Below are 224,235 nucleotides of genomic sequence, written 5' to 3'. Positions count from 1 at the left end.
CGTTCATGGGGAGCCTCCGTTCGGGAGTCACCCCTGAGTGTTGGGTATCCCCGTGAAGTCCTCGTGACGCACGGGTCAATTCTCGGCGACGCCCCACTTACGAAGTTGGCTCCCCATCACTCCAGGCGAGGTACCGGGCCCTCGATACCCTCACCCCGACCCTCTCCCGGAGGGAGAGGGAGGGATGGGATGGGATGGGAGGCAGGGGGGCTGACGGCTACTGCGCCGGAGCGGGCGCGGACGCCGGAGCCGCCGCGGGCGCGGCCGCCGGAGCCGCCTCGGCGCCACCGGACTTCATCCGACGCACCGTCGCCAGGCGGCCACGGAACTGCGGGATGAACTCGCTGGCCGGGTGCTGCGCCACGCCGTCCATCACCGTCTGGATCGCCTTATCCAGCTCGCCCGTCTCCTGGTACGACTGCGCCAGCAGAAGCATCGCGTAGTCGCGGTTCTTGGCCTTCCTGTCGCTCTCGACGAAGCGCGCCAGCAACGGCACCGCCTGGTCGTGCTTCTTCTCCATGTTGTAGGCCACGCCCAGGAAGAAGGACGCGTCGAGCAGCTGCTCCTGCGGCGGGTTCATCGCCACGAAGCGAGAGATCTCCTCGATGGTCGTCTTCATGTCGTTGCGCCGGAAGGCCACCTTGCCCCGCTCGAACGCCGCGTCGCCGATCTCCCGCCGCAGCTGTGCCGCCTTGTCGTTGAGCGCGTGGCGCTCCAGCTGCGTCAGCTTCGAGGTGTCCAGCTTCACCAGCTCGTCCACGCCCTTGAGCCGCTCATCGCCCGGCAGCGTCGTCATCAGCCGGAAGACCTCGGCCGCCGCGCGCTGGGCCGACTGCGACGCCGTCTGCTCCGCGCGCGTCTTGTCCAGCTGGGTCGTCAGCTCGGCCACCGCCTTCTCCAACCGCTCGCGCTCGGCGCCCGCGCTGGAGCTGCGCGCGGACGTCACCACCACCGCGCCCGCCACACACAACGCCGCGAAGATGACATATGCCACGCCCGAGGAGATCCACTGCCGCTTCTGGAGATCCTCATGACGCTTGCCAATGGCCTTCACCTCGGCGTGAAGGTTCTTCAGCAGGCTGTCCGTCTTGATCACGAGGTTGCGGGCCTCGATGACCTCCTTACGGATCTCGCTCAGTTCCTTGTTTTGCTCAGGTTTCGTCTCAGCAGCAGCCATGGACATCTTCCTGTTGGGCCCGGAAATGATCTCAGCCTCTTCGCGCATCGTAGGGGCTCCCATCGGGCGGTTCGTGGAATCTCCACACCCGTCGTGTGTCGGCCCCGGAAACAGGCCCCGCGCCCCAAGGAATTTCCGGTGCATTCCATTGGAGACAAGGGGCCAGGCAGGCAACCCCCTGCTTATATCGGGCTGAACGGCCGGGAAGGTTCCGGCGCCAGCATGTACGTCACGCCCAATGCGAACCAGTTACCCCCAGCATTGAAGGAAGCGAGGTTCTTGTACTCGGGGAGGTTGGAGAAGGCGCTCCGGCCCCGTGCGAAAGCCAGGCGGTACTCGGCGGTGAGCCCCCACCGGGAGGAGAACCGGAAGGTCGCTCCCATGCTCCCTACCCAGGTCTGGGTCACCACTTCCCTTCTCCCGGCCTTCTCGGCCAGCGAGTACACCAGGGTGGGACCGGTCTGCAGGCCCACGAAGGGCACCACGCCCTCGGGCGTGAGGATGTCCCACAGCGTCTGGAAGCGCAGCCCCACCAGTCCGCCATAGGTGATGTTGGTGAGCGTGGGAGCGCCCGTCAGCCGCAGCTGCTCGGCCGTGGCGAACACGTCGATCCCCAGCTCGATGAGCTCCGACACCGAGTACCCGAAGGAGCCCGCCAGGAAGGGGCCACCCGGAGAGGCGGGGGCCCGCTCCATGCCCTGGTGGGCCGGCAGCGAGTAGAAGCTGTCACGGAAGGTGCTGTTCGTGGTCAACCGCCAGCCGCCCTGGACGGTGATGCGGCCGACCCCGTTGAGCGGGGCGAGCGGCTCCTCGTACTCCTGAGCGGAGGCGCTCGCGGCGGCGAGGAGGGCGCAGAGCAGGAGGAAACGACGCATCACTCAGGAGTCCTTCAGGCGCAGCGCGACTTCGAGAAACGTGGTCCGACGGCGGGACAGCGCGGCGAGCAGGCAGCGCGCCACACACATCGAGCCGAACTCCCGCCGGACCAGGCCCAGGTTCGCCATCACGTCCCGCAGGGTGATCACGCCGCGCATGCGCTCCTCCTCGCGTCAGTCCGCCCCGGTGCTACAGGCGGGTGGCGCACCGTAGCAGCGATGTTTGGAGGGTCAAATTTTCGGGTTGGGAGGCCGCAACGCGCGCCGCTCCAGCTCCAGCAGCGGCACCTCGAGCACCACCACCGTGCCGTGGATGCAGGCGGGGTGGAAGTCCGCCGCGTCCAGCTCGCCGAGCAGCGCCCGGAGCTTGCCGTCGGTGAGCTGGCCCTCGGCATGGCGCGCGGCGTGGCAGGCCAGCACCCGGAGGGACTCGGCCAGGGACACCGCGTCCAGCGCCCCACCGGGCGGAGGCAACGCGCGGGCCAGGGCCTCCAGCAGCGCCCGGGCGTCCGCGCCCACCAGCGCGGGCGGCACCGCCTTGAGCGCCAGCGTCGTCCCCCCGAAGGGCTCCACCTCCAACCCCAACCGGGCGAGCGCCTCGCGCCCCTCCACCAGCGCCTTCGCCACCGCCACCGGCAGCTCCACCGTGGCACCGAAGAGCGTGGGCACCGGTGGCTCCTCCCGCTCCAGCATCCGCTGGAAGGTCATCAGCCGGGCCCGCTCCAGGGCCGCGTGCGCGTCGAGCACCACCAGGGTGCCCCCCGGCCCCTCGCATACGTGGAAGCGCTCACCCAGCACGCCCATGGGCCGCAGCGCGCCGAAGTAGCCCGGCGGCGGCGCCTCATTGAGCTGCGGCAGGGCCTGTCCGAAGGCGGGCGAGCGCCCCGGCGCCAGCGGCGTGACGGGCGCGAAGCTGGAACCGGACGCCGCGGGCATGGACATGGCGGCGAAGGGCGATTCCGAGGGGCCCGGCGCCGGAGCATCCTGGGTGCCCGGCAGCGGCAGCGGCGCGCCCCAGGTGGCCTCCTGCGCGCGGGTGAGGAAGCGCTCCACCGCCATGGCGTAGTGGGCGGCCTGCCGGGGCTGATCGGGCGCCCCACCCTCCCCCTTGTTGCCCAGCCAGGGCGCGGCCCGGAGCGCGCGCGAGAGGGCGGCGTGCACCGTGTCGCCCACGCCCTTGCCGTCCGCGAAGCGCACCTCCTGCTTCTGCGGGTGCACGTTCACGTCCACCGCCCGGGGCTCCACGTCGATGAACAGCACCACCACCGGCTGGCGTCCGGCCGCGAGGAACTCCTGGAAGGCGCGCTGGATGGCGCTGTTGAGGCCACGGTCCCGGATGTAGCGGCGGTTGACGAAGGTGTAGATGCCGCGCGCGTTGGGCAGCGTGTACTCGGGCGAGGCGATGTGCCCGGTGACGCTCACCCCCAGCCGCCGCTCCTCCACCGGCACCAGGTGCGGGTGCACCCCCGGCCCCAGCGCCGCGGCGATACGCTCGCGCGGATCCGCAGGACTCGCCGGGCTGGTGAAGAGCTGCTGCCCCCCGTGCTCCACGAAGAAGGACACGTCCGGGTGCGCCAGCGCCAGCCGGATGACGGCCTCCTCCGCGTGCTGCAGCTCCGTGGACTCGCGCCGCATGAACTTGCGCCGCGCCGGCGTGTTGAAGAACAGATCCTCCACCGAGATGACCGTGCCCACCCGCGGCGGGGCCTCCTCCACCAGCGGCTCGCTCCCTCCCTCCACCACCACCCGCGTGCCCACCTGCGCCCCGGGCTCGGCCGTGTGCAGGGTGAAGCGCGACACGGACGCGATGGCCGGCAGCGCCTCGCCCCGGAACCCCTTGGTGTTGATGGTGAACAGATCGTCCAGCTCGCGCAGCTTGCTCGTCGCGTGGCGCTCCAGGCACAGCCGCGCGTCCTCGGACCCCATGCCATGCCCATCGTCTGAGATGGTGATACGCCCGAGCCCTCCCCGCTCCAGCGACACGCGCACGGTGTGAGAACCAGCGTCGATGGAATTCTCCACCAACTCCTTCACGACGGAGGCGGGCCGCTCGACCACCTCGCCGGCGGCGATCTTGTTGATGAGGACATCACTGAGACGGGCAATACGTGCCATGAGAAGTCACATCATGCGCGGGACCCGTGGAGTTGGCCACCATTCCTGACGCGTCGCGGCTGACAACGTGGAGCTTCTGAGCTATCACGCCCAGCTCCGTATGGAAGCAACTCAGGCGAGCAAGGGGGGACTTCGCGTCGCGGTGACGGGCGCCGCCGGTGACCTGGGCGGGCTGCTGCTGCCACTGTTGGAGCGAGACCCCGACGTGGAGAGCATCCTGGTCCTCGACGTGGCCAAGCCGGCCGGGGACAAGGTGGACTTCCATCGCGTGGACCTCACGCGGCACGACGCGGAGAGCGAGCTGTCCGACGCGCTCGCCGAGCTGCCCGTGGACGTCTTCTACCACCTGGCCTTCCTCTATGGGCCGGTGCGCGATGGCTCGCTGGCGCACGAGCTCGAGGTCATCGGCACCATGAACGTGCTGAGCGCGGTGGGACGCGCCCGGGTGCCGCGGCTGATCGTCCCCTCGCTGACGGCGCTCTACGGGGCGCGTGGCCAGAACCCGGCCCTGCTGGGCGAGGACACGCCGCTCATGGGCTGCCCCGGCAGCCGCTTCGTCACCGACAAGGTCGAGGTGGAGAAGCAGGTGCGCACCTTCCGCGATCGCCACCCGGAGACGCGCGTCATCGTCCTGCGCTTCGCGCCGCTGTTCGGCCCGCGCATGAACAACCCGGCCACCCGGATGGTGGCGCACAAGGTGGTGCCCACGCTGCTGGGGTTCGATCCGCTCTGGCAGGCCCTCCATGAGGAGGACGCCGCCCGGGCGCTCTACCAGTCCTTGAGCGCCAACGCGGAAGGCGAGTTCAACATCGTCGGCCGCGGAGTGCTGCCACTGTCCGGCCTCATCCGGCAGGCGGGCGGCCAACCGCTTCCCCTGCCTGGACCGATCTACCGTGCGGCCTTGAGGACGATGTCCACGTTGGGGGGACCGGGATTCCCCACCGCCCTGCTCGACTACATGCATTACGGATGGGTCGCCAACGGCGAGCGAGCGGAAGAGGAGCTCGGCTTCATCCCCATGTTCCACGCCCGGGATGCCGTGGCGGCGATGCGGAGGAGTTGATCATGGCCAAGGGAGTGCTCGGGAACGATCCGTTCCAGCGGGGCGCCGCACAGCGTCCCTCGGAGTCCAAGGCGGCCAGCACGGTGACCGCCGCCCCGGAGCAGAAGAAGGCCACCGCGGCGCCACCGCCCGCGAAGAAGGCCGCCCCGGCCAGGGCCGCGAAGAAGGCGCCCGCTCAGAAGCCGGTGCAGTCCAAGCCCGCCCCCAACAAGCCCGCCGCCAGGAGCGCCGCGCCGAAGCCGGTGGAGTCCAGGCCCGCCTCCAAGCCGGCGGCGGGCACACGTGGCAAGAAGGCCGAGTCCGCCAAGGGGAAGACTCCCTCGCTCGAGGCCACGTCGCGCCGATCCGAGGTGATCGCCCCCTCCGAGGCGGCCAGCGCCACCAGCGCCGGGAGAACATCTCCCATCGAGGCCAGGGAGACTCCGCCCCAGCCGGAGACCCGTCTGCCGCCCGAAGTGGCCACCGTCGCCGGGACCGCTTCTGGCGCTCCTGTCGCGCCGCCGCCCTCGCCTGCCTCGACGCCGGCCGGAGCGGAGGTGCGAGCCATCTCCGAGGAGCCGGCGAAGCCGCGAGAGCCCGCCGACGCCAGGCCGTCCGCCGCCAAGCCGTCCGCCGCCGAGGAAGCGGAGGTGGATCTGCTGGAGCGGGCGGCGGAGGCGCTCTCCGCCGCGGAGGCCCTGCGGGAGTTGGAGCGGACCATTGGAGAGCCGCTGCCCACCGGGCCGGTCTCCATGCCCGGGTTCGAGGACGCGGCGGCGACGCCGGTGGCCGGAACGGTGGTCGTCGAGGTGATCGACACCAGTCACGACGAGTACGCCCCGGGCAGCGAGGCCGAGGCCGTGGAGGAGGCACGCATCGAGGTGGAGGTGGAAGCCGCCCTGGCGCCCGTGCCGCCCGCCGCGAGCACCACCACCCGGGACATCTTCTTCACCTCCGACTCCCCGGGAGCGGAATCCCCGCGGCTCGGAGCGCGGCTGTCGGGATTGATGTCGCTGGCGAAGGAGGTCGCCTTCCATGCGCTGGCGAGCGAGCGGCTCGGCAAGACGCTGGGCTCGGCGCAGGGGGTTCTGAGCGCGGCGCTGGCGGGGATTGGCGTGGGAGGCGGCACGGCCATCGACGAGTACGGCAAGGACGCGGAGCTCGGCGGCGTGCTGCACCCGGTGCTGGACTTCCTCTACGAGCGCTACTGGCGGGTGTCGGTCCAGGGGGCGAGCCACGTGCCGGGAGGGCCGGTGCTGCTGGTGGCCAACCACTCGGGGGCGCTGCCCTTCGACGGGCCCATGTTGCAACAGGCGCTCTCGCGCGAGCGGCCGGACCTGCAGGAGGCGCGTTGGCTGGCGGAGGACCAGGTCTTCTACGCGCCGATGCTGGGCACGTTGATGAACCGGCTGGGCGCGGTGCGGGCCTGCCCGGAGAACGCGCTGCGGCTGCTGGACGAATTGCGCCCGGTCATCGTCTTCCCCGAGGGAATCCAGGGCCTGGGCAAGCCCTTCGCGCAGCGCTACCAGCTCAAGCGCTTCGGCCGGGGCGGCTTCGTGAAGCTGGCCCTGCGCACGGGCGCGCCCATCGTCCCGGTGGCCATCGTGGGAGCCGAGGAGACGGCACCGCTATTCGGGAAGATTCCGGCCCGCTTCCTGGGGATTCCCTACCTGCCGGTGACGCCGCCGCCGCTGCCGGCGAGGTGGACCATCCGCTTCGGCGAGCCCATCGGCATGGGCGAGCTGCCGCCGGAGGCCGCCGAGGACATGTCCCAGGTGCAGCGGCTCACCGAGCGCACCCGCGAGTCCATCCAGGGCATGCTCCAGGCCCTGCTCAAGGAGCGCCGCTCCGTCTTCGCGGGGTGAAACCCCAGGCCCACCGGAGTCGGAGCAGATGCCGGCCGTGAGGCCGACACTCCCCCGAATTCAGCGAGGGCGAAGCTGACGGTCCAACTCCACGACCGCCGTGCCGATACCATTGCGCGTCCGGGAGTACCTGACGTCCTGGAGGATGACGCGGTAGCCATCCCCCTGTTCCTCCACCCGATAGGTGGGGAAACGCAGCCAGTTCACGAATCCTTTCACCTCAGGTGCCTCCAGCGCGGCCTCCACGATGGGACCGGGCTCCTCACGCGGAAGGCTCGGGTGGCTGATGCGGAAACGCCCTGAATCTCCCGTCAGCCAGTCCACCTCCACGAACTCGTAACGGCTGGGGACCAGCGCGATGACGTCTCGTTTGAACGGATTGGCGGGGAGTGGACCCGCCATGATGCGCTCCGGCTCCGTTCCCCTCTGGCGTAGCCACTCCGTCACCTGCCGCTCGGCGAGCCGCGAGCCGGCGAACATGGCCACCAGATAGAGGAACAGCGCGATACCGCAGACCGTGGCCACGCGCTCGACGGGCAGGGAGCGGATACCCCGAACGCGCAGGAACACGACGGCGGCGATTCCCACCAGCCAGAGCAGCTTCACGGGGAGCGGCGCCAGCTCCGTGGAGACAATGAGACCCGTGGTCGCCACACCGAGGAGCAACCAGCCGCCGATGCTCCAGCGCGCCCGGGCGTCCGCCATGACGACGGCGGCCCCCGCGAGCAGCCACATCCACGGATCGATGATGAAGATCGCGTCACCGTAGAACCACCGCCCATCGAAGGGCATCAGCACTCGCACGCCGTAGGTGTTCATCCAGTCCAACAGCGGGTGGCTGAGCACGGACAAGTAGGAGAGCGCCAGCAGCGGCCAGAACCGCGCCGGCTCCTTCTCTGGGTGTCGCCGCCGTCGCAGGTACCTGTCCCCGAGCATCACCGCGCCCGCGAGCAGCCACGGCAGCACGACCACGGCGATGACACCGTGAGTCAGTCCCCTTCGCAGCAGGAGCGAGGTGTCGCTGCCCGCGAGCATCGTGAGGCCGTCGATGTCTGGCAGGTTGGCGCCCACGACGAGCGTCACGGTGGCCAGCGGTGTCTTCCGCTTGAGGCCGGCCTCCGCCATCCAGGCCCCTACCAGCGAGTGGGCGAGATTATCCATGACCCGGCGCTCCTTTTACGACAGCTCGTCGTACCACACCCGGCCAACCGCCCCTTTCAGCGAGCTGCGTTCGTGCTCCTGGCTCCGGGAGTAACGGACCGCGAAACGGTTCACGGGCACCAGAGGCCGGTTCACGGCTCCGGCGGAGCGTCTCACGGATCGGCGACGGCATACGGCGGGATGTTCCGTACTTGCTCCCATGATGGCGTCACGGCCAGCTGACCACCGGGGCGCATGTCACCGCTGTCCGACCAAGGAGAAACGATGATTCGATCGCTGCTTTTGTCCAAGGTGGTAGCCCCTGTCGTGGCTGCCATTGTCAGCCTCATGTCCGTTCCGGCGCTCGCGGGTGTCGTGTGGTTCGACACCACGGGTGGACAGCGCTACGACTCGGGATTCCCGATCTGGAATCGCACTGACGTTGGATGGGCCCACGTCAACCGGGGAGCAGAAACCCTATGCGGCCAGCACGGCTTCGCGACGGGCATCTACACGGGTGCCCAGAGCGGCGACTTGATGGGTATCCATTGCTTGACGGAAGACGTGGTTGACTGGTTCGACGTTCCCGGATCTGCGGTGCGGGAACTGCTCATGTGGGAGGATGGTAGGAACCTCGAGCAGCAGAAGCCCTTCCGTGCGGGTGCAGCCGCGCATGACCTGTGCACCCATCGCGGCTACGGGACGGGTTTCTTCACCGGCCACCAGGACACCTTGAATGATCTCATCGGCCTGAACTGCATCCCGAACGAGCGCGTCCATCACATTCAAGTTCTGTCCTATGACCCGCGCTTCCCGGATCTCGCCAAGAGACTGAACCCAGGATTCGCGCCCTGGTTCACCATGCGCTCCGCCGCAGTCCAGGTGTGCCAGTACTTCGGCTATGAAACCGGTGTGCTGTCCTCCTTCTACCAAAACGGCACCCCCACCACCGTCAATCTCGACATGGCTTGTTTTTCTTGAGCAGGAGCAAGACATCTCAAGATAGGCCTTGAGAGCGGGTGCCCATTCTCGTTTCGATGAGCCAGAGGCCGAACACGAAGAACGGCGCGTGCTCGGGCACGCGCTCGTCACTGGCGTCCCGGAACTCCAGCGCCCGCCCCAGGTCACCCAGCAGATGGTGCTCGTTCAGGTGTCCCGACCATTGAGCCCGGAGGCCTGGAGCCTCGGACTCCGTGTATCCGCAGAGCGCATGCGGCTGATTCCGCACCGCGCCCAGCGAGGCCAGGCAGCTCCGCATCCGCTCCAGGTCGTCCCACAGCGGCGCGTTCGGTCCCGTCCACTCCGGCCGGCTCGCATCGCGCAGTCCCAGCCGCTCGCGTTCGCTCTCGGGAAGCCCTTCTCCGAACAGGGAGGGCCATACCGTCGCGTCCGTCGCCAGCGGCTTCCTCGCGTCTTCCCGGAGCAGGTAGAGGCCTCGCCGCGACGCGTCCCACTGGCTCCCCACGTCGAGCCACAGCTCCCGCGCATCGAAGCCCAGGAGCCACTCCCGCACGGGGCGACCCCCCTGCGGGCTCACGCGCACACGCGGTTTCGGCCCGCCGCCTTCGCCTCGTACAGCTTCCCGTCCGCCGCTCGCTTCAGGTCCGCCGAGTCCCGGTGGTCCGCCGCCAGGACCGCCACCCCCAGCGAGATCGACACCGGGATGACGTTCTTGTCGAACTCGAAGTGCTGCGTCTCCACCAGCTTCCTCACCTTGTCCGAGAGCTTCACCGCCCCCGCCAGGTCGATCTCCGGCAGCAGCATCCCGAACTCCTCCCCGCCATACCTCGCGAACACGTCCTCCCGCCGGATCTTCGTGCGCAGCGTCGACGCCAGCTGCTTCAGCACGTAGTCCCCCGCCAGGTGCCCGTATCGATCGTTCACCAGCTTGAAGTGGTCCACGTCGAACATCACCAGCGCCAGGCTCCGCTCGTATCTCCTCGAGCGCGAGACCTCCCGCTCCAGCGCCTCCTCGAAGTAGCGCCGGTTGTAGATCTGCGTCAGCCCGTCCATCGTCGTCAGCCGGTAGATCTCATCGTGGTACGCCGCCTCGATGTTCCCTCCCGCGATGAACTTGAAGATCGTCCGCCCGATCTTCACCAGATCTCCGTTGCGCAGCTCCTTCTCGCCCTGCACCGGCTCGTCGTTCACGAACGTCCCGTTCGTGGACTCCAGATCCTTGATGAACACCCCACGACGCGTGTTCGTGATGCACGCGTGGTTGCGGCTGATGGACTCCTGGTCCACCTGGATCTCCGCCTTCGAGGAGCGTCCGATCAGGATCTCCTCCTTGGACAGATCGTGCTTCCTGCCCAGATCCAGGCCGTAGATGACCACCAGGGCCGCGTCTTGATTGACCGGCCGCTCGGAGATCTTCGAGATGACCGTGACGACCGTCTCGTTCTGCGCCATACCGGATAGGACGGTACCACCCGGAAAACGTCCGTAGCCAGCCGTTGCACATTCGTTGCTGTACGGCTGTGTGCGCCCGAGTCTCCTGCGTCACCACGGGCCCTCCCAAAATTCTCAAGGGATGAGCGGGCAGGGGCGCGGGCGCTTCCTTCTCAAGGGGCGATCGCACACGTGCCGCTCACAGGTGGGACCCGAGGCTGGCCCGCCGGCTCCAATGACGACCACGCCACCGTCAGCACCCCCAGGTGCTCCAGGTCCACTCCGTCCGCCTCCACCAGCCCCCGCAGATCCAACTCCTCTCCCTCCGGCGTCCCCGTCCTGCGCAGCACCAGTGCCTGCATTCCGAACGGCGAGCGGGAGCCCGTGAGATCGCCCAGGTACGTCCGATCCTCGAAGGCGTCCGTCGGCGCCTCGACGGAAGCGGGTGGCAGGGGCAGCCGCAGGCCCTTCGCGGCCCTCTCCACGTCCATCAGCACCACCCAGCGGTGCTTCGCCCGGTTCGTGAACACCGCTCGCAGCACCGTCGTCGTGGGCAGCGACGGCGAGGCCGGTGGCGACACGAGGCGGAGCTGCCGGCCCTCGAGCCCGTCCGCCGGCTCCTGCGCGTAGTTGTAGCGGAAGCCCTCGGGCACGGGCAGGAAGGGCCCCTTCACGACGAGCGGTGTGCCTCCCTTCGGATCGAAGGGCAGCGCCTCCAGGGTGCGGTGGATGAGCACGCTCGAGGCCGAGCCCGCCGTCGTGCCGTTCGCGGAGGACGAGGCCGTGACCATCAGCTCGTACGGGCTGCCCTCGAGTCCGTGGTGCGCGGGCGCCATCCGCACGAGCACCAGTCCCGGCCCCGGCAGGCCCGCCTGCTGGTCCGTGTTCGGATCCGCCGGGGTCGTGTTCACCGCCATGCCCATCCCCAGGGGCACCACGCCGCGCCCCGGCACCCGCGCCACGCCCAGCACCGCCACGTTATCCATCCACGTCCCCAGGTAACACGGCAGCGTCGGCACCCGGACGGCGAACGGGAAGGCCAGCCCCATGCTCTGGTCCGCGGCGAAGTCGTGGTCCACTTCCTCGAAGTGCGACTGATCGCTGAAGTCCGGCGCGCCCGTGTCCACCCCCGGAGTCGCCTTCAACCCGAAACCCACGTCCCGCACCACCGAGGAGCTGAAGGTGCGCATCATCGGAATCGTCTGCGCCAGCAACTGCCCCACGTCCATCGTCTCGCCCGACAGCAGGGGCAGGGACTTGAGCGGGATGTCCCCGCCCAGCGCCCACGCCGTCCGCGTGCCGCACGCGCCCAGGGCCATCGCCTCCTCGGGGTTCTCCACCCCCGCGAGCGCCTCGTCGCACACTCCCGCCAACCCCCGCGCCGACCCGTCCGTCACGCTCAGCGTGGTGCCCGGGAGCACCACGTACGCCCCCGCTGGCACCGTCGCCTCGCGCGTCTGCCCTCCCAGGGTCGTGTAGCTCACCCGGCGCGCCGGACCCGTCAGCCGCGACGCCGACAGGTCCGTCACCCCATCCGGTGATGACAGCCCCGCCAGCCCCGCGTGCATGTCCAGGCTCTTCGACAGGTTCCGGAAGGTGCCCTTGTAGCCCCCGTACCGGTCCGCGGGGTTGCGCCGCAACGGCAGTGCCAGATCCCTCGGGCCCCCGGGCCCCTCGTGCGCCACCGTGAGGTAGTCGAAGTCCGAGTGGAATACCGAGACGCTCCCCGCCCCCGTCGGCGCCGCCAGGGTCGCCACCCCACTCGCGTCCGTCCTGACCGAGGCCGACACCGCCCCCCGCGCGTCCGCCGCCACCACCACCGCGCCCGGAAGGGGGCGGCCCGTCTGCTCGTCCGTCACCACCGCGCGCAACGTCCCCGGAGTCACCGCCCCCAGCACGCGCACCCGCGCCGAGCACGTGGCCCCGCCCACCCGCGCCCGTACCGACTCCCGCGCCTCCTCCGTCGCCGCCGACAGCTCGAAGGAAGACGACGCGCCCACCCCGCCCCCCTGGACGCTCTCGTCCAACGCCATCCAGGTGACACCCGAGGGCACCACCACCGCCCGGCCCCCCGCGTCCACCGCCAGCACCGAGAAACGCGCCGACGTCCCCTGGCGCCCCACCACGTAGTCCGGCACCACCTGGCACGCCTTCACCGCGCTCGCCTCCGGTGCCCGCTCACACCGGCCGTTGCGGCACACCCGCCCCGACCCCTCGCACTCCGCGTCCGCCGAGCACAGGGCCTCCACGCACCGGTTGTCGTCACACCGGCAGCCCAGCGGATTGGTGTCGCACTGGGATATCCGGTACTCGCCCCGCCTCGCCGCCATGCAGTCCTCCTGCGTCCGGCAGGCGGGCATGCAACGCGACATCACGGTGTCGCAGAAGAACAGCCCGAACGCAGGGCAGTCCTGGTCCACCTGGCACGCGCCCCCGTTGGGTGTGTCCGGCGACTCCCCGGGGGGAGCCAACTCATTGCTCGGGGAACAGGCACACCACAGGCTCGTGCACGACACCAGGACGGCGCATAGCACCAGACGAAGGGGGGGATTCATCGGCGGCTCCAGTCAGGGGGGAGGGAAACGATTCCCCTCGGACCTTGTCAAGCAGGGCTCGGCGACACCGCCTAGCCAGCGCCATGCCAGGGCCTGATTCCGTGAGGTTGCACGTCCGTGGCCCCTTCCACCCATGACAACCCCGCCCTGCACTCCCCGTTTGGCATTCCCCCCGCTCCGGTCGATGATGAGCCCTCGCATGGCCCGGCGCGACCCGAAGACCCTCGACCAACTCCTCCCCAACGTCCTGGCCCGACTGGCCGAACAGTCCGGGAAGGGCCGCCCCCTCGTCCCGGTTTGGAACGCCACGGTGGGGCCCCATATCTCCAAACACACCCGGCCCCACTCCCTCGAAGGAGGCACCCTGGTGGTCAACGTGGTCAGCGCCGAGTGGGCCCTCACCCTGTCCCGGCAGGAGGGCTCCCTGCGCGAGCAGCTCAACAGCCGTCTGGGGCCGGGTGCCGTGTCCGCGCTCGTCTTCCGGCTGGAGGAGTGATGCTCGTCCTCGCCCTCGGCGCCCTCCTGGCAGCCACCCCGCTCACCTCCGCCTCCATGGAGCAGCAGGCCTCGCGCTACGTCCTCCAGGAGTTCGAGCGCGTGGGCCGGCGCGCCCCCCAGGCAGACCCCGCCCTCACCCAGGCCGCTCGCAGGCTCGCCCGCGAGGCGCTCGACGACAGCCCCTCCGGCGCCGTGGAGCTGCTCGCCCTCACCGAGGCCGTCAGCGACTCGGGTGGCTCCGATCCGAGCCCCCGCTCCTACGTCATCCGCGCCTGGGAGCGCGAGCACGCCGTGGACACACTGCTCGCCCGGAAGGATCTCAACCAGGAGCCCGCCAGCCACATGGGCCTGGGTGTGGCGGTGAAGGGAGAGCGCGCCACGCTCGTGCTGCTGCTCACCGAGCGCAAGGCCACCCTCGAGCGCTTCCCCCGCGCCTTCGACAAGCCCGGCATCGGCCAGAGCCTGTGCGGCCGGCTCGAGTCCCCGCTGCGCGGGACCGAGGTCTACGTCACCCGGCCCGATGGGCGCGTGGAGCATCCCCCGCTCACGCGCGAGTCGGGCCCCTCCTTCTGCTCCCGGCTCCTCTTCCCCACCGAGGGCCGCTACACCGTGGAGCTCATCGGCCGCGGCGAGCGGGGGCCCGAGGTGGCCGCGCTCTTCCTCGTGGATGTGGGGAGTACGAAGCAGCGCGGCGAGCGCGAGCGTCTGGTCGAGCCCACCACCGTGGAGGACGCCCGCGTGGCGGTGTTGGAGCGCATCAACGCCCTGCGCCGCGCCCATGACCTGAAGCCCCTGGCGCTCGACGACACCCTCAACGGCGTGGCCCAGGCCTACAGCGATCGCATGGCGAAGGAGGGCTTCTTCGCCCACGTGGCTCCGGATGGCTCGGACCTGCGGGGCCGCCTGGCCTCCGCTGGCTCCCGCTACCGCATCGCCGGGGAGAACCTCGGCCTGGCCTCCGGGCCGCTCGCCGCCCACTTCGGCATCGAGCTCAGCCCCGGCCACCGCGGCAACCTGCTCGGCACCCAGTTCACCCATGCCGGCATCGGGGTGACCTTCCAGAAGGTGGACGGGCGCGACCAGGCCATCGTCACCGAGGTCTTCTCCGCCAACGGAGGCTCCCCCGAGAGCGCCGCCCCGGTGGATCCCCTCGAGGAGGCCTATCGGGCCCTCGCCACGCACCGCGCCTCGCGCGGCCTGCCCCCGCTGGAGCGCAACCCCGTGCTGGAGCGGATCGCCCGCGACCATGCCCGGCGCGCGTTGGAGCAGGACCAGCCCCGCGTGCAGCTGCCCGGCTCCAAGGTGCACGAGCGCGTCTTCGAGGCCCTGGACACGGCCAGGAGCGCGTCGGTGGATTTCTATGTGGCGGAGAGTCCTTCCCTGCTCCCGGACTCGAAGAACCTCGGGGAGCGCAAGAACACCCTGGTGGGCGTGGGCGCCGTCCGCGGGGACTCGCGCACCTACGGGAAGGGTCAGTACTGGATGGTCGTCATCTACGCCGCCACGCGTTGAGCGTGGCTCCCGGCCCGGCACGCCGGGAGCCGCCTCTCGCGCATGAACGGCAGCCGCCTCAGATGGCGCGGCGCTGCGTGGCGTACGCCTCGATGCCCATCTGTGGCGGAGCCACTTGCTGGTTCATCTGGCACTTCACGCAGGTGAAGGACTGCCAACCGCGACGCACAGCCTCGTCAAGACAGTTGTCGTAGTAGCTGCAGTTGAGATTGCGATGCGTCTCGACACCGGCCCGCTTGGGCCCGGCCTCGGGGTTGATGGTCTGCGGCAGATCAGTCGGACACGGCTTCAGCATGGAACGGAGCCCTCCCAGTAGAGCTGTTTCCCCCCCGAACTCATGGGGCCACCATTGGCCCGGAACGCCTTGTCACCTCATCGGTGACCTTTCAGGTCATGCTCCTGAAATGGCGGCACAACCTAAAAAGCGCTCCCTTATGACGCAACGGGCCAGGACCACTTACGCCAAGTAACGCTCATTTCACGAATGCCAGCGGCGAATGGACTGACAACTGCTGGACACCCGGGTCCCTGCCGTTGCGGGGGCCGATCTAGGGCTTGTCGGCCCGGCTGTCAAACCGCACCCTGGACAGGTTGGGTACGACCTGGTGGGTGTAGTGGGTGGGAATGTGTAGGCCGGGTCCCCTGTTTTTCAGCCCTTCGCTGCGCGAGGAAAGCGCAAAAGGAGATGCACATGCGGCGGTGGACCGGGACCGGTTTGCTCACGGTGGTGTTGGGCGCGGGAGGGGCGTGGGCGCAGTCACCGGAGACGCTGGAGGCGGTACGCCTACACCGCGCCGAGGCCCGGGCCCTGGCTCGCAAGGACCTCGAGGCCTGTACGGCCAGCAAGTGCGCCGATGCCGGCCGCATCGCCCTGCTCACGGGAACCCTCGCGCTGGCGGAGGGAGATGTGGCAGAGGCTCGCACCCTGCTCACGGGCGCGCGCGTGTCCGCGCCGCTCCAGCCCTACCTCGCCTACTACCAGGGGCAGGCGCACTTCTATTCGGGTGACGCGGCGGCCGCGGCGGAGGCCTTCGGACAGGCGGTGGAGAAGGGCCCGCCCGCGCTGGTGACGCGTGCGCGGGCCCGGCTGGGCGAGGCGCTGCTGGCCGCGGGCAAGGCGAAGGAGGCCGCCCCGGCGCTGGAGAAGGCCGCGAAGGAGGAGCCCTCGGCGGAGCTGCTCTACCAGCGGGCCCAGGCCCGGAAGGCGGCGGGCAACGCCACCGGCGCGCGGGAGGATTTGAAGACGGTGGCGCTGCGCTACCCCGCGCACCCGTACGCGGACGAGGCGCTGGCGGCGCTCGAGGCGACGAAGCCGCCCCTGCGGCTGACGCTGGCCGAGCACCTGCAACGGGCACGTGGGCTGCTCGACGCGGGCGCGCCCAAGCGCGTGCTGGAGGAGTTGGAGAAGGCCGAGGCGCGGAAGCTGGCGCGCACGAAGCAGGACAAGGCGCAGGTGGCGCTGGTGCGCGCGCAGGCGCTGTACGTCACCGGGAAGAAGGAAGAGGCGGAGCAGGCGCTGGCCGTGGCGCGCCAGGGGCCTCCCGCGGTGGCCGCCGAGGCCGCCTACGTCACCGCGCGCCGCGCGCTCAAGGCCGATGACAACGCGAAGGCCCGCGAGCTGATGGCGGCCTTGGAGAAGTCCTACCCCAAGGAGAGCGTGGCCGACGAGGCGGGCTTCTACGTGGGTTGGTTGGACCTGCAGGGCGGGCGCTTCGAGGACGCGGTGAAGTCCTTCAAGGCCTTCGACCAGCGGCACGCGCGCTCGCGGCGTCGCGACGAGGCCATGTGGTACCGCGCGCTGGCGCACCTCCGGCTGGAGCAGTACGGCGCGGCGCGCGAGGTGCTCGACACGCTGACGAGCACATTTCCGCGCAGCAGCCTGGTGCCCCAGGCTCGCTACTGGTCGGCCCGGAGCCACGAGCTGGAGGGCGCCAAGGTGGACGTCACCGGTCCCGGCTACGCGGCCGTCATCACCACCGCGCCCAATTCCTACTACGCGCTGCTCGCCAGCGAGCGGTTGCGCGAGCTGGGCAAGGAGCCGCCCGCGGCCTTCCCCGAGTCGCCCAAGCAGCTGGAGACGGGCGAGGTGCCGCCGGAGCTGAAGCTGGCGGTGGCGCTCACCGAGGCGGGGCTGTTCAGCGACGCGGCCGAGGAGGTGCGGTCGCGCACGGCACGCATCCGCAACCAGGAGCAGGCGCTCACCTTCGCGCATGCGCTGCTGCGGCTGGGTGAGTACGGACACGCGCACGCGGTGGCCGCGCGGCACCTGTGGGGCCGGGCCTTCGGAGCGCGAGTGCCCGAGGCGCTCGCCGCCTTCTACCCGCGCGCCTTCGCCAGCGCGGTGGAGAGCGAGGCCTCGCGCTACAAGGTGAGCCCGTTCTTCGTGTGGGCCATCATGCGCCGCGAGAGCGCCTTCCGCCCCGAGGTAGCCAGCGCCGCCGACGCGCGCGGGCTGATGCAGGTGATTCCGCCCACGGCGCGCGCCATCGCGAAGAAGCTCGCGGAGCCGGAGCCGGCGCCCGCGGAGCTCTTCTCGCCCTCGCTGAGCATCCGGTACGGGGCCTGGTACCTGTCGCAGTTGATGAAGCGCTTCTCGCACCCGGCGCTCGCGGCGGCGGCCTACAACGCGGGGCCGGACGCGGCGGTGAAGTGGGTGCGGCAGAAGGGCTCGCTGCCCCTGGATCTCTTCGTCGAGGAGATTCCGTTCCGCGAGACGCGCGGCTACGTGAAGCAGGTGCTGGCGGACCTGTACCTGTACCAGTCCTTCTACGGGAAGGACGCCACGCCGCAGCGGCTGTCGCTGACGGTGCCCAAGCCCGCCGTCGAGGGCGTGAGCTTCTGACCCGGACCGCTCAGGACTTGATGGAGCCCTGGGCGGCGTAGGCCACGGCGAGCTGACCCGCGAAGCGGGCGTTGTTCGCGAGCAGCGCGAGGTTGGCGCGCAATGTCTTTCCGCTGGTGCGCCGGGCCATCTCCGAGAGCAGGAAGGGCGTCACCGCCTTGCCTCGGATGCCCTGCCGATCGGCCTCGGCCAGCGCCGAGGCGATGTGCAGCTCCACGTCCGAGCGGGGCAGCGACGTGTCCTCGGGCGGAGGCACCGTGAAGAGCAGACCGCCCTGCCCCAGCGTCTCGAAGCGCGCCCGGGTGACGCGCGCCGCCTCGGCCGCGTCCTCCACCCGGTGCTCCAGCGCCAGCCCGGACGAGCGGCTGTAGAAGGACGGCAGCTCATCCGTCCCCACGCCGATGACGGGCACCGCGGCGCTCTCCAGCGCCTCCATCGTCTTGGGAAGATCCAACACGGACTTGGCCCCGGCGCACACCACGGCCACGGGGAAGCGGGCCAGCGCCCAGATGTCCTGGGAGATGTCGAGGTGCTCGGCGACGCCCCGGTGGACACCGCCGATGCCGCCCGTGGCGAAGACGCGGATGCCCGCCACCGCGGCCAGTTCGCAGGTGGCGCTCACGGTGGTGCCTCCGGTGGCGCCCCGGGCGACGGCCACGGCCAGATCCCTCGAGGCCAGCTTCAGCAGGCGCTCACGGCCCTCGGCGAGCCGGCGCATCTGCGGCTCCTCCAGGCCGATGCACACCTGTCCGTCCACCACGGCGATGGGGGCAGGCACGGCACCCGCCCGGCGCACGGCCTCCTCGCAGGCGCGCGCCGCCCCGAGGTTGTCCGGGTACGGCAGCCCCTGCGCCACCACGCTCGTCTCCAGTGCCACCAGCGGCACGCCCTGCTCCTTCGCGCGCCGGACCTCTTCGGAGTAACGCAAGTCCATGGCCGGCATATACGCCATGGGCCCGAGGACAGGACAAGCACGGAGACACGCTCCGCCCCGGGACCGTTCGACAGAAGGCGCGCGGCGGTCAGGAGAGGCACCGTCCGGCCGACTCCTGCTCAACGTGGATGGCCGAGCCGTGCTGCTCCAACGGGCCTGAGCGCTAGCGCCCTACCGGCATTGCCAGCGCTCCCCGGCGGCGGTATGCCGCTGCTCGCCTTGAGCACCCCCAGCACCGCCGTCGTCTCCGCGCCCGACGCCGCCCCGCGCGCGTTCTCCCTGTCGGATCTCGCCCTCGTCCTGGTCGTCATCATTTGGGGCACCAACTACACGGTGGTGAAGGAGGCACTGGGCAGCATTCCACCGCTGGCCTTCATGGCGCTGCGCTTCGGGATCGCGGCGGTGGCCATGGCCGTGGTGCTCCACGTGCGCGAGGGCTGGAAGCCGCTGCCCCGCGCCACCCTGCTCAAGCTGGGTGGGGCTCGGATTCGTGGGCAACACCCTCTACCAGGTCTGCTTCGTCGTGGGCCTGGCTCACACCACGGCGGCCAACAGCGGGATGCTCGCCTCGGGCACTCCCGTGGTGACGGCCCTGTTGGGCGCCGCGCTGGGCGTGGATCGCCTCCGCCGGCCGCTCGCGATGGGACTGGCGCTCGCGGTGCCGGGCATGCTGCTCATCGTCGGCGCCCGAGGCCCCGAGCTGGAAGCCTCGACGCGCATGGGGGACTTCCTCATCCTGGGCGCCTCGCTGTGCTGGGCCCTCTACACCGTGGGCATCCGCTCGCTGGGCAACGAGCTGTCCGCGCTGCGCATCACCGCGCTCACGATGATCACCGGCGCGCCCGGGGTGGTGCTGCTCGGCCTGCCCTCGGTGATGGAGCTGAAGCTGGAGAGCATCGGCTCGGGCGCGTGGCTCGGAGTGGTGTACTCGGCGCTGGTGCCGCTGGTGCTGGCGTACGTCGTCTGGAGCCGCAGCGTGCAGGCGGTGGGCAGCAGCCGCACGGCCATCTACAACAGCGGCACGCCCATGGTGGCGGCGGTCACGGCGTGGCTCGTTCGAGGCGAGAACCCCACGTGGTTGCAGGCACTGGGCTCGGCGCTCGTCATCTCCGGCGTTCTCGTCAGCCGGCGACGCTGAGCCCTCGGGCTCTCACGCGCGCCGCCGCGCCACGGTGAGGCCGTAGTCCTCGATCTTCTTGTCGAGGGTGGGCCGGCTGATGCCGAGCATCCGGGCGGCGACGATCTTCTTTCCGCCGGCCATGCGCAGGGCCTCGGCGATGGCATCGCGCTCCATATGGGCGACGCGCTCCTGGAGGGTGGGCGGCGTGGACGAGACACGCCCCGCGCGGATCTCCGGCGGAAGGCCCTGCGCGTGGATTGGCGAGCCGGCATGCACCAGCGCGAGCCGCTCGCCGAGCAACTCCAGCTCGCGAACGTTGTGGGGCCACTCGTAGTCCATGAGCAACTGCCGGGCCTCGGGGGTGAGCACGGGAGGCCCCTTCCGGGCCACGCGAGCACCCCGGGCGGCGAAGAGCTCGAAGAGCGGGGCGATGTCGGCGCGCCGCTCGCGCAGCGGGGGCATCCGCAGCTCGAGCCCCGCGAGCTGGCGGGCCAGCGAGGCGTCCACCTCGCCGCGGGCGGTGAGCTCCGGCAGCGGAGCGCTCGCGGTGACGATGAGGCGGAAGTCCACGGGCTCCTCACCGCCCTGCCGTGCGGGAGCCGTCTTGCGCGCGAGCAACCGGGCCAGGCGCTCGGCCAGGGCGCGCGGGAGCTGCTCCACGTGCTGGAGCAGCAAGGTGCCGCCATCGGCGCGCAGGAGCGCCGAGGACACGGGAGGAAGTCCCGGCCCGCTGGAGCGCCCGAAGAGCACCTCCACCAGGGAGGTCGAATCCCGGCAGTCCACGCGAACCAGCGGTCCGAGCGCCCGGGGCGAGCGCGAGTGGATGTAGAGGGCGCCCAGGGACTTGCCGGTACCGGGCTCGCCGGAGATCACCACGGGAGCGGCGCTGGCGGCGGCGCGGCGGGCCTGCTCCACCACCTTGCGGAAGGGGCGCGAGTTGCCGCCCATGTCCACGCGAGGTGGATGGGTGCCCGCGCGCGAGCGCACCGCCGCGAAGGCCTCGCCACCGAGCCGTCCGAGCATGGCGGCCAGCTGCCCGTCCGCGTCCGAGAAGGGATGCTCCGAGCGCTCCACGTACAGCACGCCGAAGGGCAGCCCGCCGGAAGCCACCAGGGGAGAGCAGAGGGCCGTGGCGGAGCGTCCCTGCTCGGAGTGCTCCAGCGCGGCGCGGGCCATGTCGCGAGGCACCTCGACGGAGGAAGCGCCCACCACGGCCGCGGTGAGCAGTCCCTTGATGTCCCCGAGGAGCGCGGCCGCCGCGTCCGCGTGCAGCGCATGGAGCGACTCCTCGGCGACGCGCCGCAGCACCATGGCCTCGCTGGTGGCGCCCAGCAGCGCCGCTCCCGCCGAGTACAGCGCCGCCTCCATACCCACGTGAGGCAGCACCTCCTCGACGGGGAGCTGGCTCGCGCCCGAAGGAGTCGAGCCCACCAGCGCGGCGGCTCCGGGCGGCTCGACGAGCACGGTCGTCTTGCCCACCTGCACGCGGTCGCCGGGGTAGAGCACCACCTCGCCCGCGATGCGCTCGCCGTTCACCGAGGTGCCGTTGCGCGAGCTCAGATCCCGCAGACGCACCTGCCCGTCCAGCACGAAGAAGTGTGCGTGGCGACGGGACATCTGGTCGTCCTCGGGGAGGGGAATCTCACACGAGGGGCTGCGGCCGATCGTGGCCTCCGCATGGACGTCATAGCGGAGGCCGGCGGAGGGACCGGAGAGGAGCAACAGGGCGGGCATGAGGGACGCGGTGGATGGTACCACCGCCCTCTCTACATCGGGCGTTCCGCGATGAGCAGAGCGCGGACCTCTTCCTCGTCCAGGGTGCGACCTTCGCGGCTGAGCGCGAGGGCGTTCACATCGGACTCGGGCACCTCCACGTGGGCGCCCTTGCGCCACTCGGTGGTGTGCACCGCCCCATCGACCAGACGGCCGACCACGGTGGCGTCATCCCAGGAGAGCACCTCCATCCAGAGCTGCTCCGTCACGGTGTTGCCTTCCGGGTGGGTCTCGAAGGGAGCGCGCACCGCGAAGGTGAGCGGCTCCATGAGGCCGCGGCGCAGGAAGCGCGCCTTGAAGGCGGGCAGGAGCGCCTGGGTCTCCTGACGCATGGACTCGGTGCGCTCGGTGGGCTCCTGGGCGAAGCGCTCGCGGAAGGGGCGCAGCAGCTCCGCGGTGTTGTGCCGGCCATGGGGCGACACCACCGTGAGGAAGAGGCCCTCATGGCCCTCGAAGGCCTCCAGCGGCACGCCGAGCAGGTTGGTGCGCGCCTCCTCCGAGGGCACCAGCATGAAGGTCTGCCCCTCGCTGGTCCCCATCTCCGTGCGCAAGAGCGGCCCCTGTCCGAAGGCCAGGTCCGTGCACAGCTCGTGCAGGAAGGCCTCGGCCGGCAGCAGATCCTGCTCGCCCAGGTGGAAGACCTCGAGATCCCTCGCGCCGAACTTCTCCATGCCGTGCGAGTGCACCCACAGGGGCGTGTCGCCCTCGATGACCTCCACGGCGTGGAGGTTGACGTGGTCGCGGATGTCGAAGTCCAGCTCGGTGATTTCCGCGACGTCCTCGGAGTCATGGACCTTGGACGAGGTGATGTCCACCAGCACACCGTCCACGTGCGTCAGGACGATGCGGGCGCACATGAGCGCCACGAAGACGGGCACGGTGGGCTGGGCGCCGCCGGCCTCGAAGGCGAAGCGGTAGAAGGCCTGGGCGCGGCCGAGCGACTCCAGGGCCGTCTCACTGCCGGAGAACAGGTCCGGCGTCCACTCGGTGGGGGTGGGCCGCGACTCGAAGGCGACCTCCACGCGGGCGCCCTCGGCATCGAGGGTGAAGCCGTGGCCATCCGGGGCGAGGATGAAGGACATCTCCTCGGACTCGAAGGAGGAGCGCAGCGTCTCGGCCGGCACGGGTGAGGCGTGCGCGATGGCGACGAGGTAGACCTCCTTCACAGGTGCTTCTCGATCTGTCGGAAGAGATCCACGCGATCCACCAGGTTGGTCAGATAGTCCAGCTTGTCCGTGGGGAGAACCAGGACGGGGGACAACTTGTAGCCACTGAACCATTCCTCGTACAGGTCGTTCAACCGGTTGAGGTAGGCCGTGGGGATGTCCTGCTCCATCTCCCGGCCGCGCAGGCGGATGCGCTGGCGGAGCGTCTTCACGGGGCAGCGCAGGTAGATCATCAGGTCCGGCGGGGTGAGGGTCTGGGAGAAGGTCTCGTAGAGGTCGCAGTACATCTGCCAGTCGCGCTTGTCGATGTAACGCCGCCGGTAGAGGTTCTTGGCGAAGATCTCCGCGTCCTCGTAGAGGGTGCGATCCTGGAGCGTGGTGCCCGGGGAGCGCTCGAGCTGGCGCTGGAGGCGGAACTTGGCCGTGAGGAAGAAGAGCTGGGAGCGGAAGGCCCAGGTCTTCATGTCCTTGTAGAAGTCGGCGAGGTAGGGATTCTCCTCATTGGGCTCGAAGAAGGGCGTGAGGCCGTACTTCCGGCAGAGGAAGGACGTGAGCTCCGTCTTTCCGGCTCCAATGTTTCCCGCGATCGCGATGAACTTCTTCCTGGCCAAGGCACTCCGCTTGTACCCCCACCGGGCGGCGCACACCAGAGACAAGGTGCCGTGGTACATACCGCGATTCATGCCCCTGCCCCGCCCCACCCGCCATGAATCCAGCACGGTCCGTGGTGGCCGTCCTGGCCTCGAAGGGTCGGGGCCGCACCCCCACCCACCGCCGGGCGCGCGAGCGTGCGGAAGGCCCCTGGCTCCTGGAAGAGGTGGGAGTGGCTCCGCTGTTCGAACGTTCTTGGTGGAACAGTGGGTTCAGCGCCGTGGTGGGCTCCCCCCAAGCCGAGGTCGCCAGGATGCTACGCAACCTGTTGTGCATGTTGGTCACGGCGGTCGCCACCGCCGTCTTCTTTCCCCTGACCGTCGTGGTGGCGCTCGTCACCCTGAATCCGGGGGCGACGGTGTGGGTGGCCCGCCGGCTGTGGTCGCCCATCCTCATCTGGATTGGTGGGGCGCGCGTGGTGGTGACCGGCCAGGAGAACGTGGATCCGAAGCGGCCCACCATCTACGTCTCCAACCACCAGTCCACGCTGGACATCCCCATCCACTTCGTGGCGGTGCCGGTGAACTTCCGCTACGTGGCCAAGCACCAGCTCAAGTACGTGCCGCTCATCGGCTGGTACCTGTGGATGGCCGGGCACATCTTCGTCAACCGCGGCAAGCGCGAGAAGGCCATCTCGTCCCTGGACGAGGCGGCACGGAAGATCCGCGCCGGCACGAGCGTGTTCCTCTACCCCGAGGGCACGCGCTCGGACGACGGCCGCGTGCTGCCCTTCAAGAAGGGCCCGTTCGCGCTGGCGCTCAAGGCGCGGGTGCCCGTGGTGCCCATCACCGTCGAGGGCTCCGGCACGGTGATGCCGAAGAACTCCTGGAACATCAAGCCGGGCCCCGTGTACGTGAAGATCGGCAAGCCCATCGACACCACGGCCTTCGCCGAGGATGACCGCGTGGGGCTGGCCCGTACCGTGCGCGACGTCATCATCGCGCAGAGCCTCGAGCTGGGGGGCAAGGGAGGAGATCCCGAGAGAGCCCTCGCCGCCGCCGGTGTCGAGGGCGATTTCCCCTCCCGCCGCAACGCCTCCTGAGGAGACCGTTTCCCCGTGCGCCTTCCCTCCCCCGATTCCCGTCGTTCTCCGCGTCGCCGACTGACTGCCTGGGCCGGAGTGGCCGTGCTCGGACTGGGCCTCGCCACCGGCTGCGGCCATGGCAGGGCCGCCGAGCGCCCCCTGGACGCACGGGCCCAGGCCCGCGAGTACCTGGCGAAGAACCAGCCCGAGCGCGCCCTGCCACTGCTGGAGACCGAATATGCACGGGCGCCGGAGGATCTGGAACTGGCGCGGGCGCTGACGGAGGCCCAGGTGAAGGCGGGCCACACGGACGCGTGGATCGCCGAGCTGCAGCGCCGCAACGCGCAGGCGGAGCGGGCGGTGAACCACTACATGCTGGGGCTGGCGTACTTCTCGAGGGCGTCGGACGCGGGTGCGCCGGCGGTGGAGGCCTTCGAGCGGGCGCTGGCGTTGAAGCCGGACGAGCCCGAGTTCCACTACCGGCTGGGGCTCGTGCGGCTGGAATCGGAGCAGTACGCGGCCGCGGTGGAGCCGCTGCGCCGCGCGGCGGAGCTCGCCCCTGAGCGCGCGGGCATCCGCCTGCCGCTGGCCAAGGCACTGCACCGCACGGGGGATGCGCCGGGAGCCGTGAAGGCGCTGGGCGCGCTGGTGCGGATGAACCCGAGCCCCTCCGAGGTGGCCACGGCGCGGGCGCTGATGAACCAGATCTCCGACCCGTTCGCGCGCTTCCCGAAGGCGGCCGAGCCCAAGCTGGAGGAAGGCATGCGCTACCTCCAGGAACTGGACGCGCCCAACCCGGCCATCATCGCCTTCGAGGAGATCCTGAGGGACTACCCGGACCTGGCGGTGGTGCACTCGCTGCTGGGGCTCGCGTGGCAGCGGTTGGACGACGCGGGCCGGGCGGTGGAGGAGTTCAAGCGGGCCATCGAGCTGGCGCCCGAGGACGGCAAGAACCACTTCTACCTGGGCGAGCTGTACCTCGCGCGGCAGCGACCCGAGGCGGCGCGGCCGTACCTGGAGAAGGCGGTGGAGCTCAACCCGATGTTGGACCTGGCGTGGTTCCGGCTGGGGGAGCTCCACCTGGAGCGAAGGGATTTGAAGGCGGCGGGAGAGGCCTTCCGGGTGTTGACGCACCTGGAGCCGGACGAGGAAGCGCCGAGGGGCAAGCTGGCGCTGGTCCTCCAGCTGGAGGGCGACTGGGCGGGCGCGGAGCGCGAGCTGATGGCGGTGGTGGACAAGGACCCGGAGAACGTGGAGTTCACCCTGCGGCTGGGCATCCTCTTCACGGAGCAGGCGCGGCAATCCTCGCGTCCCGAGGAGCGGCGGGAGGCGGCCGGGAAGGCGGAGCGCTGGCTGCGCAAGGTGCTGGAGGCCCAGCCGGAGAACGCGGTGGCCTCGCGGGCGCTTCAGCAGCTCAAGGGTCAGTAGGGACCAGCCAGTAGCCAGCGGGAGCCCGCGCCCTCTACACTGATGTCCGATGAGTAACGGTGCCAACCAGCCCCAGCAGCCGCGCGGGACGCCGTCCTCGGCGAACGTGCCCCGTGTGTCGCAGACGAACCTGCGCGTGATGAGCGCCGCGCGCGCGGCGCCCCTGCCGAAGGAGCAACAGCAGGCTCAGCTCAGCGAGAAGCTGAAGTCCGAGTCCGCCAACGTGGCCCTCAACGCCCTCTCCATCGTGAAGGAGAAGGTCGATGAGTTCCGTCAGCAGGATCGCTTCTTCAAGTACAAGGCCTTCATCGTGGGCGGCTGGCTACTGATCTCCGTCGTCACGTTCGGCACCACCTGGGCCCGGGGCGTGAAGCTGACGGGAGACTTCGGCGCGAAGCTCGTCCCCGCGCCCGTCGGCCGCAACGCCTTGACGCTCATGAACAAGAGCGAGGAGCCCTGGCTCGACGTCATCATTGTCGTCAAGGACAACCGGGGCGCGGAGTGGCGGGCGTCCGTGGCGCGAGTGGATCCCGGCAAGGATGTCACCATCACGCCCAAGCAACTGCTGGGGAGCAGCGGCCAGGCGGCCCCCTCGGACATCGTCATGCGCGGTGTCGAAATGCGCACCTCCGAGGGCACCGCCCTGCTGCAGGAGGACGGCAACAACCTCACGGACGAGGCGCAGTAGGAACCACGCAGCAGACCCCAGAAAGCGCGAGAGCGCCCTTCCCAGGGGGAAGGACGCTCCCGTGCACTACCCTTCGGACGGCCGACTACTCCGCCTTGGTCTCCGTGGCCTCGCCAGCGGCGGGAGCCTCGGGAGCCTCGGCAGCGGCCTTGGCGGGACGATCCACCAGCTCCAGCAGGGCCATCTCGGCACCGTCACCGCGACGGAAGCCGAGCCGCACGATGCGGGTGTACCCGCCCGGACGGTTGGCGTAGCGATCCTTGTACTCGCTGAACACCTTCTGGAGGATGGCGCGGTTGCGAACCGTCCGCTCCGCGAGGCGCACGTTGGCCAGACCACCGCGCTTGCCGAGGGTGATGATGCGCTCGGCGAGGGCCCGGGCCTCCTTGGCCTTGGGCAGCGTGGTGCGGATGGCCTCGTGCTCGAGCAGCGAGGTGACCATGTTGTGGAGCATCGCGAGCCGGTGGCTCGTGGTGCGGTGGAGCTTCCTCTGTCCAACCTTATGACGCATGGCGCTGACTCCGGGCCTTTTCGGGGCCCACCACTCTGGCCGTACGAGGTACCAGGTGGGAAGGATGGAACCGGCACGGGTTCCACCGTTGCTGTGTTGGGCCCGTGAAGGCCCCCCTCCTCTCCCGTGGCTCGCTGCCATGCCACCACGCGGGAGGAGGTGCTGCGAGAGCGTACTAGGCCTTCGGCGCGGAGGCGGCGGCGGCGGCGGCGCCAGCGGCAGCCGCGGCGGCACCCGGCGGGGGAGCCGGGGGCGGGGTCTTCGGAGGCCAGTTCTCCAGCTTCATGCCGAGCGACAGGCCCATCTCCGCGAGGATCTCCTTGATTTCCTTCAAGGACTTGCGGCCGAAGTTCTTGGTCTTGAGCATCTCGGCCTCGGTGCGCTGCACGAGATCACCGATGGTCTTGATGTTGGCCTGCTGCAGGCAGTTGGCCGAGCGCACCGAGAGCTCCAGCTCGTCCACGGAGCGGAAGAGGTTCTCGTTGAGCTTGGCCTCCTCCTTGGGCGCCTCGACGGTCACGGGCTCCTCGGTCTCGTCGAAGTTGACGAACACCGTGAGCTGCTCCTTGACGATCTTGGCCGCGTAGGCCACGGCATCCTGCGGGGTGACGGAGCCGTCCGTCCACACCTCGAGGGTGAGCTTGTCGTAGTCGGTGACCTGACCGACGCGGGCGTTGGTCACCTGGTAGTTCACCTTGCGGATGGGCGAGAACAGCGAGTCGATGGGGATGGTGCCGATGGGCGAGCCCGCCACCTTGTTCGCCATGGCCGGCACGTAGCCACGGCCGCGGCGGCACGTGAGTTCCATGCGGACCTTGCCACCCTCGGAGACGGTGCAGATGTGGTGACCCGGGTTGAGGATCTCCACGTCCTGGTCGGCGATGATGTCACCGGCCTTGATCTCCTTGGGGCCCTCGGCCTCGATGCGGATCGTCTTGGGCTCGTTCGTGTGCATCCGGAGGAGGACCTCCTTCAGGTTCAGCACGATGTCCGTGACGTCCTCGGCCACCTCGGGGATGGTGGTGAACTCGTGGTCCACACCCTCGATCTTCACCGTGGTGATGGCGGCGCCCTGCAGCGACGACAGGAGCACGCGACGCAGCGAGTTGCCCAGCGTGGTGCCGAAGCCGCGCTCGAGCGGCTCGGCCACGAACTTGCCGTAGGTGGGCGAGAGCGAGTCCTGATCGACCTCGAGCCGGCGGGGCTTGATGAGGTCGCGCCAGTTCTTCGCGATGAACGTGTCAGCCATGTTCTTCCACTCCTCGTGACGTGCGCCACCACCGACTTACCCACCAGGGTGGCGGGAGGATGGGCACGTGGGGTTTCTTGAATAACGCCAGCCCGGGGCTGCATGGGGGGCCGGCAGAAGCACGACGCCCCGGCGGTGAGGCCAGGGCGCGTACGACAGCTCCAGCGGTTGGATTCGCCCGGCAGGGCGAGCCAGGCCGATTACTTCGAGTAGAGCTCGACGATGAGCTGCTCCTGGATCGGCATGGTCAGGTCCTCGCGGTTCGGGGCGGTCTTCACCGTCGCCTTGAAGGACTTCTTGTCCAGGTCGATCCACTGCGGCACGCCGCGGCGATCCACGGTCTCCAGGGCCTCGGAGATGCGGAGGATCTTCCGGCTCTTCTCCGCCACCTCGATGGTGGTGCCCGGCTTCACCGCGAACGACGGGATGTTCACCCGCTTGCCGTTCACCGTGAAGTGGCCATGACGCACCAGCTGGCGGGCCTCGGCGCGAGTGTCCGCGAAGCCCATGCGGAACACGACGTTGTCCAGGCGGAGCTCCAGCTGCTGCAGGAGGTTCTCACCGGTCTTGCCCTTGGCCGCGGAGGCGCGGTGATAGTAGCCGCGGAACTGGCTCTCCAGCAGGCCGTACATGCGCTTGACCTTCTGCTTCTCGCGCAGCTGCACGCCGTAGCCGGAGAACTTCACGCGGCCCTGGCCGTGCTGACCGGGGGGATAGGGGCGGCGCTCGATCGCACACTTGTCCGTGTAGCAGCGGTCACCCTTCAGGTACATCTTCAGGTTCTCACGCCGGCAGATGCGGCAGGCGGAGGCGGTATAACGGGCCACGATGCTTCTCCGTGTAAAGATGGTCTAGGACCGCTCCCCTCGAGGAGAGCGGCCCGGGATGGAACTAGACGCGGCGGCGCTTCGGCTGACGGCAGCCGTTGTGCGGGATGGGCGTCACGTCGCGGATGAGCGCGATCTTCAGGCCGGCGGCGGCGAGCGCGCGGAGGGCGGACTCACGACCCGCGCCCGGGCCCTTCACCAGCACCGTCACGTTCTTCAGACCGTGCTCCATGGCCTTCGCCGCGGCGTCACCGGCGGCCACCTGGGCGGCGAACGGCGTCGACTTGCGGCTGCCGCGGAAACCGCGGGCGCCGGCGGAAGACCAGGAGATCACGTTCCCGGACACGTCCGTGATCGTGATGATGGTGTTGTTGAACGTGGACTGGATGTGGACCACGCCATTGAGGATGTTCTTCTTGCCCTTCTTGCCCTTCTTGCGCGTAGCGGCGGTGTCGCCCGCCGCGGGGGCCGCAGCGGCCGGTGCCGCAGGCGCGTTGGTCTCTTCAGCCATGGAACTCGTTGCTCCTGGAAGTAGGTGATCGACGCCGGCGCCTCAGGGGGCCGGCGCAGGTGGAAGAACTAGCGAGCGCCCGCCGCCGGCTTGGCGCGCACGATGCCGCGCTTGGGACCCTTGCGGGTACGCGCGTTGGTGTGCGTCCGCTGACCGCGAACCGGCAGACCCTTGCGGTGACGCAGACCCCGGTAGCAACCCAGGTCCATCAGCCGCTTGATGTTCATGGTCACCTCGCGACGGAGGTCACCCTCGACCTTGTAGTTGGTCTCAAGGATCTCGCGGATCTTCCGCGTCTGCTCCTCGGTGAGGTCCTTGGTCCGGGTGGCGAGGTCGATCCCCGCAGCCGTGATGATGTCGTGGGCGGACTTGTTGCCGATCCCGTAGATGTACTGGAGCGAGATCACCGCGCGCTTGTTGGGCGGGAGGTCGATGCCGGCGATACGAGCCATCTAAGTCGTTCCTTCTGGGTGGAGTTGGTCTGGAGCAAGGCCCCTGGAGGCCTAGCCCTGGCGCTGCTTGTGCCGCGGGTTGGAGGCGCAGATGACGCGCACGATGCCCTTGCGGCGGACAACCTTGCACTTGTCGCAGATCTTCTTGACGGACGCCCGAACCTTCATGGCGGTACTTCCCTTCCTTCGCTTTTAGAAAAGAAAAGCCTCGAGGGCCGGTCCGCCATTCCGCGGAACCAGGCCCTTTCTACTTCGCCCGGTAGGTGATGCGTCCCCGGGACAGGTCGTACGGGGACAGCTCGACCTTGACCTTGTCGCCCGGGAGGATTCGGATGAAGTGCATCCGCATCTTGCCCGAGATATGCGCGAGCACCTTGTGGCCATTGTCCAGCACCACGCGGAACATCGCGTTCGGGAGGGGCTCCATCACGGTCCCCTCGACTTCGATGGAATCATCCTTCGGCAATCAGATAACCCTCTCGCGGACCACCGGAACTCTGGAAGCGCGGCGGGATAACACTTTGGTCCAGAAGTGGCAAGCATCCTCGCGCTGTAAACCCGAATTTCTACGAACCCCTCTGTACTACCTGGTATTCCGCCCACCTACCCGGCCCGGCGCCGGGTGAGGACTTCCGGCCCCCCTTCGGTGATGAGCACCGTGTGCTCGAAGTGAGCAGAAAGCTTGTTGTCGAGAGTGACGGCTGTCCAGTCATCGTCGAGCAACTCCACCTCATAAGTGCCCTGGTTCACCATGGGCTCGATCGCGAGGACCATTCCCGGACGAAGCTTCATCCCGCTGCCCCGCTGGCCGTAGTTGGGCACCTCTGGCTTCTCGTGGAGGTGCCGGCCGATTCCGTGGCCGGTGAAGTCGCGCACCACGGAGAAGCCCCGGGCCTCCACGTGGCTCTGCACCGCGTGACCGATGTCGCCGATGCGGTTGCCGGGCACCATGGCCTGGATGCCCTTGTTGAGGGACTCCCGGGTGGCGTCCAGCAACGCCTGGGCCTCGCGGCTCACCTTGCCGACCGGCACCGTGCGGGCCGAGTCCCCGAAGAAGCCGCGGTACACCACCCCGAAATCCAGCTTCATCAGGTCCCCCTCCTGCAGCTTGCGCCTCTTGGAGGGGATGCCGTGCACGACCTCGTGGTTGACGGAGGCACACAGGCAGGCAGGGAAACCGCGGTAGCCCTTGAAGGCGGGCCGGGCGCCCTTCTTGTAGATGAGCCTCTCGGCCAGGGCATCCAGGTCCCAGGTGGTGACACCTGGAGCCACCGCCTTCTCGAGCTCGTCCAGGATCTCGCTCACGATGCGCCCAGCTTCACGCATGAGGGCGATCTCTTCCTGGCTCTTGATCTCGACCTGGCTCATCCCTGCCTCGCCATTGCTTGAACCGCTGGGGGGAGGACTCTCACTCCAAGAACCCTGCCCCTGGCCGTCCGCCCGCTTCGCGGGCGATCAGGCCTTACCCAGCGCCTTCTTGATGTCCTCGTAGATGCCTTCGGGGGATCCCACTCCGTCGATGCTCTTGAGCAGTCCCCGTTGCGCGTAGAACTGCTTGAGGGAAGCGGTCTCCGTCTCGTACTTCTTCAGACGCTTCTCGATGACCTCGGCCTTGTCGTCCTCGCGCTGGGAGAGGCTGGTGTCGTCCTTGTCACAGAAGCCGGCCCGCTTCGGAGGGTTCTGGTAGACATGATAGACGGCGCCACACGTGGGGCACGAGCGCCGACCCGAGCCGCGCTCGATGAGCTTTTCGGTCGGCACCTCGAGCGACACCACGGCATCCAGCTTCTTGCCCAGCCTGGCGAGCATGCGCTCGAGGGCCTCGGCCTGGGGAGGAGTTCGCGGGAAGCCATCCAGCACGAAGCCATTGACGCAGTCCGGCTCCTTGAGGCGCTCCTCCACGATACCGATGACGATCTCGTCCGGCACGTAGGCGCCAGCGGCCATCAGCGGCCCGGCCAGCTTGCCCATCTCCGTGCCCTCACGAACCGCCTTGCGGAGGATGTCACCCGTGGAGATCTGCGGAATCTTGAAATCCGCGTACAGATTCTTCGCCTGGGTCCCCTTCCCCGCGAACGGCGGGCCAAACAGGATGAGGTTCATAGGTTCCTCTTAGCTCGTCAGGAAGGAGCGCGGGAGGGCTAAAGCGAGCCTCTTTCCCACTGCTCACACACCCCTGGAACGACGAGGCGCCCCTCCCCGGGGTGAGGGGGAGGAGCGCCAGGTAGACAGCTGGCTCGACTAGGCAGCCACGCGAACCCGGCCGCGGATGCGAGGACCGCGAGGACCGGCGAAGCCCTCGTAGTTGCGGCTGATGAGGTGGCCCTCGATCTGCTGCACCGTATCCAGCGCCACGCCCACGACGATCAGCAGCGCCGTACCACCGAACGTGAAGCGGACGCCCAGCATGTTCGTGATGATGGACGGAATCACGCAGATGGCGGCCAGGTAGAGCGCCCCGCCGAAGGTGATGCGGTTGAGCACGCCCTCGATGAAGTCCGCCGTTTGACGACCCGGACGGATGCCCGGGATGTAGCCGCCCTGCTTCTTGATGTTGTCCGCCACGTCGTCCGGCCGGAAGGTCAGCGCCGTGTAGAAGTACGAGAAGAAGACGATCAACAGCACGAAGATGCCGTTGTAGACCCAGGGGCTGGACTCGATGCTGCGCTGCACGCCCTGCAGGAACGGGAACCAGGTGCCCAGCGTGGCCGGGAAGGACAGCAGCGCGCCGGCGAAGATCGGCGGAATCACGCCCGAGGTATTCACCTTCATCGGGAAGTAGGTGGCCTGGCCCGCGAACATGCGCCGCCCCGCCATGCGCTTGGCGTACTGCACCGGGATGCGTCGCATACCGCGCTCGACGTAGACCACCACGCCGACGACGAGGACCATGAACGCCAGCAGGGCCGCCACGGCCGCCATGCTGATGATCTCCTGCTGGACCATATCGAGCAGCGACTTGCCGCTGGGCAGCAGGCCGGACACGATGCCCGCGAAGATGATGAGGGAGATGCCGTTGCCGATGCCGCGCTCGGTGATGCGCTCACCCAACCACATGATGAACGCGGTGCCCGCCGTCAGGCTGATGACGGTCATGAAGGTGAACCAGGCGTTGTCGTTGGGAACGACCACCTGGTTGAACCCGGCCTGGCCCGCGTCCGTGCGGCCCAGCGAGGCCAGCCAGCGCGAGATACCAATGCCCTGCACGATGGACAGGGCGATGGTGCCATAGCGGGTGTACTGGTTGATTTTCTGCCGGCCGCCGGCCCCTTCCTTCTGCAGCCGCTCGAGGCTGGGCACCACCACCGCCAGGAGCTGGATGATGATGGAGGCGGATACGTACGGCATGATGCCCAGACCGAAGATGGACATCTGGTCCAGGGCGCCGCCGGAGAAGAGGTTGAAGAGCGAGAACAGGCCGCCCGACTGGCGCTGGGCGTCCATGAACGCGTTCATCGCAGCCCGGTCCACGCCAGGCGTATTGATGAAGATTCCGATGCGGTACACCGCGAGCAGCATCAGCGTATAGATGAGCCGGCTGCGCAGCTCCGCGATGCGGAAGACGTTGGCGAAGGCGTTCAGAGCCACGTGGGATCCATCCCCCAAAAAGGTTTCTGCGAGAACAGCAGCGCCCCTGTCCGAATTCGGAAAGGGGCGCTGAATGCTACACGGATAGAAAGGCGCGCACCACTAGGAGTGTGACGCGCCCTACCCTCACGACCGGGCCTGCTTCACGCCCTTACCGGCGTGCGCCTTCGCGGCGGACTCGGGCTTGTGGGCCACCAGGGGGAGCTCCTCCACGGAACCGCCCGCCTTCTCGATGGCCTCACGAGCGGCGGCCGAGGCCTTGTTCACCCGAACGGTCAGCTTCTTGGTGAGCGCGCCGTTGCCGAGCACCTTGATGCCGTCGTAGCGACCCTTCACCAGACCCCGGGCCTCCAGCGACTCCACGTCCACCGTGGCGCCCGCGTCGAACCCCTCGAGGTCCGCCAGGTTCACCACCGCGTACTCGGTGCGGTTGGGGGAGATGAAGCCGAACTTCGGCAGGCGACGCTGCAGCGGGCTCTGGCCACCCTCGAAGCCCTCGAACCGCATGTTACCCGTGCGAGCCTTCTGGCCCTTGCCACCGCGGCCGGCCGTCTTGCCCAGGCCGCTACCCTGGCCGCGGCCCACCCGCTTCTTGCGGTGCCACGAGCCCTCGGGGCGCTTCAGCTTGTTGAGCGTAGTCATTGTCTGAACCCTCTCGCACTAGGCCTTGCGGGCGCGCGCGGCGTCCCGGACCCGGATCTTCCGAGGCTTGCGACGGGTGGCCTTGGGGGCCTCGCCCTGCACCGTCTCGGCCGTCACCAGGTGACGGACCTTGTTCACCATGCCGCGGATGGCCGGCGTGTCCTTCAGGAGACGCTCATCGCCGAACTTCTTCAGTCCGAGGCTATCGATCGTCGCGAGCTGGTCCACGGACGAACCCGCGAAGCTCTTCGTCAGCTTGACCTTGATGGCCATGATTAACCCCTCGCCTCCTCGGACTTCTGCGGACCCACGTCCTTGCCGCGCAGGCGCGACACCTGCTCCGGCGAACGGAGGTTCTTCAGACCCGCCATGGTGGCCTTGAGCACGTTGTGGGGGTTCCGCGAGCCCTGGCTCTTGGTCAGGATGTTGCGGATGCCCGCCGCCTCGAGGACCGCGCGCACCGCGCCACCGGCGATGACGCCCGTACCCTCACCGGCCGGCTTCAGGAGCACCCAGCCCGCGCCGAAGTGACCGAGCACCTCGTGGGGGATGGTGTGACCCTGCAACGGGACGCGGAACAGGTTCTTCTTGGCGTTCTCGCCGCCCTTGCGGATGGCCTCGGGAACCTCGTTGGCCTTGCCCAGCCCCACGCCAACGTGGCCGGCGCCGTCGCCCACCACCACCAGCGCGGCGAACGAGAACCGCCGGCCGCCCTTCACCACCTTGGCGACACGGTTGATGTTCACCACGCGGTCGGTGAGGTCGAGATCGTTTGGATTGATCGGAGTTGCCACTTGGGAACTTCCTTATTCGAAAGGTTGCTAGAACTTGAGCCCGGCCTCGCGCGCGGCATCAGCCACGGCGGCGATCCGACCATGGTAGGGGAAGCCGTTGCGGTCGAACACCACCGCCACGACGTTGGCCGCCTTGCACTTCTCCGCGATGAGCGAGCCCACGCGCTTGGCCTCGGCCTTCTTGTCGCCCTCGGTGTTGCCCTTGAGCTCCTTGGAGAGCGACGAGGCGTAGGCCAGGGTGCGGCCCGTGGTGTCGTCCACCACCTGGGCGTAGATGTGCTTGAGGCTCTTGTAGACCGTGAGCCGCGGACGCTCGGTGGTACCCGAGATCTTCTTGCGGATGCGGTCCTTCCTCTTGAGGCGCGGATCGAGCTTGTTCGACATGGATGATTCCTTCTCCGTCCGGCGGTGATGGGGACTTCCACCGCCGGATGATTGCGCGACCCCTCCAGGAGTCGCGCGGTTGGGTGTTCACTCCGACTAGGCCGTACCGGTCTTGCCTTCCTTACGGCGGATCTTCTCGGTGGCGTACTTGATGCCCTTCCCCTTGTACGGCTCGGGCGGGCGCAGCGCGCGGATCTTCACGGCGGCGGCCCCGAGGGCCTCCTTGTCCGCCGAGCGCAGGGTGAGACCCAGGGTGGGCAGACCATCCTCGGTGCGCGCGGCCTTGTCCACCTCGGCCGTCACGCCCTCGGGCAGGTCGAACACCACCGGGTGCGAGTAACCCAGCGTGAGGTTGATCGTCTTGCCCTTCACCTCGGCGCGGAAACCGACGCCGCGGATGTCCAGGCGACGCTCGAAGCCCGTCGACACGCCCTTGGCCGCGTTGGCCAGCAGCGTACGGGTCAGACCATGCAGGCTACGGGCCTCACGCGACTCATCTTCGCGCTCCACCCGGACCTCGTTGCCCGCGACCGTCACCTTCACGCCCTTGGCGGGAAGCTGAACGACCATCTTGCCCTTGGGGCCCTCGAAACTGACCTGGCGGCCCGACACAGTGGCCTTCGTCTTGTCCGCCAGCTTGACCGGAAGCTTTCCAATCCGACTCATGATTCCCTCGTGCAGTCCAGGTCGCGGCACGGGCCGCGGTACCCGGGCAGCTGGCTAGTAGACAGTGCAGAGCAGCTCGCCGCCGACCTTCTGCTTGCGAGCATCGGAGTCCACCATCACGCCGCGCGACGTGGACAGGATGGAGATGCCCAGACCGCCGAGCACCTGCGGAATCTCACGCGAGTTGACGTACCGGCGCAAGCCGGGCTTGGACACGCGGCGGATGCCGGTGATCGCCGGAGCGCGATCCGGACCGTACTTCAGCTGCACGCTGATCTCGTTCTGCGGCGCGCGCTCGTGGACCGTGTAGTCCCCGATGAAGCCCTCGGCCTTGAGAACCTTGATGATCTCGACCTTGAGGTTCGAGTGGGGGATGACGACCTTGTCGTGACGCGCGCGCGAGCCGTTGCGCAGGCGGGTCAGCATGTCGCCAATGGGATCGTTGACAACCGACATGAATGGCTACCTTCCGTGCGGAGCGGTCTCACCGCCTCCGCGTTCGCAACCGCCGCGCCTGCCGGGCCCATCCCGGGGGTTCGCCACGGTTGCCATGCAGCTACTGCTTCAGCCCACCCTCTCGAGGGCGGGCCAGGCACCCGGGCCCCTGCTCGGAGCCCGGACACCCGCGTCCGACTACCAGGACGACTTGGTGACGCCGGTGATCTCGCCGCGGAGGGCGCGGTGCCGGAAGCAGATACGGCACATGTTGAACTTCCGCAGGAACGCGCGGGGCCGACCGCACAACGGGCAGCGGTTGTACGCGCGGACGGAGAACTTCGGCTTGCGCTTCGCCTGAGCGATCTTCGAGAGCTTGGCCATGGATGCGGGTCCTCGTTACTGGCGGAACGGCATGCCGAAGTGACGCATCAGCGCCAGCCCCTGCTCATCGTTCGCCGCAGTGGTGACGAAGCTGATGTTCAGCCCCTTCACCTTCTCGATCTGGTCGTAGTTGATTTCCGGGAAGATGATCTGCTCGCGCACGCCGAGCGTGTAGTTGCCCTTCCCGTCGAACGCCTTGGGGGACACGCCCTTGAAGTCACGCACGCGCGGCAGCGCGACGGTGATGAGGCGGTCCAGGAACTCGTACATCCGGTCGCCGCGCAGCGTGACGGCGGCACCGATCGCCTGGCCCTGGCGCAGCTTGAAGTTCGCGATGGACTTGCGGGCGCGGGTCACCACGGGCTTCTGACCGGTGATGGCACCCAGCTGGTCCACGGCGGACTCGAGGATCTTGGCGTTGGCGAGCGCCTCGCCCAGACCCATGTTGACGACGATCTTCTCGAGGCGAGGAACCTCCATCGGGTTCTTGAGGCCCAGCTCCTTCATCAGCGCGGGCACGCCTTCCTTGCGGAAGCGCAGCTTCAGACGCGCCGGCTTGGCCTCGAGACCCTCCTCGATGTTCGCCGCGAAACCTGCCTTCTTGAGCTCTTCCTTCTTGCGGCCCTTCTTCTCCTTCTTCGCCGCGTCCTTCTTCTCTTCAGCCATCGTCTTGTCCTCTGCTTCGGAACGCCGTCGTGGACCCAGCGCGCCGATCAGTACTGCGTGGAAACTGGAAACACCGGAGCCCCCATGGGTCTTTCGGAGCCCCGGGTATGCACGCCCGTCCTCCCCTCATCCGGGTAGGACAAAGGGCGCGCATACATGCCCGAACCCGCGCCCCTAGTCAATCAGGGCGTCGCAGTTCTTGCAGAACCGCTTCTTCTTGTCCCCATCGGCCCGGATGCCCACGCGGGTCGGCTTGTCGCACTTGGCGCAAACCAGCTGGACGTCCGAGATGTGGATGGTGCCCGGCTTCTCCACGATGCCGCCCTCGGGCTGCTGGGGCGTCTTGCGCAGGTGCCGCTTGACCAGGCGCACGCCCTCGACGGTCACCCGCTGGGCCTCACGGTCGATCTTCAGGATCTTCCCGCGCTTGCTCGCCGGGGTCTTCTCCGAGCGCTCGGCGCCGGCGATGACCTGGACGGTGTCTCCAACCTTGAGCTTCTCCATGGTTCCTCTCCCTCCTCGCGGACCGCCTGACGCCCTACTAGAGGACCTCGGGAGCGAGCGAGATGATCTTCATGAACTTGCGGGCGCGGAGCTCGCGGGCGACCGGCCCGAAGATGCGCGTCCCGATGGGCTCCATGTCCTTGTTGATGAGGACGGCGGAGTTGCCATCGAACTTGATGTAGCTGCCATCCGGACGGCCCACCTCGCGCGCGGTGCGCACGATGACGGCCTTGGCCACATCACCCTTCTTCACCTTGGAGTTCGGCAGCGCCTCGCGCACCGACACGACGATCACATCGCCGATGGACGCGTACTTGCGCTTCGAGCCACCGAGCACCTTGATGCAGAACACCTTCTTGGCGCCCGAGTTGTCGGCCACGTCGAGCACGCTCGTCATCTGAATCATCTGGAATCTCCTATCTCAGCTACGGCAGGCCCTTCCGGTGAGGAGGGGCACCGCGCGGCTCGAGCCACGGCCTCGCGCGCCTGGGTGGCAGCGCGAGCTCGGACGGCTCAGACGTTCTTGCTCTTCTCCAACACCTCGACCACGCGCCAGCGCTTGTCCTTCGAAGCGGGACGGGTCTCGGCGATACGAACCCGGTCACCCTCATTGATGGTGACCTTGGCCGGATAGTCGTGGTCCTCGACGTGCGCCTTGTACTTCTCGCGCATGCTCATGATCTTCCCGTACTTCGGGTGAGACGCGCGGCGCGAGACGGTGACCACCACCGTCTTCTGCATCTTGTTGGAGGTCACGATCCCCACGCGGGTCTTGGGACGGCCGCGGGTGGAGGTCTTGGCAGAGGTGGATTGAGTCGCTTCAGCCATGAAAAAGCTCCTAAGCCTTCTTCTCCGCCCGGGTCTTCTCCCCCAGGACGGTCAGGATGCGCGCCAGGTCGCGCTTGTGCTGGGTGCGCTCGGACGGATTGTCGAGCGAGCCGGTCGCCCTCTTGAGCTGATCCTGGAACAGCGTCTCGCGCAGCTCGGCCGCGCGCCGCTTCAGGTCATCCGCCGAGAGCTCCTTGAGTTCCTTCGCAGTCGCCATCTTCAAATCTCCTCGAGCCAGCGGGCGGCCCTCTTCTCAGCGGGCCACCCGGAGGCGGAACTAGAGCGCCAGCTCGCTGCGGGTGACGATCTTCGTCAGCACCGGCAGCTTGGCCTGGGCCAGCTTCAGGGCGGTCGTGGCAACCTCCGGCGTCATACCCTCCATCTCGTAGAGGATGCGGCCGGGCTTGACCACCGCCACGTAGTACTCCACACCGCCCTTACCGGTACCCATGCGGGTTTCGGCGGGCTTCTTGGTGATGGGCTTGTCCGGGAATACACGGATCCAGATCTTGCCACCACGCTTGATGTGGCGCGTCATCGCGATACGGGCCGCCTCGATCTGCCGCGAGGTAATCCACCCCGGCTGCAGGGACATGAGGCCGTACTCACCGTAGGTGAGATCGCTGCCGCGGTACGCCCGACCGGGCGTGCGGCCCTTGTGCATCTTGCGGTACTTCGTGCGAGCAGGCTGAAGCATCGTCGGTGTCCTTCAATCCCGAGCGAGCCGTCCCTCCCGGGACGGCTCCCGGGGAGTTAGCGGTTGGCCGCCGGCGCGGGGCTCTGACCACCCTTGGTGGGCAGCACCTCGCCGCGGCAGATCCAGACCTTGCAACCGATCTTGCCGTAGGTGGTCTTCGCCTCGGCGAAACCGTAGTCGATGTCCGCACGAAGGGTGTGCAGGGGCACGCGGCCCTCGCGGTACCACTCGTAGCGGGCCATCTCCGCGCCACCGAGGCGGCCGGAGCACGACACACGGATACCCTTGGCGCCGAACTTCATCGCCGTCTGCAGCGCCTTCTTCATGGCGCGGCGGAAGGCGATACGGCGCTCGAGCTGGGTGGCGATGTTCTCGGCCACCAGCTGCGCGTCCGTCTCGGCCTTGCGGACCTCGACGATGTTGAGGAAGACCTCGTTCTTCGTGAACTGCTGGAGGTCCTTCTTCACCGTCTCGATGCCCGCACCGCGCTTGCCGATGACGATGCCCGGGCGCGCGGTGTGCACGTTGACCTTCACCTTGTTCGCCGCGCGCTCGATCTCCACCTTGGAGACACCCGCATGGGCGAGCGACTTCTTCACGAACTCGCGGATGCGGATGTCCTCATGCAGCCACTGCGCGTAGTTCTTGTGCTCGAACCACTTGGAGTCCCAGGTCTTGATGACCCCGAGGCGGAACCCAATGGGATGGACTTTCTGGCCCAACGTGCTTCTCCTTCGAATCGGTTGCGTGGGGCGCCAGGCGGGCGGCTACTTGGCCGCCTCCGCCAGCACCACGTGAATGTGACTGGTCTTCTTGTTGATGCGCGAGGCCCGGCCCATGGCGCGCGGCATGTAGCGGCGCTGGGTAGGACCCTGATCCACCGAGATCGTCTTCACGATGAGACGGTCCACGTCGACCTGACCCTTGGACAGGTCCGTCGCGTTGGCCACGGCGCTCTTGATGAGCTTGGCCACCGGAACCGCCGCGGCGCGGCTGGTGAAGCGCAGGATGTTCAGGGCCTGCCCCACCGGCTTGCCCCGGACGAGAGCCGCCACGGTGGAAACCTTCCGGGGCGACATGCGCAGGAACCTCAGATGTGCCTTCGACTCCATGTCATCTCCTCTGGCGGACGCCGCCTGTCAGCGGGGCCGGCTACTTGCCCTTGGCGACCTTCTTCTCCGCCGAGTGACCACCGAACGTACGGGTCGGGGCGAACTCGCCGAGCTTGTGGCCCACCATGTTCTCGGTCACGAAGACGGGGATGAACTTGCGGCCGTTGTGCACCGCGAAGGTGTGTCCCACGAACTCCGGCAGGATGGTGGAACGCCGGGACCACGTCTTCACAACACTCTTCTTGTTCGTCTTGATCATGTCCTCGATCTTCTTCACGAGGTACCCATCGACGAACGGACCCTTCTTGATCGAACGCGCCATTGCGTGAACCCTCGACTACTGGCTGCGCGCGCCCGGACGGCGGACGCTCACGATGAACTTGTCAGTACGCTTGTTCTTGCGGGTGCTGAGGCCCTTGGTCTTCTGGCCCCACGGCGACACCGGGTGCGGGTTACCCTGACCGGACTTACCCTCGCCACCACCGTGCGGGTGGTCGACGGGGTTCATGGCCAGACCGCGGACGGTGGGCCGGATGCCCAGCCAGCGGCTACGACCCGCCTTGCCGATGCGGATGATCTCGTGCTCCAGGTTGCCCACCTGGCCCACGGTGGCGCGGCACTCGATGAGCACCATGCGCACGGCACCCGAGGGCAGACGCACCTGAGCGTAGCGGCCCTCCTTCGCCATCAGCTGACCGGAGGAACCCGCGGAGCGGATGATCTGCCCGCCGCGGCCCGGCTTCAGCTCCACGTTGTGGATGATGGTGCCAATCGGGATGTTGATGAGCGGCAGGGTGTTGCCCGGACGGATGTCCGCGTTCTCACCCGCCATCACGGTGTCCCCGACCTTCAGGTCGACCGGGGCCAGGATGTAGCGCTTCTCGCCGTCCGCGTAGTGCAGGAGGGCGATGTTGGCGGAGCGGTTCGGGTCGTACTCGACCGCCGCGACCTTGGCCGGCACGCCATCCTTGTCCCGACGCTTGAAGTCGATGACGCGGTAGCGGCGCTTGTGACCACCACCCTGGTGACGACGGGTGATGTGGCCGTGGACGTTGCGGCCGCCGGACTTCTTGAGGGGCTCGGTAAGGCCCTTCTCCGGCGTGTCCTTGGTGATGTCCGCGAAGTCAGACACCGTCATCAGACGGCGGGCGGCGGAGGTCGGCTTGTACTTCTTGATGCCCATGGTGGTTCCTCAACGTCGGTCAGCGCCGTGCGCTAGACCGCGCCTCCCTCGAAGAGTTCGATCTTGTCCCCCTCCTTGAGGGTGACGACCGCCTTCTTGAAGTTCGGCCGCTTGCCAATCGAGCGGCCCACCCGCTTGGTCTTGCCGCGGACGATGTTGGTCCGCACGCCCTCGACGTTCACCTTGAAGAGTTGCTCGACGGCGCGGGCCACGTCGTACTTCGTGGCCTTCTTGTCGACGATGAACGAGTACTGCCGGAACTTCTCGCGGGCCGCGTCCAGCTTCTCGGTGATGAGCGGTCCCTTGATGACGTCGTTGATATTCACGAGAGCGCCCCCTCGATGGCCTTGGCGGCCGAGGAAGTGAGCACCAGGTGCTTGTGGCGGAGCACGGACTCGAGGTTCAGACCCTCGGGGGGCAGAACATCGAACTTCGCCAGGTTGCGCACGCTGCGGTGCAGGTTGGTGTTGTCCTTGGCATCGATGACCAGTGCGTCGGCCAGCTTCAGCCGCTTGGTCAGAGCCTCGAAGGCCTGCTTGCTCTTTGGAGCAGCCAGGTTGAAGTCGCTCACGATGATGAGCGTCTTCTCACGGGCGCGCAGCGACAGGGCCGCCTTGAGCGCACCGCGACGGACCTTCTTCGGAGGACGGTAGAAGTAGTCCCGCGGCTTCGGGCCCATCGCCTTACCGCCGCCCACCCAGTGGGAAGCGCGGATGGAACCCTGACGAGCGCGGCCGGTGCCCTTCTGCTTCCAGGGCTTCTTGCCACCGCCGCTCACCAGCGAGGTGTTCTTCACCGCCACCGTACCCCGGCGCCGGTTGATCTGCTGCATCTTCGCGACCTCGTAAAAGAGGTTCGCGTTCGGCTCGGCGCCGAAGACCTCGTCGGAGAGCTCAAGCTCCGACACCTTCTTCAAATCCAGATCGACTACGTCGAACTTCGCCATGGCTCTTTCCTCTGGGGAACGGAGTGGAACCGCGAGGGCTCAGCCCCGCTTCCTCAGGACTTGATCTCCACGTCAACACCGGCCGAGAGATCCAGCTTCATCAGCGCGTCCAGCGTCTGCTGGGTCGGCTCGAGGATATCGAGCAGGCGCTTGTGCGTGCGGATCTCGAACTGCTCGCGGCTCTTCTTGTCCACGTGCGGCGAGCGCAGAACCGTGAACTTGTTGATGCGCGTGGGCAGGGGGATCGGACCGGCAACCTTGGCGCCCGTGCGCCGCGCCGTCTCGACGATCTCCCCAGCGCTCTGATCCAGGAGCTTGGAGTCGTAGGCCTTCAGCCGGATGCGGATCTTCTGTGTCGCCATTCGCAAAAACCTCTTTGTACGGCCTCTGCCTGCCTGTGGGAGGCGCTACGCCCAACGTCCCCTGGATGTCACAGAGCCGTCTCTTCGAAGGGGCGCGGCTTGTACCACCGCAGTCCCCGTGTTTGCAACCTTATTCCCACTGCCCCGGCTTTTTTCCACCCGGAACGCCGGGGCAGGTGGGTACTTCCGAATACTACGCGATGATCTCGGCCACGACGCCGGCGCCCACGGTGCGGCCACCCTCGCGGACGGCGAAGCGGAGCTCCTTCTCCATGGCCACGGGGGTGATCAACTCCACCTCGATGGCGATGTTGTCGCCCGGCATCACCATCTCGACGTTCTCGGGCAGCTTCACCGTGCCCGTCACGTCCGTGGTGCGGAAGTAGAACTGCGGCCGGTAGCCCTTGAAGAACGGCGTGTGACGGCCACCCTCTTCCTTCGTGAGCACGTAGATCTGCGCCTTGAACTTGGTGTGCGGGGTGATGGAGCCCGGCTTGGCGAGCACCTGACCACGCTCCAGGTCCTCACGCTTCAGACCACGCAGCAGCGCGCCGATGTTGTCGCCCGCCATGCCCTCGTCCAGCAGCTTGCGGAACATCTCCACGCCCGTGACGACCGTCTTCTGCGTGGGGCGGATACCGACAATCTCGATTTCCTCGCCCACCTTCACCCTGCCGCGCTCCACGCGGCCGGTGGCCACCGTACCGCGGCCGGCGATGGAGAACACGTCCTCCACCGGCATCAGGAAGGGCTTGTCCGTCGCGCGCTGCGGGGTGGGGATGTACTTGTCCACCGCCTCCATCAGCTTGAGGATGGCCGGCTCGCCGATCTCCGAGGTGTCACCCTCGAGCGCCTTGAGGGCGCTGCCGGGGACGATGGGGATCTCGTCGCCAGGGAAGTCGTACTTCTTGAGCAGGTCGCGGACCTCCATCTCCACGAGCTCGCGCAGCTCGGGGTCGTCCAGCATGTCGACCTTGTTCAGGAAGACCACGATGTAGGGCACGCCGACCTGGCGGGCGAGCAGGATGTGCTCGCGCGTCTGGGGCATCGGGCCGTCGGCGGCGGAGACCACCAGGATGGCGCCGTCCATCTGCGCCGCGCCCGTGATCATGTTCTTGACGTAGTCGGCGTGGCCCGGGCAGTCGACGTGGGCATAGTGCCGGTTGGTCGTCTGGTACTCCACGTGCGCCGTGGAGATGGTGATACCGCGCTCACGCTCCTCGGGGGCCTTGTCGATCTGGTCGTACGCGAGGAACGTCGCGCCGCCCGTCTTCGCCAGCACCTTCGTGATGGCCGCCGTCAGGGACGTCTTGCCGTGGTCCACGTGACCGATCGTACCGATGTTCACGTGCGGCTTCGTTCTTTCGAACTTCTCCTTACTCATTGCTGCTCCTCGCGAGGCCGGCTTACCGGCCGAATCGAGAAAAGGTGCTGCGTCGTGCTCCAAACCCGCGGAAACGTCAATCTAAATCGCCCACTCCCCTCTCAGGGAGCCGGTCACATCAACGGTTCAGCGCGTCCTTCGCTGCCGGCGCGTAGTGGCTGAACCGCATGGTGTACGTCGCTCTTCCCTGACTGCGGCTGCGCAGGTCGGTCGAGTACCCGAACATCCTGGCCAGAGGCACCTGGGCGTGAATTGCCTGCACGCCCCCCGGCCGAGGCTCCATGCCCATGATCTTCCCCCGGCGTCCATTGAGATCGCCGATGACGTCCCCCGTGAAGTCGTCCGGGGTGACGATCTCGCAGTCCATGATGGGCTCGAGGAGCACGGGGTCGGCGGTGCGCACGGCGTCCCGGAAGGCCATCGAGCCGGCGATCTTGAAGGCCATCTCGTTGGAGTCCACGTCGTGCATCGAGCCGTCGTAGGCCTCCACCCTGATGTCCAGCATGGGGTAGCCCGCGATGGGGCCGCTCTGCATGGCTTCCTGGACGCCCTGCTTCGCCGCCTCCACGAACTCCTTGGTCACCACCCCGCCCACGATCTGGTTCTCGAAGACGAAGCCCGCGCCCGGCTCGCTGGGCATCACCCGCAGGTTGATGTGGCCGTACATCCCCTTGCCACCCGCCTGGCGGATGTACTTGCCCTCGGACTGCACCGCCTTGGTGATCGTCTCGCGGTAGGCCACCTGGGGCTTGCCCACGTTGGCGTCGACCTTGAACTCGCGCAGCAGTCGGTCGACGATGATGTCCAGGTGCAGCTCGCCCATGCCGGCGATGATGGTCTGCCCCGTCTCCTCGTTCGTCTTCACCCGGAAGGACGGATCCTCCATCGCCAGACGCGCCAGGCTGGCGATGATCTTGTCCTGGTCCGCCGTGGACTTCGGCTCGATGGCCACGTCGATGACGGGCTCGGGGAACTCCATCCGCTCCAGGATGATGGGGTGCTTGTCGTCACAGAGCGTGTCGCCCGTGGTCGCCAGCTTCAGGCCCACCACCGCGCAGATGTCACCGGCGTAGCACTCCTGGACCTCGTCCTTCTTGTCCGCGCGCATCTGCACCAGCCGGCTGATGCGCTCGCGCTTGCCCTTCACCGAGTTCCACGCGGCGGTGCCCGCCTCCAGCTTGCCCGAGTAGATGCGGAGGAACGTCAGCGTCTGTGACTGGAACGCCGGGTCGTTCATGATCTTGAACGCCAGCGCGCTGAACGGCGCCTTGTCATCCGTCTCGCGGATCTCGTCCTCGCCCTTGGGGCTCTTGCCGTGCACCGGGGGGACTTCCAGCGGGTTGGGCAGGTAGTCCACCACCGCGTCCAGCAGCGGCTGCACGCCCTTGTGCTTGAAGGCCGAGCCACAGAACACGGGGAAGATCTTCAGCCCCAGACACCCCTTGCGGATGGCGACGCGGATCTCCGCCTCGGTGAGTTCCTGGCCCTCGAGGAACTTCTCGGTGAGCGCGTCGTCCTGCTCGGCCGCGGTCTCCACGAGCTCGCTCCGGGCCGCGTTGGCCTCCTCGAGGAACTCCTCGGGGATGTCCACCACGTCATACCGGCTGCCCTGCTCCGAATCATGGAACACGAGCGCCTTCATCCGCACCAGGTCGATGACGCCGCGCAGCTTGTCCTCGGTGCCCAGCGGGAGCTGCATGCGCACCGGACGCGCGCCCAGCTTCTCGCGGATCGAGTTGACGGACATCGTGTAGTCCGCGCCCACCCGGTCCATCTTGTTCACGAAGCAGATGCGGGGGACCTTGTACTTGTCCGCCTGGCGCCAGACCGTCTCGGACTGGGGCTCCACACCGTTCACGCCGTCGAAGACCGCGATGGCCCCGTCCAGCACGCGCAGCGAGCGCTCCACCTCGATGGTGAAGTCCACGTGGCCCGGCGTGTCGATGATGTTGATGCGGTACTTCTGATCGCTCCGATTCCAGAAGGCGGTGATGGCGGCCGAGGTGATCGTGATGCCGCGCTCGCGCTCCTGGGGCATCCAGTCCGTGGTCGTGGTGCCTTCATGCACCTCGCCCATCTTGTGGATGGCTCCTGTGTAGAACAGGATCCGCTCCGTGGTCGTGGTCTTGCCGGCATCGATGTGCGCCATGATGCCGATGTTGCGATAGCGCTCGAGCGGGTACTCGCGAGGCATGTCTCCGAACCTCTCCAGAACGGGGCGGGCCCAATCCCCTGCCCTCCAACCACGAAACCAACGAAACGGATGTCAAAGACCTGAAACACCCGGACGCGGGAGGCCGCATCCGGGTGCCGGGCACTTCAGGACGCCAGGACTACCAGCGGTAGTGGGCGAAGGCCTTGTTGGCCTCGGCCATCTTGTGCGTGTCCTCGCGCTTCTTCACCGCGTTGCCGCGGTTGTTGGCGGCGTCCATGATCTCGCCCGCCAGCTTCTCCATCGCCGTCTTCTCACCGCGCGCCTTGGCGTAGGTGATGATCCAGCGCATGCCCAGCGCCACGCGGCGGTCCTGACGGACCTCCACGGGAACCTGGTAGGTGGCGCCACCGACGCGGCGGCTCTTCACCTCGAGCACGGGCTTGACGTTGTCCAGGGCCTTCTTGAAGGTCTTGAGGGGGTCCTCCTTCGCACGCTCCTCGATGAGGGCGAAGGCGCCGTAGCACACCCGCTCGGCGATGGACTTCTTCCCCTTGCGCATCAGGTCGTTCACGAACTTCGTGACGAGGCGGTCCTGGAACTTCGGATCGGGAAGGATCTTGCGCTTGGCTACTACGCGACGACGAGGCATTGCTCTGTATCCCTTACGCCCCGCTCCCATGCACCCGGGAGCCTTCGTGGGGCTTCAACTGCGTTGGCGAAATCAAGGAAGCTCCCCAGGGTGCGGGGCAAGCGTCCTAAACGGATGAAACGAAGGTGATCAACGACCCGGAGACCCGGATCAGCTCGGGCGCTTGGCGCCGTACTTCGAACGGCTCTGCTTGCGGCCGGCCACGCCCACGGAGTCCAGCGTGCCGCGGATGATGTGGTAGCGAACACCCGGGAGATCCTTCACACGGCCTCCGCGGATCATCACCACCGAGTGCTCCTGGAGGTTGTGACCCACGCCCGGGATGTACGAGGTGACCTCGATCCCGTTCGTCAGACGAACACGCGCCACCTTACGGAGCGCCGAGTTCGGCTTCTTCGGAGTGGTGGTGTACACGCGGGTGCAGACGCCACGCTTCTGAGGGCACTCCTTCAGAGCGGGGCTCTTGCCCTTGATGTTCAACTTCTCGCGGCCCTTGCGGACCAACTGGCTGATGGTTGGCACTGAGCTTCTCTTCCTTCCCGATTTGCCCCGGGCGGGTGTACCCAGGGGCGCATACAAACCTACAACTGCGCTTGAAAAAGGGCCGCGAGTATAGGGAGGGACCACCCTGTGTCAAGCACTGCCGGCCCACGGCATTCCAACCGTGGACGACATGGCGTCCTTTCCTGCTCTCTCCTGGCGAGCCCGGTCCTCTACTCCCCTGGCTTCTAGAAGTCGAGGACCATCACGATCGCGTCCTCGGGCGTCTGGCCCTCGTCCACGTAGTAGTTCGGCCGCACGCCCACAGGGCGGAAGCCGAATGACTTGTAGAGATTGATGGCAGGCTCGTTGCTCTTGCGCACCTCCAACGTCGCCAGGCTGCACTTGCGTGCCCGCCCCTCGGACAAGGTGGCCTCCATCAATCTGCGCCCCACACCCCGCCGGCGGTGCTCCGGTGCGGTGGCCACGTTGAGCACGTGCACCTCGTCATGGACGATCCAGAAGATGGAGATGCCCAGCAGTCGCCGGCCTCCCTCCGGAAGGGGCTCCTCCAGGAGGAAGATGACGGACCAGTCGTGTCCGAGCTCGCGCTGCAGCAGCTCGTAGGACCACGGGTTGGTGAACGAGGCCTTCTCCAGCTCCATCACCGCGGGCAGGTCCTCCCGCGTCATCCGCCGGATCAGGAACGGAGACTCCGGCTTCACCTGCTCCTTCGGGCGGGTCTCCTCGCGCATCCGCCTCATGGCAGCGCCTCCCGGGCGAAGGGAGCCACCCGCCGGACCTTCGCGCCCGCCCTCACCAGGGCGAACTCCTCCTTCGCGAGCTGGCCGTAGCGCTCCCTCATCAACCTCTCCCTCAGGGCGTCCCGCACCGACTCGTATGGCCCGCCCAGCGTCCCCTTGTGCTCCTCCCAGTACCGCCGCGTCTCCGATTCGCTCACCTGCGCGCGCAGACGAATCCGGCTGTCCAGGATGCGCTCGGCCCGCACGCCCCGCTCCAGCACCGCCGTGAGTTGCTCCAGGTCCGCGTCGTGCCGGGCCAGGAAGGCCAGCAGCGAGGGTTCGTCCTCGAAGCGCTCGCGGAAGATCTTCAGCCGGGCATCCACCTCCGAGCGCTCCGCCGGGAAGGCCTGCAGCCTGTCCGCCCCCGCCACCAGCAGTCGCTGGTTGATGGCCAGCTCGAGCGCCCCCCGGAGCGTCTGCTCGTCGAGCGAGGCCTCCGCCGCCCGCACGCCTCCTCGCTGCACCAGCGCCACCCGCGTCTCGAACTCCAACTCGCTCAGGGTGAGCACCTGGTTGCCGATGACCGCCACCACGCGATCGATGATCCGGCCCTGGGACGCCCGGGGCGCTTCGGGAAGGGCCTGCGACGCGGCGGACAGCGGTACCGACACCGGCACCAGCACGAGCCAGCCCACCACCAGCCCGGTCCTCGCTCTTCCTCCGCGCGGTGCTCCCATTCTTTCCCTCACGTCCCTCCAGCCACTTTATACATCCGGACCTCCAGGCACACGCCGTGCTGGCGCTCGCCGCACGGCTGGTTACGTTTTTGCAGGTTCGGAGGGCCACAACCCCATGGCGGACGACTACTACCAGATTCTCGGCGTGTCCCGGACGGCATCGGCCGACGAAATCAAGAAGGCTTTCCGCAAGCTCGCCCGCAAGTACCACCCGGACGTCAACCCGGGCGACAAAGCGGCCGAGGAGAAGTTCAAGCAGCTCAACGCGGCTTTCGAGATCCTGTCGGACGAGCGCAAGCGCAAGCTGTACGACGAGTTCGGTGACGCCGCCGCCCAGTTCGGTTTCGACGAGAAGAAGGCCGAGCAGTACCGGGCCTATAAGGCCGCACAGGCGGCTGGCGGCAGACCGTTCGGCGGCGGTGACGTCGGCGGCGCGGACTTCGACCTGGGCGACATCTTCGGCGACATCTTCGGCCGGGCGGGCGCCGGCGGCGTGGACGTCGGGGAGATCTTCGGACGTGCCGGCGGAGGCCGGGCCGCGGGTCCCACCCCGGGCGAGGACATCACCGCGACCCTCACGCTCAGCTTCAACGACGCCCTCACCGGCACCGAGCGCAGCATCTCGCTCCAGCGCCCCGGCCGTTGCCAGCGATGCCAGGGCTCGGGCCAGGTGGGGACTCCCTCCACGTGCGGCACCTGCGGCGGCACCGGCAAGGCGCGTCGCAGCGGCGGCATCCTGGGCATGGCCGTGAGTGGCACCTGCCCCACCTGCCGCGGCACCGGCCGCGCCGCGCCCCCCTGCCCTTCCTGCCAGGGCTCGGGCGTCGTGGCGGAAACGGCCCGGCTCACCGTGAAGATCCCCGCCGGCGTCCAGACGGGCTCCAAGGTACGGCTGTCCGGCCAGGGGGCCGCGGGCTCGCGCGGAGGGCCCCCGGGAGACCTCTATATCGAGACGATCGTCGCGGAACACCCCCTGGTGCGCCGCGAGGGAGACGACCTCTATATGGACCTCCCCGTGACCGTCTCCGAGGCCATGCTCGGCGCCGAGGTCCGCGTGCCCACCTTCCAGGGCGAGGTGACGGTGAAGGTACCCGCGGGATCCCAGTCCGGTCGCCGCATGCGCCTCAAGGGCCGGGGTGCGCCTTCCCTCAAGGGCGGCCCTCCGGGAGACCTCTACCTCACACTCCAGGTCAAGGTACCCGAACACCCCTCCACCGAGGCCCGGCAGGCCGCCGAGGCGCTCGCCCGTGCCTATCACTCGGATGTCCGGGGCTCGTTGCAGCTCTAATCGACGGCTCGTCACTGGCCATCCAAGCTTCTTGCGTTAGCTTGCGCCGCGTCCTACACGGCGCCCAAGAACTCGTTTCACCCCTCGGAGCATCATTCTCATGGGCATCTTCGATTTCCTCGGCGGCTCCGGCCCCGAGAAGGCCCTCAAGCTCAAGTCCAAGGTGACCCAGAAGTACGGGGACCCCACCACCCGCCAGAAGGCCCTCCAGCAGCTCGGGGAGATGAAGTACCCCGAGGCCGTCAGCGTCCTTCTGCACCGCTACACCATCACCGTGGAGCCCCTCACCACGGACGCGGACGAGAAGGAGCACGTCTTCGAGCTCATCAAGGGCTTCGGCAAGGACGCCATCCCCCCCGTCACCGAGTTCCTGCGCAAGAGCGAGCAGGCCACCTCCTGGGCCCTGCGCATCCTCGAGGCCCTGCTGCCCGAATCCGAGGTCGTCGACATCGTCGTGAGCACGCTCAATGCCCTGAGCGCTCAGTACATGCGCGATCCCGAGAAGAAGGTCGTCCTCCTCCACTATGTCACCGACAAGAAGGATCCGCGCATCGCCGAGGCGGTGCTGCCCCACCTCGACGACATGGCGGACGAGGTGAAGATCGCCGCCCTCAAGGCGCTCGGCCCCCAGAAGCACGAACCGGCGCGCGAGCCCATCCTCCGCCTCCTGACCACCAGCGATACCGCACGCCGCGTGCAGGTGGCCGCGCTGAGCGCGCTCCAGGAGAGCGGCTTCGGCGTCCAGGGCTACCGCGAGAAGGTCGAGCCGCTCATGACCGACCCCTACTATCTCGACGGCAACGGTGTGGTCCAACGCCGCTCCTGAGCTCCTGGTACCTGGTGGGTCGGGAGCCTCCCTCCCACCCTGTGTCATCCAGCGGACATGGCAATTGTCCTGCGGTCGGCCCTGTTGCGGGAGGGGCCGGGAGGGCTCTTTCCACCCCGGCTCCGGGTGGCGCAGGATCGGCATGAGCCGCGCTCGCGCCACCCCCACCCTGGACGGGGGTTGGCGCGCCGCCCCCTGGTTGCCGAGGTAGCTCCGTGCCGAAGAAGAAGGTTCCGCATCTGGCTGAGATCGTCACCCTCCGCCCCGAGACGAAGAAGCCCCGGCGCGTGCAGAAACCCCAGCCTCCCATAGACAACGAGGCCGCCGAGCGCGCCCTGGCGGAGATGTCCCTGCACATCACCTCCAGCGCCGGCCCCACCGAGGCCCTTCGCGCCCAGCTGCAGATCATTCACGGCCTGATGCAGGCCAAGACCGTCTACGTGGCGCGCTTCCTCCCCTCGCGCAACCAGCTCCACGTCGAGCACGTGCGTGGCCGCTACGACGAGCGCATCACCGCCGCCACCCCCGAGGAGGGCCTGGTCGGCCGCGCCTTCGCCGAGACGACGATCCTCCGCGACGAGGAGGCCGTCGCCGTGCCGCTCGAGAGCCCCCAGGGCGTCACCGGCGTGCTGGCCATCATCGCCCCGCGCCGCGCGCTCTCGGACTCCCTGCTCGCCGCGCTCGCCGGCCAGCTCTCCGCCTCCTACGAGGTGGCCCGCCTGCGCGACGACAGCGCCCGGCGCAACAAGGACCTCCAGACGGCCATCGCCGGCCTCAAGGCGCTCGAGCAGAGCCGCGACGAGCTGCTCGGCAACGTCTCGCACGATCTGAAGAACCCCCTCACCACCCTCAAGGCCTACCTGGCCATGATGGGCCGCGAGAAGCTCGGGCCCGTCTCCGATGCCCAGCGCCGCGCGGTCCAGGTGTGCGATCGCAGCGCGGACCGCATGCTGCGCATGGTGAATGATCTGCTGCTCATGTCCCGCCTCCAGGCCGGGAAGATGCAGCTCAACCAGCGCCCCTTCGGGCTCAAGGCCGTGGCCGAGGAGGTCATCCGCTCCCTCACCCCCGCCGCCGAGCAGGCCCGGGTGCAGCTCACCCTGCCCCCCTCCACCGAGGTCTTCGTCCGCGGCGATCGCGAGCGCATCGCCGAGGCCATCCAGAACCTCGTGGAGGGCGGCATCCACCGCTGCGAGGCCGACGACACCGTGGAGCTGCGCGTCTCCGTCGAGGACGGGCTCGCCCAACTCACCGTGAAGGACACCGGGCCGGGCATCAGCGCGGAGGACCTGGAGCACGTCTTCGATCCCTTCTACCGGCCCGAGGGCGCCCGGGGTCAGGGACGCAGCCTGGGCCTGCCCCTGGTGGCCAAGATCCTCGCGCTCCACGGCGGCCGGGTGGAGGCCGCCAGCACCCTGGGTGAAGGCACCTCCTTCCAGATGGTGCTGCCCATGTTCGCCGGCGCCGTCAGCACGCCCGACGCCGCCCAGGCCGGCCCTCGCGCTGGCGGCATCCTGCTCGTCGAGGACGACGCGGACTGCCGCGAGGTGCTCCAGCAGGTGCTCGAGCAGGAGGGCTACCGGGTGATGTCCACCTCGGGGGCCGCCGAGGCCCGCTCCATCCTCTCGCACATCCGCCCGGCCATGGTGCTCTTGGATCTCCGGTTGAGCGAGGAGGACGGACGCTCCGTGCTGCGCTTCATCCGCGGCACCGAGTCCCTGGCCGACATCGCCGTCTACATCATCTCCGGCGCCAGCGAGGTCTCCAGCCTCGGCGCGGGCCAGGGGTTGGACCGCATCGACGGATTTTTCGAGAAGCCCCTGCAACTGCCCCGGCTGCTCGACACCGTGGCCGCCGTGGTCCGGCCGAGCCGCCGCAACCCGGCCGTTAGTTGAAAGGCAACTCCGACTCGCCGCGTTGACAGAAGGTGCGCGGAATACGCGCTGGTTTCGCTTAGTATCCGCGCGATCCAATGAATCCTTCCGTCTACTCCCGTTATCGGACTGCCTTCGTCGAGGCGCTCGCCCAGACCCTGGGCGTGCCCGCCTCCGAAATCGACTCCCAGATCAAGCCGGCCGACCCGGCCCACGGCGACCTGTCCTTCCCCACCTTCCCCCTGGCCAAGGCCCAGAAGAAGGCCCCACCGGCCATCGCGGCCTCGCTGGCCCAGAGCGTGAAGGTGCCGGGCCTCGAGGTGGTGGCCGCCGGCCCCTACGTCAACGCGAAGTTCGCGCAGATGCCCTTCACCGCCGAGGTCATCGACACGGCGCGCTCGCAGGGCGTGCGCTACGGCGGCGGGGACCAGGGCGCCGGCAAGACGGTGGTCATCGACTACTCGTCGCCCAACATCGCCAAGCCCATCGCCTTCCACCACATCCGCTCGACGATGATCGGCCACAGCGTGGCCAACCTGCACCGGGCGCTCGGCTACAAGGTCGAGGGCATCAACTACCTGGGCGACTGGGGCAAGCAGTTCGGCCTGGTGGCCGTGGGCTTCCAGGAGTACGGCGTCCCCGAGCGCCGCAAGGACATGGCCCACCTCGTGGAGGTGTACGTCAAGGCCAACAAGCGCGCCGAGGCCGAGCCCGCCTTCGACGAGCGCGCCCGCGACTTCTTCCGGCGCATGGAGGCCGGTGAGCCCGAGGCGCTCGCGCTCTGGAAGGAGTTCCGCGAGACGTCCGTGCGCGACTTCGAGCGCATCTACGCCCGGCTCGGCATCAAGTTCGAGCACATGGAGGGCGAGAGCTTCTACCAGGGCAAGATGGAGCCGGTGATCGACGAGATCGCCCGCAGGCCCGGCGTCAAGGAGTCGCAGGGCGCCACCATCGTCGACCTGCCCTACGCGGAGAACGAGCCGCCCGTCCTGCTCAAGAAGAACGATGGCAGCACGCTCTACGCCACGCGGGACCTGGCGGCGGCCATCGACCGGCACGAGCGCTTCCAGTTCGAGAAGTCGCTGTACGTGGTGGCCACGGATCAGGCGCTGCACTTCCGGCAGCTCTTCCGGGTGCTCGAGGCCATGGGCCGCGAGTGGTCCAAGCGCATGGTGCACGTCAACTTCGGCCGCGTGCACGGCATGAGCACGCGCAAGGGTAACGTCGTGCTCCTCAATGACGTGCTCGACGAGGCGCGGACCCGCGCGATGGAGAAGGTGCAGGAGAACATCCAGGCGGGGAAGATCCAGACGAACAACCCGGAGGAGCTCGCCGAGCAGATCGGCCTGGGCGCCATCGTCTTCGGCGACCTGAAGAACCGCCGGACCACGGACTACACCTTCGACTGGGAGGACGTGCTCGCCTTCGAGGGGCACTCCGGCCCGTACCTCCAGTACGCCCACGCGCGCACCTGCAACATCCTGCGCCGCGGCGGCGGGGCGCCGGCCTCGTATGACGCGTCGCTGCTCACCCTGCCGGAGGAGCAGGCCGTGCTGCGCGTCATCGCCCGGCTGCCCGTGGTGGTGCAGGAGGCGGCGGATCAGGCCGAGCCGAGCTTCATCGCCCGGTGGCTGCTGGAGCTGGCCGCGGAGTTCAGCCGCTACTACACGCTGGGCAACCAGGATCGCACCAAGCGCGTCATCCTCGAGGGCAACGAGCCCCTGAAGGCGGCGCGGCTCGCGCTGACGGACGCGACGCGGGTGGCCCTGGCGGCGGGACTCGCGCTACTGGGTATCGCCACTCCCGAGAACATGTAGACGAGGTTGGACGAGGCTCTTGTGGATAAAGGGGGGCAACACATGGACACCGCATTGCTTCAAGCTGCGAATCACAGCGAGGCATTGAAGGAAGAGTTCGGCCCCATCTCCCGGGTGCTGGGGCAGCGCTACTTCGACGGGGTGCGCTTCCCCGCCGAGGCCGAGGACGAATTGCGCTCGCTCCACGCCAAGGGGTTCGTGGTGCACGTCATGCGCTCCACGGCGTGGATCAACTTCCTCTACCTGACCTGGGCCATGGTGCGCCGGGCCCTGCCCCCCGTGCGGGCCGTGGTGAACCTGCGCCCCTGGTTCACCCGCCCGTTCCGCAAGACGGCGCAGCGGGGTGACTTCGACGTGCGCTTCACCTACGCCCGGCGCCAGGGCGGCAGCGGCCTCATCTTCCTCAAGAAGACGGCCCTCCTGAGCGCCTCGGGCAAGGACATCGAGGAGAACCCCTTCCCCTCCCTCGTCTCCATGGCGCGCAAGGGGGACAAGACCGTCTACCTGGTGCCGGAGCTCTTCGTCTGGGAGAAGCGCACCTCGCGCGTCAAGCCGACCGTGCTGGATCACGTCTTCGGCAGCCCCGACGCCCCGGGCTTCCTGCACTCGATGGTGGCCTTCTTCCGCAACTACCGCCGCGCGCAGTTCCGCGTGGGCGAGCCCATCGATCTCAAGCGCTTCATCGAGGAGAACCCGCAGGACTCGGACGAGGTCATCGCGCGCAAGGTGCGCAGCGCCCTCAACCACCACCTGGCCCGCGAGACGCGCGCCGTCTTCGGGCCGCCGGTGAAGCCGCCCGAGCGCATCATCGAGGAGACGCTGCGCGACCGCACGCTGCGCAAGGCGCTGGACACGGTGGCCACCGAGAGCAACCGCCGGCCCGAGAGCGTGCTGCGCCAGGCCCGGCGCAACCTGCAGGCCATCGCCGCCAGGGCCAGCCCCACGACGCTGGCCTTCGTCTCGCCCGTGCTGGGGTGGGTGTTCAACCGCATCTACGACGGCATCGAGGTGGACGAGGCCGGGCTCAACCGCGCCCTGAAGGCGGCCAGCAAGGCCCCGCTGGTGCTGTGCCCCTCGCACAAGAGCCACGTGGACTACCTGGTGATGAGCTGGGTGCTGTGGAACCGCGGCTACGCGGTCCCCCTGGTGGCCGCCGGCGCCAACCTGTCCTTCTGGCCCCTGGGCCCCCTGCTGCGCCGCTGCGGCGCCTTCTTCCTGCGGCGCTCCTTCAAGGACGACAAGGTGTACGCCGCGACCTTCAAGGCCTACGTGAAGAAGCTCGTCCACGACGGCGTGCACCAGGAGTTCTTCCCCGAGGGCGGGCGCTCGCGCACCGGCAAGCTGCTGCAGCCCAAGCTGGGCATGTTCACCTGGCAGGTGGAGTCCGTGCTCGAGGGCGCGCGCAACGATCTCATCTTCGTGCCCGTGTCCATCGACTACGAGAAGGTCGTGGAGTCGAGCAGCTACTCGAAGGAGCTGGCCGGCGGCGAGAAGAAGCCCGAGGACATCAAGGCACTGCTGAGCACGCCCAAGGTGCTCGCGGCGCGCTACGGCCGCATCCACCTCACCTTCGACGAGCCCCTGTCGCTGGTGGCGCTGATGAAGAGCCGCGGGCTCGATCCGGCCCAGCCCATCACGGATGATCAGAAGAAGGGCCTGGTGCGCGCCCTGGGCAACCGGGTGATGTACGGCATCAGCAAGGTGTCGACGGTGACGCCCCACGCCCTGCTGAGCGGGGCCCTGCTGTCCCACCGCCGGCGCGGCATGACGAGCCGCGAGCTCACGGATCGCATCAACATCCTGCGCCGCGTCGCCGAGGAGGAGAAGGCCCCGCTGTCCACCCTGCTGAAGAACTCGCCGAGCAACCCGGAGGCGATGGGGGCCATCCAGGACGCCATGCGCACCTTCTGCTCGGACGGCATGGTGCGCACACAGAAGGCGCACGGCGAGGTCATCTACCAGGCCGAGGACCACCGCCGCGGAGAGATGTCCTTCTACAAGAACACGCTGATGAACCTGGTGGCGGCGCGCGGCCTCGTGGCCAATGCGCTGCTGGTGGGGGCTCCGGCACCGTTCGACGAGGTGAAGGCCCGTGCGCTGTGGCTCTCACGCCTCTTCAAGGTGGAGTTCATCTACCGGGTGGGCGCGAGCTTCGACACCATCTTCTCGGAGATGGTGGAGCGGCTGGTGCGGATGGGACTGGTGCTGCACCAGGGCGACACCCTGAGCGTGGCGCCAGAGCCCCATGCCCGTCCGGAGCTGGAGTTCCTGGCGGATCTGCTGCGCGACTACCTGGAGGCGTACCTGATCGCCGCCCAGACGCTGCCGGAGGTGGCGGCCGGCACGGTGCAGGATCGCAAGTCCTTCGTGAAGCAGGCGCTGGAGGTGGGACGCGCCGAGTACCACTCGGGGCGCATCACCGCGGCCGAGTCCCTGGCCAAGGTGACGCTGGAGAACGCGGTGGCCTACATGCTGGACCAGCGCTACCTCGTGGAGGAGGACAAGAAGCTGAAGCTGGGACCCGCGGCCCCCGACGTGGCGGCGACCCGGCAGTTCACCGAGGAGATCCGCCGCTACCTGCGTCACCAGGGCTGAGCCCCGCTCCCCTCTCCCCCGGGAGAGGGGCACCCGTGTGGCCCGGACTCCGGCTCAGGGCGCCGTACGGAAGGGCACCCGAACCTCTTGCCTGAGCGGGTTGCCCTCGTAGTCCGTCAGCGAGGTGCGCAGCACCAGCGTGTACGCGGTGCCCGGCTTGAAGGCCCCCGCCTCCGCCGCGCTCACCGTCACGGTGTACGGCACGTCCCCGCGCTCGAGGTTCTCGTCCGCGTCCGAGGCGGGCGGCACCGTCAGCACCAGGGGGAGCTCCGCCCTGCCCTCGAAGACCGCGATGCCCGGGCGCAGCGTGCGCACGTCCATCGTCTCGGAGAAGAGGACCTCCAGCTGGCCACTCAGGGGCAGCGTGCCTCCGGCGCTCGGCTCGGTGGACACCACGTCGGGCGGATCCGTATCGCGCTCGGCGAGGAATGGATCCCCCGGCTCCAGACACGCGGCACACCCCAGCAGCCCCACGAGCAACAACCGGCGCATCAACGGCACCCCCTCTGCTCGAGGCTCGCCTGGGTGTGGCACTTGACGCAAGCCCGATCGTTTGCCGCCGCCAACCGCTTGCACGCCGCCGCGAAGCCGTCCGGATGGGGGTTCACCTGCCGCCGCACCGAGCGCTCCGAGTGGCAGCTCATGCACGACTCCTCCCGGTGGCAGGACACGCACTGCTGGATGTCACGCGAGGCCGCGACGCCGTGGTGCTGGGGCCCGGGCACCTCGACCCACGCGCTGTAGTCCGGGTGCACCTTCACGTTGCGCGCGCGCAGCGAGCGGTCCGCGTCCATGCCCACCCCGGTGCGCTCGTGACACGCCGCGCAGAAGGACTGCGTCCGGTGACAGCTCGAGCAGCGCGAGGAGTCCTGCCGCGCCTGTGCCGGGTGCAGGGTGATGTAGTCGTTGGGGTGCACCGACAGCGGCTTCTGGAGCGCGTCATGGCACGACTGGCAGTAGCTCTCGGCGTGGCACGACATGCACGTCTGCCGATCCACCGACGCTCGGCTGCCGTGGTTGAACTCGTAGCGGGGCCCATGGTCCAGCCCCAGCGGATCCCCCTGCATCGGCCGCAGCACACCCGAGGGGAACGTGAGCTGCAACCGCCCCGAGGGCTCCGTCAGATGGCAGGTGCGGCACTCCTTCGAGGCCACGTTGCCGTTGTGGCACTCGAAACAGGTGGCCATCTTCGGGAGCTGCTGCCGCGTGGCGAGCCGCACGTCCTTCATGTCGCCATGGCATGTCGCGCACTCCACCTTCTTGTCCACGTGCACCTTGTGGTCGAAGCGCAGGTTGGCCGGCGGCAGGTCCACCTTCAGCGGCGCCAGGCGCACCGTGGGATCGAACCCCGGGTGGCACGTGTTGCAGCCCGAGGGTGGGTCCGTCTTCGCCCCCTTCTTCGCCGCCTCGATGTCGTGACAGGTCTCGCACTCCTCGTGACCCGGGAGGTTGCGATCCTTCGCCGAGCCACTCGCCCGGACGTCCTCGTGGCAGCTGACGCACTCGGCGCCCGCCGCCAGGTGCCGCGCGTGGTCGAACTTCAGGGGAATGTGCTGAGCCGGGTAGATGGCGAGGCTGCGCTCGCGAGCCGTGGCCGCCCAGGCGACTCCCGCCACCACGAGGGACAGGGCCACGAGGCCCAGGGCTGTACGGTACGGGCGCTCCATCTACAGACTCGCCTTCAGATCGAAGAGGAAGAACACCTTGGAGTCCCAGCGCGTGTACGCGTTCACGTTCTGCTCGAGCACCAGGGACACGCGCGCGGCCCGGGTCAGCATGTGGCTGGCCCACACCTGCGCGCCGAGGAAGTTGCCCGCCAGCAGCGGGTTGAAGCCATCGTCGATGCTCGCCACGGAGAGCCGCCCGTCCAGGGTGAAGCGCCCGTCCCCGAAGCCGTAGCCGGCCGTGAGATCCGCCCAGAACTGCGAGCCCCCGAAGCCCCGCCGGTACGACACGTCCAGCGCCGAGCGTAGGCGGCCCCGCTGAAACGCCGCGCCCGCCGAGCCGCCCGCCGTGTAGGACGGAGGTCCTCCAGGATCCTCCGCCCTCTTCGCCACATCGGACTCGCTGTTGAGCGCCGTGTGGTACAGGCTCCCCACACCCTGCACGTAGTAGCGCAGCGGGCCCCGCGGGAAGTAGTCCACGCGCACCCGCGCCTCGTCCCTGGGCGCGAAGGCGAACCAGTACCAGATGGAGTCCGCGGAGAAGACCGGAGACACCCTCAGCGCCTCGCCGCTCACCGCCAGCCGCTCCCCGTCCCACCGCACCTGGGCGCGAGCCTGCGCGAGCCCCATCCGCAACAGATCGAAGTCCACCCCCGCCAGCGCGCTCACCCCCGGCCCCTGCCCGTACCGCACCTCCGCCGTCGCGCGCTCGAGGTCCGTCTGCCCCTCCACCAGCGCCCGGCGGTAGCCCAGCGCGGCGGACAGGCCCGACAGGGAGCCCGGGCCCTCCAGCAGCAGCTTCCCGCCGTACATCGGCTCCAGGGCCGTCAGTGTCGGATCCGCCCCGGCCACGCCCTCCTCCAGCCGGCGCGAGTCGCTCTCCCGCGTCCCATCGGGCTGGTACACCGACGAGGACAGGAAACCGCCCCCCTTCACCCACAGCCCGCCATACACCTCGGCGCCGATTCCCAGCGGGCTCATGTAGCGCACCCGCAGGCCATCGAAGGCCAGGATGTCCCCCACGTCCACGTAGACCTGCCGCCCCAACCGGCCCTCGAGACCGTTGCCCCCGTAGCGCACGAAGGCGTGGAGCAGGTCCGCGTCCTCCGAGCGCACCCCGTCGATCCTCGCGGCCTCGCCGCGCGGCAGCCCGAAGTCCGCGAAGACGCGCAGGCTGGACTCGAAGCCCACGTCCTGCCCGGTGATGAGCTCGTACCCGTTGATCCCCAGGTACTGGACGATCCTCCGGCGAGGCAGCAGCACGGGCTCACCCGCGGAGGAGTCCCTCCAGGCGCGGATCTGATACACCTGCGCCTCGGTGCGCGCCTCGAGTTGGAACGCGGAGGCCGACGCGGTTGTCGACATCAACAGTGCCGCCAGCGGACACGCGCGACGCAGAACGCCTCGCCCGATATCCGTCATCCGTCTCCGCGTTCGTTCCGGGAAGCGCATCACAGTCTCGGCATTATAGAAGCGACTCGCCTGGGTGCGTCGGGTTTTGAGCACCTCTCTCACAAACCGGAGAAAACCGGTGGAAGAAGTCAGTTCCAGTCCTCCACGACCTCCTGCTCCTATCCTTTGGGATCCCCGCACCGTGGCGGTGGTCGCCACGATGGCCGTGTTCGTGGCCTTCCTGGCCTCGGGGCTGCTCGTGCAGCCCCTCAACGTGGCCTTCGGCATCTGGTTCACCCAGATCTTCGTCTTCTTCGGCGTGGGCTGGTACGTGCTGCGCGCCACCGGGAGGGAGCCGGTGCGCTACACCGGCCTGTCCTTCCCGGGCCTGGCGCCGGTGGCCTTCGGGTTCGCCCTGGGCGTGATCAACTTCTTCGCCATCGTCGCGCCCGTCCAGTACGTCTCCCAGTCGCTGATGCCCAAGACGTGGCGGGAGATCTACGACGTGGCGGACATCTTCCGCGGGCAATCGCCGGTGGAGATGGCCCTCATCGTGGCGAGCGTGAGCCTGGGGGCTCCGGTGTGCGAGGAGTTCTTCTTCCGGGGCATCTTCTTCCAGGGCCTGAAGGCGCACGGGGGGCCGCCCCTGAAGCCCCTCGTGTTCTCCGCGGTCGTCTTCAGCGCGTTCCACCTGGATCCGGTGGGTTTCCTGGCCCGCGTGGAGCTGGGCGTGCTGTTCGGCTGGCTGCTGCTGCGCACCGGCTCGCTGTGGCCCTGCATCCTCGCGCACTCCGCCAACAACCTGGTGTCCACGGTGCTGTTCTTCAGCGCGAAGCACCTCGAGTCCCCCCAGGAGCCCACCAGCCAGCAGGAGATGATGACCCTCCTGATGTTCGCGCTCGTGGGGAGCGGAATCCTCTGGGCGCTGCTGTCCGCCGCGCGCCGCTTCCCCGTGCTGCTGGGGGGCCCTCCCCGTCCGGTGGAGCTCGTGGAGGCCCCGGAGGCTCCGGTCCGGCTGGAGCCCCCGACCCGATTGCTGCGACTGGCGATCCCCTGGGTGTTCGCCGCGGCGCTGTCCCTGGGCACCTACGTGACCCTGGATCCCCTGGGTGTCCAGCTGAGTCAGATCGATCTGCGCTACCCGCTGACGCCCGTGCCCGAGGATTCGCCGGATGCGCTGCACGCCGAGCGAGAGGCCCTGTTCGAGCTCCGGGTGCGTGCCCGCCGGGGCGAGGTCCCTCTCGGGGAGTACGCCCAGGAGCGGGCGAGACAATCCAAACAAAAGAGACTCGATGTCCGTTGACGGTGTATGCCCCCGTCTCTCTCGGGGAGAAGGCTGGGGTGAGGGTCGACACATGAGAACGATCACCGCGACACGCTACGTCACACCGCTGCGAGAGGGCGGCTCGGTACCCGCCATCATCGAGGCGGAGGACTCGGGGCTGTACGTCCTGAAGTTCCGGGGGGCGGGCCAGGGAATCAAGGCGCTCGTGGCCGAGATCCTCTCGGGCGAGCTGGCGAGGGCCCTGGGACTGAGGATGCCGGAGCTCGTGCTGGTGGAGTTGGATCCCGCACTGGGCCGCGCCGAACCGGACGAGGAGATCCGCGATCTGATCAAGGCGAGCGCGGGCCTCAACCTGGGCATGGACTACCTGCCGGGCTCCATCACGTTCGATCCGACGGTGGGCCCGGCACCAGCAGCCGCGGAGGCCTCGGCCATCGTGTGCTTCGACGCCTACGTGACGAACGTGGACCGCACGCCGAAGAACCCGAACCTGCTGTCCTGGCACAAGGCGCTGTGGCTCATCGACCACGGCGCGTCCCTGTACTTCCACCACGCCTGGGACGACTACCTGGAGCGCAGCCAGAGCCGCTTCCCGGCGGTGAAGGATCACGTGCTGCTGCCCTGGGCCTCCGCGCTCCCCGAGGCGGAAGCACTCCTGCGCCAGCGGGTGACGGCGGACGTCATCCAGCACGTCGTGGCGTGCGTGCCCGACGCGTGGCTGGGCCCGGCGATGGAGCCTCGCTTCGCGACGGTGGCGGAGCACCGGGAGGCCTATGCCACCTACCTGCTGAAGCGCCTGGAAGCGCTGCCGGCGTTCATCGAGGAGGCACAACGTGCCCGCGCACAGCTCGTTTGACTACGCCATCATCCGCGTCGTGCCGCGAGTGGAGCGCGAGGAGTTCATCAACGCGGGCGTCATCCTCTACTGCCTCACCCGGCGTTACCTCGATGCGCGGGTGGAGCTGGACGAGCGGCGGCTCGCGGCGCTGGCACCGGAGGCCGACGTGGAGCTCATCCGCGGCCACCTGGCCTCCATTCCCCGCGTCTGCGCCGGAGGCAAGGCGGCGGGGCCCATCGGCCAGTTGCCGCAAAAGGAGCGCTTCCACTGGCTGGTGGCGCCGCGCAGCACGATGATCCAGACGGGCCCGGTGCACTCGGGCCTGTGTCAGGAGCCGGAGAAGGCGCTCGAGCACCTGCTCCAGCGGATGGTGCGGCGCTGAGGCCCCACCACCCGCCCCACCCGTCGTCACGGGTCAGATGAAACGGTAGGACGCCACGTTGAAGACGGGGCCCGTCATGGCGAAGGTCATCACGTCTCGGGCGACGTCACCGTGGACCTCCACCCGCTGGCCGTCCTTCTTGATCTTCCGGTCGCCGCCAGCGAGCTGGTACGTGTGCCCATCATCCCCCTCGAGCACCCAGACGCCGCCCTCGATGTCGCGGAACACCACGCGTCCGGTGAGCTTCATACCGCGGACTCCTTGCGCAGCAGGGCCCGCGCGATGAAGAGGCAGATGAACGTATTGACCACCAGCCATGGCACGGCGAGGAAGGTGAAGGGCATCCACGCCAGGGCGGGCGCCTTGCTCCAGGCGGCGTAGGCGAGGAAACCGGCGAAGCCCAGCGCGAGCCCGCCGATGGCCGGCCGGAGCCCCCGGAACTTGATGGCCAGGAAGGACAGCAGCAGGGGGATGAGGGAGCTGTAGAAGAGCGGGTTGGCCATCTTGCCCCGGCCGAAGATGATGCGCTGCCAGTCGGGGATGGGCAGGTACGCCGCGTCCACCACATCACCCGCCACACCCGAGGCCCCGCCGAACCACGAGCGCGCGAAGAACACGCCCACCGTGGCAAGCACCAGCGGCACCAGGAAGCTCGGACGGAAGAGGATGTTGAAGTAGCCCGGACGCTCGCGCCCGCGCATCGTCAGCAGCACCAGCGCCAGCAGGGCCAGGGCCCACCACAGTGACGGCCAGCGCGAGGCCCCACCTCCGAGCGCCTTCAGCGAGGCCTCGGCGTCCAGCAGCCCGTGCCCGTACTCCTCCGTCCAGGCCTGGCCCCCTACCCGCTTCGCCCCGGCGTAGAGGGCCTTCTCCACCTCGTCCGGCCCGCTGGCGCCCTCGGCGTAGAGCAGCGCCGCCACGGCCGCCACGTGAGGGGTCGCCATGCTCGTGCCCTGGTAGGCCGCGTAGACGGAGCGCGACACATCCCGCGGATCGATGGTGTTCTGCAGGATGCCGCCCGCGTCTCCCTGGCGCTTGTCACCACCCGGGGCCGCGATGTCCAGCTCCCTGCCATAGGACGAGTACGGGGCCCGCGTGCCATTCGGGCCCACCGCGGCCACCGCCACCGAGCCCGGGTACGCCGCCGGGAACTCCACCCGCGAGCGCCCCGCGTTGCCCGCCGCGGCCACCACCGTGACGCCCTTCTTCCGCGCGTACTCCACGGCGTCCGCCATCACCTTCGAGTAGCCACCCCCACCCAGGGACATGTTGATGACGTTGGCGCCGTTGTCCGCCGCGAAGCGGATGGCCTCGGCGATGTCCGCCGACGTGCCGGCACCGAAGTGGTTGAGCACCTTCACCGGCATCAGCGTCGCCTCGAAGGCCACGCCGGCCACGCCCTGGCCGTTGTTGGTCGCCTGCGCGATGGTGCCCGCCACGTGCGTGCCGTGCCCGTGGTCGTCATTCGCGTGCGCATCGTCGTTGACGAAGTCGTACCCCGTCTTGAACTTGACGCCCTCGAGGTCCGGCACCTGCTTGAAGTCGTCGTGATCCTCGTAGGCCACGCCCGTGTCCAGCACCGCCACCACCACGCCCTTGCCACGGCTCTGCTGCCAGGCGCTCGGCATGTGGATCATCCGGAGGTTCCACTGCTTGGGGTAGTCCGGATCGTTCGGGGTGTAGCCGTCCTTGCCCACCTCCTCGAGCGGCGCCTCCAGCCCGGACACGGCCTCCTCCGCGGGCGGCACCGAGTACACCTTCAGCGGCTCGGCGGACTCGACGGCCGGGTTCTGGCGGATGCGCGCGAGCACCTCGTCCACGGAACCCACGCCCCGGGCGATCGTCACGCCCGTTCGCTCGCCCTCCACGGAGTTGAACTCGAGGTTCACACCCCACTCGGCTTCCCAGGCATCGAACTCGGCCTTGGAGGTGCCGTCCTTGAAATCCACGACGATGCCGCCGGGCACCTCCTCGGCCAGCTCACGCCGCGAGGTGTCCACCGCGGGCGCTTCCCGCGCCTGCTCGCCCCCGGACTCCGGGGGAGACGCGCAGGCCGCCGCCATCACCAGGGCCAGCACCGCACTTGCCAGGGTCCAACGCTTCATGGGCATGGGCGCTCCTTTGACGACCCATACGAACGAACCGCGGAACGATTGGGTCTGGATCGAATCTGTTTGATACCCCTCCCAGCGGGCAAGTTCCCTCCGGGATGAGGAACCTTCGTCAAATCAATAGGTTACACGACACGAGGTCATTTGCCCGACAGCCGCTTCAGCCAGGCGCGCACGGCTTTTCCCACCTGGGGCAGGGCGTGATGGAAATTGGCCCCGGCGCCTTCCACGACCTCCAGCGTGCCCCCCGCGGCGTCCACGGCCTGGGCCAGCTCCGCCCGGGACAGGGTGGAGTCCAGCTCGCCCACCACCACCAGCAGCCCCCGTCCGAGCCCGGCCAGCTCCCGGGCCTCCACCTCCCTGGGACTCACCAGACACAGGCCCGCCACCTCGGGATGGTGCGCGCGAAGCGCGAGGGCGACCCGGGCACTCCCATGGAGCGCGGCCACCGCCACGGCGGGGGCATGGGCATTCTCCAGCGCCACCTCCAGGGCGGCCCCGGCGTCCTGGACCAGCGCCTCGCCCGAGCCCCGAGTCCCCTGGCTCCCGCCGACGCCGCGGTAGTTGAAGCGCAAGGTGGGGTGGCCGGCCGAGGACGCGGCGAAGGCCAGCTCGGCGCCGATGACATGGTCCATGCCGCCCCCGTCCTCGGGACGGGGCGGGAGGACGAGCAGCGGGGGGCGTTCATCACCCCGATGCGCCATGCCTTCCATCACCTCGGACCCCAGGGGGATGAGCGTGGGACGCTCGAGGAACTGACCTTTGAGGACCATAGAGGGCCTGGAGATTAACCCGGAGTGGGTCCGCGCGCTTCACTCCTGGAGCGCTTCCTCCCGGGCAGTGAACGACAGCCGGGCCTCGCAGGACAGGGGGCTGCCCCCCGCGCACGAGGCACAGCTCGACTTGAGCTCCACCACGCCCCGGGAAAGGGTGTCCAGGTCCTCGAAAACGATGCGCAGGGCCGTGGACTCCAGCTCCTGACCGTCGGCCGATACCAGCACCCGCTCGGCCGAGAAGGAGTCTCCGCTCCCGGCGATGGCCCCCGAGAGCCTCACCGGCGGGGCGTCCCCGAGCCGCCAGCCGCCCTCGGGAGAGTCCATCTCCAGGAAGGCCCGATCGGAGCTCCCGGCCTCCCAGACGGTCCAGATGAAATCGCGGTAGAGGTTGCGCTCCTCCACCCGCGGCGAGGGCGGCGTCCCCCCGAGATAACAGGAGGCCGGAAGCGCCGAGAGAGGCGCGGGATCCACCGCCACGCGGTAGCGCCGGATCTCCTCGCCCCCTCCACAACCGGCGAGCACGGTGAACAGCACCACGGTTCCCAGCTGTCGCATATCAGGTCGCTCCCGCCATTTCCGCCGCGTGCTCCTCGCGGACCCACGCATAGTACCGATCCGTGTTCTCCGGGGTGTGGAAGAGGACGGTGAGCGCCAGACGCCTCTCGTCCCAGAGACTCGTCAACAGTCCCCAGAGGCGGTGGATGAGTTCCCGGCGCTCGGAGGAAGGCACGTCGAAAATCTCCAGGGCCCAATCCCGGCCCGGGAAGTCGCCCTTCGTGGTCCGGTGGTCCGTCCACCTCACGGGCCGCTTCCCGACGATCTCCCTCACCTGCCGGCGGATCTCCTCTCGTTCGTTCACCATGTGGGCTCCTCCCCAAGCACATGCCGGACAATGACCGTGGCCGCCTTCAGTGCCTCCCAGGCATCCTCGACCGTCACGTCTTCCTCCAGATAGTCCGCGGCGATCCGTAGCTCGCGCAGGTCGAACAACTCCTGGCTCGTCCAGTCATCGAGCACCCCGGTCCTACGTGCCTCGTACGGCAGAGGCTCATGCAGGAAGTAATATACACCGGACCTGACTTCTGGAGTAGGGATACCCACTTCGTTCATCGCATGCCAGCACGCATGGTAGGCCGCGTAGTACGCCCGTGAAGCCGCCGCATTGGGGCACGGCTCCTCAACGTCCAGAAGCACACGCGCCGCCGCCAGGTTCTCCCACGCCTTCCGTTCCATCGCCCTTCCCCTCCACCTCCGCCCTTCCTACCGCCCACCTCTGACATGGGGCAGCCCACCCCGACCCCGGCGGTCATCCCGGGCCGCATTGCTCGCGATGCCGCGTGGGCTGCTGCTAACGTGCCGTCGGAAGAACGACGCCTCCTGGAGGCGGAGGACCCATGACCCGCGACGAAGCGCAACGACTGGTGCAGGCGTTCATGAAGTCCCTCGGGCAGCCGAGCGAAGGCCTCAACCCGCAGGGATTCGGTGGAGCGGTGCTCGGCGATGCGCAGCTCTACTTCGAGTACCACTCGGACACGCAGGCGCTCGAGGCGAGCGCGCTCGTCTACAAGTTCCGCGATCCCCCCAAGCCCGGCGTCCTCGAGGGCTTCCGCGCCGAGGAGAAGTCCGGCACGGACACCGGCGGTGGCGCGGTGGACTACGAACCCGAGAACAAGAGCCTCTTCCTGAGCCGTACCTACTCCACGGTGCCACAGGACGCGGCCTTCAAGGAGGACATGCGGCGCCTCACCCAGGCGAGTCTCGTGTGGGGCGACGAGGTGCTGGACCGCGTCGCCTCGCGCGTGTTCAAGCACTGAGGACGAAGGCCTCGGCAGGACGGGCCATCACCCCCGCGAACGACGGTGGAATGGCCCGCCTGGAAGCGACGTCAGGTCGCTCCGGCCATTTCCGCCGCGTGCTCCTCGCGGACCCAGGCGTAGTACCGGTCCGTGTTCTCTGGGGTGTGGAAGATGAGCCTGTCTCATGATTCCCAGGAACAGGCGACCGTGAAGCTCGCGTTGCTCGGAGAAGGGCACGTCGAAGATCTCCAGGGCCCAGTCGCGTCCCGGAAAGTCGCCCTTCGTGGTCCGGTGATCCGTCCACCGCACGGGCCTGTCTCCCACAGCCTCCCTCACCAATTCGACCGTCAAGTCATCCATGACGTAATCCCATGGTAGGCCGCGTAGTACGCCCGCGAGGCCGCCGCGTTGGACACGGTTCCGCTCCATCGCCCTTCCCCTCCCACACCGCTCATTGCTATCACCCACCTCCGACATGGGCTCGCGCGTCCCCACCCGAGCGGTCATCCAAGGCGCTGCTCCGGCGTGGGGTGAGGAGGATGGATGGGTTTCTTGCGGAGGAAGTCGGTGGACGTGGACGCGCCGAAGCCGCGGCGCAACGTGGGCCTCGCGATGGTCACGCTCGATCGGGCGAGGCCGATTCCCGAAGGCGCCCTGCTGGCCTTCCTGCAGGACAACTGGAAGGACCTGCCGCGCCCGAAGGAAATCCGCCACGAGGATGACACGCTGAGCTTCGAGCTGGACGGCGCCGTCGTCACCCTCTCGCTGATGCGCTCCCCCATTCCGTGGGGTGACCTGGAAGGTCCGGCGCGCGCCGCGTGGCACTGGCCCGAGGCCACGGAGCGGTTGAAGGCCCACCTGGGGCACGTCCTCGTCGCCGTGCTGGCGCCCGGGTTGGACCGCGTCTCGACGATGCTCCTGCTCACCCGGGTGGTGGCCGCGGTGGCCGCCACGGCCGATGCCTCCGGCGTGTACTGGGGCGAGGGCCCGGTGGTGAACGCACCGGAGGACTTCATCGAGGAGACCCGGCGCACCTCGCGCGAACGGCTCCCCCTCTACCTGTGGCTCGCCTTCCAACTCGCGCGCAACCCCGATGGCTCCTTCACGCTGTGCACCTCGGGCATGAAGAGCTTCGAGCTCATGGAGCTGGAGTTGGTGGCGTGCCGGACGAAGCCGGCGGAGCTCGTGGACCGGGCCTTCAACTTCGCCCACTACCTGCTGGACCACGGGCCCGTGCTGAAGGACGGGGACACCATCGGCCTGTCGGCGCAGGAGCGCTTCCGCGTCCGGCACCTGCCCTCCGTCGTGGAGCCATCCCGCACGGTGTACCGGATCGACGTGTGAGACGCGCGAGCCCCGCGGACTCGCGCGCGCCGGCTACACGGATGCCATCACGTAGAACTTCAGGTAGCGGCCCTCGGGGAACTGGAGCCGGATCGGATGGTCCGGCGGCTGGTAGCGCTCCTCCACCATGGCGAGATCCACCCCCGCCTTGAAGGCCGCCTCCTTCACCGCGCCCAGGAACGCCTCCGGACCCACGCGCGCCGAGCACGAGGCCGTCGCCAACAGGCCCCCGGGCCGCAGCAGTCCCAAGGCCTGACGGTTCAGCGACGCATACCCGTCGATCGCCGCCTGCACCGCCTTCTGGCTCTTCGCGAACGCGGGCGGGTCCAGGATGATCAGATCGAACGTCCTCCCCTCCTCCCGGAAGGACGCCAGCAGCTTGAACACGTCCGCGGCCAGGAAGTCGTACTTCTCCGCCGGCAGCCCGTTGCGCGTGAAGTTCTCCCGCGCCAGCGCCACGGCATCCGGATCCAGATCCACGGAGAACACGCTCTTGGCCCCACCCAGCGCCGCGTTCACCGAGAACCCGCCGCTGAAGCAGAAGCAGTTGAGCACGTCCCTCCCCTTGGCCAGCCGCCGGATGAGGAAGCGGTTCTCCCGCTGGTCCAGGAAGAAGCCCGTCTTCTGCCCGCGCCACGCATCCACGCCGAACTTCGCGCCCCGCTCGAGGATCTCCAGCACCTCCGGCGCCTTCTCGCCCCAGAGCATCCGCCCCGAGCCCCGGCCCTCGTCGTCCTCCGCGTCGTCCCGGCCCACCTCGTCCCGGCCGATGAGCCCCTTGAGCTCCGGCACCGCCGCCTTCAGCGCCTCGACGATGAGCCCCCGGTACGGCGTGAGCCCCGCCGAGTACAGCTTCAGCACCGCGTACCGGCCATAGAGATCCAACACCACGCCCGGCAGCCCATCCCCCTCGCCGTGGATCAACCGGAAGCTGTCCGTGTCGGTCAGGTCGATCAGGGATCGCCGCTCGGCCAGCGCCTGCTTCACCCGCTGCGCGAAGAAGGCCGCGTCGATGTTCTGCCGCGGGTTGCGCGTCAGCACGCGCACCGCGATGGCCGAGTACGGATCGAAGTACCCGCGCGCCACGAACTTCCCGTTCTCGGCCAGGTCCACCACGCTGCCGGGGGGAATCTTCGGCACCTTGTCCAGCGCCTTGCGGAAGACCCACGGGTGCCCCGCGCGCAGGTGACGGCCCAGTCCCGGGGCCAGCTCCAGCTTGACGACGTTCACGATCCCACTCCTCGACGAGGGGCCCGGCGGGCCCGTTGGGCGAGAATGGCGCGGGCCAGCTCCTCGAAGCCCCGCCCCTCCTCCGCCCGGGTGATGAAGGCCGGCGGCGTGTCGATGCGCTCCAGCACCCGCCGCACGTTGGCCACCCCGACACTCAGGGCGAACTCTCCAAACATCGGGGCATCGTTGAAACTATCCCCGGCATACACGAAGCGCCCATCCCCCGGCTCCAGCCGCAGCCCCCAGGCGAGCTTCAGGAAGCGGCGCACCGCGGAGCGCTTGTCGAAGCGGCCCAGCCAGCAGTTGATGTGCACCGACGAGCGCACCGCCGTCACCCCACGCGCCCGCAGCAGCGCCTCGATCCGCTCGGCCCCCTGCTCGCCCAGCCGCGCCTCCTCGTTGTAGTCCACCGCCAGGTCCACCTCGGTGTAGGCGCTGTCCACGGACAGGCGCGCGCCCGGTACCTGTCGCAGCACGGCCGCCACCTCCGCCTCCAGCCGCCGCCGGTTCGACTCCCGGACGCGCGGAAACTCGGCGTACACCTTGCGCAACCTACCCGCGGGCCCCCGCAGGAAGAACAAACCCCCGTTCTCCGCGACGACGCCCTCCACCGGCAACGTGCGAGCCCAGGCCTCGGCCCAGCCCGCCGGGCGTCCGGTCACCAGCACCAGCTTGAGGCCAGCGTCCGCCAGGCGCTCGAGCGCCCGCACGGTGGTGGAGAGCATCCGGTGCGAGGTGGTCAGGGTGCCGTCGACATCGGTGAAGACCCCTTCCACCCGGGAGAGGTCCGCGTCGCGCAAGGGTCGGGGGGAAGCCATACGGTCCGCCGCACCTACACCCTTCCCGGCTCCACGGGAAGGCCCGGCTGCACCTCGCGTCGGATTCCGGTGCCTCCCCTCCCGCAGAACGAAACCCCCGGGAGGCAGTGCCTCCCAGGGGCCGTTCAGCTCAGCTCGCGTTCAGCGTGCTCGGGACTAGTACTGGCCCTTGAGCGAGGTGCTGGAGTAGGAGCTGTAGCCGCGCAGCATCACGTTGTAGCGGCCAGAGGTGGTCTTCGCGGCGAAGGAGCACGTCTCGCTGTTGCCGCTCTTGTACGGGCGGCAGTCGTACGAGGACGTGGTCGGCTGCGAGCCGAACTTCACGTACATGTCCGCGTCACCCGAGCCACCGCTCAGCGTGAAGGTCACCGCCTTACCGGACGGGACGTCCAGGTAGTAGTGCTTCTCCGAGCCCGAGGCGCCCGAGATGCCGGTGATCGCCACGCCGTTGCTCAGCGGGGTGGACGCGACCGCCACGCCCACGCCCACCGCCTGCCAGGCCTTGGTCACCGCGGCCTGCTCGGCCGAGCCGGAGCCGTAGAGCGTCGCGGCGGCCGACTCCGTGTACGTCTTCGCCTGGGCGAAGGTGGTGGACGACGTGAAGAGGTCCACGTTCGCCTTGTAGAAGATGGCGCCGGCCTTCTGGACGCCGATGCCCGTCACGACGGTGCTCGTCTTGCCGCGCGGGTGCGTACCGCCCTGGCTCAGCAGGTAGAAGGACAGGTTGGCGATACCCGAGTTCCAGTGCACGCCGCCGTTGTCGGAGGTGCCCGTGTAGCGCTCGGGGTAGTAGTCGTAGGACGAGCCGTCCTGCGTCGGGTTGTTCATGTAGCGGAGCGCGTCACCCGCGATGTTCGGCGTCCACACGTCGTCGCCGATCTTCCAGACCGCCGCGTCCACCGTCCAGCCCTTCGTCCATGCCTCGCAGTACGCGCTGAAGATGTCGCTCATGCCCTCGTTGAGCGCGCCGGACTCTTTGGAGTAGGTGAGGTTGGACTCGGAGCTGGTCACCGCGTGGGTCAGCTCGTGCACCGTCACGTCCAGCGACTTGCCCAGCGGCGCGGAGTCCGTGCCGTTGCTGTCGCCGTACACCATCTGGCTGCCGTTCCAGAAGGCGTTGGTGTAGTTGGTGCTGTAGTGCACCGTGCTCTTCAGCTGCGCGCCCGCGTTGTTGTACGAGTCGCGGTTGAAGTTGGTCTTGTAGCAGTTGTAGGTGGTGCCCAGGTGACCGTAGTTCTCGTCGACGTGGGAGTCACCCGTGGTCGCGCCCCCCTCGGAGCGCTTGAGGGTACCCGGCAGGCTGGTGCCGTTGTTGGCCGAGTACACCGCGCGGTTGAGCGCCGAGTGGATGTCCGTGGCCACCCCCTCGATGGAGCCATCCTGCGCGCTCACGTACACGTGATCCCGGATGGGCAGATCCAGGCCCTCGCCCGTCACCACCACCTCGTAGATCAGCTTCAGCTTGTTGTCCTTGCTGGAGCGCACGTACGCCAGGCGCGGCGCGCCCTCGATCTCCAGGTGGCGGCCCGTGGTGGCGTTCAGGGCGGCGATCCCCGCGGCGCTCGAGTCGATGCGCGCCTTGGCGGGAGCCAGCTCGCCGTCACGCGCCGAACCGTTGGCCGCGAAGATGACGCCCTCGATGTCCTGGTGGACGATGAGCTCGCCACCGAGCACCGGCAGCCCGTTCTTCGTCTGGCTGTAGCGGATGTGGGTGTTGCCCTGCTCGTCCGTGCGGATGCTCTTCGTCACCAGATCCGAGGACTGCAGGCGGAACACCGCGGCGATGTTCGACAGCGACGAGCCCGCGGCGAGGCTCTGGGCCCCGCTCAGCCGGCCCTCGATCATGAAGGGGAGACCGTCATCGTGCGAGCCCACGACGCGGGCGGAGGGCAGCGCCGCCAGCGCGGCCTGGACGTCACCGAGGGAGTCGGCGGCCTCGTCGAACTTCTGGGCGCCATCGGGCAGCTGCGAGTTGTCGGCCTCGCAGGCGGCAAGGGGAAGGGCGAGCAGCGCTGCAGCAAGGAAGCGGGTACGAACCAAGGGGGGACTCCTCCTGGCCAACGGCGGCTTGCCGTTGGACGCGGGACTCCTGAGCAGGAATCGCGCCAGCTTCGCAAATCCCGAGAATATGAGCCTTTGGGATTTCCCCTACGCTCCGGATGGAGCGTGGATGTCGCATCCCCCGCACTTCCGAAAGTAATGGAAGTTTACACATTCAAAGGAAAGCCTTCGGATTCCAGCGGCTTTCAGGGCATGCGCGGGAGGTGTCCTGATAAGGGACAGAGGTGTCCTGATTCCTGACAACGCTCCGTTTCCCATACAGGGCGTGTCCGGCGACACACATCCACATGTATACGGACGAATGTATACCCTTCAATCGTTTGAGATGCAAATAAACCAAGGGGACGGCCGTCACCTCCCGCGGTGACTCACATCATGTCCAGGAGGGCCAGCAGGGACTGGAGCGTGGCGATGGTGGAGTCCAGCTCGGCGCCGGAGAGCTGGGCGAGCTGAAGCTTGCGCGCCTTGCGCAGGAAGGCATCGAGCCGGGGATCGCGCCCGTAGAGGGACTGGGCGCTGGCGGCCGCCTCGGCCAGGGCCTTCGCCGCCCCGGAGGGATCCGAGCTCTCGAGGGCCAGGGCCCGCTCCAACCGCACGCCGCAGCCGGCCCACACCTCGCGGTCATGGGCGAGGAGCACCTGCCGCTGGTTCACGCTGGAGAGCGAGCGCACGAAGGCGTCCAGCTCCTCCACCAGCGACAGCACATCCTGATTGAGCGGGGCGTCCTGGATGGCCAGCTTCCCCACCCTGCCCCGCAGCTCGATGATGTGCCGCTTGTCCTGCGCGCGCAGGTGCTTGTACGCGGCGGTGCGGCCGAAGGCATCCAGCTCCGTCTGCAGCTGCTGGGCGTTCCACTGTACGTCCTCGGGCTCGGCCTCGCGCACCTTGGACAGCCGCGCCGAGACGATGCGCGACAGATCCGCCACGATGGCGCGCACCATCACCGCCGCCTTCACCTCGGCCTCGTGGCCGGGCACCACCTGCTGCCGTGTCACCGGCCCGAAGGCACTGGCGGACTCGAAGACGAGGTTGCCGATCTGCTCGCGGAAGCGCTCGCGCAGCCGTTGGATCTCCGCCAGCAGCGTCCACCGGTCCGACACGACAGCGGGGTTGCGCATCGTCTCGCCGAGCTGGGTGACGCCCTGGGCGAGCTGCTGCATCCACCCCTGGAGGAGCTCGGAGGCGTCCTTGGCCCGCCGCGCCTCCACGGTGGCCGCCAGGAGCGGCCCGGGGCCCGCGGGGGTCGCTCCGGCCGAGCGCGCCGAGAACTGCTCGCGGATGACGTTGAGCAGCCCGTTGACGTCCACCACCGTGTCCCGGATGACGGGGGCCATCTCCTCCCAGAGCGACAGGTCCGGGCTCTCGTCCACGTGAGCGGTCTCGTACTTCAGCAGATCCAGATCGCTCAGGCGGGTGATGGCCTGGCTCGCGGCGCCGTAGACCTTGCGCAGTCGCTCGGAGAAGGAGCGATCGGACAGGGATTGGAGCAGCTCTTCGAGCCTGGGAGAGAGAATGGGTGAAGGAGTCGCGGCATCCACGGCGCGCCCACTCTAACGAGTCCCGCGAGGCGCGTCGCGGACTTCGGCTCCCGGAGCGTGCGGATCCTGGCACTTTCCCCGGGGCGCGGATGCTCGACTTTCATGGGGAGTGCGGACTAAGCACGCGCGCGCATGATCCAGGTTCTGCTCCTGAACGAAGGCAAGGCCCTCACCGGCGGTGAGGAGCTGCTCGACCAACCCGGCCCCAAGTGGATCGACGTCGTCCAGCCGACGGAAGAGGTGATGAAGCGGCTCGGGGATCGCTACGGCCTGCACAAGCTGGCCATCGAGGACTGCCTCCACCTGGACCAGCGGCCCAAATTGGAGGAGTACCCGAATCATCAGTTTCTCGTACTGCAAGGATTTACCGCGAAGGATGGGAACGTCTGCGAGCTGACGCTGCACGAGCACCACTTCTTCCTGGGGCCAGAATGGCTCATCAGCGTCCACGAGCTGCCCTTCGAGGGGATGGAGGCGGTGCGGCAGCGGGTGCTGATCGATCCGCAGACGATGATCGGGCGAGGGCTGGACTTCCTGCTGTACCTGCTGACGGACGCGATGGTGGACCGGAACTTCCCCATCCTGGACCGATTCAACGACGAGCTGGAGGACCTGGAGTCGGCGGTCTTCGAGAACCCCCAGTCGGAGCAGTTGCAACGCATCTTCGAGATGAAGCGGGCGCTGGTGACCCTGCGCAAGGTGCTGTCACCGCAGCGGGACGTGCTGGGCCTGCTGGCGAGGCGGGGCATCCCCAACGTGGGCGAGCGCACGGCGCTGTACTTCCGCGACGTGTACGACCACCTGGTGCGGCTGTACGAACAGATCGACGCGGGGAGGGATCTGCTGGGCAACGTCATGGATGGCTACCTGTCCATGGTGGCCAACCGGACCAACGACATCACCAAGCAGCTCACCATCTTCGCCACCATCTTCCTGCCCCTGTCCTTCATCACGGGGTTCTTCGGACAGAACTTCGACTTCCTGTCACACACGGGGTTCTTCTGGTTGATGATGGTGTCGGTGGTCGGGCTGCCCGTGACCCTGTTGTTCTGGTTCAAGAGCAAGCAGTGGATTTGAGACCCAGGAGGAGCCCATGCCCACCCTCACCCTCGACGGTGTACCCCTGCACTACCGCGACGAAGGCCGCGGGCTGCCGGTGCTGCTGTTCCACGCGTTCCCGCTGAACGGGGACGCCTACGCGAAGCAGGTGAAGGCGCTGTCGGAGCGCTACCGCTTCATCATCCCGGACATCCGTGGCCTCGGGCGGAGCGGTGTGGGCGAGGGCCCCACGGAGATGTCGCGCATCGCCCAGGACGCGCTGGCGCTGCTGGATGCGTTGAAGGTGGAGTCGGCGGTGGTGGGTGGGGTGTCCATGGGTGGATACGCCAGCATGGCGCTGCTGCGGGAGGACGCGGGGCGCGTGCGGGGACTGGTGCTGGTGGACACGCAGGCCACGGCGGATGACGAGGCGGGACGCGCGCGGCGGGAGGCCTCGGCCCAGGAGGCGCTGCGGGAGGGCCCCGAGGCGTCGGTGCGAGCGCTGCTGCCGAAACTGGTGGCGACGGGAGCGGACTCGGAGGTGGGGCGCGAGGTGGCGGCGCTCATCCGGACGGCCAGCCCCGCGGGGCTCGCGGCGGCACAGCGGGGCATGGCGCTGCGGCCGGACAGCAAGGACATCCTCGCGCGCTACGCCGGCCCCGCGCTGGTGGTGGTGGGCGAGAAGGATCCGATAACGCCCCTGGAGAAGGCGAAACAGATGGCGGACCTCATCTCCGGAGCCCGGCTGGAGGTGATTCCGGACGCGGCCCACCTGCCCAACCAGGAGCAGCCGGAGAAGTTCAACGCGGTGCTCGACAGCTTCCTGTCGGGCCTCTGAGCGTCCCGCGCGAACGCCAGGGGTGCGCTTCGTGCGCACCTCACCGCAGGGCAGCCCCCTTGATGCCGGCGAGCCTCGTGACGACCTTCGGCGCTTCGATGGGGTCGGCGAGGGAGGGGCACGGAGTGACGCGAGGAGCGGGTCGCGAGGGAAGCCTCAAGGGGACGTGCGGACTGTTCACCTGCCTGCTCCTGCTCGCCTGCGAGCCGGAGATGCCCGCCGCGGACAGGCCCGCCGATGAACAGTCCCCTCAGCAGGTGTCGCAGCCCGCCCCGGTTCCGGAGGAACCATCGCCTCCGCCGCAATCCTCGCCACCCGCTCCCACGCCGCCCACACCACCGCCACCGGTGCCCTCGGGCCGTAGTTGGTACGTGAGCACGAAGGGCTCGGACACCGGCGCGGGCACGCTCGAGGCCCCGCTGCGCACCATTGGCCGGGCGGCGACGCTCGCGAAACCGGGCGAGCTCATCCGGGTGCTCCCCGGGGTGTACCCGGAGGAGCTCGTCCTCGAATCGCGAGGCACGGACGTCGCCCCCATCTCCCTGCGCGGAGAGGGCTCGCCCCGCCCTACCCTCGTCCCGAAGGACAAGGTGCGCAGCGCGGTCATCCGCGTGCAGGGGCGCTGGAACCTGGAGAACCTGCACATCGACGTGGGCGGCGCGCGGATGTTCGCCGTCCTCTTCGACGCCACCGCCAACCAGTCCATCCTGTCCGGAAGCGAGCTTCGTGCAGGCACCTCCGGCGCGGGGGTGTACCTGGAGGGCGCGCGGGACATCACGATCCAGAACAACACCCTCCACCACTTCATCAAGCCGGGAGATGACGCCCATGGCGTGGTGGTGGTGGGGCCGTCCCGGAACATCGTCATCCGGTCCAATGACATCCATCACAACTCGGGTGACTCCATCCAATGTCAGGCGGGTACCGCCCCGGCCGAAAGCGTGCTCATCGAGGGCAATACGCTGCATGACGAGGGCGAGAACGGAGTGGACATCAAGCAATGCCTGCGCGTCACCGTGCGTGACAATGTCATCTCCGGGTTTCCCAACACGGCCATCCGCGCGGCCGGCTCCTCGGCCGGAGAGGCCGTGGTCATCCATGCATCCGCCCGGGACATCCTCATCCAGGGCAACTCCATCTCCCGCGCGGGCCGCGGTGTCTCCGTCCTGAATGGCGGCACCCCGGTCGAGAACGTCCGGGTGGAGGGCAATCACTTCCGGGACATCCGCAACATCCCCGCGGGCAACGGGCAAGGCATCCGCATCGCGGGCGCCAGGAACGTGAAGGTGGTGGACAACATCCTCGAGAACACGGCCAGCTACGGGCTGATGCTGGCCGCCGATGGCGGGGTGGTCACCGGACTCGAGGTCAGGAACAACTTCCTGCGCGGCGGCTCGCAACCGCTGCTCCTCCGCCTGGGGGCCGAGCGCTTCCGCCCGGGGCTCGTCCAGCGGGAGAACCACTACGCCCTCGGTGGCGTCCTGAAAGCCGATGGCGAGGACTTCCCCGGGGAGCAGCTCACCATCTCGTCACCGGAGAAGCTCGAGGTGTGGCGGCGGGTGCTCGGGGTGGACCAGGGGGCCACCGTGCTGGAGTGAACCCCGGCGAGCGGCCCGCCTGGAGCCGATTCACTGCTGGCAGCTGGCGAAGCCGCCGCTCTCGGTGCACGTGATGCACGTCCTGGACAGCACCAGGATCCCCATGCGGCACTCCAGGATGCCCTTGCCGTCGGCCGTGCACAGGCCACGGCCCTCGGCGGACGCCGCGCACGCGTCCCCCTCGACGTTGCCGCTCATGTCACAGGTGATGGAGTTACCGGACTCGTCGCACCCCGAGGCGCCCCTGCAGGGCAGCTCACGCCATACCCTGTCGCGGCACTCGAGGGCCGCGTTCTCCGAGGCACACATGTAGCCCGCGCCCTCGCACGAGTCGCCCGCCTTGGTGCCACAGGCGGAGAGCAGGAGGGAGCCGATCAACAACGAGAACAGGACGGGGGGGCGGTTCATCACGGCGCCGACGATTCCAGGCGCCGCGAGTCCGGTCAACCCATGTCACTCCCCGAGCGTCTCGCGGAAGTACCTTCGGAAATTGTCCCCGAGGATACGCTCCACGAGCGCCTCCGGATGACGGCGCAGCAGGACCTCGGTGAGCTTGGGGAGGTCCGTCACGTCGCGGATGCCCTTGGGCATGGCCACCATGCCGTCGTAGTCCGAGCCGATTCCCACGCCCGCCTCGCCCATCACGTTCAGTGCGTGCTCGATGTGCCGGACGACATCGTCGATGGCATCTCCCCCCAGGTACACGGGGGCGAGGATGATGCCCACCACCCCTCCCCTGTCCGCGATGCGGCGCAGCGCCTCGTCCGAGAGGTTGCGCCAGCCGCCACCCGCCCCGCGCACCCCCGTGTGCGAGGAGAAGACGCGGGCGGTGGGGTGGGCCAGGATGTCCTCCAGCGTCCGCTCGGAGGCATGGGCCACGTCCACGCTCATGCCCACCCGGACCATCTCCTCCAGCACCGCCTGGCCCAACGGCGACAGGGGCCGGTTGCCCATGAGCGGGAAGGAGGAGCCCCCCGCCTCGTTGTTGGACAGGTGGGTGAGACCCATGAAGCGCACGCCCCGCTGGTACAGCTCGGCCACCCGCTCCACCCGGCCCTCGATGGCGTGAGCACCCTCGATGCCGATCACCGCCGACAGCCGCCCCTGGGCGAGGTTCTCCTCCAGCGCCGCCCCCGAGGTGGTGATGCGCACCTGCCCATCGGAGCGGCGGCAGAACTCGGCCAGCCGGTCCACCTGCCACACGGCGCGCGTCCACTCGTTGGCACGGGCCTCCCGGGGCCAGCCCCTCCAGGCGGCGAAGGCCTCGAAGCCTCCGATGAAGGGGAAGCCGCGGGTCACCACGGTGAAGCACTGCAACTTCATCCCCACCTCACGCAGGCGGGGGAAGTCCACGTGGCCATCGGCGGAGCGCTCGCAGAGATCCCTGTTCCACATCAACGAGTCCGCGTGCCCATCCGCGATGCACCAGCGCTTGTGAAGCTCGAGCACGTCACGCGTCGTCAGAGCCATGGCACCAGTCTCGGCGCTCCGCCTCCCCATCACAAGCGTTCCGGCGAGGCCCTGTCACAAAGCAACGGCCCCCGCCCGGAGGCGGAGGCCGCGTCCCCACGACGTGCGCGGGATTACTTCTTCTGCTTGCCCGGGTGCTGCGCGCTCTGCTTCGTCACGTCGATGCTGCGCAGGACCATCTGGCCGTTCTCCATCTGGTAGGAGGCACGGACCTCGTCACCGGGCTTCAGGTCGGACAGGGCCACCGGCTTGTCGTCCCGGGTCACCTGGACCTGCTGGTTCGCCTGGAAGCTCATCAGCTGGTTGTTCTTGTCCGGGACGATCAGCGTGAGGTCGCTGGAGGACGCGGACTTGATGGTGCCCTTCACCTCCTCGGCCTTGGCATCGGAGTTGGCCATGCCGCTACCACCCGTGGCCTCCTCGTTCTGGTTGGCGGCCTGCTCCTGCTGAGCCTGGGCCAGATCCTTCTGCTCCTCGTTCAGTTCCCGCTGCGCCTCGTTCACATCCTGCTGCGCATCCTGGCGCGTCTCGGCGACCTCGGTGTTCACGCTGTGCTGCGCCTGCCCCAGCTCGCTCTGGGCCTCGGCCACATCCTCGCGCTCCGACTGGACCTCGCTCCTCTGCTGGCAGCCCGTCACGAGACCCAGCCCCGCCACCGCCGCCACCGCCATCATGAGCTTCCGCATGTCGACCGCTCCTTTCAGTTCCCAACCCGGGAGGTCACCCCCGGTGTGTGGCGGGAAACTGGTGGCCTGCCCCGCGGCTGCACAGCCTTGACCGAGCGAGAGCGCGGGCCCAGGGGTGCCGGCCAGGGCGCGGGACGCTCGGGCGCCTGCCTGCTGGAGACGGGAAGGATTTCGCGGACTTCCCCGCATTGCCCTCGGGTTCAGGTCCCCGGGTCGGGGGTTCCGCCATCATCGCAGGAGGGAGAACCCCCGGACGCCCATCTGTCGATGAGGGAGCGCTCATCCTCGGTGGGCTCGGGGAGACCTCTCGAGGGGGGCGGCATGTCGCGATAGGTGACGACGCGGGCATGGATGCGGGGCGCCATCAGCTTCGCTCCGGCCACACCCCCATCGGCCTCGTACATATCCAACCGGAAGTCGGCCCGGCCACTCCCACTCGTGTCCGCCCCGTGGCACGAGGACACGCAGTTGGCCGCGAGGATGGGTTGGATGTCCTGGCACCAGGTGGGCACCGGCCCGTCGTTGGGGTCGGTGACACCGGGCGCGTTGAGCACCTCGCAGGTGCGCCCCGCGCCCGGACGTGCCGCGACGCAGGTATAGGACTTGGGGCAATCGGCGATGGAGGCGCACGACTTGCCGGAGAAGTCGGGGGCCTCGATGGTGCAGCCGGCGACCGCGGCGGCGCAGAGGCCCAGGAGGCTCAGGTGGATGCGGTTCATGGGTGCCCTACGGAGTACCACCATCGGAGCAGAACGGAGTACCGCCAGCGATCCACCGCGTGAGGAGCTCCCGCTGGGCCTCCGAGGGAGCGGGGACGCCCGCGTCCGCGGGCGGCATCGTCTGTTGATCCACGGCGCGGGCCTTGAGGCGCGCGGCCATGTCCCGGGCCCCGAGCACCCCGCCACTGGCCTCGTACATATCCAACCGGAAGCTCGAGTTGCCACTGCCCGTCGTGTCCGCGCCATGGCACGAGGACACGCAGCTGGCGGCGAGGACGGGCCGGATGTCCTGACACCAGGTGGGCACCGGCCCGGCGTCGGAAGTGCCCGCGTCGGTCTCCTGGGGGCGAGGGGGGTACATCACCTCGCAGGAGGCCTGGCCCGCGGAGACCGTCACGCAGCGGTAGGACTCGGGGCATTCGGAGTCGTCCGAGCAGGCATGTCCCGGCCCGGCGTTCTCGGAGATGAAGCAGCCGGCGGCCGCCACGACACAGACGGGCACCAGGGATTTCAGGAGGACGCGCATGGAGAAGAGTCCCTCGAAGTGAGGGGGAGATAGTATGCGAAGAACCCATGGACGCACCGCCGCCCAGGCATCGGCACCTTCCAGACGCGCTCTGTGCGGGAGCCATCCTCCTCACGGGGCTGCTCACGCTCCTGCCCGGCCTGGACCATCCGGGCATCCACAACTGGGACGAGGCCATCCACCTCGTCGTCTCGCGCGGCTTGATGGACACGCCGCTCCGGCCCCACGTCTACGCCGAGCCCTTCCACGGCCCGGCCCTCGACGATTGGATCAACGGCGGGCTCTGGCTCCACAAGCCGCCAGGCTCCCTGTGGTTCGCGGCGCTCTGCATGCGACTGGTGGGGGTCGGCACGGGAGCGGCCCGCTTCGGCTCCGTGCTCGGCATGCTGAGCGCGGCGCTGGGCGTCTTCTTCCTCATGCGCTCGGCCGCCGGGCGCTTCTGGTCCACGCTCGCCGCCTGCGCCCTGCTCACCCTGCCCTTCACCTACGAGCTCACCCAGGGCTTCATGTTCGGAGACCTGACCGACACCACGCTCGCGGGCTGTCTCGCGCTGGCGATGGTGCTGCTCGTCGCGTCCATCCGGCGTGATTCGCTCCCGCTGGCGGCGCTTGCGGGGATCGCCGTGGGCCTCGGCTACCTGTGCAAGAGCACGCTGGCGCTGACTCCGGTGGGCGTGGCGGGAGTGCTGACCGCGGGCCGGTTGTTCGGGCTCACCGCCGGCCCCAGGCCACGCCAGCTCGCCCTCCTCCTCGCGTGCGCGGCCGTCGTGGCGCTCCCGTGGTCGCTCTACGCGCAGCGCGCCTACCCCGAGCTCTGGGCCATCGAGTCGCACGTCACCCGGAGCCACCTGTTCCTCGACGAGGCCCGGAGGAACCCGTCCATCGTCATGTGGATCCGCCCGATGGACGCGATCTTCAATGAGATCCACATGCGCACCCTGGAGCCCTTCCCGGTGGCGCTGCCGCTGCTCGCCGGGCTCTGGCTCCTCTACCGGGCGCTGCGCACCCGCGAGCTCGAGCTCCTCGCGGTGGCGCTGTGGCTGTGGCCCACCTGGCTCGTCCTCTCGTTCGCGGCGGCGAAGGTCCCGGCGACGAGCTGGGGCGCGGTCACGGCGGTGTTCTGCGCGCTGGCGCTGCTCCTGCGCGACAGCTTCCGCCGACCGGTGCTCGCGGCCGCGGTGGTGGGCGCGCTCTCCACCCCCTTCCTGCTCAAGAGGCTGGCCTTCCTCGAATCCGTACGCACCCGGCTGCCGGCCGCGCTCGCCGAGACCCGGAGCGACGACTACGCGCTCTTCGAGGGCCTCTGCCTCACGCTCGCACTGGCGCTCGTCGAGGGCGCCCTGCTCCTCCTCCCTCGCACCCGCCGGCACCTCTCGCTCGGGCTCGGACTGGCGTGTGGTGCGTTCGCGCTCTACTTCCTCGTCCCGCGTACCGTGCTCGCACACCAGAAGATGCGGGCGGCCAGACTCGACGTGGGCGAGCGGACGAGCACGAAGGAGGCGGGACTCGCCGCGGCGAAGCTCCTCCCGGAGAAGGCGATCGTCTGGATGAACATCCAGACGGACGCGCCGGAGCAGTTCGAGCAGCACAACTTCATGTTCTGGAGCGGCCGGATGGCGTTCAAGGGAAGCCCGAGACTGGAGTGGGGCCAGACCCGGGGCTACCGGCACTACCTCGCCTCACCGGCGGCCGAGCCCTTCGCGCCCCTGGACGTACCGGCTGGCTCGGCGCTGCGCCTGTACGATCTCTCCACGCCCGCGCCGCTCCCGGAGCTGCCACCCGGAGCACAGCGCCTGGACGTGGAGACCGTCAACGTGCGGGTGAAGGGCGTGGCGTTCGTCCGCACCGGTCAGACGCGAGACCGGTGGGCCTTCTTCGTCGCGCCGCGCGGCGAGCCAGCCACCCTCTCCGTCACGTTCCACCTGAAGGGCGGGTCACGCCAGACGATGCTCCTCAAACCAGAGGCCGCCCTGCGCCACCGGACGACCCTCAAGGACGCTGCGTGGTTCATCATCCCCGTCCTGGGCCCGCGGGCGGACGAGGTGGAGAAGCTCGAGCTGCCCGGGATGAAGACCCCGGTTGCGCTCGGTGGCTGACCTGGCGCGACCCGGCCTCAGAAGCGGAACGTGAGGCTCGCCTTCTCGGCCGCGGGCTCCGGGAGCAGCTCCAGCACGAGCCCATAGAGGACGGTCACCCCCGCCACGGCGTAGAGCACGTTGGCGGTGGCGGCGTTGGCGCGAGCCCGATCGAGCGCGGCGGTGGACTCGCGCGCCGAGGAGAGGGTCCGGGCGCGATTCGACTCCCCCTGGGCGAGGTAGCCGAACCCAGCGCCCCCGAGGAGCAACACGCCCCCGGCGACGAAGGCATACCGGTGACCGTAGAGACCAGAGGGAGCCTGAGCGGGGGCATCCGGGGCGCGGGGCGACTCGGCTACGGCGGGCAGCCCGAGCGTCAGCACCAGCGCGGAGGCCACGAGCCTGCTTCGAACGGAGAACATGCCCCCGAGTATAGCGAGAGGTGGCGGAAGCGAGGGATTTGGGTGCAGGCGCAGATGGCACCCTATAAGCGCCTCGGCAGTGAGTGCCCTCCTGCCCTCATCACCCCTCAGCGTGCCATCATTCGCCAATAGATACGCCCATGACATCCATCTGCACACGAGTCCGGATCCCAGGACCCATCCGATATATGTCGTGGACTCCCGAAACCGGGGAGGTCGTGAGCGACCTGGAGCGACTCATCGCTCGCGATGTGGTGCGCATTATCTTTTCTTCATGTCCTACGATAATTTCGACATCGCCGCGGGGGTGTCCCACGCGCTCGACAACGACTTGCGTGCTGTCGATGGCTGCCCAAGCCCTCTGTCCACGTAACCGGGGCAAGCCCAACGCTTCGCTGGGCCTGGAGGTGGACAATGCGCGCTGAGGCCCTGGCGCTCGGGTGGGCGGCGCTGCTGGGGGCCGTGCTGCTCTCCACCGGCTGCGTCACGCTGGCGCCGCGACAGGGTGGCAGCCTCGCGGAGGGCTCCTACACACTCTCCACATTGCGAGACACGGCGGCCACTGCGCCTCCGCTCGAGGCGCCCTCCCCTCTTGCTTCTGCCGAGTTGAGCGAGCACGTCCTCTCCGCCGAGTCGGGCCAGCAGGAGCGGCTGCACCGCCGCCGCAGCGCCCGCGGACTGGGTCCGGACGCTGCACTGGCGAGCTCGGGCGAGGTGCCCGCGTACGAGGTAGCCCGCGCGGTGCCAACCCCCCAGGAGCCGCCCTCGTGCGGAGGGCAGGCCGTGCCCCCAGGGTGGCCCGACTTCTCCGACGACGACGCGGAGGCGCTCCTCGCCCCCTTTCTCACGTGCACCTCGCCCGGCGAATTCGTCGCGTTGCAGGACAGGGTGGACATGCCCCGGCTGGTGGAGGCCTTGGACGACTGGCGCGCGGTGCGGCTGGGCGCCCTGGGGCCCGTGCGCGAAGACTCCGCCCACCTCCTCCAGCGCAAGCGAGCCTCTTTCCTCGTCAGCACCACCGAGCGCTCTGGCCTCTTCCATGCCGAGGTGTTCACCCTCTATGTCCTGCATTCGGCCTACGACGACGAAGTGGACGAGGTGTTGCTGCTGCTGGCCCGGGACAAGCAGCTGGGGCAGACGCTGGCCCTCATGCCGGCCGTGCATGAGGAGTTGGAGCGGCGGGGCATGCCACTGTCGCGTTACCCGGACCGAGCCGAGCAGGCCGGAGACGTGCTGCGGGGCCTGGGCCGCGCCGCCAGGGACGTGCTCTCCACCAGTCCAACGATTGACGGCCTCCGCTACAAGGAGATGACCGCGCGGCGGGCACAGTTGCCTCCGCCCTACCAGCTGGCCCTGCATGAGGTGGAGCGGGCCCTGGCACTGCGGCACTTCGCCCCGGGCAGCGTGGCGGTGGGGACATTCGACGCGGTGACGTTCGGCGTGCCGCTGGGCTTCTACTACCTCGTGGCCGGAACGGGCCACGGGCTGTACTCGCTGACGCAGGGCGAGTACGAGCAGGCCACGCGCGAGCTGACGCCCATCACGCTGCTGCTGGCAATCCTGTACGTGGAGGGCAAGGGCACGCCCACCCTCTACAAGGACCGGAAAGGAGGAGCCGGACTCGCGAGAGGACTTGAGATGCTGCGGGCACGAGTGGGTGCCCTGGCGGAGAAGACGCGGCCACTGCAAGCACAACTGGGCACGGGCATGGAGGGCTTGCGGGAGCTGGCCAGGTACATACAAGCCAGCCGGGAGGCGGGCCGTTTCGTCGCCGTGGGCGGGGCGGATGCCGCGCTGGCGTTGTACGAGGCGCGAGGGAATGTGGCCAAGGCCCGGCCACTCATGTCCAGGGCGAAGCCCGGGGCTACGGGCTCCCCGCCCGTGAAGGCTGGCGCGGGGGCCGGTGCCGGGGAAGCCGCCGCTGTGACTGACGAGGCCGCACGCCCCTCCGCTACGAAGGCCGGTGCTGCGGAGCGCCAGGGCACACTGGCCTCGCTCGTGGACGAGGGAGTCGGCCACACGCCGGCGGTGGTGGAGGCGAAGCTCGCGGCCGCAGAGCTCGAGGCCACGGGCCCGCGTCTTCCGAAGGACGTGGGCGTGCTGAAGAAGCACCACCCCTCCCTCGACGCCCCGCCGCCCGAGGCCCGGGGCAACCCTCGCTGGCGCGAGTACGTCGACTACTACGAGAAGCGCCTGCGGGAGGCGGAGAAGAGCAGGGCCGCCGAGGGCCCCCTGATGTGGGAGCCCTACGAGCGGATGCGCGCGTGGTTCGCCCGGGGGCTGGCCTTCGAGCGCGACATGGTGAAGCTGCTGAATGCTGACGCGAAGAAGCCCCGGGCCGAACGCCGCTTCCTCGGGGACTTCGACAAGCCCCGCATCGAGACGAGTGTGGGCGTGAGAAAGTCAGGCCCCGGCCTGCGCTACGCCGATGTGCTCGTCATCGAAGAGGGCGAGCTCGGCGGCGGTCCACGGCGAGTGGAGACGTTCAGCTTCAAGAGCCGTGATTTCGCGCTGTTGGAAGAAGGAGCACTGAGACGGCAGGTGATTGAGGACGCGAAGGAAGCTCTGCAGAAGTACGGAGGGAGTCTGGATATCCGCCGGGATTCCCTCCAACGTCCTTTCGGCGCGGCTAGCGAGGTTCCCGTTCAGCGGGTCCGCCTCGTTTACGAGGGGGGTGCACTCAAACCCACGAAGGTAGACAACCTGGATGCAGCAGTGACCGCTGCCGAGGAAGCGGTTCCGGGAGTGGAGGTGCTGTTCCAATGAATCGACTGAGCGTGCACGACTTGAAGCCGGAGGATCTCCTTCGACTCACCTTCGTTGGAAGCTTCGACCAGCAGGCTGCATTGGAAAGAGAGCTGGAGCCTTTTCTCCAAGCACTCGAAAGGTACGCCGATGGGTGGATGCCGGACGTTGCTGAAGGCAAGCGTCGACGCAAGTACGCTCGCGCCGCAATCTGGAAGGGTTTAGAAGAGGGGCGCGACGATGTGTTCACGAGCTTGGGGTTTCATCGCACCGAGTGGCCCGCGCTGGACATGACTCTCTGGCTCTGGCAACATCCCCGGCCACCCAAGCTGGACATTGCCGTCAACGTGAAGCCGCTCTCTTTCTTTGCCGAAGAGGAGCGTTGTCACCAAATCGTGGAGATGGTGCGAGCCTGGGCCTCCCGCTACCCGGTCAGTCATGCCAAGGCTCACAGCGCCGATGACACGGAACTGGCGGGCTCTCCCCGTTTCGGGCGCGACGAGAAGACTTCTCGGAAGGACGGTTTCGACAAAGTTTACGAGGTGTTCTGGCTCAACATCTTCGGCCCCAAGCTTGTGGAGGCTGTCGGCCGTGAACGGATGCTGTCTACACCAGCTCACCGTGTAGAGGAGTTGCCCAATGGCTCCGTTCTCCTGGTGACGTGGCCAACGGTGGCGGATTTCGCCAGCAAGGAGGCACGGCTCGCCCAGGCCCGCGCCCACGCCCACCTCCGGCCGGACCTCGACTTCGATACCATTCTGCGCATCTTGAATGAGCGCAGTGCCATGCTCGCCCCCGTGAAGCCCCGCTTCCATCCAGACATGGCCCCGCTCCTCTCGCGTGTGGTGGACCGCGCCGCCAGCCACGAGCGCCAGCGCAGGATTGCCGAGCTCAACGCGTGGCAACCGCCCGAGCCTGAGGAGTGGCTCCCGGCCGACTCCGCCCTGCCACCGGACGTGGAGGACCTGGAGCGCGCGCGCGAGCACTACAGCGCCCTCGCCGAGCACCTCGTGGCGCTGCTGCACTCGGAGGTGCCCTCCGTCTTCGAGGCGAAGCCAGAATCCCTCACCGATGCTGACTTCTACTTCTGGCGCGAAGAATTCCCGACGAGCCGCTTACGGGAAGCCATCGACGAGCACGCGGTGCCGGCCATTGGCGCGTACCTGGGAGAAGTGCTGGTACGAGACCTGGGTGGTAGGTGGATTCCGCGCCAGAAGCTCGAGGAGGCACAAGTGCTGGTGGGCAACCGCGCGTGGCTGCCGTTTGTCCGGGCCCGTCACTACATGCGCTCGCGACAGGCGCTGCTGGACTACTCACTCACCCAAATCTATCGTGTGGCCGAGCGGCACCGGGGCTGAAAACCAGTGAGGCTGGGAACTCATTCGGGCCACATTGAACCCAAAGGAGCGCCACCCCGGCTTCGATATTCGCGATGCTGGCATCCGCGACGAAATCGGCACCCGGGTGGATGGCATCCAGGGGATGGCTCACCATCCCCCGGGCCTCGCGCCTCAGGGGATGGTGAGCACCGGAGTGTCGTCGAGCACCAGCGGGTCCACGGCCCCATCCCCGCCCCAGAACTTCCACTGCTCGGCCGTGGGGACCAGCGGCCGATAGCCTCCGTCGTAGTCCCAGGTGGTGACGTACACCTTGACGCCCGTGAGGCTCGTCAGGCCCGCGAACAGCTGGCCCGGGAGCGTGAGCAGGATGGTGCTCGATGCCGCGTCCACCTCGATGGAGGCGGCGGGCGAGACGGGAGTGCCTTCCTGGGTGGCCGAGGCCTCGCGCGTATCGAAGAGGGCATTGGACCAGCCGTGGACCCGGACGCGGTAATCCCAATCCATGCCAGCGGGGACCGAGGCGTTCTGCTGTGGCATGACGGTGAGGCCCGTGCGGCCGGGCACGTCGACGAAGACCGTGAAGGCCACGTGGTCGAAGCCGTTCTGCGGGTTCCACGTCGTGGTGACGCGGGGCGTCTGGAGGGCCAGCTTCAGCACCGTCCCGGAGCCCTGGAGCGTGACGCGACGCAGGTCCCCCTGGTGGTTGTCTCCCCACGAGGTGTCCGTCGGGTAGTGGTAGCGACCCTCGGGGCCGATGTCATCGCCCGCCGGGTCCTCGTGGATGACCAGATCCTTGAAGGCGCGATCGACACGGAACGTCAGTGTGTCGGACAACACCTGGGCCTCTTCGTTCCAGGCCACGAGCGAGTGTTGGATGTCGGGGTCCACCATGCCGCCCACGGCGACGGTCGTGCGCCAGGTGCCATCCGGCTCCACCGTCACCCGTTGCGCCGTGCCGAGCACCCCGTCCACCACCACCAGGAAGCTGGACACCCCGGTGGCGGTGCCGGTCAGCTCGAAGTCTCCCGCCACCGTGCCGCCGCTGGATGAGGACAAGGTGATGCGGGCGGTCTCCGGTGGAAGCGAGGTCATCGTCCCATCCGGCATGAAGACCCGGGCGGCGCGTGCGGGCAGCTTCAGGGAGAGCCGCCCCCCTCGCCCCACGGTGGCATCACCGGCCCCGGCATCCAGGCTCGCCAGCAGCTTCAGCCGGCTGCCCTCGGGCAGATTCGTCCCCAGGTTGTCCAGCAGCGTGTCCTCGTCCGAGGTGTTGAACACGACGAGGGCCATGTCCGCCCCATCGCGCATCTCGTAGGCGAAGACGCCGCTCCGCGCATCGTTCTGCCGCAGCACCGTGGGCGTGCCATGGCGGAACACCGCGTGCGTCTTGCGCAGCGTGGTCAGCTCGCGAATGCGGGCATACAGCGGCGCCTCGGTATCGAAGTGGTCCTTCCCTCCCGACCCGTAGCCCCGGGCGAACATGGCGCCACGCTGCTCGGTGAAGCCCTGCTCGGTGCCGTAATAGATCACCGGAATGCCGGGCACCGTCATCATGAACAGGAGCCCCTGCTCGAGCGCGGCTCGCGAGCCTCCCGACAGGAAGCGGTCCACGTCATGGTTGTCCAGGAACGTGGGCATCAGGTGCGGCCGGGGGAACAGCTCGGCGCCGCGCTGCATCCGGAAGGCGAGCTCCGACGTGGGGCTGCCCCGGGCGAAGACGTCCCCGGCCGTGCGGTACAGGGGGAAGTCGAGCATCCCCGGCAGCCGCTCGTCACCGGTGACCGGGTCCTTCATGTAACTGGCCACCTTGCGCGACATCGTGTCCTCGAAGGGCTTGTCGCTGGCGAAGCCCTCACCGAAGGCGAGGAAGTCGTCCTTGCCCAGGCTCCGGGCATATTCGAGGACGCCCGGGTGGGCCGGGTCCTCCGAGTGGAGGAAGTCCTGGACGGTGGTCGGGGGCACGTAGAAGACGGTGTCCACGCGGAAGGCATCCACACCCACCTCGCGGATCCAGAAGTTGTAGCTGTCCTTGAGGGCCGCGATGACGGCGGGGTTCTCCGTGTTCAGATCGTCCAGATCGGACAGCTGCCAGCCGAGCTCCTGCTCACGGATCGCGTAGTCCGCGATGGTCGGCGTCCAATGGAAGACGTGGGCGTCGCGGTGCTCGGGCCGGGTGGGATCCCACTGAGAGAACGGGGCCTGGGTGGGGCCACAGGCGGGCCTGGCGCCCGTGTTGAGCACCACGCCCGACGTCACGTCCGACGGGTCGTAGCGCGTGTAGCGGAAGCAGTTGGCCATGTGGTTGAGGACGATGTCCTGCACCAGGTACATGCCGCGCCCGTGCAGGGCTCGGGACAGGTTCCGGTAGTCCTCCAGCGTGCCCTGGTGGGCATCCACCCGGGTGAAGTCGAGCGCCCAGTAGCCGTGGTACCCGCCGTAATTGACCAGGGGATCCCACCACTGGTTGGCGACAGGCGGGGTGATCCAGATGGCCGTCGCCCCCAGCCCCTGGATGTAGTCCAGCCTGCTCTCGATGCCCTTCAGATCCCCTCCGCTGTACTTCGCCCCGTTGGCGGGATCGAACTCGCCAGCGCCCTGGTCGTCGTTGCCCGGCTCGCCATTGGCGAAGCGGTCGGTCATGACGAAGTAGATGATCTGGTCCCGCCAGTCCGGTGAGGGCACGTGCAGCGAGTCCGCCGGAGGTTGAGGCGTGGGAGGTGGAGGGGTGGATTTGCAACCGAGGATGGTGCTGGCACCGAACGCGAGCGCCAGCAGCTTCGACGAGAGGGAACGCGCTTGCATGGGCGACATTGTGGACCATATGCGCAGGCCACGCCCACCCTCCCCCTCGGAGCTCACCTCCCCGGCGCTTCAGCGCTTGCTCTTGGAGGTGGGCTTCTTCTTCGGAGCGGGCTTCTTCTTCGTCGACTTGCCCTTCTCCGGCAGGTTCGGACCCGAGGCGAGGTCGAACTCGTAGGTGCCGCCGAGCAGGAGGCGGAACTGGTAGATGTCCGAGAGGTCCGGCGTCACCGCGATACCGGCCACCGCCTCCAGCACCAGGCCCGGATACACCTCGCGGCGCACCACGGGGATGATCTCCACCTGGTTGGCGTTGTTCGTCCACGCCGGGGTGATGGCGTTGGCGAAGTAGCGGCGGCCGATGACCTCCAGGCCCACCAGGGTGAAGTTGTCGATGTTGTACGTACCCGCCACCGCCAGCTGCACGGCGTCGGGGACGTCGAAGTCCGGGAGCGCGCCGCGATCACGCGTTCCATGGTGCAGGTAGGTCGCGTTGAGCATGAAGCGCAGGTCCTTGCTCACCCGCAGCTCGCCGACGAGCGTTCCATCGAAGTCCCACGTCCCGTCGGACAGCTCCGGGGGGATGACGTCCAGATCGCTCGGCCCGGTGGGAAACACGACGCGCCCGTAGGCTCCGAGGGCGAAGGGGCCCGTCTCGAGGAACGTCCACTGCAGGCCGAGCGGAATGTCACCAAAGGCCAGTTGGAAATTGTCCTCGCCAGGGTTTCCGAGCCCGAGGACCTCGAAGTAGACGTTGGCCTCCAGGTTGTCGAGGATGCCCCAGCGGATGCTGGGTGAGACCTGATGGTAGGGCAGCGCCTTGTCCGACTCGAGGGCGAAGAAGCCCTGATAGCGAAGACCGAGCTCCAGGTTTCCATTGCGTGTCGTCGCCGCGGTGCGTGTCACCATGGCTCGATAGGGCTTGGCCCACGCGGTGGGTGCGAGAAGACAGACAGCGGTGGCGAGAGCGAAGGTCGAAAGCCGAGCGTTCATGCGGCGGGACCATAGACCATCTCCTCCCCGCGGTTGCGAGCACAGTCGTGAACACAAACCCGGCCCTCCGGAAGACTCAGCCCCTGAGAAGATCCGAACCGGCGGAAAGCTACCGCCAGACGGAACAGTCGATTTCAACGGGTATCGATCCCCCGCGCCTCTTTGTTTTATGAGGCCGTGCATGACGACGATCCCCCTGCGAATGACGACCCCCCAGGCGCTGGCCGAAGCACCCACGCCCCAGCGGGCCACGGCCCACCCTGCCCTCTGGCCCCAGGCGCGCAGCCCCGAGGCCCTGACCGACGCCCAGACCGAGGCGCGCATCGAGTCCCTGCTGGCCCGACTCAGCCTCGAGGAGAAGGTCGGTCAGGTGATCCAGGCCGATATCGGTTCGATCAAGGCGGAAGATCTGCGGACCTATCCACTGGGCTCCATCCTCGCGGGCGGCAACTCCGGTCCGAACAACGACGATCGCGCCCCCGCGGCCGAGTGGCTGAAACTCTCTCGTGACTTCCGCGCGATATCGCTCGAGGAACGTCCGGGCCACACGCCCATCCCCGTCATCTTCGGCGTGGACGCCGTGCACGGGAACAACAACATCCCCGGTGCCACCATCTTTCCGCACAACATCGCCCTGGGCGCGATGCGCGATCCGGAGCTGATCCGTCGCATCGGCGAGGTCACCGCGCTGGAGAGCGCCGTCACCGGCATCGACTGGACCTTCGGACCCACGTTGGCCGTGCCTCGCGATGACCGCTGGGGCCGCACCTACGAGGGCTATTCCGAGGACCCCGAGGTGGTGGCGAGCTACGCGGGCCCGATGACGCTGGGGCTCCAGGGCGAGCTCCGTCCGGGTCAGCCGCTGGCGCAGGGCCATATCGCCGGCTCGGCCAAGCACTTCCTCGCCGACGGTGGCACCTCGGGCGGCAAGGATCAGGGCGACGCGGAGATCAGCGAGGAGGAGCTCGTCCGCATCCACGCCGCGGGCTATCCCCCGGCCATCAACGCCGGCATCCTGTCGGTGATGGCCTCCTTCTCCAGCTGGAACGGGGTCAAGCACACCGGCAACAAGACGCTGCTGACGGACGTGCTGAAGGGCCGGCTGGGCTTCACCGGCTTCGTCGTCGGTGACTGGAACGCCCACGGCCAGCTGCCCGGCAGCACCAACGAGAACTGCCCGCAGGCGCTCATCGCCGGGCTCGACATGTACATGGCCCCCGACAGCTGGAAGGGGCTGTACCACAACACGCTCGCCCAGGTGCGCGCCGGCGAGATCCCCATGGAGCGCCTGGATGATGCCGTGCGCCGCATCCTCCGCGCCAAGTTCAAGGCCGGGCTGTTCAACACGGAGCGCCCGCTGGAGGGCCGGCTCGAGCTGCTCGGCGCCCCCGAGCACCGGGCCGTCGCTCGCGAGGCCGTGGCCAGATCGCTCGTCCTGCTGAAGAACGAGGGCGTGCTGCCGATCAAGTCGTCCGCCCGCGTCCTCGTGGCGGGAGATGCCGCCGACGACATCGGCAAGCAGTGCGGAGGCTGGACCATCACCTGGCAGGGCACGGGCAACACGAACAGCGACTTCCCGAACGCGCATTCCATCTACGCCGGCATCCGCGACGCGGTGGCGGCCGGCGGCGGCACCGCCGAGTTGAGCGTGGACGGCTCGTTCACGAAGAAGCCCGATGTGGCCATCGTGGTCTTCGGAGAGAACCCCTACGCCGAGTTCCAGGGCGACATCGCCACGGTCGAGTACCAGCCGGGAAACAAGACCGACCTGGCCCTGCTCAAGAAGCTCAAGGCCCAGGGCATCCCCGTGGTGTCCGTGTTCCTGTCGGGACGGCCGCTGTGGGTGAACCCGGAGCTCAACGCCTCGGATGCATTCGTGGCCGCGTGGCTGCCCGGCACCCAGGGCGAGGGTGTGGCGGATGTCCTGATTGGCGACGCGAACGGCAAGCCCCGGCGCGACTTCACCGGCAGGCTGTCCTTCTCCTGGCCCAGGAAGGCCATGCAGACGTCGGTGAACCGGGGCGACGCGAACTACGACCCGCAGTTCCCCTACGGCTATGGCCTGACCTACGCCCAACCCGCCCGGGTGGAGATGCTGTCGGAGGATCCGGGACCGACGGTCGCCGCCACGAGCACGGATCTGTTCTTCGGCTCGGGCAAGGTGGCCGAGCCCTGGTCGCTGGTGGTGTCGGACACGGGCGGCTCGAGCCCCGCGCTGAAGAGCAACGGGGAGAGCCCCAACCGCGTGGTCTCGGTCCGGGTGGTCGACGCGGGAGCCCAGGAGAATGGCCGCACCCTGACCTGGTCGGGGACACAGCAGGCCACCGTGGCCATCACCGGTCCGGCCGTGGACCTCAGCCGTCAGACCACGGGTGACATGGCGGTCGCCATCCGTTACCGCCTGGACCGCGCGCCGACGGCACCGGTACTGCTGGCGCTGACGAGCGGCGAGCGTCCGGCCTCGCTCGACATCACGCGGCTGCTGACCCAGGGCTCGGCGACGGAGTTCCGCATGCTCAAGGTGAAGCTCAGCTGCTTCCGTGACGCGGGCGCGAACATGGCGTCGGTGACGTCTCCGCTCGCCCTGACGACTTCGGGGGCGCTGACCCTGACCGTCACCGACCTGCGCCTGGCCACCAACGACGGCGACGCGGTCTGCCCCTGAGGTCCGCCGCCTGAGTGACGGTTGATGGGCCCCCGGCCGCTCCCCTGGCCGTCGTGGTCATCAACCGTCGCGGGAACGGGCACCGGCTCCGCCACGGTGCCCCGAGCAAGCCAGCCGTGCCGCGGGTATGCTGCGGCCCGTGAGCAACCTCCTTTCGGACCTGCGGCCCCTGGCGCTCGGTGAGATCATCGATCGCGCGGCCACGTTCTGGCGCAAGCACTTCAAGCAGCTGTTCCTGCTGAGCCTCGGCTTCAACCTGGTCTCCTACATCCTCACCAAGGTCCTGCAGCTGTCGACGCGGCGGAACCAGCTGGCCCTCCAGGACGCGGCGCGCGAGGGGGACCTGGGGATCATGGGCGCCGAATACGCCCAGCTCCTGATGGTGGCGGGGGGAGTGATGGTGGTGTCCATCTGGCTCTACTCCCTGAACACGTTGGTGGTGTCCCGGTACGTGGTGTCGACACAGCTCGGCGAGCCCGCGCGTCCGGCGGATGGGGTCGAGCGCGCGCTGCGGCGCGTGGGCCCGTTCACCGGCGCGTTCCTCCTGTCGTTGCTGTGGGGCGTAGGCGTCACCCTGCTGTTGATGCTGCCCGGCGGCGTGTTGACCGGCGCGGGCGCGGCGATGGGCTCGCTGTCGAGCGGCCCGGGAACCCGGTTGGGCGGCGTGTTCCTGGTGGTGGGAGGGCTCCTCCTCGCGGTCCTCGGCATGATCGGCGGAGCCCTCTGGTACCTGCTGCGCTTCTCCCTGCTGGCACCCGTGTTCGCCCTGGAGGATCTCCCGGCCGTGCGTGCCTTCCGGCGCTCGGGCGAGCTGCTCTCGGGACGGGTCGAGCCGGGCTTCACCGGGCGTGTGACGGTGCGCGCGATGATCCTCGTCACGGTGGTGTCCATCATCCTGATCGGGGTGAGCCTCCTGTGTGGGCTGCCCGCGCTGATCGTCCAGTTCGTCTTTGGCAATCCGCTCGATCCGGTGGCCGCCGCGGCCAACCCGATATCCCAGGCGATCCTCGTCCCCGCGGAGCTGGTGCAGGTGGTGGGACAAGCCATCTTCAACCCGCTGGGGCTCGTCGTCTACGCGACGCTCTACCTGGACATGCGCGTGCGCCGGGAGGGGCTGGATCTCGAGCGGCGCCTGGAGACGCGCACCGCTCCGGCGGTGTCCGCGTGATATCCGGGCTCGCGCTGCTGTGGCTCGCGGCCCTGCCCTGTGAAGACTCCGCCCGGGAGCTCCAGCAGCTCACGGAGGTGGCCGAGCGCGCGCCGGAGGCCCTGGACGAGGAGCTGGAGGCGCTGGAGTCGCGTTGGGAAGGCCTGCCCCTGCGCTCGCCGGACGACCAGACCCCCGCGGAGCGCGTGGAGACGGCGGCCGGCCGCATCCAGGGCGCATGCACCCGGCTCGAGGCGGAGCGGGGCTCGGTGACTCCCCTCCCCCGCTCCGATCGGGCCCGGCTCCAGGAGATCCTCTCGAGGCCCGAGTTCGCCCAGGCGAGGCAGCGCAACGGTGACGTGCTCCAGCGGTTTTTTCGAATGCTGATGGCCTGGCTGGAGGAGCTGCTGCAGACGCGGGAGGCCCAGGGCTTCGCGACGAGCACGCGGACGGTGGTGCTGGTGCTGGGAGTCGGTGTGGTGCTCTTCGCGGTGCTGCGCCTGCGTCACTGGAAGCGGGGACCGGCGCGGCGGGGGGCGAGCGTGGACACGGACACGGGCCCGGCGGGAGCGCTGCGGCTCGACACCCCGGGTGAGCACCTGGCGCGGGCGAGGACGGCGTTGAGAGCCCAACCCCGGGATGCCATCCGGGAGGGGCTGCTGGCCCTGCTGTCCTCGCTGGAGGCGAAGCGGCTGGCGCGGCCGGACCGGGTGAAGACGAACCGCGAGCTGGTGGGCGAGCTGCCCGGGCGAGGCGCCTCCGCGCAGCTCACGGGAGAGGTGGAGCGGCTGGTGCGCTGGTACGACCGGGCCTTCTACTCGCTCGAGCCGGTGCCCTCCGAGGACGCCGCGCGCTTCGTGGACGAGGTGGAGCGGCTCCACCAGGGCCTGGCGGGAGCGGCGGCATGAGGAACCTTCGGACCGCGGCCTTCTATGGCGTACTGGTGGCGCTGGCGCTCGCGCTGGGACTCGCGGTGAACCAGTCACCGCCCCCTCCGACGACACTGCCCTCGGTGGACAACCCGGGGCCCCTGGGGCTCCGGGCGCTGTACCTGTACCTCCAGGAGTCGGGCGCGCCGGTGTCCGCGCTGCGGGAGTCCTTCGACGGGCCAGGGATTCCCGAGGACGTGCGGACGGTGGTGGTCGCCGCGCCCACGAAGCGGCCCGTGACGGAGGCCGAGGCCGAGGCGCTGCGCCAGTGGGTCTCCCAGGGAGGGACACTCGTCTACCTCGCACCGCGGGACGCGAAGACGCGGCAGCGGCCCCTGGATGACTGGCTGCGGCTCTCCGAGGGCCCGTTGCCGCCGCCGGACTCCGAGGGGCTGCCCCCCGAGGAGACGGATCTCTCCGGGACGACGGTGCGCGTCTGGGTGCCCGTGGGCGCGGCGCGAGGCCTGGAGCGATTCCGTGTGTCGCTGGACCAGGGCCTCACGGTGGAGCGACCGGAGGCGGTGCCGCTCGCGGGCGCGCATGGAGCGGCGGTGCTGTGGCGCATGCCCGAGGGCCGCGGCGAGGTGTACGTGGCGGCGGGCGTGGACCTGGCGGAGAACCGGCGGCTGGAGCTGCTGGACAACCTGCGCTTCTGGGAGGCGCTGGCGGCTCGTGGACCCCTCGCCTTCGACGAGTACCACCACGGCGTGCTCCCGAAGCAGGAGCGCCCATCGGCCCGGGCCCTGTGGGTGTTCGTGGCGCAGGGACTGGTGGTGGGACTGCTCTACACAGTGTCGCGTGGGACACGCTTCGGCCCTCCCCGGCCCCAGGTGGTGGAGAAACACCGCTCGGCGTTGGAGTACGTCCGCTCCCTGGGGTGGCTGGCGCGGCGCTCGAAGGTGGAGCGCGAGCTGGTGCCAGAGCTGGCACGCCAGTTGCGGCGGCGCATGCACGAGCGGCTGGGCATTCCCCTCACGCTGCCCGAGGACGAGGCGGCGCGGCTCCTGGAGCAGACCTGCGGACTGCCGGCGGCGGACTACCTGGCCGCGAGGGAGGAGCTGCTCCGCACGATGGAGCAGCGTGAGATCCGCCCCTCGGACTACGCGCGGCTGGTGCGCCGTCATGCCCGCATCGAGGACGTCATCACGGGTCGAACGCCCTCCCCGCCCACGGAATCGTAACCAGCGACACACTCGAGCGAACCCGGGGTGGCGCGAACGGGAAACCGGGAGGCACACTCGGGGGCGTGAATCATTCAACGGGGGATGGAGCAGGCGGCTCCTGGCCAATCGGCTCCGAGGAGGATCTGCGACAACGGCTGGCACTGGCGACGCCAGAGGACACCACGCGCGGACTCTTCATCAACGGCGTGCTCGAGGCCGTGCGGCAACTGGGGGGCGAGCCCGCGGTCCAGCACTGCCTGGCCCAGAGCCAGGAGAAGCGGTTCATGGACCTCTTCAACTACCCCTTCAGCAGGATGCTGCAGGTGTCCTACGCCGGGGCGAGGCACCTGAGTGGCGAAGCCCGGAGCTTCGACGAGGTCATGCGGCAGATGGGCTACGTGTCGGCGAGGAGCTTCACCACGTCCCGGATGGGAGCCCTCATGCTGCGAACCATCTTCTCGGATCCCCGGCGGCTGGTCGACACGCTGCCAGTGGCCCACCGGATGAACACGAGCTCGGGGGAGTGCACGGTCCGCTGGGTGGGATTCAACAAGGCCCTCGTGCGCATCACCCGCCAGTTCCTCCCCGCCGCGTACACGGAGGGCTCCCTGCAGGGCTCGTTCGAAGCCGCCCGGGTGCGGGGGCTGACGGTGCACGTCCACTCGACGTCATTGCTCGACCACGAATACGAGCTGTCCTGGGACTGAGGGCCCCGCCCACTCGGAGCGGGGCCCCCGGCACGAGGGCCGTGTGGCCCTCTCAGTCGGTCGCCGCCGTGAAGAGGCCGGCGGCCCGGAGCAACCGCAGGGCCGCGAGCGACGTCTGCAGGCGCTCGGAGATGGCGCCCACCTCGGCGTTCGTCAGCGCGGCGTTGGCGTCCGCCACCTCGAGATAGGTGGCCACGCCCGCCTTGAAGCTGATCTCCGTGAGACGCTGCGTCTCACGCGCCAGCGCCAGGGCCTCCTCGGCCTTGGACAGGTTCGCCTTGGCGCTCTCGTAGTCCAGCCGGGAGCGGGAGACCTCCTCCACGGCGCGCAGCTCCGCCTGCTTCTGCTGGGCCGTGGCCTCGGCCACGCGAGCGGACTCCTCGCGCAGGCTGATCTCCCGCAGACCGCCATCCCACAGCGTCCACTGCGCGCTCAGCGTCAGCGACCAGATGTCGTTCTGCCCCGTGAAGCCCGCGGCATTGCTGATCTGATAGAGACCGGAGAACCCCACGGAGGGGGCATAGGCGAACCACGCGCCCGTCCGGCGACCCACCGCCAGATCCACGTTGCGCCGCGCGGCGGCCACGTCCGGCCGCTGCTCCAGCGCCTGCTTGACGAGATCCACGTCCTCGGACGGCACCTGCGGCACCGGCGGCAGCTCCAGCGTGAAGTCCCCCTCCCGCAGGATGAGCGTGGAGAGCGCCAGCTTCGCGGAGAGGTAGGAGTTGCGCGCCCGCACCAGATCCTGCTCGGCGCGCGCCCGGTCCAGCTGCGCGCGCAGGAGCGCCACCTTCGTCACCGTGCCCGCGTCGAAGCGCTTCTGCGTGTCCGCCTCGCGCGCCTTGTTCACCTCCAGCAGGAACTCCGCGGCGCGGATGGCCTCCTGGTAGCTCGCGGCACCGAAGTAGGCCTGGGCCACGCCGAAGAGGACCTCCCGGCGCACGTTCTCCGTGGTCAGCTCCGCCACGTCCTCGGAGATGCCCGCGTTGCGGATGGCGGGCCACAACGTCGGAGCGATGATCGCCTGCCGCACCTCGGCCCGGCCGGCGAGCTGATCGTACGGCTGGATGACGATCTCCTCGGGAACCCCCGGAAACGACACGGCCGCTTCCGTGGAGTTGCGGGTGTAGCTGCCGCCCACCGTGATCGTGGGAAGGTAGCCGGCCCACGCCCTGTTGGTCAGCAATCGGGACTGCGCCAGGCGGGCGCGCGCCACCTGGATGTCGAGGTTGTTCTGACGAGCCGCCTGGAGCGCCTCGTCCAACGTGAGCACCGGCGCCGCGGTGCTCACGGTGAGTGTCAGTGCGAGTAGGGCAATCATGCCGCCTCCTCAGTGTGTGCCGGGCGCAGCTCCGCGAGCGTGTCGCCGCCATAGGCTCGGGCCACCTCGGCCTCGCCCGTCTCCTCCGGCGAGCGCTTGGAGCCGAACTTGCGTTTGAACCACGCCGACACGTCATCCAACAGCGAGTAGGCCACCGGCGTCACCAACAGCGTGAGCACCAGCGACAGGGTCTGGCCACCCACCACCACGCCGGCGGTGGCCTGGTTGAAGCTCGCGCCCACGCCCTTGGACAGCAGCAGCGGAATCATGCCCGCCACGAAGGACAGCGTGGTCATTAGGATGGGGCGCAACCGGTCCTTGCTTCCGCGAACGATGGCCTCCAGTCGCGGCAACCCTTCATGCCGCAACTGGTTGGTGTGGTCCACCTGAAGAATCGAGTTCTTCTTCACCACGCCGAAGAGCACCAGCAGACCCAGCATCGAGTACATGTCGAGCGACTGCTTGAAGATCAGCAGCGACACCAGCGCGAAGGGCACCGTGAGGGGCAGCGACAGGAGGATGGTGATGGGGTGGATCCACGACTCGAACTGCGCGGCGAGGATCAGGTACATGAAGACGAAGGCCAGACCGAAGGCCAGGGCGAAGTTGCCCACCGTACGGCCGATCTCGCGGGACTGACCCGCGGGCTTCGCCTCGTAACCGGCCGGCAGCTTCGTCTCCGCGATGATGCGCTCGAACTCCGCCACGACCTGGCCCGTGCTGGCGCCCGGCGCGGTGTTGGCCGAGAGCATGATCTGCCGCTGGCGGTTCATGCGGTTGATCTGCGAAGGGCCCTCCTCGCGCTGCAGCTTCACCACGTCCGTCAAGGGCACGGACCCGAGCCGGGCGGAGGGGACGGTGATCTGCGACAGGGCGTCCACGTCGTCGCGCGAAGCGGGCTCGGCGCGCAGCCGCACATCGTACAGGTTGCCGTTCTCCACGTAGGTGGAGACATCGAGACCGCCCACCACCATCTGCATGGTGGTGGCCACGTCGGGCACCTGCACGCCCAGGTCCGCGGCGCGCGAACGGTCGATGTACGCGCTCACCTCGGGCTTGCCGATGATGAGGTTGCTGTCCGCGTCCACCACGCCGGGGATCTGCTTCATCTTGTCCAGCAGGAGGGTGGCCTGCTTGCCCAGCTCGTCGAACTCGGGACCCGTCACCACGAACTGGACCGCGGCCTGCGTGCCAGCGCCGCCGAACAGCGGCGCGTTGGACACGCTCACCCGGTACTCCTTGGGCATCTTGGAGGTGATCTCCTCGCGCACCCGGTTCATGATGTCGTCCTGGCTGGCCTCGCGTTGATCCGGGTTGACGATCTTCACGAAGATGCCGGCCACGTTGGGGGACTTGTCCGCGCTGTCACCGATGGTGACGAGCGTGGAGGTGACCTCCGGAACCTTCTCGCGCATCTCCCGGGCGACACGCTCGGCGACCAGGAGGGTGGAATCCATACTGGTGCCCTCCGGCATGCGGACGTTCACCTGGAACTGGGCCTCGTCGCTCTTGGGGAGGAAGCCCTTGGGCACCGCCCCCATGAGGGGACCGCACGAGCCGAGCGTCACCACCGAGGCCACGACGGCCACCCAGCGGTGCGCCATCACCCAGCGCAGGGAGCGCTCATAGGCGCGCTCCAGGGGCATGTAGATGACGTCGGTCATGCGCTCGAGCAGGGGCTTGCGGTGGCCACCATGCTCGGGGGCCGCCGAGCCCCCCACCAGCCAGCGCGCGCACAGCATGGGCGTGAGGGTGAAGGACACCAGCAGCGACACGGCGATGGCCGCGCCCATCGTCAGGCCGAAGCTGCTCAGGAAGCGTCCGGGCATACCGCCCATGAAGGCCACCGGCAGGAACACCGCGAGCAGCGACAGCGTGGTCGCGAGCACCGCGAGGCCGATCTCCTTCGTGGCCAGGATGGCGGCCGGGAAGGGCTTGAGCTTCTTCTCGTGGATGAAGCGGTGGATGTTCTCCAGCACCACGATGGCGTCGTCGATGACGATACCCACCGCCAGCGCGAGCGCCAGCAGGCTGATGGTGTTGAGGTTGAGATCCAGCATGCTCATCACCGCGAAGGTGCCGATGATGGACGTGGGAATGGCGAGCGCGGAGATGATGGTGCTGCGCCAGCTTCCGAGGAACAGCAGCACCACCAGTGCGGCGAAGATGCCACCCAGGATGAGGTGCTCCTGCACCGCGTGGACGGCCGTGAGGGTGGTCTCCGAGTTGTCGCGCACCACCTCCAGCGTGTAGCCCGGCGGCAGCGATGTGCTCAGCTCCGACACGCGCCGGCGCACCTCGTCCACGAGCGCCACGGTGTTCTCACCGGACTGCTTGCGGATGGACAGCAGCACCGCGGACTTTCCGTCACGCACGGCGGCCGTATCGGCCTCCACTTCTCCGTCCTCCACCCGCGCCACGTCCTTCACGCGCAGGATGTGGCCGTTGCTCTCGCGCAGCACGAGCTCGCCCAGCTCCTCCACGCTGGTGACACGTCCACGCAGACGCAGGGTGAGCCGCTGCGGGCCCGTCTCGATGCTGCCACCGGGCAGCGACATGTTCTGCCCGGCCAGCGCCATCTGCAGCTGGGCCGCGCTCACGCCCGCCGCCCTCATCCTCGCCGGGTCCATCCACACGTTCACCTGGCGCTTGCGGCCACCCACGATGGACACCTGCCCCACGCCCGGCACCGTCTCCAGCCTGCGGCGCAGCACGCGATCCGCGTACTCGGTGATCTCCCGCACGGGCCGCTGCGCCTGCACGGACAGGATGACGACCGGCACGGAGTCCGGATCGAACTTCTGGACCAGCGGCGTCTCCACGTCCTTGGGCAGCTCGTAGGCGATCTGATTGATGCGGTCGCGCACCTCCTGCACGGCCACGTCGATGTCCTTCTCCAGGACGAAGGAGATCACCACCATGCTGCTGCCCTCGGTGGTGGTGGAGGTCATCTCGTCGATACCGGAGATGGTGTTGACCGCCTCCTCGACCTTCTCGGTGACGTCCGTCTCCATCTCCTCGGGAGCGGCGCCCGGGAGGGCCGTCATCACCACCACGGCCGGGAAGTCGACCTTGGGGAAACGGTCGACGTTGAGCTTGAAGTAGCCGGCGGCACCGACCACGCAGATCAACAGGATGATGACCGACGCGAAGACGGGTTTACGGACACAAATACTCGCGAGCCATTGCATGTGCGGAGCCCTCGCCTACTGCAGCCTCTGGCCGTCGCGCAGGTCCTCGCGAGCAACCGCCACCACGCGCTCGCCCACGCGAACGCCTGCCATCACGCCCAGCGAATCCGCCGCGGACTCGCTCACCTGGATGAACCGCTCCTCCAGCCGCCCATCGCTCACCACGAAGAGCTTGCGGCGCGCACCGTCCTCCAACACCGCGGTGCGCGGCACCACCGGCAACTGCTGCTCGCCCAGCTGCACCTTCGCGGTGGCGAACTGGCCCGGCAGCAGCGAACGGTCCTTGTTCGGGACGAGCGCCTCCACCACCAGGTCCCGCGTGCCGCTGCGCAGGCCCGGGCCCACGAAGGACACCTTCGTCTTGTGCACCACGTCCGGCGCCGCCGTGAGGGTGAACTCCACCGCCTGATCCTTCCGGATGAAGGACGCCGAGGACTCCGGAACGGTGAGCGACAGCCGCAGCGGATCCAACGCCACCAGCGTCACCACCTTCGAGTCCTGGCGGACGTACTCGCCCACGGACACCACGCGCTCGGACACCACGCCGTCGAAGGGAGCGCGGATGGTGGCATCCGACACGTTCAGCTCCAGCATCGACAGGCGCGCGTTGGCGGAGGCGAGCTGCGCCGCCGCGTTGCGGCATTGGGCCTGGGCGCGATCATGATCGGCCGTGGAGATGGTGCCGCTGCCGAAGAGCTTCTCGTTGCGCTCGCAGTCCGCGTTGGCCAGCGCCTGCTGCGACCTGGCCAGCTCCACCTGGGCCCGGGCCTCCTCGAGGCTCGCCGCGGAGGCGCGCGCATCCAGCCGCACCAGCACGTCGCCCTTCTTCACCACCGAGCCACGCTCGACGTGCACGGACAGGACCTTGCCCGCGGCGCCGGCCGCCACGTCCGAGTCCTCGTAGGCCGTCAGCGACCCCGTGAGCGTGAGGTAGCGCGGAACCTTCGCCTCCCCCACCTGCACGGTGTCCGCCTTCACCGGGGCCTCCTGTGCCGCGGCTTGCTGCGCTGCGCCATTCTTGGCCGCCGCGGCGTCCGACCGCGAGCCACAGCCCGCGCCCAGCGTCAGCACCAGTCCGCCCGCCACCAGCACCTTGAACGTCGGGACACTGCCCGTCCTGCCATGTCGATGAAGCTTCTGCATACCTGTGCTCCCGTGCGCCCCACCCCTCCACTCTGGGAGGGACAGTTCATCGCCCCGAGATAAGTTAGTGACGGCAAACTAACTAATCCGCAGCGTGAGGGAGTGTCAAGCAGATGATTAGGCAGGCGGGCAGGCGTGATGGGGGGGTTGAATGTGGGCGGGAAACCCCGTCTCGAATACGAGAGGTGTTCCCATGGAAGGACACACCGTGGGAACCAGACCCACTGCTGGCATGCTGAACTTTTTGTACTCCCCGCTGGATGGCCCGCACCGCAGGCTCGGCATCCTTCAACTGTGCGGCGGGGCGAACATGACGCTCGCGGGCGCGAGGATGTCGATGGCCGCATGCGCGACGATGAGCGGCACGAGCCGTCCGGTGCGCAGGTAGAACGTGGCCGCCAGGAGCGCGATCGGCAGCGAGGACAGGAAGCGATACAGCATGAAGCGCCCGTCGAACATGGCCGGCAGCGCGATGTGCTGGGCCGCCCAGCCGAAGGAGACGATCGCCACCGCCATCCAGGAGTGGCCACTGAGGGCACGCAGTCGGGGCAGGACGTAGCCGTTGTACGTCGTCTCCTCGGTGAAGCCCCAGAGCAGTGGCCAGATCGCGATGCTGTAGACCATGGCCCACGTGGGAAGCCCGCCCATGGGCGGAGCATGGTGGGGATTGCCATAGAGCAACAGGCTCGTCCCCATACCGCCCACGAAACCCACCAGGCCGAGCCCCAGGAGCAGGCCGAGCGCGATCAACAGGTCCCTCCCGAGACGGGTCCGGTCGAAGCCCACGAGATCGCGGATGCTCCGGCCCTCGCGGCGCGTGAGCATGGCCAGCAGGACCAGGCACCCGGCGTCGATGAGCGAGCCATACACCGTCCACCACCGGATGGCGGCCTGCCACGGCTCGGCGTGACCCGAGGCGGCGAGCACCGCGGCGGTCACCCCGTGCGCGACATAGGCGAGCACCAGCCGCGCGAACGTCATCATCAGCGGCGCCGCCCACCCGACGCGGGCCGACAGCGAAGGCACGGGGGTGGGAAGAACGGCGGACGCGGCACTCGGGGCCGAAAGGGATTCAGGAGTCATAAAGCGGGGCAGCGCCATCCTGAGGCGAGGGGGAACCCCGGTCCACGCACTTCGCGTGCGAATCCGTATCCCCCATCGCACCGCGTTTCCCCGGCAAGAGCCCCGAAATGGACACCCGCGGCCATTGGTTGGCCCATTGGCCGTACAACATGGGGGCTCTCATTTCGCAAAGCCCCCTAGGCATCGACCTTGAAACGTGACACACGACAAGGGCCGCGCTCCCGATGGGCTCCGGCCTCCGGCCTCCGGGCTTCGGCCGTGTGACGAAGAGTTGCCATGGAGGCAGCACCATGAAGGACGAGAATTCGGAGCGGATCCGCTTCGGACGCGCGCAGAAGTTCAAGCTCTCCTCGAAAGGCAACGAGGCCGTATCGGCGTATTCCCTCATGGTCGAGAAGTCTCGAGCGGGGATGGGACGTGCGCAGTTCGACGCGGACCGGGACTCATGGAGCGAGCCCCGCGGCCTCTCCTCCGAGGATGGGCTCTTCCTCGTGGAGTTCGGGCTGGGAGAGCGGACGATCTCCGAGGTGACGCGCAACCTCGAGGACTGCGCCAGCGCGAAGGAGGTCAAGGCCGCCGTCGAGCGGCTGCTCGGTTGCGGCATGCTCGAGCCCGTGTCCGCGCCGCCGGCCCAGCCCGTCGCGCCGCCACGCCGCTACTGGTAGCCGCCCGAGAGCGCTCCGCGTTGCTCGGAGTGCTCTTCCGCGACAGGGCTCCTCCGCGACGCGGCACCATGGAGGACGGTGAGCTGCCGCACCACCCGCTCGAGCTGCGCCTGTAGCAACGGCTCCCCCACGCCCGGGGCCGCCTCGCCCCCGGTGGTGGCCCCCTCCCCCGCGAGGAGCCCGGCGAAATCGGGCAGCGGCGCCGGCGTCCGCCCCTGGGCCACCGCATCCGCCAGGTCCTCCAGGACATGCTCCGTGGTCGTCGCGAAGCGCGCCAGGAGGGACCGGACCCGCTCCGGCGCCCGCTCGTTGTGCGTCGAGAAGGCGATCACCGCCGCCGAGAAGCGGCGGGTATAGGCGAGCAGGGTCATCAGGGGCTCGAGCGGCTCCGTCCGCCTTCGTGGCTCGGAGAGCAGCCGCTGGAAGGAGGCCTCCGCGTTGATGGTCGCCAGGCCCATCTTCCGTCGTGCCTCGCCGAACGTCGGATCCTGCCCCTTCGAGTCTCCCAGCCAGGCGGAGAACACCTGCCGGAAGTACTCGCGATCCGCCCGCAGCGCCGCCGCGAGCTGCGCGGGGAAACGCTCCTTCTCGGGCCGCTCCCACAGCAACCAGGTCCCCGCCAACGCCAACGCCCCGCCAATGAGGGTATTGATGATCCGCACCCGGGCCAGGCTCCAGTCTCCGCTGCCCACCTCGGCCAGGAGCACGAAGGTGATCGTGAGGAAGACGGTGTAGAGCCCGTAGTTGACCGAGATGACGGCCACGCTGATGGCGGCGGTGAAGAACACCAGCACGGAGATCGCGTGCGGATCATGCAGCCAGGCGGCGACCACCGCGGCGAGGACGCCCCCCACCACCGTCCCCACCACCCGCTGCAACCCCTTGAGGAAGGTCGGGCCGGTGTACGGCATCATGATGGTGAGCACGGTGATCGTGACCCAATAGCCGTAGCTCTGCTGCAAGCGCGCCGTGAGCCAGACCGCGATCGCCGTGGTGACGCCGACCCGGAGCGCGTGCCGCAGCACCACCGAGTCACTCGAGAGGTTCTCCCGCAGCGGCCCGAGGAACGGACGCTTGCGCTCGGCCAGATCGATTCCCAGCAGGGCCTGTCCGAAAGAGGCGGGACGATCGTCCGCGAGGCTCGCGGCCGTCTCCACCGCGACCCCCGCGAACTCCCGGAGCCGCGCCAGCAACCGGGCCGCGTGGAGGGCTTGTGCCCGGTCGATGACCCGCATGGCCTGGGCGCCCTCGGCGGCCTCGGTCCGGGCGATCGCTTCCCGAAGCGCCTCCGCGCCCCAATCCAGCGAGGGCAACTGCCTGGCGTGGCCTTCCGTCTCGACGATGCGCGCGAGCTCCTGGAGCGTCCGGGAGTAGGCGGCGAGAGCGCGCTCCACCGCGTCCTGGGCCGGACGGACCCCGGTGCCGTGCGACAGGCTCTCCATCACGTCGGCCAGGGCGATCACCACCCCGAACGTCGTGTCCGCGACCTGGAACAGGACCAGCAGCCGCTCCCCTCGCCCGCTCTCCTGGCGCCCCCGGCGGATGGCGGCCAGGGTGCTCCGGGCTTCCTCCAGGAGCTCGCGGATCCTCCCGTGATGGCCCTGGATCAGCGCCTGCCAGGCCGCGCTGTCGCCCCTGATGGACAGACGCCCCACCTCTCCCGCGAAGTCCGCCAACGCCCGGAAGCAGCGGCCGACGGCGAATCGCGCGGGCCGATAGGGCCGGATCGGCCAGAGGACGAGCGAGAGCAGCATCGCCCAGAGGGCTCCCACCAGCAGGAAGCCCACGCGCGTCAGGGCCTCGAGGAGACTGGAGGCGGGCAGGCCCAGGGAGATGACGAAGGCGCTCGCCGCGATGTTGCCCACGAAGCCCGCCGTGGGTCCGTACACCCCCGCGTAGCTGCACGCCGTCACCCAGACCAGGGCCACCGGGATGGCCAGGGCGGGATGGCCGCCGGCCAGTCCCCCCACGAAGACCGAGAGCACCCCGGTGAGGGCCACCGCCCCCATGCTGATCGCGCGAGAGCGGTACGAGCCGCCCTTGTCGGCGAAGGAGGTGTTGAAGCCGCCCACGCTGAGCCAGAGGGCTTCGGAGAGATGGAAGCCACTGGCCACCAGCAGGGGGAGGATGCTGGCGATCGCCGCTCGGAATCCGGCCTTCACCGCCGGCCGGACCGGGGCGAACCGGGCAACCTCCTTCGCGTGTTCGAGCAGACGCCGGGTACTCATGTCGAGGGCAGTTAACTGAGGCGATGCCTCGACGGAAGCAAGCCGAAGTGCTGTCGGACACGCTCCGCGGCATCCCTCTGGCCCACGTTCTCCAGCTGATCGGCGGCCCACGCGAACGCCGGCTCCACGCGAGCGTCGATGAAGTAGGGGCAAGGCGGCTGCCGCAGATGGAAGAGGATGCTCAACCCCAGCCGGAGGAACGGGGAGTCGAGGACGAAGGCCTCGCCGATCAGCGTCTCCCGGAAGAGCTGCTCGTGGCACTTCATCCACTCGTGCAGCCGGTGGCGCAGCCTGGGCGACATCATTCCGCCCCGGAGCATGTCGGTGACGACGACATGGGGCTCCCGCCGATGCAGGTAGGACAGCGAGATGTCCAGGAACTCGTCGAAGTGCCGGCTCGTCGCTTCTCCGACCATCCGGACGGTGAGCAACGGCCAGAGAGAATCGTCGAAAATGAAGAAACGCGCGGCGCTCATAGGGGGCAGGTCCACACCGGACCCGATGCGGGGGGACCTGCTCCTATCAACAGTGCCCCACCAGGGATACACCCGTGAGTGAGGGTTCCCTGCGACCCACCCGAACCACGGCGGGCGGGACGCCGGGAGCGGACGGTTACAGGCTCCGTCCGGCCTTGACCATGGCCTCGCCCACGAAGCCGCGGATCTCCTCCACCTTGGCCTCCCAGCTCTCGTGGCGGATGCGCTCGGCGCGCTCGCGGGAGGGGCCAGCGCCCTCGGCCAGACACTCGTCCACCTTCCGGACGAAGTCCTCGGTGTCGCTCGCCAGCTTGCACAGACCCACCTTGCGCACCTCGGGGATGTCCGAGGACACCACGGGCAGGCCCGCCGCCAGGTACTCGCGCACCTTCAGCGGATTGGCGTTGAGCGTGAGCTCGTTCACCTTGAAGGGCATGAGCGCCACGTCGAAGGCGCGGCAGTAGCCCGGCAGCTCCGAGTACGCCTTGCGCCCGAGCATGTGGACGTTGGGCTCGGCCGTCAGCACCGACGGATCCACGTCCGGCGCCACCTTGCCGATCACCACCACCGAGCCCTCGCGGTGCGCCCGCGCCGTCGCGGCGATGGCCTCCAGGTCCACCCAGTCCGCCACCAGCCCGAAGAAGCCGAAGATGGGCCTGGGCAGCTTCGCGATGTCCTCCGGAATGGGCGTGGACGGATCACACGCCTTCACGAAGTGGTTGAAGTCCACGCCGTGGCGCACCAGCACCGTGTTCGGGTTGACGCGCACCTTGTTGTCCCGGAGCCGGTCCGCCGAGGTGATGCACAGGTCCGCCCGGCGCAGCAGCTGCTCCTCCAGCTCCGCGATGTGCCGCCCGTTGGTGTCGCTGAAGGCGGAGAACTCGTCCACGCAGTGATAGACGACGAACTCCTCGCCCAGCCGCCCGGACACCGGCGCCGAGGCCGGCAGGAAGGACCAGGAGATGGGCCGCTTGAAGTGCAGCCGCCGCATGGCGCGCAGCACCTGGGCCCGCAGCAGCGTGCGGTTGAAGGCGCGCACCGCCTCCGAGCCGTAGAACGGCACCGCCAGCGGGGCGAGCACGAAGAGGTTGGGCTCCACCTCGCGGATGCCCTCGGTGAACGAGGACAGCTTCTTCCAGATGCGCTTCACGTCGTGCGCATTGGCCTTGGGCGCCCGGTTCCCGATGCTGTTCACCCAGAGGACCCGGTTGTCCCGGGAGAGGATCCGCATGATGTGGACCTTGGACAGCGGATCCCCATCCCAATCGTTCGAGAAGACCACCAGGTCCCTGCCACGCAGGGCCCGGCGGGCCAGATCCATTTCCTCACTGCGCCGCATGTGTCTCGCCTCCACCCAGAACCACCGGTTGCGACAACTCGCCGTACAGCTTCAGCAGCACCGGACCCGCGTCCGGTGACACCACCTGTGCGGGCCCGTGCTCGAGCGCGCGGTGCACCTGATCCGCCAGGTCCACCGCGTTGCCCGCGCGGAAGGTGTACGTCCCATGGGGCCGCCCGCACACGTCACTGGCCACGCATGGCACGCCGAGCGCGAGCGCCTCGCGCACGGAGATGGCATCGCCGTCGTGCGTGGTCGGCCGCACGAAGGCATCGCAGCGCGAGATCAGCGCCAGCGCCTGCGAATGTTCCAGCTCGCCCATGTCCTCGAGGAGCTCCTCGACCTGGCATTCACGCGCATCGCGCAGGAACGCCTCCGAGCGGGTCCCCGGCCCGAAGACGGCGAGCCCCACGCCGGGCAGCTCGTTGGCGAGCATCCGCAGCGCGCGGAACATCAGCCCCCGGCCGTAGACGGGAGAGGGATGGTGCGCCATGGCCAGCAGCGTCCGGCGGCGGATGCGCGCCTCCTGCACCGCCTGCGTCACGGACCCCGGCCGCACCTGCGAGCCACAGAAGGCCGGGTACACCACGAGCTTCTCCTCCGGAACGCCGCAGCGCGCGAGCGCATCGCGCACCGCCTCGGACACGGCCACCACGCGCGAGTAGCCGGCCAGCGCCACCCGCGCGAAGGCCCGCCGCGACACGGAGGCGGCCAGGTACTCCGGCAGCAGCCCCGAGTGCAGCGTGATGACGCGCGGGGAGCGTGGCGCCCTCACCCCGGCGGTGGCGGCGAGCATCCAGGACTTCGGGTTGTTGCCGCTGGTGTGGACGTGGACGGTCCACCCCTCGCGGAGGAAGCCCGCGAGCCTCTTGCCATACTGCGTCGGCGTCCGGACGGGAATGACGTCCGGAGCCGGCCGCCCTCCCTTCCCGATGTCCAGCACCACCGTCTCCACCCCGCGCTCGCGCAGGTACCCATGGAGCTGCTGGACGTGCACGGCCACGCCACCGTGGGGTGGCGGATAGTCTCCAACGAGGAGCACTCTCATGCGCGGCTCTCCCCCTGACTACCGCGCGGCGGATGCCGGCGGAGGAACGGACGGCACCGCCTCGGGACGCCGCACCGGTGGGCGCAGTCCCATCTCGCGCTCGTAGGCGGCGAGCGGATCCGGATCCTTGCGGATCTCCCGCGCCGGAATGCCACCCACCACCGTGCCTGGGGGCACATCCCTCACCACCACGGCGTTGGCACCGATGACGGCGAAATCCCCGATGCGGACGTTGCCCAGGATCTTCGCGCCCGCGCCAATGCGCACATAGTCGCCGATGACCGGCAGATCCTTGAGCCCCGAGCGTCCACCAATCGTCACCTGGTGGGAGATGAGGCAGTGCCGGCCGATGCGCGCATCCTTGTGGATGACGATGCCCATGCCGCCGTAGCCCATCTGCGTCCCCTCGCCGATTTCAGCCTCGACCGGGATGTAGGAGCCGTGCAGGAAGTGGATGGCCTTGCGCAGCACGGCAGGCAATACGGGGACACCCCGTAGGTAAAGCTTGCGCCCCATCCTGTACAACGTCATCGCATCGATGCCCATCACGCCTCTCCCCTGGTTGAACGGTTTCCCAAGCTAGGTACCGGCCTTCCAGGGCGGGACCCCCCTGGGCCCCGCACCGTCCACTGTCCATATGTCCGAAAGTCCGATGCCTTGCGATCACGCCGCGCGACGAGCGCGTAGGCCGCCGAGCAGCCGCAGGGGCCTCACCCCCGTGGCGTACAGCACCCCCACATAGCCCATGGCGAACAGCGCGCCGGCCACCGCGAGTGGCAGGGCCCTCCAGACGAGGCCCTCGGGCAGACCGCTCCAGGCGTGCACCAGGGCGACGCGCAACAGGAAGACGCTCGCCGCGGCGGCCACGGCCGCCAGTGACGCCTTGCCCAGCTCGCGCCAGGGAATGATGTCCCGGATGCGCAGGGTCCGTGCGGGAGTGGACAGTGCCGCGGGCACGCGGACGAGCAGCGCGCCCTTGCCCACCACCTCGGCCACGGCCCAGGACACGACGCCGCCCATCATCCCGAACCACTTCACGCCGAACCAGACGAGTGGCGCCGTCACCACCGCCTTGAGCAGGTACGACAGGAAGATGGCGCGGGTGTGCCCGCGGGCACGCAGCACACCGTCCATGGGAAGGATGGCGAGCACCACGCCCACCACGCTCACCCGGAAGATGGGAACGGCCGGGAGGAACTTCGCGCCGAAGAGGGCCCCGATGAACTCGGGGGCCGCGGCGAAGAGGAACGCGGCGAAGGGCAGGAAGACGAAGGCCAGCTTGCCCGCGGCCTCGCGGAAGGCCACCACGCCCTCCTCCAGGCGCCCCTGCTTGTCCAGCTCACCCAGGCGCACCATGAGGACCTCGCTGGTGGGCGTGTAGAGCAGATCCACCACCGGGAGCTGGAAGCACCCCACGCGGTAGAGGGCATAGAGCGCCGGGGCCACCGCGCCCGCCACCATGTAGAGGTGGGCGTTCTGCTGGGGGATGGCGAGCGCCATCGCCGCGCCGAACGGAGCCGCGTAGACGAGCTGCTGGCGCCACAGCCCCGGGCGCAGCAGCGGACCGCTCGTCCCCCGGGGCACCACCACCCAGGCGGCCAGGTAGCGAATGAAGGCGAAGCCCGCCACCGCCAGCATCATCCCGTGCAGGCCGAAGCCCAGCAGGCACGGCACCACCATGGAGGCCGCGCGCAGGGCATCCGACACCAGGTAGGCGAGCGCCGATTGCTTCGTGCGGCCCTGGCTGGTGAGGGAGATCTCCAACGGGAAGGAGCCGAGCAGGAAGGCGGTGTAGGCCGCGAGCGTCCCCCGGTGCGCGAGCAGCGCCGGGTTGTCGAAGTGGTTCGCCACGGGCCCGAGCAGCGCCCACACGAAGCCCGCGGCCACCACCCCGGCGGCGGACATGAAGAGCAACGTCTGCCCCAGCCAGGGCCGCTTCTCCTCGGACCGGGGCAGGAAGTAGTAGAGGCTCTGCACCACCCCGAAGGGCAGCACGTAGTAGAGCGTCGTGGCGATGAGGAAGAGCTGGTAGTAGGTGCCGTACTCCTCCAGGCTCAACACCCGCGCCAGGACGAGTGGAATGGACAACGTGAGCCCGGCGGTGAACAGCCGGGCGAGAACCAGGGGTCCCGCCTTCCCCAGGAACGAGGAGGCGGGCACCGCGGGTGCGGCGGGTGCCGCGGGCACGGGGGTGTCCGGTTTCCCGTTCACCAGGTCACCTCCTCCGGCGGGCCGTCCAGCCGCAGGGTGTTGGTGTTGGTGGGAGTCGGAACCGCTAAGCGCTGCGGGCGCCGGCCGGGCACGGGCTCACGCATGCCCAGCGTCCCGAAGCAGTCGTCGAGCTGGCACACGGTGAGGCTCCGCGAGAACCCACCCGTCAGGCCCAGGCTGAAGTTCTCCCAGAGCACCTTGCGCTTGAGGGTGAAGGGATCCCCTCCGATGCGGTTGGGCATGTCCTCGGTGGTCACGGCCGAGCGGAACCCGTTGCGCACCAGGATGCGGATGAGGTCGTCCGAGTACCAGCCGTTGCAGTAGGCGAAGTCGCGCACGGTGATGCCGGCCTCGCGCTCGATGAGGGCCTTGGACTCGCACACCTCGCGCTCCACCACCTCGATCGGCTCGTGGGTCAGCACCACGTGTCCCAGGGTGTGCGCGCCGAACTCGAAGCCGTCCTTCACCATGCGCCGCACTTCGTCCCAGTCCATGAGATCACCCTGCTCGGGGAGCAGGTCCGGACCGGGGCCGAGCTTCTCCTCCAGGACCTGGATGGTCTCCGCGAGCGTGGAGGAGGAGTACTGGCCGATGAAGTCGTCGAGCGCCGCGGACAGCCGCTTGCGGCCGGAGAGCACCGTGTCCAGCAGCTCCGTGGCGGGCTTGGGCATCACGTCGAACAACGGCTGGTAGCCCCGGGCCTGCGCGAGCCGCAGCAGGTGGAAGAGCCGGTCATGATGGAAGCGCTCGTTGGTGCCGATGAGCGCCGCCGGCAGGTAGATGATGGCCGGCACGCCCATCTCCTTCAGGACGGGGTAGCCGTACCGGTACACGTCCCGGTAGCCGTCGTCGAAGGTGACGACACACAGATCCCTGCGGGCCGTCCGGCGTCCGGCCATCACGTCCAGCGCGTCCCCGAGGGAAGCGAACTCGTAACCGGCTGCGGAGAGTCCCTCCAGGTGCCCGCGGAATGTCTCCTGGGAGATGAGCAGCCCCGGGATGGAGCGCTGCAACTCTCCGGTGAAGTCCCCCACCACACGGTGATAGCTGACGATCAGGATGCGGCGCCCACCGGATTGGTACCTCCTGTAGGCCGCCAGGGCTTTACGGAGGCCGCTGTGGTGCAGCACCCCCGCCGCCGCTGATTTCATCGCCCGCCTCACCGTTCCCCGCATGTCCACCATTGCGACTTCCTCCCAGATGACGCCGCCGCCCATGCTTCCCCGGACGAGGAGGTTTGCATTCGGAGTGCCATCCGCCCAGCGGGTCTCTGTCTGGAAGTCCGAGTCACTGTTGACGGTAAGTCCGTTCCCATCCGCGACGCCCACCGGGTAGGTCCGTTGCAGGTCCGGAGCCAGTGGTTCGAAAGATCTTCCGTTCCATCGAGGACAAGGGCCGCTTTTCCTGGCAACCCAGGTGCTCCCGCCCCCACCCAGGACGGAAGATGGGGTCAGGGAATTGAAAAAACTTCCACTTTCCGCGTGCCACGGTGTTTCCCATCCAGGAGCAATAGGGCTCCTCCCACCCCACTCTCCTCCCGGGCGCTTCAGGGCCACATCTCCTGGCCCCCAACCGAGCAGCCCGGCTTGCTTTCGCTGGAGTGTGGGGAAGTTTCCAGTTACGAACGCTCCCGCCGATGGATGCCCCCACCGCAGCGCCTCCTCCCGCGCTCGTCCTCCACGATGTCAGCAAGCGATATGGACGTCGCTGGGCACTCGCGCGCCTCAGCTACACCCTCCCCCCGGGCCGCTCCCTGCTCCTCACGGGTCACAACGGCTCCGGCAAGACGACGCTGCTGAGACTGGTGGGCACCGCGCTCACCCCCACCCACGGCCGGGTGGAGGTGCTCGGCAACGACTGCGTCACGCAGCGCGAGACGGTGCGCCGCGAGGTGGCCCTCCTCTCCCACGCGAGCTTCCTCTATGAGGATCTCACCGCGCACCAGAACCTGGTGGTGCTGGCGAGGCTGCTCGGGATGGACTCGCCCTCGGACGTGGCCGGGGCGCTGCTCACCAAGGTGGGGCTGACGAAGCGCTCGGACAGCCCGGTGCGCCAGTTCTCCGCGGGCATGCGCAAGCGTCTGGCCATCGCCCGGCTGCTGATGAAGGCTCCCGCGCTCGCGCTGCTGGACGAGCCCTTCGGCGAGCTGGACCCGGCCGGCATCCAGGCCATGGAGAAGATCATCGGCGAGCTCAAGGACACGGGTGTCACCGTCGTCCTGGCCACGCACCTCATCGAGCAGGGCATGTCCCTGTGCGAGGAGCGCCTGCACCTGCAGGAAGGCCGGGCGGTGGCGGCATGAGGAAGCCACGTCCCATCTCCCTGCTGAAAACGGTGGGGGTGCTGCTGGCCAAGGATCTGCTGATCGAATGGCGCACGCGCGCGCGCCTCAACGCGCTCATCTTCTTCGCGCTGGCCACGCTGCTGCTGTTCTCCTTCGCGGTGGGTCCGGACACGAAGGTGCTGGCGCGCAACGCGGGCGGCTACCTGTGGCTGGCGCTGCTCTTCGCCAGCGTGCTCGCGCTGGGCGAGTCCTTCCGGGTGGAGCAGGAGAACCTCACCCTGGACGGGCTGCGGTTGGCCCCGGCGGACGCGCGCGCCATCTTCCTGTCCAAGGCCCTGGGCAACGCCCTGTTGCTGATACTGCTGGGCGCCCTGCTCATCCCGGTGATGGTGGCCCTCTACGCGGTGAACGTGTCCATGGGGGTGGGAGCTTTCGCCACCACCCTGGTGCTCGGCTGCATGGCCATCAGCGCGCCGGGCACGGTGTATTCGGCCATCGCGAGCAATGCGCGGGCAAGAGATGTGCTGCTCCCGCTGTTGCTGTTCCCGCTCATCATTCCCGCGCTGCTCGCCGCCGCGAAGGCGACATCGCTCGTGTTGCAGGGTGACCCGATGAATCAGCTGGGCTCATGGTACGGGCTGCTATTCGGGTTCAATCTGATTTATTGGGGGCTGGGATTCGTCCTGTTCCCCCGGGTCATCGAGGATTGAGGTCAGGAGTGAGGTCATGAACACGGTGCTGCAGGTGGTTTCGGCGGCGGCGGCGCTGGCGTCTGTGGGTATGGGCGTCCGGCTGGGCATGAAGTGGGCGCCTCCCGGATCGAGGTACAACGCGAAGCCCGCGCTGCTGGTCATGACGGCGGCGGCCCTGCTGCTGTTGGGCATTGGCTCGTACCTGGGGCTGGTGTGGACGCCACCCGAGCGGGAGATGGGGGACGTCTACCGCATCATCTACGTGCACGTGCCGGCCATGTGGATGGCCATGCTGACGCTGACGGTCAACTTCTGCTGCTGCGTGGCGTACCTGCTCCATACGAGCTGGAAGACGGACGCGCTGGCGGAGTCCACGGCCGAGGTGGGGCTGCTCTTCGGGGCCTACGGGCTGGTGCTGGGCGCCATCTGGGGCAAGCCCACGTGGGGCACCTACTGGGACTGGGATCCGCGGCTCACGGCCATGGCCATCATGCTGGTGACGTACGTGGCGTACGTGGCCCTGCGCGGCTTCGTGGAGGATCCCGAGAAGCGCGCGGTGTGGAGCTCCGTGGTGGGCATCATCTCCTTCGTCAACCTGCCCATCGTGTGGTTCTCGGTGAAGTGGTGGCGCAGCCTGCACCAGGTGCAGTCGACGCCCAAGACGGTGGACCCGGACATGGTGCTGTCACTGCGCGTCAACGCCTGGGCCTCGCTCATCCTCCTCACCCTCTTCCTGCTGCACCGCTACCGGATCGCCCTCGCCCGGCGCGAGGCGGAGGTGGCCCTGCCCGAGGCGCTCCCCACGGACGCGCCCGCCCCGCGTGACAACCGTGCCTCGGAGGTGGCCTGATGTCCCCGCACATGTACATGCTGCTCGCCCAGGTGGGTGTGGGCCGCATCCAGGGAGGCTGGGAGTACGTCTGGGCCTCCTATGGCATCGCCTGGGTGTCGCTCTCGCTGTATGCACTGTCCCTCTGGCTGCGCCGTCCCGGGCAGGCCGTGAACGACTCGAAGGAGTGAGCCATGACGCAGCAGACGCGCAACCGTCTCATCGCCGTGGTGGCCCTGCTGGTGGCCGGAGCCGGCCTGGCGCTGGTGGCCTTCGGCAACATCGGTGAGAACCTCGTCTATTACTGGAGGCCCTCGGAGATGATGGCCCAGGGCGAGAAGGCCTATGGCCCCACCATCCGCCTGGGTGGCCAGGTGCAGCCGGGCAGCATCCAGTGGAACGAGCAGCACACCACCCTGCACTTCCGCGTGATGGACAGCGAGGAGCCCGGCGCGGCGCACGTGCTGGTGCGTACCACCGAGGTGCCTCCGCAGATGTTCCGCGAGCGCATCGGCGTGGTGGTGGAGGGCACCTTCGACAAGTCCCAGGTCTTCCAGGGCAGCCGGCTCATGGTGAACCACTCCAACGAGTACCGGGCGCCCAAGACGGATGACGACGTGAAGAAGATGTTCGAGGAGATGCAGAAGCAGGAAGCCACCACGGCGGCGGCGGCGAGGACTCAGTGAACAGCACGCTCGGATACGGGCTGGTGCTCGGGGGGCTCGCGTTCGCGAGCTTCGGAGCGCTGGTGGGCCTGGTGGGTGGGATGCGCCGCGACGACGCGGCCTTCCCGTGGGTGATGCGCTGCGTGTGGGGCTTCTTCGCCTGCATGCTCAGCGCCAACGTGGTGATGGAGTGGGCGCTCCTCACCAACGACTTCAGCGTCCAGTACGTGGCGCAGGTGGGCAGCCGCGCCACGCCGACGGTCTTCAAGATCGTCTCGCTGTGGAGCGCGCTCGAGGGCTCCATCCTCTTCTGGGGCCTCATCATGGGCACGTACGTGCTGGCCTTCGCGGTGGTGCACCGCCGCGAGCACGCGCGCTACATGTCCCTGGCGCTGGGCACCATGCTGGCGGTGGGCGTCTTCTTCACCTTCCTGATCGCCGGGCCGGCCAACCCGTTCCACACGGTGTCACCGGTGCCCATGGACGGGCCGGGCCCCAACGCGCTGCTGCAGAACCACTGGCTGATGATCATCCACCCGCCCATGCTGTACCTGGGCTACGTGGGCATGACGGTGCCCTTCGGCATCGGCGTGGCCGCGCTGCTGCGCGGGGAGATGGGCGACGCGTGGATGGCGCCCCTGCGCCGCTGGACGCTGGTGGCGTGGCTGTTCCTGTCCGTGGGCATCATCCTCGGCTCGTGGTGGGCGTACGCGGTGCTCGGCTGGGGCGGCTACTGGGCGTGGGATCCGGTGGAGAACGCGTCCTTCCTTCCGTGGCTGACGTCCACCGCGTTCATGCACTCCACACTGGTGCACGAGCGCAAGAAGATGCTGAAGCTGTGGACGCTGAGCCTGGTGCTCTCCAGCTTCGTGCTCACCATCCTGGGCACGTTCATGACACGAAGCGGCATCTTCAACTCGGTGCACAGCTTCACGCAGTCGGACATCGGCCCCACGTTCCTGGTGTTCATCGCCGTGCTGCTGTTCGTGTCCATCGCGCTGCTGGCCACGCGCGGGCACCTGCTGGTGGCCGAGAGCAGCCTCAAGTCGATGCTGTCGCGCGAGGCCACCGTGCTGGTGAACAACCTGGTGTTCGTGGCCATCACCTTCACGGTGCTGCTGGGGACGCTCTACCCGCTCATCTCCGAGGCCGTGCGCGGCATCCGGGTGAGCGTGGGCGAGCCGTACTTCAACAAGATGGCGGTGCCCGGCGGTGTGATGGTGCTGTTCCTGATGGGCGTGGGCCCGATGCTGCCGTGGGGCAGCTCGGATCCGAAGATGGTGCGCGAGCGCTTCTGGGTGCCGGCGGCGGTGGGCCTGGCGGTGGTGGGCGCGTGCCTGGCGGGCGGGCTGAGGGGCTTCTACCCGCTGCTCACCTTCGGACTGGCGGGCTTCGTCACCGTCATCACCCTGCGCGAGCTGGCGCTGCCGGTGAAGGTGCGGATGAGCGAGCGCAAGGAGGGCTTCGTCACGGCGCTCGTGGGCAGCGCCACCAAGGCGCGGCGGCGCTTCGGCGGCTACATCGTGCACCTGGGCATCGTCATCATCTTCGTGGCCGTGGCGGGCTCGTCCGCGTACGTGACGCACACCTCGGGCACGGTGCGCCAGGGCGAGACGCTCAAGGTGGGCGACTACCAGGTGAAGTACCTGGGGCTCACCAGCGGCCAGGAGCCGCACCGCACCTACATGGCCACGCGGGTGCAGGTGACGGCGCCGGACGGCAGCGTCAGCGAGATGGCACCCCGGATGAACTACTACGAGCGCATGACGGATCCGGTGGGCACGCCGGCGGTGCGCGAGACGGTGAAGGAAGACCTCTACCTGTCGCTGATGGCCTTCTCCGAGGAGCGGGGCACGGCGAGCTTCAACGCGTGGATCTTCCCGCTGGTGGGGTGGATCTGGTGGAGCATCCCCGTGCTGGTGCTGGGGACGCTGATCGCGCTGTGGCCGTCGCGGAAGGCGCGCGCGGTGGCGCAGGCCGAGACGCCGGCGGCGGGTGCTCCGCCCGAGGCGGGTGGTGAGATGAATCGGGGTGCGGCATGAAATGGCGCGTCACGCTCAGCTTCGTCGTCGTGTGCCTGGGCCTGCTGGCGGTGCTCTACAAGGGCTTCGGCAGCAACCCGCGCGAGGTGCCCTTCATGCTCAAGGGCCAGCCGGCATCGCCCTTCACGCTGCGGGCGCTGAACAGCGGGATGCGGGTGAGCCTGGACGAGCTCAAGGGCCGGCCCGTGGTCATCAACTTCTGGGCGTCCTGGTGCGGGCCCTGCAAGATGGAGCACCCGGTACTCGAGTGGGGCGCGCGGGAGTTCGGCGGCCAGGCCCAGTTCCTGGGCATGGTCTTCGAGGACACCGAGGACAACGCGCGGCGGTTCCTGTCGCAGATGGGCGCGAGCTTCCCCCAGCTGGTGGATCCCAACTCGCAGGTGGCGGTGGACTACGGCGTGGCCGGCGTGCCGGAGACGTACTTCATCGACGCGCAGGGCATCATCCGGGGCAAGCACGTGGGGCCGATCGATCCGGAGTCGCTGGCGAACTGGCTCAAGGAGCTGTCCACGAGCGCCCCCACGGCGAAGCAGTAGCCTCGAAACTCCAGTAGACTCCGAGAGGCAAGAGCCCAGGGCCCGAGGGCCCGGGTGCCGGAGGCCGTAGCCCATGCGGTGCAAGGAGTGCGGAGAGGGCGCCAGGGACGAGACCCTGCGCTACTGCGAGAACTGTGGGGCGAAGATGCCCACGCCCCCACCCGGCACCATCCGCCGGACGGGTACACGCACCGCCATCCAGACATCGGGGAGGACGCGGAGCACCACGGCGGTGCCCGCCGCCTCCGCCCGAAGCGAGGCCGAGGACACGCCGCCCCGCCCGCGCCCGGCACGCGCGGAGGAGGAGGACGAGCGCACGGATCCGGGCCTGCCCCCGAAGCCGCCGTACGACGGACCGGTGTGGCTGGCGCACGTCCCGGGACACTCGCCGAGCGTGCTGGGCGTGGGGCTGCTCGCGGTGGCGCTGGTGCTCTCCATCCTGCCCTTCTTCGCGGGAGTGGGGCCCTTCTGGTCCCTGGTGGTATTCGTGGGCGGGTGGCTGGTGACGGCGCGCGAGCTGCGCGGGGCCGGAGAGAAGCACCCGCTGGTGGATTGGGTGCCCGACAGCCTGCTGCGCCCGGTGGTGCCGGCGGTGTTCGTGGTGGTGACGGCGGCGCTGGCGATCCGGATGCTCGGCATCGGCCTCACGCCCCTGCTGTGGCTGGGAGGCGCGGGGCTGCTCGGCTTCGACCAGTACCGCAAGGAGTACGTGGGAGGGACCGGGTGGAGCCGCCTCTTCGAGCCGCGCCAACTGCTTCGGGGGGTGGCCCCGGTGGCGCTCGGAGGTACGGCGCTGTGCCTGGCGGCGCTGTTCCTCACGTGGGTCCCCGCGCGAACCTCGACGCACGGCCCGGGTCCGGTGCCCCAGGCGCCGCCGGAGCTGCGCGTGGTGGACGCGCCCCGCCCGGCCGACGACGTCCTCTACAACCTGCTCGAGGAGTCCTACGACAAGGGCTGGGACCAGCCATTCGCCGTGTCGGTGGAGCTGATGCTCCTCGCGGTGCTGGGCGTGATGGCGCTGCGCCCGGAGGTGCCGAGGCCGGATTGGCTGCGCTTCTCACCCATCGGGGTGGTGGTGCTCGGCCTCATCTGGATGCTCGTGCACGGAGGGCTGCTCGCGGGCCCCCTGCTCTTCCTGGCGGGCCTGGCCGCGGTGGGCTTCGCCTCGGTGTACCGGGCATTCTCGCGAGAGGCGTGAGCGCGAGGACCCACGCCTCCGATGCGCGCACCTAGTGGAGCTGCTCCGGCTTCTTGATGGCCGGGCAGGTCTTGTCGCAGGACTCGGTGGCGGCACGGAACTTGTCCCCGCAGCGGGCCATGCACTTGGCGGCGGCCTCTCCATTGCTCTCATCCGGCTTCGGGCAGGCCAGGGCGCAGGACGCCACCGCCGAGTTGGCCTTCTGCGAACACGCGGCCCTGCACATCTCCGGTTCGTTCTCCTTCTTCGCCTTGCCCTTCCCCTGCGCCGCCGCGGGCAGCGCCAGCAGCAACCCACCGACCAGCACCGCACCCCACCACGACGAATTCCTCACTCGATTCATGGCTCGCATCTCCTCCGCTGAAACGGTTCGCGTGAAGCCAGGCGCTCACGTGTCTCCCGAGGTGGAAGGATAGAAGGGCTCGCCGTCTCAGGGAAGCAGCTGGGGTTCCGCAGACGATCCGCTCGGCCACCATGCTCGTGATGGAGAGCACCTACGAGGGACGGGTCGAGGCGCGCGGCTGGCCTGCCTACATCCCCGAGTACCTGGAGAAGGTCGAACTGGCGAAGTAGCCCCTCTCCGCTCCGGAACGACTCGCGTGACCGGGTGTCGTACCGGGCCAGCAGCTCGCGCGTCCGGTCGAGCGGAAGAGGCTCGACCGTGACGGAAGGCGCCATGCCCCGAACATGGGTGGCATGGCGCCAGGGCGCTCACTCCTCCTCGCCGTCACCCAGCAACTGCGAGATGCCGGTGCCGGTGGTGCCGCCCGCGAGGCGGCGGATGCTGGAGAGGTGGTGCAGCAGCAGGCCGCGGTTGTCGCCCACGGAGAGGTTCTGCATCTCCAGGGCACCGATGCGGTCCTCCGGGGTGAAGGCGCTGGCGACCTTCTCCATGGAGAGCTTGCTCGGATCGTAGGCCATGTGCTCGGCCTGGGTGTCGAGCAGGGTGTAGTCGTCGCCGCGGCGCAGCTCCAGGGTGACGCTGCCGGTGATGCTGGGAGCCACCCACCGGGTGAGCGAGTCCTTGAGCATGAGGGCCTCGGGGTCGAACCACTTGCCCTCATAGAGGAAGCGGCCGAGGCGGCGGCCCAGGGTGAAGTAGAGGTCCGTGGTGGACTCGTTGTGGATGGCCGACAGCAGGCGCTCGTAGACGATGTGCAGCAGCGCCATGCCGGGGGCCTCGTAGATGCCGCGGCTCTTGGCGTCGATGACGCGGTTCTCGAGCTGATCGCTCATGCCCAGGCCATGCCGCCCGCCGATGCGGTTGCACTCCAGGAAGAGCTCGAAGATGGACGGGAAGCGCTTGCCGTTGATGGAGACGGGCAGGCCCTGGGCGAACTCCACGGTGACGCGCTCGGGGCGGATGTCCACCTCGGGGCGCCAGTGGGCCACGCCCATGATGGGCTCCACGATGTTCATGCCCTTGTCCAGGTGCTCGAGGTCCTTGGCCTCGTGCGTGGCGCCGAGCACGTTGGCGTCGGTGGAGTAGGCCTTCTCGGTGCCCATCTTGTAGGACAGGCCGATGGAGATCAGGTACTCGCTCATCTCCTTGCGGCCACCGAAGGCGTTGACGAACTCCTGATCCAACCAGGGCTTGTAGATGCGCAGCTCCGGGTCGACGAGGATGCCGTAGCGGTAGAAGCGCTGGATGTCGTTGCCCTTGTGGGTGCTGCCGTCGCCGAAGACGTGCACGTCGTCCTCGCGCATGGCGCGGACGATGGCGGTGGTGGTGACGGCGCGGCCGAGCGGCGTGGTGTTGAAGTACTTCTTGCCACCCACGGACAGGTGGAAGGCGCCGCACTGGATGGCGACGAGGCCCTCGCGAACCATGGCCTCTCGGCAGTCCACGAGCCGGGCCTGCTTCGCGCCGTGCTGCATGGCCACGGGGGGAATGTCAGCGGGGTTCTTCTCGTCGGGCTGGGCGAGGTCGGCGGTGTAGGCGTACACCTCGAGACCCTTGCGCGACATCCAGGCGACGGCGGCGCGGGTGTCGAGACCACCCGAGAAGGCGAGACCGATACGGGTACCAGCGGGGGGAAGCGAACGGTAGATGCGGCTCATGGCGCGGTGCGTGCTAGCACGGAAACCGCCCGGACGTCCCGCGTCTCGTGCAGGGAGTGTGAGCTACGCTGGAACGCCCCATGAGAGCCCCGGAATCCGCCAGAGGCGGCATCTCCACCACCCTGCTCATCCTCCTCTGCCTGTTGCCTCTATCGGGCCTGGCGTCATCTCCAGAGACGATGGCACCCCTGCCATCTCTCGTACTCAACACGGCTCCCCTGCCTGGAGACGAGTCGATCCGGGCACGGCTCAAGGCCTGCATCCTCATGGGAGATCTCAACTGCGTTGTCGATCAGTACCTCCTGCTCAAGGACATCGGCCGGGTACCGGGCTGGCTGGTGGCGTTCTAGAACGCCTTCGCTGTCGCCAACCGGAAGGCAGACGAGTGCGAGAAGGTCGCGAAGACCATTCACGAGGGATTGACCCAACTCGGTCAACACCCGGAGTTCTTGCGCTTCAGCGTCCGAGGCAGTGTGCGGCTCCTGAGTTTCGATGAGTTCTCTGGAGGGGTCCTGGTCAGGCGCCACCAGGTCTCGACGACGGGAGAACATCTGGCCATCAAACTTAGGACAAGGTCATCGACGCCTACACGGGGCTGGCCGGCCTACCCCATTCCGAGGACATGGCTCGACTGAGCACGGCGTCTCCGAGCCGAGTGGTTTATGAGGTGGTACAAGCGCCATGAGTGAGAAGAAGATCGCCAAGGTAGAGCCAATCCCCGAAGAATGGCGTGGACGAAGGGTCGGGCTCATGGACGCACTGCTCTACGCACGGAAGCGTATCCTCGAGAAGCAAGGGCTGTGGTCCGTCACTGGATTCGACACTGTCGAATCGCTCGTCACATTCACCATTGGGTGGGCATCCAACACCCAATTCAGATGTCCGCGGAACCCGCTCGCCAGCCACTCCCGCTGATGGCGGACATTCCGCCCCCTGTAGTGGGAACCCCACAACTCGGGCGCACATCCACCGCCTACTTCGGCTAGTCTCCGCACGGCGAAATCTCCGAGGAGACACATGTCCCGTACCATTCGTGCCCCCCGCGGAACCGCCCTGTCCTGTAAGGGCTGGGTCCAGGAAGCCGCCCTCCGGATGTTGATGAACAACCTGGATCCGGACGTGGCCGAGCGCCCCGAGGATCTCGTCGTCTACGGCGGCATCGGCAAGGCCGCCCGCGACTGGCCGTCGTTCGATCGCATCGTCGACAGCCTGCGCCGCCTCACCGACGAGGAGACGCTCCTGGTCCAGTCAGGCAAGCCCGTGGGCATCCTCCGCACCCACCCGGACGCCCCTCGCGTTCTCATCGCCAACTCCAACCTCGTGGGCCGCTGGGCCAACTGGGACCACTTCTTCGAGCTCGAGAAGAAGGGCCTGATGATGTACGGCCAGATGACGGCCGGCTCGTGGATCTACATCGGCACCCAGGGCATCCTCCAGGGCACCTACGAGACCTTCGCCCAGGCCGGCCGCGTCCACTTCGGCTCGGATGACCTGTCCGGCCGGCTCGTCCTCTCCGGTGGCCTCGGCGGCATGGGCGGCGCCCAGCCCCTGGCCGCCACCATGAACAACGCAGTCTTCCTCGGCGTGGAGATCGACCCGCACCGCGCCCAGCGCCGCGTGGAGACGCGCTACCTGGATGTCGTCGCGAAGGATATCGACGAGGCCATCTCCCTGGCCAAGGAGGCCCAGCAGAAGCGCGTGGGCCGCTCCATCGGCATCATCGGCAACGCCGCCCAGGTGTTCCGCGAGCTGTACCGCCGGGGCCTCAAGCCGGACCTGGTCACCGACCAGACGAGCGCGCATGATCCGCTCAACGGATACATCCCCGCGGATCTGTCGCTCGAGGCGGCGGCCGAGCTGCGCCAGCGCGACCCGAAGGGCTACATCGAGAAGGCCCAGAAGTCGATGGCCATGCAGGTGGAGGCGATGCTGGACTTCGCGCGCGCCGGCAGCCACGTCTTCGACTACGGCAACAACATCCGCGCCCAGGCGCAGCTCGCCGGGCTGGAGAACGCCTTCGACTTCCCCGGATTCGTCCCGGCCTACATCCGGCCCATGTTCTGCGAGGGACTCGGGCCCTTCCGCTGGGTGGCCCTCTCCGGAGACCCCGAGGACATCCGCCGCACGGACGAGGCCGTGCTGGAGCTCTTCCCCCAGAAGGAGTCGCTGCGCCGGTGGCTCAAGATGGCGCGAGAGCGCGTGGCCTTCCAGGGTCTGCCCGCGCGCATCTGCTGGCTGGGCTACGGAGAGCGCGCCAAGGCGGGCCTGCGCTTCAACGAGATGGTGCGCAAGGGCGAGGTGAAGGCCCCCATCGTCATCGGGCGTGATCACCTGGACTGCGGCTCGGTGGCCTCGCCCAACCGCGAGACGGAGTCCATGCGCGATGGCACGGACGCGGTGGCCGACTGGCCCATCCTCAACGCGCTCGTCAACGCGGTGAACGGCGCGTCCTGGGTGTCCTTCCACCATGGCGGCGGCGTGGGCATGGGCTACTCGCTGCACTCCGGCCAGGTCATCGTCGCCGACGGCACCCCCGAGGCCGCGCGCCGCATCGAGCGCGTGCTCACCTCGGACCCTGGCATGGGCGTGCTGCGCCATGCCGACGCTGGTTACCCCGAGGCCGTCGAGGTCGCCCGGACCCGCGGCGTGCGCATCCCCGGCATCACCGAGTGACGAATGGAAACCCTGGAGCTGTTGATCCGCAACACGTCCGAGGTGCTCACCGTGGAGGGCTCCCACCAGGAGCCCGCCGAGCAGGCCCTCACCCCGCGTCCCAACGCCTGCGTGGGCGTGCGCCGGGGGAAGGTCTGGTACGTGGGCTCCGAGGGCAGCCTGCCCAAGGGCGCGGTGGGCCCCTCCACCCGGGTGGTGGACGCCCACGGGCAGTTCGTGGGCCCCGGCTTCGTGGATCCGCACACCCACGCCGTCTTCGCGGGTGAGCGCGCGGCCGAGTTCGACCTGCGCTGCCAGGGTGCCACCTACCTGCAGATCGCCCAGGCCGGGGGCGGCATCGCCAACACCGTGCGCGCCACCCGCTTCGCCAGCGAGGAGGATCTCATCCGGCTCGCCCTGCCCCGGCTGCAGCTGATGCTGGAGTACGGCATCACCACCGCCGAGGTGAAGAGCGGCTACGGCCTGTCGCTCCAGGACGAGCTGAAGATGCTCCGGGTGGTGCAGCGGCTCTCCACGCTCCAGCCCCTGGAGTTGGTGCCCACGCTCATGTGCGCGCACGCGGTGCCCGAGGAGTACCGCGAGTGGCGCGAGGCCTACATGGATCTCTGCATCAAGGAGATCATCCCCGCGGTGGCCGAGCAGGGGCTGGCGCGCTTCTGCGACATCTTCGTCGAGGAGAGCGCCTTCAGCCACGCGGAGGCGCGCCGGATCCTCGGGGCCGCCACGAAGCTGGGGCTCAAGCCGCGGCTGCACGTGGACCAGCTCACCTCCTCGGGAGGCGCCGAACTGGCGGCCGAGCTGGGAGCCAGCACCGCGGACCACCTGGAGCACGTGAGCGACGCGGGCATCCGCGCCCTGGCGGACGCGGGCGTCACCGCCGTACTCGTCCCTACCTCCACCCTCTTCCTGCGCGTGCGGCCCTACGCCCCCGGGCGCAAGCTGCGCGACGCCGGCGTCAACGTGGCGCTCGGCACCAACCTCAACCCGGGCTCCGCCATGAGCGAGAACCTGCCGCTCACCCTGGGGCTCGCCTGCCTGGAGAACGGGCTGACGGCCGCGGAAGCCTACTGGGCCGCGACCCGAGGGGCCGCGCTCGCGCTTGGTTTGAACACATACGGCCGGATTACGGTGGGAGATCCGGCAAACATTGTCGTTTTTTCGTGTTCAAACTATCGCCATCTTCCCTATCACCTGGGAATCAATCACGCACGGATTGTCATTAAAGACGGCCATGTGGTGGTAGAAAACGAGCGGGCCCTCTGTTCATGACTTCAGGTGGACAGAGGGACGTGACGGAACTTCCCGTCTGGGCCGGTCGTTATCATCAAACAAGAAGACCATGTGCCGTCTCTTCGGCTTTCGTTCCTCTGTTCCCGCTGCGGTCCACCCGTCCCTCGTGACGGAGAAGAACTCGCTTCTCCAGCAGTCGAGGGAGCACAAGGATGGTTGGGGTATCGCCTCGTATGAGGCCGAGCAACCGCTCGTCGCCCATGGGCTCGGACCCGCGTACTGCGATCCCGACTTCGAGCGGGTGAGCAGCCGTGTGTCCTCCCGCACGGTGGTGGCGCACCTGCGCCTGGCCTCCGTGGGCGCGGTGGAGAAGCGCAACGCCCACCCGTTCAACTACGGCCGCTGGTGCTTCGTGCACAACGGCACGGTGAGCAACTTCGCCCGGCACCGTGCCACGGTGGAGTCCCTCATCCGCCCGGAGCTGCTGGCGAACATCCGGGGCGCCACGGACTCCGAGCGCTGCTTCTACCTGTTCCTCACGCGGCTGGAGAAGCGGCAGTCGCTCGAGGGGCCAGCAAGCGTGGAGACGGTCGCGTTCGCGCTGGCGGAGACGATGGAGCTGGTGTCGGCCATCACCGACGAGCCGGGGCAGGCGCCGCAGGAGCGCTCGTCGATGAACTTCCTCGTGACCAACGGGGACGTGATGGTGGCGACTCGGCGCAACCGGACGCTCTTCCTGTCGGACACGGCGCCCGAGACGGGCAAACGCCCGCACCGTCTGCACGGGGGTCCCCCGAAGCCGGGGACGCAGCTCGAGCAGTTCGTGCTCGCCAGCGAGCAGCTGTCGGGCGAGGACCACTGGCACGTCATCGACGAGGAGGACATCGTCGGCGTGGACAGCGGCCTCGTCCTGCACCGGTGGAAGGTGCAGGACCTGTGCACCCGGCCCTAAGCGCCCGGTGGAGGAGGCCGTGGGGGTCATGCCCTCACTGCCAGCTGCCCAGCGGACCACCGTAGGCACCGATGTCCTCGGGCGTCCCGTCACGGTCGAGCCCGAGGAGATCGAGGCATCCGGCATCGCGTAGCGGAGAGCCGGCCGCCGGGTGGAAGTTGCCTGATTCCGCCGACACGAAGAGCGGCTCCAACTCGATATTGCCGTCCTGACCGATCTCGAACCGGGGCGGCACCTGGTGGAGGGAACGACGGGAGCGGGGGTTGGCTCCTCGAGGGAAGATGGTTCGACGCAACCGGTCAGCACAGACCCACGAGCAGCGGAGCGGACAGCGGGGAGCGCACGTTCATGAGCCAGACCCCAAGCAATCACCAGACCAGCGTCAGCCCTTGCTGGGGGGCCCCAGGCTCGGCGCGCCCCAGTCGGTCACGGTGACGGGCACCGTCATGTCACCCTCCACCCGGAAGGAGTGACGCGGTGCCTGCGCTCCGTCCGCGGAGAGCTCGGGGCACCACGAGTCCTCCAGCCAGAGCTCGAACGAGACGTCCGCCTCGAGCGCGAGCCGCACCGAGCCCATGTAGTGCTCGCCCTGGCGGCGCAGGTGGAAACCCGGAGTCGCATCACCCCCGAGCGATGGGTCCGAGCCCACCACGGTGACGATCGCGTTGGCCGGGGTGTCCGAGGGCACCGTCACGTCGAAGGTGACGGTGGCGTGGGGATACTCCTGGGGAGGTGGCTCGATGGCGCCACACCCCACCAGCATCGCGCTGGCGAGCGGGACGAGCAGGAAGCACTTCGCTGCGTGGGAGAGGGTCATGGGCACAGGATAGACCCGGAGTGGATTCCCCCGGACAGCGAGTGGGGAGACGAGCCTTCCTCCGAACGGTCCCGGGGGAAGAGGAGGCCTTACGATGTTCGCCACCCGGCAACACCGCCTCGGAAGGTCTTTTCCAGCATCTCGACGAAGCGGCGCACCTTGGCCGGCACGTAGGGAGCGGGCGCATAGATGGCGAACACCCCGCGACCCACCGGGATGAAGCGTCCGAGGACGGCTTCGAGCCGCCCGGCCTCGAGATCCTCCTCGACGAGGTAGCGAGGCAGATCAGCGATCCCGAGGCCGGCGAGCGCGGCCTGTCGCAGGGCGTGGGTGTTGTTGACGTGCAACCGGCCCGAGACGCGAATGGGGGTGGTGTGCTCCGAGTCCTCCGAGGCGCGCAGGTGCCACGTCTCCACGGGCTGGCCCGCGACGAACACGATGCATTCATGGTTCGTGAGCTCGCCGGGCCGACGCGGGCGACCTGCCCGGGTGAGGTAGTCGGAGCTGGCGCAGAGCACGCGCCGATCATCACCGAGCCTGCGGGCCACGAAGGCCGGCGGCGGCTGGGACGTCATGCGGATGGCCACGTCGATGCCCTCCTCGACGAGATCGCTCCTCCGGTCCGAGAGCTCGACGTGAACCTTCACGGTGGGATACGCGCGCTGGAAGGCGAGCACCACCGGCATCACCTGGACCTGGCCGAGCACCGTCGGCGCGGTGACGCGCAGCGTGCCGTGCGGCGTGTCCTGGACGCTCTCCGCCTCGCGCTCGACGGACTCGATGGACTCCAGGATGGAGCGGGCCCGCTCACAGTAGCGGGCACCGGCCTCGGTGAGCTGCATGCGGCGCGTGGTGCGCTGGAGCAGCCGTATCCCGAGCCGGGCCTCGAGCCGCGACACCTGCTTGCTCACCGCGGAAGACGTCATGCCCAGCTTCGCCGCGGCGGCGCTGAGCGAGCCGGCGTCGACGACGGTAACCAGGATGGACATTCCGGTGATGGCCTCGCGGTGCTCCAGCATTCGTGAATCCCCGTCAAGAGTGCTCGTCCCCGGGAAGCCTTTTTCATCTGCCAGGAAAGACGCAAGTTCCGGGTCATCGAGGCGCTGGCCTCGAGCCGTCCACCTTCTTCCGAGGAGAGAGCCACCATGGCCCCCGCCAAGATCCAGAAAGCCCTCATCGTCAGCCCCAGCGATACGAGCCGGTTCGAGCTCGTGGAGCGCGAGGTTCCCCAGCCCGGCCCGTACGATCTCCTGGTCGAGGTCAAGGCCGTCTCCGTCAACCCGGTCGACACCAAGGTGCGCGCGAAGCGGCCGGGCCAGGTTCTCGGCTGGGATGCCTCGGGCGTCGTCATCGCCCGGGGCTCGGAGGTGAAGCGCTTCCGCGAGGGCGACGAGGTCTTCTACGCCGGTGACATCACCCGGGAGGGAACGAACGCGTCGCTGCACGTGGTGGACGAGCGCATCGTCGGCCACAAGCCGCGCAAGCTGGACCACCTCCACGCCGCGAGCATCCCCCTCACGGCGCTCACGGCCTGGGAGGGCCTGTACGAGCAGCTCCGTGTCGAGCAGGGCGGAACCCTCCTCGTCATCGGGGCGGCCGGCGGCGTCGGCTCGCTCGTCGTGCAGATGGCGAAGCGGCTGACGAGGATGACCATCATTGGCACGGCCTCCCGCGACACCACCCGGGACTGGGTGAAGAAGATGGGAGCGGACCACGTGGTGAACCACCGCGAGAACCTGCCCGCGCAGCTCGCGGCGCTCGGCCTGAAGAACGTGGATGCCATCTTCTGCTGCATCGGCACGGACGCGCACTTCGAGACGATGGCGGAGCTGATCGCGCCGAGCGGGCGCATCGTGTCCATCGTGGAGCCCGAGCAACCGCTGCCGATGGGGAAGCTCTTCAGCAAGAAGGCGAGCTTCTCGTGGGAGTTCATGTTCTCGAAGTCCATGTACAAGACGAAGGACCTGGCCTCCCAGCAGGCCATCCTCGACCGCGTGGCCGACTTGTTGGACGAGGGCGTGCTCACCTCGACCCTGACGGTGGACGCGGGCGTGCTGGAGCCCGCCGCGCTCGCCGAGGCGCACCGGACCCTCTCCTCCGGCAAGATGGTGGGCAAGCTCGCCTTCCGCCTGTAGGCGAGCTCAGTCCGGCTGCTCCTCGAGCTCGACCAGCACCTGACCGTTGGTCTCGTCGAGGAGCGCCTTCCGGAACGCATCCACCTGGGAGACGGGAAGCTCGAGCCGGTAGCCCACGGTGACCGCGTACTCCTCGGAGAGGACCTGGGCCTCGTGGGCGGGGAGCAGCCGGCGCACGCCCTCGATGTTCGCGTACTCCAACTCGACGGCGAGGCGCGCCTTCCGTACGCGCTCGCGGGTCGGCAGGCTCTCGAGTGCCTGCTGGACGCAGCCGGTGTAGGCCCGCACCAGCCCGCCCTTGCCCAGCAAGGTGCCACCGAAGTAGCGGGTGACGACCGCCGCCACCTCCCCTACCCCGCCGTGGAGCAACGCCGTGAGCATCGGCCGGCCCGCGGTCCCATGCGGCTCGCCGTCGTCACTCATCCCCACCGTGCTGGTCGAGCCGGGCGGCCCCACCACGTAGGCCCAGCAGTTGTGGTTCGCGTCGGGGAAGTCCTCGCGGACCCGGGCGACGAAGGCCTTCGCCTCCTCCACCGTCGGCGTGTGGGCGACCGTGGTGATGAAGCGGCTGCGTTGGATCTCCTGCTCCACCCGGTGGAGGCCCGCGGGAATGAGGTAGCGCTTGTCCTCGCCCATCAGCGCTCCGAGGGCAGCCACGCCTCCAGCAACTGCGTGGGCCTCGAGCCCCAGGCCTCGGCCACCAGCTCGCGGGACTCCTCGCCCGTGTCCCGGAGGGTGACGCGCAGGAACTCGCGGGGCGCGGCCTCCGGAATCCTATCCAGCCACTCCACCAGCACCGCGCCGTCCCCGCCCACCAGATCCAGGAAGCCCGTGGCGTACAGCTCGTCGTAGTCGGCCAGCCGGTAGAGGTCCGCGTGGTACAGCGGCACCCGGCCCCGGTACGGGTAGACGATGGCGAACGTGGGGCTGGCCACCTCCGAGCGCGACACGCCCGCCCCCTCGGCCACGCCGCGCACCAGGTGCGTCTTGCCCGCGCCCAGGTCGCCCACCAATCCCACGAAGTCCCCCGGCTGAAGCAACTGTCCGAGCCGGACACCCAACCGGTGCGTCTCCTCGGGTGAGCCCGAGAGCACCGTACGGCTCAGTGAGGGCGCGCTCATCGGTTCCACCTCGTCCACACGTTGCACAGCCCCTTGGCCACATCCGTGGCGATCAACCCCAACCGGCCGCGACGGGCCACCATGAGGTCTCCCGAGAGCCCATGCGCGTACACGGCCGTCCAGGCGGCCTCGGGGAGCTTCAGGCCCTGCCCCAGCAGAGCACCCAGGAGGCCACTCAGCACGTCGCCCATGCCACCTGTGGCCATGCCCGGGTTGCCCGTAGGGTTGACGAAGACGGAGCCATCGTGGTGCGCCACGAGCGTCCGGGCGCCCTTGAGCACCAGCGTCACCCCATGCGTGCGAGCGAAGTCCCGAGCCACCTCCACGCGGGCCTTCTGCAGATCCTTGGTGGGCACACCGGTGAGCCGAGACATCTCGCCCGGGTGCGGGGTGAGCACCAGCGGTCCCTTCGCCCGGCGGAGCACCTCGAGATCGGTGGCGACGGCGTTGAGCGCGTCCGCATCCAGCACGGCGGGCACCTCCATGCGCGAGAGCAACGTGCCCAGGAGCTTCACCGTCTCCTCGCCGCGGGGGATGCCCGGGCCCACGACGAGCACGTCCTTCTTGTCCGCTGCGGCCAGCAGGGGCTCCAGGTCCGCCATGCCGAGCGGCCCTCGATTCTCCAGCGGCCACCCCATCACCTCGGGCGTATGGCCGAGCACCGACTCCACCACCTCGGAGCGGGTGGCCACGGTGACGAGCCCCGCGCCGCCGCGCAGCGCGCCCAGGGCCGACATGGCCGCCGCGCCGGACTTGCCGTGGCTTCCGGCTATCACCAGCACATGCCCGTAGGAGCCCTTGTGCGTGTCCGAGCGGCGCGGAGCGATGGCTCCTCGCGCGTCGGACTCCTCGACGAGGAACACCTCCGCGCCCTCGCGGGGCTCGACGGCCTCGGGGGGAATGCCGATGTCCACGCACCGCAATTCGCCGCACAGGGTGGCGCCGGGCTCCAACACCTGGCCCTGCTTGACGAAGCCGAAGGTGACGGTGATGTCCGCCTCCACGCAGGGCACGAAGGGCTCGCCGGTGTCCGTGTGCAGCCCCGAGGGGATATCCGCGGCCACCACCTTCGCCCCCGCCGCACGCCAGCGCAGCATGTACTGGATGGCCTCGGCGAACTCCCCCGCCGGAGCCCGGGTGAGCCCCGTGCCGAAGAGCGCGTCCACCACCACGTCGCCGGCCCTCGCCTCCCCTACCGCGCCGAGCGGCTGGGGCTCGATGCCATGGGGCGACAGCGCGTGCAGGTTGCGTCTGGACTCGGGCGTCAGCTTCGCCCGGTCCCCTACGAGCACCAGCGTCACGCGCAGGCCGTGGGCATGAAGGAAGCGCGCCGCCACCAGCCCATCCCCCCCGTTGTTGCCGGGCCCGCACACCACCACGTACCGCGCGCCCGGGGCGCTCGACTCTCGCGCCGCGTCCGCCAGATACCGGCCGGCGTTCTCCATCAGCAGCGGGGACGGCATGCCGAAACGGGACTCGGCGGCCTGGTCGGCCGCGCGCATCCGGGCGGCGGTGAGGACACGGCGCATGACTCAGCTCCTTTCCTGGAGGACGACCGTCGCGGCGGCGACCCCCGCGTCATGGGTGAGCGCGAGGAAGGCCTCCGCGCGCCGCTTCTCCATCTCCGCGAGCGCCACGCCCGAGAGACGGAAGCGCGGTGGGCCGCCCTCGCGCACCACCTCCATGTCCTGCCAGGTGAGGCCCGGCGGAGCGCCCAGCGCCTTCACCAGGGCCTCCTTGGCGGCGAAGCGGGCCGCGTAGGCACTGGCCGCGTCCGCTCTCGCGCTACACAGGGCGCGCTCGGCGTCCGTGTACACCCGCGCGAGGAAGCGCTCGGCGCGCGGCCCATCCAGGATGCGCTGGATGCGCGCCACCGAGCAGATGTCCATCCCCAGGCCGAGGATCGCCATGACGCCCTATCCCGGGTTGCGCATCAGCTCGACCATCTCCCGCACCGCCCGCTCGAAGCCCACCAGCACGGCCCGAGCGACGATGGAGTGACCGATGTTCAGCTCATCGATCTCCTGGATGCGCGCGATGGGCAGCACGTTGTCGTAGTTGAGCCCATGGCCCGCGGCCACGGTCATGCCCAGCCGCGCCGCCGCCTTCGCCGCGTCCACGATGCGAGCCAGCTCCCGCGCCCGCTCGCGCTCGTTGCGCGCCTCGCAGTAGCGCCCGGTGTGCAGCTCGATCCGGTCCGCGTCCACCTTGTGCGACGCCCGCACCTGGTCCAGGTCCGGGTCGATGAACAGCGACACGGGGATGTCCCCGTCCTTGAGGTTCTTGATGATCTTCGCGATGTGATCGCGCTGTCCGGCGACGTCGAGCCCGCCCTCGGTGGTGAGCTCCTCGCGGCGCTCGGGCACCAGCGTCACCACGTCCGGCTTGTGCTCGTAGGCGATCTTCACCATCTCCTGGGTGGCCGCCATCTCCAGGTTGAGCAGCGTCTGGACCGTCTCCCGCAGGATGCGCAGGTCACGCTCCTGGATGTGACGCCGGTCCTCCCGCAGGTGGATGGTGATCTGCCCGGCACCGGCCAGCTCGGCGATCGCCGCCGCCGTCACGGGATCCGGATACGTGGTGCGCCGCGCCTGACGCAGCGTCGCCACGTGGTCCACATTCACACCCAGTCGCTGTCCCATCTCGGCCGCTCTCCTCGCGAGGGCATCGGACCGGAGCATGCCTCGCTCCGGCCCGCGCGCGCCCTTCTATTCGCGGCCAGAGACCAGATGTCAACCGTTGAGCGCCTTGGTGAGCGCCTCGGCGATCTCCCGGGCGTACTGCTCGTTGCGCGCGGCGTCGGTGCCCTCGATGAGGACGCGGGCCTTGGGCTCGGTGCCGGAGAAGCGCACCAGCACCCGGCCCTCCTTGCCCAGCTTCTTCTCCACGTCCTGGATGGCGCGCATCACCGTGGGCAGCTCGCCCAGCTCGCGCTTCTGCTTCACCACCACGTTGACGAGCGTCTGCGGCACCGGCTCGAAGATGGAGGCCAGCTCGCTCACCGGCTTCTGCTGGCGGCACATGACGGCCAGGAGCTGGAGCGCGGCCAGGGTGCCATCTCCCGTGGTCGTCTGGTCCAGGAAGAGGAGGTGGCCGCTCTGCTCGCCGCCGATGTTGTAGCCGTTCTTGCGCATCTCCTCGACGACGTAGCGGTCACCCACCTTGGTGCGGACGACCTTCACGCCCCAGCGGGACACCGCGCGCTCCAGGCCGATGTTGCTCATCACCGTGGACACGAGCGTCTTCTTCTTCAGCTCCTTGCGGGTGACGAGCTCGCCGGTGCAGATGGCCATGATGGCGTCGCCATCCACCACCTTGCCCTTCTCGTCCACGACGATGAGGCGGTCCGCGTCACCGTCCAGCGCGATGCCCACGTTGGCCCCGTGCTTCACCACCGCCCGCGCGAGGTTCTCCGGGTAGAGCGCGCCGCACTTGTTGTTGATGTTCTTGCCGTCCGGCTGCACGCCGAGCGCGATCACCTTGGCGCCCAGCTCCTCGAGCACCGCCGGGGCCGTCTTGTAGGCGGCGCCGTTGGCACAGTCGACGACGACCGTCAGCCCCTCCAGCGTCAGCTCGCGGGGGAAGGTCGTCTTGAGGAAGACGATGTAGCGGCCACGCGCGTCCTCCAGGCGGAAGGCCCGGCCAATCTTGGTCGCGGTGGGACGGATGGAGTCGATGGCGCCGCTGGCCACCAGCTCCTCGATCTTCGCCTCGGTCTCGTCCGGCAGCTTGAAGCCGTCGCGCCAGAAGAACTTGATGCCGTTGTCCTGGTACGGATTGTGGGAGGCGGAGATGACCGCGCCCGCGTCCGCTCGCATCGAGGTGGTGAGGTTGGCGATGCCCGGGGTGGGCAGAGGACCCACCAGGTCCACATCCACGCCCATGGAGATGATGCCGGCGGCGAGCGCCTGCTCCAGCATGTAGCCGGACAACCGCGTGTCCTTGCCGATGATGACGCGGTGCCGGTGAGGCCCGTTGCGGATGAGGTGCGCGAGCGCACGACCCAGCTGCATCGCGACTTCCGCCGTCATCGGGTAGACGTTGGCCACGCCCCGGACGCCGTCCGTGCCAAAAAGCCGCTGAGACGCCCTCTCTTCCTTCGGGGGCATGTTCATCCTGTACGCCATAGTGTGCCGCTCCACCTTTCCAGGCCGGCTGTGACGCCGGGCCGCCAACGCCGAGGGCTTATATCCCGCCCTCCACAGCGCCCGAAGCTAGGGAGTAGAAGCTCCCTGGACAAGCTTGCGGCCAATCAGGCCACCCCACCCATTGGTAGGTCGGAACGCCTCATACATCCTCCCTGAGGGAGAATGTCCCTCAACCCCGCACCTTCGGCGACTGGTAGAGAGACCCGCCCTCCAGAGCTTCGCGCACGGCATCGGCCACCGCGAGCGCGTCTTTCACTTCGGAAACGTCGTGTACCCGAACGAAGTCCGCGTCCCCCGCTCCGGCCATGGCCGCCACCGAGCCCAGCGTCGCGGCCAGTCGTTCGTTCGCTGGCTTGCCTCCCACGAGCTTTCCCAGGAAGCCCTTGCGGCTGGTGCCCACCAGCAGCGGTAGCCCCAGCACGCGCAGCTCCTCCAGCCGCCGGAGCAGGAAGAGGTTGTGCCCGAGCGTCTTGCCGAAGCCGATGCCCGGATCCACCAGCACCCGCTCGCGCGGCACGCCCGCGGCCACCGCCCGCGCCACGGCGTCCTCCAGGAAGGCCAGCACCTCGTCTACCACGTCGTCGTAGCGAGGATCCTTCTGCATCGTCTCGGGGGTGCCCTGGATGTGCATCAAGCAGCAGGCGGCCCCGGCCTCGGCCGTCACACGAGGCAGCTCGGGATCGAAGGTGAAGCCGCTGATGTCGTTGATGAGCACCGCGCCGGCCTTCAGCGCCTCGCGGGCCACCGCCGCCTTGGTGGTGTCCACGGAGATGGGCACGTCCGTGCGAGCGCGCAGGCCCTGGATGACGGGGACGATGCGCGCCATCTCCTCCTCGGCGGGCACGGGCGGCGAGCCCGGCCGGGTGGACTCACCGCCCACGTCCAGCACGTCCGCGCCCGCCTCGGCGAGCCGCAGTCCATGGGCCACGGCGGACTCGGTGCCGAAGTAGCGCCCGCCGTCCGAGAAGCTGTCCGGCGTCACGTTCACCACGCCCATGACGTACGTGCGCGTCCCGAAGGTGAAGGTGCGCCCGCCCAGCACCAGGGGGGCCGGTGGCAGCGCGGACTCCAGCACGCGCGCCAACGCCGCGGCGAGCCCCGCCAACTCCGGACGAGCCTTCGCCTCGGAGATCACTCGCTCGAACTGATCCTTGCGCCCCGAGAGCAGCCCCGTGCCGGGCCGCGTGCGCGGGTCCCCCGCCACCCACGAGGGGAACTCCTCACGCCCGGGAGCGGTGGACTCCGCGAAGAGGCCCGACAGGAAGCGGCCCTGCTCGCGCTCCAGGCCCGTGAGCAGCACGTGGAACGCGGGCAGCTTCTCCAGCAGGTACTCGCGAGCGGGCGTGGGCAGCCCCATGCGGAGGAAGGCCGGCTCGAGGTCGGCGGGGCGATCGGCGCGGACAGGGCGGGCGCGAAGCATATCGGGTCGGCTCCGGGGATGCGGAAAACAGAAAGGCCCTCCCCACGTGAGTGGAGAGGGCCCGGGTTCTACACGGAAGCGCGGCTCGGACTACGCCTTGTTCGGCTCCATGTTGGGGAGCCCCTCGAGCGCGTCGAGGATCTTCCGCTTGTCCTTCTTCTCGGTGGACTTCGAGGGCGGAGCCACGACGCGGGGAGGCGGGCGCTCGCGGGTGAGCTGACCACCCTGGAGGAGGATGTTGACGTCCTCGGCGTCCAGCGTCTCGTACTCCACCAGCGCATCGGCCACGCGCTTGAGGCCCTCGAGGTGCTCGGTCAGCAGCCGCTTGCCGGTCTCGTAGCAGCCCATCACGATGCCACGCACCTCGGCGTCGATCTGCCGCGCGGTGTCCTCGGAGTAGTCCTTGGCCGAGTTGAAGTCGCGGCCCAGGAACACCTCACCGTCGCTCTTGCCGAAGGCCAGGGGCCCCAGCTTGTCGCTCATGCCCCAGCGGCACACCATGGCGCGCGCCGTCTCGGTGGCACGCTCGATGTCGTTGGACGCACCCGAGCTCATCTCGTTGAAGATCAGCTCCTCGGCGATGCGGCCACCCATGGCCATGGTGATCTGATCGAGGATCTGCTTCTTGTAGCCGTTGACCTTGTCCTCGGTGGGCAGGCTCCAGGTGAGACCCAGGGCCTGGCCGCGCGGGATGATGGTGACCTTGTGGAGGGGATCGCAGCCCGGCAGCAGCTTGGCGATGAGCGCGTGGCCGGCCTCGTGGACGGCGGTGTTCCGCTTCTCCTTCTCGGTCATGATCATGGACTTGCGCTCGGGGCCCATGAAGACCTTGTCCTTGGCCTGCTCGAAGTCGCTGAGGTCCACGCGCTCCTTGTTCTGGCGGGCGGCCATCAGCGCCGACTCGTTGACCAGATTCTCCAGGTCCGCGCCCGTCATGCCCGGAGTACCACGGGCGATGACCTCGAGGTCCACTTCCGGAGCCAGCGGCACGCGGCGGGTGTGCACCTTGAGCACGCCCAGGCGGCCCTTCAGGTCGGGACGGGGCACCACGATGCGCCGGTCGAAGCGGCCCGGGCGCTGGAGCGCGGGGTCCAACACGTCCGGACGGTTGGTGGCGGCGATGAGGATGACGCCCTCGTTGGACTCGAAGCCGTCCATCTCCACCAGGAGCTGGTTGAGCGTCTGCTCGCGCTCGTCGTGACCACCGCCGAGGCCCGCGCCACGGTGACGGCCCACGGCGTCGATCTCGTCGATGAAGATGATGCAGGGGGCGTTCTTCTTGCCCTGCTCGAACAGGTCGCGCACGCGGCTGGCGCCCACGCCCACGAACATCTCCACGAAGTCCGAGCCGGAGATGGAGAAGAAGGGAACCCCGGCCTCACCGGCCACCGCGCGGGCCAGCAGCGTCTTGCCGGTACCCGGAGGGCCCATCATCAGCACGCCCTTGGGGATGCGGCCACCGAGCTTGGTGAACTTCTTGGGATCCTTGAGGAACGCGACGATCTCCTCCAGTTCCTCCTTGCACTCGTCGGCGCCGGCCACGTCCGCGAACGTGACCTTGTTGTGGCTCTCATTCAGGAGCCGCGCCTTCGACTTGCCGAAGGTCATCGCCTTGCCGCTCCCACCCTGGAGCTGGCGCATGAAGAAGATGAAGAACAGGAACAGGAAGACGACGGGCATCCACTGACCGAGGATGGTCAGCCAGAGGCTGTTCTGCTCCTCCCGCTCGTACTTCACGTCCACATTGTTCTTGCGCAGTTGCTCGAGGACGGTCGCATCCGCCTCGGGGCCGGTGGTCCGGAACTTCTCGTCGGTATCAGTGAAGACACCCGAGTAGGTGTTCCCCTTGACCGAGACGGCCCGAACCTTCTTGTCCTCCACCTTGGCCAGGAACTGGGTGAAGGTCGGCTCCTGCACCTGGTCGCTGCCCGTGGAGAAGAAATTGTAGAAGGCGACGAAGAGGACGATCAGGATGACCCAAAGGCCGATGGTCTTGTAAGTCGAACGCACGTGTCAGCTGCCCTTTCGGTGCTCGGCGGTATGAGGGCACGGCCGAAAAATGCCCAGCAGTTTCGACCGTTTGTCACGACACCGGGCGCGTTGCCCGTTTATCGGACGGTATCAGCAACAGCAAAAACGCCTCAACTATTTTGGGGGTTCCATCCCCGAAGAGCCCCCTCAGTGGTCGACTCTATAACGAAGAGGAGCCGGGCGTGCTCGCGCCCGGTGGAGTGGCCCACAGGAAGAGCCGTACAGCGGACACGGCCGGCGAATTCCATACCCCGGGAATCCAGAGGAGATCCCCCCCTGCCTCCGTCACCACGGGCAGCGCGTCCCGGAGCTCGGCGGGGATGCGCCGGTCCACCAGCACATCCTGCAGCTTGCGCGAGCCCGCGGATCCCCTCACCCGATCCCCGGGCCTCCGCGTCCGCACCGTGAGGGGCCAGGAGAGCCCCTCGGGAAGCGACAATCCCAGGGTGCCCGGCGGCGGGGGCTCCGACGCCACGGTGAAGGCCCAACCCGTCCCTGGTTGAACCCCCGAGGCCCCCTCCCCCGCCAGGACCAGCACCGGGGGTGGCTCTCCGGGCCGCTCGGGACGCACACAGCGGACGCGTCCGCCCGCGGTCCGGAGTTGGAGCCCTCCGCGCGCCCCTCCACCCCGGAGCGTCACGGTCCGGCCCGTCTCCACGGCACCCAGCGCCCGGGCCAACGACGCATCATCCACCTCCGCGCCGGCCTCGGACAGCAGTCGCGCCAGCACCCGGCGTCGCAGGGGCGGCTCCAGGGCGCGCACTCCCACTGCGTCCAGGCTCCCATCCGCGAGCGCGAGCCGGCCCCAGGCCCCGTTCGCCAGCTCGCTCAGCAGGGCCTCGTCCTCGGCGGCCAGGCGGGCGAAGGCGGCCAGGCGAGGCACCACGGGGAAGCCCGCGGCCCTCGCGAGCACCGGCAGCACCTCGTGACGGATGCGCGTCCTGAGGAAGGACGGATCCACGTTCATGGGATCCGTCACGAAGGGGATGCCCTGCTCCGCCAGGAAGGCCTCCACCTCCTCGCGTGTCCGCTCGATGAGCGGGCGGACGAGGAAGGGCCGCGCCCGATGGATGCCCGCCGCGCCTCGCAGGGCGGTACCGCGCACCAACCGCATGAGGAGCGTCTCCGCCTGGTCCGAGGCCGTGTGCGCCGTGGCCACCACCTGAAGGCCGCGCTCGCGCCGCAGTACCTCCAACTCCGCGTAGCGAGCCTCGCGTGCCCGCGCCTCCACTCCGGAGCCCGGTGCCAGGTGCAGGGCACGCACGTGACAGGGCAACCCCCAGCGAGCCGCCAACCGGGCGACCGCCTCCACCTCGTGCCGGGCCTCGGGCCTCAAGCCATGATCGAGTGTGGCCACCTCCACTCGCAGTGAGAGCGACTCACGCACTCGCGCGGTCCCCACGAGCAGCGCGGTCGAGTCCGCTCCTCCGGAGACGGCCAGCAGGACGGAGCCGCCCACCAGCCCGAAGTGGCGGTACGCCGCTTCCAGGGTCGTCAAAAACAGGACGCTCGCGTCTTCTGTGGGGAGCATTGAACAGGGGAAGGAATCAGAATCTGGCGAGTCCGGTTACACCGGATGCGGCCGGTTGAAGGGGCCGACGACGATTCTTATGATCGTCACGAAGGTCGCGAGGGTCGGGTTGGTCGGGGAAAAGATGGGGGAAATGGTCGCGCGACACAGGATGTTTTGAACGTGGATTTTCGACGGAGTTGGGCCTAGGGGTCCCCCCCCTCCCCCTCTGGGCCCACGGGGCCGCCGGGATATGTCCTGGCGGTCCTTCTTTCCGGAACGCCCCGGGTTCTTCTCGCAAGGACCCGGGGCGTTCCCTTTTGCGGGTTTTTTTCGCGGACGGCGCATGCACGGCTGCATACGGTACGGGAGCACGCCGAAACCGTTGACCCGTCAGGGCGTCTGTCGGATAACCGCCCCGGTGTGTTCAGGTCGTCACCTCGTATCCGCTGCGGAGATCCAGGATGGCAGGCACCGACAAGCGTAAGCAGTCCCTCTACTTCCCCGAGGAGATGCTGAAGGAGATCCAGGAGGAGGCCAACCGCCAGGATCGCTCCCTCTCGTGGGTCGTGCAGCAGGCCTGGAAGATCGCTCGTGACCGAATCAAGTCGTTCCCCGCTGTGAACGACGTGACGGGTGACGAGCGGCAGGACCCCCGTGAAGAAGGGAGGTCCTGAGTTTCATGGCCGCCACCGATCATCGAAAGCAATCCCTCTACTTCCCCGAGGACATGCTGGATGAAATCCAGCGCGAGGCGACGCGGCAGGATCGTTCGCTCTCGTGGATCGTCCAGCAGGCGTGGAAGGTGGCCCGCGCCGAGCTGCGCAAGATGCCATCGCCCAACGACGTCTTCGGCCCCACGCCCACCCAGCCCAACGGGCCGGATGGGTCGCAGTCTGAGTCCTGATGAACGTGCCCCCCGCTGTCGGCCCTACTGCACCACGGGCCGGCCGGGCCGGGCACAGTGGTCGAAGATGACGCGGCCAGCCTCCTTCAGGGCCTGATTCTCGGTCGGGTATTTCGCCCGCATATAGGCCTCGGTGAGGTTGGCGTCCGTGGCCTTGCCCTCGGCCGACGTCGCCGTGACGGGGTTGCGTGACAGGTCCGAGGCCGCGTCCTTGAAGATGGCGCCGTAGCCATCCCCTCCCTGTAGAAGAAAGTCGGACATGGCCACGCGGTAGCGGATGCTCGGATCCGCTCGCGGCGGCAGTGGCACCGTGCGCTCGTTCACCTTCAGCTCCACCACGCGCTGCCCCCGGGGGCGCTCGCAGTCCACGCGCACCGTGGTGCCCTCGGACACGTGCAGGAAGGCGCCGGAGGGCGAGACGATGGGCTGGCCCACCGGGTACAGCTCCGCCACCGAGAGCTCGAACATGTCCACCAGCTGCTGCTCGGTGAGGTCCACCGTCACCACGGAGTTCTCGAAGAGGAGGATCTCGTGCAGCAGGCCGTTCTCGAGCGGGCCCTTGGGGATGACGGTGCGGGTGACACACAGGCCCTCGGCGCGCAGCGAGCCGCCGTTGATGATGCCGAGCTCCGCGGGCGCCGGAGTGCCGTCCGAGGCGTGGCGGAAGGCATCCGCGGCGAGCTGCCCGAGCGCATGGTTGTCGTGGCGGGCGAAGGGCTTGTCGAGGAAGACGTCGTCGGCCAGGTAGCCAATGACGGCCTCCGGATCGTCCACCAACGGCCGGCACTGGTCGTTGTACTGGAGACAGCCGAGCCCCGGCGCGAGCGCCAGGGCGAGGACGGTGGCGGTGAGCGTGCGAGACATCAGTTGCGGGCCCTCAAGGTGAGGAAGGCGGAGACGCCCTCGCGCGGAACCAGGCCGGGCATACGGTCCGGCCGGGGGGCGTCGTCGCGCATGTCGGAGTCGAAGACGTTCTGCACCACGACGGCCAGCTCGAAGTGGTCGCCAATGGGCTCGGTGCGCACCTGCGCGGTGATGAGGCTGTAGGCGGGAATCGTGTAGCGGCGGATGAGCTCCAGCACGGAGCGCGTGTTGTTGCGCCGCTCGGCGCCCGCGCGCATCACGAGATCGAAGTTGATGAAGTCCCCGATGGGCATGGACACGCCGGCGTTGAAGCGCGCCTGCGGGACGTCGGTGAGGTACTTGTGGTTGGCCGGCAGCTCCTGGTCCTCGGCGCGGAAGAGGCTGGCGTTGACCCAGGCACTGGCGCGCTTGGAGGCCTCCAGGCGGGCCTCGCCCTCCACGCCGTAGACGAGCACGCCCAGCTCACGGTTGCGCACCGGGACGATGTTGCCCGAGGTGTCCACGGCCGTGATGGGGTTGGAGAAGCTCTCGAGGAAGGCGTTGGCGCGCAGGCGCACGCGCGCCTCACCGGAGGACTGGATGAGATCCGCGCCGGCCTCGAGCGTGTTCACCACCGCGGGCCGCAGGTCCGCGTTCCCCTCGAAGCGGCCCTGGTTGTAGTCGGTATTGGGGATGGTCTCCACCAGCTCCTGGAGCGTGGGCGGACGGAAGGCGCGGCCGTAGAGCAGCTTGAGGACGAGCGAGTCCGTGGCCGAGAAGACGAGCCCCACCCGCGGGTTGATGCTCGGCACCATCCGGGAGCCGGTGATGACCTTGGCGTCGTTCACGGACGGCAGCTGGGTGGCGTCCACGCGCACGCCGAAGGTGAGCGTGAGCGGCTCCACCACCGTCCACTGATCCTGCGCGAAGGCACCGAGCGACAGGCGCCGCGAGGCCGCGCCGTCCGCGAGCTCCAGGATGTCCACCACCCCCTCGGGCGTGGTCAGCGAGGGCCGGTGCCGGCTGTCCAGGGTGTAGTTGGTCGCGTAGTCGTAGTCACCCAGCGTCTGCAGCTCGGCCACGGCGCCCAGCGAGAGACGGTTGCCCTCGAAGAGCGAGATGTCCGAGTCCACGCTGGCGCCGAGCGAGAGCACGGAGACGCGCGTCTGCTCGAGCAGTCCCTCGGGGAAGAGCTGATCGTCATCCGGGCCGGTGCGGAAGTTGTCCGGGCCGATCTGGAAGAGCCGGTCCGTGTCCTGATGGTCCCCATAGAGGCGCGCGCGCAGGCTCACCCGGTCGTTCAGCTCGTGCGTGTAGGTGATGCTGCCGAGGAACACCCGCCACCCCAGGCTCGAGTCCGAGCCCGCGGTGTCGAAGAGGCCCACCAGGGCGGAGCGTTCCTCGGAGAGCATCCGCGCGGAGACGCTGAGCTGGCTCTTGGACGACAGCTCGTGGTCGAACCCCAGGCCCAGGTTGAGCAGGAAGCGCTTGTCCTGGGTGTAGCCGACGGGATCCAACGCATCGCGCATCTTCTGGGCGAGCGTCTCCGCGTCGAGCGCGTCCTTCTCGATGGGCTCCGAGTCCCCCTTCTGGTACCAGACGTCCGCGTCGCCGAAGAGCTTGAAGCGGCCGAAGGTGTGGGCGCCGGAGACATGGCCGTCCAGGGTGGGCGCGAGCCGGTCACCGAGCTCGGGAAAACCGCCACCGGAGACGGCGGCGAGCAGGCCCTCGGCACGCTGGGTGACGACGTTCACCACGCCCAGGAAGGCGCCGGCACCGTACAGCGCCGAGCCGGGCCCCCGGATGACCTCGATGCGCTCGAGGTTCTCCACCGGCAGGTTCATCAGGGCCTTGCCGTCGAAGAAGCTGTTGAGGCGCTGGCCGTTGAGCAGGAAGAGCACCTCGGCGTCGTTGCGCAGGCCGCGGACGCCGACGCGGTGGAAGCCCTGCACGTCACGGCTGATGGTGAGACCGGGTACCACGTCCAGCACGTCCGCCACCGTGCGCGCACCGAGCGCGCGGATCTGCTCGCGCCCGAAGGAGGCGGCGATCGCGGGCACCTTCTTCACCTTCTCCTCGTGCCGGGTGGCGAGCGCCAGCGTGTCCTCGGCGGTGTAGAGGGCGAGGTCCTCCTCCAGTTGCGAGCGCTCCGGCTGGGGCTGCGCGGGCTCGGCGGACCGGGTGGGCGCCGGAGGGGCGGCGACGGGCTCCTGCTCCGGAGGCACGTCGGCCGTCAGGGCCGCCATCGCCTCGTCGGCTCCGGAGGCCTCTGACTTCCGGGGGGGGGCGGGCCCGCGCTCGGCTCTCGGGGCGGGTTCGCGCTTCCGGGCGGGCTCGGGCTTGCGCTCGGCCCTCGACGCAGACTCCGCCGGCCGGGAGGGCTCACGCAGCGGAGTCCGGGTCGAGGGCACCTGACCCACGACGACGACACGGGCCGGACGCGTGGCGCTCTTGAAGAGCGGAACGCGATCCCCACCCGGAGTGAACCCCTCCACGTAGTACTCGACGCCCGGTGGAACCAGGCTCGCCGCCGGGATGACACCCCGGTAGAGATCGCCGTACTGCAGCTCCATGGTGACTTCGGAGTACGGCTCGCCGGGCCCGCGGTAGCGCAACACCATGCGCATGATGCGCTGCGTCCCGGAGAGCACTCCATCGACCACGAGCGCCACTCCGGGCTCCGCCTGCGCGGGCGCGGTGTGAAGCAGGGTCGACTTCTCCTGGGCATGGACGGGCAGCGCCGCGAGGAGCACGAGCGCGAAGAGGACGGATCGTGGGCTCGAAAGGACGGACTTCACAGGTAATCCCGATGGTCCTCCCAGGGGTTCGGCACGTCAAGGAAGGGGGTGGAGGAGCCGCCGAATTTTTGCCGGGGTGGCGGGTGCATGCGAGTGGTGAGCGTCCATGCGCGCGTCGCTCGCCCTTCACCTCGCCCTGTTCCGCCGCCAGAAGGCCCAGATCGCCCGGGCCGTCGAGGGACAATCGGCCGCCTTCCGGAGCTATGAGGCCCGCTACCGTCGGCGCACCTCCGAGTACCGGCGGATCCTCCCCGCCTCGGCGGTGTCTCAGCAGGTGCAGGCGGCGGACGTCGTGTACGTGGGCGACTACCACACACTGCCGCTGGCGCAGGAGACGTACCTGGAGCTGGTCGAGGGCGTGCGCGAAGCGGGCCGGCGGCTCGTGCTGGCGCTCGAGTGCGTGGAGGGCCGGCACCAGTCCTACGTGGAGGCCTTCCTCGCGGGGCGCCTCTCGGAGCGCTCGCTGCTCGCCCGGCTGGGACATGGCACGAGCCAGGGCGCCTGGTCCGGAGTGCGCACGCTGTTGGCCTACGCGAAGCGTCACCGGCTGCAGGTGGTGGGCATCGATCGGCGCGCCCAGGGCAAGCGCTCCCTGGAGTTGCGAGACGCGTACGCGGCGGAGCGGATCGCCCGGGCGGTGCGGGCGGAGGACAGGCCGCGGGTGATGGTGCTGGTGGGCCAGTACCACGTGGCGCCCTGCCACCTTCCGGCGCAGGTGGAGCGGGCGCTCGGCGAGGGACACGGGCTGCGCGGGCTGGTGGTGTACCAGAACGCCGAGGGCGTGTACTGGCGGCTCGCTCGCGAGGGCAAGGTGGGCATGTCGCAAGCGGTGGAGCTGCCGGACGGAGCGCTGTGCCTGCTGAACGCCTCGCCGGTGGTGTGCCAGCAGAGCTTCCTGGACTACCTGGAGGCCGAGTCCGGGGACTCGCCGCTGCGGGAGCGCAGCGCGGCGGAGCGCTTCCGGGAGATGGCGAGCCTCATCGGCCGGCTGGCGGGCGTGCCGGTGGGCCGATGGCTGGACGAGGTGGAGGTGGTGACGGCGGCGGACGAGGACGCACTGGTGCGCATCCAACAGCGGGGCCGCTTCACCCAGGGCGAGCTGCTGCAACTGCGGCGGCACATCCTGTCCCGGGAGAGCTGCTACATCCCCCGGGCCCGGACGGCGTACCTGGCGTCACTGTCGCTGAACCACGCGGCCGAGGAAGCGGCGCACTTCGTGCGGCACTGCGCGGTGGGAGACGCGATGGAGGCGCCACGGCGGGCCTCGGATGCCTTCTACGCGCGGTGCCTGGAGGAGGCGCTGGGGTTCTTCGGTTCGAAGCTGGTGAACCCGCGGCGCGGCTGCGTGGGGCCGGGCGAGTGGGCACTGCGCTTCGCCCAGGCCCGGGGCGTGGAGCGGCAGATCGCCGCGTTCGTGCTGGCGCACAAGGCGGCGGAGGTGGAGGTTCCGGACGAGGCGGTGAAGCTGCTGCCCCTGCGCAAGGACCGACTCTTCCATGGCGTCAGCCACGCGCTGGGCTACCTGCTCGGGGACGCGCTCTACCGGGGCTTCGACGGGGACCAGGTGGACCGGGCGGAGCTCCGGGCGCTGTTCCGGGATCCGCTGGAGGATCCCCGGGCCACCTACTTCGATTGGGTCCGCCGCCTCTCCCGGTAAGCTCACGCCTCGGGCGTGGGAAACACCACTGCGCCATCAAGGGACTGAGGCCGGGGGAGACCACCATCACCGCGACCCGGAGCGACGGCCACACGTTGACGCAGGCGATTGGCGTCGGCCTGATGTTCGTCTACGCCCCCGACGGCAAGATCTACGCGGTCTCGGCGGCGAGCTTCCGTCAGAACTCGCCGCGGAGCGCCGCGCCTGTCAGCGAGCTCTTCGCCTTCAAGAGCTCCGCCGACGGCCCCTCGAACACGACCTCGCCGCCCTTGCTTCCGCCATCGGGTCCGAGATCGATCACCCAGTCCGCGCTCCGGATCACGTCCAGGTTGTGCTCGATCACGACCGCGGTGTTCCCCTCATCCACCAGCCGGTCGATGATCTTCATCAGCAGCGAGATGTCGGACATGTGCAGGCCCGTCGTTGGCTCGTCGAGGACGTAGACCGAGCCCTTCTTGTGCAGTTCGGTCGCGAGCTTGATGCGCTGGCACTCGCCGCCCGAGAGCGTGTTCAGCGGCTGGCCCAGGGTCAGGTAGTCCAGGCCGACGTCGCGCATCGCCTCCAGCTTCCGTAGGAGCGGCACGCGCTTCTTCGCGCCCTTGCCGGACCCGAGCGCCGCGAGCGCCTCGGTGACGTTCAGCGCGAGGTAGTCGCTGATGGATCTCCCCTCGAGCTTGTACTCGAGCACCTCGTCCTTGAAGCGCTTGCCATGACACGTCTCGCAGGGAGTCTTCACGCCCTCCAGGAACGCGAGGTCGGTGTAGAGGACGCCCAGCCCGTTGCACGTCTCGCACGCGCCCTTCGAATTGAAGCTGAACAGCGAAGCGTCCACGTCGTTCGCGTCCGCCAGCTCCTTGCGCAGATCGTCCATCACGCCGGTGTAGGTGGCTGGCGTCGAACGGCTGGAGGTGCCAACGGCGGACTGATCGATGACCACCGCACCGGGCGTCGTCGGGACGAACACCTCGTGGATGAGCGAGCTCTTCCCCGAACCCGCGACTCCGGTGACGACGGTGAGCACTCCGGACGGGATGTCCACGCTCACGTCCTTGAGGTTGTTCACGCGCGCGTTCCGGATGGGCAGCCTTCCCTTCGGCTGACGCGGCGTCTCCTTCAGTGGCAGCTGGCGCTCGAGGTACTGACCGGTGAGCGTCTTCGACTTCAGGAGATTCTCGTACGAGCCCTCGAAGACGACGGTGCCGCCCTTCCGGCCAGCGTGAGGCCCGACGTCCACGACGTGATCGGCGATCTTGATGACGTCCGGGTCGTGCTCCACCACCAACACCGTGTTGCCCTTGTCCCGTAGCGCCCGGAGCAGCGCGCCCAGGCGGTACACGTCGCGCGGGTGCAGGCCCACGCTGGGCTCGTCGAAGATGTAGAGGACCTCCACCAGGCTGGAGCCGAGGTGCTTCACCATCTTGATCCGCTGCGACTCGCCGCCGGAGAGCGTGTCGGTGGGGCGGTCGAGCGACAGATACCCCAGCCCGATGTCCACCACGTGCCCGAGCCGCTCCGCCAGCGCCTTCGCCAGCGGCGCCTCGGCGGCGCCCTCGAGCGCCTTCACCCAGGGCAAGAGCTCATCGACCTCCATCGCCGTCAGCTCGGCGATGTTCTTCCCCTGAATCCTGCAACCGAGCGCGGCCTGGCTGAGCCGAGCCCCCTTGCACAAGGGGCATGGCCCCATCGTCAGGTACGGCGTGACGGCCTTCTGCGTCCTCGGCGAGAGCGTCTTGAGATCCCGCTTGATGTACGCGCGCGTGAACTTCTCGATGATGCCCATGTACGTCGCGTTCATGTCGTTGCCGTTGAACTTCGCCTTGAACTTCCGCGGCGACGCGTAGAGCAGCAGGTCCATCTCCTCCTTCGTGAACTCCGACAGCTTCTTGTTCACGTCGAAGAATCCCGACGCGGCGTACATCCCGTTCTCCCATTTGGCGAACACCGGGACCTGGACCGCGCCCTCCGCGAGCGACTTCGACATGTCGAGGAAGCCGTCTGCCCTCACGCCGAGCTTCTGCCCGATGCCGTTGCACTCGGGGCACATGCCCTGCGGCTCGTTGAACGAGAACTGGTTCGAGTATCCGACGTGCGGCTGCCCGACGCGCGAGAAGAGGAGCCGCAGCAGCGGGTTGATGTCCGTCGCCGTGCCGACCGTGGAGTGCGAGCCGCCGCCCAGTCGCTTCTGGTCGACGATCACCGCCATGTTCAGGTTCTCGATCGCGTCCGCCGCGGGCTGCGGAACCTTCGGCAGGAAGTTCCGGACGAAGAGGCTGAAGTTCTCGAACAGCTGGCGCTGGGCCTCGGCGGCGATGGTGTCGAAGACAATGGATGATTTGCCGGAGCCGGAGACGCCGGTGAAGAGCGTGATCTTCCGCTTCGGAATCCGGAGGTTCACCTCTCGCAGGTTGTTCTCCCGCGCGCCGCGGATCTCGATGTGCTCGACGTCGGTGGGCATGGGCCGGGAGTATAGAGGAATGGGGGCACGCATCGCACGGGCGAACCATGGCTCTCCGAGATTGTCGGGGCGGCTCCTTCCCAGCCTGACAGCCCATGGCGGCTACGACGCGAGTAAAAAACACCAGCTATTGATGGTATGTGATTGCCTTGGCATGATTGATGTTTGAGGGCAAGGTTTGAATCAATGTGTTTCTCTATCGTGACGAATGGGTGTCGGACCACCGCACCGGGGCGGACGCGGGCGGACCCCCTTGAACTTCGACCGCCAACCCGGCGGGAGTGAGTGGCAGCGGGTGCGCCATGTGCCGGACATCCGCAGATGGCCCTTGTGTTTTCTTCTGGGCAGTGGCTAGTCTTCGTGCCCTGGCGTAGCCTTTGCATTCAGCGGCGGCGCCAGATGACTGAGTCGCATCCCCATGAGCCGACGACATTCTGCGTCCGGGTGGTTTCACGCGGGCCTACTGTGGCTTCTCGCGGTAATACTCTCTGGCTGCGTGACGACGGTCTACCAACCGCTCGTATCTCTGCAGCGCCCGGTCATCATCGACCCCCAGGTGGCCAATTTCGAGGGCCAGCGGTTTCTGCTGCGTTGCATCCCCGGTGACTACCTCAAGTTGGACGAGGCGCAACAGCTGTGCCAACACCTGCGTACGCTGTTCACGACACAGGGCGCGCAGGTCGATGTCCAGGTGCAACAGGGCGGGATGGTAGGTGGTGACGAGGAAGGCGAGGCCAGGCCGGACCTCATCATCGACCTGCGCGCGCGGCTGCTTCACGAGGACAACAGCACCCTTCTGTGGATCCTCTCCGGGCTGACGCTGACGCTGGTGCCCGCCATCACCGAGTCCAGTTTCTCCCAGGACGTCACCATTCGTGATTCCAGCGGGTTCCTGCTCGCCTCCGATAACCTGCAGGGGCGCTTCGTGCGCTACTCCGGATTCAGCGTGTGGGCGGTGAATGGCGTGCTGGATCTCCTCGTCCGGTCCGAGGCGGAGAAACTGGGCGGCGACAGAGCCAGCCGGGACTTTTCTCGTGATTTCTACGGCCAGCTCAGTCAGCTCGCGTTCAATGCGCACATGCGCTCGGTGGTGATGCGCGGCTTCGAGCCCGAACCTCCGTCCAGTACGAAGTGAGCCCCCGGAAGAGAGACCCATGGAGCTCCTGCTGCTCATCCTCCTGATGCCTCTACCGATCTACGGGGTACGCGCGAACGATCCCATCGCCGGGCCCTGGCAGAGCAAGGAAGAGGCCCGCAATCTGGAGTGCACCCGCCTCAGCCAGGCCCAGGCGCACGAACGCTATCCGGATCTGGTTCCGGATCTAACGCCCCGTGGCACCTCCGGGGTCACCGACGCGCTCGCCTGCACCCGTCGCTTCATGCGCTACGGGGAGAGACCCGACCGTGACGAGGTCATCCTTTCGTCGCTGGACCAGACGGTGGGTGAGATCACCCGGATCGCGAGTGCCCTCGGCTCCGGCGAGCTCACCTGGCACGTGGATGCTTTCTATCCAGAGCCAGCGGTGGCGGCGAAGATCTCGGTCGCGGCCAGGACGCAGCTCGCCGAGCGCGGGCACAAGGTGTCGGACCGGGTACCGGTACTCGCCGCGGGCGACATCGCGGTGCTTGGGCGCATGCCGGCAAGCAAGGCCTACCCGCTCGCCTGCGCGCGCTACTTCGCGCAGCGGGTGCTCGACGAGCGGGACGCCTTCCTGGGGCTGATGATCATCGATGCGCGCGAGACGCAACTCCATGCCGGGCTGTGCATGCGTGGCGAGTGGAGGTGGTTGCAGTGAGGCCCGTGCTCTTGTGCCTGGCCTTCGCGCTGTTGCCGGTATCCGCCCTGGCCGAGGAGCAGACGGTCACCGAGGCGCGCAGGGCGCAGCTCGAGTCGCTGCGAGCGCAGGTGGCGGCGCAGATCCAGCTCCAGGCCTATGATCTGCTCGACGAGCTCGTCTTCAGCTGGATCGAGCAGCCCGTCTTCGCCCTGGAAACGCCCGTGGTGCTCGCCGATGTCAGCGTGCCGGTGGGCTTCGGCAGCGGGCTCCAGGCGCTGATCGAGAACCACTTCGCCTCCCTGGTGGTGAAGAACCCACGCACCCGGGTGATTCTCGCGCATTGCCCGCAGTGTACGTCGGTGGTGGTGCACTCGGGGGCCAAGGGCACCATCATCTCCCGTGGCGTGGACGAACCCGAGGCCCTCTCCACGGCGGGAGCCCTCTCCGGCAGCCGTCATGCCCTCTTCCTCGACTTCGAGGTGGAGGGCGCCGCGCTGGTGCTGCGCGCGCGCATCACGGCGCTCGAGCCGGCGCTGCCCATCGTCTATGCGAAGACCCTGTCCACCTCGACCTCGTCTCCGGCGCTGCTGCGCACCGCGGATCGCCTGAAGAGCGCCTCCGAGGCGCGGCAGGAGTACCTCGACACGCTGCGGGGACGAAGCGTCTACCTGGTGCCCGTTCGTTTCGGGGTTCGCAGCTATGCCCCGGGAAGTGGTTCGGTGATGGTGGCTCCCTTCCTCTGGCTGCAGGCCGGTGCCGAAGCGCCGCTCACCCAGGCTCGCGCCTGGACCGGGAGCCTCATGCTGGGCGCCAGCTGGATGCCTCAGAGGCACGTGGGGGTGATGGTCCAGGGGCGCATCTCGCGTCTTCTCTCTGGGTCGGTGACGTCGCTGACCCGTCCCGACCTCTACGGCTTCGTCGGCGGCTCGGTGACGTCCATCCATGGACTCAGCGCGCTGGTGTTCAAGGACCGAGTCCCCAACCTCGAGGACCTGGCCACGGAGCTCCTCAAGGGCCAGCCCCATGCACTCTTCGGCACGTTGCAGCTGGGGCTCGAATTGCGAGTGAAGAACCGCATCGGCGCCTCGGTGTTCGTCGAATCGCTGCCTTCGATGAACAATGCCCCTTCGATCGGCCGCTACGTGAACCTGGGCCCCATCCAGGTGCACGCCCTGGGCGTGGAGGTGTCATTTTGCTTCTAGCGCGCCTCGTCCTGCTCGCCGCATTGCTACCGATGACGGCCCTCGCCCAGCGCGAGACGACACGGGAGGCGCTCTCGCGCTTCGAGGAGACCCTGGCCATGCGCCTCGAGGACGGCGCCTTCGTGGCCAAGGACCTGACGCCCGCCATCGTCGTGAGCGTCACTCCCACGTTCGAGGAGTCGCGGGCCTGGTATCCGACCGAAGCACTGGCGACGCTGGTGCGCGTCTTCGGTGCGGCCTCGCTGCGCTCGTGTGAGGCGTGTATGGCGCCTCGCCTGTACGTCGAGGAGGGGAAGCTCGAGCAGTTCACGACCAGTCTGGGCACGGCCGAAATCACCCGGCTGGACGAGATGAGCCGCGGAAGTGCCTCACCCGCGCGCACGGCGATCTGGTTGGACGAAACGGCCGAAGGCGTGTCGTTGCGCATCATCGACCTGAAGAACAGCCGCATCGTGCTCGCCGAGAACTTCGATCCGAGGCTGACCGAGCCGGCACGCACCCGGAGGAACTTCTCCCTGGCGCGGGAGCTCGATCGCCGCGCACGAGCTGACAGCCTCACTCACACCTTCATCGACGTGACCATGTACCCGGGGCAGCATGTCTCGCTCGATTGGGCGGAGCAGTGGGGCGATACCAACGCCAACCTCTCCGGGGTGTCGGTGTCGCTCTTCGACCCGGTGCTGGGCGTCGGTGCCTCCTACTACCGCGTGGTGCCGAGGGCCTTGAACATCATGGTGGGCGCCAAGGTGCTGCTGAGCGTGCCGACCGCCGTGGTGACCGGCATCTCGGGACAGCCGCAGCAGCTCATCGACCCCTTGCTCACGGCCGTCTTCATGGTGCGTGTGCCCATTGGTACTTCCAATTACGGAGTGACCCTCTCGGCCTCGACCAACGGGCGGATCGGGGTCGGATTCTCCCTCATGAACCTCTCCTGGATGCCCTTCCTGCCATGAACCGGCTCTTGCTCCTCCTCTTCCCACTCCTCGTGTCCTGCGCGGCGCGTAACTACACCTACTACCTGGTCGAGCCGGAGCCCCAGAAGCACCCGGCGCTCAAGGAGGAGGGAACGCTGATGAGGCCCTTCGGCTTCGGGTCGACGACGGTGATGAAGGTCCGGTGGAACGACGGCAACCTCATCACCGAGGTCGACGTGCCGGTCCTCTCGACGGGACAGCGGATCGTCATCGAGCACGGCGCGGGGAGTGGCGATGTCAAGACCATCCCGGCCACCCGGGTGGTTCCTCCACCGCCGACGAGCGCCGACAAGTCGCTCATCGAGGCCTACCGGGCACGAGGCCTGAGCATCGACGAGAGCTCACCCGAAGTGAGCATCACGCGCGCGCGCACCCTGATGCAGGAGGCGGTCAAGGAGGGCAACTATCACCTGGCGCTCGAGTGGTGTGAGACGGTGTTGCAGCGCTACAAGTCCCACCCGGAGTTTCTGCGGGCCAAGGCCTCGCTGCTGCTGATGATGGGCGAGCGCGACAAGGCGATCGAGATCTACGAGCAGGTGGAAACGATCGAGAGCGACCCGGACGTCCGCAAGAAGCTCGAAGAGCTGCAGCGGCAGCAGAAGTAGGAGACACCTCGTGCAGATTCTCGGATTCATCGTTCTGGGGTTCGTCGTCTGGTTCGGATTCAAGGATCGCGGAAACGCGCAGGTCGTTTCGGCGTTCGACCCCCACGCGTTGGTGATGGTGGTGGTGGGCTCGGCCTCGGCGGTGCTGGTCAGCTCCAGCCACACAACGGCGCTGCGCACCCTTCTCTGCCTGCGAGAGTTCGTCCCGGGTCTGCGCCTCTTCGGCCACGCCACCTCGCAGATGGAGGCCGAGCGGGAGCAGCTCTACACCCTCTGGCGCGAGGGCAAGCGCAGTGGAGCGCTCTCGCTCGCGGAGAAGAGCCGCTTCGCCGCGATCAAGCAGATGGTGGAGCTCATCCTCAATCGCTCACCCGAGGTCGCCAGCTCCAAGGCCTTCCTGGAGCTCCGGCACGAGGAGATCAGCCGCTGGCAGCCGGCGATCAGCAACTGGGAGATGCTCTCCAAGCTCGGCCCGGCATTCGGAATGGTGGGAACCATCACCGGAATGATCCAGCTGTTCCGCAACATGAACTCGGACAACCTCAACATCGGATCGGCCATGTCCCTGGCGTTGCTCGCCACGCTCTATGGGGTGGCCTTCGGTGCTGGCGTCGCCGGGCCGATCGGTCATTATCTCAATGGACTGCTCGATGAGCGGCTGGGGTTCCTCGAGCGCTGCGAGAAGAGCGTCAATGAGCTGGTCGCTCGAGGGGGGGTCGTGAGCCATGCGACGGCGCGCCAAGGGGCATGATGAAAGTTGGCTGCTCAGCTACGCGGATCTGATCACCAACCTGCTGCTCTTCTTCGTCGTGCTGCTCACGGCGGCGAACTTGAACAAGGGCCGGATGCAACAGATCGTCAAGAGCATGTCCGGTGCCGAGAGCCCGGCGAGCCTCGAGTCCATCCGCAAGGAGATCGACGCGCAGATCGCGAGCAAGCAACTGCAGGACCTGGTACACACCAGCGTGTCGGCCGAGGGGCTGGAGCTCTCGCTCAACTCCGGGCTGGTGTTCGACTCGGGCAAGGCGAAGCTGCGTCCCGAATTCGAACAGACCGTGGCGTCGATGCTGCAGGTGCTCGCGCCCTATTCGAAGAAGTACGGCTTCGCGGTCGAGGGGCACACCGACTCCACGCCCATCGTGAACGGGGGGCTATTCGCCTCGAATTGGGAGCTCTCCAGCGCACGCGCGATCGTCGTGAGGCAGCGGCTCGAGGATGTCGGAATCCCGCGCGAGCGGATTCGCGTCGAGGGCTACGCCGACACCAAGCCGCTGCCTGAAGAGCAACTCAAGGGGCTGAGCGCCGAGGAGCGTCTGGCCCGGCACCGCCGCGTCATCGTGAGAATCTACTGATGAGAAACCTCATCTCCCTGCTCGCACTCGCGTTGCCTTTGAGTGCCCTTGCCCAGACGAGCGTCACTCCGGTGCCGCAGAAGCACATTCCCTCGCCCGTGCTGATGGAGCTGCGCGCGCTCGAGAGTCAGTTCGACCTCGCGCTGGCGCGCGACTGTGCATCTGAGCGCTGTGTCTCCAAGGGATGCGTCTACCGCGACCACGTGGTGGTCGACATGCCGCACTCGTCCTCCCTGCCTGGGCTTGGCCACTCCGAAGGCCCTGGCAGCGTGCCGCCGCAGGAGTACCTCACCAGTGCGCGCTGCGACTTCGCCCACGAGAAGTCCGTCTCGTCCCGCGACGTCCAGGCCCTCGTCAGGCGGCTGGAGCAGCGGCTGTCGAAGGGCTGGCTCCAGGTGACGGTGGGACGTCAGATCCTCGAGCCCATTTCCGCGAGCTTGAGCGAGCCGCCCGAGCCGGCCCCGCCGCCCCGCGTCGAGCCTCCGCCCGCGCCCGCGCCCGCCCCACAGCCCGAGCCGCCCGCCAGATGGGAAGCAGGGGTGGCGCTGCGCGAGTTGTGGGTGAGCCTGCTTCCGCACTTCTCGTGGATGATCGCGTTGGTGATGGGGACCCTGGCCACCCTGGTCATCATCTGGGGGCTTCGTCGCCTCGGGCGGGAGTCGATCGAGGAAAAGGCGATGCTGGCGCAGCTGGCGGCCGGTACGCTCGGCAAGTCAGATGGCGCGCAGGAGGCCGCTGCACCCGCGGCGGAGAACCCCCCTGCGGCTCCCCAGGTCCCCTCGGCGGAGGAGCGCGAGGAGAGCGCCTTCGTCACCGAGCAGCAGCGGTTGTGGACCGACCGGATCGCCCAGGCCGAGCTGGGCAAGGACGAGGGCGGCGTGGTGGAGTTGATGCGCGAGTGGTTGAAGGCGCGAGAGTTCGAGCTCCTGGCCAAGGCCATCTTCGTCTTTGGTGACCGGCTGTCCCTGGCGTTCTCCTCGGATGGCGAGCTCGCCATCCGCAAGGTGGAGCTCGCGGAGTTCCTGCGAAACGTGGACCCGGAGCGCCTGCCCTCGGACGCTGAGTTCTTTCGCAAGCTCAACCAACATTCCATCTCGTCGTCCCTGCTCGCGCAGTCCGACGCGGAAATCTACCGCAGCCTTCGCGAGGAGTTCGGCAGTGTCGGCGTGGTCCAGCTGATCGAGAAGCTTCCGCTGAGGTTCGGGGCGCTGCTCTTCGCCCTGGTGCCCACCGACGGCCAGCAGGAGGTAGCGCGCACCCTGTCGTCCGAGCTTCGCCTGCGGGTCGCGAGTCAGCTGTTGTCGTCCAACCGCATGTCCAAGGAGGAGCGGGGATACCTCTTCGAGGTGCTGGATGCCGCGCGGGCGGGGCTGCCTCTGCCGCCCGCTCCCAAGCCGGCGCCACACGACATCCTCGATCGAGGGCGCGAGCTCGATGCAGCGGGAGCGCTCTCGGTGCTGTTCGCGCACATCGGCGCCGAAGATCGCCAGTCCCTGTTCACGAACGCGCTCCAGCGCTCGAATGGTGTGTTTCCGCGCTGGTACGAGGACATCTTCTATCCAGACATGCTCTTCAAGCTGCCCAACGAGCTTCGAGCGGACATGCTGCTCGAAGTGGATCTCAAGGGGCTTGCCGGCTGGTCCTCGGTTCAGAATCCTGAGTGGCAGGAGAGCTTCATCAGCCGGCTTGCGCCCACCATGCAGGAAGCCGTACGTGCGAACCAGGCGTTCGTCTCTCGTGCCGATCAGCTCCAGGTCGCGCAGCGTGGTCACAACGAGCTGGTGTCCGCGGTGAAGAAGTTGGTGGCGCGAGGCAAGGTCTCGTTCTCGGAGATCATGGCTTGAATGGGTACCCTCGGCCGGACATGTCTGCTCCTGGTGCTCTTCGCCTGCGCCTCCTGTGAGAAGGTGCCGCTCACCGACATCCAGGCGGGGTTCGCGCTCGCGGACGCGGCCTGGTTCGAGGAGGAGAAGACGCTCTTCATCTTCTATCGCGCCAACGCCCAACAGGGCCTCGGGCCCGAGAGTCAGATCGAGGTTTCCTACCGCACCGATGATGTCGAGCTGCCCTGGACTCCCCTCTCCCAGCTCAGCACGGTGCATACGCACGTACCGGTCGACTGTGGCATCACGGCTCGGTGCGGTAGCACCAGCCTGCACGTGGAGCGCGTTCCGCGGCAGGTAGGGGTTCGCCTGCGTTACCACCGCGACGGGGTGCTGGCCCTCACCCCCCCGACGAAACTCAACATCGTCGGCACGGGACCACCCCACAGGAGCCGTAGCCTCGTCGTGTATGGCGTCTTCGACGAGAAAAACACCCACGTGCAGTGGCGCGCCCGCCACCAATTCCCAACCCTCCGCAACCACGAGGTGCAGGAGCTGGGGTTGCGGCGCACCTTCCGCATCGCCGACCCGCGGCACGGCGATATCGCTCGGCCGCCCGACGACAATCCCTATGGATACGCGTCCGCCTCCGCGTGCCCGGATGCGCTGACTCCACTGGGCTGGGCGCCGCTCGAGACCTCGACGCGCGCGATGTTCGGTGACGACGAGCTGCCGTTGTCGGCCTCGACCTCCTCTGGCGTCTGCGCCCGAGCGACCGTGACGGACGCCAAGGGCACATTCGACGCGGTGGCGTTGGCGCGCAAGAACCCCGAGGTTCGCCCCGCCTTCCCCGCCTTGCGCAGCCCCATCCGCGCCAATACCGCCATCGGCTTCCTGTTGAGGCCTTGCAGGAGGACGATCTCCAATCCCCATCTGTCGATGCAGATGCAGCGGCTCCTGATCGCGGGCGCGCCCGAAATCTGTATCGACGACTGGCGCGACACCGGCTTCGCCGCCGAGCTCTCGGCCCGCTTTCGTGCACGGATCGACGAGGTCCGCACCCAGGGACGGGACATGGTGCTCACCCTGGCCCTTCATCACGACGAACCGAGCGGGGAGCTCGCAAACGTCATCGAGCGGGCGCTGGAGCAGACACTCCCTTTCGAGCGTGACAAGAGCTCGCCGCGAGTGAGCGGTGCCTTCGTGTTCGACAGTTTCTCCCACACGCTCGGGCGCGCGCCGCTCAAGAGTCTGGTGCTCTGGTGCCCCGCGAACCTCGCCGTGGATGATCTCGACCAGGTTCCCGACCAGTCGCAGCACTCCTGTCCCGTGCTGCCGGATAGGTCCGACCTCCAGGTGGGGCCGTTTCGCATCAACAGCCTGCCCATCCTCCCCACCCGTGCGCAGTACCTGACGTTCGTCTCGAAGTACTCCGAGGCGCAGGCGGGCCAGATGCGCGAGTTGCGGTTCCTGGCACCCGAGCGCACGCCGATTTCAGAGAACATCCAGATCGGCGAATTCGGCGTCATCACCTTCTTCAACAATGAAATCCTGACGGCGGCGCCGGGTGACGTCTTCTCGCATTGCATGTCGGACAACCCGCGCGCTTCCTACGTTGTCTTTCGCACCCCGTTGAGCCCCGAGCCAGCTTCGTTGGAGACGTTGCCCGAGCTTCACGAGGCGACACCCCAGCCGGTCTATGAACTTGGGCTGCGCTGGGATTTTCCCTTTGTCACGCGCCTTCGATACGAGGTCTTCATCGCTGGGGCGGTCAGCGCCTTTTCGCTCACCGTGCCCTTCGGCATTCCGACCACGAGCAATGAGGCGTACGGCCCCGAGATGTGGTTGGAGGACGAGTTCCCCCTCGACGACACGCTCCTGCAGTGCACACGCTTCTGTGAGCATCCGACCTTCGACTCGGACGGCGTCTACAACGTCACCAGGCGTTTCCGAGAGAGCTACCGCAACCAGTGCTACCGCCCACGCTACCCGGATCCGGCCGACGGAGGCTTTCCTCATGATCCGTAGCGTGCTCCTCATCGCCTGTCTGGCGCTGCCGCGGACGACTTGGGCCGCCGAGGAGCCAGCCGCCGATTCCACGCAGCCGGCTCGCGGCGACGACGCGCAGGCGGCCGATTCCGAATCCAAGAAGGAGGACACGACGATCGAGCGCCATCGCACGCCGTTCGAGGCGCTCAACGAGCGGATGATCGGGACAGCATCCCGAGCCGTGCGCTTCGATTGGCGCCAGACACGGGCCGGCATCGGGCTGGTGGGCAGTCAGCTCCTCGAGCTCAACAACTTCAAGAGCACTCGGCTGGGCGGGTTCGTTCGTACGCCCATCGGGGGCTTCCTGGGCGAAATCGCCATCACCCGGGTGTTCACGCGGGGGAGCTCGAGCACGGAGAAGCTGGCACTCACGCCCTACCGCCAATCCGGGCGTCCCAGCCGCTTCGAGCTGGACCTCAACCTGGGCTACCCGCTCGCCGAAGGGGTGGCGACGGCACGGCCGGGTTTCTTTCCCGCGACCGAGCTGGTGTTCTCCGCGAACGCGGGTCTGCGCTACCTGTTCTACCCGGGCTCCCTTTCCGGCGCGAGCTTCGGCGAAACCGTCACGTCGCTCTTCGCTCCGAAGCTGTCGGAGCGGGAAGTCGAAAACCTCGAGAGCTCGCGGTTGCCCGGAATGCAGCTCGATGGTGCGAGATACAGTCTCCTCACGGGGTTCTCCCTCGACATCTACTTCCAGCCCGGTGGCTTCTTGTCTCCGCGCGTCCTGGTCGCGCTGCCGCTCATCTCGGGAGTTGACGGTTCCGGGCTCGGCTTGTGGTGGGAGCTGAGTTTCAGCGCGGGGTGGGCGTTTTGAGGTCCTGGGCCGTCCCCCTCCTCGCGCTCACCCTGGCGACCGCCGCGGTGGCGAGCGAGCCTCCGTCGAATCAGACGCTCGTCTTCTACAACGCGCGGCTGGCCCTTCGGGAGGAGCGGCCGGAGGAGGTGCTCAAGCTCTGGTTGCTCCACAACAGCCTGGCCAACCTGGGCGAGCGCGGGAGCCATGACGAGGAGTTCCGCTCCGTCGTGTGGGCCGCGCTGGGCAATCGTGGGCTGTGTCAGGACGGTTTTCCCAAGGACGATCAGGGGGGCGCGGGCTTGTGGCCGCTGGCACTGCACAACTGGGTGACCCAGGCGATGGTCAAGGGTCCCCCGCCCGAGATACCGGCTCCCTTCAGGGCTTTCGAAGTCGGGCGGCAGCAGCGGTTCATCTCACTCAATGATGTCCTCTCGGCCCCAGAGCTGCGCTCGGTGAATTTCTTCCGCAGCAAGTGCCTCCTTCCCTACCTCACGATGTTCGAGTCGGGTCAGTTGCCCGAGTTCAAGCCGGGTCACCTATTACCCCGGTATGACCTCGACGATCGCCTCAGCTCGGGGCTGCTGCTGCGTCGGCTCCTGAAGATGTCTCTCCACACCCTGGTGCGCGAGAAGGTCCAGAGCGTCGCCGCGGTGGAGGCGCGCATTTTCGACCTCGATCTCGCACTGGTGCGGCTGCGGGCCCGGCAAGCCCGGCAACAGGGCCTCACGGTGGCGCAGCGGGCCCGAAACGCCGGCGTTTCCAGCGAAGGGATTCGCGAGGTGCGTGAAGCGGCTTCGGCGTGGCCGGAGAATTCGGAGCAGGCGGCCTTCTTGCGCCGGAGCCTGACCTGGCGGGCGGATGAGTGGCTGACCTTGAACCGCCAGCGGCGCCTCTTTCTGTTCGCGCAGGCACGACCCCTGGCCCGGGACGCTCGAGCCCTGGAGCAGCTCGTGCTCGACATCATCGACGCGCTCATCGAACGCAAGGCCGGCGATGAGTTGGAGGCGTGGATCGGCCACCTGGACGCGGGCGAGACACCGAGCAGGCGCGGTGAGCTCATCGCGGGTGAACGAGGCAAGCGGCTCCTCGAGCTCGAGCCTGGCACCGGCTTTCGGGAGCGGTCGGTCATCGCGTTGCACCGGGGCGTCGCATTCCTCGAGTCCGGACAGCAGCAGGACGCGCTGCGCTCGTTCGCCTATGCGATGGCGACGGCGGAGGAGTCTCGCGAATCGGCTGCCATCCGGGCGCTCGCCCGGAGGTGGTTGTCCTATGTGCTGTCGCGCTACGAGACCAGCGAGGAGGTCATCGCCACGTTGAAGGCACTGGTGCCGCGGCAGGAGTACAACCCGGTCATCGAGGATCTGGTCTGGAGGGCCGCGCTGAGGAGCGATGAGCGCTCGTTCGAGCGGGTGGTGGCGAGCGCCCGGCGCGGCGGGGCGTTCGACGCGCACATCGCACGGCTGCGTCCGCTCGCTCAGGGCAAGCCGGGTGAGATGGCTACGCGGCTTCGCGACGCGGCGGCCGAGGAGCCCTACCTCACGCTGCGCTTCGTGCGGCAACTCCTGGAGCACCTCGAGGCCGAGGACGCGGACGTGCGCGCGGCGAATGTTCCCATGCTGAAGCTCGTCATCCGTGTCCTCGACTCGCTCGCGGCCGGGACGGGAGGGAGCAATGCGCACGTCCGCACGGCGGAAGAGCTCCGCGCCCGTGCGCAGGCCATCCTCGAGGGATTGAGCTACCTCGACACTTCGGCCGAGGGGAGGGCCCGTGCCCTGTCGCCCCGCCATGAGGCGTTCGCTGGCAACATCCGACTGGCTCCAGCGGATCCGCTGCCGTGGCCGTTCCGGACGTCAGAAACCGAGGCGCCCTCGGCCTTCTCGCCCCTTTCACTGCAACCGGTGGAGTGGCGGGACGCGAATGGCGCGCTGGTGTTCGGCTGGAGGATCACCGAATGACGCCGCGCGAGCTGCGGCGAGAGATGCGCCAGCGCCGCGAGGAATTGCGCCGTTCGCTGGCGCTCATGCGACAACAGGCGCGCGAGCGTGCGCGGCAACTCCCAGCGGTGCGCCGCGAGAGGAACCGCCGACGCGTACGTCGTGCGGTGGGCCTGGCATTGCTGCTCTTGCTCGCCTGCCTGACGCGCTGCGAGTGCCAGCAGGCGCCACCGCCGACGAAGGCCGTGGTGCGGGAGAAGCCCGAGGTCAAGCCGAAGATTCCCGCGCCTGCCCCGCCCAGGCGCGAACCGCTGCGGGCCCAGGTCAAGCCCCAGCCGCGCGGTCGCTATCAAGGGGATACGCAAGCGCCGCCGACGTGGCTCGACGACTTTCGCCTGCAGGTCGCGGCGCGCAGCCCCCGGCTCGCGCAGTGCTTCACGGGGACGGAGAGGCCTGGCGTGTTGCGCTGGACGGCTTCGGTGAACCCGGAGAGCGGCGCGGTGGCGGACCACGAGTTCGAGCCCCTGGGCCCAGGCGCGGAGCTGAAGCGCGAGCAGCGCGACTGTGTCGTGCGCGTTCTCTCCAGCCCTACGTACCGGTTGAGCTCACAGCGGGCTCAGGTGCTGCCCAATCGGATCAGCCTCGTGATCGAGTTCTGAGGCCGTCTGGGATGCATCAAGGGAAGGTGCCAGGTCGCTGACAACAACCCCGCCACCCATCGAGCGGTTCAAGCGTGGTGCACAGTCCGCTGCGCCGGGGTGGGCGGAAGCGTGACCGTGAAGCAGGTCCCGTCCTGGTACGAGCTCGTCACCGTCACCCTTCCGCCGTGCGCTTCAGCAAAGCCCTTGACCAGGGGGAGCCCCAGCCCCCAGCCCTTGTGGGCGCTCTCCGTCGCGGACCTCGACCGGTGAAACGGCTCGAAGATGGTCAACAGCTCGTCCTCGGGGATGGGGTTTCCTTGATTCGTCACTCGAAGCGTCACTTCGTCATGGCGCCGGCCGAGCAATACTTCGATCGGAGTGTCCGGCGCGCCGTACTTTGCCGCGTTCGACGCCAGGTTCTCGACGATCCGGCGGAGCCCGCTCGGGTCCCCGATCATCGGAATCTCGCCTTCTGCCTTCAGGACGAAGCGCTCCTTGTGAACCGCCGCGAGCTCCTGCAGGGTCTGAGCCGTGATCTCGTGGAGGTCGCAGTGGCTCAGCTTCAGCGACACCGGTTTCCCGGCTCTCAGTGCGCTGGCGTCCAGCAAGTCCTGGATCATGCGCTCCGCGCGGTCCAGACTTTGGGTGACCCGAGTCACCGCCGTCTGGACACCGGGCAGGTCCGCGTGGCGTCTTCCGAGAAGCTGCAGCTGCAGCTTCGATGACGTCATGGGCGTGCGCAGATCATGAGTCAACGCCGCGACGAAGGTCTCCCGGAGATTCTGCTCGGCTTTCAGCTTCTGGATCTGCTCGCGGAGATGGATCTCCGTCATGATGGAAGCGGTCAGCTCTCGCATGATCGTGAGATCATGCTCGGTCCACTCGCGCACCTTGGGCTCGATGGCGCAGAAGGTCCCCAGCACGTGTCCATCAGGGTTGATCAACGGGAGTACGATGATGGCGACGATCCCCCAGGGGCCGGTCGACGGGTGAAGCCTCAGGAAGGGGTCGGCCGGAGCGTTCGACGAAATGATCGACTCGCCCTCGAGTGTGTAGCGGCAAAGAGAGGCATCGATCGGCAACGTTCGAGTCTCCTTGAACGGCGACGGGAGGCCGAAGTCCGCCTTGAAGAATTGTCTATCGGCGTCCACCAGGGAAAAGATGGTCAAGGGAACATGCAGGAGCTGGGCTGCCAGGCGCGCGAGGCGGTCAAAGGCTTCCTCACGAGGCGTGTCCATCAGCCCCGTGTCCCGGATCGCCTGCAGACGGTTGGGATCGACAAGGCGCGCGTTGCACGCCTGCGTCCGCTGGGTTGCTACTGGATCGAGTTCGCCCAAGAACTTCATGGCTGTAGCTTAGTACTACAGTGGGACTTTGAGGTCCGGGTCTCTGCGTCGGTAATGGCAGAGCTTGGCGATGGCCTGATGGCGGCGTCGCCAGCGGCTCCAGTGTAGGACAAACTCCAGGGCCGGCCGTATCACCCAGACAATGTTCAGCAGCAGCCGCCGGACTTCCTGGATGGAGAAGCGGATGAGGCCAGGCCCTGGCGCCGACGAAACCGGAGCATCCGGCGAGGGCGACGCATCGGGCCCAGTGCTTTTGGGAGCAGTACGGCTTCCTCCTCGTTGTTGGCCAGTACCCGAGAAGCCGCCAGGAACGCATGCGCCACCATGCACAATGTCATATGGCGATACCACCCCGCGTAACTGCGCACTTCGTATTCGTCCAGGCCCACCTCGCCCTTGGCCGACTCGAAGCATTCCTCCACTGTCCAGCGACTCCCAGCAGCCTTCACCATCGCCTCCAGCGAGGTGTTGGCTGACGCATGGACCAGATAGTGCGCTACCTCGGTGGCATTCGTCAGGCTCCGGCGAAACAACAGCCACCGCGCCAGGGTTCCCGTGTGCGAATTGACTTGCACACGAGCCCATTCATACAGACGGGGACCCTTGGCTCCCTTCCCAGCGGACAGGACTGTCCAGTCCCTCGGCTTCACCTCTCGCAGCACCTCACCGGCCGTTACCTGAGCCATTCCCCGCCACACGTAGGTATTGGAAGCCACCGCCAATACGTAGCGCTGGTGCCGCTGCTCCAGAAAGTGCCGTAGCGTCCCGTCCCGGCCATACACCTCGTCACCGAGTACCCAGGAAGGCTTCAGTCCCGCATTGAAAGTGCGCTCGAGCATGACACGGGCCAGCTCCGGCTTGGTAAGAAAGGCCACCGTGTCCTCAATCCCAGCCTGGCGACATCTGTCCCTGTCTTGCGTCCACTCCTGGGGGAGATACAATTCCCTATCAATCAGGGTATGCCCGCGAGGCGTCACATAGGCCAGGAAGACGCCCACCTGACAATTCTCAATCCGACCCGCTGTCCCCGAATACTGGCGCGCCACTCCCGCCGACTTGTTCCCCTTCTTGAGAAAACCCGTTTCGTCCAACACCAGCTCGCCTCCCTCGCCCAACTGCTGGCGTGCATAGGCCAGCACGTCATCGCGCACTGCGTCCGCATCCCACCGGGCCCCGAGCAGCAGGTGCTGGAAGGCGTAGGGGTTGTACCTGCCCGCTTCTTCCGCCAAACCCCAGGCATTCTTGCGCTCGGCACGCGAGAGCAGCGCCCGCACGAAAGCCTCGGCGGAGCGCTGTGTCTCCGGACGACAGAAGTGGCGCTTGAGCCAGGTCAACACCTCCTCCCACGCGGCGGTGAGCTTCTGGATGATGTGGACCTCCCTCTCGTCGTACGCGGCAGTGGCGAGCATGGCTTCCCCCTTTGGGAATGCTACTTCTCCCATTGGGTTCAACCGTTCCACCTCCGCAGTCACTCCCAACGTCCTGACCCCTGGCTGCCCTCCGGTCAGGTAGTGTCGTCGGGTTGACCTGGGAAGTTGCGCGCCGAGCTGGCGCCGTTACCCTAACAGAGGAGAGGTCCATGCAGTGCAGTGCGCGGGTCCTCCCTCATGCCGTTTTAGAAGTCCCACTGTAGTATTAGCCGAGTGGAGCCGCTCGCAAACCAGGGAGTCCCGTTCTGCTCGGGGGTGAACTCCACGTCCCCGAGCCCCCAGGTAGCAGCCCCAGGGCCCGGGGCGCGCATTCGCGAAGGTGCGGCTCCACGCTGGGCCAGCGGCGTCTCCAGCATCGGCCCGCCGCCGAGGTCCAGGTCCCCCGGGTTCCCGGCGCGCCCACGCCCGCCATGAGGCTGGACGCACCTTCCGCCACGAGTGCCGACTCCGGCGGCTGGCGTGTGGAGCCCTCCGTCCATTCCGTACCGCCGCAGGCTGTCAGAGATACCGCCGAGAAGAATGCCACAAAATCGGGGCAGGCTCACCTACGGCACCTCCCATCATCTCGTCAGTCCAATTTCGAGCCAATCGCCCCCCATCTACGCTGTGGTAACACCCGGGAAGCCCCAGGGAGGACTTCCTGATGCGACGCTGGTGTTCGGGGGGGGGGGCGGGTCCGAGCTTGTAGACGGTGCGTCCTGGGAGCGAGACGAGGACCCCTACTCGATTCCCGACACGGCTGGACTGAGGCATTCTCCACGAGTCGTTTCGGGGACTTACGCGCGTAAGCCCTTGGGATCCAGCATCAGGAATCTGGAATGAGCCCTGCATAATGGAGCAGCATGCCAATCACCAAACGATACATCCCCCTGGTCCTCATCGGATTACTCTCCGCATGCATCAACGTGCCGGAAATCGAACCCAGCCCCCCTGATTCGGGTACGCAGCCGGATGCAGGAACGCCCGAAGATACGGTGCTGCCGAGCATCACTCGCAGCACACCGGCCAGCGGCTCCACGAACGTCGCACTCAATACTGGGCTGGAATTCGAGTTCTCCGAGCCCATGGATATCGATACTGTGCAGGTCTCCAGCAGCCCCCCGATTCCTCTCGAAGCGCTCACGTGGTCGCTCGGAAACACCCGGTTGGTCATCCAGCCCGCGTCAAGCTTGGCGCATAACGCCCCCTACACACTAACTGTTGTTGGCAAGGACGTGGCGGGGAACGAGCTTACGGGGAATCGGACCATATCATTCACCACTACCGGTCCAGCGCCAGACACCACGCCCCCCATGGCTCTCGGCTTTGCCCCGAGCAACTCGGCGACGGGGGTCGATCGTATGGGAGCGATCACGATCCTGTTCTCGGAGCCCATGGACCAGCCCTCAGTCCAGAGCGCCTTCGCAATCACCTCGCCGATTGGATTCAACTCGGGTGCGTTCATCTGGAACGATGCTGGAACGGAGATGACATTCAGGCCCAACAGATCTTTCGATCATGGTGTAGACATCAACTGGCAGGTATCAGTGGTGGCAAAGGATGCTTCCGGCAATGCGCTGCAGACCGCTATCGCTGGAACATTTAGAACTCTTCGATTGAATACCATCACAATTGATTTCGATCGAGAGACGAGCGGCTCCCTCTCGGCGCCGGGGTATCATGGAATTCACTTCTACAATCTAGAATGCGTTGGCGACGCTAGCGGCAATAAAACCAATCGACTGTTTGTTGGTTTTAAGCTCGATGCACTTCCGGAGGACACCAAGAACATCATTTACGCCAACTTGAAATGGTGGGTGAGCGGCCAGGCAGGTGACCCTTTCAATAAATTTGGCCAACTTCTGCTTGAGCAGGTCAACATCGGGGACAAGCGCGATTTTAATAGCATAGAGGGAGACGACCCCGATCCGGAGGCTGCGCAAGACTTCCACGCCATCCCCCTGAGCCCTGCTATCATCGCCCCCTCCAATATTGACTCAAGCCATGGCGGGTTCGACGTTACCAATCTGGTTCAAAACGACTGGATGGATCGAGCAACTCGCAACAGGCGTACTCAGTTTCGGCTCCGATTCGAAAAAGAAAGCGACGATAACAACGCCAGCGACTGGGTTTGCTCCGATGCTGAACGCCATCCCAAGCTGGCCGAACTCAAAATAACCTACGAATACCCCTGACTTGGAGTTCTGGAGGAGTGTTTGCGTATTCCGGCCATCGTGATCACTCGTTCCGGGCGAAGCCGATTACCGATTCCGGCTCAAGCCGCTCATCGGAGCGGAGCGACGCTGGTGCCCTTCACTTCTCCGGCTTCGGCTCGGTCGTCAACTTTCGATGCGGCTTGCGAATGGACTCGCCCATCAGCTTGATGCGGTGGGCGTTGTGCACCGGAGGCCAGCTCCACCACCTGGGCCTTTATCTCCAGCCCCCCTCCAGGTAGCTGGCCATCCCCAGCAGCTTCATCGCCTTGATCTTCTCCAGTGTCTGTCTCATCAGCATGGCTTTCCTCTACGTGAGCGAGTTCGGCAATAGCGCGCGGCGGCGCGCACCGCGCGACGCCGCGCTCCCCGGGGCAGAGAGCTCGCGGACTGCCCGCGGGGTAGGAAGACTCTCACTTCAGTGGTAGTAGTCAGGGCCGCGGATGTTCTCGTAGACGGGCAGCGCGGCGCGCTCCTCGGCCACCGGCTCCACTGCCTCCAGCTTGTTGCGCAGGATGGCCGAGACGCTGCCGTAGGTACAGGCACGGTGCCGAAGCGCCTGCGCGCACGCACGCTCCAACCGCTCCGGGCCGTACTTCTCCTTCAGGCGGATGATGCTCAGGCAGGCGCGCAAACCCTGCTCGGGATACTTGCGCCGGCGCATCAGCTCCTCGGCCAATGCCGCGGTGGAGGGGCCCACCGTGGCCGCCCACTCCAGGATTCGCGAGGGCGTCCACTGAGCATGGGCGCGGTGCAAGCTGGGCATGTGCTCGGGCAGTGTCGTCGGCCATGGCCCGCTGGCGCGAGGGTGGCTGGCGACGCGACGACCTCCGAGGAAGACCTCGACGCACGTCGTGGTGGCGCGTACTTCCACCTGCTTGCCCACCAGCTGGTACGGCACGCTGTAGAGGTGCTCGTCCAGCGAGATGTGGTAGTCGATGTTGACGCGCGCCTTCTTCCACCACGCCAGCTCGTAGCGCTCCGCAGGCTGCGGCTGCTGCCCGCTCCCTGGCTGGCAGCAGCCCCTGCCAGTACCGGCCGGTGCCTCGGCCTGAACGACACGCCAAGACCGCCGGTCCCAAGCTGGTGCGAGCCCAACGCCAGAAGCAGCGCACCTGCTGGATTCGCCCCAGCCACAGCCCCTTATCGGCCATGTCCTCCCCGCGCGCATGGAACATGATGGATCCAGCACCGAGTCTGCTCCAAGTCCGCTCATCCTCGTTGATGTTCATCAACCAGCCGGTCCAAATCTCCATCAACACGCGTGCGCGGTAACAGGGTCAGTTCTCCATTCCCGTCACATATCTGCCCACGGCGACCCGGAAAACGAGTAGGTTCCAGAAAACGAGGAAAAGAAGCGTTCGCCCCCACTCGCCGATCGAAGGAAACGCGGAAGCGCGTCACCTCCAGGAAACGTTGAAGTGAGTGATGCCCACGAATGGACTGTCCCCTCCTTGTCCCATGCTTTCTTCCAGCCGGCCATGCGCTCTTCCCGCCTTCAGCGGCTCAGCGGCGTGCTGGAATACCGAGCAGATGTCTCCACCTGGACCTTCGCGATGAAGACCGACACGTCCCTGCCCGGGCAAGCCGTTGATCTCACCAACTGCGCCAAGGAGCCCATCCACATTCCGGGCTCCATTCAACCGCATGGTGTCCTGTTCGCCCTGCACGAGCCCTCTCTGACGGTCGTCCAGGTGAGCGCGAACACAGCGGACGTCCTGGGCATCGAACCAGAGCTGCTGTTGGGCCGCCCGCTCGAGGGCCTGCTCGATGGGACCGCGCTGGGCCTTCTGACCGAGGCGCTGCGGAGCAACCGCCCCCAGGAGAACAACCCGTTTCCCGTCACGGTGGGCTCGCGCGCCTTCGACGGAATCGTCCATCGCCATCAGGGCGCCACCCTTCTGGAACTCGAGCCGGTACGGGCCATGGAGGAGGAGGGAGCCTGGTCCCTCCAACGCCGCCTCCAGCGGGCCATCGCCCAATTGCAGATGGCCAGGAACCTGCGCGAGCTCTGCGACACGACCGCCACCGAGGTGCGCCGGCTCACCGGCTTCGAGCGGGTCATGCTCTACCGCTTCGATGAGGAGGACAATGGCGAAGTCCTGTCCGAGGACAAGCTGGAGGGCCTGGATGCGTATCTCGGCCTTCATTACCCCGCCTCGGACATCCCCCAGCAGGCACGCCGGCTCTACCTGCTCAACTGGCTGCGCATCATCCCCGACAGGGATTACAGGCCCGCGCCCATCCTGCCCAACCTCCGGCCCGACAATCAGCAGCCCCTCGACCTGAGCTTCTCCGTCCTCCGGAGTGTCTCGCCCATTCACATCGAGTACATGCGGAACATGGGCCTCCGCGCCTCCATGAGCGTCTCCCTCGTCCATGGCGAAAGGCTCTGGGGACTGATCTCCTGTGCGAACCACTCCTCCCCGAGGTACCTCTCCTATGAGCTGCGGGCCGCGTGTGAGCTCATCGGCCGCATCACCTCCCAACTGATAGGAGTCATGGAGGAGCGCGAGAAGATGGAGCTCCGCAAGAAGCTGCGAGGGCGCCAGGAGCGACTGGTGGGAGCGATGCGGGCCGAAGAGGAAGAGGCCCTCGCCGGCCTCGTCAAACCACCAGGGGACCTGCTGGCGCTCACTGGAGCGAGCGGCGCGGCCGTGTACTGCGAGGGCAGGTGCTGGACCGTGGGGCGTGTCCCTCCAGAAGCGGCCATCACGGGCCTCGTCGAGTGGCTGCGCGAGACGGTCAAGGAGGACCTCTTCCACACCAAGGCCCTCCCTCGCCTCTACCCGCCAGCGGAGTCGTTCAAGGAGGTCGCCAGCGGCCTGCTCGCGCTCTCCCTTCCCAAGCCCGTCCCCGACTACGTCCTGTGGTTCCGGCCGGAAGTCCTCCAGACGGTGAGTTGGGGAGGCGACCCCACCAAGCCTGTCGAGAGGGAAGGACAGGAGCTACGCCTCCACCCGCGCCGCTCGTTCGATTTGTGGAAGGAGGTCGTCCGCTCGAACTCGTTGCCATGGACGCCGACCGAGGTGGAGGCCGCCGCGGACCTGAGGCGATACGCCATCGAGGTAGACCTGGGGCATCAGGTGATTCGGGAGCAGAAGGCCGTCCAGGCCAGGGATGACCTGGTTGCGGTCGTCTCGCACGACTTGAAGAATCCACTCGGGGTCATCCATCTCCAGGTAGGTTTCATCCTCCGTGCCCTGCCTCTGGACCGAGAGGGCCCCTGGCGGCGGATCCAGAACTCGGCCGAGCGCATCCAGCGCGCGACGGAGCGGATGAACACCCTCATCCGGGATCTGCTCGATCTCGCGAAGATCGAGGCGGGACGCTTCTCCGTCGAGCTCAAGCCGGAGGAGCTGGAAAGCCTGCTCGAGGAGTGCCTGGAGATTTTCAATCCGCTCGCGGAGCAGAAACGGATCTCCATCTCACAAAAGGTGAGTCAACCCGAGATGCTGGTCCGAGCGGACCGGGATCGAATCTTCCAGGTGCTCTCGAACCTGATTGGAAACGCCATCAAGTTCACCCCGGAGGGTGGCTCCATCCAGCTCACGATCGAGCCGGAGGGGAAAGCCGCGAGGTTCGCCGTGAGAGACACCGGCCCGGGTATTCCCAAGGAGCAACTGCCCAACCTGTTCAACCGGTATTGGCAAGCCAAGAAGCGCGCGCGAGAGGGCACCGGGCTCGGTCTCTACATCGCCAAGGGCATCGTCGAAGCCCATGGAGGCCAGCTGTGGGTGGAGAGCCAGGTGGGCTCCGGCAGCACCTTCTTCTTCACGCTGCCAGTGGTCACATAGCGGAAGGCTCGAGGTTCATCACGTCCCAGGCCTGGGCACTCCGCGTCCAGGTGTCGAGCATCGGCGCGTCGGGGGACACCTCCCTCGCTCCCCTTCCCCGCTACCTCAACAGCCGCGGCCACCAGCGCCAGGCGCACTGATCCGCGGCGGGGATGGCCAGTTGGAGCTGCTGGATGACAGTCCCATCCAGGGCAATGCCGGGCCGCCCGAGGCAAGTGCCCGCGCCAAAGGGCAGCGTGAGCTCGCCACAGTCCGTCCCATCACTGGAGAAGAGCCGGATGGACTCCCGGCAGCCAGAGCCCTCGACGAGCGTGGGCGGTGGCACCAGGGCGTAGGCCCGGCCATTGCGGATGCGGTACAGGTCGGAGCCGGGATGAGCCGCCAGCCATGCCGGCGCCGGATGCGCCTCCGCCTCCCCATTGGGGAACCACAGCACCCACTCCCCTTCGACACGAAGCGCCAGTCCGCCCTCCACCAGCGGCTCGAGGACCAGGGAAGGCGCGTTGGCGGGAACCGGCACCGCGAAGGGCTCGGTGAGCGCATCTCCGTCTCGCCGCAGCCACTGCCCTACCCAGGTGTCGCGCCCGGGCTCCCGCAGCAGGAGGAGCACGCGCCCCCGCGTGTCGACCCCGGCGATGACGGAGCGCTCCTCGCTCCGAGGCGCGCTCCGCACCACGACGGGCTCCGACCGCGGTTGCCCCCTCGTATCGAGGAATTGGAACCGCAGAACCTGGGTGTCACCCTCACCCGAGGCCCACTGAGCGACCAGCACGCCTCCCCGAGGATCCTCGGCCACGTCGAACGGCACGTCTCCCGCGTCGGTCAGGGGCACCGCGCGCAGGAACTCCCCCCTGGAGGAGTACACCGTCAGCGTCGCGCCACCGGGTGAAATCCGGGCGATGTGGAATCCGCGCGGCTGCGGTATCACGCCCAGGGCCAGGTCCCCGCCCAGCAGCAGGTTCTCCGTGTCGGTGCCATCGCGAAACACGACATTCCAGGCCTGCGCACCAAACGGGCCGGCATTGTAGAGCGCCAGATGACCGGCGCCGTCGCCCGTTCCAGGTCCACAATCCGCCTCGGGAGCATTCGCGCGGGTGATGAAGCTCCTGCTCGGGCCCGGTTCAGCCGGTCGGATCTCCTCGCACGAGAGCGCGCGCCCCATCCCCCACGGCGCCGATTCGCACCCCTCCGGGGCGAACGACGCATCCTCCCCCACTTCCTGCTCCGGAACGACCGGGGCGTCCTGTGGTTCCTCCACGGCCCGCGGCTCGCTTCCTGTCTGCTCCACCGCACATCCAGCCGCGGCATGGGCGAGCACCGCCGCGACCCACACCCCTCTCCAACGCCTCCCGTACTCTCCCATGTCCCCTCCTTCGCCGTGTTGCACACGGAAGGGTGTGCATGTGATCACCTGCTCACGAGCGGCCAAAGGGGTGGGTTGTCCGTGCTTTACGAACACCTTGTCGGCCCGGCGCACGAACAGTATTCATGCACCCTCCCCTCCCTGGGCGCGAGGCGATGGCTCGGCTGGATGCTCGGCCCTCACACGGCCTGGCTCGCTCCCTATCGAGCAAGGCCGCAGCACCGCAATGGACAGAGCCTCCCCGGAGTCACTTCGGCGAGATGCCGCCGGCGGAGCCCCCGCGCTCCGGCCGCCAGTTTTCCCGGACGAGGTTGCCGGTGAGGAAGCCGAACACGAGCGCGGCCGCGGGCGCGACGAAGAACACCGTTGCCAGGAAGAGCGCGAGCGTCACTGCGGCGCACGCGAGCAGCGTCCGCCGCGAGTGCCAGCGAGGAGCGGACAGGAAGGCAGCGAGCGCCACGGTCGCGCCCGCCAGCGGCCACCCGGCTCGTGGGTCTGACAAGGGACGCAGCCCCACGAGCGGGAACTCCGACCCGGCCACGGAGGGCCAGGCCGCCGCGGCCACGAACGCAGCCGCGGCCACCCACGCGAGCAGCGCATTGGAGCGAGACGAGTCCTGTTCGCGCCGCGCGGTCATCACCCGCTCCTTTCCTTCCTGCCGCCCGCGCTCAGAAGCATTGCCAGACAGCGTTACCCGCGACCATTCCCCAGCCGGCTGCGGCGGTGATGACCTGGACTATCTTGGTGAGGTCCACGAAGATCATAGCGATACCGAAGCCCGCCGAGGCGCCACCTCGCTGATCGCCGCGAGCACCTTGCCACCGTTGGCACCACCCTCGGTGAGGTAACCACCGGCCCCCGTCGCCGGGTCGAGCACGATATAGCCCGCGCCGGTCCAGCCATTTCAGCCGTTGCGTCCCATGTCCACACCTCCTGGTTCGCAACGCTGCACGGCCCTCCCTTCTCTCGGAAGGTAAGGTCCACCGAGCGCTTACCCCGTTTCCCGGAGCGCGTGCTTCGCGATTGCACAGGAATTCCGTGTCCTCCGTGGTGGCTGAATCGGGTGGAGCGATAGGACCCTCGTGGCTCGGCGGCCTGCCTGGAACCGTGACGACTTTGATGTAGAACTCGCGCGGTACCACGGTGAAAGAGGGTGAAGACATGGAAGTGAAAGGAGATGCGGCCTTCGTGGGTCGCTATGGCCCCTGGGCGCTGGTGGCGGGAGGAGCGGCGGGTATTGGCGCCGCGTACTCGGAAGCGTTCGCACAACGCGGTTTGAACGTTTTCGTGCTGGACCGCGACGCCACAGCGGCCCAACAGAAGGCGCGGGAGCTTCAATCGACCCATGGCGTTCAGTGCGAGGCCATCGTCGCCGATCTGGGTTCCACCGAGGCCGCATCGCGTGCCCTCGCGGCGGTCGGCGATCGCGAGCTCGGTATGCTCGTCTACAACGCAGCCCTGTCCGACGTCGGCCCGTTCTACAAGCCGGGCCTGGGGCTCGACTACGAACTGACCCGGTTGAACGTCAACGTCGTCAACCCGATGCAGTTCGTGCACCACTTCGCGCGGCCGATGCTGCGCCGCGGGCGGGGTGGCATCATCCTGATGTCCTCCGGCTCCGGGCTCCAGGGCGCGCCCTACTACACGCACTACGGCGCGACCAAGGCCTACAACATCGTGCTCGGCGAAGGACTCTGGGAGGAGTTTCGTCACTACGGAGTGGACGTCCTATCGCTTTCCGCCGGACTCACGAGCTCGCCAGAGATCATGAAGGCCGTGGCCCAGGGGCACGCGAAGCATGGCCGCTTCCAGACCCCGAAGGAAGTGGCCGAGGAAGCCATTGGCGCGCTCGGCAAGGGGCCCCTGTGGGTGCCCGGCCGTCACAATCGGCGCTTCTATCTGCTCCAGAAGCTGCTTCCGCGCCGCATGATCGTGCAGGAGATCGCGAAGCATGCGATCACGAACTTCCTCAACGGGGTGCGTCCCGCGCAACACCTGGACTGATCGCACGGCACGGGTTCGGGCGCGAGAGCCGCGGAGCAGACACCGCGGCTCACACGCTCGGGCTTCTGGCCCGGTCAGCTCAACACTTCCGCGGGGGCGACGAGCTGCTCGCACAGCAGCGCCAGCGGGGTCTCCCAGTGGTCCTCCCACAGCGCTGTCGTAGAACACGGCGCCGTAGGCCGGATTCGTGGGTTCGACCCGCAGCACCTTGAGGGTCTGCAAGCCCTCCCGCAGACGGGTGAGCAGCGAGGGGTTCTCGGGGAGGATGGGAGGCGGGGGAAACGCGAAGAGGCCTGGATTTGCATGACATGTATTTTACCTCAAAAACCACCTGTCTAACTAGAGCCTGGGTTCACCCCCTATACAGTCTCTCGCGAACGGCGGTTCTTCCGCGGAAGACACGCCTCAATCGCGTATTCACACACGAATGATGTGGAGGGGGTCCTGTATGCAATTCCCGATGTCTGGAAGAAACATCCGCCTGATGAGTGCCCTGGTTCTGATTCCCGCGCTGGGATGCCAGGGGAGTGAGGGCGATATCGCCGGGACCGAGGCGGAGGTCCATGCCGTCGATCAGCAGCTCGACTGCGGGGAGTGGCTCGACGCGCCCCGGACCATCACCCGCTACGCCATCACCTACTCCAACGGCTCCATTACCACGCGAGAGCCCAAGGACTGGACGTTCGAGGGCTGGAATGGCAGCGCCTGGGTAGTGCTCGATACCCGCCCCGGCCAGACCAGCTGGCTGGGCACCGAGCGGCGCGAGTACTCGGTCACCACACCGGGTGCCTACGGCAAGTACCGCGTGAACATCACCGACGACAACGACACCCGCACCGCCATCGAGACCATCTCCATGGGCCGTCTCGAGTTCCTTGGCTGCAAGTGATTGATTGATGGTGGGGCGGCTGGAAGCAATCTCAGCCGCCCCGCAGACGCTCGGTCGCGGCGGCGAGGACGGCGAGTAGCTCCGCCTCCTCGACGGGTTTGGGCACGTGCATGTCGAAGCCCGCGCGCAGCGCCTTCGCCCGGTCCTCGGCCCGCGCGTAGGCGGTGAGGGCAATGGCCGGGGTGAGCCCGCCCTCCCCGTCGGGCAGCGCGCGGATGCGCTGGAGGAGCTCGTAGCCGTTCTCCCCGGGCAGCCCGATGTCCGAGACGAGGAGCTCCGGCCGCCACTCCCGGAGGCAGCGGAAGGCCTCGGCCGCGGAGGACACCGCCCGGAGCTGGGCCCCGTGGCCCTCCAGCAGGAGGCGGAGCATCTCCCGCGTGTCCTCCTGGTCCTCCACGAGCAGCAGGCGCAGGCCGGCGAGCGCGGAGCGGACCGGCGGCACCGCGTCCACGGAGCCCGGAGGGGCCGGGGGAAGCGGAGGAGCCGGGCGGGGCTCCCGGGGCAGGTGCAGGACGAAGGTCGCGCCGTGGCCCTCTCCCGGGCTGTGCGCCGAGACGCGGCCCCCGTGCAGCTCCACGAGGTGGTGCACGATGGCCAGTCCCAACCCGAGCCCCCCATGGGCCCGGCGGCTGCTGCCATCCTCCTGGCGGAAGCGCTCGAAGATGTGGGGCAGGAAGCTCGGGGAGATGCCCATGCCGGTGTCCATCACCCGCAGCTCCACCACGCCATCGAGCGGGCCCAACTGGACGGTGACACGGCCTTCGCGAGGCGTGAACTTGATGGCGTTGTTCACCAGGTTCCACACCACCTGCTGAAGCCGCCCGGCGTCGCCCCGCATGGGCAGGGGCTCCGCGCCGGTCTGCAGCTCCAGCGTCACGCCCTTGGTGTCGGCGAGCGGCCGCGTGGACTCGAGCGCGGCCTCCACCACGGCCTTCATGTCCAACGGCCCGGGCTCCAGGTGGAGCTTGCCGGTGATGATGCGCGAGATGTCCAGCAGGTCCTCGATGACCTGAGCCTGGGCGCGGGCGTTGCGCTCCACCGTCTCCAGGGCCCGGCCGCGCTTCTCCTCGGACAGGCGCCCGGTGCGCAGGAGTTGGAGCCAGCCGAGCATCGCCGTCAGCGGCGTGCGCAGCTCGTGGGACACGGTGGCGAGGAAGTCATCCTTGAGCCGGTTGGCCTCCTCGGCCGCCGCGTGGGCCGCCTGCACGCGCCGCAGCAGCTCCAGGCGCTCCTGGGCGGCGCGCCGTTGCTCGTCGATGTCGGTACACGAGCCGATCCACCGCAGGATGCGCCCGTCCGCGGCTCGCGCGGGCTGGGCCCGGGAGAGGAACCACCGCCACTCCCCATCACGGGCCCGACGTATCCGGATCTCCGCCTCGTAGCGCTCGCCGGTCCCGAGAACCCGCTGCCAGTGCTCCAGCATGCGCGGCAGGTCCTCCGGGTGCACCACTCGCGTCCAGTCGTACCCGAGCGATTCCGACATGGAGAGACCGGTGTACTCGTGCCAGGGCCGGTTGACGAACTCGCAGGTGCCGTCGGCCCGGGACATCCAGGCGAGGTGTGGAAGAGTGTCGATCAGCAGTTGGAACTGCCGTGCCTGCTCCGCCCGGGCCTCCTCGGCCCGCTTGCGCGCGGTGAGGTCATGCACCACCAGCGCCGCGCCCACGATGCGCCCCTCGGCGAGGATGGGGGCATTGGAGCAGTAGACGGGGATGAACGAGCCATCCCGGTGGATGAAGAGGTCCTCGTGATCCTTCAGGGTCCGACCCTCGGTCATCACCAGCCCGAGGCGGCACGTGCTCATGGGGAACGGCCGTCCATCGGAGTGGTGGTGGTGGATGAGGTCGTGCAGCACCTTCCCGAGCATCTCCTCCCGGCTCCAGCCGAACATCCTCTCGGCCGCCGGGTTCGCATAGGTGACGAGCCCCTTCTCATCCATCAGGTAGAACGCCTCGGCCGCATGGCTGGCGAGCAGATGGAGGAGCTGGCTCTCGTCGACCCAGGAGGCGCTGGCGGAGGAGCTCATCGCATCCCCTGGAGAGGAGACGGAGCGGAGAGGCGCCTGGAAGATGCCTTGGCTGGAGAGAAGAGATCGACCATCTGCCCCCCCTAACAACGCCCCGCCCACGATGTGTCCCGGTGGCGTCGGGGAAAGGAGGCGCTGAAGGTGACTCTCATATAGCAGGAATGCGCTGGAGTGGCTCACCCCGAGACGTCATTGCTCACGGCCGAACGCCGACCTCCACACCCCAGTTGGCCCGAGGGGATGGTCGCCCATGGTCTGGCACTGCTGGAAGCTCCGCCCATGTGGCGGCCCGTTTCCGCGAGCGCGGGCTGAACGTCCTGTAGGAGCCCCGACCTCCACCGAGCGCCAGCTTCCCGATAAGCTGGCGTGACATGTGGCTCGCGATCTCGCTCCTCCTCCTCGCCGCCGCCATCGCCTGGCTCGTCGTCCTGTGGCGGCTCCGCCCAACGCCGGCCCTCTGCCAACCCCAGCAGTACGACGCCGCGCCGCAGCCGGGAACGTTCGCGGTGCGACCGCTCGAGGCGATGCCTCCGATCGTACGCGAGACGCCCATCCTCGAAGCTCAATCCCCCGCCTGGCGCGAGGCGATGGCTCAGGCGGGCCTCCGGCTGCGCCGCGCAGGGGTGCGCCACGTCATCTTCGTTCACGGCACCTTCGTCGGCCACGACCCCACCCTGCTGCTCTCCGCGCTCGAGGGGCCCCTCTCGGCGCTGGGCCCGGGGTTCATGCCAACCCTGCAACGTCTCTCCAAGCTCCCGAGCGATCGCGTCCTGCGCGACCTCGGCAATTACACCCCCGAGTACGTCTCGCTCTTCCAGAAGGCGCTGGGCGGAGACATCCGCGCCACCCGCTTCGTCTGGTCCTCGGCGAACAACCACGTCGCCCGCCTGCGCGCGGCCGTGGAGCTGCTGCGTCTCCTGGCCACCTCGGAGCTCGGACGCAAGCGGGCGCTGCTCCTCGGGCACAGCCACGGCGGCCAGGTGCTCGCCCTGCTCACGCAGCTCGTCTACCCGGCACGGACCGCGGAGGCGCTCTGGCAGGCCGTGCGCGACGCAGGCGAGCCCACGGACGTCCTCCAGGACATGGCGCGCACGGTCGCCCGCGCACGGCTCGACATCGCCACCTTCGGCATGCCGCCACGCTATGGCTGGGCCACGGGCCGGCAGTGCCGCGTCCTCCACGTGATCAACCACCGGGGCGCGGAGCCGCGCGGCAACACCGTCACCGGCGTCCTCCACACCGAGAACGGCGACTACGTGCACCTATGGGGCATCGCCGGTTCGGACATTCCGCCGGGCAACGCGAAGGAGCGCGAGCTGGCCGCGCGGCTCGATGCCATTCTCGGCGTGGGCTACGACGTGAAGGCGTGGCTCCAGCACGTGCGCCACGGCGCGCGCGTGCCGCGGGACGGGTTCAGCTACCTCGTCGACTACGGAGACCGTGGCACGGGTGCCCTGCCCAACTGCCTGGCGACGTGCTTCGGGCACGGCATCTACACGAGCTATGACGCCATGCTCTTCAACGCCCGCCTCCTCACGGATCACTTCTACCGGTAGACCTCCTCACCCGTCCCCCACCAGGAGGAAGATTCCAGACCATGGACCCGAAGACGCGCGAGCACTTCGCCATCCCGCACAACACGTGAAAGAACGGGACCCTCATCCGGTACGACATCCTGGAGGTCTTCCGGAAGATCCAGCCTACCTCCGCTGAACGGCGCGCACCTCGATATCCACGGGTGAGGTCGCCGTGGAGCTCTTGATGCGCTCGCACGTGGCGCCCGTGAAGGAGATGCCCTGATCCGTCAGGCTCCAGGTGTCCGTACCTGTCTCGAGGGCATTTCATCATGCACGCGCCACCCACCCCCGACCAGAGAAGGCGCTCCCCGAGCAACACGAGCGCCTGCGAGCGAATTCGAGCTACTGATGGGTCACGGGATGTCCGTGAGGACAGCTCAGACGAGAACGCTCAGGAAGAACAGTCGACCCATGGGGACCACCAGCACCGCGGCGAGGACGAGCCACGTGCTCGCCACGGCCGGGCGCCAGGCCAGCAAGGCGAGGGGGACGAGCAGCGACTCGGCACGATAGAGGCTCACCCCCCGCCCCATGGTGAGGGGGAACAACCAGAAGGCCAGCCCATAGAACACGAGCCATCGCTCTCGCAGCCCGGCCGCCCTCCACCGGGACAAGGTATGGGCGACGAGGACGATGACCAGCAGGGCCACGATCAGGGTCTGGACTCGAGGGAAGGCATTCTTCCAATGCCTGCTCTCTCCACGCAGGAGGGGACCCACCACCGCATCGAGCGTGCCGAGCGGACTGTTGATGCCGTGGCCGTATTTCGCCTGCGAGAGGAAGAGCGCGTTCCAGGCCCCGGTCTGCGCCTGGAACAGCGCCAGCGCGGCCACGAACCCCAACGTGACGCCGAACGCAATCCCCACGCCTCGCCACACGCGCGGCCAGGGAGAGGCCTGGGGGGAGCCCGGCGCGAGGAACTCCGCCGCCAGCACCACGGGAGCCAGGAGAAAGCTCGTGGTGTAGGTGAAGGCGGCCACGCCCCCCGCGAGGCCCGCCAGCACCGGGCGCCGCCGCTCCTGGAAGAAGAGACAGAGGAGCGAGAAGAAGAGGCACATGGAGATGGGAAACACGGCGTGCTGGTACACCTGACCGGGAAACAGCGCCGCGAGGCCCAGCACCGGAAGATTCCTTGCTCTCTGCCCGAGGAACCCCATCCAGAGGAGCACGAGCATGCCGATCGTGAACAGGGCGGAGAGCAGGACACCCGCCTGCGCGAGCTCCAGGCCCGCTCGTGCGAGCAGTCCCATGAGGCGAGGATAGCCGGGCATCCATCCGGCGTTTCCGCACCAGTTGCTCGGCCCACCGTAGTCGGGGCCACAGGGGTGGAGGATGAAGCCGTTGTCGGCGATCGACAGGTAGTGCCCGGAGTCCCAGCGCAACCAGGCGTCCACGGCCCAGGGCACCACCTTGGACTTGAGCGCGGCGATGAAGAGCAGTCCGCGCGCGAGCACGAAGGCACCGAGAGGAGGCAGCAGCGCACGACCCCACCACCACAGGGGCGAGGTACTCCTTGGCTGGGAGAGCTGGGTGTCCGTGGACATGGAGGAGGCCCTCCTAGCACGCCCTGGCGGCACTCACGCGCCTGTTGGTGCCACGCCCAGCACCCGCCCTCCGTCCACCGCGAGGATCTGCCCGGTGATGTAGGAGGGCCCGGTGAGGAAGAAGAGCACCGCCTCCGCGACATCCGACGGTGTCCCGATACGCTGCTGGGGGATGCGGCGCCGGAGCGCCTCCACCAGTGAGGGCTTCATCTGCTCGGGGGGCAGGACCGTCCCCGGCGCCACGCCGTTGACGCGAATGGTGGGCGCCAGCTCCAGTGCCAGACACCGCGTCAGGTGGGCCAGCGCGGCCTTGGTCATTCCATAGGCCGAGTACCCCCGCCACGGTGCGAAGGCTCCACCCACGTCGAGGATGTTGAGGATGTCCCCTCCTCCCCGGGCCAGCATCCCCCGCGCCACCTCCTGGCTCAGCAGGTACGGTGCCCGGGCGTTGAGGGCCCAGCACGCCTCCAGCGCGGCCCCGGGTGTCTCCACGAAGGCCGCCCGGTCGAAGCGCGCGGCGCTGTTGACGAGGATGGAGATGGCACCGAGCTCACGCTCCACCTCGAGCACCAGCGGAGGGATGGACTCGGAACGCGAGAGATCCGCCTGGAACACCCGGGCCCGGCCACCGGCCGCCCGCATGGCCTCCACCACGGACTCGGCCCCGTCCCGGGATTCATGACAGTGCACGGCCACCGTGGCCCCTGCCCTGCCCAACGTCTCGGCCAGCGCGCGACCCAGGCGCACCCCGCCGCCCGTCACCAGCGCGACCCTGCCCACGAGTCCCCGCTCCATTGCCATCAGCTCCTTTTCCCGGGTCGAAGCGGCCCCGGGAGGCGTCCCGGAGCTACAGCGAGAACCCGTACTCCCGCTCCACCACACAGACACGCGTGCGATACGCGCGGTACCACCGCTCACGTCCCAGCTTCTGGGCCATGCGGTGCTCGGAAACCGACTTCCACGCACGCACCGAGTCCATGTCCTTCCAATACGACACGGTGATGCCCAACCCATCCGCGCCGCGGGCGCTCTCGATACCCAGGAAACCCGGCTGCCCCCCGGCCATGGAAACCATCTCCGCGGAGGTGAGCGCGTAACCCTCGTCCACCGTTGTGCGCAGGGACGTGAAGATGACCGCCACATAGGGCGGTTGAGGAGTGCTGGCAATGCTCATGGAGGCGGAAATTGACACGGAATTCCGCCGCCCCCAAGAAATCCCCGCACGCCCTCCCACGCTCAGCGCAGTGTCCAGAAGCTCGCCGCGAGCATGCTCCGGTTGTCGGCCCCACACTTCTTGAGAATGTGTGACATGTGCAGCTCCACGGTACTCTTCTGACAACCGAGCGCCTCGGCGATCTCCTTGTTCGTCTGGCCCTGGACCGCCAGCGCGACGACATCCGCCTGACGCGCGGTGAGTCCCCACAGGTGCCGGGCCGCCTCCAGCCGCAGACGGAAGGCCTGGTCCTCGTTACGCAACACGGCCGGTGCCGGAGCGCGTGACGCCAGCGCGCGCGCCAGGCTGTCGGCGATGAACGGCAACAGCTCGTCCAGGAGCGTGGCCGAGGACTCCTCGAGCTGCTCCTGCACATGCCCCACCTCGATGCGGCCCACCGTGCGCCCACCCGTCTCCAGCAGGAAGCAGCTCCGCTGGCCACACCGCTCCCACTCGCCGGCCGAGCAGAGCAACCGCATCCCGTCCCCCTCCTCTTCCACCACCCAGAGCTGCGCGCCGGCACAGCCGAGTTGCACCCGGCTCAACTCCACCACGAGGCGCGCCAGTTCCTCGGCCCGGGTGCGGTGCGTGAGCACGCGCGCCACCCGGAGCACCTCCGCCCGGGAGGTGAGCTTGTGCACCCGGAGGGACTCGGGCTTCTGGTACCCCCCGGCCCGGAACACGCAGGTGGCCGCATCGTGCGCGAGCCCCTCCGCGTGCTCGAGCTCCTCCACCTGCCAGCCAAACAGCTCGAGCGCCCGGCGGACATACCCGGCCACCCAGTCGCACAGGGCCGGCTCGGCCCCCCACTCCGCCAGCCGCAACTCGAGCTTCCCCTCTTCGTGCCTTGCGTCCCACCTGCCCACGTCGAACATGCGCCGCCAGCACAGAGCCAGGTCGCGCACCGCGAAGGACGGCTGCGCCAGGAGGAGCACCCACCTCGGATCTCCCGACAACTCCCGGTCCGCCGTGAGACGGCCGAGCTCCCCCATGATGAAACCACTCCCGCGGCCGGTGTACTCGCACAGCGCGCGCAACAGGCGCCGGAAGGTGCCCAGGTCGTACCAGCACGCGGCCAATGGATGCAGCACCCCCGCGCGGCTCGCCGCGGGCAGTCCCGCCACCTGCATCCGCCAGACACCTGGACCGAACCGGTCATGCACGAATTGCTTCGTGTGCAGCAGAAGAGGACCCTTGACGAGACCCATAAAGAGATATCACTCCAGATGAACGGGAAGAGATGCCTCCGGGTCTCTCCCAGCGACACCAGAGGCACGAACATGACAATCAATACCCATGGACCGTGGGCGGACACGAAGGCCGCTCACGGTCCGTTTCGCCTTGCCCGAGCCGTGGAATCAACGGCCCGTCAGTGATTGGCCGGGCCCTGCTCCTGGCGCAGCACCGTCTGCCCGAGCTGGTTCAGCAAGGGCAGGTTGGTGCCGGTGAGGTAGAGCGCCTTCTCGTCCCCGGCGACGTGCTGATGCCAGTTCCAGGGTGGGACGTAGAGCGCATCCCCCGCGCGCCACTCCACGCGCCGGCCCTCGATGATGGACCAGCCCGAGCCCTCCAGGATGTAGATGAGCGACTCGTAGGCGTGGCGGTGGTTGGACGTCGCCTGGCCAGGCGCCAGTTCCCCGACGCTGAAGCTCACCGAGCGCGCGGGCAGCGCCACCTCGTACACCGGGTGTCCGCGCGAACGGCTGAAGTCCTCCGCCACGCCGCCGCGCCCCACCTGCCGGTGGATGAGCTCACCGGCGTCGTGCTCCACCGGCCGCGGCTCCAGCGAGTCCCGATTGCGGCTCGTATCCACGAAGCCCGATGAGCCGCTGGTGACGGCGCGCAGCCTGTCGCTCGAGGCCGGTGCACGGGTGACGCGCGGCATCTCCCGGGCACGCCACAGCATGCTGTCGTAGAAGCCCGCCCGGAGGTTGAGCGCCATCAGCGCACCGGTGCGCACCAGCGCGCGCTGCGCGGGATCCTCCGCCAGCTCCTCCGCGATGCGCAGCAGCACCTCGCCGTGCTCATCGTCGATCTTCTGGTGCAGATCGAAGAACACCCGGTCCCTCGGCGACACATCCATGTACCGCTTGATGGCCTCGAGGATGGGCGTGTACACGCGGCGGACGATCAACTCCGTTCCGATGCCCATCGCGCCCACCGCGATGGGCGCCCCCAGCGAGCTGCAGCACTGGAGGAAGAGCTGGCTCCACTGCACGGCCTCGTCGCAGAAGGGGTGCGCGCGCAGCCACGCCTCGTCCATGCCCAGCGCCTCCAGGTAGCGCCGGTAGAGCACCGGGTGGGGCACGTTCTCCACCCACTCCAGATCGATGCCGTGGCGGCGCATCAGCTCGGCCTCGTCCGGGCTCACCCCGTGCGCCTCCTCCAGCAGGTTGGCCAACAACACGCGCCGGTGCTCCGGACTGTCGAGCTGCGAAATGGTGGCCGTCAGGTACCGCTGGAAGTTGGTGCTGTAGGCGAAATACTGGTGCGCGTAGTCCCGCAGCGCACCCACGGGATCCGGCAGCTCGCCGCTCTCGAGCGCCCGCAGATAGGGATGATTGACCGCACGGTGTTCACCCACCTCGCGCTCGAGCTGCTGAATGAATTCTCGTGCCCCGAGAGAGGGAGAAGGCCCGGGGGCGGTGTCTGCTCTGTGTTCAGCAATCATGTTGGGTCCTGGATGATAAGGGGTGATCTGACATCAAACCGGCCAACCCGGAATTCGCTGACCGGGCAACTCGACAGGCATTGACAAGGATTGAGGGTTCGTGCGGGAGCGGGCCGTGGGGACGCCCTCGGCGCGGCACACATCGGCCGCGCGGTGGAGCAGCTCCAGCCCCCGCTGGATGACACCCGCGCGCCAGCGTGGACTGACAGGAGCGAAGACCTCGCGGAGCGCCGCCTTCACCAACCTGCGGCGTAATCCCTCCCGCCCGCGGAGCCAGTCCCGGTTCTCCGCCCGGAGCGCCAGCAACACCAGGGGCAGCGGGTAGGTTCCGAACTCCGCGATGAGGAGCTCATAGGCCCTGGGCGCGAGCAGCCCGGCGCACCAGGGGCCAAGGCCCCCGCGCTTGCGGTACGAGATGCCCAGCTTGGGCTCGCTGGGCTCCACGAGCGACTCCCCGAAGTGCCGGCCGAACCAGTACAGCTCGGGTGTCTCCCAGTCGTGCTCCAGGATGAGGCGGTACCTGCCCCAGGGCCCGAGACCACTGTGGATGTCCACATGCAGCACCTCGGTGGCGTCGCCGAGCCAGCCGCGCAGGTGCGTCTCGAGCAGGCTCCCCGTGGGCGACAGCTCGCTGCCCCCGAAGAAGAGGCCCCACGAGTCCTCGTACTGCCCGCCCGCCACCGCGTCGCGCGAAACGGCCTGGCCATGACGCAGCATGCAGCGCAGCATGTTGAGCGGCAGGAATCCGCTCGCGGGCGCCGCGGCGGACAGCCCCAGCAGCCGCTGCACGTCCCAGTAGGCCTCCGGCACACCCCGGTACTCCTCGGACGGCAGGAGGAAGTTGCGGTTGAGGTCCACGTTGCGCTCGTCCGTCCTGCGAAGCATGTGGAAGCCGAAGGGGTTGAGCGCATGGACGAAGACCAGGCGCAGGCCGTTGGCGCAGGAGTGGTCCACGGCCAGCCGCTGGAGGAAGGCCAGTTGGAGCGCCGAGCCGATGAAGCCCTCCACGCCGTGCAGCCCGCTGGTGACGAGCAGCGCGCGCCGGGCATCCACCGTGCCGCCCACGGCGACGTCCACCGTCAGTTCCACACCGGACGCGGATGCCGGCATCGGGTAGCAGTGGGCCTGGAAGCCCGCGTCCGCGCACGCGGCGCGGAAGCGGTCGCGGGCAACGGCGTAGTCCGGCGAGAACAGCTCCGCGCCGGCGGTGGTGCCCGGGCGGCTCATCCCTGGCCCTCGCTGCTCACTCCCGCGCTGGCCAGTCCACCCGCCAGCTCGCCTCCGTCGATGACGAGCGCCTGGCCGTGGATGTACCGGGCCCTATCCGAGGCGAGGAAGAGGAAGAGGTCGGCGATCTCCTCGGGACGCGCGTGGCGCCGGAGGGGGATCTTCTCGTTCACCTTCTCCAGCATCGCGGGCGTGTACTCGCGCTCCTGCATCGGCGTCATCACGTAGCCGGGACAGATGGCGTTCACCCGCACCTTCGGGGCCAGCTCGATGGCGAGCGAACGCGCCAGCTCGATGACGCCCGCCTTCGAGGCGTTGTACGAGGCGTAATAGGGGTAGCCCACCAGGCCGTTGGTGGAGCCCATCAACAACAGGACGCCACCCTGCCCCGCCATCATTCGCGTGGCCGCCTCGCGCGCGCAGAAGAAGACTCCGTCCAGGTTGGTGGTGACGACCCGCCGCCACTCCTCCGGGGAGATCTCCAGGAAGGGACGCCGCACGCTGATGCCGGCGTTCGCGATGAGCACGTCCACACCGCCCATCACCCGGTCCACATTCGTGAAGGCGTCCCGGAGCGAGGCCGGATCCGACACGTCCGCGGCGAAACCCGACACGTCGTGGCCCAGTTCCTTCACCACCTGGCGAAGGGCCGCCTCGTCACGGTCGATGATGGCCAGCCGGCTCCCCGCCCGAAGGAACGCCTCGGCCGTCACCCTGCCGATGCCACTGGCCCCGCCCGTGAGCACCACACGCCTGCCCTTCAGATTGTCGCTGCCCGTCATGTCAGCCCTCGTAGATGTAGCGGATGTCATTGCCCATGCTCGCGGCGCGGCGGATGACCGCATCCAGGTGGCTCTGGCGCGGATCCGCCGCCAGCCCGTGCTCCGCGAGCAGACGGCGCGCCTCGTCCACGTCACCGCCGAGGACGGCGCGCATGAGCCGCTCGGCCACCTCGGTCACGCCCTTCTGGAACAGCTCCTGGGTGAGGCGCAGCTCGCCGCGCTCCGCGTCCAGGGAGACGAAGCCCTTCTTCACCAGATAGGAGAGCACGATGTGCGCGGCCTCGAAGTCCGGATGGATGGCCTGGTAGCCGCGGCCGAGGAAGCGGAGCATCTCCGCGAGGTAGAAGCCCATGGGCGCGTCATGCCGCGCCTCCTGGCGCCACGGCCCGTGCAGCGCCAGGAAGCCGAGCACGTCGCAGAGCGCCTCCTGGAGCGCGTAGGAGCGGGCCGTGCCAAGCTCCCGCAACTTGCCGAAGGCGGCATCGCGGTGGCGCCAGTAGTGCCCCACGTCGTGCCCGCGGAACCAGGTGAGCGCCACCAGGGGATCGCACACGTCCTCGTCCGCCACCGTCAGCTCCGGGCACAGGCTCCTGAGCAGCGGCAGGCTCAGGCAGCGGATGCGCTCCAGGTAGATGTTGTGGAAGAGCAACGTCTTGCGGGGCTTGATCTTGCGGTGCCCCTCGTCCTCGGGGAGGAAGTAGGTGAAGTGCTTGGGGAAGCCATTCGCCTCGCCACCGCAGAGCACCAGCTCGCTGATGGTATAGGAGGGGAACTCCGCCAACTCCAAGCCCTCCAGGCCCAGCAGCTTCTCGTAATAGCCGCGCAGCGTACCCAGCTCCGCCTCGAGCGCGCGGACACGCCGCGTGAGCACCTCGTCCTCCAGGGCGACGCAGGTGGAGTGGAGATAGGCGCTGCTCTTGCCGGGCCAGGTGACGAGCGGCCCGCAGAGCACCACCAGCCGATCGTTCTTCGCGCGGGCCAGGGCCGTCGCGGCCTCGCGCGTGTCGTTGCGCCGCAACCCCTCGGCGCGCAGACGCATCATCTCCGCCACCTCCTCGTCCGGGCAGGTACTGGCCGCCGCCTCCAGCGCCAGCGCGGACTGCTCGAGAAGCTGCCGCGAGAGCTCCTCGGCCACCATCGAGCCATCGCCGCGCTGCAACGAGCGGATCGTGTTCGCGAGCCGGGCCAGGTAGACCAGGTAGTGCCAACCCTGGGGAAGGTATTGCTTCAGCGCGGACAGGTTCAGCCCGATCTCGGGGATGTTCCTGCAACCGTCCGTCGCCCAGAAGCTGCGTTCGACGTCATCAAGAATCATGGGTGTGTCTTCCATGGGGTAGGAGTCCTCCTGCGCCCGTGCTCAGGCGGTCCTGCTCTCCGCCTGTGGGCGGCGCGCGCGGTTGCCACGAAGCGCCTTGCCGAGCTTCTTGGTGGCCAGGGACAGCAGGGTGCTGGGGCCGGACAGCTTCGCCAGCACGAGGAAGGCATCCACGGGCCGCAGGTGCTGACGGAAGTAGGTGTTGATGTTGTCGTCGTTGCAGGTGGGCAGCTCGCCGTAGAGCGCGTCGAGGTTGTCGTACGCCCCCTTCACCCGCAGCGACGGCGCGTCGAACTTGTCGCTCTGCTTGAGCCAGGCGGCGAGCTGGCGGCCCATCTCCTGGACCCTCTCCGGCACCGGCGTGGACAGGCTGGGGAAGGTGTTCCGCTCCCCAGCCACCTTGTAGAAGGACTGGTAGACGACGGGGTTCTCCGTGCGCATGGAGACGTAGAGGCTCCGCGTGCCCGCGCGCAGCAACTCCGTCAGCAGGAACTGTCCGAACAGCCCCGTCATGATGCCGGTGTTCTGGAGCTCGGGGAGCACCCCCGTCGAGTCCAGGTACAGGCACGTCTGCCCGGCCAATGTCAGCCGGTGGTAGCCCGTCCAGCCGACGACCCGGTCCTCCGCGTTGTGGATGAAATAGAAGCGGGTGATCTTGTCCAGGTAGCCGTCGAGAGAGCGGTCACGCCAGTAGGGCGCCATGTCGGCGCCGAAGGCGAGCGTGGAGACCTCGCGGAGCGCGCCGTAGATGGCCTGTTTGTGCGCGGCGTCCAGCGCCGCGGGAGGTGCCCAGCACGCGCCGCGGTAGCCCTGCGAGAGCGGGAGGAGGGTGGGTTTGACGTTGAACGGACGGATGAGTGAGGAAAAGGCGGTCATGGCATCGCTCCAGGACGATCAGGGAATGGCCTTGGCGGTCACGGTGCCGGCGGCCGGGCCCGGCACGAACGAGGGCCGCAGCCCGAAGAAGACGGTCGACGCCACGAAGTGACCCAGCCACAGCATGGTCATCCACATGGGGAAGAAGATGTAGAGGACGGGCACGTCCCCCTGGGTGGCGAAGCAGAGGCCCAGCCACGTGAGGAGCGACACCGCGCTCATCAGGGCCGTGTTGGTGGCGAGCATCGTGAGCACCCGCTGATACGTGAGCTCCAGCACGGCGCCGCGCGCCGCGTGCACCACGCCCACCAGTCCCCCGCCCGTCACCGCGACGAGGAAGGCGCTGAGCCACGCACGAACGAGCTCCTCCGTGACGAGGCTGACGGGGCCCAGGAACCTCCAGAACAGCGAGCCCACCAGCAGGCCCAGCAACAGGCCCGGAACGTTGTGGGACACGCGGGACCAGTGCCACGGCGAGGGAAGGTTCATGTCCTTCGCGCCGCCCGGAGCGCGCAGCAGCGGGGGCAGGAGCAGGCCCGTGACCTTCTGGTACTCACGGTAGGCGTCCTTGACCAGGTACACCATCCGCCGGTCGTAGAGGACGGTACCGATGATGTTGGCCACGTTCGCCACGATGGCCAGCAGCAGCAGGCTCGCCGTCATCCGGGGAAACGCGAAGAACATCGGGAAGAAGGCGGTGTGCACGGGGAAGCGCAGCCAGCGCCGCGTGCCCACCTTCCACATCTCCATCGGTGGCGGCTTCGCGTTGTGCAGGCGCGCCAGCACCGCCGACGAGCCGAACGCCATGCCACAGTCGTACTCGAAGAGGTGGATCTGGAAGTACCAGGCCCAGGAGGCCACCAGGATCACCCCCGCCACCCAATACCAGACTCCCTGCAAATCCCAGATGACGATGGGCACTTCGCGCCAGAGGATGCACGCCATCAGCAGGTACGAGACGTTGATGAAGGACTGCACACCGCGCCAGGCGATGGGATCGATCCCCGTCAGCTTCTGGATGATGGCCTTGAGGCGCACCATGGCGACGATCGAGTGCTGCACCCCGAAGCCGGCGATCAACGCCAGATCGATCAGGAGATCCAGTGCGTACTTTGAATTCATGAGCGCTCCTCGGGGCCTGGTTGGGGGCGGGTCCCAATGACTCGCATCCCTTTGCTCCCAGAAGAAAATGTCCGGGAAGCCCCGTTTCGCGCGAATGCTTGTACCTACCGGGGAGCGGCTCGTACATACCAACGAGCCCTATACGAGCAACCCTATATGGGGATCATTCGATCACCCCCCATGTCAGACGGGTCGCGTATAGGACCTGGACACGTCCTGCTTCACCTCGTCAGGGTGAAGCCCTCATAGCCGTGGGCCGCGACGGCATCACACTTCTTCCTGTAGGCCCCGACACCACCGACATAGGGCATGAAGACCCGTGGTTTGCCAGGGATGTTCGCCCCGATGTACCAGGAGTCCGCCAGGGGAAAGAGCGTGCGCTCGACGAGCTCCCTGGCGTGTGCAACCCACCCGTCCTCCGCTTCGACGGTTGCCTCGATACACTTGAAACGGCGGTCCATCAGATAGGCGATGCAGTCCGTGAGCCAGTCCACATGCTGCTCGATGGAGACGATCGTGTTGCTGAACACGGAAGGACTGCCGGGGCCCGTGATGGTGAACAAGTTCGGAAAGCCGGCAATGGCGAGGCCGAGGTACGTGCGCGGGCCATCGGCCCACTTCTGCCTCAGTGTCACGTTTCCCCGCCCACGGATGTCGATGTTGAGCAGGGCACCTGTCATGGCATCGAAGCCCGTCGCGAACACGATGATGTCCAGCTCGTACTCCGCGCTCCGGGTCCGGAGCCCCTTGGGCGTAAGCTCCTCGATGGGCGACTGCTTCACATCGACCAGGGTGACGTTGTCCCGATTGAAGGTCTCGTAATAGTGGGTGTCGACACACAGGCGCCTGGTGCCCAGGGGATAGGTCCTGGGCATCAGGGCCTCGGCGACGGCCGGGTCGCGGACCGTTTCACGGATCCGGGCGCGGACGAACTCGGCGGCGGTTTCATTGGACTCCCGGCGGATCCTCAGGTCCGAGAACGCGCCGAGGAAGCCGGTACCGCCCTTCTCCCATCGGGCCTTGTACTCGCGCTCCCGCTCCTCGGGCGACACGTCCAGAGCGGACTTCTCGTTGACGTCCATGACGACCCCGGCACGCGACTCGCGGGCCTTGCGCCGGTATTCGGCGTAGTTCGCCTTCATCCACGACTCGTAGGCCGGGTCGATGGGCGTATTGCGCGCGGGAACGCTGAAGCTCGGGGTCCGCTGGAAGACGAAGAGGTGGGCCGCCTGCTCGGCGACGAGGGGGATGACCTGGATGCCGGACGAGCTCGTCCCGATGACGCCGACGCGTTGGCCGGTGAAGTCGACGGCTTCGTGCGGCCACCTGCCCGTGTGGTACCACCTGCCCTCGAAGGTCTCGAGCCCCTTGAAGTCCGGCACCTTCGCCGCGGACAGGCAACCCGTCGCCATGATGCAGAACCTGGCGGACACGCGGGCTCCGCCGTCCGTCTGGATCGCCCACCGGTTCGTCGCCTCGTCGAAGACAGCGGAGGTCACTCGCGTGTCGAACTGGATGTTCCGGCGGAGATCGAACCTGTCCGCGACGTGGTTGAGGTAGCGCAGGATCTCCGGCTGGGTGGCGTACCGCTCGGTCCACTTCCACTCCTGCTCGAGCTCGTGCGAGAACGAGTAGGAGTAGTCCATGCTCTCGATATCGCAGCGCGCGCCCGGGTAGCGGTTCCAGAACCACGTGCCACCGACCCCACCGCCCGCCTCGTAGACCCGTACCAAGAGACCGAGCTGGCGCAGGCGGTAGAGCATGTACAAGCCCGCGAACCCGGCCCCGACAATGACGACGTCGACCTTGCTGGCGGGCTCCGCGCCGCCCCCCGAACGATTCGACTGCAAGTCAGACATACATTCGCCTCCATATGTGAGCGACGTGAACCGGCGCGCAACGCCTAACATATCCCTCTGACATCCCGAACCAGACTCCCAAAACCTGAGCAACCATTAAAACAAGCAAGGCCTTGACCCCAGACAAGTTGAACCTTAAAACAAACACACGGTCGCGCAGCCGGGCCGAGGAGCACCCGAGCGCATCCGGGTGCGGCTGTGGAAGTGTGTATTTGTCCTTGCATCATCCAACCCGTTCAGTCTCGGAGGTTCGTATGAAAAACCTGATCCGCCAGCTCGCCCATGACCAGCTTTGGAACCAGTGGGTCGCGGCCAACTCCGCCGGCACGCCGGTCGTCGATGCCGGTTGCGTCTCTGGACCGGCCGTCTCCGCGAAGGCCGGCTGCATCTCCAAGACCGGCTGCGTCTCCAAGGCCGGCTGCATCTCCAAGACCGGCTGTATCAGCTGATAGGTATCAGCTGAGAGGGTAGTCCGGGTCGCGAGCGAGGGGGGAAAGCTCCTCGTTCCCGTGGATTCCCGCCTCGCTCGCGCCCGCTCCGTAGGGCTGATGCAACGCCTCTCGTTGGCCCGTTCAACCACCTCCCCTCCCCCACTCAACCCATGAACGCCCGAAGACAGACGCTCGTCGAGATGATCGATCAGGTCAGGGACATCCCCATCTACCACCAGTCGATCGAACAGGGCTTCTTCCCGATTCTGGAGAAGCCGGAGATCGCCAGGGGGTTCCCGGACAATTGGATGACCCCGAGGCTCGCCGAGGCATTGAAGATTGGCGAGGCGGAGTTCGTGCTCTCGACCGGAACCAATCACGCACGGATGCAGATCATCCGCCCTCCCTTCTTCCTGCTGAAGTCCTACTACCAACTGTGGAGCGAGCATCCCGACATCGCCGTCACCTGGCAGCAGAACTGCCAGCGAGTCTCGATCACCACCGTGCTGGCGACCGAGCACGTGGCGCGGCTCAACGCGAGGAAGCGCGGCACCGAGCCGCGGGCCCTTCCGAGCCTCGAGGAGCGTCGGCTCGACTCGCGCACGCTCTACCTCAACCTGCGGCTCGATCCGGCGCTCTGGGAGCGTGACGACGTGGAGCGCATGCTGGATGAAATGACCGTCGTCCAGCGGGAGCATCCCCTGGGCGCGTATCACCTCGACTGTGACAGCTACCACCTCGCGCATCTGGTGCGGAAGACCCTGGACCAGGGCTCGTGGCAGCGCTTTCCGAAGCCGGCCAGCATCATTCATGCCTACGAGTACACGCCGAAGAACGTGCAGCGGTTCTTGCAGCAGCACTTCGACTGCCCGATCATCGACCTGTTTGGCAGCACCGAGCTGGGCTATCTGTATTACAGCGACCGCCACGGACGGTACTGGCCCTATCTCGACAAGATGCACCTGGAGCTGATCCCGGTCGAAGAGGGCAGCACGATCTACAGCATCATCGTCTCGAGCCTGCGCAATCCCTACATGCCGCTGATCCGCTATCGCTCCGGCGATTGTGCCGAGACGGTCGATGGCTCTCCCGACCCGCTTCGGATTCGCCGGTTCTGCGGGAGGGAGAGGGAGCTGCTGCGGCTCGAACATGGGGGGGTGCTCTCGCAGGCGGCTCTCGACGACTGGATCTCCGACGCCACGCCGTCCATCTTCCTCTATCAACTTCACCTGAAGACGCCGCGACAGGCCCGCTTGCTGTACACCACCTTCGACAACAGGCCCGTCGATCCGACCGTGGCGCGCGAGCTGCGACAAAGGAGCCTGGAGGTCGCCGGTCTCGAATGCGTCCTCGAACATCGCGAGCACATCGCGATCGGCAAGTCCGGGAAGTACGCCTGGTTGGTGCGGGAATCCGAGATGACAGGACAAGGTGACGCATGAACTCCAATCAACCCAGGGTGACGACCGACGCGCTGAGGGCCCTGCTCGATGACGCGTTCTTCTCCGGCGTGGTGCGGCACTTCGTGCGGACCACCGGCGGGGAGCCCACGTACGTCGAGCGGCAGGTCATCGAATGCCTGAAGTACCTGTACCTGATCTCGCGCTACCCGGAGCGGCTGGCCGGGCTGTTCCTGCCCGTGGAGCAGGCGATCGATGAGGTCTGGCACTATCTGATCCTGCAGACCCGGGAGTATCGGCAGCTGTGCGAGGAGCGCCTGCCGGGACGCTTCTTCATCCATCACCGCAGCCTGCCGTACGAGGATTACCAGCAGAGCCAACCCGGCCGGGAGCAGATGCTCGAGGAGGCACTGCGCTGGCTGCCGCTGTATCGCGAGGAGTTCGGTCCCTTCGACGAGGGTGCACTCCCCCACTGGACCATGGTGCGCTTCCTCCACCAGCAGCTGGGCCTTTCCCTGGACACCATCGCGGCGCTCGATGAGGAGCACGTTCGGTGATCCTCCGAGTTCCATGGGCCGCGCCCGCCACGTCCATCAACACGCGGGTCCTGCTGCTGTGCCAGGTCGTGGGGCTCGCCAGCGCGGTTTCGATCCAGTTCGTCGGCAGCCTGGTGGGTAAATGGCTCGCGGTGGATGTGCGGCTCGCGACCCTCCCGGTGGCCGTGATGGTGCTGTCCTCGGCGCTGGGCACCTGGCCCGCCAGCCAACTGATGCGCCACTTCGGACGCAAGCGCTGCTTCATCGCCTCGGCGCTGCTGGCCGCCAGCTGCCTGGCGCTCGCGGCACGAGCGGTACACCGGTTCGATTTCTGGCTGTTCTGCGCAGCCGTCTTCGGTGTCGGTCTGCACGGCTCCTTCGTGCAGCAGTATCGTTTCGCCATCCTCGAGGGGCAGCAGAGCAGCAGGGCCCCGCGCCTGCTGACCCTGATCCAGCTCGCCAGCGCCGTTGGCATCTTTCCCGGCATCTCGCTCTTCGGCCTGCTGGAGGGACGGACGTCGGATTACGTTCCCCGGGTCCTGTTGGTCCTGGCGATGCTCCAGGTTCTGGCCGCGCTCTCGTTGCTGCTGTACCAACCGCAGAGCGCGTTCGTCTCCGAGGTCTCCGCCACACCCGATGCACGCGCCCGCGCGTTGTATTGGCCGATGGTGGCCATGGGCGCCGGTGCCTTCCTGGTGATGAGTCTGCTGATGGTGCCGACACCCTTGCAGATGTGTGGCTTCGAGCAATACATGCTTCAGGAAGCGAGCTGGGTGATACAGGTGCACCTGCTGAGCATGTACCTGCCCTCGCTGTCGATCGGCGCCATTCTGAAAAGAATGTCGATCGCACGGTTGCAGGCGTTGGGGCTGCTCTTCCTGCTCGTGGGGTTTCTGATCAGTTGGGTTCCGGGAATTGGAGGGCACCTGGTCGGGCTGGCGCTGGTGGGTGTCGGGTGGTGTTTCGTGTTCGTGACCGCGACGACCCTGGTGGCGCGCAGTCGCTCGGGATCCGAGCGCTATCGTGCACAGGGGCTCAATGACTTGTGCGTGTTCGCCGCCAGCGGCATGGCGTCGCTGACGTCCGGGGCCCTCCTGTCGGTGCTGGGGTGGAGCGGCCTGCTGCGCCTCGGCCTGTTTCTGGTTCTGGGTTTGATGGCACTCGCCTGGCGCGTCCACCGTATGACCGCCGCACGATGAACCCTTTTGGAGCCGAGCCCTTCACTGGTATTCCTCCTCTCATTGGGAGGAGAAATGGGACACGACCAGGAGACTCACAGGCCAATCGCCCCCGAGGTCGCTCGTTACGGGGCTGAAGTCGTGAGATGCCTTCGGGCATTGCTCGGTGACGAACTGTTGGGCGTCTACCTCATCGGCTCGGTGGCCCTGGAGGGTTATGAGCCAGGGCGGAGCGACATCGACATCATCGCCGTCTGCGCACACCCGCTGGAGACCCGCGCCAGACAGGCGATCGCCGAGGCACTCGATCACCGCGCCCTCCCCTGCCCCGCCCGAGGGTTGGAGCTCGTGCTCTACGCGAAGGAGGCCGTGGCCGCTCCATCCAGGCCCCTGCGTTTCGAGATGAACTTCAACACGGGGGCCGGCATGAACCACTGGCTCGGCCTCAATCCCGAGCAGGAAGCGACCCACTGGTTCGTCATCGACCTCGACATCGCACGCGGTCACGGCGTGCCCCTGGCGGGCCCTCCCCCGAATGAGATGCTGGCACCCCTTCCACGGGCCTGGGTGCTCGACGCCATCCGGGACTCGCTCACATGGCACTCACGCGCCGAGCCGGTGAGCCCCAACAACGTGCTCAATGCGTGCCGGGCCTGGCGCCATGTCGAGGAGGGCGTGTGGAGCACCAAGGCGGCCGCCGCCACGTGGGCACGCGAACGCCTCACCGACCCATCGCTCATCGATGCCGCGCTCGCGAAGCGCCACGGCGCCCCGGGTCCCACCCTGGAGCCTGAGGCGGTGCGAGCCCTGCACCAGCAGGTACTGGCCGCTGTCGAGCGAGCAGTCCAGCAACTGGACGACTCCGCTCCCACCCGAAAATCTCCGTAACCCTATCGGGCCGCTTCGAGCCAGCCTGCTCAGCCCTGTACATCAGTGCAGTTAGTTCTCGGACCGGGGACTCAATTCTGATGAAGTGCCGGCCGCTGGGTGAAGGGCACCCAACACCTCGGAGGAGAACCGATGAAGCTCTACTACTACCCCAAGAGCCGTGCGGCGATCAGCAAGTGGATGCTCGATGAGAGCGGAGCGAAGTACGAGCTCGTGCCCATCGACTTCGAGAAGCGCGAACACAAGTCGCCGGAGTTCCTGAAGATCAACCCCTCCGGCAAGCTGCCGGCGCTGGTGGATGGCGAGGCGCGGGTGTTCGAGGGCGCGGCCATCTGTATGTACATCGCGGAGAAGTACCCCGAGGCCAACCTCGCGCCGAAGCCGGGCACGCCGGAACGGGGGCGCTACCTGTCCCTGATGGTGTACTCGACGTCGCAGCTCGAGCCCGCGATGGGCGACAAGCTCATGAAGGTGGAGACGCTGCCCCAGCGCGGCTGGACGGACTTCGAAACCGTGTTGAACGTGGTCGAGGGCGAGCTGGGCAAGGGGCCCTACCTGTTCGGCGACTGGTTCACCGCGGCCGATGTGATGATCGGCTCGATGTTCATCTGGATGCGCATATGGGGGACGAAGACCGGCCGGCCCACGATCGATGCCTATGTCGATCGGCTGCAGGCCCGCCCCCACTGCATGAAGATGGGCTGAACGCTCAACGCGGCAGCCAGACGGGCTCGCTGGAGCCGCGCGGCACGAGCACGATCTCGAAGCGGCGCGGCGTCAGCGGCTGTCCGGGGATGAGGAGGACCGGGGGTACGGAGCACCTTTCAGCTCCACGACATTTCCCTCGGGATCCGTCACATAGATCGACGGTCCCTCGCCTTCGGCCCCGTACCGGGATTCCACCTTCCCGGGGTCGACGCCCTTGCTCTTCAGATACGGAATGATCTCGTCCGCATCGAACGGGTCGATCCTCAGACAGAAATGGTCGAGGTTGCGACCTTCCTTCCCTGGTGCCGCCCCCCCCATCCGTCCAAGCCGGCCATCCACGGGGATCAAGTCGATGAGCGAGCTCCCCGCCCGCACCTGGTACAGGCCGGACTCCTCCTGGATCTTCTCGAGAGAGCAGCCGATGACGTCCATATAGAAATCCATCATGCGCTTGACATCAGACACCCTCAACACGACATGATCGATATGTCTTATCTTCAGCATCGGTCCTCCGCTCCTCCTCGAGCCTGTCTTTGATGTCCAGAGCCATCCGGAGCACCCTCCCAGGATGACCCGGATGAACCCGTTCACCATAACGACCCGGGTGCAGCGCGGCGAGAGCAATGGCCTCGCACCCGGAGTCCTGGTGCCGGACAGAACGCCGCCCCCCCCTGGCTCCTCGTGCTTCGGCACTATAGGAAGGCCAGGTCACCATGCATCCAGCATCCAGCTCCCGAGCCTCGCTGGCCCGCTCAACGCTCCTCAAGATGGGCGTGGGCATCGGGGTCATCATCGCCCTGTCCACGTTCCTCAGCTACCTCCACCTGCTCCGCACCCTGCGCATCGAAACCCTCACGCAGTTGCAGCAGTATGTGTCGGAGCGCGGCGAGCGCGAGCAGTCCATCTTCGTGTTGGCGGAGGACAACCACGCTGCCCTCAGGAAGGTCCTGGTGGAGGAAATCCGGGCCCTCCAAGGGCAGGACGTGAGCGCCCGCTTCGATGGTCTGTTCGTGCGCCTGCCCGATGGGACGGTCCGCAACCGGCTCGAGCGCTTCGATGGCACGAAGATGGTTCAGGGATTCATCGCCCCGCACGTGGCCCTCGATGACGCGTTCCGCGCCCGGTTCATGGCCGTGTACGACGTGCTCTCCCGGTATGGGCCCGCCTTCCATATCCGCTTCAGGACGACCTATGTCACCCTCCCCGAGGGCGCGCTCCTGGGCTATCTGCCGGGAGCTCCCACCTGGGGCCAGGAACTCGAGGCTGGCTTCTCGACCGCTGGTTACGAGGACTTCGCCCTCGGCCTCCCCGAGAACAATCCACGAAGGCAGACCCTCTGGACCGGCATCTACCTGGAGACCGTCTCCCGGAAATGGATGGTCTCGGTCTCCACTCCGGTGGACCTGGACGGCCGCCATGTCGCGACGATCGGCCACGATGTCCTCCTCGACGAGTTGATGGCGCGCACCATCAACGACCACCTGCCCGGTGCCTACAACGTGATCTTCCGCGACGATGGCCAGCTCATCGCCCATCCCGCGCTGAAGCTGGAGAGCGCCACCAGCCCCTACGACATCCTGAGCGCCACCGCGCAGCCCGACCTCGCGGCCAGTCGGCTCGGCTCCAAGGAGAACGCGGACCACCTGCGGAGCCTCTTCGAACGCGTCAAGAACCGCGGGTCCGGTCAGAACGTCCTGAAGCTCCCGGAGTACGACGAGTACATCGGCGTGACGCGGCTGCGGGGCCCCGGCTGGAACCTCGCCACGGTCTTGCCCAGGAGTGTGGTGTCCCAGCCCGCGTTCCTCGGAGCGCGCTACGTCCTGCTGATCGGCATCGTGTCGCTGTTGCTGGAGCTGGCCATCATGTACCGGGTGCTCCAGCAGCAGATCTCCCATCCGCTGAAGGAGCTGACCCAGGCCACCGACAAGGTGGCGGCCGGTGACTTCACCCGCGCGGTGGCGCTGGACACCGCCCGCCACGACGAGCTGGGGCAGCTGGCCAGCGCCTTCCAGCTCATGGCCAACGAGGTCCAGCGGCGCGAAGAGGCCCTTCGCCAGGCCAACGAAGGGCTGGAGCAGCGAGTGGACGAGCGCACCCGCGAGCTCAAGGAGGTCCACATGCATCTGGTGCAGACGGCTCGCCAGGCGGGCATGGCGGAGATCGCCACCAACGTTTTGCACAACGTGGGCAACGTGCTCAACAGCGTCTACACCTCGGCCCAGGTGGCCAAGGAGAGGATGACGGACATGAAGCTCGAGCACGTGGGGCGCGTGGCCCACATGCTCGAGGAGCGCCAGGGTGACCTCGCTGTCTTCCTCACCCAGGACGAGCGCGGGCGGCACCTCCTGCCCTTCCTGAACAAGCTGGGGGAGAACCTGATGGAGGACCGCCAGGAGCTCGTCTCCCTGCTGGATGACGTGGGCCGCTACACCGAGCACATCGGCGACATCGTCAAGGTGCAACAGAACTACGCCCGGACGCCCCGGCTGCACGAGCAGGTCTCCCTATCGGAGCTGGTGGAGGACGCCTTGCGCATCAACTCGGCCGGGCTCTCCCGTCACCAGGTGAAGGTGCAGCGGCACATGGCGCCCCTGCCGCCCGTGATGACGGACAAGCACAAGATGCTGATGATCCTCGTCAACCTGGTCAGCAATGCCAAATACGCCATGGACACGGTAACACCGAGCGAACGGCTCCTGACGGTGAAGATGGAGCAGACCGCCGCCGACCGCGTCCGCGTCCAGGTCCACGACAACGGCATGGGGATCGCGCCGGAGATGCTCACCCGCATCTTCCAGTACGGCTTCACCACCCGCGAGGAGGGGCACGGCTTCGGCCTGCACTCCAGTGCCCTGGCGGCGCAGGAGCTGGGCGGCTCACTGACCGTCCACAGCGAAGGGCCCGGGAAGGGAGCCACCTTCACCCTGGAGCTGCCCTACAGCCCCGTCCAGAAGCCGGCGTGAGGAGCACCCGGGAGCGTACGACGCTGTGCGTCAGGCCCGAGTTTATAGAGGTTTACAATCCAGGTATAGGGAGGGTCCCCTTCCGGAGATTCCATACATGTTCGGCAGACTTCTTCTCTGGGCCCGGCGCAACTCGCGCAAGGCGGTCGCGCTCGCCCTCGCCCCTGGCCTCGTCGCACTGGCCTTCGATGCCGCCATCGGCCACTGGGCCGGAAAGGACTTCGACAACCGACTGCAAGCGGTCCCGGTGCTCTATGGCGTCATCGGCTTCGTGCTGATGACAATCGTCTGCATCCCGAGGTCCCGCCCGGTGTTCGCGTGGACGGCGCGCCTCGTCGGCGGCGCGGGCGTGCTCATCGGCCTGGTGGGGACGGTCGTCCACTTCCTCGCGCTGCTGGAGGAGCTCCAGGGGCAGTATTCGTACGCGAGCTTCGAGGGGGCCTTCTCCGTGGCGCCGCCCCTGCTCGCGCCGCTCGGCTTCACGGGGGTGGGCGCCGTGCTGTTCCTCCTGCCGAGCGCGAAGCTCCTGCTCCGTCTGCGCGTCGGCAGCCCCCACACCGTGAGCGCCCACCCGGCCAACGTCGTGGAGTACCCGAGGGATCAGCGGCGCGCGGGCTGAGTCCTCCCACGGAAACGCTCACGCCGGCTCGAGCAACCGGAGGAAGGCGCGCGCGGCGTCCGCGTCCCCGAGGTCCGCGAGCTCCGCGCCCACCTGCAGCTCCGTCTCGACGATTCCGGGCACGCGTGTCGGGCTGAAGCCGTTGGCCACCCAGACGCCGTGCTCGCGCGCGATGCGGTCGCGCTGACCCGACAACGCCGCCGGGTCCCCACGCAGGAAGACGCGGAACAGATTCGTCTGCACCGGCCGGGGTAGCACCGTGAGCCGGGAGTCCGCCGCCAGCGCCTCGGTGATGGACTTCGCGCGCTGGACGTAGCCCGGAATGCGGGCCAGCACGTCATCCAGGCGCATCGCCGCCGACGCGACGTAGGGCCACATCTGGAAGATGTTCCCGCCGTGCCGGTGCCTCCAGAGGCGTGCCGTGCGGATGAAGTCGCGTCCGCCGACCAGCATCGCCCCGCCCATCGCCCCCACCATCTTGTAGAAGGACACGTAGACGGAGTCGAAGCCCCGGCAGATGTCCGCGTAGGAGCGCCCGTAGAAGGGCTGGCTCTCCCACAAGCGCGCCCCATCCATGTGCAGCTTCACCCCCTGCTCGCGACAGGTGCGCTTGAGCTCCTCGAGCTGTTCCCAGGTCTGCAGTTGCCCACCCAACCACCGCACGGGCAGCTCGACGCTGACGACATCGAGCGGCTCGCGGGCCTCCTTCACGTCACTGGCGAGCACCGGCCGGGCCCAGGGCGAGAGCAGCACCGCGCGCAGTCCGTGCAACACGGAGTAGCTGTCGTTCTCGTGCAGCACATGATGGGAGGACGGGTGGAGGCCCACCGTGCGTCTGCCCCCGGCGTCCGCGTACATCCGCAGCGCGATGAGCTGGCCCATGGTGCCAGTCGGCATGAAGCACCCCTCCTCGAAGCCGAGCAGGCCCGCGATGCGCTTCTCGAAGGACTGGACGAGCTCGCCATGTCCGTACACGTCCGTCCCCAGCCCCTGACGCCGCACCCACTCGCCCACGCGGATCAGCTCCGCGCCTTCGTTCTCGGAGGAGCCGAGCACGAGCGAGGCACGGCAGCCTCGGCGCAGTTGTTCCCGCGTGGGGCCGGCGGCGTCCTTCTTCGTGGGTGGAGCGGCCTTGGGCGCGGCGGCTTCCGCCGTGCCCCGCAGGAGGGAGGAGCCGGCCAACAGACCGGCGAGGGCGAGAAACTCGCCCCGGTTGAAATCGCGGGGAGCCATGGGGAGAACCTCTTCGTGAAGGGTGGCGGCGACGGTAGCAGGCCGCCTGCCTGCACTGGGAGGCTTCGGGCCGGCGGTGCCCGGGTCGTCCTCCCCCACGTGAAGTGACCTTGAGGCAGCACCCGCGGGTGCATATCCCTGGCGGCATGCCTTCAGAGACCCTGCGAGAGCCTGCCTGGGTGCACGACGCGGTTTTCTACCATGTGTACCCTCTGGGTGCCTGCGGTGCCCCCGCCACGAACGACTTCCAGAGCGCCCCTGTCGCGCGTCTCGATCGCCTCCTGCCCTGGCTCGACCACTGGGCCGCGCTGGGGGTGAACGCCGTCTATCTCGGACCCCTCTTCGAGTCCTCCACCCACGGCTACGACACGGCGGACTACTTCCACGTGGATCGCCGCCTGGGTGACGAGGCCACGCTCGCCCGGTTGGTGGACGGGCTGCATGCGCGCGGGATGCGGGTGATCTTCGACGCGGTCTTCAACCACGTGGGCCGGTCCTTCTGGGCCTTCCGGGACCTGCGGGAGAAGGGCCCGGCATCCCCCTACCGGACATGGTTCCGCGGTCTGCGTTTCGATGCACACAACCGCTTCGGGGACCCCTTCGTGTACGAGGGCTGGCACGGCGTGGAGGATCTGGTGAAGCTGGAGCTGCGCGAGGAGGCGGTCCGCCGGCACCTCTTCGACGCGGTGACACATTGGGTGGAGCGCTTTCGGATCGACGGCCTCCGGCTCGACGCGGCGGACGCCATGGACCTCGACTTCTTCGATGGCCTGGCCTCCTTCTGCCGCGGACTCGGCCGGGAGCTGTGGCTCATGGGCGAGGTCATCCACGGCGACTACCGCCAGTGGGCCCGGCCAGGACGGCTGCACGCCACCACGGACTACGCCCTGTGGAAGGGACTCTGGTCCAGCCACAACGACCGGAACTACTTCGAGCTGGCCCACACACTGAAGCGGCAGGTCGCGCCCAGCGGCATGTACGAGGGCCTGTCCCTCTACACCTTCGCCGACAACCACGACGTGAACCGGGCCGCGAGCCTCTTGAAGGACGCACGCCACCTTCCCCTGCTCTACCTGCTCCTGTTCACCCTCCCCGGCGTGCCCTCCATCTATTACGGCAGTGAGTGGGGACAGACGGGTCGCAAGGAGGGCGGCGATGACCGTCCGCTCCGGCCCGCTCTTCCCGAGCCCCCGGGCCCGGCGAAGCCTCCCCATCCCGGTCTGCGCGAGGCCATCACCCGCTTCGCCTCGCTCCGGCACCAGCACGAGGCGCTCCGGCAGGGAAGCTACCGGGAGCTGCTGGTGCGCAACGAGCAGCTGGCGTTCGCCCGGGAGCGCGGGGGCGAGCTGCTCGTCGTGGCGGTGAATGCCTCGGACAAGCCAGCGGAGGTGGAGGTTCCGATGACCGGGACGCCGGATGGCGACTGGATCGATCTGCTGGAGCCCGGGCGCCGCTTCACCCTGCGGGGGGGACGTCTCCAGCTCGGGCCGCTGCCCGCCACCTCGGGGCGGGTGCTGCGTCGGGCATGAGGCCAGGAGGCCCTAACCGGGGCGCAGGGGCAGCTCCAGGGTGAAGGTCGCGCCCTGCCCTGGCGCGCTCTCCACCCGGATGGTTCCGCCATGGGCCTCCACGATCTGCCGGGTGATGTAGAGGCCCAGCCCCAACCCTCCGTAGTTCCGCTCGGAGACGGCGCGCTCGAACTTGCCGAAGATGCGCGAGAGCGCTTCCTCCTGGATGCCGATGCCCTCGTCCCGGATGACGAGCCGCGCCCCCCGCTCCGATGCCCCGACCTGGATGTGGATGGGTCTGCCCGCTCCGTATTTGATGGAATTGGAGAGCAGGTTGGAGACCACCTGCTCGAGTCGCAGCCTGTCCCAACACCCCAGCAGGGCGCCGTCGTTCATGATGTGGAGACGGCAGCCGACCCGCTCCGCCTCGGGCTCGAACCGGGAGCTCACCTCGCGAACGAGCGCCGTCAGGTCGACCTGCTCGAGCGCCAGCGACAGCCGGCCCGAGCTGATGCGCGATACGTCGAGCAGCTCGTTCACCAGGTCCGAGAGACGTTTGACCTGCCGGCGCATCACGTCGACCTCTCCCGGCAACCGCCGCTCCAGGTCCGCGCACCCTCCACCCTTCACCGCGCGCGCCAGGGCCTGGAGCTTGAGGCTCAAGGGCGTGAGCGGTGTCTTGAGCTCATGACTGGCCACCGAGAGGAACTCGTCCCGGAGCCGTACCGCCTCCTGCGTGGTGCGAAGGAGCCGGGCGTTCTCCAGCGCGGACGCCGCGCGGCGGGCCAGCTCCTCGGCCATGTCCATGTCGCCCTCGTCGAACCGCTCGGCCGCGCCCGCGCGAGCGAACGTGATGACGCCCCAGGGCCGCTCCCGCGTCTTCATCGGCACCAGGAGCACGGAGTGAGGATCCAATCGCTCCAGGAGCTCCAGGTGCGCGGGGCTGACGGCGCTCCGCCGCCGATGCTCGGGAGTGAGGTCCGTGTAGAGCTTCGTCCAGCCATGTCGCAATGCCTCGGCCACGAGCGCGGAGACGTCGGACTGGGGCGTGAAGCGCCGGGCCTGCTGGATGGCCTCCTCCAGGGACGGCTCCCGGTGCGCCGCGGCCACACGCTGGAACCCTCCATCCTCCTGGAGGAGATCCACCAGGCAATACGTGGCCACGGACGAGGCGGCGAGCCGCGCGACGCGCTGCAGGGCGTCGTCCGGCTCCTGTGACTCGGTCAGCAACCGGCTCGCTTCGGACAGGAAGCCGAGCCTCTGCTCACCGCGCATCCGCTCCGTGATGTCCAGGGTGATGCCAACCATGCCCACGGGTCTACCGTCCGGGCCACACTCCACGCGCCCACGCGCCGCGACCCAACGCAGGCCTCCGCCTGGAGGCACGACGCGATAGTCCGCGGAGTAGTCGCCGCATGTGGCCAGCGCCCGCTCCACGGCCTCCGTCATTCCCTGGCGGTCCTCCGGATGGATGAGCGAGAGCAAGGCCTCATACGAGGACAGCGCCCACTCGGGAGGCAGGCCGAAGTTGTTCTTGCAGCCCTCCGACGCATCCAGCCGCAGCGTCGGGAGCTCCAGCCTCCACTGCCCGAGGCCACCGGCCTGGAGGATGAAGCGCAATCGCTCCTCGCGCTCCGCCAGGGCCACCCGGGCCCGGCGAAGCTCGGTGTTGCGCTGATGCAGCTCGATGAAGACGGACACCTTGGCCCGGAGCACATCCGGATCGTGTGAGCTGGCCAGACAGTCCACGGCCCCGAGCGCATGAGCCTCCCGGACACGCGCGGGCTCCGGCTCCTCGGTGAGAAGAAGGAGAGGCGTGGAACGCGAGCGCCACACCTCGCGGAGCAACCGGGCCGAGACGAGCCCCTCCTCCCATTCCTGGTGCACGTCGAGGAGGATGAGGGCGAAGTCCTCGTGCAGGAACCGGCGGAGCGCATCCTCGGCCGAGTTGGCCGTCACCAGCCGCGGGCCGAGTGGAGCGAGGGAGGCTTCCAGCGCCAGGAGACTTTCCTGTCGCTCATCCACCAGCAACAGGCTCGCGTGCGGAACTTCATGCACCACCAGGGACCTCCGAATTCGCGTGCTCCCATCAAGAACCACATGTGAAGAGCCGGACCGGAGTACCACTGCCCTATAGGAGAGACCCGGGCGCACGGCCGCCGGAAAACGGAGGGGGCGGCCGTGCGGACCGGAGGGGTTCGTCCTACCGACCGACGTCGAATTCGCCCGCGTGCATCATGCTCTCGATGGCGGGCGTGAGCTCGGAGGCCGCGAGCTCGGAGGCGCGCACCGCCGGCATGCGGATGTCGAGCCCGCTGGCGAGGCGGTGATACAGCGTGTTGGTGCCGAGCGAGTAGAGCTGCAGTCCACGCAGCGCGTAGCTGCCGTCGAGCTTGGACAGGCCGGCGTGGCCCGCCTCGAAGCGCAGCGTCAGCGTGTGGGAGCCCGTGTCGAGCAGATCCGTCACCTGCGCCTCGGCCACCGGACGCTCGACGCCCTTGTCGTCCGTCGCGACGAGCGTGCCCGTCACCTCGTAGCGGTCGAGGGCCTGGCTCTCGAGCACCACGTCCACCTCGAGCGCCGTCACCATGCCGCCCGCGCCACGCACCAGGCGCGCCTTGCCCGCCGAGGCGATGCGCGCCGTGGGCACCGTGAAGCCGAACGCGGTCTGCGCCAGCCGATCGAAGGCCTGACCGCCCGCGGAACCCACCGCGCGCACCTCGAGCACCCACGCACCCGGCTCGTCGCGCTCATTCATCACGCGCGACACCATGGCCCGGTACTCATTGCCCACCTTCACCACCGGCACCACGCGGTCGCGCTCGAAGCGCGGGGTATAGAGCGCGGCCTCGTAGCGCACGTGATCGATGCGCTCCGCCGACTGCACGCCCACCGTCACGTAGCCGTCGTCGCCCGGGAAGAGCTGCATCGCCGAGGCCGTGAGCGACAGCTCGATGGACGAGGAGGGCACGCGCACCTCGATGGCCAGCCCCACCTCGGCCGCCCTGGCGCCCACCTTCACCTTGTAGGCGCCACGGCCCATCTCCTTGTCCAGGCGCAGCATCGAGATGGGCCGGGTGATGCCCGCGGCCTGCAGGCGCTCGGCGTCCACGCCCAGCTGGGCATTGCCAGCGCGCGCCGCCTTGAGGTCCGCGCGGATGCCGCGCGAATCGAACATCACCACGTCGCGCAGGGCCTCCTCCCCCACCTTGGCGTTGTCGCCCTTGGGGATGAGCATCACCCATGCGTCCTCGGGCGCGTCGATGGGCAGCTCGAGCTGCGTCGCCGCCGAGCGGGGCGCCACGTGCAGCACGGTCGACTTCGAGCGCCGCGTCTCGGGCGCGAGCGGCGCCGGGAGGGGCTGCTTGGGCGAGGTGGGGTTGGACACCGAGACGAGGCCCTTGCCGAGGTTCTCGGTGACGGCACGCGAGTACAGCCGGCCCGGGGCGACGTCACCCGGGGACAACGTGGCGCCCGAGGCGCTTCGCATGGGTGAGGACACGGCCGGCTCCTGGGTGAAGCCCCCGAGCAGGACGACCGCCAACGCCAGGCTGGCGGACTGAACGAAGGAACGGTGGAAGGTCATGGTCGTTCTTCCTCTCGGTCTCAGTGAAGGGCCTTGACGACGGTGTAGTTATGAATGCCCCAGTACGTGTCCCAGGCGAGCGACCCGCACCAGTTGTAGCCACCCGGAGGCGCCTGCACGCAGTCGTTGGAGCCCGTCGAGCCCGTGGTGGCATCGAAGCCGTACTTGGCCACCAGGCACGCGTCGCAGATGCCATCGCCCTGCCACGAGTCGGGACAGACCTGGCGCCAGGTCGGGTAGTAGTAGGGATCGATGAACGGGTTCCAGCTCGCCGTGCTCGGGACGCGGTAGCTGCTCGAGTAGCCGTAGGCGATGAGGCAGTCGGGCTCGATGTAGCCGTTGTTCAGCTGGCTGGTGGAGCAGCCGTACTTCCAGACCGTATGGTTGGTCATGAAGTCCGTGGCGTAGCCCGAGTAGTAGTTGTTGCAGGCCTGGGCCGCGGCCTGGACGTTGGTCTCGGGCTCGAAGGTCTGCTGCGAGGGCGGAGGAATGGGCGCGTTGGCCACCTTCTGCGCGACGATGTTGCCGCTGTTGTGGCAGCTGCGGCGCGACTGGTGGTGGTTCAGCCGGCCGTCGTCGATGATGATGTTGCCGAAGTAACCCGAGCTGTCGTTGCCGATGAAGCCGTCGGTGCCCGCGTTGAAGCTTCCCCAGCCGAGCAGCGCCGCCGCCTTGAGACCAACGGAGTAGAGATAGCCGCCGCAGTGCGCGTCACTGGAGAACAGGTTGGCGTAGACCTTGTTGCCACGCACCACCGAGATCGCCTTGCCTCCCACGGAGGTCGCGCCCTGGGTGCCCGCGAAGGTGCCGTTCGAGTTGTACACGCGCATGTTGTCGGTGCGCTGCTGCACCACGGCCGGGTTGTTGTAGCTCCCCCCGCCGAAGAACTCGACGACGCTGTTGGCGATGTTGAGGAACGAGCCGCTCGTCGTCACCTGGTCGGCCAGCGGCGTCCCCGCGAGGTCCGGCGCCATGAAGATGACCTGGGAGATCCTGCTCGTCACCGCGTTGACCGCGTTGCCATTGGCGCTCACCGCGCCCGAGTGGCCGAGCATGTAGCGCAGCGGGCTCGAGCCGTTCGAGTGGGTGATGACGGTGAAGCTGGTGATGCCGTTGGCGTTCACCCACGGTACGATCTGATCGACGATGGAGCCCCAGCTACACTGGCTGTAACCCGCGCAGCTCGCGCCGGGATAGCCCACGACCAGATAGGGCCGCCCGTTGCGCATCGTATCGAGGGACTTCTGGGTCCAATACCCACTCGTCGCCGAACCCGGTGACTGATCGCCCGTGCCGTGGACGAAGACCACACCCGCGGTGGCGTGGGCTTCACCGCTCGCACCGAGCAGCACGGCGCAGGTGGCGGCAAGCGCCCACTTCAACCTGGGAAGCAAGTGCATGGAGCTCTCCTGGAAACCGAGAGAAGGGGGGGGCTCTCATCGGTTGAGAAAACGTTATACCAGGAAGAGCAGAAATTCTAACGGTTGCTCGTCTACTGTGGGAGCGTGAGCGACAGAAACAGGAGAAGTACCGCCAATATGCGATGATGGAGTTCCCAACCCCCTGGACTTCCTTCCTTGGACTCGCTGCTAAAGCTCGGTTTGCTCACGGGACTGCTCTCCGTTGACGCGGTGCGTGCAGCGGAGCCACCGTCCGTCGAGCAGGTGAGCGCCGAGTTGGACCGGGAACTCCAGCAGATGGTGAAAAGCCCATCGCCGGAGGTGCGGCTGCTCTTCTCGGGATTGGATCCCTCCGGGTACAAGCTCGTGGAGGTCCACTTCACCCTCGACGGCAAGCCGCTCGAGGTTCCGCCGGTGGAGAAGCTCGCCTCCCCCGGCCCCCATGTGCTGACGACGCTGCAGGTGGAGGACGGGCCCCACACGCTCGTGTCCAACGTCGTCTACATGGACGCGTCGTGGAACCTGTTCAGCCAGACGTCCGGCCTGCTGTGGAACGTGACCTCCACGCTCAACTTCCAGACGCAGCGCGGGCTGCGCGTGGACGTGAAGGCCATGTCCATGCTGGTGCCGGAGGCGAAGGACCCGCGGCAGAAGGTCAAGCTGTCGCACGATGTGACGGCGGAGATGATCGCGAAGCTCGAGGACGGCCCGCCGCCCCCTCCCGAGCCCCACCCGGAGAAAGCCTCGGTGCCGGACGCGGGCGTGGTGATCGCCCCGGCTCCGACACAACCGGAGCCGACGAGGCCTCCGGGCAACCCCGAGCCGCCACCGGCGACCCCGGCGGCCCAGCCGCAGAAGGCGAAGCTCCTGGTCCGGGCAACGGTGCTCCGCAAGTCCGTGGCGGCGACGATCTCCGTGCGCGGGAGCACGACCCAGAAGGTGACGCTGAAGCGGGGGGCCAAGGCGCCCACGCCGGTGGAGGTGACTCCGGGCGAATACACGGTGGACGTCATCGCCCCCGGCTTCCTCGCGCAGACGCGCCGGGTGCTGCTCTCCGGAGGCAACGCGCAACCGCTGGAGTTCGCGCTGGTGCGCGCGCCGAAGAAGAAGCTCGTGAAGGAGAAGAACGACCGGCTCGAGCTGCTCAAGCCCCTGCGCTTCCCCCAGGGCAAGGCGGCGCCGCTGCCGGGCGGCAACGTCCTCCTCCAACAGCTCGTGGACACGCTCGTGCGGCGCCCCATCCAGCGCATCCGCATCGAGGGCCACACCGACAACCAGGAGGGCGAGGAGAGCGAGAGGAAGCAGCTCTCCGAGGAGCGGGCCAAGGCCGTGGCGGAGCTGCTCGTGCAGGCGGGGGTGGACCCGGCGCGCATCGAGACGGCGGGCCTCGCCGACTCCCGGCCGAAGGCGCCCAACATCACCCCGCGCGGACGCGAGCTCAACCGGCGCGTGGAGCTCGTCATCCTCGAGCGCTGAGCCCGGCTCCGGCGACAGGGCTCAGTCGAACAAGAACGCGAGGAGATCGTTTTCCATGAGGAAGTGGAAGACGCCCACGAAGAGGAACCCCACGCCGAGCACGATGTAGAGCCAGGCCATGCCAACGGCCTGGGCTCCGGTGGCCTCCACGTGGAGCTCCTGGTGTGCCTCCATGACCTGGGGAACCTCGTACTTCTTCCGGGCCTCGGTGAGGATGGCTCCCAACAAACCAGGCCAGGCCTGCTGCGAGGCGGGGTTGACCACCATCATCCGCTTGCGCACCAGGGCGCGCACCCCGGAGATGAGGAAGAAGAGGCTGAAGCCTCCCGTGAGGATACAGACGCCTGGATTGATCTTCATGGGGATGTCCCTCTCGGAAGCGCGACGGTAGCACGCGACGAGGCCCCACTTCCCCCTCTTCCATTTTGAACGAGCGGCCGTTCGATTCGACCGGGCTCGTCCGAGGCACGCCCCCTCGTGCAGCGGCTGGCCCGCCATTTGCCATCTCCGGTTCCAAACCCAGCACAGGGAACCGCGCCATGGACCAGCCCCTCCACTTGATGACCCCCGAAGCGAGAGCCAACCCCTACCCTCTCTACGCGGAGTTCCGACGAAGGGCGGTGTGCCAGGTGGAGCCCGGAGGCATGTGGGCCGTCAGCCGCTACGACGACGTGGTGACAGTGCTCAAGGATCCGAGGCGCTTCTCGTCGGCGGGCCTGGGCCAGAGCTTCCTGCCTCCCTGGTTGGAGCGGAATCCCACGGCGGACTCGCTCGTCATGAAGGATCCGCCGGACCACACGCGGCTGCGCGCCATGGTCAGCCGGGCCTTCAGTGGCATGGCGCTGAGCCGGTGGGAGTCACGCATCCGTGACATCGCCGAGGAGCTCGCCGAGGCCGCCGTGCGTCACCAGGAGGTGGACTTCATCGCCGACTTCGCCCTGCCCCTCCCCACCCGCGTGCTCAACCTCTTCTTCGGACTGGAGCCCGCCATGGCCCTCCGCTTGAAAGGTTGGGCGGATGATCTGGTCAGCATCCCCGCCAGTCAGCCCTCACCCCAGCGCATGGAGCAGATCCGCCACAGCCTCGCGGAGATGGAACGCTGCTTCAACGCGCTCATCGAGCTGCGGCGCGCCGACCCTGGAGAGGATCTCGTGAGCGAGCTGATCCGCACGGAGGCGCTGACGCACGAGGAGCTGTTGAGCTTCCTCTTCGGGCTGGTGCCAGCCGGTGTGGAGACGACCGTCTACCTCCTCGCCAATACGATGCTCGTGCTCTCGGAGCACCCGCGGGAGTTGGAGCGCGTGCGCGAGAATCCCACGCTCATCCCCCGGCTCATCGAGGAGGTCCTCCGTTACGAGCCTCCCGGGCAGAGCAGTCTCCGGCTGACCACCGAGGACGTGGTGCTCTCCGGGGTGACGATTCCCCGCGGCTCCGTCGTCGTCGCCCTGATCGGCGCGGCCATGCGTGACGAGGGCCGCTTCCCCCAGGCGGACCGGTTCATCATCGACCGCGAGAACCAGGGGCAGCTCGCCTTCGGCCACGGGCCCCACTTCTGCCTGGGAGCGATGCTCGCGCGGATGGAGGCGCGCCTCGGCATGGAGGCCCTCTTCTCGCGCATCCGCGGCTTCACCCTCGCGCGGCGGGACGTGACCTGGTCACAGTCCATCATCGCGCGCGGTCCCCTCGCCCTGCCACTCCGCCTGGAGGGTCCGCTGCGGTAGGCTCCGCCGCCATATGAACTCGGACCCCGTCACGCTCGTCGCCGCGCTCCGCAACACCCTCGAGGACACGGAGCGCGACTTCTCATCCATGCCGTTCTTCGTCAGGCCCATGGTGCGCCGTGGCTTCGCGAGCCGCACCGGGCAGGGTCTCGATGAGTGGCAGCGGCTCGCCATGGCGCTCGCCTCGGAGGTGAAGTCGGACACCGAGCCCGCCCGGGTTCGCGAGCGCCACCCGCGGTTGCGTGAGCAATTGGTGCAACTCGCCGAGAACTACCGCACGGCTCCCGAGCGGGCCTCGAAGGGAATGGGCGCACTGGCCGGCACGCTCCAGCGCGTCCAGGAGGCCTCCCGTCGGCGGGAAGAGGCCATCCGCGCCTTCATCGCCTGGCTCGGATAGCGGCGCCGCCTCGCCTCACGTCCGCGCCACGGAAGGCTCCAGCTCGGCGCTCACGCTGATGCGGCTGTAGAGCACCATGCCCACCACGATGAGCACCGCGCCCGCGAAGCTGAACGTGGAGGGCCATGGCTCGCCCAGGAAGAGCACGCCCAACAACAGCGCGAAGAGCAGCTCGGTGGACTGCGAGGCCTCCACGGCGGCCAGTGCGACCGGGTTGTTCGCCGTCATGTGGCTGGCGCGGAAGAACAGGGTGGTGGCGATCACTCCCGAGGAGAGCGCCACACCCGAGGACTGCAGCACCTGCGCCAGCGACGGCCACCCCACCCGCGCATGGCCGTACACCGCCACCACCAGCCACAGCGGCAGGCTCCCCAGCGTCATCCCCAGGACGCGCTGGCTGGCATCCAGGGAGACGCCCTCTCGCTCCAGGTGCAGCATCAACCTGCGATTGCCCAGCGGGTACGCGACGGCGGAGCTCACCACGAGGAGCAGCGCCCACCAGGCGCTGGCGGGCATGGCCATGTGGAAGTGGCCCAGTTGCATGAGCAGGACACCCGCGACGATCAACGAGCCCATGCTCACGGCCTTGAGCGGTATCCGCCGGCGCTCATCCGTGTAGATGAAGGGCGACAACAGCGGGCCCGCGAGCGCGGTGATCTGGAACGAACCGGCGATCAGCCACGAGGGCCCGTAGTCCGCCGACAACGTCAGGAGCGAATAGAAGACGCCGAAGCCCACGCTGCCCCAGAGCAACCACTCGCGGGGGTTGCGCCGCAGTTCGGCCCACAGCGCGGGCCAGCCTCCGCGCACGGCCACGAGCACGAACATCAGGGGCAGCATGATGAAATAGCGCAGCGACGCGCTCCAGGCCCAGAACCCACCCGCCGCCGCCATGTTGCGGTTGAGCACATAGGTCATGGTGAAAAAAAGCGCCGAGGCCAGACCGAGCAGGATCGCGGGCAGGGCGGACGAAGGCTTTCTCATGGGCGGACGTGCACGAAAGAAACCCCTGGTTATCATGGTTCGACCCGTCCCAAGGAACCCCCGTGAACACCCTCCTCATCCGTCTGGTCTGTGGTCTTCTCTTCGCGGCGATGGCCCTTGGCGCGGTGGTCCATCCTCCGAGCAACCTCACCCAGGGGCTGGGCATGCTCCTGCCGGGGGCGATGCTGCTGAACTACGCCATCAAGGGCCCGCGCCGCTCGCTGATTCCAAAGAAGCCGGCGCCCGCTCCCGCGCCTTCACCGACCGACTCGGGACCCGGCCAGGCCTGAGACCCACATCATGCGGGGAGCACTACCGCCAGCCTCACGGAGGGCAGAGGGCCACGGGCGACATCGAAGCATCCGGCGTGGCATTGGACTGGCGGCAGGCGGTCGGATCCGGGCTGGCGGGCCGCGAGTCTCCACCGGCTTCGAGCAATCCGATCACCGCGGGATGAACCTGGCTGGCGAAGTACCGGCCTCCCGCCACCGTGAAGTGGACCCCATCGGCCATCCGCAGGGGCATGGGCTTTCGGAAGCCCTCGACCCGGGCCACTCTCAGGACTCCCCCCCGCGCGTCGGTGAAGAACGGCTTCGTGTCGAGATGCTTCGCGGCCTCATGGGCCGAGACGGCCTCGCGCAGGATGCGGCGAATCACCCTCAGCTTGCGCTCGAAGTTCGGCAGTTTGGTGATGGGCAACTCGACCCAGAGGATCTTCCGGCCGGGAGCCTCGAGGACACGCAGGAAGTCCTCGACACGCTGGCGGTACGCGGCCTCCCACCCGGAGGCCCCCCATTGAACCTTCGCCTTGCCGTTCTCGTCCGTGAGTCCCTGCCCGTCGTTCCCCCCCATGATGACGACGACCACGTCGGGGGAATGACGCTCGACCTCCTCCCGTCCGACCTTCATCCAGTCGAAGAAGTCGGGCCGGGCGAGCCCGGTGGAGGACTTCGCCCGCCGCACGGCGCGGACCCCGGGGTGCTCGTTCAGCGACCTCTCGAGGGACTCGCCGAAGCTGGTGACGATCAGACTGTCACCGAGCAGGAGCACGGTCCGGGTCCGCTGGGCTCCCGCCAGCGCGGGCGCGGTCGCGGTGGACGGTTCTCCGGCCGCCGCACGCACCGCTCCCGTGGACAACAGGACGGCCAGACACAGGATCAAACGAGCGAGGTGATTCTCCATCTCGCGCGCAAGCTACCGCGCCCGTGCGCGGCTGAGAACAAATCGGCCCATCGCCTGCCCGCCTGGTGGATGGCCGGGCGAACCCACCTCAACCCGATACGGGAGACGAGGCCCCCTCGGGGTGTGCGGCATCGACGTAGAAGAGCATCCGCGTCACGAACCGGAAACCCACCCGCTCGTAGATGCGGCCGGCCTCCTCGGTGAGGGTGCTCAGGAACAGCACCTCCACGCCCTGCGCGAAGGCCTCCTGGGCCACCCGGGACGTGAGCGCGGTGCCGAGTCCCCGCTTGCGAAAGCGCTCGAGCGTCGCCACCCCGCCGAGCTCGGCGATGCCCTCGGAGGGCGCGGTGTAGGTGCCAACCACGGCCGGCTGTCCCACCACGCGCCCCAGCACCGCCCTGCCCCTCTTCAGGTCTTCCAACGTCTTGGAGATCTCCTCCTCGGGGGCCTCGTAGGGCTCGTCCGGGACGAAGCCCCGCCGCGAGGTGGTGCAATACGCGCGCACCTCCTCGCGAGAAGCCTCGGACGTGAGGACCGACAGCGAGAGCCCCTCCGGCGCCACCACGGGGGTGAAGCTCTCGCGGGTGCAGACCATCAATCGCGCCTCGGCTTCCCGCCGGAAGCCGGCGACGAGGAGCTTGCCTTCCAGGTCCGGTGCCAGCTCGGAGACGTACTCGAAGCGGGGCACCCTCCGCCGCTCCTCGAAGGCCGCCCGGAGCCGCCGCAGGGGCTCGCTCACGTCTCCCGAGATGGGGCCGTCTGGAATGGCGTAGTTGAAGTAGACGAGCGGGTCGATGCCGAGGAAGAACGCCGTGAAGGGCGGAATCGGAACGGACTCGTAACGTCCCGCGGCACTCCGGCGCATATAGGACTGCAAACGTTCGAGCAGATCTGTCATGGGCGGGGGTGCTCGGGTGTCAACGCTTCGCGGGCTTCACGGCCCGGGTGGCGCAGAATCCCGACAGGTATTCGGAGAGCAGGTCTCCTTCGATGTGTTTGTCCTCGTAGAAGCCCGCGAGCAGGAACCCGGCGTCGAGTTGCCCGCCGATCTGCTCCTCCAGCGAGTGCGCGACACACAGGGGCGAGCCCTTGTCGGTGTAGCGGCGGCGCTCCTCGTCGGAGAGGCTCGTGAGGTCCGAGTACGGCATGCGGTACTTGAGCTGCATCACGCCCTGCGTCTCCAGCTCCGGGTCGAACAGGTAGATGACCGGCTGGGCGAACCCCGAGAGCAGCGCCCCACCGGGCCGCAACACCCGGAAGGCCTCGCGCCACACGGGCCGCACGTCGTCCACGAAGCCGTTGGAGCACGGGTGGAAGATCAGATCGAAGCTCTCGTCCGCGAAGACCGAGAGATCGCGCATGTCCCCCTCGACCAGACGGATCGACAGGCCCTCGCGCTCGGCCACCTTGCGATCCTGCCCGAGCTGGGCGGGCGAGTTGTCGAACACCGTGACACGCGCCCCGGCCGCGGCGAGCACCGGCCCCTGTTGGCCTCCCGCGCTCGCCAGGCCCAGCACGTCCCTGCCGACCAGGTCCCCGAACCACGCACGCGGTACGGGCTTGTGCGGAGTGAGCACCACGCTCCACTCACCCCGGCGCGCCGCCGCGATCACCTCGGGCCCCACCGGCAACGTCCACCGGTCCCCCTGCGCCACCTGCCGGTTCCACGCCTCGCGGTTGTAATCCCGCAGCTCGACTCCAGGCCTCATGTCGTCCCCTCGTCTTTCTGGCGGTGCATCTTCGCACCTACACACGGTGTCGTGCTCCTCTCCTGACGAGGTCCACGCGAAAAGGGGGCCCTCCCGTCATGTAGCACGGGGAAGCACCGCGTCAGGCGCGTCGTGGGAGGCGGACGCAGAAGGTCGTTCCCTCCTCGAGGGTGGAGTGCACCTCCACGGTCCCACAGTGGGCCCGGACGATCTGGTCTACGATGAAGAGCCCCAGGCCGATGCTGCGGTGCTCTCCGCCGGTCTGCGTTCCCCGCGTCAGCGGCTCGAACAGCGTGGACAGCAGGTGCGCCGGGATGGGGGCGCCTCCGTTGCTCACGCGAAGAAGCACCACCGCCCCCTCGCCGCGGGTCTCTATCCGGATGCCCGCGTCGGCGGGGCTGTACTTCAACGCGTTGGTGAGCAGGTTGGTGAGCACCTGCGCGATGCGATCGGCATCCCAGTCCCCCCGCCCATCCCCTTCGCATCGCAGGACGAGGGATCGTTCCGGAGCGGCGAGCTGCATCTCATCCACCACCTGCTGAGAGAGCGCGTGAAGGTCCATGGGCTTGCGCTGCATCGGGAGCGCCTTGCCCATGCGTACCTGGGTGAAGTCCAGCAGGTCGCGGATGAGCCGGTTGGCGCGGTCCGCTGAATCCAGGATGCGGGTGAGGCCCCGGCGCGCCCGATCGTCCAGGCCCGTGCGGCGCATGAGCGTCGCGGCCGACAGGGTGATGGCATTGAGGGGGCTGCGCAGGTCGTGGCTCACGATACCAATGAGCTGCTCACGCAGCTGGGCGGCTTCCCGGGCCCCCATCAACTGCGCATCACGCTGTCCCAGCTCGTCCTCGTGCTCGAGCTGGTAGCCCACGAGGTCCGCCAGGTGGCGGAAGATCTCCAGCAGGTGCTCGCCGAGCTCGACCGGCTTCGCGTCGAGCGCGCAAAGCACGCCGAAGAGCGACCCATTGCGCCGATACAATGGCACGGCGATGTAGCTCTCGACGCCATAGAGCTTGGGCGCCGGATGACTCGCGAACCGAGGGTCCACGCTGGCATGGGTGATGCGCAGCGGAGCGGCCGAATTGCGGACGTTGTTGCAGAAGGTGGTCGCGAGCTCCAGCGTGTCGCCGGGCTCGAGCCCGAAGTTCATCTCGTCCAGCACCGCGCAGCACGTCCAGGATTCAGCCGTGACGCGCGCAACCACCGACAAGCGCAGACCCGTCGTCCGCAAGAGCACCCGCAGCACCGTCTTGATGGCTTCGATGCGGCCCACGGCCGCCACCTCCCCCTCCAGGGGCTCGGTGGTGTGGCCACGGGTGGCGGGCGCGGGGGACTCGAGCGGAAGGGTCAAGGTGGGATTCACCCTAACAACAACGTACTCCCCGGCTCCGAAGAACCGGCTGTCGCGGCGGCAGGCACGTCCACGAGAATCCATGGAGGCGTATGCCGCATCGTCTCCCGAGCAGGCTCCCAGGGCCTGTTGCTCGGGGTATAGAATATCAGCGAATTCTTGGATTGCGTTTTACGCTCACCATGACGCGCCTTTCGACCCGGCAGTTCCACGAAAGGTGGTGCACTGGTGATTCAAGAAAACGCGAGACGCGCACACCCGCTGTTCCTCCGCGGATTGAAGGCCGTCAGCCTGCTCTGTCAGTACCGGCTGCGGATCAACGAGCCCCATGGCGATCCGATCACGCAGTTGGCGAAGATCGAACTGCTCGGGAAGTGGCTCCCGGACACGCTGCCCCCCCGCCCTCTCTTGGAAGGCGGGGGGAGGGTCAGGCGTTTCCGTCGGTGACGCCCGGGTTGCCATTGACGTCGATGCCGTCGCGGAGCAGGTCCGCCTCGGCCGCCGCCAGCGCCTGGGTGTTCGCCGGGTTCTCGTACCAGCCCGGGTCCGCGTAGCTGTCGAGCCGGTCTCGCACCTTGAGCACCGTGAACATGCCTCCCATGGTGATGCCGCCGTACCTCCCGTGGCCGCCCACCATGGGAATGCTGTTGGCCGGAACGGGCATGCCCATCTCCTCCATGTCCCCCATGCCCGCCTGGCCCATCGTCATGTAGTTCGGCAGCAGCTGGCGCACCTTCTCGTCGAAGTCACCCGGCTTCACCCCGATGAGGTTCGGCATGCCGTGCCCCATCTGGTTCATCACGTGGTGCGTCATGTGGCAGTGCATGGCCCAGTCACCCGGCTCGTCCGCGACGAACTCGACCGTTCGCGTGCTGCCCACCGGCACCAGCACCGTGGTCTCCGGCTGCCGCGCGGACTCGGGGATGACCCCTCCGTCCGTCTCGGTGATGCGGAACTGGTAGCCGTGCAGGTGGATGGGGTGGTGATCCATCGGGCTCAGGTTCCCCAGCCGGATGCGCACGCGCTGCCCCGTCTTCACCACCAGCGGCTCCGTCCCCGGGAATGCCTTGCCGTTGAGCGTGAGCAGGTTGAAGTCGTTCATCGCGTTCGGGTCCGGCCGCCGGGCCCCGGGCTCCAGCTTCCACTCGTGCAGCATCAGGGCGAAGTCACGGTCCACCCTGGGCCCCCGCGGTTGGCGCGGGTGCACGATGAAGAGCCCCGTCATGCCCAGGGCGATCTGCGTCATCTCGTCGTGGTGCGAGTGGTACATCAGCGTCCCGGACTGGCGCAGGGTGAACTCGTACTTGAACGTCTCGCCCGGGTTGATGGCCCGCTGGTTGAGTCCCCCTACTCCGTCCATGCCGCTCGGCAGCAACAGCCCGTGCCAGTGCACCGTGGTGGGCGCCGGCAACCGGTTGGTGACGTAGAAGCGCACCCGGTCCCCCTCCACCGCTTCGATGAGGGGACCATGCACGCGGCCGTTGTAGCCCCAGCACAGCGCCTTCAAGCCCGGCGCGAACTCGTGCTCCACCTCCTCGGCCACCATGTGGAACACCTTCACCCCGTTCACCACCTTCCACGGCAGCTTCGAGCCGTTGGGCACCACCACCGGCTGGTAGTCCCGCCCGGGCCGCGCGGGAGGCAGGTGCCTCGAGCCCGCCTGGAGCGTCTCCGCTCGCACCTCCCGGGAGGCCAACAGCGCCCCACCCGCCACACCCACTCCACTGGCGACGAGCATCTGCCGCCGGCTCAAGCCCTTCGTGTCTCGCGTGCTCATCGCGCGTCTCCCTTCTCGTCCGTCAGTCGGCCGCCCACCGCGTTCTCCAACGCGTTCCGGGCGTTCCAGTAATCCCTCAGCGTCTCCACGTACTGCCGGTATGTCTGCACTTCATCGCGCCGCGCCTCGAGCAGCTGGAACGGGCTCAACACCATGGCGTTGTATTGAAGCTGTGCCTGCTCGACGACACGCCGGCGCAGGGGCAGCAACACCTTCGCGTAGTGCTCCGCCTGCCGCCGCGCCGTCTGCAACCGCGCCCGCGCCATCCTCACCTCCGAGCGTGCGTCCACGGACAGCTTCGTCAGCCGCCGCTCCGCCTGCCGCCGCTGCGCCTCCAGCCGACCGATGAGCGCCTGGCGCTGATCGAAGATGGGCAGCTCCAGCACGAGGCTCGGCCCGGTGAACCGCAGTCCATCCGGCTCGCGCTCCGTGCTCACCCCCACCTCCACGGTCCCGATGAACCGGGAGCCGCGCGCCAGCGAGACCGACTGATCCATCAGCGCCACCTCCTTGCGCGCGGCATCGACGTCCAGCCGGCGCCGCAGGGCGAGCCGCTCGAGGTGCTCCAGTCCTGGCTCCTCGGGCGGAAGCTCGGGGAGGGATTCGCTCACGGCCCATTCCGTGTGCTCACCCCAGAGGCCCAACAGCCGATTCAACCGCTCGCGGTGTTCGACGAGCTCCAGCTCCTCGCTCGCCAGGGCGAGCCGGGCCTCCTCCCACGCGGTCTGCGTGATGCCCAGATCCAACTCGGAGATGTTGCCGGCGTCGTACTGCATCCTGGCCAGCGTGGCCGCGGCCTCGGCGGCGGCGACGATCTGCGCCTGGTACCGCAGGAGCCTCTCGGCCGCCTGCGCCGCCGTGTAGGCCTCGCGTGTCTCCGCCACCACGCTCAGCGCCTCGTGGGCGGCACGCAGCACGTCCGTCTCGAATTGCTGCCGGGCGATGCGCTTGCGCGCCGGGAGCATGAAGAGGTCGAGCAGCTCCTGCACGATCGAGAACTCGATGCCGAGGCCCAGGCCCGGCTCGTTGGGAGCGCGGACCTGCGCGCCAATCGTGGGATTGCGCAGCAGTCCCGCCTCCACCATCTCCGCCTGGGAGACACCGAGCGCCTCGTACTCGACCTGCAGGGACGGGTTGTTCACCAACGCGATGCGCACCGCCTCCTCGCGCGAGAGCCCGTCACGGAGCAACTCCAGGACATGGGTGCGAACCTCCTCGGCGGGGGGCGAACCCTTCTCCCAACCGGTCGGAACCGACACGCGCTCCCGGACCAGGGCACCGAGCTCCGCGTGCCCGCGCTCGGGCGACAGCGTCGCGCACCCGGCGGCGAACAGGGACAAGGCCACCATGGGCAGCAGGCGGCTCATCGGTGGCCCTCGTGTCCGTGGGAGTGTTCATGCCCACCCGAGGGCTTGGACTCCGCGGGCTTCTGGGGAACGAGCTTCATTCCGCACTTCGGGCAGCGCCCCGGCTCGGGCGAGGTGACCTCTGGATGCATCGGGCACACGTAGCCGGTGGCGGCGGGAGTGCCCGCGTCCGCACCACCGGCGTGTGAGTGTTCCGAATGTTTCGCCGCCCCCGATGGAGCCGGATGGGACGGGAAGGCGGAGGCATTGTCGGCCAGCACGGCGGCCATGCCACGCACCGGAGACTCGGGCGCCTCCGGGTTGGAGGGATCGGACAGAGAAGGGACACGCTCCGCGGCACCGAAGGCACAAGCGGACAGGCCAAGAGCCAGGGCTCCGGCCACGAGCTTCGTCGAGAGAGACATCGTATGAACCTGAGGAAAGGGTTTTCGAGCAACGGCCAGAGGACACACGCCACCCGTCCTGGAGCGGCACGAGGCCACCTCCAGTCACGGCGGCGGGGAAAGCCGGCTCAAATGAGGAGCTGTCGCAACGAGAGGAACAGCCGCGCCCGAGGGGGCGGATCATGCCCGGAGCGGACCCGGAGCACCGGCTCGGAGGGAGGCTCTGGCGGCTGCCAGGAGGCCACGGCCGGCAACGCGACCACGTGGAACCGCGGCGTCCAGTCGAGCGCGGCGACCGCACCGTCCACGTCCACCCGATGGCCCTGCTGGAGCTCGCAGCAGCCCAGGGGAAGGACCCGATTCTCCTCGACGGGCTTCTTCCCGGGACAGGAGGCGCACGGGGCAACCCGCTGACCGGTGTACCGGCACACCCGCATCGTCCCGCCCGGGAGGGCGGCGGCCTGCATCGACAGCAGCAGGGCGAAGCCGATGGCGACGAGCCGGATTATCACGGCCTGAGAACTACCTTTCCGTTGGACACTCCGCAAGCACCCACGAAGACGCGGCGGACCAAGAACTCTTACAGCCCATGATGCGGAAGCCTGCTCACGGCTCGAGCGCGACGACCTCGTGGCCCGCGCCCACCTCGACGGTGCGCGACACCGTCCTCCCAGACGAACTCGTGGCGCGCACCGTGTAGCGCCCGACTGCTGGGAGGTAGGTGTGGAACACGCCGGACTCCGGGTGCGAGGAGAAGCGCTCCCCATTGGGCCAGGCGATCTCGTCGATGGCCACGGTGACGGGCCCTTCCGCCCGGAACGCCTCGGGCACCCGGACCGTGAGCGACGGACCCTCGAGGAATCGATCGACCAGGACCTGCCAGAGGGTCCGTGCGCCCTCGAGCATCGGCGCGAGCGGCCGGCGCGCACTCGGGGCCGAGAACGGCAGCTCCACCAGATACGCGAGCGTCCCGAAGCTCCAATAGAACCAATCCTGATCCGTTCCCCCCACCGGATAGAGGCGGCTCACGGCCTCGTAGCGCTTGCCGTCGGGGAGCCGGTGGACCGCGTCGATCATGGCGGGCGCCACCGCCCACGCGGCCGAGGGCTTCGGCTCACGAGCCCCCTCGACGGTGTACGGCACGAGCACGCGGCTCGCGGCCGCGTGGTACGACACCATCGCGACGAAGCGCCACGCCTCGCCCAGCCGCATCATCGCCTGTACCTCGGGCTCCGAGCCCGCGGACGGTCCTCGGAAGAACCGCGAGCGCGGATCATCGCTGTTGAAGCGATCCTCGATGTTCTTCCACCTGAAGGGATAGTTGCGGTTGAGGTCGACTCCGTACTCGCGGAGACCCAGCTCGACCGCCTGCGCGTCCCGCCGCCGGTTGGTGCGCCCGCGCTCGGTGGACTCGTGCCAGTACCCCTGGCTGCCGTCGGGGTTGATGAGCGGGACGATCACGAAGTGGAACGTGCGCAACCAGCGTGCGGCGCGCGGATCTCCCGGGTTCTCCAACAGCCAGCGCGCGGCGTCGAGCGGCGGCTCGGGAGTGACCACCTCGTTCGCATGGGTACCGCCGCACAGCAGCACCGCCGGGCGTGAGCGATCATCGAGCGACTCGCCAATGAGCAGCGCGAGAATCGGCCGGTCCTCGTGCGTGCGGCCGATCTCGATGAGGCGCGTGCGCTCCGGGGCGCGCGCGGCGAGCGCCCGCATCGCACGTTCGATGAGCTCGGGGTCCTTGATGCCCTCGACGAAGGCGTCGCGCACGGGCGCCTTGCGTGCACGCGCGAGGCGCTCCTCGAAGGAGGCGTCCTGGAAGCGGTATGGAACACCGGGCCGCACATCGCGCGTCCGGATGGCGCGTGTGCGCAGGAGGTGCACGCCGAGCTCGCTGGCCACGTACACGTCGGAGTCCGGCTCGCGTGCGGCGCGGCGCAGATGGCGGCGCAGCTCCGGAGCGAACCGCAGGCCCCGCTCGACGCGCACGAGCCACCCGGACGGGAGACCATCACGCGCCGAGGCCTCCTGGGGTGGTGGGTCCGGCACGAACAGGGAGACCTTCACCTCGGGAGGCTGGCTCTTGTTCGCGTACACCCCGAGCGAGCCCTCGGAGAACGCCGGGTCGGACCAGACGAGGCTCGCGAGCTCCGCCTTGGTGCGGG

210 protein-coding genes and 2 pseudogenes (2 of these 212 running past the window's edge) are annotated in these 224,235 nt (G+C 68.2%); 80 read left to right on the top strand and 132 right to left on the bottom strand.

The window, feature by feature from the left end:
• The 5 genes from JQX13_RS37805 to mutL form a co-directional block, all read right to left on the bottom strand.
• Nucleotides 1-7, bottom strand: partial view of a hypothetical protein gene (locus JQX13_RS37805; RefSeq protein ID WP_203404276.1) — the start only. It extends 200 nt beyond the left edge of the window; the window shows 7 of its 207 coding nt (coding positions 1-7); the start codon lies at nucleotides 5-7; its stop codon lies off the left edge, out of view.
• Nucleotides 8-217: 210 nt separating this feature from the next.
• A complete protein-coding gene (locus JQX13_RS37800) occupies nucleotides 218-1,177 on the bottom strand; it encodes a tetratricopeptide repeat protein (protein ID WP_203404275.1) in 960 nt (319 codons plus the stop codon).
• 182 nt (nucleotides 1,178-1,359) lie between these two features.
• Complete coding sequence (locus JQX13_RS37795) at nucleotides 1,360-2,052, bottom strand: hypothetical protein (RefSeq protein ID WP_203404274.1); 693 nt, start codon at nucleotides 2,050-2,052, stop codon at nucleotides 1,360-1,362.
• 3 nt (nucleotides 2,053-2,055) lie between these two features.
• Nucleotides 2,056-2,211, bottom strand: coding sequence for a hypothetical protein (locus JQX13_RS37790; RefSeq protein WP_203404273.1), 156 nt, complete (start codon nucleotides 2,209-2,211; stop codon nucleotides 2,056-2,058).
• A gap of 72 nt (nucleotides 2,212-2,283) precedes the next feature.
• The gene (mutL, locus tag JQX13_RS37785) at nucleotides 2,284-4,167 is read right to left on the bottom strand and encodes a DNA mismatch repair endonuclease MutL (RefSeq protein ID WP_203404272.1); all 1,884 of its coding nucleotides are present in this window, start codon (nucleotides 4,165-4,167) and stop codon (nucleotides 2,284-2,286) included.
• 100 nt (nucleotides 4,168-4,267) lie between these two features.
• On the opposite strand from mutL, the gene JQX13_RS37780 reads away from it, so the two are divergent.
• Nucleotides 4,268-5,230 (top strand): NAD-dependent epimerase/dehydratase family protein, encoded by a 963-nt coding sequence (locus JQX13_RS37780; protein WP_203404271.1) that lies wholly within the window; start codon nucleotides 4,268-4,270, stop codon nucleotides 5,228-5,230.
• Nucleotides 5,231-5,232: 2 nt separating this feature from the next.
• Nucleotides 5,233-7,074 carry a lysophospholipid acyltransferase family protein gene (locus JQX13_RS37775; RefSeq protein WP_203404270.1) on the top strand — a complete coding sequence of 614 codons (1,842 nt, stop codon included), beginning with the start codon at nucleotides 5,233-5,235 and terminating at the stop codon, nucleotides 7,072-7,074.
• A gap of 60 nt (nucleotides 7,075-7,134) precedes the next feature.
• Here JQX13_RS37775 and JQX13_RS37770 read toward each other — a convergent pair whose 3' ends face one another.
• A complete protein-coding gene (locus JQX13_RS37770; protein WP_203404269.1) occupies nucleotides 7,135-8,235 on the bottom strand; it encodes a metal-dependent hydrolase in 1,101 nt (366 codons plus the stop codon).
• 264 nt (nucleotides 8,236-8,499) lie between these two features.
• On the opposite strand from JQX13_RS37770, the gene JQX13_RS37765 reads away from it, so the two are divergent.
• Complete coding sequence (locus JQX13_RS37765; RefSeq protein WP_203404268.1) at nucleotides 8,500-9,195, top strand: hypothetical protein; 696 nt, start codon at nucleotides 8,500-8,502, stop codon at nucleotides 9,193-9,195.
• A 16-nt stretch (nucleotides 9,196-9,211) separates the two neighbouring features.
• Here the strand turns inward: JQX13_RS37765 and JQX13_RS37760 are convergent, their stop codons facing one another.
• The 3 genes from JQX13_RS37760 to JQX13_RS55665 all read right to left on the bottom strand — a co-directional run bounded on the left by JQX13_RS37760 (nucleotide 9,212) and on the right by JQX13_RS55665 (nucleotide 13,160).
• On the bottom strand, nucleotides 9,212-9,727 hold the full coding sequence (locus JQX13_RS37760) for a hypothetical protein (protein ID WP_203404267.1): 516 nt from the start codon (nucleotides 9,725-9,727) through the stop codon (nucleotides 9,212-9,214).
• A gap of 20 nt (nucleotides 9,728-9,747) precedes the next feature.
• Nucleotides 9,748-10,626 (bottom strand): GGDEF domain-containing protein, encoded by an 879-nt coding sequence (locus JQX13_RS37755; RefSeq protein ID WP_203404266.1) that lies wholly within the window; start codon nucleotides 10,624-10,626, stop codon nucleotides 9,748-9,750.
• A 152-nt stretch (nucleotides 10,627-10,778) separates the two neighbouring features.
• Nucleotides 10,779-13,160 (bottom strand): carboxypeptidase-like regulatory domain-containing protein, encoded by a 2,382-nt coding sequence (locus tag JQX13_RS55665; RefSeq protein WP_203404265.1) that lies wholly within the window; start codon nucleotides 13,158-13,160, stop codon nucleotides 10,779-10,781.
• Nucleotides 13,161-13,359: 199 nt separating this feature from the next.
• Here JQX13_RS55665 and JQX13_RS37745 point away from each other — a divergent pair, with 199 nt between their 5' ends.
• Nucleotides 13,360-13,656: a DUF721 domain-containing protein gene (locus JQX13_RS37745; protein WP_203404264.1), complete on the top strand. Its 297-nt coding sequence runs from the start codon at nucleotides 13,360-13,362 to the stop codon at nucleotides 13,654-13,656.
• Nucleotides 13,656-15,170, top strand: coding sequence for a CAP domain-containing protein (locus JQX13_RS37740; RefSeq protein ID WP_203404263.1), 1,515 nt, complete (start codon nucleotides 13,656-13,658; stop codon nucleotides 15,168-15,170). Before JQX13_RS37745 ends, JQX13_RS37740 begins: the two co-directional genes overlap by 1 nt.
• 58 nt (nucleotides 15,171-15,228) lie before the next feature.
• On the opposite strand, the gene JQX13_RS37735 is transcribed toward JQX13_RS37740, so the two are convergent.
• Nucleotides 15,229-15,462, bottom strand: coding sequence for a hypothetical protein (locus JQX13_RS37735; RefSeq protein ID WP_203412396.1), 234 nt, complete (start codon nucleotides 15,460-15,462; stop codon nucleotides 15,229-15,231).
• A 399-nt stretch (nucleotides 15,463-15,861) separates the two neighbouring features.
• Here JQX13_RS37735 and JQX13_RS37730 point away from each other — a divergent pair, with 399 nt between their 5' ends.
• Nucleotides 15,862-18,012: a transglycosylase SLT domain-containing protein gene (locus tag JQX13_RS37730; protein ID WP_203404262.1), complete on the top strand. Its 2,151-nt coding sequence runs from the start codon at nucleotides 15,862-15,864 to the stop codon at nucleotides 18,010-18,012.
• Nucleotides 18,013-18,022: 10 nt separating this feature from the next.
• Here JQX13_RS37730 and JQX13_RS37725 read toward each other — a convergent pair whose 3' ends face one another.
• The gene (locus JQX13_RS37725; RefSeq protein WP_203404261.1) at nucleotides 18,023-18,946 is read right to left on the bottom strand and encodes a pseudouridine-5'-phosphate glycosidase; all 924 of its coding nucleotides are present in this window, start codon (nucleotides 18,944-18,946) and stop codon (nucleotides 18,023-18,025) included.
• A 204-nt stretch (nucleotides 18,947-19,150) separates the two neighbouring features.
• Between JQX13_RS37725 and JQX13_RS55660 the strand changes: the two are divergent.
• Both JQX13_RS55660 and JQX13_RS55655 read left to right on the top strand, forming a co-directional pair.
• A pseudogene (locus tag JQX13_RS55660) lies at nucleotides 19,151-19,351 on the top strand (EamA family transporter); the annotation flags it as partial.
• Between the two features lie 85 nt (nucleotides 19,352-19,436).
• Nucleotides 19,437-20,084: a DMT family transporter gene (locus JQX13_RS55655; protein ID WP_275424899.1), complete on the top strand. Its 648-nt coding sequence runs from the start codon at nucleotides 19,437-19,439 to the stop codon at nucleotides 20,082-20,084.
• Between the two features lie 12 nt (nucleotides 20,085-20,096).
• Here JQX13_RS55655 and JQX13_RS37715 read toward each other — a convergent pair whose 3' ends face one another.
• The 3 genes from JQX13_RS37715 to JQX13_RS37705 are packed head-to-tail and all read right to left on the bottom strand — an operon-like array spanning nucleotide 20,097 to nucleotide 23,688.
• Nucleotides 20,097-21,824: a sigma 54-interacting transcriptional regulator gene (locus tag JQX13_RS37715; RefSeq protein WP_239014095.1), complete on the bottom strand. Its 1,728-nt coding sequence runs from the start codon at nucleotides 21,822-21,824 to the stop codon at nucleotides 20,097-20,099.
• 8 nt (nucleotides 21,825-21,832) lie between these two features.
• Nucleotides 21,833-23,005 carry a DUF2314 domain-containing protein gene (locus tag JQX13_RS37710; RefSeq protein ID WP_203404260.1) on the bottom strand — a complete coding sequence of 391 codons (1,173 nt, stop codon included), beginning with the start codon at nucleotides 23,003-23,005 and terminating at the stop codon, nucleotides 21,833-21,835.
• Entirely contained in the window at nucleotides 23,002-23,688 is a 687-nt protein-coding gene (locus tag JQX13_RS37705) for a deoxynucleoside kinase (RefSeq protein WP_239014094.1), read from the bottom strand. The genes JQX13_RS37710 and JQX13_RS37705 overlap by 4 nt, the downstream gene beginning before the upstream one ends.
• 221 nt (nucleotides 23,689-23,909) lie before the next feature.
• Here JQX13_RS37705 and JQX13_RS37700 point away from each other — a divergent pair, with 221 nt between their 5' ends.
• The 3 genes from JQX13_RS37700 (at nucleotide 23,910) to JQX13_RS37690 (ending at nucleotide 26,796) form a co-directional block, all read left to right on the top strand.
• Complete coding sequence (locus JQX13_RS37700) at nucleotides 23,910-24,698, top strand: lysophospholipid acyltransferase family protein (protein WP_203404259.1); 789 nt, start codon at nucleotides 23,910-23,912, stop codon at nucleotides 24,696-24,698.
• A gap of 84 nt (nucleotides 24,699-24,782) precedes the next feature.
• The gene (locus JQX13_RS37695) at nucleotides 24,783-26,108 is read left to right on the top strand and encodes a tetratricopeptide repeat protein (protein WP_430384114.1); all 1,326 of its coding nucleotides are present in this window, start codon (nucleotides 24,783-24,785) and stop codon (nucleotides 26,106-26,108) included.
• A 49-nt stretch (nucleotides 26,109-26,157) separates the two neighbouring features.
• The gene (locus JQX13_RS37690; protein WP_203404258.1) at nucleotides 26,158-26,796 is read left to right on the top strand and encodes a hypothetical protein; all 639 of its coding nucleotides are present in this window, start codon (nucleotides 26,158-26,160) and stop codon (nucleotides 26,794-26,796) included.
• An 85-nt stretch (nucleotides 26,797-26,881) separates the two neighbouring features.
• Here JQX13_RS37690 and rplQ read toward each other — a convergent pair whose 3' ends face one another.
• From rplQ to JQX13_RS37510, 36 genes are all read right to left on the bottom strand, one after another.
• Nucleotides 26,882-27,307 carry a 50S ribosomal protein L17 gene (gene rplQ / locus JQX13_RS37685; protein ID WP_203404257.1) on the bottom strand — a complete coding sequence of 142 codons (426 nt, stop codon included), beginning with the start codon at nucleotides 27,305-27,307 and terminating at the stop codon, nucleotides 26,882-26,884.
• 175 nt (nucleotides 27,308-27,482) lie between these two features.
• Nucleotides 27,483-28,556, bottom strand: coding sequence for a DNA-directed RNA polymerase subunit alpha (locus JQX13_RS37680; RefSeq protein WP_203404256.1), 1,074 nt, complete (start codon nucleotides 28,554-28,556; stop codon nucleotides 27,483-27,485).
• 200 nt (nucleotides 28,557-28,756) lie between these two features.
• Nucleotides 28,757-29,383 (bottom strand): 30S ribosomal protein S4, encoded by a 627-nt coding sequence (gene rpsD, locus JQX13_RS37675; RefSeq protein WP_073563501.1) that lies wholly within the window; start codon nucleotides 29,381-29,383, stop codon nucleotides 28,757-28,759.
• A 64-nt stretch (nucleotides 29,384-29,447) separates the two neighbouring features.
• Nucleotides 29,448-29,894 carry a 30S ribosomal protein S11 gene (gene rpsK, locus JQX13_RS37670; protein WP_203404255.1) on the bottom strand — a complete coding sequence of 149 codons (447 nt, stop codon included), beginning with the start codon at nucleotides 29,892-29,894 and terminating at the stop codon, nucleotides 29,448-29,450.
• A 68-nt stretch (nucleotides 29,895-29,962) separates the two neighbouring features.
• Nucleotides 29,963-30,346 (bottom strand): 30S ribosomal protein S13, encoded by a 384-nt coding sequence (gene rpsM / locus JQX13_RS37665; RefSeq protein WP_203404254.1) that lies wholly within the window; start codon nucleotides 30,344-30,346, stop codon nucleotides 29,963-29,965.
• A gap of 51 nt (nucleotides 30,347-30,397) precedes the next feature.
• Complete coding sequence (rpmJ, locus tag JQX13_RS37660) at nucleotides 30,398-30,514, bottom strand: 50S ribosomal protein L36 (RefSeq protein ID WP_002633586.1); 117 nt, start codon at nucleotides 30,512-30,514, stop codon at nucleotides 30,398-30,400.
• Nucleotides 30,515-30,593: 79 nt separating this feature from the next.
• Nucleotides 30,594-30,773, bottom strand: a complete 180-nt coding sequence (gene infA, locus JQX13_RS37655) for a translation initiation factor IF-1 (RefSeq protein WP_002625365.1) — start codon at nucleotides 30,771-30,773, stop codon at nucleotides 30,594-30,596.
• 176 nt (nucleotides 30,774-30,949) lie between these two features.
• Nucleotides 30,950-31,714: a type I methionyl aminopeptidase gene (map, locus tag JQX13_RS37650; protein ID WP_203404253.1), complete on the bottom strand. Its 765-nt coding sequence runs from the start codon at nucleotides 31,712-31,714 to the stop codon at nucleotides 30,950-30,952.
• 87 nt (nucleotides 31,715-31,801) lie between these two features.
• On the bottom strand, nucleotides 31,802-32,449 hold the full coding sequence (locus JQX13_RS37645; protein ID WP_203404252.1) for an adenylate kinase: 648 nt from the start codon (nucleotides 32,447-32,449) through the stop codon (nucleotides 31,802-31,804).
• Between the two features lie 138 nt (nucleotides 32,450-32,587).
• Nucleotides 32,588-33,934: a preprotein translocase subunit SecY gene (gene secY, locus JQX13_RS37640; protein ID WP_203404251.1), complete on the bottom strand. Its 1,347-nt coding sequence runs from the start codon at nucleotides 33,932-33,934 to the stop codon at nucleotides 32,588-32,590.
• Nucleotides 33,935-34,060: 126 nt separating this feature from the next.
• Nucleotides 34,061-34,576, bottom strand: coding sequence for a 50S ribosomal protein L15 (gene rplO / locus JQX13_RS37635; RefSeq protein ID WP_203404250.1), 516 nt, complete (start codon nucleotides 34,574-34,576; stop codon nucleotides 34,061-34,063).
• Between the two features lie 18 nt (nucleotides 34,577-34,594).
• Entirely contained in the window at nucleotides 34,595-34,849 is a 255-nt protein-coding gene (gene rpmD / locus JQX13_RS37630) for a 50S ribosomal protein L30 (protein ID WP_203404249.1), read from the bottom strand.
• A 2-nt stretch (nucleotides 34,850-34,851) separates the two neighbouring features.
• The gene (gene rpsE, locus JQX13_RS37625; RefSeq protein WP_203404248.1) at nucleotides 34,852-35,370 is read right to left on the bottom strand and encodes a 30S ribosomal protein S5; all 519 of its coding nucleotides are present in this window, start codon (nucleotides 35,368-35,370) and stop codon (nucleotides 34,852-34,854) included.
• A gap of 27 nt (nucleotides 35,371-35,397) precedes the next feature.
• Complete coding sequence (rplR, locus tag JQX13_RS37620) at nucleotides 35,398-35,754, bottom strand: 50S ribosomal protein L18 (protein WP_203404247.1); 357 nt, start codon at nucleotides 35,752-35,754, stop codon at nucleotides 35,398-35,400.
• Nucleotides 35,755-35,850: 96 nt separating this feature from the next.
• Complete coding sequence (gene rplF / locus JQX13_RS37615; RefSeq protein ID WP_203404246.1) at nucleotides 35,851-36,420, bottom strand: 50S ribosomal protein L6; 570 nt, start codon at nucleotides 36,418-36,420, stop codon at nucleotides 35,851-35,853.
• Between the two features lie 54 nt (nucleotides 36,421-36,474).
• Nucleotides 36,475-36,876: a 30S ribosomal protein S8 gene (rpsH, locus tag JQX13_RS37610; protein ID WP_203404245.1), complete on the bottom strand. Its 402-nt coding sequence runs from the start codon at nucleotides 36,874-36,876 to the stop codon at nucleotides 36,475-36,477.
• A gap of 177 nt (nucleotides 36,877-37,053) precedes the next feature.
• The gene (locus tag JQX13_RS37605) at nucleotides 37,054-37,239 is read right to left on the bottom strand and encodes a type Z 30S ribosomal protein S14 (protein ID WP_043409024.1); all 186 of its coding nucleotides are present in this window, start codon (nucleotides 37,237-37,239) and stop codon (nucleotides 37,054-37,056) included.
• Between the two features lie 15 nt (nucleotides 37,240-37,254).
• Nucleotides 37,255-37,746 carry a 50S ribosomal protein L5 gene (rplE, locus tag JQX13_RS37600; protein WP_239015434.1) on the bottom strand — a complete coding sequence of 164 codons (492 nt, stop codon included), beginning with the start codon at nucleotides 37,744-37,746 and terminating at the stop codon, nucleotides 37,255-37,257.
• Nucleotides 37,747-38,079: 333 nt separating this feature from the next.
• On the bottom strand, nucleotides 38,080-38,409 hold the full coding sequence (rplX, locus tag JQX13_RS37595; protein ID WP_108075879.1) for a 50S ribosomal protein L24: 330 nt from the start codon (nucleotides 38,407-38,409) through the stop codon (nucleotides 38,080-38,082).
• A gap of 37 nt (nucleotides 38,410-38,446) precedes the next feature.
• The gene (gene rplN, locus JQX13_RS37590; protein ID WP_043409019.1) at nucleotides 38,447-38,815 is read right to left on the bottom strand and encodes a 50S ribosomal protein L14; all 369 of its coding nucleotides are present in this window, start codon (nucleotides 38,813-38,815) and stop codon (nucleotides 38,447-38,449) included.
• Between the two features lie 107 nt (nucleotides 38,816-38,922).
• The gene (rpsQ, locus tag JQX13_RS37585; RefSeq protein ID WP_203404243.1) at nucleotides 38,923-39,237 is read right to left on the bottom strand and encodes a 30S ribosomal protein S17; all 315 of its coding nucleotides are present in this window, start codon (nucleotides 39,235-39,237) and stop codon (nucleotides 38,923-38,925) included.
• A 10-nt stretch (nucleotides 39,238-39,247) separates the two neighbouring features.
• Nucleotides 39,248-39,454, bottom strand: a complete 207-nt coding sequence (gene rpmC, locus JQX13_RS37580; protein WP_203404242.1) for a 50S ribosomal protein L29 — start codon at nucleotides 39,452-39,454, stop codon at nucleotides 39,248-39,250.
• Nucleotides 39,455-39,514: 60 nt separating this feature from the next.
• The gene (gene rplP / locus JQX13_RS37575; RefSeq protein WP_203404241.1) at nucleotides 39,515-39,934 is read right to left on the bottom strand and encodes a 50S ribosomal protein L16; all 420 of its coding nucleotides are present in this window, start codon (nucleotides 39,932-39,934) and stop codon (nucleotides 39,515-39,517) included.
• Between the two features lie 56 nt (nucleotides 39,935-39,990).
• Entirely contained in the window at nucleotides 39,991-40,656 is a 666-nt protein-coding gene (gene rpsC / locus JQX13_RS37570) for a 30S ribosomal protein S3 (RefSeq protein ID WP_203404240.1), read from the bottom strand.
• A gap of 45 nt (nucleotides 40,657-40,701) precedes the next feature.
• The gene (gene rplV / locus JQX13_RS37565) at nucleotides 40,702-41,046 is read right to left on the bottom strand and encodes a 50S ribosomal protein L22 (protein ID WP_203404239.1); all 345 of its coding nucleotides are present in this window, start codon (nucleotides 41,044-41,046) and stop codon (nucleotides 40,702-40,704) included.
• A 40-nt stretch (nucleotides 41,047-41,086) separates the two neighbouring features.
• Nucleotides 41,087-41,368: a 30S ribosomal protein S19 gene (gene rpsS, locus JQX13_RS37560; protein ID WP_043409002.1), complete on the bottom strand. Its 282-nt coding sequence runs from the start codon at nucleotides 41,366-41,368 to the stop codon at nucleotides 41,087-41,089.
• A gap of 15 nt (nucleotides 41,369-41,383) precedes the next feature.
• Complete coding sequence (gene rplB / locus JQX13_RS37555; RefSeq protein ID WP_203404238.1) at nucleotides 41,384-42,229, bottom strand: 50S ribosomal protein L2; 846 nt, start codon at nucleotides 42,227-42,229, stop codon at nucleotides 41,384-41,386.
• Between the two features lie 32 nt (nucleotides 42,230-42,261).
• Nucleotides 42,262-42,555, bottom strand: coding sequence for a 50S ribosomal protein L23 (locus JQX13_RS37550; RefSeq protein WP_203404237.1), 294 nt, complete (start codon nucleotides 42,553-42,555; stop codon nucleotides 42,262-42,264).
• Nucleotides 42,552-43,175 carry a 50S ribosomal protein L4 gene (rplD, locus tag JQX13_RS37545; protein WP_203404236.1) on the bottom strand — a complete coding sequence of 208 codons (624 nt, stop codon included), beginning with the start codon at nucleotides 43,173-43,175 and terminating at the stop codon, nucleotides 42,552-42,554. The genes JQX13_RS37550 and rplD overlap by 4 nt, the downstream gene beginning before the upstream one ends.
• Nucleotides 43,176-43,228: 53 nt before the next feature.
• The gene (gene rpsJ / locus JQX13_RS37540) at nucleotides 43,229-43,537 is read right to left on the bottom strand and encodes a 30S ribosomal protein S10 (RefSeq protein ID WP_002625389.1); all 309 of its coding nucleotides are present in this window, start codon (nucleotides 43,535-43,537) and stop codon (nucleotides 43,229-43,231) included.
• 193 nt (nucleotides 43,538-43,730) lie between these two features.
• A complete protein-coding gene (gene tuf, locus JQX13_RS37535; RefSeq protein WP_203404235.1) occupies nucleotides 43,731-44,921 on the bottom strand; it encodes an elongation factor Tu in 1,191 nt (396 codons plus the stop codon).
• Between the two features lie 118 nt (nucleotides 44,922-45,039).
• Entirely contained in the window at nucleotides 45,040-47,115 is a 2,076-nt protein-coding gene (fusA, locus tag JQX13_RS37530; RefSeq protein WP_203404234.1) for an elongation factor G, read from the bottom strand.
• Nucleotides 47,116-47,254: 139 nt separating this feature from the next.
• On the bottom strand, nucleotides 47,255-47,725 hold the full coding sequence (rpsG, locus tag JQX13_RS37525) for a 30S ribosomal protein S7 (protein WP_043408972.1): 471 nt from the start codon (nucleotides 47,723-47,725) through the stop codon (nucleotides 47,255-47,257).
• A gap of 150 nt (nucleotides 47,726-47,875) precedes the next feature.
• On the bottom strand, nucleotides 47,876-48,247 hold the full coding sequence (gene rpsL / locus JQX13_RS37520) for a 30S ribosomal protein S12 (RefSeq protein WP_014395857.1): 372 nt from the start codon (nucleotides 48,245-48,247) through the stop codon (nucleotides 47,876-47,878).
• Between the two features lie 206 nt (nucleotides 48,248-48,453).
• Nucleotides 48,454-48,969 (bottom strand): ribosomal protein S18-alanine N-acetyltransferase, encoded by a 516-nt coding sequence (gene rimI, locus JQX13_RS37515; protein ID WP_203404233.1) that lies wholly within the window; start codon nucleotides 48,967-48,969, stop codon nucleotides 48,454-48,456.
• A complete protein-coding gene (locus JQX13_RS37510; protein ID WP_203404232.1) occupies nucleotides 48,966-49,685 on the bottom strand; it encodes a hypothetical protein in 720 nt (239 codons plus the stop codon). The genes rimI and JQX13_RS37510 overlap by 4 nt, the downstream gene beginning before the upstream one ends.
• A gap of 115 nt (nucleotides 49,686-49,800) precedes the next feature.
• Between JQX13_RS37510 and dnaJ the strand changes: the two genes are divergently transcribed.
• The 5 genes from dnaJ (at nucleotide 49,801) to JQX13_RS37485 (ending at nucleotide 58,085) form a co-directional block, all read left to right on the top strand.
• Nucleotides 49,801-50,973: a molecular chaperone DnaJ gene (dnaJ, locus tag JQX13_RS37505; protein WP_203404231.1), complete on the top strand. Its 1,173-nt coding sequence runs from the start codon at nucleotides 49,801-49,803 to the stop codon at nucleotides 50,971-50,973.
• 100 nt (nucleotides 50,974-51,073) lie between these two features.
• A complete protein-coding gene (locus JQX13_RS37500) occupies nucleotides 51,074-51,799 on the top strand; it encodes a HEAT repeat domain-containing protein (protein ID WP_203404230.1) in 726 nt (241 codons plus the stop codon).
• A 215-nt stretch (nucleotides 51,800-52,014) separates the two neighbouring features.
• On the top strand, nucleotides 52,015-53,694 hold the full coding sequence (locus JQX13_RS37495) for a hybrid sensor histidine kinase/response regulator (protein WP_203404229.1): 1,680 nt from the start codon (nucleotides 52,015-52,017) through the stop codon (nucleotides 53,692-53,694).
• A gap of 77 nt (nucleotides 53,695-53,771) precedes the next feature.
• Nucleotides 53,772-55,490 (top strand): arginine--tRNA ligase, encoded by a 1,719-nt coding sequence (gene argS / locus JQX13_RS37490; protein ID WP_203404228.1) that lies wholly within the window; start codon nucleotides 53,772-53,774, stop codon nucleotides 55,488-55,490.
• A 42-nt stretch (nucleotides 55,491-55,532) separates the two neighbouring features.
• Nucleotides 55,533-58,085 (top strand): 1-acyl-sn-glycerol-3-phosphate acyltransferase, encoded by a 2,553-nt coding sequence (locus tag JQX13_RS37485; RefSeq protein WP_203404227.1) that lies wholly within the window; start codon nucleotides 55,533-55,535, stop codon nucleotides 58,083-58,085.
• A 54-nt stretch (nucleotides 58,086-58,139) separates the two neighbouring features.
• Here JQX13_RS37485 and JQX13_RS37480 read toward each other — a convergent pair whose 3' ends face one another.
• Genes JQX13_RS37480 through JQX13_RS37470 form a run of 3 tightly spaced genes read right to left on the bottom strand, consistent with a single transcriptional unit; the run spans nucleotide 58,140 to nucleotide 61,114 of the window.
• Nucleotides 58,140-58,577, bottom strand: a complete 438-nt coding sequence (locus tag JQX13_RS37480) for an Ig-like domain-containing protein (RefSeq protein WP_239014093.1) — start codon at nucleotides 58,575-58,577, stop codon at nucleotides 58,140-58,142.
• A complete protein-coding gene (locus JQX13_RS37475) occupies nucleotides 58,577-59,752 on the bottom strand; it encodes a cytochrome c3 family protein (RefSeq protein WP_203404225.1) in 1,176 nt (391 codons plus the stop codon). Before JQX13_RS37475 ends, JQX13_RS37480 begins: the two co-directional genes overlap by 1 nt.
• Nucleotides 59,753-61,114, bottom strand: coding sequence for a hypothetical protein (locus JQX13_RS37470; protein WP_239014092.1), 1,362 nt, complete (start codon nucleotides 61,112-61,114; stop codon nucleotides 59,753-59,755). It abuts the gene before it with no gap.
• 166 nt (nucleotides 61,115-61,280) lie between these two features.
• Between JQX13_RS37470 and JQX13_RS37465 the strand changes: the two genes are divergently transcribed.
• The 3 genes from JQX13_RS37465 to JQX13_RS37455 are packed head-to-tail and all read left to right on the top strand — an operon-like array spanning nucleotide 61,281 to nucleotide 63,646.
• Nucleotides 61,281-62,444: a CPBP family intramembrane glutamic endopeptidase gene (locus tag JQX13_RS37465; protein ID WP_430384113.1), complete on the top strand. Its 1,164-nt coding sequence runs from the start codon at nucleotides 61,281-61,283 to the stop codon at nucleotides 62,442-62,444.
• A 52-nt stretch (nucleotides 62,445-62,496) separates the two neighbouring features.
• Nucleotides 62,497-63,282, top strand: a complete 786-nt coding sequence (locus JQX13_RS37460; protein WP_203404223.1) for a HipA family kinase — start codon at nucleotides 62,497-62,499, stop codon at nucleotides 63,280-63,282.
• On the top strand, nucleotides 63,260-63,646 hold the full coding sequence (locus JQX13_RS37455; RefSeq protein ID WP_203404222.1) for a DUF3037 domain-containing protein: 387 nt from the start codon (nucleotides 63,260-63,262) through the stop codon (nucleotides 63,644-63,646). The genes JQX13_RS37460 and JQX13_RS37455 overlap by 23 nt, the downstream gene beginning before the upstream one ends.
• Before the next feature lie 33 nt (nucleotides 63,647-63,679).
• Here JQX13_RS37455 and JQX13_RS37450 read toward each other — a convergent pair whose 3' ends face one another.
• The 6 genes from JQX13_RS37450 to JQX13_RS37425 form a co-directional block, all read right to left on the bottom strand.
• Entirely contained in the window at nucleotides 63,680-63,895 is a 216-nt protein-coding gene (locus tag JQX13_RS37450) for a DUF5818 domain-containing protein (RefSeq protein ID WP_203404221.1), read from the bottom strand.
• Complete coding sequence (locus JQX13_RS37445) at nucleotides 63,892-65,757, bottom strand: S8 family serine peptidase (protein WP_203404220.1); 1,866 nt, start codon at nucleotides 65,755-65,757, stop codon at nucleotides 63,892-63,894. Before JQX13_RS37445 ends, JQX13_RS37450 begins: the two co-directional genes overlap by 4 nt.
• Nucleotides 65,758-65,897: 140 nt before the next feature.
• Nucleotides 65,898-66,530 (bottom strand): alpha/beta hydrolase, encoded by a 633-nt coding sequence (locus JQX13_RS37440; protein WP_203404219.1) that lies wholly within the window; start codon nucleotides 66,528-66,530, stop codon nucleotides 65,898-65,900.
• Nucleotides 66,531-66,569: 39 nt separating this feature from the next.
• Complete coding sequence (locus tag JQX13_RS37435) at nucleotides 66,570-67,088, bottom strand: hypothetical protein (protein WP_203404218.1); 519 nt, start codon at nucleotides 67,086-67,088, stop codon at nucleotides 66,570-66,572.
• A gap of 1 nt (nucleotide 67,089) precedes the next feature.
• On the bottom strand, nucleotides 67,090-67,395 hold the full coding sequence (locus JQX13_RS37430; protein ID WP_203404217.1) for a hypothetical protein: 306 nt from the start codon (nucleotides 67,393-67,395) through the stop codon (nucleotides 67,090-67,092).
• Nucleotides 67,389-67,766: a HEPN domain-containing protein gene (locus tag JQX13_RS37425; RefSeq protein WP_203404216.1), complete on the bottom strand. Its 378-nt coding sequence runs from the start codon at nucleotides 67,764-67,766 to the stop codon at nucleotides 67,389-67,391. The genes JQX13_RS37430 and JQX13_RS37425 overlap by 7 nt, the downstream gene beginning before the upstream one ends.
• 161 nt (nucleotides 67,767-67,927) lie before the next feature.
• Between JQX13_RS37425 and JQX13_RS37420 the strand changes: the two genes are divergently transcribed.
• Complete coding sequence (locus JQX13_RS37420) at nucleotides 67,928-68,347, top strand: type III secretion system chaperone (RefSeq protein WP_203404215.1); 420 nt, start codon at nucleotides 67,928-67,930, stop codon at nucleotides 68,345-68,347.
• Nucleotides 68,348-68,872: 525 nt separating this feature from the next.
• A complete protein-coding gene (locus JQX13_RS37415) occupies nucleotides 68,873-69,673 on the top strand; it encodes a DUF4261 domain-containing protein (RefSeq protein ID WP_203404214.1) in 801 nt (266 codons plus the stop codon).
• Nucleotides 69,674-69,706: 33 nt separating this feature from the next.
• Here the strand turns inward: JQX13_RS37415 and JQX13_RS37410 are convergent, their stop codons facing one another.
• The 4 genes from JQX13_RS37410 to JQX13_RS37395 form a co-directional block, all read right to left on the bottom strand.
• Complete coding sequence (locus tag JQX13_RS37410; protein WP_203404213.1) at nucleotides 69,707-70,903, bottom strand: class I SAM-dependent rRNA methyltransferase; 1,197 nt, start codon at nucleotides 70,901-70,903, stop codon at nucleotides 69,707-69,709.
• On the bottom strand, nucleotides 70,900-71,721 hold the full coding sequence (locus JQX13_RS37405) for an HAD-IIB family hydrolase (RefSeq protein ID WP_203404212.1): 822 nt from the start codon (nucleotides 71,719-71,721) through the stop codon (nucleotides 70,900-70,902). The genes JQX13_RS37410 and JQX13_RS37405 overlap by 4 nt, the downstream gene beginning before the upstream one ends.
• A 156-nt stretch (nucleotides 71,722-71,877) precedes the next feature.
• Nucleotides 71,878-73,761 (bottom strand): M4 family metallopeptidase, encoded by a 1,884-nt coding sequence (locus JQX13_RS37400; RefSeq protein WP_203404211.1) that lies wholly within the window; start codon nucleotides 73,759-73,761, stop codon nucleotides 71,878-71,880.
• Nucleotides 73,762-74,150: 389 nt separating this feature from the next.
• Nucleotides 74,151-75,320 (bottom strand): hypothetical protein, encoded by a 1,170-nt coding sequence (locus JQX13_RS37395; RefSeq protein WP_203404210.1) that lies wholly within the window; start codon nucleotides 75,318-75,320, stop codon nucleotides 74,151-74,153.
• A 132-nt stretch (nucleotides 75,321-75,452) separates the two neighbouring features.
• On the opposite strand from JQX13_RS37395, the gene corA reads away from it, so the two are divergent.
• From corA to JQX13_RS37380, 3 genes are all read left to right on the top strand, one after another.
• Nucleotides 75,453-76,397, top strand: a complete 945-nt coding sequence (corA, locus tag JQX13_RS37390) for a magnesium/cobalt transporter CorA (protein WP_203404209.1) — start codon at nucleotides 75,453-75,455, stop codon at nucleotides 76,395-76,397.
• A 16-nt stretch (nucleotides 76,398-76,413) separates the two neighbouring features.
• On the top strand, nucleotides 76,414-77,196 hold the full coding sequence (locus JQX13_RS37385) for an alpha/beta fold hydrolase (RefSeq protein WP_203404208.1): 783 nt from the start codon (nucleotides 76,414-76,416) through the stop codon (nucleotides 77,194-77,196).
• A gap of 125 nt (nucleotides 77,197-77,321) precedes the next feature.
• A complete protein-coding gene (locus JQX13_RS37380) occupies nucleotides 77,322-78,794 on the top strand; it encodes a right-handed parallel beta-helix repeat-containing protein (protein ID WP_239014090.1) in 1,473 nt (490 codons plus the stop codon).
• Between the two features lie 30 nt (nucleotides 78,795-78,824).
• Here the strand turns inward: JQX13_RS37380 and JQX13_RS37375 are convergent, their stop codons facing one another.
• The 5 genes from JQX13_RS37375 to JQX13_RS37355 all read right to left on the bottom strand — a co-directional run bounded on the left by JQX13_RS37375 (nucleotide 78,825) and on the right by JQX13_RS37355 (nucleotide 82,195).
• Nucleotides 78,825-79,241 (bottom strand): hypothetical protein, encoded by a 417-nt coding sequence (locus JQX13_RS37375; protein WP_239014089.1) that lies wholly within the window; start codon nucleotides 79,239-79,241, stop codon nucleotides 78,825-78,827.
• 6 nt (nucleotides 79,242-79,247) lie between these two features.
• Nucleotides 79,248-80,264 carry a dipeptidase gene (locus JQX13_RS37370; protein WP_203404207.1) on the bottom strand — a complete coding sequence of 339 codons (1,017 nt, stop codon included), beginning with the start codon at nucleotides 80,262-80,264 and terminating at the stop codon, nucleotides 79,248-79,250.
• Nucleotides 80,265-80,377: 113 nt separating this feature from the next.
• On the bottom strand, nucleotides 80,378-80,950 hold the full coding sequence (locus tag JQX13_RS37365) for a hypothetical protein (protein ID WP_203404206.1): 573 nt from the start codon (nucleotides 80,948-80,950) through the stop codon (nucleotides 80,378-80,380).
• A 200-nt stretch (nucleotides 80,951-81,150) separates the two neighbouring features.
• Nucleotides 81,151-81,669 carry a hypothetical protein gene (locus JQX13_RS37360; RefSeq protein ID WP_203404205.1) on the bottom strand — a complete coding sequence of 173 codons (519 nt, stop codon included), beginning with the start codon at nucleotides 81,667-81,669 and terminating at the stop codon, nucleotides 81,151-81,153.
• Nucleotides 81,670-81,676: 7 nt separating this feature from the next.
• Nucleotides 81,677-82,195 carry a hypothetical protein gene (locus tag JQX13_RS37355; protein ID WP_239014088.1) on the bottom strand — a complete coding sequence of 173 codons (519 nt, stop codon included), beginning with the start codon at nucleotides 82,193-82,195 and terminating at the stop codon, nucleotides 81,677-81,679.
• Between the two features lie 47 nt (nucleotides 82,196-82,242).
• Between JQX13_RS37355 and JQX13_RS37350 the strand changes: the two genes are divergently transcribed.
• Nucleotides 82,243-84,291 (top strand): ArnT family glycosyltransferase, encoded by a 2,049-nt coding sequence (locus JQX13_RS37350; protein ID WP_203404204.1) that lies wholly within the window; start codon nucleotides 82,243-82,245, stop codon nucleotides 84,289-84,291.
• Between the two features lie 17 nt (nucleotides 84,292-84,308).
• Here JQX13_RS37350 and JQX13_RS37345 read toward each other — a convergent pair whose 3' ends face one another.
• Nucleotides 84,309-84,692 (bottom strand): hypothetical protein, encoded by a 384-nt coding sequence (locus JQX13_RS37345; protein WP_203404203.1) that lies wholly within the window; start codon nucleotides 84,690-84,692, stop codon nucleotides 84,309-84,311.
• Between the two features lie 414 nt (nucleotides 84,693-85,106).
• On the opposite strand from JQX13_RS37345, the gene JQX13_RS37340 reads away from it, so the two are divergent.
• Both JQX13_RS37340 and JQX13_RS37335 read left to right on the top strand, forming a co-directional pair.
• A complete protein-coding gene (locus tag JQX13_RS37340) occupies nucleotides 85,107-87,458 on the top strand; it encodes a hypothetical protein (protein ID WP_239014087.1) in 2,352 nt (783 codons plus the stop codon).
• Nucleotides 87,455-88,795 (top strand): hypothetical protein, encoded by a 1,341-nt coding sequence (locus JQX13_RS37335; RefSeq protein ID WP_203404202.1) that lies wholly within the window; start codon nucleotides 87,455-87,457, stop codon nucleotides 88,793-88,795. Before JQX13_RS37340 ends, JQX13_RS37335 begins: the two co-directional genes overlap by 4 nt.
• 153 nt (nucleotides 88,796-88,948) lie before the next feature.
• Here the strand turns inward: JQX13_RS37335 and JQX13_RS37330 are convergent, their stop codons facing one another.
• Nucleotides 88,949-91,579 (bottom strand): alpha-amylase family glycosyl hydrolase, encoded by a 2,631-nt coding sequence (locus JQX13_RS37330; protein ID WP_203404201.1) that lies wholly within the window; start codon nucleotides 91,577-91,579, stop codon nucleotides 88,949-88,951.
• A gap of 69 nt (nucleotides 91,580-91,648) precedes the next feature.
• Nucleotides 91,649-92,569 (bottom strand): hypothetical protein, encoded by a 921-nt coding sequence (locus JQX13_RS37325; protein WP_203404200.1) that lies wholly within the window; start codon nucleotides 92,567-92,569, stop codon nucleotides 91,649-91,651.
• 181 nt (nucleotides 92,570-92,750) lie between these two features.
• On the opposite strand from JQX13_RS37325, the gene JQX13_RS37320 reads away from it, so the two are divergent.
• The 5 genes from JQX13_RS37320 (at nucleotide 92,751) to JQX13_RS37300 (ending at nucleotide 99,180) form a co-directional block, all read left to right on the top strand.
• Nucleotides 92,751-95,234, top strand: a complete 2,484-nt coding sequence (locus tag JQX13_RS37320) for a glycoside hydrolase family 3 protein (protein WP_203404199.1) — start codon at nucleotides 92,751-92,753, stop codon at nucleotides 95,232-95,234.
• Between the two features lie 139 nt (nucleotides 95,235-95,373).
• Nucleotides 95,374-96,402, top strand: coding sequence for a hypothetical protein (locus tag JQX13_RS37315; protein ID WP_239014086.1), 1,029 nt, complete (start codon nucleotides 95,374-95,376; stop codon nucleotides 96,400-96,402).
• Entirely contained in the window at nucleotides 96,399-97,289 is an 891-nt protein-coding gene (locus JQX13_RS37310; RefSeq protein WP_203404197.1) for a DUF4129 domain-containing protein, read from the top strand. The genes JQX13_RS37315 and JQX13_RS37310 overlap by 4 nt, the downstream gene beginning before the upstream one ends.
• The gene (locus JQX13_RS37305; protein ID WP_203404196.1) at nucleotides 97,286-98,491 is read left to right on the top strand and encodes a DUF4350 domain-containing protein; all 1,206 of its coding nucleotides are present in this window, start codon (nucleotides 97,286-97,288) and stop codon (nucleotides 98,489-98,491) included. Before JQX13_RS37310 ends, JQX13_RS37305 begins: the two co-directional genes overlap by 4 nt.
• A 65-nt stretch (nucleotides 98,492-98,556) precedes the next feature.
• Complete coding sequence (locus tag JQX13_RS37300) at nucleotides 98,557-99,180, top strand: TIGR02265 family protein (protein WP_203404195.1); 624 nt, start codon at nucleotides 98,557-98,559, stop codon at nucleotides 99,178-99,180.
• 52 nt (nucleotides 99,181-99,232) lie between these two features.
• Here JQX13_RS37300 and JQX13_RS37295 read toward each other — a convergent pair whose 3' ends face one another.
• The 4 genes from JQX13_RS37295 to JQX13_RS37280 form a co-directional block, all read right to left on the bottom strand.
• Complete coding sequence (locus tag JQX13_RS37295) at nucleotides 99,233-100,501, bottom strand: TolC family protein (RefSeq protein WP_203404194.1); 1,269 nt, start codon at nucleotides 100,499-100,501, stop codon at nucleotides 99,233-99,235.
• On the bottom strand, nucleotides 100,498-103,692 hold the full coding sequence (locus JQX13_RS37290) for an efflux RND transporter permease subunit (RefSeq protein ID WP_203404193.1): 3,195 nt from the start codon (nucleotides 103,690-103,692) through the stop codon (nucleotides 100,498-100,500). Before JQX13_RS37290 ends, JQX13_RS37295 begins: the two co-directional genes overlap by 4 nt.
• 15 nt (nucleotides 103,693-103,707) lie before the next feature.
• Nucleotides 103,708-104,835, bottom strand: a complete 1,128-nt coding sequence (locus tag JQX13_RS37285; protein WP_203404192.1) for an efflux RND transporter periplasmic adaptor subunit — start codon at nucleotides 104,833-104,835, stop codon at nucleotides 103,708-103,710.
• 288 nt (nucleotides 104,836-105,123) lie between these two features.
• A complete protein-coding gene (locus tag JQX13_RS37280; RefSeq protein ID WP_203404191.1) occupies nucleotides 105,124-105,819 on the bottom strand; it encodes a CPBP family intramembrane glutamic endopeptidase in 696 nt (231 codons plus the stop codon).
• A 389-nt stretch (nucleotides 105,820-106,208) separates the two neighbouring features.
• Here JQX13_RS37280 and JQX13_RS37275 point away from each other — a divergent pair, with 389 nt between their 5' ends.
• Complete coding sequence (locus JQX13_RS37275) at nucleotides 106,209-106,583, top strand: hypothetical protein (RefSeq protein WP_203404190.1); 375 nt, start codon at nucleotides 106,209-106,211, stop codon at nucleotides 106,581-106,583.
• Here the strand turns inward: JQX13_RS37275 and JQX13_RS37270 are convergent.
• The 7 genes from JQX13_RS37270 to JQX13_RS37240 all read right to left on the bottom strand — a co-directional run bounded on the left by JQX13_RS37270 (nucleotide 106,574) and on the right by JQX13_RS37240 (nucleotide 114,985).
• Nucleotides 106,574-108,811, bottom strand: coding sequence for an FUSC family protein (locus JQX13_RS37270; protein WP_203404189.1), 2,238 nt, complete (start codon nucleotides 108,809-108,811; stop codon nucleotides 106,574-106,576). The two genes, JQX13_RS37275 and JQX13_RS37270, sit on opposite strands and share 10 nt — an antisense overlap.
• Nucleotides 108,812-108,822: 11 nt before the next feature.
• Complete coding sequence (locus tag JQX13_RS37265; RefSeq protein WP_203404188.1) at nucleotides 108,823-109,287, bottom strand: hypothetical protein; 465 nt, start codon at nucleotides 109,285-109,287, stop codon at nucleotides 108,823-108,825.
• Between the two features lie 136 nt (nucleotides 109,288-109,423).
• Nucleotides 109,424-110,626 carry a glycosyltransferase gene (locus tag JQX13_RS37260; RefSeq protein WP_203404187.1) on the bottom strand — a complete coding sequence of 401 codons (1,203 nt, stop codon included), beginning with the start codon at nucleotides 110,624-110,626 and terminating at the stop codon, nucleotides 109,424-109,426.
• On the bottom strand, nucleotides 110,613-111,674 hold the full coding sequence (locus JQX13_RS37255) for a glycosyltransferase family 4 protein (protein WP_203404186.1): 1,062 nt from the start codon (nucleotides 111,672-111,674) through the stop codon (nucleotides 110,613-110,615). The genes JQX13_RS37260 and JQX13_RS37255 overlap by 14 nt, the downstream gene beginning before the upstream one ends.
• Nucleotides 111,675-111,692: 18 nt before the next feature.
• Nucleotides 111,693-112,220: a serine O-acetyltransferase gene (locus tag JQX13_RS37250; protein ID WP_275425018.1), complete on the bottom strand. Its 528-nt coding sequence runs from the start codon at nucleotides 112,218-112,220 to the stop codon at nucleotides 111,693-111,695.
• A gap of 117 nt (nucleotides 112,221-112,337) precedes the next feature.
• Nucleotides 112,338-113,861, bottom strand: coding sequence for a lipopolysaccharide biosynthesis protein (locus JQX13_RS37245; protein WP_430384226.1), 1,524 nt, complete (start codon nucleotides 113,859-113,861; stop codon nucleotides 112,338-112,340).
• A gap of 20 nt (nucleotides 113,862-113,881) precedes the next feature.
• Nucleotides 113,882-114,985: a polysaccharide deacetylase family protein gene (locus JQX13_RS37240; protein ID WP_239015430.1), complete on the bottom strand. Its 1,104-nt coding sequence runs from the start codon at nucleotides 114,983-114,985 to the stop codon at nucleotides 113,882-113,884.
• Between the two features lie 536 nt (nucleotides 114,986-115,521).
• Here JQX13_RS37240 and ccmA point away from each other — a divergent pair.
• The 8 genes from ccmA to JQX13_RS37200 all read left to right on the top strand — a co-directional run bounded on the left by ccmA (nucleotide 115,522) and on the right by JQX13_RS37200 (nucleotide 122,131).
• Nucleotides 115,522-116,187 carry a heme ABC exporter ATP-binding protein CcmA gene (gene ccmA, locus JQX13_RS37235; protein WP_203404185.1) on the top strand — a complete coding sequence of 222 codons (666 nt, stop codon included), beginning with the start codon at nucleotides 115,522-115,524 and terminating at the stop codon, nucleotides 116,185-116,187.
• Nucleotides 116,184-116,879, top strand: coding sequence for a heme exporter protein CcmB (locus tag JQX13_RS37230; protein ID WP_203404184.1), 696 nt, complete (start codon nucleotides 116,184-116,186; stop codon nucleotides 116,877-116,879). Before ccmA ends, JQX13_RS37230 begins: the two co-directional genes overlap by 4 nt.
• 16 nt (nucleotides 116,880-116,895) lie before the next feature.
• The gene (locus JQX13_RS37225; RefSeq protein ID WP_203404183.1) at nucleotides 116,896-117,711 is read left to right on the top strand and encodes a cytochrome c biogenesis protein; all 816 of its coding nucleotides are present in this window, start codon (nucleotides 116,896-116,898) and stop codon (nucleotides 117,709-117,711) included.
• The gene (locus JQX13_RS37220; protein WP_203404182.1) at nucleotides 117,711-117,881 is read left to right on the top strand and encodes a hypothetical protein; all 171 of its coding nucleotides are present in this window, start codon (nucleotides 117,711-117,713) and stop codon (nucleotides 117,879-117,881) included. Before JQX13_RS37225 ends, JQX13_RS37220 begins: the two co-directional genes overlap by 1 nt.
• A 3-nt stretch (nucleotides 117,882-117,884) precedes the next feature.
• On the top strand, nucleotides 117,885-118,376 hold the full coding sequence (locus JQX13_RS37215) for a cytochrome c maturation protein CcmE (RefSeq protein ID WP_203404181.1): 492 nt from the start codon (nucleotides 117,885-117,887) through the stop codon (nucleotides 118,374-118,376).
• Nucleotides 118,373-120,397, top strand: a complete 2,025-nt coding sequence (locus JQX13_RS37210) for a heme lyase CcmF/NrfE family subunit (protein WP_203404180.1) — start codon at nucleotides 118,373-118,375, stop codon at nucleotides 120,395-120,397. The genes JQX13_RS37215 and JQX13_RS37210 overlap by 4 nt, the downstream gene beginning before the upstream one ends.
• Nucleotides 120,394-120,933 (top strand): TlpA family protein disulfide reductase, encoded by a 540-nt coding sequence (locus JQX13_RS37205; RefSeq protein WP_203404179.1) that lies wholly within the window; start codon nucleotides 120,394-120,396, stop codon nucleotides 120,931-120,933. Before JQX13_RS37210 ends, JQX13_RS37205 begins: the two co-directional genes overlap by 4 nt.
• Before the next feature lie 73 nt (nucleotides 120,934-121,006).
• Nucleotides 121,007-122,131: a hypothetical protein gene (locus JQX13_RS37200; protein ID WP_203404178.1), complete on the top strand. Its 1,125-nt coding sequence runs from the start codon at nucleotides 121,007-121,009 to the stop codon at nucleotides 122,129-122,131.
• Nucleotides 122,132-122,162: 31 nt separating this feature from the next.
• Here the strand turns inward: JQX13_RS37200 and JQX13_RS37195 are convergent, their stop codons facing one another.
• Both JQX13_RS37195 and argG read right to left on the bottom strand, forming a co-directional pair.
• Nucleotides 122,163-122,474: a hypothetical protein gene (locus tag JQX13_RS37195; protein ID WP_203404177.1), complete on the bottom strand. Its 312-nt coding sequence runs from the start codon at nucleotides 122,472-122,474 to the stop codon at nucleotides 122,163-122,165.
• Between the two features lie 368 nt (nucleotides 122,475-122,842).
• The gene (gene argG, locus JQX13_RS37190) at nucleotides 122,843-124,192 is read right to left on the bottom strand and encodes an argininosuccinate synthase (RefSeq protein WP_203404176.1); all 1,350 of its coding nucleotides are present in this window, start codon (nucleotides 124,190-124,192) and stop codon (nucleotides 122,843-122,845) included.
• A gap of 80 nt (nucleotides 124,193-124,272) precedes the next feature.
• Here argG and JQX13_RS37185 point away from each other — a divergent pair, with 80 nt between their 5' ends.
• The 5 genes from JQX13_RS37185 (at nucleotide 124,273) to JQX13_RS37165 (ending at nucleotide 129,047) form a co-directional block, all read left to right on the top strand.
• Entirely contained in the window at nucleotides 124,273-124,542 is a 270-nt protein-coding gene (locus JQX13_RS37185; RefSeq protein WP_203404175.1) for a hypothetical protein, read from the top strand.
• A gap of 331 nt (nucleotides 124,543-124,873) precedes the next feature.
• Nucleotides 124,874-125,107: a hypothetical protein gene (locus JQX13_RS37180; RefSeq protein ID WP_203404174.1), complete on the top strand. Its 234-nt coding sequence runs from the start codon at nucleotides 124,874-124,876 to the stop codon at nucleotides 125,105-125,107.
• A 102-nt stretch (nucleotides 125,108-125,209) separates the two neighbouring features.
• Nucleotides 125,210-126,865, top strand: a complete 1,656-nt coding sequence (gene hutU, locus JQX13_RS37175; RefSeq protein WP_203404173.1) for a urocanate hydratase — start codon at nucleotides 125,210-125,212, stop codon at nucleotides 126,863-126,865.
• A gap of 3 nt (nucleotides 126,866-126,868) precedes the next feature.
• Complete coding sequence (gene hutI / locus JQX13_RS37170; RefSeq protein WP_203404172.1) at nucleotides 126,869-128,134, top strand: imidazolonepropionase; 1,266 nt, start codon at nucleotides 126,869-126,871, stop codon at nucleotides 128,132-128,134.
• Between the two features lie 70 nt (nucleotides 128,135-128,204).
• Nucleotides 128,205-129,047, top strand: a complete 843-nt coding sequence (locus tag JQX13_RS37165; RefSeq protein WP_203404171.1) for a class II glutamine amidotransferase — start codon at nucleotides 128,205-128,207, stop codon at nucleotides 129,045-129,047.
• Nucleotides 129,048-129,081: 34 nt separating this feature from the next.
• On the opposite strand, the gene JQX13_RS37160 is transcribed toward JQX13_RS37165, so the two are convergent.
• The 3 genes from JQX13_RS37160 to JQX13_RS37150 form a co-directional block, all read right to left on the bottom strand.
• Nucleotides 129,082-129,342, bottom strand: a complete 261-nt coding sequence (locus JQX13_RS37160) for a hypothetical protein (protein ID WP_203404170.1) — start codon at nucleotides 129,340-129,342, stop codon at nucleotides 129,082-129,084.
• A gap of 87 nt (nucleotides 129,343-129,429) precedes the next feature.
• Complete coding sequence (locus JQX13_RS37155; protein WP_203404169.1) at nucleotides 129,430-129,864, bottom strand: hypothetical protein; 435 nt, start codon at nucleotides 129,862-129,864, stop codon at nucleotides 129,430-129,432.
• 89 nt (nucleotides 129,865-129,953) lie between these two features.
• Entirely contained in the window at nucleotides 129,954-130,883 is a 930-nt protein-coding gene (locus JQX13_RS37150; protein WP_203404168.1) for a LysR family transcriptional regulator, read from the bottom strand.
• A gap of 126 nt (nucleotides 130,884-131,009) precedes the next feature.
• Between JQX13_RS37150 and JQX13_RS37145 the strand changes: the two genes are divergently transcribed.
• Nucleotides 131,010-131,999 (top strand): zinc-binding alcohol dehydrogenase family protein, encoded by a 990-nt coding sequence (locus JQX13_RS37145; protein ID WP_203404167.1) that lies wholly within the window; start codon nucleotides 131,010-131,012, stop codon nucleotides 131,997-131,999.
• Between the two features lie 6 nt (nucleotides 132,000-132,005).
• Here the strand turns inward: JQX13_RS37145 and JQX13_RS37140 are convergent, their stop codons facing one another.
• The 9 genes from JQX13_RS37140 to tilS form a co-directional block, all read right to left on the bottom strand.
• Nucleotides 132,006-132,656 (bottom strand): YigZ family protein, encoded by a 651-nt coding sequence (locus JQX13_RS37140; RefSeq protein WP_239014085.1) that lies wholly within the window; start codon nucleotides 132,654-132,656, stop codon nucleotides 132,006-132,008.
• Entirely contained in the window at nucleotides 132,635-133,120 is a 486-nt protein-coding gene (gene tsaE / locus JQX13_RS37135; RefSeq protein WP_203404166.1) for a tRNA (adenosine(37)-N6)-threonylcarbamoyltransferase complex ATPase subunit type 1 TsaE, read from the bottom strand. The genes JQX13_RS37140 and tsaE overlap by 22 nt, the downstream gene beginning before the upstream one ends.
• Nucleotides 133,117-134,649, bottom strand: a complete 1,533-nt coding sequence (locus JQX13_RS37130) for an NAD(P)H-hydrate dehydratase (protein ID WP_203404165.1) — start codon at nucleotides 134,647-134,649, stop codon at nucleotides 133,117-133,119. The genes tsaE and JQX13_RS37130 overlap by 4 nt, the downstream gene beginning before the upstream one ends.
• Nucleotides 134,650-134,652: 3 nt before the next feature.
• A complete protein-coding gene (acpS, locus tag JQX13_RS37125; protein ID WP_203404164.1) occupies nucleotides 134,653-135,030 on the bottom strand; it encodes a holo-ACP synthase in 378 nt (125 codons plus the stop codon).
• Nucleotides 135,031-135,036: 6 nt separating this feature from the next.
• The gene (locus JQX13_RS37120) at nucleotides 135,037-135,762 is read right to left on the bottom strand and encodes a pyridoxine 5'-phosphate synthase (RefSeq protein ID WP_203404163.1); all 726 of its coding nucleotides are present in this window, start codon (nucleotides 135,760-135,762) and stop codon (nucleotides 135,037-135,039) included.
• A gap of 90 nt (nucleotides 135,763-135,852) precedes the next feature.
• Complete coding sequence (gene glmM / locus JQX13_RS37115) at nucleotides 135,853-137,247, bottom strand: phosphoglucosamine mutase (RefSeq protein ID WP_203404162.1); 1,395 nt, start codon at nucleotides 137,245-137,247, stop codon at nucleotides 135,853-135,855.
• A 190-nt stretch (nucleotides 137,248-137,437) separates the two neighbouring features.
• Complete coding sequence (gene folP / locus JQX13_RS37110) at nucleotides 137,438-138,688, bottom strand: dihydropteroate synthase (protein ID WP_203404161.1); 1,251 nt, start codon at nucleotides 138,686-138,688, stop codon at nucleotides 137,438-137,440.
• A 90-nt stretch (nucleotides 138,689-138,778) separates the two neighbouring features.
• On the bottom strand, nucleotides 138,779-140,698 hold the full coding sequence (gene ftsH, locus JQX13_RS37105; protein WP_203404160.1) for an ATP-dependent zinc metalloprotease FtsH: 1,920 nt from the start codon (nucleotides 140,696-140,698) through the stop codon (nucleotides 138,779-138,781).
• A 181-nt stretch (nucleotides 140,699-140,879) separates the two neighbouring features.
• On the bottom strand, nucleotides 140,880-142,250 hold the full coding sequence (gene tilS / locus JQX13_RS37100; RefSeq protein ID WP_203404159.1) for a tRNA lysidine(34) synthetase TilS: 1,371 nt from the start codon (nucleotides 142,248-142,250) through the stop codon (nucleotides 140,880-140,882).
• 443 nt (nucleotides 142,251-142,693) lie between these two features.
• Here tilS and JQX13_RS37095 point away from each other — a divergent pair, with 443 nt between their 5' ends.
• Together JQX13_RS37095 and JQX13_RS37090 are read left to right on the top strand one after the other, a co-directional pair.
• Nucleotides 142,694-142,906, top strand: coding sequence for a TIGR04563 family protein (locus tag JQX13_RS37095; protein WP_002628981.1), 213 nt, complete (start codon nucleotides 142,694-142,696; stop codon nucleotides 142,904-142,906).
• Nucleotides 142,907-142,911: 5 nt separating this feature from the next.
• Nucleotides 142,912-143,136 carry a TIGR04563 family protein gene (locus JQX13_RS37090; protein ID WP_203404158.1) on the top strand — a complete coding sequence of 75 codons (225 nt, stop codon included), beginning with the start codon at nucleotides 142,912-142,914 and terminating at the stop codon, nucleotides 143,134-143,136.
• A gap of 24 nt (nucleotides 143,137-143,160) precedes the next feature.
• Here JQX13_RS37090 and JQX13_RS37085 read toward each other — a convergent pair whose 3' ends face one another.
• Together JQX13_RS37085 and JQX13_RS37080 are read right to left on the bottom strand one after the other, a co-directional pair.
• On the bottom strand, nucleotides 143,161-144,000 hold the full coding sequence (locus tag JQX13_RS37085) for a 5'-nucleotidase C-terminal domain-containing protein (RefSeq protein ID WP_203404157.1): 840 nt from the start codon (nucleotides 143,998-144,000) through the stop codon (nucleotides 143,161-143,163).
• Complete coding sequence (locus tag JQX13_RS37080) at nucleotides 144,000-146,777, bottom strand: TonB-dependent receptor plug domain-containing protein (RefSeq protein WP_203404156.1); 2,778 nt, start codon at nucleotides 146,775-146,777, stop codon at nucleotides 144,000-144,002. The genes JQX13_RS37085 and JQX13_RS37080 overlap by 1 nt, the downstream gene beginning before the upstream one ends.
• Before the next feature lie 106 nt (nucleotides 146,778-146,883).
• On the opposite strand from JQX13_RS37080, the gene JQX13_RS37075 reads away from it, so the two are divergent.
• The gene (locus JQX13_RS37075; RefSeq protein ID WP_203404155.1) at nucleotides 146,884-148,434 is read left to right on the top strand and encodes a ChaN family lipoprotein; all 1,551 of its coding nucleotides are present in this window, start codon (nucleotides 146,884-146,886) and stop codon (nucleotides 148,432-148,434) included.
• Between the two features lie 178 nt (nucleotides 148,435-148,612).
• On the opposite strand, the gene JQX13_RS37070 is transcribed toward JQX13_RS37075, so the two are convergent.
• Complete coding sequence (locus JQX13_RS37070; RefSeq protein WP_203404154.1) at nucleotides 148,613-150,889, bottom strand: ATP-binding cassette domain-containing protein; 2,277 nt, start codon at nucleotides 150,887-150,889, stop codon at nucleotides 148,613-148,615.
• 496 nt (nucleotides 150,890-151,385) lie between these two features.
• Between JQX13_RS37070 and JQX13_RS37065 the strand changes: the two genes are divergently transcribed.
• From JQX13_RS37065 to JQX13_RS37010, 12 genes are read left to right on the top strand one after another with little or no spacing between them, the layout of a single operon-like run.
• On the top strand, nucleotides 151,386-152,024 hold the full coding sequence (locus JQX13_RS37065) for a hypothetical protein (protein WP_203404153.1): 639 nt from the start codon (nucleotides 151,386-151,388) through the stop codon (nucleotides 152,022-152,024).
• Between the two features lie 19 nt (nucleotides 152,025-152,043).
• Nucleotides 152,044-152,685, top strand: a complete 642-nt coding sequence (locus JQX13_RS37060) for a hypothetical protein (RefSeq protein ID WP_203404152.1) — start codon at nucleotides 152,044-152,046, stop codon at nucleotides 152,683-152,685.
• Nucleotides 152,682-153,869 (top strand): hypothetical protein, encoded by a 1,188-nt coding sequence (locus JQX13_RS37055; protein ID WP_203404151.1) that lies wholly within the window; start codon nucleotides 152,682-152,684, stop codon nucleotides 153,867-153,869. Before JQX13_RS37060 ends, JQX13_RS37055 begins: the two co-directional genes overlap by 4 nt.
• A complete protein-coding gene (locus tag JQX13_RS37050; protein WP_203404150.1) occupies nucleotides 153,860-154,822 on the top strand; it encodes a hypothetical protein in 963 nt (320 codons plus the stop codon). Before JQX13_RS37055 ends, JQX13_RS37050 begins: the two co-directional genes overlap by 10 nt.
• Nucleotides 154,819-155,448, top strand: a complete 630-nt coding sequence (locus JQX13_RS37045; protein WP_203404149.1) for a tetratricopeptide repeat protein — start codon at nucleotides 154,819-154,821, stop codon at nucleotides 155,446-155,448. Before JQX13_RS37050 ends, JQX13_RS37045 begins: the two co-directional genes overlap by 4 nt.
• Nucleotides 155,449-155,458: 10 nt before the next feature.
• Nucleotides 155,459-156,199 carry a MotA/TolQ/ExbB proton channel family protein gene (locus JQX13_RS37040; protein WP_203404148.1) on the top strand — a complete coding sequence of 247 codons (741 nt, stop codon included), beginning with the start codon at nucleotides 155,459-155,461 and terminating at the stop codon, nucleotides 156,197-156,199.
• Entirely contained in the window at nucleotides 156,174-156,800 is a 627-nt protein-coding gene (locus tag JQX13_RS37035) for an OmpA/MotB family protein (RefSeq protein WP_203404147.1), read from the top strand. Before JQX13_RS37040 ends, JQX13_RS37035 begins: the two co-directional genes overlap by 26 nt.
• Nucleotides 156,800-158,644, top strand: coding sequence for a hypothetical protein (locus JQX13_RS37030; protein ID WP_203404146.1), 1,845 nt, complete (start codon nucleotides 156,800-156,802; stop codon nucleotides 158,642-158,644). Before JQX13_RS37035 ends, JQX13_RS37030 begins: the two co-directional genes overlap by 1 nt.
• Complete coding sequence (locus tag JQX13_RS37025; RefSeq protein WP_203404145.1) at nucleotides 158,645-160,651, top strand: hypothetical protein; 2,007 nt, start codon at nucleotides 158,645-158,647, stop codon at nucleotides 160,649-160,651.
• Nucleotides 160,641-161,486 carry a hypothetical protein gene (locus tag JQX13_RS37020; RefSeq protein WP_203404144.1) on the top strand — a complete coding sequence of 282 codons (846 nt, stop codon included), beginning with the start codon at nucleotides 160,641-160,643 and terminating at the stop codon, nucleotides 161,484-161,486. Before JQX13_RS37025 ends, JQX13_RS37020 begins: the two co-directional genes overlap by 11 nt.
• The gene (locus tag JQX13_RS37015) at nucleotides 161,483-163,423 is read left to right on the top strand and encodes a hypothetical protein (RefSeq protein ID WP_203404143.1); all 1,941 of its coding nucleotides are present in this window, start codon (nucleotides 161,483-161,485) and stop codon (nucleotides 163,421-163,423) included. Before JQX13_RS37020 ends, JQX13_RS37015 begins: the two co-directional genes overlap by 4 nt.
• Entirely contained in the window at nucleotides 163,420-164,061 is a 642-nt protein-coding gene (locus JQX13_RS37010) for a hypothetical protein (RefSeq protein WP_203404142.1), read from the top strand. The genes JQX13_RS37015 and JQX13_RS37010 overlap by 4 nt, the downstream gene beginning before the upstream one ends.
• Nucleotides 164,062-164,129: 68 nt before the next feature.
• On the opposite strand, the gene JQX13_RS37005 is transcribed toward JQX13_RS37010, so the two are convergent.
• Together JQX13_RS37005 and JQX13_RS37000 are read right to left on the bottom strand one after the other, a co-directional pair.
• On the bottom strand, nucleotides 164,130-165,389 hold the full coding sequence (locus JQX13_RS37005; RefSeq protein WP_203404141.1) for a GAF domain-containing sensor histidine kinase: 1,260 nt from the start codon (nucleotides 165,387-165,389) through the stop codon (nucleotides 164,130-164,132).
• A 249-nt stretch (nucleotides 165,390-165,638) separates the two neighbouring features.
• A pseudogene (locus JQX13_RS37000) lies at nucleotides 165,639-166,798 on the bottom strand (IS701 family transposase); the annotation flags it as partial.
• Between the two features lie 863 nt (nucleotides 166,799-167,661).
• Between JQX13_RS37000 and JQX13_RS36995 the strand changes: the two are divergent.
• Nucleotides 167,662-168,993 carry an Ig-like domain-containing protein gene (locus JQX13_RS36995; protein ID WP_203404139.1) on the top strand — a complete coding sequence of 444 codons (1,332 nt, stop codon included), beginning with the start codon at nucleotides 167,662-167,664 and terminating at the stop codon, nucleotides 168,991-168,993.
• Between the two features lie 436 nt (nucleotides 168,994-169,429).
• Here the strand turns inward: JQX13_RS36995 and JQX13_RS36990 are convergent, their stop codons facing one another.
• Nucleotides 169,430-170,182, bottom strand: coding sequence for a transposase (locus JQX13_RS36990; protein ID WP_203404138.1), 753 nt, complete (start codon nucleotides 170,180-170,182; stop codon nucleotides 169,430-169,432).
• 385 nt (nucleotides 170,183-170,567) lie between these two features.
• On the opposite strand from JQX13_RS36990, the gene JQX13_RS36985 reads away from it, so the two are divergent.
• Nucleotides 170,568-172,808: an ATP-binding protein gene (locus JQX13_RS36985; protein WP_203404137.1), complete on the top strand. Its 2,241-nt coding sequence runs from the start codon at nucleotides 170,568-170,570 to the stop codon at nucleotides 172,806-172,808.
• A gap of 100 nt (nucleotides 172,809-172,908) precedes the next feature.
• Here the strand turns inward: JQX13_RS36985 and JQX13_RS36980 are convergent, their stop codons facing one another.
• The gene (locus JQX13_RS36980) at nucleotides 172,909-174,171 is read right to left on the bottom strand and encodes a hypothetical protein (RefSeq protein WP_203404136.1); all 1,263 of its coding nucleotides are present in this window, start codon (nucleotides 174,169-174,171) and stop codon (nucleotides 172,909-172,911) included.
• Between the two features lie 247 nt (nucleotides 174,172-174,418).
• Entirely contained in the window at nucleotides 174,419-174,808 is a 390-nt protein-coding gene (locus tag JQX13_RS36975; protein WP_203404135.1) for a hypothetical protein, read from the bottom strand.
• Nucleotides 174,809-175,332: 524 nt separating this feature from the next.
• Here JQX13_RS36975 and JQX13_RS36970 point away from each other — a divergent pair.
• Together JQX13_RS36970 and JQX13_RS36965 are read left to right on the top strand one after the other, a co-directional pair.
• Complete coding sequence (locus tag JQX13_RS36970) at nucleotides 175,333-176,175, top strand: SDR family NAD(P)-dependent oxidoreductase (RefSeq protein WP_203404134.1); 843 nt, start codon at nucleotides 175,333-175,335, stop codon at nucleotides 176,173-176,175.
• A 484-nt stretch (nucleotides 176,176-176,659) separates the two neighbouring features.
• Nucleotides 176,660-177,064 (top strand): hypothetical protein, encoded by a 405-nt coding sequence (locus JQX13_RS36965; protein WP_203404133.1) that lies wholly within the window; start codon nucleotides 176,660-176,662, stop codon nucleotides 177,062-177,064.
• Nucleotides 177,065-177,095: 31 nt separating this feature from the next.
• Here the strand turns inward: JQX13_RS36965 and JQX13_RS36960 are convergent, their stop codons facing one another.
• Nucleotides 177,096-179,090 (bottom strand): PAS domain-containing hybrid sensor histidine kinase/response regulator, encoded by a 1,995-nt coding sequence (locus tag JQX13_RS36960; RefSeq protein ID WP_203404132.1) that lies wholly within the window; start codon nucleotides 179,088-179,090, stop codon nucleotides 177,096-177,098.
• Between the two features lie 371 nt (nucleotides 179,091-179,461).
• Here JQX13_RS36960 and JQX13_RS36955 point away from each other — a divergent pair, with 371 nt between their 5' ends.
• A complete protein-coding gene (locus JQX13_RS36955) occupies nucleotides 179,462-180,646 on the top strand; it encodes a hypothetical protein (RefSeq protein ID WP_203404131.1) in 1,185 nt (394 codons plus the stop codon).
• A 398-nt stretch (nucleotides 180,647-181,044) separates the two neighbouring features.
• On the opposite strand, the gene JQX13_RS36950 is transcribed toward JQX13_RS36955, so the two are convergent.
• The 11 genes from JQX13_RS36950 to JQX13_RS36900 all read right to left on the bottom strand — a co-directional run bounded on the left by JQX13_RS36950 (nucleotide 181,045) and on the right by JQX13_RS36900 (nucleotide 193,276).
• Nucleotides 181,045-182,211, bottom strand: coding sequence for a hypothetical protein (locus JQX13_RS36950; protein WP_203404130.1), 1,167 nt, complete (start codon nucleotides 182,209-182,211; stop codon nucleotides 181,045-181,047).
• 33 nt (nucleotides 182,212-182,244) lie between these two features.
• Complete coding sequence (locus tag JQX13_RS36945) at nucleotides 182,245-183,006, bottom strand: SDR family NAD(P)-dependent oxidoreductase (RefSeq protein ID WP_239014083.1); 762 nt, start codon at nucleotides 183,004-183,006, stop codon at nucleotides 182,245-182,247.
• A 52-nt stretch (nucleotides 183,007-183,058) separates the two neighbouring features.
• Nucleotides 183,059-183,385, bottom strand: a complete 327-nt coding sequence (locus JQX13_RS36940) for an antibiotic biosynthesis monooxygenase family protein (protein WP_203404128.1) — start codon at nucleotides 183,383-183,385, stop codon at nucleotides 183,059-183,061.
• Nucleotides 183,386-183,447: 62 nt separating this feature from the next.
• On the bottom strand, nucleotides 183,448-184,632 hold the full coding sequence (locus tag JQX13_RS36935) for a LuxR C-terminal-related transcriptional regulator (protein ID WP_203404127.1): 1,185 nt from the start codon (nucleotides 184,630-184,632) through the stop codon (nucleotides 183,448-183,450).
• Between the two features lie 161 nt (nucleotides 184,633-184,793).
• Entirely contained in the window at nucleotides 184,794-186,008 is a 1,215-nt protein-coding gene (locus tag JQX13_RS36930; protein WP_239014082.1) for an iron-containing redox enzyme family protein, read from the bottom strand.
• A 120-nt stretch (nucleotides 186,009-186,128) separates the two neighbouring features.
• Nucleotides 186,129-187,322 carry a DUF2817 domain-containing protein gene (locus JQX13_RS36925; RefSeq protein ID WP_203404125.1) on the bottom strand — a complete coding sequence of 398 codons (1,194 nt, stop codon included), beginning with the start codon at nucleotides 187,320-187,322 and terminating at the stop codon, nucleotides 186,129-186,131.
• Entirely contained in the window at nucleotides 187,319-188,104 is a 786-nt protein-coding gene (locus tag JQX13_RS36920) for an SDR family NAD(P)-dependent oxidoreductase (RefSeq protein ID WP_203404124.1), read from the bottom strand. The genes JQX13_RS36925 and JQX13_RS36920 overlap by 4 nt, the downstream gene beginning before the upstream one ends.
• A 1-nt stretch (nucleotide 188,105) precedes the next feature.
• Complete coding sequence (locus JQX13_RS36915) at nucleotides 188,106-189,434, bottom strand: hypothetical protein (RefSeq protein ID WP_239014081.1); 1,329 nt, start codon at nucleotides 189,432-189,434, stop codon at nucleotides 188,106-188,108.
• Nucleotides 189,435-189,461: 27 nt separating this feature from the next.
• A complete protein-coding gene (locus tag JQX13_RS36910; protein ID WP_203404123.1) occupies nucleotides 189,462-190,295 on the bottom strand; it encodes a GNAT family N-acetyltransferase in 834 nt (277 codons plus the stop codon).
• Between the two features lie 18 nt (nucleotides 190,296-190,313).
• Nucleotides 190,314-191,417 carry a hypothetical protein gene (locus JQX13_RS36905; protein WP_203404122.1) on the bottom strand — a complete coding sequence of 368 codons (1,104 nt, stop codon included), beginning with the start codon at nucleotides 191,415-191,417 and terminating at the stop codon, nucleotides 190,314-190,316.
• 221 nt (nucleotides 191,418-191,638) lie between these two features.
• Nucleotides 191,639-193,276: a flavin-containing monooxygenase gene (locus tag JQX13_RS36900; RefSeq protein WP_203404121.1), complete on the bottom strand. Its 1,638-nt coding sequence runs from the start codon at nucleotides 193,274-193,276 to the stop codon at nucleotides 191,639-191,641.
• A 254-nt stretch (nucleotides 193,277-193,530) separates the two neighbouring features.
• Between JQX13_RS36900 and JQX13_RS36895 the strand changes: the two genes are divergently transcribed.
• From JQX13_RS36895 to JQX13_RS36870, 6 genes are all read left to right on the top strand, one after another.
• A complete protein-coding gene (locus JQX13_RS36895; RefSeq protein ID WP_203404120.1) occupies nucleotides 193,531-193,725 on the top strand; it encodes a hypothetical protein in 195 nt (64 codons plus the stop codon).
• A 152-nt stretch (nucleotides 193,726-193,877) separates the two neighbouring features.
• Entirely contained in the window at nucleotides 193,878-195,149 is a 1,272-nt protein-coding gene (locus tag JQX13_RS36890; RefSeq protein WP_203404119.1) for a hypothetical protein, read from the top strand.
• Nucleotides 195,146-195,664, top strand: coding sequence for a glycine-rich domain-containing protein (locus JQX13_RS36885; RefSeq protein ID WP_203404118.1), 519 nt, complete (start codon nucleotides 195,146-195,148; stop codon nucleotides 195,662-195,664). The genes JQX13_RS36890 and JQX13_RS36885 overlap by 4 nt, the downstream gene beginning before the upstream one ends.
• The gene (locus JQX13_RS36880; protein WP_203404117.1) at nucleotides 195,661-196,842 is read left to right on the top strand and encodes an MFS transporter; all 1,182 of its coding nucleotides are present in this window, start codon (nucleotides 195,661-195,663) and stop codon (nucleotides 196,840-196,842) included. Before JQX13_RS36885 ends, JQX13_RS36880 begins: the two co-directional genes overlap by 4 nt.
• A 120-nt stretch (nucleotides 196,843-196,962) precedes the next feature.
• Nucleotides 196,963-197,709 (top strand): aminoglycoside adenylyltransferase domain-containing protein, encoded by a 747-nt coding sequence (locus JQX13_RS36875; RefSeq protein ID WP_203404116.1) that lies wholly within the window; start codon nucleotides 196,963-196,965, stop codon nucleotides 197,707-197,709.
• A gap of 132 nt (nucleotides 197,710-197,841) precedes the next feature.
• On the top strand, nucleotides 197,842-198,414 hold the full coding sequence (locus JQX13_RS36870) for a glutathione S-transferase family protein (RefSeq protein WP_203404115.1): 573 nt from the start codon (nucleotides 197,842-197,844) through the stop codon (nucleotides 198,412-198,414).
• 72 nt (nucleotides 198,415-198,486) lie between these two features.
• Here the strand turns inward: JQX13_RS36870 and JQX13_RS36865 are convergent, their stop codons facing one another.
• Entirely contained in the window at nucleotides 198,487-198,921 is a 435-nt protein-coding gene (locus tag JQX13_RS36865) for a VOC family protein (protein ID WP_203404114.1), read from the bottom strand.
• A 209-nt stretch (nucleotides 198,922-199,130) separates the two neighbouring features.
• Here JQX13_RS36865 and JQX13_RS36860 point away from each other — a divergent pair, with 209 nt between their 5' ends.
• Nucleotides 199,131-201,380 (top strand): ATP-binding protein, encoded by a 2,250-nt coding sequence (locus JQX13_RS36860; protein WP_239014080.1) that lies wholly within the window; start codon nucleotides 199,131-199,133, stop codon nucleotides 201,378-201,380.
• A gap of 97 nt (nucleotides 201,381-201,477) precedes the next feature.
• Nucleotides 201,478-201,999 carry a hypothetical protein gene (locus tag JQX13_RS36855; protein WP_239014079.1) on the top strand — a complete coding sequence of 174 codons (522 nt, stop codon included), beginning with the start codon at nucleotides 201,478-201,480 and terminating at the stop codon, nucleotides 201,997-201,999.
• Nucleotides 202,000-202,017: 18 nt separating this feature from the next.
• On the opposite strand, the gene JQX13_RS36850 is transcribed toward JQX13_RS36855, so the two are convergent.
• On the bottom strand, nucleotides 202,018-203,232 hold the full coding sequence (locus JQX13_RS36850; RefSeq protein WP_203404113.1) for a threonine aldolase family protein: 1,215 nt from the start codon (nucleotides 203,230-203,232) through the stop codon (nucleotides 202,018-202,020).
• 179 nt (nucleotides 203,233-203,411) lie between these two features.
• Here JQX13_RS36850 and JQX13_RS36845 point away from each other — a divergent pair, with 179 nt between their 5' ends.
• Nucleotides 203,412-204,761, top strand: coding sequence for an alpha-amylase family glycosyl hydrolase (locus JQX13_RS36845; protein ID WP_239014078.1), 1,350 nt, complete (start codon nucleotides 203,412-203,414; stop codon nucleotides 204,759-204,761).
• Between the two features lie 12 nt (nucleotides 204,762-204,773).
• On the opposite strand, the gene JQX13_RS36840 is transcribed toward JQX13_RS36845, so the two are convergent.
• The 3 genes from JQX13_RS36840 to JQX13_RS36830 form a co-directional block, all read right to left on the bottom strand.
• Nucleotides 204,774-206,801 (bottom strand): hybrid sensor histidine kinase/response regulator, encoded by a 2,028-nt coding sequence (locus JQX13_RS36840; protein WP_203404111.1) that lies wholly within the window; start codon nucleotides 206,799-206,801, stop codon nucleotides 204,774-204,776.
• Between the two features lie 142 nt (nucleotides 206,802-206,943).
• Entirely contained in the window at nucleotides 206,944-208,326 is a 1,383-nt protein-coding gene (locus JQX13_RS36835) for a DUF4785 family immunoglobulin-like domain-containing protein (protein WP_203404110.1), read from the bottom strand.
• Nucleotides 208,327-208,346: 20 nt separating this feature from the next.
• Complete coding sequence (locus tag JQX13_RS36830; RefSeq protein WP_203404109.1) at nucleotides 208,347-209,726, bottom strand: hypothetical protein; 1,380 nt, start codon at nucleotides 209,724-209,726, stop codon at nucleotides 208,347-208,349.
• 177 nt (nucleotides 209,727-209,903) lie between these two features.
• Between JQX13_RS36830 and JQX13_RS36825 the strand changes: the two genes are divergently transcribed.
• A complete protein-coding gene (locus tag JQX13_RS36825; protein ID WP_203404108.1) occupies nucleotides 209,904-211,202 on the top strand; it encodes an OmpA family protein in 1,299 nt (432 codons plus the stop codon).
• 21 nt (nucleotides 211,203-211,223) lie between these two features.
• Here the strand turns inward: JQX13_RS36825 and JQX13_RS36820 are convergent, their stop codons facing one another.
• Nucleotides 211,224-211,562 (bottom strand): hypothetical protein, encoded by a 339-nt coding sequence (locus tag JQX13_RS36820; RefSeq protein WP_203404107.1) that lies wholly within the window; start codon nucleotides 211,560-211,562, stop codon nucleotides 211,224-211,226.
• A gap of 179 nt (nucleotides 211,563-211,741) precedes the next feature.
• Here JQX13_RS36820 and JQX13_RS36815 point away from each other — a divergent pair, with 179 nt between their 5' ends.
• Nucleotides 211,742-212,923 (top strand): cytochrome P450, encoded by a 1,182-nt coding sequence (locus JQX13_RS36815; protein WP_203404106.1) that lies wholly within the window; start codon nucleotides 211,742-211,744, stop codon nucleotides 212,921-212,923.
• A 13-nt stretch (nucleotides 212,924-212,936) separates the two neighbouring features.
• Entirely contained in the window at nucleotides 212,937-213,320 is a 384-nt protein-coding gene (locus JQX13_RS36810) for a hypothetical protein (RefSeq protein WP_203404105.1), read from the top strand.
• A 15-nt stretch (nucleotides 213,321-213,335) separates the two neighbouring features.
• Here the strand turns inward: JQX13_RS36810 and JQX13_RS36805 are convergent, their stop codons facing one another.
• Nucleotides 213,336-214,304, bottom strand: coding sequence for a DMT family transporter (locus JQX13_RS36805; protein WP_203404104.1), 969 nt, complete (start codon nucleotides 214,302-214,304; stop codon nucleotides 213,336-213,338).
• Nucleotides 214,305-214,366: 62 nt separating this feature from the next.
• On the opposite strand from JQX13_RS36805, the gene JQX13_RS36800 reads away from it, so the two are divergent.
• Nucleotides 214,367-214,594, top strand: a complete 228-nt coding sequence (locus JQX13_RS36800) for a hypothetical protein (protein WP_203404103.1) — start codon at nucleotides 214,367-214,369, stop codon at nucleotides 214,592-214,594.
• 34 nt (nucleotides 214,595-214,628) lie between these two features.
• On the opposite strand, the gene JQX13_RS36795 is transcribed toward JQX13_RS36800, so the two are convergent.
• From JQX13_RS36795 to JQX13_RS36755, 9 genes are all read right to left on the bottom strand, one after another.
• Entirely contained in the window at nucleotides 214,629-215,465 is an 837-nt protein-coding gene (locus tag JQX13_RS36795; RefSeq protein WP_239014077.1) for an SGNH/GDSL hydrolase family protein, read from the bottom strand.
• 109 nt (nucleotides 215,466-215,574) lie between these two features.
• Nucleotides 215,575-216,384, bottom strand: a complete 810-nt coding sequence (locus tag JQX13_RS36790; RefSeq protein ID WP_203404101.1) for a GNAT family N-acetyltransferase — start codon at nucleotides 216,382-216,384, stop codon at nucleotides 215,575-215,577.
• A 19-nt stretch (nucleotides 216,385-216,403) separates the two neighbouring features.
• Nucleotides 216,404-217,195, bottom strand: a complete 792-nt coding sequence (locus tag JQX13_RS36785; RefSeq protein ID WP_203404100.1) for a class I SAM-dependent methyltransferase — start codon at nucleotides 217,193-217,195, stop codon at nucleotides 216,404-216,406.
• Between the two features lie 121 nt (nucleotides 217,196-217,316).
• Nucleotides 217,317-218,555, bottom strand: coding sequence for a GAF domain-containing sensor histidine kinase (locus JQX13_RS36780; RefSeq protein ID WP_239014076.1), 1,239 nt, complete (start codon nucleotides 218,553-218,555; stop codon nucleotides 217,317-217,319).
• Nucleotides 218,556-218,970: 415 nt separating this feature from the next.
• Nucleotides 218,971-220,320, bottom strand: a complete 1,350-nt coding sequence (locus tag JQX13_RS36775) for a multicopper oxidase family protein (RefSeq protein WP_239014075.1) — start codon at nucleotides 220,318-220,320, stop codon at nucleotides 218,971-218,973.
• Nucleotides 220,317-221,687 (bottom strand): TolC family protein, encoded by a 1,371-nt coding sequence (locus JQX13_RS36770; protein ID WP_203404098.1) that lies wholly within the window; start codon nucleotides 221,685-221,687, stop codon nucleotides 220,317-220,319. The genes JQX13_RS36775 and JQX13_RS36770 overlap by 4 nt, the downstream gene beginning before the upstream one ends.
• Nucleotides 221,684-222,091, bottom strand: a complete 408-nt coding sequence (locus tag JQX13_RS36765) for a heavy metal-binding domain-containing protein (RefSeq protein WP_203404097.1) — start codon at nucleotides 222,089-222,091, stop codon at nucleotides 221,684-221,686. The genes JQX13_RS36770 and JQX13_RS36765 overlap by 4 nt, the downstream gene beginning before the upstream one ends.
• Before the next feature lie 107 nt (nucleotides 222,092-222,198).
• Nucleotides 222,199-222,582, bottom strand: a complete 384-nt coding sequence (locus JQX13_RS36760; RefSeq protein ID WP_203404096.1) for a hypothetical protein — start codon at nucleotides 222,580-222,582, stop codon at nucleotides 222,199-222,201.
• A 94-nt stretch (nucleotides 222,583-222,676) separates the two neighbouring features.
• Nucleotides 222,677-224,235 carry the 3' portion of a M14 family metallopeptidase gene (locus tag JQX13_RS36755; protein WP_203404095.1) on the bottom strand. Its footprint extends 490 nt past the window's final position, so 1,559 of the gene's 2,049 nt are visible here — the last part of the coding sequence; its start codon lies off the right edge, out of view — the gene reads right to left on this strand; the stop codon is at nucleotides 222,677-222,679.

Origin of the sequence: Archangium violaceum (assembly GCF_016859125.1) — a bacterium.
Classification (GTDB): Bacteria; Myxococcota; Myxococcia; order Myxococcales; family Myxococcaceae; genus Archangium; species Archangium violaceum_A.
The sequence above is the reverse complement of the archived record's forward strand: the minus strand, read 5'-3'. Positions and strand labels throughout refer to the sequence as shown.

What these genes read in the sequence shown, in the direction of transcription:
- JQX13_RS37800 (WP_203404275.1), bottom strand. Translation starts at nt 1,177, where the DNA reads ATGGCTGCTGCTGAGACGAAACCTGAGCAAAACAAGGAACTGAGCGAG.
- JQX13_RS37795 (WP_203404274.1), bottom strand. Translation starts at nt 2,052, where the DNA reads ATGCGTCGTTTCCTCCTGCTCTGCGCCCTCCTCGCCGCCGCGAGCGCC.
- JQX13_RS37790 (WP_203404273.1), bottom strand. Translation starts at nt 2,211, where the DNA reads ATGCGCGGCGTGATCACCCTGCGGGACGTGATGGCGAACCTGGGCCTG.
- mutL (WP_203404272.1), bottom strand. Translation starts at nt 4,167, where the DNA reads ATGGCACGTATTGCCCGTCTCAGTGATGTCCTCATCAACAAGATCGCC.
- JQX13_RS37780 (WP_203404271.1), top strand. Translation starts at nt 4,268, where the DNA reads ATGGAAGCAACTCAGGCGAGCAAGGGGGGACTTCGCGTCGCGGTGACG.
- JQX13_RS37775 (WP_203404270.1), top strand. Translation starts at nt 5,233, where the DNA reads ATGGCCAAGGGAGTGCTCGGGAACGATCCGTTCCAGCGGGGCGCCGCA.
- JQX13_RS37770 (WP_203404269.1), bottom strand. Translation starts at nt 8,235, where the DNA reads ATGGATAATCTCGCCCACTCGCTGGTAGGGGCCTGGATGGCGGAGGCC.
- JQX13_RS37765 (WP_203404268.1), top strand. Translation starts at nt 8,500, where the DNA reads ATGATTCGATCGCTGCTTTTGTCCAAGGTGGTAGCCCCTGTCGTGGCT.
- JQX13_RS37755 (WP_203404266.1), bottom strand. Translation starts at nt 10,626, where the DNA reads ATGGCGCAGAACGAGACGGTCGTCACGGTCATCTCGAAGATCTCCGAG.
- JQX13_RS55665 (WP_203404265.1), bottom strand. Translation starts at nt 13,160, where the DNA reads ATGAATCCCCCCCTTCGTCTGGTGCTATGCGCCGTCCTGGTGTCGTGC.
- JQX13_RS37745 (WP_203404264.1), top strand. Translation starts at nt 13,360, where the DNA reads ATGGCCCGGCGCGACCCGAAGACCCTCGACCAACTCCTCCCCAACGTC.
- JQX13_RS37740 (WP_203404263.1), top strand. Translation starts at nt 13,656, where the DNA reads ATGCTCGTCCTCGCCCTCGGCGCCCTCCTGGCAGCCACCCCGCTCACC.
- JQX13_RS37730 (WP_203404262.1), top strand. Translation starts at nt 15,862, where the DNA reads ATGCGGCGGTGGACCGGGACCGGTTTGCTCACGGTGGTGTTGGGCGCG.
- JQX13_RS37725 (WP_203404261.1), bottom strand. Translation starts at nt 18,946, where the DNA reads ATGGACTTGCGTTACTCCGAAGAGGTCCGGCGCGCGAAGGAGCAGGGC.
- JQX13_RS37705 (WP_239014094.1), bottom strand. Translation starts at nt 23,688, where the DNA reads ATGAATCGCGGTATGTACCACGGCACCTTGTCTCTGGTGTGCGCCGCC.
- JQX13_RS37700 (WP_203404259.1), top strand. Translation starts at nt 23,910, where the DNA reads ATGCTACGCAACCTGTTGTGCATGTTGGTCACGGCGGTCGCCACCGCC.
- JQX13_RS37690 (WP_203404258.1), top strand. Translation starts at nt 26,158, where the DNA reads ATGAGTAACGGTGCCAACCAGCCCCAGCAGCCGCGCGGGACGCCGTCC.
- rplQ (WP_203404257.1), bottom strand. Translation starts at nt 27,307, where the DNA reads ATGCGTCATAAGGTTGGACAGAGGAAGCTCCACCGCACCACGAGCCAC.
- JQX13_RS37680 (WP_203404256.1), bottom strand. Translation starts at nt 28,556, where the DNA reads ATGGCTGACACGTTCATCGCGAAGAACTGGCGCGACCTCATCAAGCCC.
- rpsK (WP_203404255.1), bottom strand. Translation starts at nt 29,894, where the DNA reads ATGGCTGAAGAGACCAACGCGCCTGCGGCACCGGCCGCTGCGGCCCCC.
- rpsM (WP_203404254.1), bottom strand. Translation starts at nt 30,346, where the DNA reads ATGGCTCGTATCGCCGGCATCGACCTCCCGCCCAACAAGCGCGCGGTG.
- rpmJ (WP_002633586.1), bottom strand. Translation starts at nt 30,514, where the DNA reads ATGAAGGTTCGGGCGTCCGTCAAGAAGATCTGCGACAAGTGCAAGGTT.
- infA (WP_002625365.1), bottom strand. Translation starts at nt 30,773, where the DNA reads ATGGAGCCCCTCCCGAACGCGATGTTCCGCGTGGTGCTGGACAATGGC.
- map (WP_203404253.1), bottom strand. Translation starts at nt 31,714, where the DNA reads ATGAGCCAGGTCGAGATCAAGAGCCAGGAAGAGATCGCCCTCATGCGT.
- JQX13_RS37645 (WP_203404252.1), bottom strand. Translation starts at nt 32,449, where the DNA reads ATGAACCTCATCCTGTTTGGCCCGCCGTTCGCGGGGAAGGGGACCCAG.
- rplO (WP_203404250.1), bottom strand. Translation starts at nt 34,576, where the DNA reads ATGACTACGCTCAACAAGCTGAAGCGCCCCGAGGGCTCGTGGCACCGC.
- rpmD (WP_203404249.1), bottom strand. Translation starts at nt 34,849, where the DNA reads ATGGCCATCAAGGTCAAGCTGACGAAGAGCTTCGCGGGTTCGTCCGTG.
- rplR (WP_203404247.1), bottom strand. Translation starts at nt 35,754, where the DNA reads ATGTCGAACAAGCTCGATCCGCGCCTCAAGAGGAAGGACCGCATCCGC.
- rplF (WP_203404246.1), bottom strand. Translation starts at nt 36,420, where the DNA reads ATGAGTCGGATTGGAAAGCTTCCGGTCAAGCTGGCGGACAAGACGAAG.
- rpsH (WP_203404245.1), bottom strand. Translation starts at nt 36,876, where the DNA reads ATGTCGGTTGTCAACGATCCCATTGGCGACATGCTGACCCGCCTGCGC.
- JQX13_RS37605 (WP_043409024.1), bottom strand. Translation starts at nt 37,239, where the DNA reads ATGGCCAAGCTCTCGAAGATCGCTCAGGCGAAGCGCAAGCCGAAGTTC.
- rplE (WP_239015434.1), bottom strand. Translation starts at nt 37,746, where the DNA reads ATGAAGGAGCTGGGCCTCAAGAACCCGATGGAGGTTCCTCGCCTCGAG.
- rplX (WP_108075879.1), bottom strand. Translation starts at nt 38,409, where the DNA reads ATGGAGAAGCTCAAGGTTGGAGACACCGTCCAGGTCATCGCCGGCGCC.
- rplN (WP_043409019.1), bottom strand. Translation starts at nt 38,815, where the DNA reads ATGATTCAGATGACGAGCGTGCTCGACGTGGCCGACAACTCGGGCGCC.
- rpsQ (WP_203404243.1), bottom strand. Translation starts at nt 39,237, where the DNA reads ATGGCTGAAGCGACTCAATCCACCTCTGCCAAGACCTCCACCCGCGGC.
- rpmC (WP_203404242.1), bottom strand. Translation starts at nt 39,454, where the DNA reads ATGGCGACTGCGAAGGAACTCAAGGAGCTCTCGGCGGATGACCTGAAG.
- rplP (WP_203404241.1), bottom strand. Translation starts at nt 39,934, where the DNA reads ATGCTTCAGCCTGCTCGCACGAAGTACCGCAAGATGCACAAGGGCCGC.
- rplV (WP_203404239.1), bottom strand. Translation starts at nt 41,046, where the DNA reads ATGGAGTCGAAGGCACATCTGAGGTTCCTGCGCATGTCGCCCCGGAAG.
- rpsS (WP_043409002.1), bottom strand. Translation starts at nt 41,368, where the DNA reads ATGGCGCGTTCGATCAAGAAGGGTCCGTTCGTCGATGGGTACCTCGTG.
- rplB (WP_203404238.1), bottom strand. Translation starts at nt 42,229, where the DNA reads ATGGGCATCAAGAAGTACAAGCCGACCTCCGCCGCCCGCCGTCTGATG.
- rplD (WP_203404236.1), bottom strand. Translation starts at nt 43,175, where the DNA reads ATGGCGAAGTTCGACGTAGTCGATCTGGATTTGAAGAAGGTGTCGGAG.
- rpsJ (WP_002625389.1), bottom strand. Translation starts at nt 43,537, where the DNA reads ATGGCGACACAGAAGATCCGCATCCGGCTGAAGGCCTACGACTCCAAG.
- tuf (WP_203404235.1), bottom strand. Translation starts at nt 44,921, where the DNA reads ATGAGTAAGGAGAAGTTCGAAAGAACGAAGCCGCACGTGAACATCGGT.
- fusA (WP_203404234.1), bottom strand. Translation starts at nt 47,115, where the DNA reads ATGCCTCGCGAGTACCCGCTCGAGCGCTATCGCAACATCGGCATCATG.
- rpsG (WP_043408972.1), bottom strand. Translation starts at nt 47,725, where the DNA reads ATGCCTCGTCGTCGCGTAGTAGCCAAGCGCAAGATCCTTCCCGATCCG.
- rimI (WP_203404233.1), bottom strand. Translation starts at nt 48,969, where the DNA reads ATGAGGCGGATGCGCGAGGAGACCCGCCCGAAGGAGCAGGTGAAGCCG.
- JQX13_RS37510 (WP_203404232.1), bottom strand. Translation starts at nt 49,685, where the DNA reads ATGGGAGCACCGCGCGGAGGAAGAGCGAGGACCGGGCTGGTGGTGGGC.
- dnaJ (WP_203404231.1), top strand. Translation starts at nt 49,801, where the DNA reads ATGGCGGACGACTACTACCAGATTCTCGGCGTGTCCCGGACGGCATCG.
- JQX13_RS37500 (WP_203404230.1), top strand. Translation starts at nt 51,074, where the DNA reads ATGGGCATCTTCGATTTCCTCGGCGGCTCCGGCCCCGAGAAGGCCCTC.
- argS (WP_203404228.1), top strand. Translation starts at nt 53,772, where the DNA reads ATGAATCCTTCCGTCTACTCCCGTTATCGGACTGCCTTCGTCGAGGCG.
- JQX13_RS37485 (WP_203404227.1), top strand. Translation starts at nt 55,533, where the DNA reads ATGGACACCGCATTGCTTCAAGCTGCGAATCACAGCGAGGCATTGAAG.
- JQX13_RS37480 (WP_239014093.1), bottom strand. Translation starts at nt 58,577, where the DNA reads ATGCGCCGGTTGTTGCTCGTGGGGCTGCTGGGGTGTGCCGCGTGTCTG.
- JQX13_RS37475 (WP_203404225.1), bottom strand. Translation starts at nt 59,752, where the DNA reads ATGGAGCGCCCGTACCGTACAGCCCTGGGCCTCGTGGCCCTGTCCCTC.
- JQX13_RS37470 (WP_239014092.1), bottom strand. Translation starts at nt 61,114, where the DNA reads ATGTCGACAACCGCGTCGGCCTCCGCGTTCCAACTCGAGGCGCGCACC.
- JQX13_RS37460 (WP_203404223.1), top strand. Translation starts at nt 62,497, where the DNA reads ATGAGAACGATCACCGCGACACGCTACGTCACACCGCTGCGAGAGGGC.
- JQX13_RS37450 (WP_203404221.1), bottom strand. Translation starts at nt 63,895, where the DNA reads ATGAAGCTCACCGGACGCGTGGTGTTCCGCGACATCGAGGGCGGCGTC.
- JQX13_RS37445 (WP_203404220.1), bottom strand. Translation starts at nt 65,757, where the DNA reads ATGCCCATGAAGCGTTGGACCCTGGCAAGTGCGGTGCTGGCCCTGGTG.
- JQX13_RS37440 (WP_203404219.1), bottom strand. Translation starts at nt 66,530, where the DNA reads ATGGTCCTCAAAGGTCAGTTCCTCGAGCGTCCCACGCTCATCCCCCTG.
- JQX13_RS37435 (WP_203404218.1), bottom strand. Translation starts at nt 67,088, where the DNA reads ATGCGACAGCTGGGAACCGTGGTGCTGTTCACCGTGCTCGCCGGTTGT.
- JQX13_RS37430 (WP_203404217.1), bottom strand. Translation starts at nt 67,395, where the DNA reads ATGGTGAACGAACGAGAGGAGATCCGCCGGCAGGTGAGGGAGATCGTC.
- JQX13_RS37425 (WP_203404216.1), bottom strand. Translation starts at nt 67,766, where the DNA reads ATGGAACGGAAGGCGTGGGAGAACCTGGCGGCGGCGCGTGTGCTTCTG.
- JQX13_RS37420 (WP_203404215.1), top strand. Translation starts at nt 67,928, where the DNA reads ATGACCCGCGACGAAGCGCAACGACTGGTGCAGGCGTTCATGAAGTCC.
- JQX13_RS37415 (WP_203404214.1), top strand. Translation starts at nt 68,873, where the DNA reads ATGGGTTTCTTGCGGAGGAAGTCGGTGGACGTGGACGCGCCGAAGCCG.
- JQX13_RS37405 (WP_203404212.1), bottom strand. Translation starts at nt 71,721, where the DNA reads ATGGCTTCCCCCCGACCCTTGCGCGACGCGGACCTCTCCCGGGTGGAA.
- corA (WP_203404209.1), top strand. Translation starts at nt 75,453, where the DNA reads ATGATCCAGGTTCTGCTCCTGAACGAAGGCAAGGCCCTCACCGGCGGT.
- JQX13_RS37385 (WP_203404208.1), top strand. Translation starts at nt 76,414, where the DNA reads ATGCCCACCCTCACCCTCGACGGTGTACCCCTGCACTACCGCGACGAA.
- JQX13_RS37370 (WP_203404207.1), bottom strand. Translation starts at nt 80,264, where the DNA reads ATGGCTCTGACGACGCGTGACGTGCTCGAGCTTCACAAGCGCTGGTGC.
- JQX13_RS37365 (WP_203404206.1), bottom strand. Translation starts at nt 80,950, where the DNA reads ATGCGGAAGCTCATGATGGCGGTGGCGGCGGTGGCGGGGCTGGGTCTC.
- JQX13_RS37360 (WP_203404205.1), bottom strand. Translation starts at nt 81,669, where the DNA reads ATGAACCGCATCCACCTGAGCCTCCTGGGCCTCTGCGCCGCCGCGGTC.
- JQX13_RS37355 (WP_239014088.1), bottom strand. Translation starts at nt 82,195, where the DNA reads ATGCGCGTCCTCCTGAAATCCCTGGTGCCCGTCTGTGTCGTGGCGGCC.
- JQX13_RS37350 (WP_203404204.1), top strand. Translation starts at nt 82,243, where the DNA reads ATGGACGCACCGCCGCCCAGGCATCGGCACCTTCCAGACGCGCTCTGT.
- JQX13_RS37345 (WP_203404203.1), bottom strand. Translation starts at nt 84,692, where the DNA reads ATGTTCTCCGTTCGAAGCAGGCTCGTGGCCTCCGCGCTGGTGCTGACG.
- JQX13_RS37340 (WP_239014087.1), top strand. Translation starts at nt 85,107, where the DNA reads ATGCGCGCTGAGGCCCTGGCGCTCGGGTGGGCGGCGCTGCTGGGGGCC.
- JQX13_RS37335 (WP_203404202.1), top strand. Translation starts at nt 87,455, where the DNA reads ATGAATCGACTGAGCGTGCACGACTTGAAGCCGGAGGATCTCCTTCGA.
- JQX13_RS37330 (WP_203404201.1), bottom strand. Translation starts at nt 91,579, where the DNA reads ATGCAAGCGCGTTCCCTCTCGTCGAAGCTGCTGGCGCTCGCGTTCGGT.
- JQX13_RS37325 (WP_203404200.1), bottom strand. Translation starts at nt 92,569, where the DNA reads ATGAACGCTCGGCTTTCGACCTTCGCTCTCGCCACCGCTGTCTGTCTT.
- JQX13_RS37320 (WP_203404199.1), top strand. Translation starts at nt 92,751, where the DNA reads ATGACGACGATCCCCCTGCGAATGACGACCCCCCAGGCGCTGGCCGAA.
- JQX13_RS37305 (WP_203404196.1), top strand. Translation starts at nt 97,286, where the DNA reads ATGAGGAACCTTCGGACCGCGGCCTTCTATGGCGTACTGGTGGCGCTG.
- JQX13_RS37295 (WP_203404194.1), bottom strand. Translation starts at nt 100,501, where the DNA reads ATGATTGCCCTACTCGCACTGACACTCACCGTGAGCACCGCGGCGCCG.
- JQX13_RS37290 (WP_203404193.1), bottom strand. Translation starts at nt 103,692, where the DNA reads ATGCAATGGCTCGCGAGTATTTGTGTCCGTAAACCCGTCTTCGCGTCG.
- JQX13_RS37285 (WP_203404192.1), bottom strand. Translation starts at nt 104,835, where the DNA reads ATGCAGAAGCTTCATCGACATGGCAGGACGGGCAGTGTCCCGACGTTC.
- JQX13_RS37280 (WP_203404191.1), bottom strand. Translation starts at nt 105,819, where the DNA reads ATGATGACGTTCGCGCGGCTGGTGCTCGCCTATGTCGCGCACGGGGTG.
- JQX13_RS37275 (WP_203404190.1), top strand. Translation starts at nt 106,209, where the DNA reads ATGAAGGACGAGAATTCGGAGCGGATCCGCTTCGGACGCGCGCAGAAG.
- JQX13_RS37270 (WP_203404189.1), bottom strand. Translation starts at nt 108,811, where the DNA reads ATGAGTACCCGGCGTCTGCTCGAACACGCGAAGGAGGTTGCCCGGTTC.
- JQX13_RS37265 (WP_203404188.1), bottom strand. Translation starts at nt 109,287, where the DNA reads ATGAGCGCCGCGCGTTTCTTCATTTTCGACGATTCTCTCTGGCCGTTG.
- JQX13_RS37260 (WP_203404187.1), bottom strand. Translation starts at nt 110,626, where the DNA reads ATGCGGCGCAGTGAGGAAATGGATCTGGCCCGCCGGGCCCTGCGTGGC.
- JQX13_RS37255 (WP_203404186.1), bottom strand. Translation starts at nt 111,674, where the DNA reads ATGAGAGTGCTCCTCGTTGGAGACTATCCGCCACCCCACGGTGGCGTG.
- JQX13_RS37250 (WP_275425018.1), bottom strand. Translation starts at nt 112,220, where the DNA reads ATGGGCATCGATGCGATGACGTTGTACAGGATGGGGCGCAAGCTTTAC.
- ccmA (WP_203404185.1), top strand. Translation starts at nt 115,522, where the DNA reads ATGGATGCCCCCACCGCAGCGCCTCCTCCCGCGCTCGTCCTCCACGAT.
- JQX13_RS37230 (WP_203404184.1), top strand. Translation starts at nt 116,184, where the DNA reads ATGAGGAAGCCACGTCCCATCTCCCTGCTGAAAACGGTGGGGGTGCTG.
- JQX13_RS37225 (WP_203404183.1), top strand. Translation starts at nt 116,896, where the DNA reads ATGAACACGGTGCTGCAGGTGGTTTCGGCGGCGGCGGCGCTGGCGTCT.
- JQX13_RS37220 (WP_203404182.1), top strand. Translation starts at nt 117,711, where the DNA reads ATGTCCCCGCACATGTACATGCTGCTCGCCCAGGTGGGTGTGGGCCGC.
- JQX13_RS37215 (WP_203404181.1), top strand. Translation starts at nt 117,885, where the DNA reads ATGACGCAGCAGACGCGCAACCGTCTCATCGCCGTGGTGGCCCTGCTG.
- JQX13_RS37205 (WP_203404179.1), top strand. Translation starts at nt 120,394, where the DNA reads ATGAAATGGCGCGTCACGCTCAGCTTCGTCGTCGTGTGCCTGGGCCTG.
- JQX13_RS37200 (WP_203404178.1), top strand. Translation starts at nt 121,007, where the DNA reads ATGCGGTGCAAGGAGTGCGGAGAGGGCGCCAGGGACGAGACCCTGCGC.
- JQX13_RS37195 (WP_203404177.1), bottom strand. Translation starts at nt 122,474, where the DNA reads ATGAATCGAGTGAGGAATTCGTCGTGGTGGGGTGCGGTGCTGGTCGGT.
- argG (WP_203404176.1), bottom strand. Translation starts at nt 124,192, where the DNA reads ATGAGCCGCATCTACCGTTCGCTTCCCCCCGCTGGTACCCGTATCGGT.
- JQX13_RS37185 (WP_203404175.1), top strand. Translation starts at nt 124,273, where the DNA reads ATGAGAGCCCCGGAATCCGCCAGAGGCGGCATCTCCACCACCCTGCTC.
- JQX13_RS37180 (WP_203404174.1), top strand. Translation starts at nt 124,874, where the DNA reads ATGAGTGAGAAGAAGATCGCCAAGGTAGAGCCAATCCCCGAAGAATGG.
- hutU (WP_203404173.1), top strand. Translation starts at nt 125,210, where the DNA reads ATGTCCCGTACCATTCGTGCCCCCCGCGGAACCGCCCTGTCCTGTAAG.
- hutI (WP_203404172.1), top strand. Translation starts at nt 126,869, where the DNA reads ATGGAAACCCTGGAGCTGTTGATCCGCAACACGTCCGAGGTGCTCACC.
- JQX13_RS37165 (WP_203404171.1), top strand. Translation starts at nt 128,205, where the DNA reads ATGTGCCGTCTCTTCGGCTTTCGTTCCTCTGTTCCCGCTGCGGTCCAC.
- JQX13_RS37155 (WP_203404169.1), bottom strand. Translation starts at nt 129,864, where the DNA reads ATGACCCTCTCCCACGCAGCGAAGTGCTTCCTGCTCGTCCCGCTCGCC.
- JQX13_RS37150 (WP_203404168.1), bottom strand. Translation starts at nt 130,883, where the DNA reads ATGCTGGAGCACCGCGAGGCCATCACCGGAATGTCCATCCTGGTTACC.
- JQX13_RS37145 (WP_203404167.1), top strand. Translation starts at nt 131,010, where the DNA reads ATGGCCCCCGCCAAGATCCAGAAAGCCCTCATCGTCAGCCCCAGCGAT.
- tsaE (WP_203404166.1), bottom strand. Translation starts at nt 133,120, where the DNA reads ATGAGCGCGCCCTCACTGAGCCGTACGGTGCTCTCGGGCTCACCCGAG.
- JQX13_RS37130 (WP_203404165.1), bottom strand. Translation starts at nt 134,649, where the DNA reads ATGCGCCGTGTCCTCACCGCCGCCCGGATGCGCGCGGCCGACCAGGCC.
- acpS (WP_203404164.1), bottom strand. Translation starts at nt 135,030, where the DNA reads ATGGCGATCCTCGGCCTGGGGATGGACATCTGCTCGGTGGCGCGCATC.
- JQX13_RS37120 (WP_203404163.1), bottom strand. Translation starts at nt 135,762, where the DNA reads ATGGGACAGCGACTGGGTGTGAATGTGGACCACGTGGCGACGCTGCGT.
- glmM (WP_203404162.1), bottom strand. Translation starts at nt 137,247, where the DNA reads ATGGCGTACAGGATGAACATGCCCCCGAAGGAAGAGAGGGCGTCTCAG.
- folP (WP_203404161.1), bottom strand. Translation starts at nt 138,688, where the DNA reads ATGCTTCGCGCCCGCCCTGTCCGCGCCGATCGCCCCGCCGACCTCGAG.
- tilS (WP_203404159.1), bottom strand. Translation starts at nt 142,250, where the DNA reads ATGCTCCCCACAGAAGACGCGAGCGTCCTGTTTTTGACGACCCTGGAA.
- JQX13_RS37095 (WP_002628981.1), top strand. Translation starts at nt 142,694, where the DNA reads ATGGCAGGCACCGACAAGCGTAAGCAGTCCCTCTACTTCCCCGAGGAG.
- JQX13_RS37090 (WP_203404158.1), top strand. Translation starts at nt 142,912, where the DNA reads ATGGCCGCCACCGATCATCGAAAGCAATCCCTCTACTTCCCCGAGGAC.
- JQX13_RS37085 (WP_203404157.1), bottom strand. Translation starts at nt 144,000, where the DNA reads ATGTCTCGCACGCTCACCGCCACCGTCCTCGCCCTGGCGCTCGCGCCG.
- JQX13_RS37075 (WP_203404155.1), top strand. Translation starts at nt 146,884, where the DNA reads ATGCGCGCGTCGCTCGCCCTTCACCTCGCCCTGTTCCGCCGCCAGAAG.
- JQX13_RS37070 (WP_203404154.1), bottom strand. Translation starts at nt 150,889, where the DNA reads ATGCCCACCGACGTCGAGCACATCGAGATCCGCGGCGCGCGGGAGAAC.
- JQX13_RS37060 (WP_203404152.1), top strand. Translation starts at nt 152,044, where the DNA reads ATGGAGCTCCTGCTGCTCATCCTCCTGATGCCTCTACCGATCTACGGG.
- JQX13_RS37045 (WP_203404149.1), top strand. Translation starts at nt 154,819, where the DNA reads ATGAACCGGCTCTTGCTCCTCCTCTTCCCACTCCTCGTGTCCTGCGCG.
- JQX13_RS37035 (WP_203404147.1), top strand. Translation starts at nt 156,174, where the DNA reads ATGCGACGGCGCGCCAAGGGGCATGATGAAAGTTGGCTGCTCAGCTAC.
- JQX13_RS37030 (WP_203404146.1), top strand. Translation starts at nt 156,800, where the DNA reads ATGAGAAACCTCATCTCCCTGCTCGCACTCGCGTTGCCTTTGAGTGCC.
- JQX13_RS37025 (WP_203404145.1), top strand. Translation starts at nt 158,645, where the DNA reads ATGGGTACCCTCGGCCGGACATGTCTGCTCCTGGTGCTCTTCGCCTGC.
- JQX13_RS37020 (WP_203404144.1), top strand. Translation starts at nt 160,641, where the DNA reads ATGATCCGTAGCGTGCTCCTCATCGCCTGTCTGGCGCTGCCGCGGACG.
- JQX13_RS37010 (WP_203404142.1), top strand. Translation starts at nt 163,420, where the DNA reads ATGACGCCGCGCGAGCTGCGGCGAGAGATGCGCCAGCGCCGCGAGGAA.
- JQX13_RS37005 (WP_203404141.1), bottom strand. Translation starts at nt 165,389, where the DNA reads ATGAAGTTCTTGGGCGAACTCGATCCAGTAGCAACCCAGCGGACGCAG.
- JQX13_RS36995 (WP_203404139.1), top strand. Translation starts at nt 167,662, where the DNA reads ATGCCAATCACCAAACGATACATCCCCCTGGTCCTCATCGGATTACTC.
- JQX13_RS36990 (WP_203404138.1), bottom strand. Translation starts at nt 170,182, where the DNA reads ATGCGCGCGGGGAGGACATGGCCGATAAGGGGCTGTGGCTGGGGCGAA.
- JQX13_RS36985 (WP_203404137.1), top strand. Translation starts at nt 170,568, where the DNA reads ATGAAGACCGACACGTCCCTGCCCGGGCAAGCCGTTGATCTCACCAAC.
- JQX13_RS36980 (WP_203404136.1), bottom strand. Translation starts at nt 174,171, where the DNA reads ATGGGAGAGTACGGGAGGCGTTGGAGAGGGGTGTGGGTCGCGGCGGTG.
- JQX13_RS36975 (WP_203404135.1), bottom strand. Translation starts at nt 174,808, where the DNA reads ATGACCGCGCGGCGCGAACAGGACTCGTCTCGCTCCAATGCGCTGCTC.
- JQX13_RS36970 (WP_203404134.1), top strand. Translation starts at nt 175,333, where the DNA reads ATGGAAGTGAAAGGAGATGCGGCCTTCGTGGGTCGCTATGGCCCCTGG.
- JQX13_RS36965 (WP_203404133.1), top strand. Translation starts at nt 176,660, where the DNA reads ATGAGTGCCCTGGTTCTGATTCCCGCGCTGGGATGCCAGGGGAGTGAG.
- JQX13_RS36960 (WP_203404132.1), bottom strand. Translation starts at nt 179,090, where the DNA reads ATGAGCTCCTCCGCCAGCGCCTCCTGGGTCGACGAGAGCCAGCTCCTC.
- JQX13_RS36955 (WP_203404131.1), top strand. Translation starts at nt 179,462, where the DNA reads ATGTGGCTCGCGATCTCGCTCCTCCTCCTCGCCGCCGCCATCGCCTGG.
- JQX13_RS36950 (WP_203404130.1), bottom strand. Translation starts at nt 182,211, where the DNA reads ATGTCCACGGACACCCAGCTCTCCCAGCCAAGGAGTACCTCGCCCCTG.
- JQX13_RS36945 (WP_239014083.1), bottom strand. Translation starts at nt 183,006, where the DNA reads ATGGAGCGGGGACTCGTGGGCAGGGTCGCGCTGGTGACGGGCGGCGGG.
- JQX13_RS36940 (WP_203404128.1), bottom strand. Translation starts at nt 183,385, where the DNA reads ATGAGCATTGCCAGCACTCCTCAACCGCCCTATGTGGCGGTCATCTTC.
- JQX13_RS36935 (WP_203404127.1), bottom strand. Translation starts at nt 184,632, where the DNA reads ATGGGTCTCGTCAAGGGTCCTCTTCTGCTGCACACGAAGCAATTCGTG.
- JQX13_RS36925 (WP_203404125.1), bottom strand. Translation starts at nt 187,322, where the DNA reads ATGAGCCGCCCGGGCACCACCGCCGGCGCGGAGCTGTTCTCGCCGGAC.
- JQX13_RS36920 (WP_203404124.1), bottom strand. Translation starts at nt 188,104, where the DNA reads ATGACGGGCAGCGACAATCTGAAGGGCAGGCGTGTGGTGCTCACGGGC.
- JQX13_RS36915 (WP_239014081.1), bottom strand. Translation starts at nt 189,434, where the DNA reads ATGGAAGACACACCCATGATTCTTGATGACGTCGAACGCAGCTTCTGG.
- JQX13_RS36910 (WP_203404123.1), bottom strand. Translation starts at nt 190,295, where the DNA reads ATGACCGCCTTTTCCTCACTCATCCGTCCGTTCAACGTCAAACCCACC.
- JQX13_RS36905 (WP_203404122.1), bottom strand. Translation starts at nt 191,417, where the DNA reads ATGAATTCAAAGTACGCACTGGATCTCCTGATCGATCTGGCGTTGATC.
- JQX13_RS36900 (WP_203404121.1), bottom strand. Translation starts at nt 193,276, where the DNA reads ATGTCTGACTTGCAGTCGAATCGTTCGGGGGGCGGCGCGGAGCCCGCC.
- JQX13_RS36895 (WP_203404120.1), top strand. Translation starts at nt 193,531, where the DNA reads ATGAAAAACCTGATCCGCCAGCTCGCCCATGACCAGCTTTGGAACCAG.
- JQX13_RS36890 (WP_203404119.1), top strand. Translation starts at nt 193,878, where the DNA reads ATGAACGCCCGAAGACAGACGCTCGTCGAGATGATCGATCAGGTCAGG.
- JQX13_RS36885 (WP_203404118.1), top strand. Translation starts at nt 195,146, where the DNA reads ATGAACTCCAATCAACCCAGGGTGACGACCGACGCGCTGAGGGCCCTG.
- JQX13_RS36870 (WP_203404115.1), top strand. Translation starts at nt 197,842, where the DNA reads ATGAAGCTCTACTACTACCCCAAGAGCCGTGCGGCGATCAGCAAGTGG.
- JQX13_RS36865 (WP_203404114.1), bottom strand. Translation starts at nt 198,921, where the DNA reads ATGCTGAAGATAAGACATATCGATCATGTCGTGTTGAGGGTGTCTGAT.
- JQX13_RS36860 (WP_239014080.1), top strand. Translation starts at nt 199,131, where the DNA reads ATGCATCCAGCATCCAGCTCCCGAGCCTCGCTGGCCCGCTCAACGCTC.
- JQX13_RS36855 (WP_239014079.1), top strand. Translation starts at nt 201,478, where the DNA reads ATGTTCGGCAGACTTCTTCTCTGGGCCCGGCGCAACTCGCGCAAGGCG.
- JQX13_RS36850 (WP_203404113.1), bottom strand. Translation starts at nt 203,232, where the DNA reads ATGGCTCCCCGCGATTTCAACCGGGGCGAGTTTCTCGCCCTCGCCGGT.
- JQX13_RS36835 (WP_203404110.1), bottom strand. Translation starts at nt 208,326, where the DNA reads ATGACCTTCCACCGTTCCTTCGTTCAGTCCGCCAGCCTGGCGTTGGCG.
- JQX13_RS36830 (WP_203404109.1), bottom strand. Translation starts at nt 209,726, where the DNA reads ATGCACTTGCTTCCCAGGTTGAAGTGGGCGCTTGCCGCCACCTGCGCC.
- JQX13_RS36820 (WP_203404107.1), bottom strand. Translation starts at nt 211,562, where the DNA reads ATGAAGATCAATCCAGGCGTCTGTATCCTCACGGGAGGCTTCAGCCTC.
- JQX13_RS36815 (WP_203404106.1), top strand. Translation starts at nt 211,742, where the DNA reads ATGGACCAGCCCCTCCACTTGATGACCCCCGAAGCGAGAGCCAACCCC.
- JQX13_RS36810 (WP_203404105.1), top strand. Translation starts at nt 212,937, where the DNA reads ATGAACTCGGACCCCGTCACGCTCGTCGCCGCGCTCCGCAACACCCTC.
- JQX13_RS36805 (WP_203404104.1), bottom strand. Translation starts at nt 214,304, where the DNA reads ATGAGAAAGCCTTCGTCCGCCCTGCCCGCGATCCTGCTCGGTCTGGCC.
- JQX13_RS36790 (WP_203404101.1), bottom strand. Translation starts at nt 216,384, where the DNA reads ATGACAGATCTGCTCGAACGTTTGCAGTCCTATATGCGCCGGAGTGCC.
- JQX13_RS36785 (WP_203404100.1), bottom strand. Translation starts at nt 217,195, where the DNA reads ATGAGGCCTGGAGTCGAGCTGCGGGATTACAACCGCGAGGCGTGGAAC.
- JQX13_RS36775 (WP_239014075.1), bottom strand. Translation starts at nt 220,320, where the DNA reads ATGAGCACGCGAGACACGAAGGGCTTGAGCCGGCGGCAGATGCTCGTC.
- JQX13_RS36770 (WP_203404098.1), bottom strand. Translation starts at nt 221,687, where the DNA reads ATGAGCCGCCTGCTGCCCATGGTGGCCTTGTCCCTGTTCGCCGCCGGG.
- JQX13_RS36765 (WP_203404097.1), bottom strand. Translation starts at nt 222,091, where the DNA reads ATGTCTCTCTCGACGAAGCTCGTGGCCGGAGCCCTGGCTCTTGGCCTG.